Origin of the sequence: Nitrospina gracilis Nb-211 (genome assembly GCF_021845525.1) — a bacterium.
GTDB classification, from domain to species: domain Bacteria; phylum Nitrospinota; class Nitrospinia; order Nitrospinales; family Nitrospinaceae; genus Nitrospina; species Nitrospina gracilis_A.
In genome coordinates this window covers 1-229356 of the sequence record NZ_JAKJKD010000001.1, presented here as the reverse complement: position 1 = coordinate 229356, position 229356 = coordinate 1, and the positions used below count along the sequence as shown (strand labels likewise).

The following is a 229356-nucleotide window of genomic DNA, read 5'->3' as shown; positions in this document are numbered from 1 at the left end:
TCCTCCGTGCCACCCGGTTTCAATGCCGGCGCGTATAAAAATGGTAGGGCTCCCCTTCGCCGACTGTTAAGGCGCACAGTCTGGAATATCGAGTTTACCATAAATGGTTGTTTTTCATTATGAAAATCCCCTTTAGAAAGTGATGAGGCCAAACTTTCCCGGTTTTTGTGGAATGTGGTACAATTCCTTGGTTTTATTGAATTTATTAAATCCGGGGTAGCTTCACCCGGTTTTGCGATCGAAGTTCCGCCTAAAAGCCGGAAATTCAATTTTTTTTAATTTGAGGGAGCGCTCATGCTCACCCTGATGCTCATCACCAACCACCCGGACCTGGCGAAAAACGCCGTCGCCGCCGGAGTGAACCGCATCTTTGTCGACCTGGAAGTGATCGGCAAAAAAGAGCGGCAGGGCCACCTGGATACGTGGATCAGCGGCCACAGCATGGACGACGCCCGCCGCGTGCGCGAAGCCATCCCGGACGCGGAACTGCTCATCCGCCTCAACCCGCCGCACCCGGGGATCGAGCAGGAGATCGAAGAGGCGCTGGCCATCGGGCCTGAACTGTTGATGCTCCCCATGTTCCGCACCGCGGACGAGCTGGCCCGCTTTTCTGAACAGGTGGGCGGACGTGCCGGGGTGGTGCCGCTGGTGGAAACACCGGAAGCGGCGGACGCGCTCGAATCGATCGTGCGCGTGCCGGGCCTCAAAGAGGTGTACATCGGCCTCAACGACCTGCACCTCGGCCTGAAACAGAACTTCATCTTCCAGCCGCTGGCCGACGGCATGGTCGATGCCCTGGCGAAAACCATCCTCAACGCCGGGTTGCCGTTCGGTTTCGGCGGCATCGCGCGTATCGGCGAGGGACAGCTTCCCGGCGAGATGGTGCTGGGCGAGCACCTCAGGCTGGGGTCGTCGTCGGTCATCCTGTCGCGCACCTTTCAACGCGGCCTGGTGGAGGAGGACGGCCGCGTGGACCACTCCAAACTGAAATACGAAATCGAAAAACTGCGCGAACACGAGGAATACCTGCAACGGCGGTCGCCGGAGCAGATCGAGCTCGACCGCTCGAAAGTCGTCGAGATCGTCAAACTGCTCAGCAAAGTGCGCTAGGCGATGACTTTATGCCCACCCGCCAAAAAAGAGGTCTGCTATAATGGCGCGTCCATTCACATCCGCCCGGCCGTCCTCCCTGCTACAATCCGGAACCGTCCGGCCACATTTTAAGTTTTAATATGATCGACACTCCCAAATCCTTCACGCCACACCGTCCCGAAGACCGCAAGGCGATGCTGAACTTCATCGGCGTGGAGTCCATCGACGACCTGCTCACCGGCATCCCGAAAGATCTGCGGTTGAAGCAACCGCTCAACCTGCCGCGCGCCGTGCCCGACTGGGAGCTGGAAAAACACCTGCGCGATCTCGCCGGCAAAAACGCCACCGTACACACGCACCTCAATTTCATCGGCGGCGGCATGTACGATCACCATATCCCGGCAGTGGTCGATGCGCTGGCCAGCCGCGGCGAGTTCCTCACCGCCTACACACCGTACCAGCCGGAGATGAGCCAGGGATTGTTGCAAATCCTCGCCGAATACCAGGAACAGATGGCGAAGGTGATGGGCCTGCCCGTCGTCAATTGCTCGTCATACGACGGCGGCACGGCGCTGTTCGAACTGGGCTGGATGGGGTGCCTCGCCTCCGACCGCGGCGATGCGGGCGTGTTGTACGCGGACGCCATCTGGCCGCAGTGGCAGGACATTTTAAAAAGCCACCTCACGCCGCGCCGCGTCGCGCTCGACACGGTGGAACACGATGCGAAAACCGGACGGCTGAACCTGCAATCGCTCGAAGACAAACTGAAATCCGAACGCCCGGCGGTGTTCCTGTTCCAGACGCCCAACCGCTTCGGCGTGCTGGAAGACATTCCCGCCATCGTCAAGCTCTGCCAGGCGCACGGGGTGCGGGTCGGCATGTCATTCAACCCGTTGTTGAGCGGCCTGTTCTCCACGCCGGGATCACTGGGCGTGGATTTCGCCAGTTGCGAGGGCCAGCCGCTGGGCATCCCGCTGTCGGCGGGCGGACCCAGTCTCGGCATCCTCAGTTGCAAAAAGGAATACCGCAAATTTTTACCCGGACGGCTGGTGGGCAAGGTGGCGGACATCTACGGCAACCCGGCTTATGCGCTGGTGTATGAAGACCGCGAGCAGCACGTGGCACGCGAAAAGGCGACGAGCAACATCTGCTCCAACCAGGCGTGGTGCGCGCTTCGCGCCGTGATCTATCTCAGCCTGCTGGGTGAAAGCGGCTACGCCCGCCTTGCCAAAATCATCGCCCACAAAACCGATTACCTGATAAAGCAACTGACCTCGATCCCCGGCATCGAACGCGCCTTCGCGGGTCCCGTGTTCAACGAGTTCGCCGTCAAACTTCCCAAACCGGCGGGCACCGTATTAGACGCCCTGCGCGGGGAAAACATTTTCGGCGGACTCGCTTTCGACGACACACCGCACGGCGAGTTGCTGTTGATCGCGGTGACGGAAACCAAAGCCCGGCAGGATATGGATCGCCTCGCCCGGTGCATGAAGAAGGTGTGCGCATGATCCCGCATCTTTCGGCAAAGAGCCGTCCGGGCATCGGCGGCAGTTGGGTGCACGACTTCGAGTTCGAGCAGGAGGACACCGCCTGCCTGTTTCCCGGCATGACCCTGCGCGAAGAGCCGCTCGGCCTGCCGGAAGTTTCGGAGATCGAGATCGTCCGCCACTTCATGGAACTGAGCGCGCACAGCCACGGCGTGGACAACGGTCCCTACCCGCTCGGTTCCTGCACCATGAAGTACAACCCGAAACGCAACGACGCCATGGCGAACCTCGACGGCTTCCGCGGCATCCATCCCCTACAACCGGTGGACACCATGCAGGGCCTGCTGGAACTGCTGTACAACCTGCAAGGGTATATCGCCGAGTTGATGGGCGCCGACGCGGTCACCCTGCAACCGTCGGCGGGCGCGCAGGGGGAGCTGACGGGCCTGCTCATCATCCGCAAGTATTTTGAGAAGAAAGGCGAGGACCGACGCGTCATCCTCATCGCCGATTCGGCGCACGGCACCAATCCGTCGTCCGCCGTCATGGCAGGATTCGACTGCGAGATCATCCCGACCAACGACGCGGGCATCATGGACCTCGACGTGGTCCGCGAAAAGATGAACGAACACGTCGCGGGCATCATGCTGACCAACCCGTCCACGCTCGGCCTGTTCGAGGAGAACATCGCCACCATCGCCGAGATCGTGCACGGTCAGGGCGGGCTTTTGTATTACGACGGGGCGAACCTGAACGCGCTGATGGGCATCGCGCGGCCGGGTGACATGGGGTTCGATGTCATGCACCTCAACACGCACAAAACACTGTCCACGCCGCACGGCGGCGGCGGGCCGGGCGCGGGTCCCTGTGCGGTGAAGGCGTTCCTGGAAGAACACCTGCCGGTGCCGCGCATCGTCAAACGAAACGACGGCACGTACGTGTTCGAAAGCGACCGGCCGCATTCCATCGGCCGCCTCAAATCGTTTTACGGCCACATGGCGGTGATGATCCGTTGCTACTGCTACATCCTGTTCAACGGACCGGAAGGCCTGAAGCAGGTTTCCGAGGACGCGGTGCTGAACGCGAATTACTTCCAGCAGAAACTGCGCGACATCCTGCCGCCGATTTACCCGAAACCCTGCATGCACGAATGCCTGCTGTCGGGAAAGAATCTGCCGACCACGCCGTACAACTTCGCCAAGCGGCTCATCGACTACGGCGTGCATCCGCCGACGTTGTTCGGCGCGGGGTGTGTGTATTTTCCGAAGGACCTCGATCACGCCATGCTGATCGAACCGACGGAGACGGAAACCAAGGCCAGCCTCGACCAGGTGATCAACGTGTTCCGCAAGGTGTATCACGAATCGTTCGCCGACGCGGAGTACGTGAACACTGCGCCGCATTCCGGGCGCACGCGCAAGATTCCCGAAGGCTATCAGGCTCTGGACGACTGAATCATTTTTTCCTAACTCGTGAGGTAACCAGGTTTTTTTATGTGTGGACTTGCCGGCATCATTGGCGCCAATAATTCCGATCCCAAACTCGTCGAGAAGATGGTCGAGACCATCATGTACCGCGGCCCGGACGAATGGGGCGTGAAGCAACACGGACCCGCCGTACTGGGTCACGCGCGGCTCGCGGTCGTCGATCCGGAAAACGGCCACCAGCCCATGTTCAATACCGACGGCACCGTCGGCGTTGTCTTCAACGGCGAAATTTACAACCACGTCGCCTTGCGCGAGGAACTCAAGAAAAAAGGCTACGTGTTCAAATCGCGGTGCGACACGGAAGTGCTGGTCCACCTGTGGCGCGAGGAAGGCGAGGCCATGTTGAAACGCCTCATCGGCATGTTCGCCTTCTTTCTCTGGGACGAAAAAGAAAAACGCGGCGTGCTGGTGCGCGATCACACGGGCATCAAACCGTGTTACGTCATGGAGCACGACGGCGGCTGGGCGTTCTGCAGTGAGATCAAGGGACTGCTCGCCCTTCCCGGCGTGAAAAGGGAAATCAACTACAACGGTCTCGCGCGCATGTTCGCGCTCAACTACTGCCCACCGCCGGACACCTGCTTCAAAAACATTCATCACCTGGAGCCGGGCACCTACTGGCATTTCGACAGCGAACTGAAAATCACCAGGCACCGTTACTGGGAATGGCCGTTCTTCGACGAACGCCACACGCCGGACTTCGACGAGTTCGCCGCGCTTCTGCGCGACGCCGTGCGCATGCAGAAGGATTTCGACGTGCAAGGCGGGCTGTACCTGAGCGGCGGCATCGACTCCTCCGTCGTCGCCAAATACCTGGTCGAGCAGTGGCCCGGCAAGCTGGAGGCCATCGGCCTCGATTTCCCCGTCGATGGCTTCTCCGAGTACGCCTACTCGCGCCTCGTCGCCGACCAACTGGGACTGGCGCTGAAACCGGCGATGATCGACCACACCCTCATCCCCGAACTCGCGGAAAAGGTCATCTACCACACCGATCAACCGCACGGCGACTTTTCGTTTTTTCTGTTTTACCTGCTGGCGAGCAAGGCCCACGGCGAAGGCAAAATCGTCATGTTCACCGGCGACGGACCGGACGAGACGCTGTTCGGCTTCAACCACAACGTGGAATTTTTTCAGGACACCACGCGCACCAACTTTCCCCTGCGCGCCTATTACAACGTGATCTGCTACATGGACGACGGCCTGCGCAAGCGGCTTCTGCGCGACACCATCCACAAGCACACGCAGGACCCGTTCGACTACTTCGAAAAGACCCTGGAGCCGTGGCGCGACCTGCAACCGATCGAACAGATCATCGCTTACGAATGCACGCAGTTGATGCCGGGCAACAACCTGGTCAAGGGCGACCGCATGGGGGCGTGCTGGTCCACCGAAGGCCGCTCGCCGTTCATGGACCATCGCGTGATCGAGCTGTTCACGCGCCTGCCGCTGACGGAGAAAATCGACCGCGGCATCGGCAAGAGCTATCTCAAGAAACACGCGGCAGAGGTGTTTTCCCGGGAATTCGTGTATGGCAAGAAGCGCATGCCGACCACCCCCATCGGCAACTGGTTGCAGGACCCGCTGTACCAATGGGCGCGGGACCTGCTGGCGGGCACCAACGACGACATCATCAACACGCAGGAAGCGGTCAAACTGCTCGACGAACACAAGGAAGGCAAGGCCAACCACACGCGCCCGCTCCGCACGCTCATCATGACCACCCTGTGGCTGAAGACGTTTTTCAATTCTTAAACCATCCGGAAGCATCCATGCTTACAGAATCCATCAAGAAACACAAAATCGAATACCTGCTGGTGAGCTTCGTCGATCTGTTCGGCGTGATCCGCTCGAAACTGATTCCCGCATCCAAGGCGAAGGTAGCCGAAACATCCGGCGCGGGATTCGCCGGGTTCGCGGCGCACCTCAACCTGACGCCGGCGCATCCCGACATCTTTCTCATCCCCGACGCCAATACCCTCACGCCGATGGCATGGCAGTCGAACGTCGCGTGGATCACCGGCGACCTGTACATGGAAGGCAAACTCATCGAACACGCGCCCCGCAATGTGTTGAAACGGGTCATGGCCGACGCCGCAAAGAAACGGGTGACGATGATGACCGGCGTGGAGGCGGAATTTTTTCTGCTCGCTCCCGACGGCTCCCGCATCTCCGATGAACGCGACCTGCTGGGCAAGCCCTGTTACGATCAACTGGCGCTGATGCGGCGCTTCGAGTTCATCAAGGAAGTGTGCGACGCCATGCAGGATTTCGGCTGGGAACCGTACCAGAACGATCACGAAGACGCCAACGGCCAGTACGAAATGAACTGGCACTACAGCAACGCACTGCAAACCGCCGACCGGCATGTGTTCTTCCGCTTCATGACCAAGGCCGTGGCGGAAAAACACAACCTGCGCGTCAGCTTCATGCCCAAACCCTTCAGCGCGTTGACGGGCAACGGCTGTCACACGCATTGCTCGCTGTGGGACGCATCAGGAAAAAAGAACCTGTTTCTCGACAGCAAAAACTTGCACCAGCTCTCGGAAAAGGCGTACCAGTTCATCGCGGGCGTCATGCACCACGCCCCGGCGCTGTCGGCGCTGACCAATCCCACGGTCAACAGCTTCAAGCGGCTGAACGCGAAGACGCCCGACTCCGGCGCAACGTGGTCGCCCAACGGCATCTCCTACGGCGGCAACAACCGCACGCACATGATCCGCATTCCCGACGCCGGGCGCTTTGAACTGCGCCTGCCCGACGGCGCGGCGAACCCGTACCTCCTGCAGGCGGGTCTCCTGGCCGCCGGCATGGATGGCATCGAAAACAAAATGGACCCTGGCCTGCCGCGCGACGAAAACATGTACGACATATTCACCAAACTCAAAGTCAAAAAGCTTCCCGCCACGCTGCACGACGCACTGATCGCACTGGACAAAAACCGCGTGTTCAGAGAAGCGCTGGGTGGAGAATTCATCGACAGCTACCTGAAGCTCAAACGCGACGACTGGAGCCGCTACATGAGCCAGGTGAGCGACTGGGAACGGCAGTCCACGCTGGATTGCTGAACCGCATCTTGTATAAGGACACACATCCGTGGCGGCGTTGCTGATATTCGGAGGCGGAGGGCACGGCAGGGTGGCGGCAGCCATCGCCGGCGACGTGCAGAAGTGGAATCGTATCGCTTTCGCCGACGACCGTCACATGGAGTTGGCGCGCGTCGCCGACTTTGAAGTGCTCGCGGGATTCGACGCCGCCGCCGATCATCTCAAGGAATTCACGCATTTCTTCGTCGCCGTCGGCGACAACGCCCTGCGTCTGAAACTGCTCGCAAAACACCGCGAAGCGGGACACACGGCCGCCACGCTGGTGCATCCCACCGCGTGGGTGTGCGCATCCGCCACGGTCGGCGACGGCACGCTGATCGGTCCGCAGGCCGTCGTCCACACCGGCGCGCGGGTTGGCGTGGGATGCATCGTCAACACCGCCGCAACGGTCGATCACGACTGCATTCTTGAAGACGGCGTGCACCTGTCCCCGGGCGTGCACCTGGCGGGCGAGGTGAAAGTAGGAAGGGCGGCATCGATTGGCATCGGCTCGTCCGTGTCCAACCGCATCGACATCGGCCAAAACACCGTCATCGGCGCCGGGTCGGCGGTGGTGGAACCGATTCCCGGCAACGTCACCGCCGCGGGTGTGCCCGCGCGCATTCTGAAGCGAATATGAGCACGAATCCCAAACGCATTTACCTGTCGCCCCCGCACCTGGGCGAACACGAACGCAAATTTGTCGAAGAAGTGTTCGAATCCAATTGGATCGCGCCGTGCGGCCCCAACCAGGAAGCGTTCGAAAAAGAAATGGCGGAATACGTCGGCGCAGCGGGTGCGGTGGCGCTCAGTTCCGGCACCGCGGCGATTCATCTTGCCCTCAGGCTGTGCGGCGTCGGTCCGGGCGATACGGTTTTCTGTTCCTCGCTCACGTTCATCGGCTCCGCCACGCCGATCCGGTTCCTGGGAGCCGAGCCGGTATTCATTGACTCAGAGCCTTCTTCATGGAATATCTCACCGCAGGCTCTGGAGCGCGCGTTGAAGGAAGCGGGGCACCAGGACCGCGTGCCGAAGGCGGTGATTGCGGTCAACCTGTACGGCCAGAACGCGGACATGGAGGCGATCCAGAAAGCCTGCGACAAATACCGCGTGCCGGTGATCGAGGACGCGGCGGAATCGCTGGGTGCAACCTACCGCGGCAAGGCCAGCGGCACATTGGGCCGGTTCGGCGTCTATTCGTTCAACGGCAACAAGATCATCACTACCTCCGGCGGTGGCATGCTGGTTTCCCAGGACACCGCCGCGCTCGACAAGGCGCGTTACTGGGCGACGCAGGCACGCGATCCCGTCCTGCATTACGAACACAGCGAACTCGGTTACAACTACCGCATGAGCAACGTGCTCGCCGCCATCGGCCGCGGCCAGTTGAAGGTGCTGGACGAACGCATTGCCCAGCGCCGTGCGGTGTTCGATCGATACCGCAATGCGCTGGAAGGACAACACGGCGTGCGCTTCATGCCGGAAGCGGCTTTCGGCACTTCCACGCGCTGGCTCACCGTGCTCACGCTCGACTCCGGCTCACCGGTGACACCGCAGGACATCATCGCCGCACTGGACAGGGAAAACATCGAAGCCCGCCCTGTGTGGAAACCCCTGCACCTGCAACCGGTGTTCAAAGGTTGTGCCTATCACCCACATGCGGACAACTGCAATTTCTCGGAAGACGTGTTCGGTCGCGGACTCTGCCTGCCTTCCGGATCGAGCCTGTCCGAAACCGATCAGGACCGCATTATCCATATCGTGCAATCTGTCCTCAAACGGGATTGAACTCCCTTCCTCATCCCAATTCCGTCTTTTTCCACTGCGGCCGCCCGCTTTAAAAATTCGATTTGTGCATCCGAACAAAACTCATTAACCTGTTTCCATACCCGCATACCACAAATTCAAAGAGGAAGGGCTCCATGCGAACATCTGTCGCCTCTGTGCTGGCGTGTCTGTTTTCCTTCATAGCGATCAATCTTATTCAAGCCCCCACCCCCGCCGCCGCACAAGGCCAACCGCTGGAGGTGGTACGCATCACGCCCAGCGGTACGGATGTGCCTTCCGGCAGGCAGATCGTTATCCAGTTCAACCGGCCGGTGGTGCCCCTGGGACGCATGGAGCGCACCGGTGGCGAAGTGCCCGTCGGCATCCACCCCGCACTCAACTGTCAATGGCGGTGGCTCAACACCAGCGCGCTGGCGTGTCAATTAGGAGAGGAAGACAAACTGCAGGAAGCGACGCAGTACGAGATCACCATCCGGCCGGAAATCAAAGCGGAAGACGGCGGAACCCTTTCCCAGCTTTACATTCACCGCTTCATCACGCACCGCCCGCGCGTGCGCTACGCGTGGTTTCAAACCTGGAAGGCGCCCGGCTGGCCGGTGATGCGCATCACCTTCGATCAACCCGTCACGCAATCGTCGGTTGCCGAACACCTGTACCTGCTGGACAGCGGCAACAAACGTCAGCGGTACCCCTTGACCGTCGAACCGGATCCCAACGACCGCCAGCTCCCGGTCATCGTGCCCATCCCCGGAGATAAGGGATTTCTGCATCTCGACCGCCCGCCCAACCAGAAGAGCGACGATCAGCCAACGGTGAAAGACGGCGTTGAGGCGCGGCGTGTGTGGCTGGTGCAACCACAAAAAGAATTGCCATGGGATACCGAAGCGTTCCTGAACATCGAACCGGGGCTGGTCTCCGCGCTCGGGCCCGAACCCGGCATCACCCAGCGCACGGTGAAAAAGTTCCGTACGTTTCCCGAGTTCCGTTTCATCGGCGTCACCTGCTGGAACAACGACAACAAACAGATCGTCATCGATGCCAACAATGCGCTGTTGCCCATGTACAAGTGCAGTCCGTTGCAATCGATCTCGCTCACCTTCAGCGCCCCGGTCATCCATGAAGAAATCAAGCAACACGTGACGTTCATTCCCGACCTCGCCGGCGGCCGCACCGATTACGACCCCTGGGCCAACGCCTACGGCTATTCGCGCCTGCGCAGTCCACACCGCAAGGACCGGCATTACAGCGTGAATCTTCCCGAAGTGCTGAAGGCGGCGCAGGAGTATAAGATTTCCTCCAAAGGCGGGACGCTGAAAGATGAGTTCGGCCGCACCCTGCCCAAAGGATTCGACCTGCAGTTTTACACCGATCATCGCAACCCGGACTTTCATCTCGAGCACACCACCGCCACCCTGGAAAAACAGGAACAGACCGAAGTGCCGCTGGTGGTCACCAACCTGAAAGACATCACGCTCCGTTACAAACGGCTCACAGCTACCGACCGGAAAACGAATCTGATCCATAAGGTGAAGCCGGACGATGTGGAAGACATCGCCTACGCCCTGCCGCTCGACATACGCGGTGCGCTGGATGGCAAAAGCGGCGTGCTGTACGGTCACCTGAACACAACACCCGGTGTGCCCAAGTCCGATTACGAACGCACCCTGCTGGCGCAGGTGACGCCGTTCGGCGTACACGTCAAGATGGGGCATTACAATTCTTCGGTGTGGGTGACGGACCTCGCCACCGGCCAGCCGGTGCCCGACGCACACGTCATGATCTACAAAGACAAGATCGCCGACCTCTCCGCCGACAAGCAGATCCTGAGCGATGCGTTGACCGATGACGACGGGCTCGCCGTGCTCGACGGCACCCAGGCGCTCGATCCCAAACTCAAAACCCTGGGCTACGGCTGGTACGACGACACCCGCGAGCGCCTGTTCGTGCGCATCGAGCGCGGTGAAGACATGGCCCTGGTGCCGCTCGACGACCAGCGCTTCGGCGTGGACTCGGGAAGCGTGTCCAATTACGAAGCCTACCCCAGCATGCAGAGGCAGTACGGTCACATCCAGACCTGGGGCACCACGGCGCAGGGTGTGTACCGCGCGGGCGACACCATCCAGTTCAAACTGTTCGTGCGCGACCAGGACAATAAAAAACTGATCACGCCGCCGCTTGCAGGTTACCGGCTGGAGGTGCGCGACCCGATGGGCAAGAAAGTCCATGAAGTGAAGGACATCACGCTGTCGAAGTTCGGCACCTACGCGGGCGAGTTCACCGTGCCCCAATCCGGCGCGGTGGGCTGGTACGAGTTCCGCCTCGCGGCCGGGTTCTCCAAATTTAGTTGGATGCCTTTGCAGGTTCTGGTGACCGACTTCACCCCTTCGCCTTTCCGCGTCAGCAACTCCTTAAACGGAACCGCCTTCGAACCGGACAGCGAAGTGGAGATCACCACGCTGGCGCGCATGCACGCCGGGGGACCTTACGCCGACGCCCCGGCGCGACTCACCGCCACCTTGCACGAGCAGACGTTTTATTCCAAACACCCGCGCGCGAAAGCATTCCACTTCACCGCCGAGGGGGAACATTATTACCAGACGCTCACGCTGTATCAAAAGGAAGACGCGGTCGATGCCAAAGGCGACCTCGTGCGTGCGTTCGCCATCACCGACCAGAACGTGAAGAATATTTTTTACGGCACGCTCAGCGTGGAGAGCGCGGTGAAGGACGACCGCGGCAAGTTCGTGGCGTCGATGACCTCGGCGAAGTTTCTGGGACGCGACCGCTTCGTCGGCCTGCACAGTTCCAAGTGGCTTTATAAGGAAGACGAACCGGCGGACATCGAGTACATCGTGGTCAATGGCCACGGCGAACCGGTGAGCGGCACGCCGGTGGCCATCCACATCGAACGGCTCGTCACCAAGGCCAGCCGGGTGAAGGGCGCGGGCAACGCGTACCTCACGCAGTACACACATTCGTGGGAGAAGGCGGGCGACTGCCAGGGCATACCGTCCACTGAAGCCAACATCTGCACGTTCATCCCAAAGGAACCGGGGTCGTACCGCCTGACCGCGACCATCACCGACACGAAGGGCCGCGCGCACACGGCAAGCCTGCGCGCCTGGGTGGCGGGCAAGGGCCGCGTCGTGTGGGCGGAAGACAACACCCATGCCCTGCAACTGATTCCGGAAAGAGAGGAATACCAAATCGGCGACACGGCACGCTATCTCGTGCAGAACCCGTTCCCCGGCGCGAAGGCGTTGATCTCGGTCGAGCGTTACGGCGTGCTCAAGCAGTGGGTGACGACGTTCGACACGGCGACGCCGGTGGTCGAGTTTGAAGTGGAACCGGATTTCCTGCCCGGCTTCTACCTGTCGGTGCTGGTGGTGTCGCCGCGCGTGGACAAGCCCCTGGATGAAACCGGGGTCGATCTCGGCAAGCCGACGTTCCGCCTCGGTTACACGCGCGTGCCGGTAAAGGACCCGTACAAGGAACTGGTGGTCACCGCCAAACCGGAGAAGGACACTTATAAGCCGCGCGACACCATCAAAGTGGCGCTCAACGTGAAACCGCGTTTCAACGCGGGCGACCGGCCTTATGAACTGGCCGTCGCCGTGCTCGATGAGGCGGTGTTCGATCTCCTGCAGGGCGGGCGCGATTACTTCGATCCCTATAAAGGGCTGTACGATCTGGAAGCGCTCGACCTCAAAAACTTCAGCCTGCTGACGCGCCTCGTCGGCCGCCAGAAGTTCGAGAAGAAAGGCGCCAATCCCGGCGGCGACGGTGGCGCGGACCTCGCCATGCGGTCGCTGTTCAAATTCGTCAGCTACTGGAACCCGGCGCTGACGCCCGACGCCAACGGCAACGTGTCGATTGAGTTCTCCGCGCCGGACAACCTGACCGGCTGGCGCGTGCTGGCGTTTGCGGTGACGCCGGACGACCTCATGGGTCTCGGCGAGGGCACGTTCAAAGTGAATAAGGAAACCGAACTGCGGCCCGTCATGCCCAACCAGGTGACTGAAGGCGACGTCTTCAATGCGGGCTTCAGCGTGATGAACCGCACCGATAAAGAGCGCACCCTCACCGTCACCATCCAGGCCGAAGGCGACATCGATGCGGGCAAGCCCACACTGGCCACGCACACGGTGCGCCTCGAGCCGTTCAAACGGCAGACGGTGTTCCTGCCCGTCACCACGGTTTCCCTGCCGCAAACGCGCGACATCGAAAAAGGCGAGGTGCGCTTCCGCGTGACCGCCGGGGATGACATCGACCGCGACGGCCTGGTTTACAAAACACCGGTGCTCAAGCGCCGGTCGCTGGAAACCGCGGCGAATTACGTCTCCACCATCCTGCCGCATACGGAGGAGTCGATCGCGTTCCCGAAAAACATTCACCCGGATGTGGGTTCGGTCGGCGTGGTGCTTTCACCCACCGTCATCGGCAACGTGGGCGGCGCGTTCGAGTACATGCGCGACTATCCGTACATCTGCTGGGAGCAGGTGTTGAGCAAGGGCGTCATGGCGTCGCACTACCTGAGCCTGAAAGATCACATGCCCGCCGATTTCAAGTGGGAGGAAGCTGACGCGGTGGCGCGCGACATGTTGAAATCGGCGGTCAACTACCAGGCGCCGAACGGCGGCATGGTGTACTACATCCCTCAGGATCAGTATGTAAGCCCTTACTTGAGCGCATACACGGCGCTGGCGTTCAACTGGATGCGGTCGGCGGGATATGAAGTGCCCGCTCATGTGGAAGACGCGCTTCACAAATATTTAAAGAACCTGCTCAAACGCGATGTCCTGCCGACGTTCTACAGCAAGGGCATGGCCTCGACCGTGCGCGCCGTGGCGCTGGCGGCATTGTCCACGCACCGCAAGGTGAGCAAAAAGGACATCGAGCGCTTTCGCCCGCACATGCCGTTCATGAGCCTGTTCGGCAAGGCACACTACCTGCAGGCGGCGCTGAACATCAAGGACACCCTGCCGGTCGTTGAAGAAGTGCTGGACTCCATCCTCGCGCATTCGAGCGAGAGCGGCGGCAAGTTCGTGTTCTCGGAGACGCTCGACGACAGCTACTCGCGCATCCTGTCCTCGCCGCTCCGCACCAACTGCGCCATCCTGACGGGGCTCACGCAGACGGCGGGGCATTCCAACCTGAACAAAAAACTCGGTAATGCGCCGTTCAAGCTGGTGCGCTTCATCACGCAGACGCGCGGCCAGCGCGACCACTGGGAGAACACGCAGGAGAACATGTTCTGCATGAATGCGCTCATCGACTACAGCCGCGCTTACGAGCAGACCGATCCGAAATACCTCGTCACCGCGTTGATGGACGGCAAAAAACTCGGCGAGCATGAGTTCAAGGACAAGCGCGATCCCACGGCGACGCTGACGCGTCCCATAGAAAAAGGCGACCCCGGCCGCAATACCAAAGTCATCATCGAGAAAAAAGGCATGGGGCGGCTGTACATCTCGACGCGCCTGCAATACGCACCGCTCGAAGAGCACGCCGAGCACATCAACGCCGGCATCGAGATCCGCAAGGAATACGCGGTGGAGCGGAACGGCAAATGGGTTCTGCTGAACGACGGCGATAAGATCAAACGCGGCGAGCTGGTGCGCGTCGATATTTTTATGTCGATCCCGTCCGCGCGCAACTTCGTGGTGGTGGACGATCCGGTGCCCGGCGGACTGGAACCGGTGAACCGCCAGCTCGCCACCGCCTCCACCGTCGATGCCGACAAGGCGGCGTTCAAAGCCGCGGGCGGCTCGTGGTGGCTCCAGTACTCCGACTGGCGTTCGTACAACTATTCGCGCTGGAGTTTTTATCACAAGGAACTGCGCCACGACGCGGTGCGGTTCTACTCCGATTACCTGATGCCTGGCAACTATCATTTGTCGTACGCGGCGCAGGCCATCGCCACCGGCGAGTTTCTGAAGATGCCGGTGCACGCGGAGGAAATGTATGATCCCGACGTGTACGGCAAGGGCATCCCGTCGCACCTGATCGTTGAGGAGTGAGTTCATGCGCTGGCGCGAGCGATCCAGACGGTTCAAAGCGATTGCCGCCGGTGCGGCCGTTGCGCTGGCGGGCGCGTCGGGGTTGTTCATCGCCACCGCGCTTTCGCTCGACCCGGTGGAGACCGCGTTCCAGTCGGTGAAAACCGGGACGCAGGCGCGCATGCAGGTGACCGACCGGTTCGGCGCGCCGCTCCGCGTCACCTACCAGACACGCTGGAACACGCACGACACGGTGCCGCTCCATGCCATCCCCGAATTCCTGAAACGCGCCTTCGTCGTCTCCGAAGACAAACGCTTTTACGAGCACGGCGGCAGTGACTGGCTGGCGCGCGGGCACGCCGTGTGGCAGAACGTGAAGGCGTTCGACACCGTCCGCGGCGCCAGCACGCTCACTGAGCAGGTGGTGCGCATACTCAATCCACGCCCGCGCACGGTGTGGTCGCGCTGGCTGGAAGGGTTTGAGGCCCGGCGGTTGGAGCGGTCGTTCAATAAGTCCGACATTCTCGAGTTCTATCTCAACCAGGTGCCGTACGCCGCGCAGAGGCGCGGTGTGGCGCAGGCGGCGCATTATTATTTCAACCGCGATCTCGACACGCTGACCCAAAAGGAAATGCTGGCGCTGGCGGTGCTGGTGCGTGCGCCGTCGCGGTTCGATCTCTACCGCGATCCGCGAACGGTGGATCGGGCCATTGAACGACTCGCCCGCACGCTGAACCAAAAGGGCGTGCTGACCGATGCCGGATTGAAACAGCTCCGTACGGAAACGTTTTCGCTGGAACCGCCCACCCTGCCGGTGGAGGCGACGCATTTCGTGCGGCACGTCACCACTCAATCTGCCCTGGAATGGCAACCCAGCCGACACACCACGCTGGACGGGGCGTTGCAATCGACAACACAAACCCTGCTCGACCAGCGCCTCGCGCAACTGACGCACCGCTCGGTGCGCCACGGCGCGGTGCTGGTGGCCGACCACACCACGGGCGAGATTCTCGCGTGGACGGTGGCGGGCGAACCGGATGAAAACGTGCCCGGCAGTTTCATCGATGCCGTCACCACGCCGCGCCAGCCTGGCTCGTCTTTAAAACCCTTCGTGTACGCGCTGGCGCTGGAACACGGCTGGACCGCGGCCACGCAGATTCTCGACGCGCCGCTGGCGGAATCGGTGGGCACGGGCCTGCACGCCTACCGCAACTACAGCCGCCATTTTTACGGACCCGTGACGCTCCGCGACGCGCTCGGCAATTCGCTCAACATCCCGGCGGTGCGCGCGGCGAAATTCGTCGGCGTCGAAAACTACCACCGCTTTCTGCAACGACTCGGGTTCACCACCCTGGACCAGCACCCCGATTTTTACGGCGACGGTCTGGCGCTGGGCAACGGCGAGGTGACGCTGTACGAACTGGTGCAGGCGTACTCGGCGCTGGCTCACGGCGGGGTGTGGCGGCCGTTGACGCCGTGGATGGACGATCCCGCCCCGCGTGAAGAGAAGCGCGCGGTGTCGGGTCCGGTGGCGTCGCTCATCGCAAACATTCTTTCCGACCCGGAAGCGCGGCGGCTGGAGTTCGGCGCGGGCAGTGTGCTGAACCTGCCCGTGCAGACGGCGGTGAAGACGGGCACCTCCACCGATTACCGCGACGCGTGGGCGGTGGGCTTCAACGATCGTTATACCGCCGGCGTGTGGATGGGCAACCTCGATCAACACCCGATGGAAGACGTGACGGGCTCGACGGGCCCGGCCCTGCTTTTGCGCTCGGTGTTCGCCGAGCTCAACCGGCATAGAGAGACGCGGCCGCTCAAGATGGACTCGCGCCTCATCAAACGCGACCTGTGCCGCGAGCCGCAAGGGGAAATCATTAAAGTATCTCTGGATGAGGCATCCGCCTGCCGGTGGGTGACGGAATGGTTCGTGCCCGGCACCGAGCCGCAGGATGTGGAGACGCGACCCTACCGCGACCGCGCGGTGAAATGGATCCAACCGGTGTGGGGATTGAGGATGGCGATGGACCCACGCATCCCGGACGAGCACGAGGCGTTCGAATTTGCGATTCAGGGTGTCGAGGACGCCGACACCGTGGAATGGATTTTAAACGACAAACCCCTCGCCACCACCGAGGGCGGCAAATACCTGTGGAATCTTCAGCGCGGACGGCATCACCTGCAAGCCACCATCCACAAACCCACCCACTCCACCCCGCAAACCCTCCAGGTGGTTTTTTATGTGAAGTGACTTATTTTTTCAAAAACGCATCAATGTGGTCGAAGCAGTGGTCGATGTCGGTTTCGTTGTTGTAGAAGTGCGGGGAGAGGCGGATGAGTCCGTCGCGGATGGTGAGCGACACGTTCGTGCCGGCGAGATGCGTTTTCAGTTTTTCGAGATCGCAGTTGAGCGTGAACGACACGATGCCGGAGCGCTCGCCGGGGTCCGTTGAGTTGACGATCTTGCCGCCCTTCTGTTTGACCTTTTCCATAATAATGTCGCCCAGACCCTTCACCCTTTGTTCGACGTTGTCGATGCCCACCTCCAGCAGGACATCCAGCGCCGCGCCGAAGGCGAAGATGCTCATGACGTTGAAACTGCCTTCCTCGTAGCGCCTGGCACCGGGACGGAACGTGAAGTCGTAATTCAGATAATCGTTGGCGTTGACGACGCTGTCCCACCCCACCACCGCCGGGTAAATGTTTTCCAGCACGCGCTTCGAAATATAAAACCCGCCCAGGCCTTCGACACTCAACAGCCACTTGTGGCCGTCGGCGGCGAGGAAGTCGATGTGATCCTTCTTCACATCCATCGGCAGGATGCCCAGCGACTGAATCGCATCGACGCAGAAGTAGATGCCCTTCTCCCTGCAGAACGCGCCGATGCGGTTGAGGTCGTTGCGGAAGCCGCTGTTGCACTCGACGGACGACACCGACACCACGCGCGTCCTGTTATTTACCTGCGCCGCGATCTGCTCGAACGGCACGCGGCCGCGCACGGCCTTCACCCAGCGCACCTCGACGCCGAGGCGTTTCAGATTCATCCACGGATAGACGTTGGCGGGGAACTCGATGTTGGGGATGACGACGTTGTCGCCCTCTTTCCAGTCGATGCCGTTGGCGACGATGGAGATGCCTTCCGACGTGTTCTTGACGAACGCGACTTCATCCTCGTCGGCGTTGATGAGTTCCGCAAAGCGGGCGCGCACGCGGTCGGTTTCCGCCATCCATTTCGGATAATTTGCGGTGCCGTGTTCGCAGGCGTCTTTTAAGAAAGCGGAGACGCGGTCCTGCACGCGTTGCGGCAGGGGCGCGACTTTGGCGTGATCGAGAAAGATGCGGTTCTGCGTGACGGGAAATTCGTCACGCCACTTGTCCCAGTTCATGGCGCTCCTGAAATTGTCCTTTATTCATTCGTATTCTTACGTTTAAGAAACGTCTAAGGATAACAGAATCATGATGGGAATTTCATTGATAACCCCTTCCCTTTTCAAGGGGCGCTCACGGAGTGACAGGCAGGGAGGGGTTATAAAACAAAAAACTAGTCCTCGTTATGGCTGGTGGCGCGGAGGATGGCGCGGAAGCCGTACTTGCCGCGGATGCGATCGATGCCCGCATACAATTGCTCGCGCGTGGTTTGGGTGGCCGCGTCGAACAGGTTCATCTGCATGGGTGCTTCGCGGTTGAGTCCGGTGAACGCCACGCCGATCAGCCGCACGCGCGTGCGCCGCGTGAACAGTTTGCGGAACAGATCGACGGCGGCGGCGAACAGGATGTGGTCCTCGCAGGCCGGGACGGCGAGCGTGCGCGAGCGCGTCACCGTTTTGAAATCCGAGTAACGCAGTTTCAAGGTCACGCACCGGGCGCGCAGGTCTTCGCCGCGCAGTTGCGCCGCGGCTTTTTCCAGCAGGTAGCTCAAGGTCGATTCCAGAAAGCGCGGATCGGTGGAGTCTTCCTCCAGGGTGGTTTCGCGGCTGATCGATTTCGTCTCGTCGTGCGGGTACACGGGCGAGCGGCTGATGCCGCGCGCCTTTTCATACAGCCGCCCGCCCCACTCGCCGTACAGGTCTTCCAGAAGAGCCAGAGGGAGCTGGGCCAGATCGCGCACGGTGCGGATGCCCAGGCGGCGGAACTGCTGAACGCTTTTGGGCCCGATGCCCGGCAGGGTGCCTATGGGAAACGGCGCGAGGAAGCGCGCCGCCTGTCCGGGCAGGATGCGGAAACAGCCGTTGGGCTTGGCAAACTCCGAGGCCACCTTCGCCATCAGCTTGTTGGCGGCGATGCCGATGGAGGCGTTGATGCCGACGGTATCGCGGATGTCATCGTGCATGCGCTGGGCGGCGATCATGGCGGGGCCGTGCAGTCGCTCGCACCCGGTGAGATCGAGATACGCTTCATCCAGCGACATGGGTTCGATGAGCGGCGAATAGCGTTCCAGGATGTTGAAGATGCGCGCCGAGAATTCGCTGTAACGCCCGTGTGCGCCGCGTAAAAAAATGGCGTGCGGGCACAGTTTGCGCGCGCGGGCGATGGGCATGGCGGAATGCACGCCGAATTTCCGCGCCTCGTACGAGGCGGCGGACACGACGCCGCGCCCTTCCGGATTGCCGCCGACGATCACCGCCTTGCCCTTGAGCGACGGGTCGAGCACTTCTTCGACGGAAACGAAGAAGGCGTCCATATCGATGTGCAGGATGGTGGGGGTCATGACTCATTTACCGGAATGAAAGAGAGCTTCATAACCTCCCCTCGATCCCCTCCTTGGCAAGGAGGGGAAGAAATTGAATTTGGAACGGGCCTTTCGATCATCGTTCGTTCTCAGGGCAGTCGCCTGTTCGCTCCGCGCCTGGCGCGGCCGGACTACGTCCGGAGGAAATATGGGAAAATTAAAATTGCGCTCCGAAACTTTCAATCCACTCGAAGCGCATTGCCCATTTGCTGCGGGCCACGCCCGCTAAAACCTGCGGAGGACGCCGACGACCACGCCCTGGATCTGGAAATCGCCATCGTGCACGAGGATCGGCGGCATGGCGGCATTGGCCGGTTGCAGTCGGACGTGATCCTTCTCCCGGTAAAACCGTTTCAGCGTCGCCGAGTCGTTGTTCACCAGCGCCACCACGGTCTCACCGTTCTTCGCCTCACTGCGGCGCTCGACGATGACGTAGTCGCCGTCCTGAATGTGGTCGTCGATCATCGACTGCCCCCGCACCTGCAGGACGAACAAATCTTTCCCTTCCGGGCTGGGCAGGAGCGACATCATCTCCTTCGCCTCGAACACCTCCAGCGGGCGGCCCGCGGCGATGGTGCCGAGGAGCGGATACTCCGGCACGCGCGGCGTGAGGTCCTCGACCAGTTCGATGGCGCGGCTCTGGTTCTGCTGGCGGCGAATGAGGCCTTTCGCTTCCAGGTGGCTCAGGTGCTTGTGCACCGTCGCCGGCGACGACAGTTGAAACTGTTTGGCGATCTCCATGATGCTGGGCGCGTAACCGCGCTGGCGGATGTGGCTCTCGATAAACTGGTAAATTTCCTTCTGCCTCCGGGTGAGATACATAACGACCTCAGCTCAAAAAAATGAAAAGCATTGCAACCACCGATGCACACAGACCCGGCCAAGCCGGGAGCGAACGAAAAACCGGGAATAAAGATCTATCTCTTCTTTCCCCTCCTTCTCCGAGGGGGGCACATCGACCTGCGTCCGACTGCCACCGTTCGCATTGCAACGCATTGGCCCACGGCTCCGGACGCGGCCCGCGCCATGGCCAGCGTTCGCTCACCGGGCGGTAGCCAGCTTCCTGTTCACATGATGATCTCACTATAGGCGAAACTATAGCGAAAATCAAGATCATTGATTAACGCCGTATTTTCAAAGATTAAGGCTTTTCCAGCGGACCGCCTGTGCTACACTTGGGCCATCATGGGTCAGAAATGCAAAATCCTGTTTTTGTGCACCGGCAACTCCTGCCGGAGCCAGATGGCGGAGGGCTGGGCACGCCACCTGAAAGGCGACATCATTGAGGCCCATTCCGCCGGAGTGGACCCGAAAGGCCTGAATCCCCTGGCGGTGAAGGTCATGCGGGAGGCGGGGGTGGATATCTCCGGCCACACCTCCAAGCACGTCGATCAGGTAATGTCGGTGCCCTTCGATTATGTGGTCACCGTATGCGGTCATGCCGACGCCACCTGCCCGCCGTTTTCCGGCAAGACGCAGGTGGTGCATCACGGCTTTGACGATCCGCCGCAACTGGCCGCCCATACCAGAAACGAAGAAGACGCGCTGGTCCATTACCGCCGTGTGCGCGACGAAATCAAAGCTTATATCGAAACCCTGCCGGAGCGTTTGCATTGCCCATAATTCCGCACAAAGTGTTTTACTGGACGTGCCCTCTGCCGCTCCTGCTGTTCGGGGTGTTCTGGTGGTACGTCAACCAGTTCGAGGGCTGGGGTCAGTGGGCGGCGGCGCCGATGCTCATCATGCCGATCGCCTTCAGCTTCCTGGTATCGAGCTGGGGGGTGGTGCTGATCGTGCAGGAACGCCTGCGAGAGCAACCCGTCACCAACCTGGTGCTGGGCACGTTACTTGGGGGATCGGTGGTCCTGCTCGCCATCGTCCGCTGGTTGCAGATGGAAGTGACACAAAGCTTTTAGATCGAGGAGACTCCCATGCTTCGCCGATTCCAACCGCATCGACATTGCCTCCTCCTGTACTTTTCCGCGCTGGTTTTCAGTTTCACCTGCATCCAATCCGCCCAAGCACACAAGGAAGAGCAGATCAAGATGGTGGTGGTGGGGGATACCGGCATCGGCGAGCGCGCGTACCGCCCGGGTTTCGACGCCGTGACCGCCGCCATGCGGAAGGAAAACGCCATGATCCTTCTGCACCTGGGCGACTTCGTCTATCAGGACCGATTGTTTTCCGCCACCTGCCCGGACCATTACATCAACACCATCAAGCAGACCCTGACCACGCCGTTTCCGGTGCGTGTGTTCGTCGCCGGGGACAACGACCTGCCGCCGGTCAAATGGAAACCGAAGGCTTCCGGCTGCTGGGACAAAATCGCGCCGTTGGCAACGCCCTTCGACACGTTGAAGGGGAGCTCCGCCGAAGGGGCGTCATCCGGGCCCGGTCCGCGGGAAGGCGTCATGCGTTTCGGCCTCGCCCTGGTGGTGGTGCTGGATGCGTTCGCCTGGAAAGACCCCGCGCCGTGGTTGAAGCCGCTGATCAAGGAGGCACGGGCAAAGCATCAATGGGTGATTGTGGCGCTGCACGAACCGGCGCTCACCACCGCGTGGTACGTTGACAAACGGCAGACGGTGCTGAAACAGATCAACGCACTGGCGCCCGATCTCGTCTTCGCCGGCAACCAGCATTCCTACGAGCGGTTTTATCCGCTGGGTGTGCCGGATGAGTACGGCAGCCTGCCGTTCGTGGAGAAATCAGATTACCTGCAGGGCGAGGGGGTGACGCACATCGTGGCGGGAGGGGGTGGGGCGACCTTCAAACCGTTTGCCGACCTATCCGGCAAGAATAAAAACGCCGCGCCGCCGGAAGTGAAACAGGCGTTGGCCAAGCGGGCGTTGATGTTCCATTACCTGACGGTGGAGATGGACGACCACCGGCTGACGGTCAAAACCTTCCGGGTGTGCACGCAGGAAACGCCGGAGGGGAATCCCCGCTGGCGGCCACAGATGAAGGTATGGGAAACCACACCGCTGGAATGCGACGGACAGCCGCCGGGGGTGACGCTTTACGATACGGTGACGATCCGCAACCCGTGAAAGCGGTCAGACTTTCTTGCCGAGGAAGGCGTCCACTTCGTCGATGGTGATCTGCACGTCTTTCGCCGAGGTGTCCAGCATTTCCTTTTCTTCCGCCGTGAGGTCGAGCTCGATGATCTTGGTGATGCCGTTGTAACCCAACTCCACCGGCACGCCGAAGAAGATGCCTTTCCAGTTGTATTCCCCGTCCAGGTAGGCCGTGCAGGGCAGAATGCGTTTTTTATCCTGCAGGATGGCTTCCACCATCTTCACTACCGAAGCCCCCGGTGCGAGGAACGCACTGCCGTTTTTGAGCAGGCCCACGATCTCCGCGCCGCCCTTGCGGGTGCGGTTCACCAGGCGCTCGATCTGGTCGGGCTTCATCAGGTTGGTGATGGCGATGCCGGACACGGTGGTGTAGCGCGGCATCGGCACCATGGAGTCGCCGTGGCCGCCCAGCACCATGGCGTCCACGTCCACCATCGAGCAGTTGAGCTCCAGCGCCACGAAGGTGCGGAAGCGCGCGGAATCCAACACCCCCGCCATGCCCATGACGCGTTCGCGCGGCAGGCCGGACACTTCCTTCGTCAGGTACACCATGGCGTCCAGCGGATTGGACACAACAATGATGATGGGGTTTTTGGAATACTTCATCACCTCTTCGGTGACGTTTTTGACAATATTCGCGTTGGTTTTCAGCAGGTCGGCGCGGTCCTGGCCCGGTTTGCGCGGCACGCCCGCGGTGATGACCACGATGTCGGAGTCGGCGGTGTCCTTGTAATCGTTGGTGCCGGTGATGAGGCTGTCGAACACTTGCAGGCAACCCGACTGTTGCAGGTCGAGCGCCTTGCCCTGCGGCACACCCTCCACGATGTCGATGAGAACGACATCACCGAGATTTTTGAATGCGGTCAACTGAGCGACCGTGGTGCCCACCTGCCCGGCGCCCACAACGGTGATTTTTTTACGCATCGTCCGATATCCTTATTCTACGGATCTACGGGAACAATAAGTCGGGGGGCGGCTCATGCAGGCCCCGCAGCCATTGTTTACCTCAAAAACTCTTGATCGCCGGGAATCAGCCAGAGGGCGCGTTCCAAACAGGATCCGTTCCCTCCGGGCGTGGCCCGGCTCCCTTGCAGGGAGTGGCAACGGGCTGATGCCCGGTGGCCGAACCTCAGCCAGAGGGCGCGTTCCAAACAGGATCCGTTCCCTCCGGGCGTGGCCCGGCTCCCTTGCAGGGAGTGGCAACGGGCTGATGCCCGGTGGCTGAACCCCAGTCGGAGGGCGCGTTCCAAACAGGATCCGTTCCCTCCGGGCGTGGCCCGGCTCCGGCATGGGGGGCAAACAGCGGGAAACCAAATGCCCGGAAGCCACCCACACCCGCGTGTTCTGTTTTCACCGCAACCGGCCCTCTCTTCACTTCGTCCAAAAACAAACGTACCCGGTTTGTTTACATAACGGAAGGAAGGGTCCAGGTAATCTCCGAAGATTCACCTTTGGACGAAAGAACGGTGTGAACGGGCAAGAACTGATTTGAAAGCCTGACACGCTTGAATGAATGCGGTAAACTAAATTATAAGCCCCCCTTTGTCAAGCAAATTTGGCCGCTCTTCCGGGCTCTCGGCGCGCGGAATCAATCACTTCCGGAGACCCGTCGCGGCTGTCAAAAACAAGTCGGCCGGAAGACGCGCAAGGCACTTTGATAATATGGAACGTCCTGAAAGCCGCTTCACCCAAACCAGCCGGCTCCCTTCGTTTTCTCTCTTTCAGATGAAACGGTTTTCCCTTTTCCCCTTGATGCAAATCGTTTATAAATCCAACCTTTGGAACAACACGCCGCCACCAGGGGCGGCGTTCCCGCGATTCCATCCGAACCGCAACCCGGATCATTCATGAACAAGCCCTCACTACTGCAATTTGAATTCGGCGCGGACTTCGCCCAACTGGAGGCGATCCCGGAAGACCCCCGCCAGCGGGCGCCGTACTTCAAGCGGCTCAAGTCCTTCCTCAATACCAGCCGCGACAAGATCAAGGACTGGCACCGCTCCGGGGCGGGAGGACGCGAGGTGATCCAGGCGCACTGCGGCCTCATCGACGAAACCATCAAGCACGTCGTGCTGGCCATCGACGGGCTGGAATCCTTCCGCAACGAAACCATGTCCGACCGCTTCGCGCTGGCGGCGGTGGGCGGATACGGGCGCGGCGAACTCAACCCCTGCTCGGACATCGACCTGCTGTTTCTGCTCAACAAGAAGATGGACAAGAAACTCGATGCCTTCATACAGGAGATCATCTCCGTGTTGTGGGGCATCGGCCTCGAGATCGGCCACAGTTGCCGGACGCTCAAGGAATGCCAGTCCCTGGCGCGGGACGATTCCACCGTCCGCACCTCCATGATCGAGACGCGCTTTCTGACCGGGGACCGGGCCCTGTATGGCCGGCTGTGGGACACCGTTTACAAGACCGTGCTCAAAAAGCACGCACAGGAATACCTGAGCACCACGCTCCGCCAATTCTTCTCCCGCCCGGCCAGCGGCGAGGGCGTCACCAGCCATCCCGAACCGGACATCAAGAACGGGCCGGGCGGCCTGCGTGACTACCACGTCGCCATGTGGGCGGTGGCAATGTGCTTCGACGGCGCGTCTTTGAGTGAGATCAACCGCGAGGACATCCTGGACGCGGAGGAATTGCAGACGATCAAGAAGTCCGTGAACTTTCTGCTGCGGGTACGCAACGAACTGCATTACCTGACGGGCAAGAAAGCCGATGTGCTGACGCGGTCCATCCAGATGGACCTCGCCCACCACCTGGGATTCGAGGGCCATGGCGCGGTGGCGGTGGAGCGGTTCATGCGCGAGTACTTCCGTCACGCAACGCACATCCGCACCATCTCGGAGGCGGTCCTGCACCGTTGCCTGGAGTCGCGTCCCCTCATTCAGAAGGTGATCACCTCGTTTCAGCAGAAAAAACTGGGCCACGGGTTTTTCGCCTACAAATCGCAACTGCGCGTGGCGGACCACGCCGACGACATATTCGCCAAGGACCGCTCGCTTCTCCTCACCGCCTTCACCCTGTGCCGTGACCACAAACTGGAGCCCGGCGCGCACCTCAAACGCCTCATCCGCCTGAACAAACATCTATTGAACGAAGACTTCATCCGCGGCCGGCAGGCCATCAGTTTCCTGTTCGACCTGTTGCGGTCCAACCAGGCTTTCCCTCAACTCCGCCAACTGCACGAGGCGGGGGTGCTGGGTCAACTGCTTCCGGAATTCGAGGAGTCGCTGTTCGAGGTGCATTACGATTTCTATCACCGCTACACCAGCGACGAACACGCGCTCCGCATGGTGCGGTTTTTGGAGGAACTGGAAACCTCGAAGGAGATCAACCTCGACAAGCTGAAGCAGGTCTATACCGGGCTGGCCGACCGGAGCATCCTGAAGCTGGCGTGCCTGCTCCAGACTTTCGGCAACCGGCCGGACGAGCTGAACGGCGGCGAGCAGAAAAGTCCGCTTACGGAAGTGTCTCAGCGCCTGCAATTGACGCCGAAACAGGAAGGCACTCTGCACTTTCTGGTGAAACACAAGAACATGATGAACGAACTCGCGTTCCATCACGACATCCATCACCCTCCGACCATCCGCGAACTGGGCAGGCTGACGGGTCAAACGGAACGGCTGGACCTTCTATTGCTGATGAGTTACGCGGACCTGAGGGCGGTGGCGCCGGAGACGTGGACGGACTGGAAAAACATCCTGCTCACCGAGTTGTATCACCGCACCCGCAACTACCTGATGCGGCCGGAATCCATCGATGAAAAACCCAAGGCCACGCGCAACGCCGTGTACAGCCTGCTGGCCGACGAGTTCGACCGCTCCGTCATCAGCGATCACATGGAGTCGATGCCGGAGGATTACTTCCTGACCGAGTCGTCGGAGGACATCGCCGACCACATCCGCCTCATCCAAAACATGGGAGAGCGGCCGTTCAGCCTGAAGGCGACGTACCATGAAAAAGGCGGGTTCTACAACCTGGTGGTGGCCGGACCCAGCGACATCCACCTGTTCAAAAACCTCGTCGGCACCCTCACCGCCAAGGCGATGAACATCCTGGGTGCACAGATCTTTGCGGGGAACGACGGCCTGACCATCCTCATCATCCAGGTCAGCGCCCGCGAAATCCAGAACGTGCACGACGACGTGCCCGCCGTCTGGCGCGAGGTGGAAGACAATGTGATCCGCGTCCTCGAACGCAAAACGACGCTCACCGAACTGCTCCGCAACCGCACGCGCTTCCACAAAAAAAGCCGCGAGAACGAGGGCATCGAACCCAAAATCCAGATCGAGAACTTTCCCGAAGACCGTTTCACCCGCGTGCGCATCGAAGCGCGCGACCACCCCGGCATGCTGTACAAGATCGTGTACACGCTGGCACAGTTCGGCATCGAACTGCACCGGGCGAAGATCGCCACCCGCGGCGGGCGCGGCATCGACATCTTTTCCGTGTCCCTGCGCGGCGGCAAAATCCTGTTCCAGCCCCTCATTCAGCGCATCAAGGAACAGATCATCCAAAGCCTGCTGGTGGAAAAACTGGAGGAGCTTCCCTGAACCGTTTATAATGACGGCCCTATATGGAGGCGTTTTCCAAAGACGATCTCCCCGGCCTGAAAACCCTCTCGGAGGAAGCGGGCTGGGAGCACACGCAAGCCGACTGGGAAGCCATCCTGGAATCCGGATACGTGTGCGGTGAGCGCGATGCCTCCGGCACCCCCACCGCCTGCGGCGCCCTGTTCGACTACGGCCCCGCCCTGTGCACTCTCGGCATGTTGCTGGTCACCCCATCCCGGCAGAAAAAAGGTGTGGGGAAAAAGATCGTGCAACATCTGCTCGATCGGCGCGAGCCGCAAAACAAGCCGATGATGCTGGTGGCGGGAAGCCGCCTGAAAGAATATTACGAGAAGCTCGGTTTCCACGAGGTGGAACGCATCCACAAACTGGAAGCGCCGCCAAACACCCCGCCGCCCGTCTCCACCTTTTCCCTGCAACAAAGCATCCAGCCGCTCATGGAACAGGACCTCGCGCCCGTGCTTTCCGTGGACCAGCAGGTGGTGGGCGCGGACCGGTCGCAACTGCTCCGCATCCGCTACCGGCAGACCGAAAAGACGCTCCGCATCACCAACCCGCAGGGCACCCTGCTGGGCTACGCGATGGGCGTGAAGCAGGACAAACAGTTGCTCATCGGCCCGCTCATCGCCTTCAACCGCTTCTCGGCGATCGACCTCATCTCCGCATTGATGGAGGAGCACAACGGCGGCCCGGTGCGCATCGACGTCTCCAGCCGCCGCAAAGACCTGGTGCAGACCCTGCTGGACGCAGGCTTCAAGGAACTCGACACCCAGCCGGTGATGGTGAAAGACGCCCCGTCGCTCCCCGGCAAACGCGACCACCTGTTCGCCCTCGCCTCCCAGGCGTGGGGGTGATCCCGCCCCAATCTTTAATGCCTTTTTGGTCTCATAACCCCTTTTCTTACTACAAAACGGGTGCTATTATAGGCGCCGACAGCATCTAGAAGTCCTTCTAATGCTGGAAAAGACGAACCGGTGTGGGTTGAACCGGAGATGGTGGAGGTCGTTCACGATATGCTGACCGCCGGACACGGCGGGCATTCCGGCATCCGCGACGAAGCCCCGCTCCACTCCACCCCGCCAAAAGACTCCATCGCTTTGATGAGATCTTGAAAACCCAAATGCGCAAACTCGCAATTTCATATTCCAATTCCAAACGCTGTCTGGTATCGGGAACACGGGGTTCCCGGGGATGGCACGGCACCATGCCGAGGCTGGAAACGAAGGAGGAGAAATGCCATGGTTTTCAAGAAATTATTCCTGATGGGAGCAGTGGTTGTATGGCTGGCGGCGGCGCAGACAGCCCTCGCGTTTGACTTCAACCTGAAAGGTTCGCTGGGCGAAGGCGGGCACAAAACCTACGTGCCGCCCGTGTCCAATCCCCTGTTCAACGAAACCCCCTACATCACTACCGAGCTCAGGCCCATCTGGATCCGCCAGGGCGTGCCCGGCACCGTCGCCGGACTTCCTGTGGATGGCACCATCGATGTCATCGCCCTGCAGGCACGCGTGGCACTCACCGAACGGCTCGGCTTCATCGCCACCAAGGACGGCTACGCCAACCTGGATTTCGACAACACGCTGACCGATGACGAAGGTTTCGTCAACATCGCCTTCGGATTTAAATACGCGTTGATCAACCGGCCCGAGGACGAGGGCATCCTGACCATCGGAATCGAATACGAAGCGCCGTCCGGCAACCTGATCGAAGGCACCACGGGCACCCGCCTGCAGGGAGGGCGTTCCAAGGGATTTCTCGATTTTTTTGTAACGGGTGCGAAGCGGTTCGGCAAGCTGGGTTTGCAGAGCAATATCGGCTTGAATCAGGCAATGGATACGGACGTTGATACCTCCCTGTTCCATGCCGGGGCGCATGCCGACTTCGAAATCCATCAGCGCTTTTTTCCCTTCGTGGAAGGCAACGTCTACACCGTGGTGAACGACGCCAACCGCACGCCTCCCGTTTTGTCCACTGTGGAAGGGGCGGACCTGGTGAATCTGGGTGCCTCCAACGCCGGGACGGTCGCCACCGTGGCCGGGGGCTTCCGCTATCACCTTCTGGAACACATTCTGCTGGGCTGGTCGTATGAAGTGCCGATGAGCGGCAGGGAGGACCTGTTCAACTGGCGCTCTACGCTGGACATGGTGATTTATTATTGACCGGGCTGAGCCCGGAAACTACGGGTTGTCTTTGGGATGCGCTGGAAGACCATCGTTCACCCTCAAGGCATTAGCCGGTTCGCTCCGCGCCTGGTGCGGCTCCCCCTTCTCCGAAGGGGGAGCCGGATCAGATCACTTCGACTTCACTGGCCGGCTTTGTCCGCAGAGGTTACTTATTCACCTCGCGGCCGAGGTGTTTTTCGACGGAGGCGATCTTCGAGTCGAGCCGGCCCGATTTGCCTTTCCGGTAGTCGATCTTGATCGAGCAGGTGATGCGGTTGCAGTCGGAGCTCATCTTTTCGTAGCACTGCTTGATAACGCCCATCACCTCGTCCCACTCGCCTTCCAGGCAGGTGCCCATGGGCGTCAGGCGGTAGGGAATTCCGCTTTTCGATACGATATCCAGAGAACGGCTGACGTAGGGGCTCAGGCTCTCCCCCTTGTCCATCGGTGACATGCTGAATTCCAAAAGGATCATGATGGTTTCTCTCCCTGATTACAATGGATTAACCCGGTAAATAGTGCTTGCATTTTAGGCGGGAAGTGTGGAATCATCAAGGCCTCCCTCAGGGAAATTCCAAGAAAAGGCGGTAACACACGTTTGGGCAAAATTGACGAGATCCGTGACCGGATTGACAAGATCGATGAAAAGCTGTTAGAGCTTTTCAATCGGCGCGCCGATCTGGCCATCAAAATCGGCAAAGAGAAAAGCAAAAGGAACGAATCGAATCATTTCCACGTCCCGCACCGGGAACGTGAAATCTTCGAGCGCATGAAGCGCCTCAACACGGGGCCCCTGCCTGCGCACTCCATCGAATCCATTTTCCGCGAAATCTTTTCCGCCACGTTGGCGCTGGAAAAACCCCTGCGCATTGCGTACCTCGGTCCGGAGACCACGTTCTCCCACCAGGCGGCGATCAAGGCGTTCGGGCACTCGTCCGCGTTCGAGCCGGCGGCATCCATCGAGTCCATTTTCTCCATGGTCGAGCGTGGGCATGTCGATTACGGCATCGTGCCCATCGAAAACTCCACCGAAGGTGTGGTCAACCTGACGCTCGACTGCTTCGTCGATTCCAACCTGTACATCTCGGACGAAGTCCTGCTCGGCATCAACCTGTACCTGCTGTCGAAAACCGGCAACCTCGACGACATCAAGGAAATCTACTCGCACCCGCAACCGTTCGCGCAGTGCCGGAGCTGGCTGAACCGCCACGCGGCGGGCATCGATCAGATCCCGACGTCCAGCACCGCCGTTGCCGCGGAGGTGGCGAGCAAACACAAGCACGCCGCCGCCATCGCCGGCAAACTGGCCGCCGAATTTTACGATCTCAAAATCATCGCCGAAAAAATAGAAGACCGCGCGCAGAACACGACGCGGTTCCTGGTGATCGGCAAGGAACCCGCAAAGAAGGCGAAGCGCAACAAGACCTCGGTCATGTTTTCCATTCAGGACGAAGCGGGATCCCTGCTCAAAATCCTGCAGGTGTTCGGGCGCAACGAAATCAATCTGACCAAGATTCAATCGCGGCCCCTGCGCAACCGGTCGTGGGAGTACCTGTTTTTCGTCGATTTTGAAGGACACATCGACGATCCCGGCATCGACAAAGTCATCAAGACCGTCAGCAAGCGGTGCATGTATTTCCGCGTGCTCGGCTCGTATCCGTGGAACGGCTGAACGTTATGCAACCATTTTCCAAAATAACCATCATCGGCGTCGGCCTGTTGGGGGCTTCGCTCGCCAAGGTGTGCAAAGAGCGCAAGCTGGCGGACAACATCGCCGGGTTCGGCCGGAGCGCCGACAACCTGAAGCGCGCCGGGGAACAGGGCGTCATCGACCACGGCACCACCGACCTGAAAGACGCGGTGGCCGGGGCCGACCTCGTCGTTCTCTGCTCGCCGGTGGCCAGCATTGCCGACCGCTTCCGCGAGATGGCGCCGCACCTGAGCGCCGGGTGCCTCGTCACCGATGTCGGCTCCGTCAAAGCGCCGCTGGTGCGGGACATCGAGCCGCTTCTGCCCGAGGGCGTGCATTACGTACCGGCGCACCCGATCGCCGGGGCGGAGAAATCGGGACTCGACGCCTCGACCGCCGATCTCTATGAAGGCGCGCGTTGCATCCTGACGCCGACGGAGAACACCGACCCGGCGGCGCTCGAACGCATTCAGAAATTCTGGGAAGCGGTGGGTATGCGCGTGCAGATCCTCACTGCGGACGAACACGATTTCATTTACGGCGCCGTCAGCCACCTGCCGCATGTGGTGGCCTTCGCGCTGATCAACGCCATCGGCCAGCTCAAGACCTCGGACCAGGAAGACATCCTGAACCTGTCGGCAGGCGGCCTGCGCGACATCACCCGCATCGCATCCAGCGACCCCGTAATGTGGCGCGACATCTGCCTCGCCAACAAAACGCATGTGCTGGACCTGATCGGCCGTTTCTCCCAATCACTGGAAGACATCCGCAAGCAGATCGAGCAGGGCGACGGCGCGGGCCTGGAAAAATCTTTTAAAAACGCCAATGGACACCGTGGCAAACTGGTAGGACAGAACTCATGATCGTAGCCATAGACGGACCCGCGGGAAGCGGCAAGAGCACGGTCGCGCGCATGGTCGCCCGGCGGCTCAAGTTCCGGTACATCGAGACCGGCTCCATGTACCGCGCCGTAGCGTGGAAAGCGAACCAGTTGGGCCTCGACCCCAAAAACCGGGAGGAGACCGCGAAGGTGGCGGCGAACCTCAATATCGAATTTCAACCGGCGGAAGACGGCAGTCAGCGCGTGTTCGTGGAAGGAAAAGAACTCACGCGCGACCTCAAAAACGAGACCGTCGGCCGCATGGCCGCGGTGGTGGCGGCCAACCCGGAGGTGCGGGAAATCCTCGTCTCCAAACAACGGGAGATGGGAAAGAAACACGACGTGGTGATGGACGGACGCGACATCGGCACCGTCGTTTTTCCCGACGCACAGAAAAAGTTTTATCTCGACGCCGACCCCGTGGAACGCGCAAGGCGGCGCTACGACGAGATGAAGGCCGCGAACGCAAATCTCGACTTCGACCAGATCGTCGAGCAGGTGCGGCAACGCGACCACGAAGACAAAACCCGCGCCGCCTCGCCGCTCAAGGCAGCGGACGATGCGGTGTGGATCGACACCACTTCCCTCAGCATCGACGACGTGGTGGAAAAAATGGTGCGGGTCATCGAATCCACACCCGAAGAAATGAAAAGCAAATCGTAACTGGATTATTAACCTTTAACAGCAGTACCTGGTGCATCCTGGAGGACAATCATTGTGAGTAACACAGATTTTGATCTCGACGAAACCGTCGAAGAAATGACCGAAGAAGATAAGCAGATCCGGGCAGAGATGGAAGCCTACCTGGAAAAAAGCATGACCGGATTCCGCGAAGGCGAAATCATCAACGGACGCGTGCTCAACGTCGGCAACGGCATGGTGACCGTCGATGTCGGCTTCAAATCCGAAGGCGTCATCAATCTCAACGAATTCCCGGAAAGCGAGAAACCGCTCAACATCGGCGACGAAGTCGAGGTGTACCTGGAGCGGGTGGAGGACCAAGACGGCATCGTCGTCCTGTCCAAGGAAAAGGCGAACAAGATCAAAATCTGGGAGAAGCTGGTCAAAGCCTTCGAAGCGGAAGAGATCATCGAAGGCACCGTGGTCGCCAAGGCGAAAGGCGGCCTGACGGTGGACATCGGTCTGAAAGCCTTCCTGCCGGGTTCGCAGATCGACCTGCGGCCGGTGCGCAACCTGGAAAAGCTGATCGGCGAAAAGTTCAAGATGAAGATCATCAAGATGAACAAGAAGCGCGGCAACATCGTGCTCTCCCGCCGTGTTTTGCTGGAAGAGGAGCGCAAGCACGCGCGCGCCGACACCCTCCAGAAAATGGAGGAAGGCAACCAGGTGGACGGCATCGTCAAGAACATCACCGACTACGGTGTGTTCATCGACCTGGGCGGCATCGACGGCCTGCTTCACATCACCGACATGTCCTGGGGCCGCGTCAACCATCCCTCGGAAATGTTCTCCATCGGCGACAAGGTCACCGTCATGGTGCTCAAGTACGATAAGGAAAAAGAGCGCGTCTCCCTGGGCCTCAAGCAGATCACCCCGGACCCGTGGGTGGACGTCGACCAGAAGTACCCGGTCAATACCCGCATCAACGGCAAGGTGGTGTCCATCACCGATTACGGCGCGTTCGTCGAGCTGGAGAAAGGCATCGAGGGCCTGGTGCACGTCTCCGAGATGTCGTGGAGCCGCCACGTGAAACACCCCAGCAAGATGGTGAGCATCGGCGACAGCGTCGAGGCGGTGGTGCTGACGCTCGACAAGGAAAAGAAACGCATCTCTCTGGGCATGAAGCAGACCGAGCCCAACCCGTGGGAAAACATCGAGGAGAAGTACCCGATCGGCTCCACCGCCGAGGGCATCGTGCGCAACCTCACCGAGTTCGGCGCGTTCGTGGAACTCGAGGACGGCGTCGATGGCCTGATTCACATCTCCGACATGTCGTGGAACAAGAAGATCAAGCACCCCTCCGAACTGCTCAAGAAAAAAGACAAGGTGCAGGCGGTGGTGTTGAACATCGACAAAGACAACTGCCGCATCTCCCTCGGCATGAAGCAGTTGGAGGCCGACCCGTGGGACGACATCCCCGAGCAGTATCCGCTGGGCAAGGAGATCGCCGGCACCATCGTGAAGGTCACCGGCTTCGGTGCGTTCGCGGAGTTCGACGACGGGCTGGAAGGCCTGATCCACGTGTCGCAGTTGAGTTCGAAAAAAGTCACGCATCCGGAAAAGGTGGTGAAGGTGGGTGACGAGATCAAGGCCAAGGTCATCAAGGTGGACACGGCCAACAAGAAGATCGGCCTCAGCATCAAGGCGTACGAGGAAAACCTCGATCCTTCGGAGATCGAGGACGTGCAACTCGATGACGAGTCGAAAGAGGAAGGGGAATCCTCCTGACCGGAGGGTTCCTTTTCATTCATAAAGGATACGGCGCATGGACAATCCGGCGAAAGATTCCGGCAAAAAGGAACGCAGGAGCTTCAGCAGAGGATTCTGGTGGTTCCTGTTCATCCTGCTGGCGTTGTTTGCCGGGTCGTCCCTGCTCGGCCGTTTCCTGGGCGACGGCGAGTTCAACGGGCGCGAGAAGATCGCGCTGGTTGAAGTCACCGGCGTCATCATGGACTCCGGCGACATCGTCCGCCAGTTGTCCAATTACCGGCGCGACGCCGAGATCAAGGCCATCGTCCTGCGTGTGGACTCCCCCGGCGGCGGCGTGGCACCGTCGCAGGAAATCTATGAAGAGGTCCTGCGTATCCGCGCCGACAAAAAACCCATCTACACCTCCATGGGCTCCATGGCCGCGTCCGGCGGCTACTACATCGCCTGCGCCACCGACCGCATCTACGCCAACCCCGGCACCCTGACCGGGAGCATCGGCGTCATCATGGCCTTCACCAACGCCAGCGAACTGATCGGCAAGATCGGCATCAAACCGGAAGTCATCAAAAGCGGCAAGTACAAGGACATCGGCTCGCCGACGCGGCCCATGACCAAGACCGAGCGGCGTTACATGCAGAAGGTTTCCGATGACGTGCACAACCAGTTCATCACCGCCGTGGCGGAAGGGCGCGGGCTGGATATGAAAACCGCGCGCAGCCTGGCGGACGGTCGCGTCTTCACCGGCAAGCAGGCACAAGGCTACAAGCTGGTGGACGACATGGGCGGGCTGGAAGAAACCATCCAGCAGTTGGCGAAGGCAGTGGGCATTCAAGGCCGCCCCCGGGTTGTGGTGGAACGGCCCGAAAAGAGCCTGCTAGAAATCCTGCTGGGAGCCAATGTCAGCGAAAGCCTCGAAACCTCCCTGTGGCCCACGCAACTGCCCCGCCTGCTCTACCTCTGGCTTCCATAGCTTTATTATTCAATAAGTTATAAGATTTTCGCCTGCCCGTTCAAAAACGTCACGAGTCACCTAAAATTTTTAGTAAATCCGATATTTTTCCATTTTTATTCCCGGCTTCGACCCATCTCGGATAATTTCGATTTCTCGAATCAAATCCCGTAAAGCCTGCAAAACTCTTGACTTCGTTGACCTTAGTGATATACTTTCGGCAAAAATCAATCTTTCAGGGGGAGATTTGAATGACCAAGGCGGAGTTGGTTGAAAAAGTTTCGGCACAAATCAATTTGACCAAAAAGCAAACTGAGGTTGTCGTAAACACAGTTTTTCAAAGCATCACCGAGTCTTTGGCCGAAGGTAAAAAAGTGGAACTGAGAGGCTTCGGCAGTTTCCGGGTAAGAAGCCGTAATGCCCGCATTGGCAGGAATCCGAAATCCGGCGACCGGGTGGACGTCCCAGCCAAACGCGTCCCCTTTTTCAAGGCGGGTAAAGAGTTGCGGGAGTTGGTGGACGATCAGGCCGCCGGCGACGACAATTCCTTCGACGATGACGATTAACCCTTTGATTTTACGCATTCCTCTCCCCCACAACTTCGATCGGAAGGCAGGTTGAGCCAGCAGGGTTTGCCCTGCTTTTTTTGTGCTTGAACCCCGGCTGACCCCGGAGGATGCGCGTTTCCGCGCCAGCCCGCCTGTAACCGCTTTCATAAAACGGAAACCAGTACGCCATGCCCGGCAACACTTTTGGACAACTGTTTCGCATTTCGACGTGGGGCGAGTCTCACGGCGAGTCCATCGGGGTGGTCATCGACGGCTGTCCTGCCGGACTGCCCATCACTGCCGAAGAGATTCAAAAAGAACTCGACCGCCGCAGAACGGGCCAGAGCAAAGTCACCACCACGCGCAAGGAACCGGATCAGATCCGCATCCTGTCCGGCGTGTTCCAGGGCAAGACCACCGGCAGTCCCATCGCCATGATGGTGGAAAACGCCGACGCCGACTCCTCCAAATACGAACTCATCAAGCACCTGTACCGGCCGGGGCACGCCGACTTCACCTACGACAAAAAATACGGCTTCCGCGACTACAGAGGCGGCGGCCGCTCCAGCGCGCGGGAAACCGTAGGACGCGTCGCCGCCGGGGCCATCGCCAAGAAACTGCTGGCGCGTCACAAAATAAAAGTGTTTGCCTACACCCGGCAGATCGGCGACCTGGTCATGCAGACCTTCAGCCAGAGGGAAATCGAAAGCAACATCGTGCGCTGTCCCGACAAGAAGATGGCCGAGCGCATGGTCGAGGCCATCCTGCAGGCGCGCAAGGACGGCGATTCGCTGGGCGGCGTCATCGAAGTCATCGCCAAGGGCGTGCCCGCCGGACTGGGCGAGCCGGTGTTCGACCGGCTGGATGCGGACCTGGCCAAAGCACTGATGTCACTCCCCGCCGTAAAAGGCGTCGAGGTGGGCATCGGCTTCGAGGCGGCGCGCCTGCGCGGCTCGGAATGCAACGACGTGTTCATCGCCAAAAACGGCAAGATCACCACCCAGACCAACAACGCCGGCGGCGTGCTGGGCGGCATCTCCAACGGCAATGACATCGTTCTGCGCATGGTGGTCAAACCGACGTCATCGATCAACCGCGAGCAGGACACGGTGACGCAGAAAGGCAAAAAAGCCAAGATCCGCGTCGAGGGCCGGCACGACCCGTGCGTCGCACCGCGCGCGGTGCCGATGGCCGAGGCGATGGTCGCCCTGGTGCTCATCGACCACCTCCTGCGGCAGAAACAGGCGCAATTATAAAATCCGGTAAGCCCGCCTGCACGGACCCCCTTGCCCGCACCCACGCATCTGATACACTGAACTCATGAAACATCCCCTGAAAGTCGGGTTCCTGCAAACCCTGCCGGTGTTCGGCGACATCGAAACCAATCTCAAACAGGCCGAAACGCGTCTGCGGAAAATGGACGCCGATCTCGCCGTCCTGCCGGAGCTGTTCACCACCGGCTACCAGTTCCGCAACCAGAAAGAAGCGCGCGAACTGGCGGAGCCGGTGCCCGACGGACCGACCACCCGCGCGTTGATGAAACTCTCCGCCGACCTCAATATGTACATCGTGGCGGGACTGGCGGAAGTGGAAGGCGACACGCTGTACAACTCCGCGGTGCTGACGGGTCCGGAAGGCTACGTCGGCAAGTACCGCAAGGCGCATATCTTCGACACGGAAAAAAAGTTTTTCGCCGCGGGCAACCTGCCTCTGCCGGTGTTCGACATCGGCAAGGCGCGCATCGGCATCATGATCTGTTTCGACTGGCGCTTTCCGGAGACGGCGCGGACGCTGGCGCTCAAAGGCGCGGATCTCATCGCCCACCCGGCGAACCTCGTCCTGCCACACTGCCCGCAGTCGATGATCACGCGCTGTCTGGAAAACCGCGTGTTCGCGGTGACCGCCGACCGCGTCGGTTCCGAATCCCGCATCGAGGGCGAGACCCTGCGGTTCATCGGCCAGAGCCAGGTGGTGGACCCGGACGGCCATGTACTGGTGCGGGCCTCGGAGGAAGGCGAGGAGGACCACGTGGTGGAAATCGACCTCGCCGACGCGCGCAACAAAAGCATCAACCCGCACAACGATCTGATCGCCGACCGCCGCGAGGACCTTTACAGAATCCCGTGAATTCTGCTATATAGAGTGGAATTCTGACAATCATCGAACCCCTTCCGGACCTTTCCAATCGGCCCGGTTTTTTATTGGCACAGGGAGACCCATGGAAAAGCCCAAATCCCGATTCATCAAAAGCGACAACGGCACCATCTACGACTCGCAGACCAGCCTCACCTGGAAGGCCACGGACTCCTACCTCGATCTGGAAAAGGAAGTGTCGTGGGACGAAGCGCAGGAATACGCGAAGCAGGTCAACGCGGAAAACTTCGGCGGGCACAGCGACTGGCGTCTGCCCAGCTTTCAGGAGGCGGCGTCGCTGTACGACGAGGAGAAACTGAACAAGGATTTCAAGGGTGGCGACATCCGCATGGACTCCATCTTCCCGCCAGGTGCCGGCAACACCACTTGGACCACCGAGGAACGCGGCAAGGAAGCGCAGATCCTGTTCTACATCAACGGCTGTCCCTACTGGTACGAGAAGAGCGACAAGACCATTTCCCACGCCGTCCGGCTGGTCCGCCGCGGGTAAACAATACGTTTTCAGGCCGGATCTATTTTTCCGTTAAATCGTAGGCGCGTTCGTCGCCGGAGAGGGCGGGTTTTTCCACGCCGGAGATGAAATTCTTCAGGCGGTGGACGTCGTCCATTTCGGGGTAGGGTTCGCCACGGCTGTGGCAGAGGATGGATTCGAACAGCTTGCGGTAGTAGGACCGGTAGCTTTTCATCAATAGCGGTGCGTAGCTGTTCTTGATGACCTGATCGTAGTAGCGGTCGAGGACGGCCTGAAACAGCGTCTGCAGGGCGGCGGAATACAGTTGAAAATACGCCGTTTTCTGCTGAAACTCACCAAACGGCACATTCCCCCAGGCGTCCTTGAAGTACACGTAAATCAACTGCCTTTCCGTGTCCAGCCAGCGTTTCTGGAAGAACTCCTCCCACATCACCCGGTTGCGGGCGTGCCCCATCAGAACCTGCCTCAGCGCGCATTTCTGAGCGTAATGATCCCTCGTCGCACACACACTCCCCAGCGTATCCAGGAACTCCCGGCGCACGTCGTCGTAAAACTCCGGGTTCTCCTGCAAAGCGCGGGCAAAGGTATGCTGATGGGTTAAAGCCTTACTGCTGGCGTATTGATGAAACAGGCGCGAACTGTACGCCATGACGGTATCGTAATCCATAATTCCTTGCGGGGTCGTGCGTGCAAATATTCACTTCTTATATTTATGGTAACGACCAAAACCAAACCGGTAAACTTCAATTTGATTCGCGTTAGAAATTAAATTTTGGGCGATTGATTTTGAATGACTTACGGTTTCAGACTGGAGCGCACAAGTTTGCCGATGGTCAGCCCCTGCACGAGTACGGAGAACACCACGACGACGTAGGTCATCATGAGGATGGCGTCGCGTTGCGGCGAGGCAGGCAGGGACAGGGCGAGGGCGATGGAGATGCCGCCGCGCAATCCACCCCAGGTGAGGATGCGGATGGTTTTCGGCGGGAACTCGCGGCGGAATTTGAGCATGTACACAGGAAGGGAAACCCCTGCAAACCGCGCCAGTAAAACCAGTGGGATGGCCAGCACACCGGCCAGCAGGCTGGAGCCGTCGAACACCAGGATCATCACCTCCAGCCCCAGCAGGACGAACAGCACGGCATTTAAAATTTCGTCGATCAACTCCCAGAACGTGTCCACATGCTCGGTGGTGGTGGCGGACATGCCAAACGTCCGGCCGTGGTTGCCGATGAGGAGTCCCGACGCCACCGCCGCAATGGGTGCGGACACATGGATGGCCTCCGCCGCCGCGTACCCGGCGATGACCAGAGCAACGGTGATCAGCACTTCCACCTGGTAGTTGTCCACCGTACGGATCAGGCGGTAGGCGACGTACCCCGTCGCCAGCCCGAACAACGCACCCCCCACCGCCTCTTCCACAAACAGCAGGGCGATCGATCCAAAAGTCGGCTCGCGCGCGCCCGTGGCAATGCCCGCGATCACCAGAAACACAACGACCGCGACGCCGTCGTTGAACAACGATTCGCCCGCGATCTTCGTCTCCAGCTCCTTCGGCGCGTTGGCGGATTTCAGGATCGACAGCACGGCGATCGGGTCGGTGGGCGATATCAGCGCGCCGAACACAAGGCAATACAGAAACGGCAGGTCGAGTCCCAGCACCTGCGCCACGCCGTAGGTGAAACCGCCAACGAGAAAGGTGGACAGCACCACGCCCACGGTGGCCAGCAGGGTGATGATCCATTTCTGCCTGGCGAGGTCGCCGAGGTCGATGTGCAACGCCCCCGCAAACAGCAACGCTCCCAGCATGCCGTGCAGAAGGAGGCGTTCGAAATCGACTCCTTCCAGAATGACGCGTGCCGTGGACTCCAGCGCCGGAATGTGCGCCAGCTCGCCCACCGCAATCAACAACAGCGAAAACATCAGGGCGATGGCCATGAGGCCGATGCTCGCCGGCAGTTTCAGAAACCGGTAGTTGAGATACGCGAACGCCGCAGTCAGAAACAGCAGGATGGCGATGAGATCGAAAGTGGCCACAGGTTACCGGGGAAAGGTTTAAAAGAGGATCACTTCATCAGCTTCGGGTTGGGCAGGTCCAGCCCGAATGCCGGTACGTTAACATCCTGCACCGTATATTGACGATACAAACTTTGGAACTCCGGCGTGCCCAGGGCGGGATCGAGCAGGCGTTGCAGTTGTTTGAGGGTGATGGGCTGAAGCGAACTTTCGGCGAACAGCGAGGTGCCGAGGCCGATCCAATGATCGTGCACGAACTTCTGGTGCACCAGCGCATGCACACCGCCGTAATGATAGAGCGCCTGCTGGAGAGCGTGACGGGCGATGTAGGCGGGCACGCATCGGCCGATGGCGACGACCTTTGACGGATTCTTCGCCGCCGGGTACGGCCACAACACCACGCGGGTGAATCCCATCAACGCCATTTCCTCGCGAATGGCGGGGAATTGCGGTTCCAGCCGCTTGGCCAGCCAAGCCTCGATCTTGACCGGCTGTTCCTCGATGGACGGGCACGGCGCTTCTTCCGCCGCCATTGCGGGCGAAACGGCCCACCCCATCCACAATAGAAGAGCGGCGCCCATCCACTTCAATAATCCGATTTTTCCCATCCCGCACCTCCTGCAAGCGCCCGTCCGTGCCCATTCTCCCCCATCCCGCCGGCAAAACCAAGCGCACTTCTCATGCAGGCCAAACTGAATCCCAATAGACCGGGCGTAGTCTGGCTACGACTAAAAAAGGAGAATAAAAAAATGGAAAAGATGAATGCATTGAGCCAGTTCGTGACCCGCAACCTGAACATGCAATTGCTGATCGCCCTGTCGCAGAGTTCGGAACACACCACGCGGTCGCAGTCGCCTTACGCGCTGGGATACATCTTCGGATTCACCAGCGGCGGATTCGACGTCTTTCAGGTGACCAGTCAAGCCGATCAGTTTCAGGTGCTGATCGATGTGTACGAACACGTGTTCGAAATGGAAGGCGCGGACTACCTGAACCAGTCGCTTCACCTCAAATGGAATGATGCCTTTTCGAAAGGCAACCAATGCGGCTGGGAAGAAATGAAACGCCTGCTGGTGCGGGAGGAGTCGGCCATCGGCCTGGTGCGGTACCTGATCCACGGGGAAGTCACCGCCGCCATGAATCCGGAGATCCCCGTGCACAACGTTGCCCTGGCCTACGCGGTTTAAGGCGGCGCACCGCCTGCGAAGTCCCTTCCTTTTATCAAAGGACTTCAAGGTTCCGTTTCCTCCCCTCCTTTGCAGGGAGGGGAACCAGGGACTTATCGAAATCCGCTCAGCCTGCTTCCATTGGCCGGAGACTCTGTCCCCCGAATCGTCCACAATAAACACAGGGGCAACTTAGAAGTGCGCCCACGGATCATCGCAGGGACCACCGGGCAGTAGCCATCCTGCCGCCGGCCTTGCCCGCCTAATCCACTTTTTTGACGTTGGGTTTTTTCAGCCCCATGAAGGTGACCGTGTCGTCCTGCACGGAAAACTTGCGGTACAAGGCGTGGAACTCCTCATCGCTCAGTTTCGGATCGAGCAATTGTTCCACCTGTTCTTTCGTCACCGTCTGCTGAGACGGTTCGTCGAAGATGGTGACGCCAATGCCGATCCAGTGCGAATGCAGGAACGCCTGGTTGACGAGGCTCTCGATGCCTTCCGTGTACTTGAGGCTGGTGTTCAGCACATGGCGCGCAATGTAGGCGGGCACGCAACGTCCTACCGCCACCACCTTGGACGTCTTGCCCAGCGGGAACGGGCGGACGCGGGACTCGGCATGGCCGATCTCCAGGAACTCCTTGACGATCCGCCGCGTCTCAGGCGTGAACTCGCGGTTGATGTATCCTTCCACCTTCACCTTTTTGGCTTCCACCGGCTGGCAGGGTTTCTCTTCTCCCTCCTCCGCTCCCACGGGGGAAACCAGACACGCGAGCAACAGGGCGGCCACAGCCCCCCGACCGATCCACTTTCTTAAATCCAACACATCGATCCCTTTCAAAAAACGTTTTCCCCTCAAAGGGGGCTTTCTTCTACCCAGTCCGGATATGATACAATGAAAACACGCTAAACTTGAGTCGCCTTTAAAATCAACTGGTTATCAAGGCGTCCGGGCCGCGGGGAGGACCTCACGGCTGAGCGTGTGCCGGGCTGGGTTTCCCCGTCACCGCGCCGATGCCTGCTTGTTCTTGTATTCCTCGGCGCACTTCTCACTGCAAAAAAAGAGCTCATCGCCCTGGATGGTTGTGCGGATGGCTTCCGGTTTGGGGACATACATGCGGCAGTTGGGGTCTTTCACCATTTCCGTCGCGTCCGGATTCTCCGCCTTTTGGGAGGACGAGCCGAACGCCCAGCGGAACAGAAAAAACAGGATCAGGATGCCCAGTGCAATCAATGCAAATCGTGCCATGGCTTCATTGTACGTGGAATCTCTCGCCCATTCAACGGCAGGTGGGCAAGGCCCACGGCAGACGGGCAATGCGTTTCATGGGGATTGAAAGTTTCTGGGCGCAATTCTGAATCCACTCCATTGTTTCCGGACGCAGTCCGGTGGGCAAGGCCCACGGCCAATGGAGGCAAGATGCCTTTTCATTTGGAAAGGCTGCATATGGCCAAACGATGGTCCGAGGGGAACAGTTTAGTTCCCCCTTAGTAAGGGACGCCAGGGGGGTTCCTCCTTTAAGGGTTTTCTGAGGAGCCGCGGGCGACGAGGAAACTTGAAGAGTGAATGGAACCTGAAAAATTTATTCAGGCTGATGGATAAAAAATGAGTGATAACTGGAAACACGAAGACGACAGCGAGTACAACGAGGATCTGGACGACTCCGAGTCCATGCCGCTGGAGCCGGACGTGCTCGACGCCGAAGACGAGGACGGCGGGCAGGAGGAGGATGAGGAGCGCCATCTGCCAATGGTGGGCGGCACCAGTGCGCTCGCACCGCTCGATCCTTTGGCCGCCTACATCCAGGAAATCCGCCAGTACAGCGAGCTCAGCCCGGAAGAGGAACACGAACTGGCTCTCAAGTACCAGGAAACCGGCGACGTGAAAGCCGCGTACAAGCTGATCACGCACAACCTGATGCTGGTGGTGAAGATCGCCCTCACCTTCCGCCGTGAGTGGCAACACACCATGGACCTCGTGCAGGAGGGCAACGTCGGCCTCATGAAAGCGGTGCAGAACTTCGATCCCTTTCGCGGCGTGCGCCTGCCCGCCTACGCGAGCTGGTGGATCAAGGCCTACATCCTGAAGTTCATCCTCGACAACTGGCGGCTGGTGAAGGTGGGCACCACCAACGCCCGGCGGAAACTTTTATACAACCTCAGAAAGACCAAGGAAAAACTCATCGCCGAGGGTGTCGATCCCTCACCCAAACTGCTGGCCGAGCACTTCGGCGTGGACGAGCAGGACGTGATCGATGTCGAGGCCAGCCTCGGCGCCGCCGACGTGTCCATGGAAACGCCATCGCAACCGGACAGTACGCTGACGCCGATGAAAACGCTCACTGACGGCAAAAGGCCCGACGAGGATCTGGAGGTCGAGCAGTTCCACCGCCTCGTGCGGGAGAAGATCGAGCAGATGCTCGACGAGCTGAAACCCATCGAGCGCGAACTGATCGCCACGCGCATCCTGGCGGAGGACCCGGTGTCGCTCAAGGAAATCGGCGAACATTACGGCATCACCCGCGAAGCCGTGCGGCAGGCGGAACAGCGTCTGTTGAAAAAACTCAAATTGTATCTGGCCGAACAATTGCCCGAAGTCGAGAATTATTTCAGCAATTGACCGGTCCGCCAAAATACGTTAATTAATCCCATCACTCAATCATTCCAACATCACCGCAGGGGAGGTCACAGCAATGGAATTCCGCAAAGAAACCGACAGCATGGGCGCGATCGATGTGCCGGCGGACCGCTATTACGGCGCGCAGACGGCGCGGTCGCTCATCCACTTCGACATCGGCTGGGAAACCATGCCGCGCGAGATCATCCGTGGCATGGGCATCCTCAAGAAAGCCGCGGCGCAGGTGAATGCGGATGTCGGAGTTCTGGCGGCGGACAAGCGCGACCTCATCGTGAAAGCCGCGGACGAAGTGATCGAGGGCAAGCTGGACGGCCATTTTCCCCTGCGCGTGTGGCAAACCGGTAGCGGCACGCAGTCAAACATGAACTCCAACGAAGTCATCGCCAACCGCGCCATCGAGATGGCAGGCGGCACGCTGGGAAGCAAGGACCCGGTCCACCCCAACGACGACGTGAACAAGGGCCAGTCTTCCAACGACACCTTCCCCACCGCCATGCACATCGCCGCCGTCGAGCAGATCCACGAACGCCTCCTCCCCGCCGTCAAGGGCCTGCGCGACGCGCTGAAGACGAAAGCGGACGAGTTCAAAGACATCATCAAAATCGGCCGCACGCACCTGATGGACGCCACCCCGCTGACGCTTGGACAGGAGTTTTCCGGCTACGTTCAGCAGATGGACAACGCCGTAAAACGCATCGAAGGCTGTCTCCCCCGGCTGTACGAAATCGCCCTGGGCGGCACGGCGGTAGGAACGGGACTCAACACTCACAAGGATTTTCCCGTTAAGGTAGCGAAGGCCATTGCGGACATCACCGGCCTGCCGTTCGTCACCGCGCCCAACAAGTTCGAATCGCTGGCGGCGCACGACGCGGTGGTCGAGGCCAGCGGGGTGATGAAGACCATCGCCTGTTCGTTGATGAAAATCGCCAACGACATCCGCCTGCTGGGTTCGGGGCCGCGTTGCGGACTGGGCGAGCTCATCCTGCCCGCCAACGAGCCGGGCTCGTCCATCATGCCGGGCAAGGTGAATCCGACGCAGTCCGAGGCGATGACCATGGTGGCGGCGCAGGTGATCGGCAACGACACGGCGGTGAACGTGGGCGGCGCCAGCGGCCATTTCGAGCTCAACGTGTTCAAGCCGATGATGATCTACAACCTGCTCCAGTCGATCCGGCTGATCGCCGATTCGTGCCGGTCGTTCACCGAACACTGCGTGGTGGGCATCCGGCCGAACCACGACCGGATCCAGCACTTCCTCAATGATTCGCTGATGCTGGTGACGGCGCTCAATCCGCACATCGGCTACGACAATGCCGCCAAAGTGGCGAAAAAAGCATACGAGGAAAACACCTCTTTGAAGGAGGCCGCCGTGGCGCTGAACCTGCTCACCGCCGAGGAATTTGACGAAAAGGTTCAGCCAGGGAACATGATCGGCCCGAAGTGATCGGTGATATAATAAAAACCGGGGACTCTGTTAAAAGCGAACTCTTGTGAGGAATCCGTGAAAGCGCAGACTCTCGTCAATCAGGCCCTGAAACATGGCTTCAAGGAATTTCTGGAGAAAGATACGGGCTCGGGGCGCATTGTGCACCTCAAGACCGAAGCCTTTCTGAAACTGCTCAACGACAAGGTTCTCCACCTGGGTGAGGAAGACTATTTCACTCATTCGGAGATGGACCTGGAAGACAACGATTACTGTTTCGTTTACAGCGACGGTTTCTCCGAAGACCTGTGGAGCTACCAGCCGCCGGACACGCTGGACGACCTGCTTCACCACGCCTACTTCTGCCTCTACAACCAGCGTCCCAAACCCATGCTCACGCTGGCTTCCGTGGACAACGTGTACCTCATCCTGCTGGAGTTGATGAAGGGTCTGGCGGGAAGACCGATCGTGCACATGTCGGAACCGAAGTTCCTCAAGTTCGACAAGGTGGACATCGCCAAAATCGCGGAGCTCAAGGATTTTTCAGGAAGGCTGGGAGGATGCGGCGACAGCTACGCGCCGACCGACGACGCCTGCGGCGAACCGATGTGCCAGTCCACCTTCGCCTGGATCAAGGACCACATCTGCCTCATCTACATGGTGGGCAGTTGCGATGGATTCCTCGAGATCAAGCTGTTCCCCTTCCGCACCACCGAGAAAAGGGAGCTGATCCCGGTTCAGGAAGAAGCCGCTCCAGAAAAAGAATCGGAAAAGGACAACGGCAAGGAACCGCAAAAAGCCGAAAAGGCCTCCGCCGCCTCACCCAAAACGAAGATCCTCCCCAAACCGTTCCGGAAATAACCGTTTTCCAAATTCATTTCCTGCTTTCCGCGCGAAGCGTTGACTGCACCTCAGCCCAGATCCGCCCGCGGGCGGAAGCGGTCGAGCAGTCGCACGTCTTTCGAAAAACAATGACGCACCGCTAAAAGTATCACCAGCATGCCGGTGAGGCTCGCCGTGCCCGCGATCATAAACACGATGGCAAGCTGGTACTTCACCGCCTCCAGGGGCGAACCGCCGGCGATGATGAAGCCCGTCATGATGCCCGGCAGGTGCACCAGGCCGATGACCTTCATCGAGTCGAGGGTGGGGATCATTGCCGCGCGCAGGGTGTCGCGCACCGCCCAGCGCGCCGCCTGCCTGCCGTCCGCCCCCAGCGCCAGAAGCGTTTCGATGCGCCGCCGCTGATGGCTTAACTCCGCCGTCAACCGGTTCAGCGCCAAAGACGCGGTGTTCATCGAGTTGCCGATGATCATGCCGCCCAGCGGGATGATGTACTTCGCCTCGTGCTCGATCACTCCCGCAAAGGTGAGAATGCCGAAGGTCACGCCGGAGCCGATGACGATGCCGGTGAACGCCAGCAGGTAGGAATTCGGAATCGTCCGTCCACGCTTGCCGGAAATGGACGCCGCCACACCGCACATGAACAAAAGAATGAGCAACAACGCCCAGATCTGTTCGAGCGTGAAGATCGCTTCCAGCAGGAAGCCCATGATGACCAACTGCACCGTCGCCCGGGCCGAGGCATAGAATACGTCCTTCTCCAAATCCAGCCGGTTGTAATACGACACCAGCAGGGACACGATGACCAGTCCGTAACACAACAGCAATGCCTCAACCCGCATACGCGCCTCTCTCTTGCCCGTCGTCGCCGGAGGAATGCAAACGGCCTTCAAAAAATTGCCGCAAGCGGTCATCGCTCCGATCGCTCATCAGGTCCTGGATGTTGCCGTGGGCGATGATGCGGCCGTCGATCAGCACCATCGTCATGGCATCGAAGCGCAGAGCCTGCGGCACGTCGTGCGTCACCCACACGGCGGCGATACCGAGATCACGGTTGATGTGTTTGATGAGGTTTTCGATGGTGAGCGCGGCGGTCGGATCGAGCGCCGAGGTCGGTTCGTCCATCAGCAGGAGTTCCGGTCTGTTGGCCAGCATCTGCGCCAAAGCCACGCGTTGCTGTTCGCCGCCGGACAAGGTTTCCGCCTGCCGCGAGAGATACGTCTTCGACAGCCCCACCTGGTTGAGCAGGTGTTCGCATTGCGCGTCTTCCATCACTTCGCCGCGCAGGCCGGGTCCCAACGCAATGTTGTCGCGTACGCGAAACGGCAGCAACGCCGGCGTCTGGAACACCATGCCCATGCGCCGGCGCAAGTCCAGCACGTTCATGGTGGCGGTGTCTTCTCCGTTGAGCCGAACCGTGCCCGCGTCGTAAGGTTCGAGCCGGTTGAGGCAACGCAACAACATGGACTTGCCGGAGCCGGACGGACCCAGCACCACCAGCAGGTCGCCTTTTTCGACGTCGAACGACACGCCGTTCAAAATCGGCACGCCGCGCGTCATGCTCAATCCCTGCACCTGCAACATAAGACCTCAAAACGCTTTCCACATTTTCCGACACGCCTGCGGAAATGTGTGGAATTACAAAAAATTTGGAGAACCCCGCTTGTTACGGCTATAATCATGGTATCCGATTTTTGAATCCTTAACACCGGTTTTGGGACGTTTCATGCAAACGCGTGCGCAGAAACCCAGATCATTGGTTGTCCACCTCCTCATCCTGTTGTGGACGTTCTACTTCTGCGTCGGGTTCTCCTTCCATTACCATCCAGGATACATTCACGCACATGCGGACGAACTGCAGCCGCACGACCACACGGGGCATTTTCATTCGCATGAAGTGGAAGGCTTCGCCGCCGCGATGCATTCCAGCGCATCCCATCACCAGGGAGAGGCGTCGCACCATCATTCCGAATCCACGCCGGGAAGCGATTCCAAAACCGTTCAGCTCGAGTTCAACAAGCACAGCCTGGTGCCGGTGAAGCTCAAGGTCGCCGTACCGCTGGCAATGCTTCATATCCTTCCGCAACAGGAAAACCGCATCGCTTGGCAATCTGTTCAGCACGACGTGCCTCTCACCGAGGTCCGGCACCTGCCCATGGCTCTTTCCGGCCGCGCGCCGCCCGCTCTCCTTTCCTGATCCGTTTTTTCATTCACAGATAAAAACAAAATCCGTTGCGCCCGCATGACGGCGTGACGTGATGTTTCACGTGGTGCCGTTTTCCATTTGGTATGGAAAGCGGTCCGGGTAATCACGGGAAGGAACCATGAACGCTTTATTATGGCGGATGGCCGTGTGCGCACTGGCAATGATTCTGTTCGCGCCTCCGGCATCAGCCCAAAAAATCAAACCCAACCTTTACGGAAACAGCGAAGGCCGCTTGTTTCTGAAAAAGGATGCCCCCCGCGATGCGCGCGATCTCACCGGCGTGTTGACCCTCCGGCAGGTGGCGGCGCACATTCTGCTCCACAACCCGGATTTGCAGGCGTTCCAACTGGAAATCCGCGCCCGCGAAGCGCGCGCTTTGCAGGAGGGACTGATGCCCAACCCGCAGGTGCAGGCGGTGGTGCAGGACGTTCTGGGATCCGGCCGGTTCAGCGGCGCATCGGATTCTGAAAACCAGGTCCTGTTCACGCAATGGATCGAGCTCGGCGGCAAACGCACCAAGCGCGAAACCGCCGCCAACCTGAACACCGAACTCGCGGAATGGGATTACGAAACCGCGCGCATGAATGTGTTGACCGATACGGCGAAGGCGTACGTCGATGTGCTGGCGCGGCAGGAAGCGCTGAAACTGGTGCGCGAACTGGAAGCGCTGTCCGAACGACTGCACACGGCGGTTACGGAACGTGTGAAGGCAGGCAAGGTGCCGCCCATCGATGAAGTCAAGGCGGCGGTCACGTTGTCCACCACACGCATGCAGAGGCAACAGGCGGAAAACGAATTGTACGCCGCGCGGCGCAGGCTCGCCGCGCTGTGGGGTCGCTCTCTGGCCGCCTTCGACCTGGTGGAAGGCAACCTGTATGGCATTCAATCCCTCCCGGAACTCGATGAACTGGAGGCGCGCCTCAAACGGAATCCCGACCTCGCCCGCTGGGCCACGGAAATGATCCATCGCGACGCGGTGATCGATCTTGAAGAATCCCGTTCCGTGCCCGACCTGCAACTGGGCGTGGGCGCGCGCCGAGTGCAGGAGAGCCGTGACAATACGGTGATGTTCCAGATCCAACTGCCAATCCAGTTGTTCGACCGCAACCAGGGTGCCATTGCCGAAGCACATTACCGCAAGTCCAAAGTGGAAGCGCAGAAACGGGCGGCTGAAATCCGATTGCAAACCGTGTTGTCCAACCACCACGCCAGGCTGATGAACGCGCACACGCAGGTGACCTCGCTTAAAAACCAGGTCCTGCCCGGCGCAAAGATGGCCTTCGATGCAGTGCAGGAAGGCTACCGCTTCGGCAAGTTCGGGTACCTGGAAGTGATCGACAGCCAGCGCACCTGGTTCGAAGCACGCAAGCAGTATTTGAACGCGCTGGGCGAATACCATTCGGCGGTGGCGGATGTGGAGCGGCTCATCGGTGCGCCGCTCAACCAGAAACTCGGGGGCGCGGTGGCGACTGTGGAGGACTCTCAACGATGAAGCGCAAACAGTTTTTACAAGTGATGGGGATCCTCGTTGTCGGCGCTCTGCTGACGGTGCTCATTCTGAAACCGGGGTCGATTCCCTTCCTGCCCCCCGCATCCCAGGACAGCGGGGGTCACAGTCCTGAGGGTGAAGGGCAGACGGATCACGGACCCGAAATGCCGCGCGGCCCGCACAACGGCATGCTGTTCACGCAAGACGACCTGCAACTGGAGGTTGTGCTGTACGAGCGGGGGGTGCCGCCGGAATTCCGCGTGTATCCCACGGCCAAGGGGGACACGGCCATTCCGTTGAACGACATCACGCTGCAGATCGATCTCGAACGCATGGAGCGTGTGGACACGGTTCAATTCAAACCCTCGGGACCCCACCTGCTGGGCGATCGGGAAGTGGTCGAGCCACATTCCTTCATCATGAAGATCACGGCGGAATGGAACGGCAACAAATACCAGTGGAGGCACGAGCAGATCGAGTTCCGCGCCACCATCTCCAAAGCGCAGGCGGAGAATGCGGGCATCCAAACAGCCGTGGTGGGTCCGCGCGCTATCGGCGACGTGGTCACGCTGGATGGCGAAATCGGTCTCGATGAAAAACGCGTGGCGCACATTGTGCCGCGGGTCGAGTCGCTGGTGGTCGCCGTGCACAAGGACATGGGCGACAAGGTGCAGGTGGGCGACCTGTTGGCCGTCCTCCAAAGCCGCGAACTGGCCGACGCCAAAAACGAGTACCTCACCGCCGTCAAACGCGCCGAGCCGGTGCGGCTGGATCACGAACGCCAGAAACAGATCTTCGACAACACGATCATCATGCTGGATCTGCTGACCCGCGATCTCAGCCTCGATGAGTTGTATTCCAAAATCGACAACCTGTTTCTCGGCAACTCCCGCGCGGAAATCGTGCCCGCTTACGCCCGCGTGATGCGAACGCAGGCGGTGTACGAGCGTGAGAAAACCCTTTACGAAAAGAAAATCTCCTCACGCGCCGAGTACCTGCTGGCGTTGGAAGAGTTTCAGTCAGCCAAAGCGCAGTACGAGGCTCTGCGCGAAAAGGTGCATTACCAGGGCAAGCTGTCTTTGCTGGAGAAAAAGCAGGCGCTGGAGATGGCGGAACTCAACATCAAAACCCAGGCGCAGAAACTGAAGACGCTGGGGCTGACTGACCGCGACATCCAGCGCCTGACATCCAAAAACCCGCCGCCGTTCACGCATTACGAACTGCGTTCGGAAATCGACGGGCGTGTCATTGAAAAGCACATCGCCGTCGGCGAGGCCATCCGCAAAGATTTTTCCGTATTCGTGGTGGCCGAGCTTTCCGAGGTGTGGGTCAACATCGCCATCCCCTCACGCGACATGAACCTGGTGGAGATCGGCCAGAAAATCCAGGTACGCGCCGAAAACGTGGACATGAAAGCGGTGGGCCAACTGTTTTTCCTCGGCTCGGTGCTGGATGAAAAAACGCGCACCGTCACGGGACGCCTCGTCATTGCCAACAAGGATCTTAAATGGAAGCCTGGCATGTACGTGAAGGTGGATCTCATCCGCGATACCAGATCCGTACCGCTCGCGGTGCCGCGCGATGCGGTGCAGACGTTCCGCGGCTGGACCGTGGTGTTCATCAAAGTGGGCGACCAGTACGAACCGCGCCCGGTGACGCTCGGCCACTCTGACGGCAAGTGGGTGGAAATCGTGGACGGCCTGAGGCCGGGCGACGCCTATGTGAAAGAGAACAGTTTCATTATCAAGGCGGAGTTGCAGAAGTCCGCCGCCACCCATTCGCATTGATCGGGAGAAACCTGCCGTGCTGAAACGGTTCATCGATTTCGCCATTCGCCAGAGGGTGTTTGTCATCCTGGCCACTCTGTTTCTTGCGGTGCTGGGCATATACAATTTTCAGAAACTGCCCATCGACGCGATGCCCGACATCACCAACATCCAGGTGCAGATCAACACCGAAGCCCCCGGTTACTCTCCCCTGGAAGTCGAACAGCGCGTCACCTACTACGTCGAGACCGCCATGTTCGGCCTGCCGCAGTTGAAAGAAACGTGGTCGATCTCCCGCTATGGCCTGTCGCAGGTAACGGTCATTTTCGAGGACGGCACGGACATCTATTTCGCACGCCAATTGGTGAACGCACGCCTGCGTGAGCTGGGCACCACCCTGCCCGGTGGTCTGGAACCGATCATGGGTCCCATCGCCACGGGTCTGGGGGAAATCTACATGTGGGCACTCAGCTGGAAGGACGGCCACCGCGAAACCCGAAAAAGCGTGGAAGCGATGGCGCAATTGCGCACGGCGCAGGAATGGACCATCCGGCCGCAGTTGATGACCATTCCCGGCGTGGTGGAAGTGAACAGCATCGGCGGCTACAAGAAACAGTACCACGTCACCCCGGACCCCAAATGGCTCACCGCCTACAACCTCACTTTCAACGATATCGTTGACGCCCTGCGCAAGAACAACGACAACGTCGGCGCGGGCTACATCGAAAAAAGCGGCGAGCAGTATTTGGTGCGCACGCCCGGCCAAGTGAAAAGCATTGAAGATATCCAGAACATCGTGGTCGGCGCACACCGGGGCGTTCCCATTTACATCAAGGACGTCGCCGACGTGCTGATCGGCAAGGAACTGCGCACCGGTGCCGCCACGCGCAACGGTCAGGAGGTGGTGCTGGGCACGGTGTTCATGCTGAAAGGCGATAACAGCCGCCGCGTCGCCCGCGCTGTCGACGAAAAAATGCGGGAGATCGAGCGCACGCTCCCCGAAGGCATGCAGGTGACCACCACCTACGACCGCACCCGGCTGGTCAACAAAACACTGACCACCGTACGCAACAACCTCACCGAGGGTGCGCTGCTGGTGATCATCGTGCTCTTTTTATTGCTGGGGAATTTCCGCGCCGCGCTCATCACCGCCCTGGTCATTCCACTGTCCATGCTGTTTGCGGTGACCGGCATGGTGACGAACGACGTGAGCGGCAACCTGCTCAGCCTGGGCGCGATCGATTTCGGCATCATCGTCGATGGCACCGTCATCATCATGGAAAACTGCATCCGCCGCCTCACCGAAGCGCAGAGGGAAATCGGGTATGAACTGTCTGAGGCCGAGCGGCTGGATGTGGCCAGCACTGCCGCGGCGGAGGTGGCGCGCCCCAGTATTTTCGGCGTGATCATCATCATGATCGTGTATTTGCCGATCCTGACGCTCGCCGGCATCGAAGGCAAGATGTTCATTCCCATGGCGTTCACCGTGCTGGCGGCGTTGTCCGGCGCGTTGATCCTGTCACTCACCTTCATCCCCGCAATGGTGGCGCAGTTCATCAGTGGCCGCGTGTCCGAAAAGAAAACGTGGTTTTTCAATTGGGCGCAACGGGTGTACCGTCCGGTGCTCACTGCGACGCTCGGCGCACGGGCGGCGGTATTGACTTTTGCGGGGGTGCTGTTCGTATTGACCATCCTGCTGGCCATGCAGTTGGGACGCGAGTTCGTGCCGACACTCAATGAAGAAGACCACGCCATCCACGCCCTGCGTATTCCCGGAACCAGCCTGTCTCAGGCGGTGCGCATGCAGCACAACCTGGAGAAGGAGCTCAAGCAGTTTCCGGAAGTGGATTACGTGTTCGCCAAGATCGGCACGCCGGACATCGCCACCGATCCCATGCCGCCCAGTGTCGCCGACGTGTTTGTCATCATGAAGCCGCGGCGCGATTGGCCGGATCCGGCTCTCACCCGCGCCGACATCATTCAAAAGTTCGAATCAGTCTTGAAACCGCTCCCTGGAAACAAATATGAATTCACCCAGCCGATCCAGATGCGTTTCAACGAACTGATCTCCGGCGTGCGCAGTGACGTGGCGGTGAAAGTGCACGGCGACGATCTGGATGTCCTGCTGGCCAAGGCCGAAGAGATCGCGCATGTGCTGGAAGAGGTTCCCGGTGCCGCCGACGTTCGTGTCGAGCAGGTGACGGGCCTGCCCATCCTCACCGTGAAGCTGAAGCGTCCAGAGATGGCACGGCTGGGATTCAACGTGTCGGAAATCCAGACCATCGTGCAGACCGCCATCGGTGGCAAAAAAGCCGGCGTGGTGTATGAAGGCGACAGCCGCTACGACCTTGTCGTGCGCCTGCCGGAAGACATCCGCGAAAGCATCCCCCACCTGCGCCGCATTCCCCTTCCGTTTCCGAAACAATTGGACAATGGACATGCGCACACGGTCGGCGCCCAGCGCCCGCAGGTGAAATCACTTCCCACCTTCATCCCGCTGGAAACGGTGGCGGATCTGGAAGTGGCGCAGGGACCCAACCAGATCAGCCGCGAAAACGGCAAACGCCGCGTGTTTGTGAGCGCCAACGTACGCGGTCGCGACCTGGGAACGTTTGTGGAAGAGGCGCAGAGGCTCCTCCGCGAGCGCGTGGAGATTCCTTCCGGTTACTGGCTGACGTGGGGCGGACAATTCGAGCACCTCATCTCCGCCACGCAACGGTTGTACCTGGTGGTGCCGGTGGCGCTCCTGCTGATTTTTCTCATGCTGATGGCGGCGTTCGGTTCCACACGGCAGGCTCTGCTTGTGTTTTCCGGCGTGCCTTTGGCATTGACCGGCGGCGTGTTCGCCATCTGGGCGCGCGGCATCCCGCTTTCCATTTCCGCCGCCGTGGGATTCATCGCGCTCTCCGGTGTGGCGGTGTTGAACGGCCTGGTGCTGGTGTCGTTCATCAACCGCTTGCGCGAAGAAGGCGTGCCCCTGGACCAAGCGGTGTACGATGGATGCTTGACACGCCTGCGGCCGGTGTTGATGACGGCGCTGGTGGCGTCATTGGGATTCCTGCCGATGGCCATGGCCACCGGCACCGGCGCGGAAGTTCAGCGGCCGCTGGCAACGGTGGTCATCGGCGGCATCGTCTCTTCCACCCTGCTCACGCTCGTCGTCCTGCCCGTGCTCTACCAGATATTCATGAAGAAACCCCTGCATTCGGCGGATCACAAACAACCCGCCTCCGCTCCCGCGGAATAGCGGACGTGGTCTGCGGCAAGGCATCCATGGTCAAAGTATCCAATTCATAAAAACATGGATTCTTCTCTGACGCTCAGAATGACCCGTTAAGGATATAGACGGTACACAAACCACGATCTTCCAGAGAAAATCTGTATCGAGTTATTTTGCTTCCGGACGCAGTCCGGTTATTTGGAGGTGGGTTGTTCGGCGTATTCGAACATGGCGTTCACGCAACGGAGTGCACCCTGCTGGACTTCCGGCGTGAGGGTGATGATCTGGTGCGGCTGGGGATTCTCCAGCGCGCCCAAAACATCGGTGAGGGAGTTGGCCTTCATGTAGCGGCACATGGTGCAGGAGCCGACAAATTTTTTCTCTGGAAACTCGGATTGCAGGACACCGGTCAGGCCGCACTCGGTGAGCAGGAAGAACGTGTCCGCAGACGAGCCGCGCACGTGGTCGAGCATGTTGGTGGTGCTCCCGACGTAATCGGCCTTCTGCACCACGCCGGGCGCGCATTCCGGATGCACCAGCACATCGACGCCGGGGTTGGCATTGCGGACAAAGTCCACCGCCCCCGGCTGGTATTCCTCGTGCACGTAGCAGGTGCCGTCCCAGTAATCGATGGTTTTATCGATGCCATTCTTGCGGCAGTGCTCGATGACGTTCTGCGCCATCAATTTGTCCGGCAGGAAATAGATGCGGTCGTTGTCGATGGCCTCGACGATGCGGTACACATTCGATGAGGTCACGCAGACATCGCACAGCGCCTTCACTTCCGCCGTGGTGTTGATGTAGCAGACGAAGGTGTGATCGGGGTACTGCTTGCGGAGTTTTCGCACGTCCGCAGGCATGATGCCGTCGGCCAGCGAACAGCCGCCATTCGGGTTCGGGTCAATCACCGTTTTCTCGGGATTGAGAATCTTTGCCGTCTCCACCATGAAACGCACCGCCGCGAACACGATGACATCGGCTTTCGACTCTTTGGCCTTTTTGGACAGTCCATAAGAGTCTCCCGAATAATCCGCCACACCGTAAAGCACTTCCGGCTCCACGTAATTGTGCGCGAGGATGATGGCATTCTTCTCCCTTTTGAGTTCACGGATGCGCTCGATGGTGGGCCAGATGCGCTCGCAGTGTTCGCGCGTGAACTCGCAGATCGGGTTGCCGACGCGGATGGGCTTCAGTTTTTCGTAGAGTTCGTCAAGTGTGATCATGATCTCAACCCGGAGGCCATTTCATGGGCCGTCCGGCCAGCATATGGAAATGGACGTGGAAGACCGACTGTCCGGCGCCGGAGCCACAGTTCAACACCAGCCGGAACCCGCTTTTCTCCAGCCCCATCTCCGTAGCCAGCGTGTTGGCGACGGAGAAAATGGAACCGATCACCGCTTCGTCCTCGGTATCCATGTCCAGGATGGTGCTCATGTGTTTTTTCGGGCAGATCAGGATGTGCGTTGGTGCCTGCGGATTGACGTCCTTGAACGCAAACACGTTGTCATCGTCGTAAACCTTTTCACCCGGAATGTCACCATTCATGATTTTACAGAACAGGCAGTCGCTCACACCATCTCCATAAAGTAAATGTTGGTTATGAACCCATCATATAACGTGGGAGAAGACAAAGCAACCGCCTCCCGGAGAGGAGACGGTCGTCGAAATTTTAGTGAAAAGGAGAATGCCGCCGAGCCGGCGGTGGCGAGGATCAACGGAAAAAACTGTCGCGGTCGAACGGCTGTTGCAGGTCCATGCGTTCGAGATACGCCCTGATGTCTTTCTTGTAGGACACGAACGGGTCCAGCATCAGAAACGGTTCCTCCTTGTTGAGACGGAAACCGATCCAGTCGATGAGGTACCCGGTCTGGCTTTCGACCAGGCGCTTGACCAGCTCGCCGCGTCCGTCCGCGCGGGTGCCGCGTGGCGGGTTGTGCTTTGCGTGCTCGATGGCGGCGTCGGTGGTCTTGCGGTTGGCATCGCCGGTTTCTTCCAGTCCCCAGTACAGGCCGACGTTGCGATTGAGATTATGGTACTCGAGGTCGAGGCTTTTCACCCACGGGTCTTTCCAGCCCAGGTTCTCCGCTTCCATGAACTCGGTGAGGAGCCAGTACTTGGCCGCCCAGTCCACGCGCCCGATCAAATGTTCGGGGCCTTTCGGCAGATCGGTGAGCACGGATTCCCACGCCTCGATCACCCAGTCGGCGTCGGCGTTGGCCCCGGCCAGGTATTCCTTCGCCGTCTTCAGCATCTCCCACTGCAACTCGAGCGCCGTGCTCTGGTTGCCGTCGCGCATCTGGATGTGCCACTTGAATTCCTGGTCGCGCGAGATCGACCGCATGGCGGCCACGGAGTCGGCCAGAATCCAGTCCGGGTTGGCGACGCCCAGCTCGATCAACTCCATCATGAGCGAGGTCGTGCCCATCTTGAGCGCGGTGGCGAACTCGCTCATGTTCGAGTCGCCGACCAGCAGGTGAATCCGGCGGTATTTACTGGGATCGGACAGCGGTTCGTCGCGCGTGTTGACGATGGCGCGGTTGTACTGCACCCAGCGGTAGAACTCGTTGGGAATGTGGTCGGCGCGTTGCGACAACTGGAAGTGGACTTCCTCCGTATCCTTCTTCGCCTGATGGATGTCGTCCCAGTCGCGGAACGGTTGCGGGTTGCACGCGCCGGTACGCCCGGCTCCGGCGTAGATCTGGCGCGTCACCAGAAACGATGCGAGCAGGCGCAGGTTTTCGCGGTTGTCGAATTGAAAGGCGCGGCTGACCAGATAGTTCTCGTGACAGCCGAAGGTGGCGTTGGTTTCCAGATCGACGTTGTTCTTGATGAACGCCACCTGGTCGCCCCAGCCCAGGTCTTCCAGCGCTTCCTGCACCACCATGTCGCCCGCGCGGTCGAAGGTGACGAGGTCGGTGAGGTTGGAACACTCCGGCGAAGCGTATTCGAGATGCCCCATGTCCAGGTACACACGGCCGCCATTAACGAGAAAGCCGCCGTTGCCCGGCGGCTCGTCGTTGGCGCGGTAGTGAAGGTCCAGCACGCCCTGCTTTTTATCGAAGATGTGGTTTTTGACCCGGACCGCCACATCTATCGGCCCGTACTTGAAGTCCTCCTCTTTGATAAGGAGGCCGTATTCCGTTTCAATGCCGTAGATTCGCCGTTTCATAAGTCACACGCAGGTTTTTTTGAGCGTTTCCAATTCATCGGAAGTGACCCACCGGAACAGAGACTTTTTCCGGGTGGTGCTCAACACCGCCGCTTCCAATGTCCAATTCTCGAAGACTTCGGCCAGCGTCATGGCCGTTCCCTTTTCCGCTCCCGGTTCTTCCTCGGTCCCCTGCTTTTTGCTCTCTTCCCAAAGACGGCTGACTTCCACCAGTGCCTGTTCCAAGGGTAGCGAAGCGAAATCTCGCTTTCCAATTTCTTTTTCGATGTACTCCGATTCCTTGTCGTCGCCCGCGATCACCGTGCCCTTTTTGAACATCTCCCAGTGCCCGTCGTAGTTGAGGCGGAAGAACAACGGCTGGTTCTCGAAATTCATCTCCATCAGCAACAGTTTCACCAAATACGGCGCGCGCATGACCTCTTCAAAATTCTGCTTGAGCGCCGGGGCCACGCCGAACTGCAGAAGACGGGCGATGGTGACGTCCTTTTCCGATCGGTTGAATCCTTCCAGATGCGCCATGTCGAGTAGCGTCATGCGCAGGCGTTCCACATCCGCCGGGTGACCCAGGCTGCCCAGCGCGATGCGATCGTACACTTCAAAAATCTTTCCCGGCTGGGGCGTGAACCCCATCATCAACGCGCCTTCCTTGAACGGAACCGCAATGACCGGCTGTCCCTTGCGCAGTTTTTCCTGGACGTAACTATGCCGGGTGGAGATCGCCTCCATCCAGCGAAACGGTTCTTCAAACATTCAGGCGTTCCTCTTCATCGATTCCTGGAACAGGATTTCCATTTCGGCATCTTCGAGGAAGTGGTAGCCGTCCTCGGTGATGCTGGCCACGACGGGATAGATCTTGTCGTCGGGCCGACCCTGCCCGGTAGCGGAATCGAACTGACCGGCGGTCTGCAACAGGCGCACGGCAAGCATCGACGCTTCCTTGAAATCGCGTTCCGCCAACGGCCTGGAGCCCCACAGGTTTTCGTGCTCCAGGACGCCGCGGATGACCGGCGAGCCGGAACCCGTGGCGGTGTGCGTGCGGATCTCGAAGTTCGCACCCAACAGATCGTAAAAATAAATGTACGGTTTCTTTTCCTTGAGGTCGTAGGAGGCGAAGATGGGGCTCACCGCGCCCACGCCCTGGATGGCCATGCCCATGTTGTCCTTGAGCAGTTTCGACAGCGCGCGGATTTTCCCTTCGGTGCTGAGCGACTGCAATTGCGATCGGCGGTAGTACTCGAAATTGTGAGACAGGATGCGGGCCATCTCGAAGGCCGTGGCGGGGACGCCCGCGATGGCCATCAGGGAATAGTCATCGATGGGGATGACCTTGTCGCAACGGTCATACATGATGGCGTTGCCGGCGGTGGCGCGCCGGTCGCCTGCGACCACGACCCCGTTCTTGTAATGAAATGCCAACACCGTGGTGCCATGCACCAACTGCGATACGTCCACCGGGTTTCCCTTCTCCGGCGCCGAGGCCCACTGGTACCCTGACCGCTTGAGAAGTTCGTAGAAATCTCCCGGCCCTTGGGAATGAAGTATAGAATCGCTCATTGACCGGTTCGCTGTTTGTATTTCTCCGACTGCTTCGGGTCCACTTTTTTCATGCGCTTCAGCAGACTGTCGCGCCCGGGACGGGACACGTCCGGCCGGGACGGACCACTTTCTTCCTTCGGATCGGGAGAAGATTCTTTCTTTTCTTCCCTGCGCAGGGGATCGGTCATTTCCATGCGAACAACTCCTTATTGGTTTCCAGAACCCGCTCAACATCCTGCTCGTGGATGATGTCCGTCAGGTCCAGATAGTCACCGTTCTTGAACTCAATACCCGTCCAGTGAATGCTGCGGATATTGTCCTGCTCCTGATCGACCATGAGGCCGCGGATGCGCGCCCGCGTGCCCGCCGGTGCATTGTGCACCGCCCGGGCCACGTCCTCTTCCGGAACGAAGGGAGCCAGATCCCCGGTTTCCAGAAGGCCGTAGTACAGGCCGCGCTCCGGATCCAGATTATGATACTCCAGATCCAGGCTCTGCAGAACCGGGTCGTCCCACGAAAGCCCTTCGGTCTCGATGAACTGCGAAAACAGGCTTTCCTTGATGGCCCAGTCGATGCGGTCGCTCAGTTTGTGGGAGCCTTCCCTCAGGTCGTTCAGCGTACGCTCCCATTCCTGAACGATCCATTGCTCTTCTTTTTCGTCGCCGAGGCGGCCCGGATTCTTCTTTGCCTGCTCCAGGTACCAGCCCTGAATGTCGAGCGGCGTGATGGTGCGTCCGTTGCCGCGTTTCAGTAACACCGTGCCGGTGCGGTCACGCGAAGTGCGTTGCACGTCGTGCACCGGGTCGGCCAGTTCCGGCGGCAGTTCCAGAGTTTCGTCAGCGATGAGCGCCAGCACCAGCCGCGTCGTGCCCAGCTTGAGCGCCGTCGCATACGGAGACATGTTGGCATCGCCGAGAATCAAATGCAACCGCCGATACCGGTCGGTGGCGGCGTGCGGCTCGTCGCGTGTGTTGACGATGGGGCGTTGCGTCATCGTCTCGATGCTGAGCAGGCACTCGATGAAATCCGAGCGCTGCGCCAACTGCAAACCGCTGAACGGCTCGACCTTTTTGCCGTCGGTGCCGACCTTGCCCGCGCCCGCGTACAACTGGCGCGTGACCAGAAACGGCACCAATCCCCGCACCCAGACGTCGAAGTCCAACCGGCGCGGAATCAGGTAATTGTCGTGCGTGCCGTAACTGTGGCCGCTGTAGTCGGTGTTGTTCTTGAACACCTGCACGTGCGGTCCGCCCAGCTCTTCGTTCCGGCGGCGCACGCATTCGAGCAGGATGCGGTCGCCCGCCTGATCGTGCGTGACCAGGTCCATCACGGTCCGGCATTCCGGCGTGCCGTATTCCGGATGCGTGTGATCGTTGTAAAACCGCGCGCCGTTGACCAGCACCCGGTCGCACTTCATTTCCCAATAGCTGTAAGGCCGCTTGCGGTCTTCCGCACAGAACTCGTCTTCTTCTTCATCCTGCGCCAGGTGGTTCACCGTGAACCCGCGCATGTCCAGATGCGTGCGCTCCCGGCTGTACGCCCAGCCGCGGAACACGCTTTTCAGCGGACACTGCTGGAGGAGCGCCATCGACTCTTCAACGGGATCGGAATCCTCCAGGTCTTCGCGGATGATTCCGTATTCGGTTTCCAATCCCAGCAGGGGAACGGCAGAACTCATATAATCGACCGGCTCATGGTTTGGTGCGCGGCCTGATCCGAGTCACGCGGACGACGCACGCGCACCACGTTCTTCGGATCGAAATCGAGAAGCTGGAGCCAGTCTTCCATATTGGAATCCGCAGGCAGTACGTTGTTCTCCACGAACTCGTGTTCCAGCGACTTCAACAGGTCGTCCACTTTGATCATCAGCGGCTCTCCGGCGATGGCGCGCTCGATGGCGCGTTCCTTGGCGCGAAGCACGATGCTCTCCAGAATGGCGCCGGAGATGAAATCCTTCCAGTACAGTTTTTTGAATTCGCCGTTGCGCAGGGTGAGGAGCAGGGCTTCCTGCTCCGGCTTGGTGCTGAACAGGGTGTCGAGGAACGGCTCGATCAACGCGTCCAGCGAATCGCCTTCGATGGGCAGTTCCTTCTTGAGGTACACCTTCAGGATGTCCTCGCAGTCGCCGCGGTCCGGACGCGATACCTTTATCTTGCGGTCGATGCGCCCCGGGCGCAGGATGGCGGGATCGATCAGGTCCGGCCGGTTTGTCGCCAGGATCACCACCATGTCGCGCACGGATTGAATACCGTCCATCTCCGCACAGAACATCGGCACCAGTGTATTCGAGATGTTGTTGACGCGGAGCGCCTGCCGTGTGCCGAGCACGGATTCCGCCTCGTCGATGAAGATGAAAGGCAGTTGTCCCTTTTCGCGGTAGTCGCGCGCCTTCTTGAATATCTCGCGCACCTTGCGTTCCGACTCACCCAGCCACATGTTGAGGATCTCGGGACCCTTGACGTGGATGAAGCGCCCTTCCAGATCTTTCAGGTCGTGGCTCTGCTCTTTCAGTTTGTTCACGATGTCGGACAGGATGGCCTTGCCGATGAGCGTCTTGCCGCAACCGGGCGGGCCATAGAACAGAAACCCCTTGGGCATGCGGTATTCCATCTTGTCCAGAATTTCCTGGTGCAGGATGGGGTACTCGATGACTTTGCGGACTTCCTTGATGACGTCTTCCTGCCCGCCGACCTGCTCCCAGGTGACGGTGACGAACTCGTCTTCCACCACCAGCTTCTGCTCGCGTTTGGGCAGGGCTTTCAGGATGACGCGTTGCGTGGGATCGAGGATGATCTCGTCGCCTTCGCGGAAGTTTTCTTCTTTCAGGTCGTCGCAGACCTGGACCATGAATTCGGTGTTGCCGGTGCCGCCGTTGACCATCCAGTGGCCGTCCTTGAGACGGGTGACGACGCGGGCGATGGGACCCTGCTCCGGCCGCGGCAGTTTGATGATGGCGACGAAGCCTTCGTTCACCGCCACCTGGTCGCCGACCTGCAACGGACCGTTTTCCAGAATCTCCGGTGAGACCGCCGCCTGGTATTCCGTGCCGCCGACGTTCAGGCGCACCAGGTCGTCGTTACCCGGACCCAGCACCGTGCCGATGCGGTGCGCGGGCGACTTGAGCTGGCGGATGGTTTCCTCCAGCGTCTTGATCTTGAGATTGTACTGCTGAGCGGACTGCTGGGCCGCCAGAAGCGCGTCGCGCAGATCGAAGATCTTCTGCTGAAGCTCCGGCTGATCCTCGGTTTCTTCCAGAATCCGGTCAATCAATTCAATGATGTGAGTCGGGTCGCCCATTTCATAAATCCTTATTTCCTCAAACGATACTTCAATTGTATGATTAAAAAATCAGATAGACAAGCCCATTTACCCAAAGCCCAACAGCCACAACTCACGGAAATATAAAAGGTCAAGGTTTTTTTTGCAGACCGGAAACTTTGCCTGGTTTCCGCTTTTGGAAAGCCCGGTTTGCGATTGGTGCGCCGCTTCCAGTTGTGTATAATTAAACCTTTAAAATCAACCTATTATTTTGAATTCTAGGAAGCCCTCCCGCGCCGGACGCCGCCGGAAGAAGGGTCTCTGTTTCCGCACGGTTGTCACGCATGAACCATCCGACCATTGAGAAGTGCATCGTCAGCTTTTCCCACAACGCTTATGAGTCGCGCAAGCTGGCCGACAAGGAAGCCATCGAAAAAGCGCGCCGCGAGATCGCCCAGGGCAAGAAGGGCATCAGCCACCTGATCCTGCGCGCCCGCGACGACGAGATCGACCGCCTCAAGTTCCTGTTCCCCATCTACGGCATTCCGCTCATGTGCTACGCGCTGGGCAACCTGATGGTCTCCAGCCTGAAAGAGATCGTGGTCGTCGGCTCGAAAGAAGTAAAGACAGTGCTCGATGCGTTTCTGGAAACGATCGGGCCGTGCGGCAAGAAGATTCGGTTCGTGCACGAGGACCCGGACCACCTGGTGCTCATCCACACGCTGGTGCTGGGACGCAACGCACTGGCGCTGGCGCCGAACGAACTGGTGCTGTTTCAGCCCGGCGACCTGCCGTTTCTGTATGACCTCGACCGCGTGCTCAACGACAAGGACCTCAAAACGCATGACCTGATTCTGTGGCTCAACTCGCGGCAGGAAATGTTTCCGCACTTCAAGGAAGACCCGGCAAGCGAGTTTGTGCAACGCAATTACCACTACCGCGTGATCGACGAAAAGGCCGGACGCCTGCACGACGTGAAGGAACCCAACGCGTACCCCATCAACCTCGCGGCAATCGAGGAGGATATCATCGAGCTCCTGCACGAGACGCGCAAGGACGGCAAGATATTGAACGCCGGCATTCACAAGGTGCTCACCTCGCCCGCGCGCATGTTGCGCCTGCTCCCGGTGCTGGCGTCGCACTTCCGCCACTTCGACTCGGATCTGCGCACTTACCGCATGAACGACGAATACAAGTTCGGCATGCACCTCAAGAACTTCAACAAGGGCGCGTCGATCTTCCTCGACACCCCGTTCGTCGCCAAGTTTCACAACGACCCGGCGTACGTCTCCGACGTCGATGCGCTGGAGGACTGGGAGGATTTCGAATCGCTGATCCGCTACGCAGTGCAGGAGCAAGGCGAGGAAAACGGGCTGGCATCCATCCACCCCTTCGGCCGCGAGTTGATGAAGTTCAAACGGGAAGCGATGCCGGGCCTGCAGGAACGCATCGCCATGTACGCCGATTTTCCGGTGTACCTGAACGACCTCTACCGGTCGCTGGAGATGCCGCACGTGCCGTTCCACGACGGGGACCGCTACGACACGCCCAACCTGCACTCGCCGCTGGTAGCCAACGCGTACCGCTGGTACAAGGAAAAGACGGCCCGTTTCCAACCCTGCGCAGAATAAGGGCCCGCGGCTTTGCAGTTGCCATAAGGCATTGAATATTTTAAAGTTATAAAGGCCCTGCCAGTGCGGCGCTGGCGAACGATATGGTTCAGAGCCAACCATGGATTGCGGCGTAACCTACCACTTCCCTCCTTACCAGGGAGGGGATCGAGGGGGAGGTCTTGAAGCCTCTTCCTTGATGATTTCAATGGTGGTGATTGCCAAACAACAAAGGGCATCCCAGCCAGCCCTCCCGTTGAAAAGAGGGGAGGGATATAATAGGGACCTATGCGATTCCCGATCAAACCGCCACCGAAGATCAAACAGTTTCTGGTGCTGTCGCTCGGCCTGCACCTGGCGGCGTTCACCGCGTATCACATGATCCCGCCCGGCCCGCCGGAAGCGCCGGAGCAACCGCCGATCAAGGTGAAGTACGTTCCGAAAAAACCGGAGTTGAAAAAGGAAAAACCGCCGCAGGTGGTGGACCCGGTTCAGCCCAAGGAACAGGAACCGCCGAAAACCTCGGAACTCATCTCCAACGCCAACAGCCAGTCGAAATCGCACATCGAAAAAAGAACCGACAAACTTTTCGCCAGCAAAAAATCACTCATTCCCAAACCCAAACCGGAAACCATGCCTCAGCCGGAGAAGATGGTGGAGTTGAGCAAGGAGTTTCTGATCCCGCCGCCCAAAACACCGCGTGAAGTTTTTCAGGAAGCGAAAACCGGTTTTGACAAACCCGAACCGGAAGTGACGCAGAAAAAGAAAGCGGCGAAGAAGTACTCGGAGAGCACGCTGGCGCTGTTGGACGGATTCGATCCGGAGAAGTACGCGGCCATCGACGCCGATTCCATGAAATCGGAAAACCCGGATGACGAGGACGAGGTGATCTCGCTCAACACGAAGGAAGCCAAGTACGCGTCGTACTTCCAGCGCATCAAGCAACAGATCGAGCGGGTGTGGACGTATCCGGAAGAAGCGGCGCGCCACGGCATCAACGGCCGCCTGTCTTTGCGCTTCCGCATCTCCCGCGACGGACGTCTGCTGGAGGTCTTGCTTATCGATGCGTCCGGCTCGAACCTGCTGGACGAAGCGGCGGTGAACGCGGTGAAAAACGCCGCGCCGTACTATCCCTTCCCGGTCACCATCGACCGCGACAACCTGTCGATCCTCGCCACCTTCATCTACAGCCCCGCCTACAGCACGTACTACCAGGACCGGTACGGACGCTGATTTTCTCAGGCGTTGCCTGCTCGCTCCGCGCCGGACGCGGTTCCCCACAGGGTGGGGTCACACCAGTTCCAGTTGTTTCAGCTTCAGGGTTTCGGAATGACGCAGGGTGTCTTCACCGGCATTGCTCAGCTTGTTGCCGATGACGTTGAGGAAGGTGAGGCTCTTGAGGGTGGTGGACTCGGCCAGGTACCGCGCGCCTTCGTCACCGATCACGTTCAATCCCAGCACCAGCACGCGCAGGTTGGAAAACGTGGTGGACTCGGCGATGGCCTTGGCGCCGCGCGGACGTATCCAGTTGTCCTGCTCGAGGTACAACTCTTCCAATCCCGTCAGGTATGGTGACTGCGCCAATGCAACAACACCCTCGTCGGCGATGTTGTTGTTGTTGAGCCGCAGTTCTTTCAGGTGCGTCACGTTCGGGCTTTCCGCCAGCGCCACTGCGCCTTCCGCGTTCAACTGGTTCTCGCCCAGATCGATCGCTTCCAGGTGCTTCACGTTGGCGGAGGCGACCAGCGCTTCGGTGCCCTCGGCGCGAATGTCGTTGTTGTTCAGGTTGAGCCGGCGAATGTTCTTGAAGTGCTGTGACTGGCCGAGGGTGATGGCGCTGTCCGCCGTCAACCCCGCGCACCGCAACTCCAGCTCCTCGATGTTTTCGAACAACTCCGATTCCGCCAGCGCGTACACGCCGTCGTCGCCGATGGGATTGTTGCTCAGGATCAGCCGCTTGAGGTTGGGAAACACGTTGGCACGCGCGAAGCACTCCACGCCGCGGTCGGTGAGGTTGTTGTCGGAAAGATCGAGTGTCTCCAGCCCTTCCAGTTGTTCGCACTTCGACAACTGCTCCGCGCCGTCGTCGCCCAAACCGATGTCCGCCAGCTTGAGGCAACGCAGGCGGCGTCCCAGGTCCGAGTTGGTGAGCGCCTTGATGCCGAGCGGGGTGATGCGGTTGTAGGAAAGGTCGAGCGTCTCCAGGTTGGCCAGCGTCTTGCTTGCCGACAAGGCTTTTGCGCCCACCGGGCCGATCTCGTTGCTCGCCAGGTTGAGCGTTTTGAGGTTCTCGAAGATGGAGATGCGCGACAGGAAGAACAGGCCATCGTCATCGACGTTGTTGTTGCCGAGCTCAAGCGTTTCCAGCCGGCCCAGGTGCGGCGAGGTGCACAACTGCTGGATGCCGGCGGTCCTGAGTCCCGTCTCGGACAGGTTGAGGTACACCACGCGCGCCAGCGGTTGCAGTTCCGACAGCATTTTAAAATCGCTTTCGCTCATCACCTGCCGGGTGAGGTCGAGGCGCGCCGGGTCTTTTTCCAGACGGTGCTGGATGACCTGCAAAAGGTCTTCCTTCTCCGTGTACTTCTCGAAGAACCGCAGGAACTCGAGACTGTCGTCGATGTCTTTCGCTTCCGCCATGATGCCGTGTGCAAAAAATAAAAAGGATCGCGGTGAAAGGATTATACCCCAGGCCACGCCTGGAGGGAACAGGGTGGATTTATAACACATGCCAGAAGTTTCGCCTGGCAATGGAACCACAGCCCGTTGCCACTCCCTGCAAGGGAGCTAGTTATTCAAGTGGACGGAGACGACTTTGCTGGCGCCGCGTTCTTCCATGGTGACGCCGTACAGGGTGTCGGCGAAGCTCATGGTCTTCTGGTTGTGGGTGATCATGATGAACTGCGTCTTGTCGGACATTTCGCTCAGCATGTCCTGAAAACGCGTCACGTTCGCTTCGTCCAGCGGCGCGTCCACCTCGTCGAGCAGGCAGAACGGGCTGGGCCGCACCTGCAAAATGGCGAACAGGAGGGAGATGGCGGTCATCGCCTTTTCACCGCCGGAGAGCAGTTGGATGTTCTGCATGGTCTTGCCGGGAGGGCTGGCCTTGATGTCGATGCCCGACTCCAGCGGATCGCTCGGGTCGAGCATGATGAGTTCCGCGCGGCCGCCGGAGAACAAACGCTCGAAGTTCGCCTTGAAATGTTCGTTCACCAGCTCAAAAGTTTCGGCGAACAACTGCCGCGTGGTCTTGTCGATCTTTTCGATGGTCTGGTGCAGGCTGAGGATGGATTCGGCGAGGTCCTCCTCCTGCTTCTGCAAAAACAGGTAGCGCTCGTTGGCTTTCTGAAAGTCGGACAGCGCGGCGAGGTTCACCTCGCCCATCTTGGCGACCTTGTCCTTCAGTCCCGCCAGGTGCTCGGACGCGGCGTCCTCATCGATTTCCTTTTCCTCGCGGCCTTTCATCTCATCCACCGACACGTGGAAATCCTCCCACACCTTCTCTTCGATGTGGGCGATCTGGATGCGCGTCTCGGAGCGTTTCAGTTCGATCTGCGAAATCTCCTCAGTGATTTCCTGAATCTGCTTGACCAACTCGCGCGCCTGCTTCTCGTGCTGGTCGAGGGTGTCTTCCTTTTCATTCAGCGTTTCTTCCTCGGAGACGATCACCTGGCTGAGTTCGTCCTTCTCCCGCACCTGCTCCATGATGGCCTGCTCGTATCCCTGGATTGCCTGCTCGCATTCGGCGATCTTCTGCGTGTTACTGCGGCTGTCCTCCTGCCGCCGGGCGATGCGCTCGGCGAGGTTCGCGCTCTGCTGTTCGAGGCGTTTGACTTCCAGCAACAGGTTTTCGGCCTTGCCCTTGAGTGAAGTGATCTCGACGTTGAGCTGGTTCGCCTCCTGCCCTTTGTGGTCGAGTTCTTCGCGTTGCGATGCCAGTTCGCGGCTTTGCGATTCGCGCATCGTTTCGGCCGACTGCTGTTCGGCTTCCGCCGTGGTCACCGTTTCCTGCAACGCTTCCTGCTCGCGGCCGAGTTCCTGCAACTGCTGTTGCCCGCTGGTGCGTTCGTATTCGATGGTGGAACGTTTCTGCGACAGGCGCTCGGATTCCTTTTTCATCTGCTCGAGTTCGTTGTAGCGGTGCGTGCGTTCGATGTCCGCCGCGTGCACGGCCTTGCTTCCGGCCTGCACCTGTTCCTGCAACGAAGCGAGGTCTGTTTCCATGCGCACCGCCTCGCCCTGCAGGGCATCCATCTCCTGCTTGAGATCGGCCACGGTGGCGGACAGCTCTTCCATCTCGCGGTTGCGCGACAACAGTCCCGCGTCGTTGTCATCCTGTGCGCCGCCGGTGACGAGGCCTTCGTCGTCGATCACCTCGCCCTTGAGCGTCACCACGCTTCCCTGAAACTCGCTGTGCCCGTGCAGGTGCAGGGCGGTTTCGAGATCGCGCACCAGCACCACGTGACCCAGCAGGTGGTTGAGAATCGGACGGTACTCCTCGCGGGTTTGAATGAGATCGGCCAGACGGCCGATGACGCCCTGGTTGCCGTTCATGTACAGCGGCGGGCGCACCGTGGATTTCGGCCGGAGCGGAATGAAACTGCCGCGGCCGGATTTGTTCTGGTCGAGGTAACGGATGGCTTCGATGGAATCGCTGTAGGAATCGACGATCATGCTTTGCAGTTTTTCGCCCATGACGGCTTCGACCGCCGCTTCGAACTCCGCCGGCGCTTTCACGACATCCACCAGCACATCGCGCAGACCATGCACGTGCTCGCCCGCGCCGTTGGCCATGAGCGCGCGCACGCCGTCACCGAATCCCTCGAACTTGCGGCGCAGTTCCTGCAGGGACTGCAACAGCGAGTTCTGCGCGAGGTAGCGCTCGCGCGCGGCTTCCGCGGCTTCTTCCTGTGCGTCCAGACGCTGTTTCAATTCAGCGGTGCGCTGGGTGAGTTGTTCCTGCTCGCGTTGCAGACGTTCGAGCACCTCCGCTTTTTCGCGGTAATTCGTCTCAGCTTCGATGAGTGCGGTCTCGAGCGCCGCGATCTGTTCGGTGACTTCGTTCAGTTCGGTCTCCAGACGCTGGTCGCGATCGGCCAGTCCCTGCCGGCGCGTCTCCAGCGCGGTCAACTCGTTTTTCTTGCGCGAGATGTGGTGCAGGCGTTCCATGATCTGGCGGTCGAGTTGTTTCACCTGGCCGTCGAGTTCGTTCAGCCGGTTGCGGGTCTGTTCGTACTGTTGCTGCAGAGCCAGACGCGATTGTTCTTTTTCGGCGATGACCGCCGTCAGGCGCTCGCCTTCCGCTTTCTGCGCCTCACACTGGGATTGATTCTGCGCGATCTCGGCGTTCATGTTCTCCACTTCGCCGACCGCGGATTCGATATCCTGCCGGGCGCGTTTCATCTCGCCCTGCCGGAGCTCGATGTTGTGCTCGTTCTTGCCGATGGCGGTGTTGAGGCTGTGCACCGTTTCTTTTTTGTGGTTGAGTTCGGTGGCAAGCTCGTCGATCTCGAACTTGAGCGTCTCGATGTCCGTCTCCAAAGTGGAAGCCTGCGCGTTCCACTCGGCTTTCTGCTCGGTGCGCTCCTTGTGGCGTTGTTCTATCTCCGCCAGGTCGCGCTCGGCGCGGCGGATGCGGCGGCTGAACAGGTCGAGGCTCAATTCCTTGATTTCCGACTGAAACTGCTTGTAGCGTTCGGCCTTGGCGGCCTGCCGTTTCAACGATTCCACCTGCCTGGACAACTCCTGCACGATGTCGGAGATGCGGTCGAGGTTCTGCCCGGCGGCATCGAGTTTGCGCAGGGCTTCGTTCTTGCGCGCCTTGAATTTGAGCACGCCCGCGGCTTCCTCGATCCACATCCTGCGGTCGTCGGGTTTGGAGGTGACGATATCCTGAATGTTGCCCTGCTCGATGACCGTCAGCACCTTGGGACTGATGCCGATGTCGAGAAACAGGTCGGTGATGTCTTTCAACCGGCACGGCACCTGGTTGATGTAAAATTCGCTTTCGCCGGAGCGGTGGTAACAGCGCGTCACCTTGATCTCTTCCGACAGGTTCGGGACGTTGGCGATGCGCAGGCCCGGCGGCACGTCGGCCAGCGTCATGGAAACCTCGGCGCGGTTCACGGGTTTCCGGCTGTCACTGCCGTTGAAAATGAGGTCGGAGATGCGGGTGCCGCGCAGGTGCTTGGAGCTCTGCTCGCCGATGACCCAGCGGATGGCGTCGGACACGTTGCTCTTGCCACAGCCGTTGGGTCCCACCACGGCGGTGAAGCCACGGGTGAAATCCAGGTGCGTGGCGTCCGCGAAGGATTTGAATCCGGAAAGTTCGAGTTGCTTGAGGATCATAATCGGAGTAAACCCTTAAAAAATAATGGTGTTTTGGTGCCTCGACGTGTCACGCCACATTATACCACGCCCCTGTGGAAGTAAAGCAAAATATACTATCCTTGGTGGCAATTATGGTATAAGGCCCCCATATATTGTGGTTTACGTTGCAGGAGGGGGCACCGGTGCGGGGTGTTTGCGGCTACCGGGTTTTGCCCTTCCGATAATCGACGGTCATGCTATAAAACACGTGGGCAAACCGGAACTGTTGTCCATTTCAGAGAAAGGAGCGATTTTAGACATGAAGTTTTACGGTTACAACAAATGCGGCACGTGCAAAAAGGCTGAGAAGTTTCTGGACGGCAAGGGCGTCGCCTACCAGTCGATCGACATCACCGAAACGCCGCCGCCCAAAAAAGTGCTCAAACAGGCCATCGCCCGTTATGGCCTGAAGAAACTGTTCAATACCAGCGGCGTGCAGTACAAGGAACTCAACATGAAAGACCGGCTGAAAACCATGACCGAGGCCGAGGCGGTGGACCTGCTCGCCAGCAACGGGCGGCTGGTGAAGCGTCCGGTGGCGGTGGACGGCGACACGGTGACCGTCGGTTTCAACGAAGACGAGTACAAACAGACCTGGGCAAAGAAATGACATCGCTGGACCCGATGGGGATGGTGGTATGAACTGGGATGGATGGATCGAGCGCCTGCGTACGGACTTCCCCGCGCGGCGTGAACTGATGGGGACCGGGAGCGGCCAGGCGGCGGTGCTGGTGATCCTGTACCTTCAGGACACGCTCCCGCACATCGTGCTGATGAAACGCTCCGAGGCCCTGCGCAGTCACCCCGGCGAAATCGGCTTTCCCGGCGGACTGTTCGAGCAAGGCGACGGCGACCTGCTGACCACCGCCCTGCGCGAAACCGGGGAAGAACTGGACCTCGCCGTATCGCCGGAAGACGTGTTCGCCCGCCTGCCGGGGGTGCGGACGCTCTCCGGCATCAACGTCACGCCCTTCGTCGCCCTGCATGACCCGCCGCCACAGTGCACGCCCAACCCGGAGGAAGTCGAAGAGGTCCTGCACCCGCCGCTCCTGTCGTTGTGGCAGAGCTTCCGCGAGGAGGCGGTGGCCCACCCGCCCTCCGATTTCGCCTACTGGTTTGGCCCCCACCGCATCTGGGGAGCCACCGCGCGCATCCTGCGCCAGCTCAACGAAGTGGCGCGAAACGATTGAAATGCCTCACCCATCAGGACCCTCATTCGGCCTGTAACGCATTAGTCCGTTGCCTCGGACGCAGTCCGCGCCCACGAACCGTTGGCCGGCCCCACCGGGCCGGAGCCCATTCGCTCCACGCCGGGCGTGGCTTTACAAATCGCCCGGACGGTCCTATGTTGAATTCCGGAACCCCCAACACCGACTTTCGTTTTGACCCTCTTTCATTCATTACGGAGGTGGAGCCATGCGCATTGCATTCAATAAGGTGGGATCGCTTGTGGGGATGGGCACAGCCGTGCTGGCCCTCCTGCTGAGTACCCTGCCGGTGCCTGCCGTTCACGCGGCGGACGACGCGGCAAAACTCTACGAACAGGGAGTCGAACTGGCCAAAAAAGGCAAATACGAACAGGCCCTGCCGAAGCTGGAGGCCGCCGCCTCGCAGTCACCTTCCAATCCCGATTACCAGAACTACCTGGGGCTGGTGTACACCAACCTCGGCCGCTACCATGACGCCATCCGCACCTCCGCCCGCGCCCTGCAACTGAAACCGGGTCGCACCGAGGCGCTGGAAAACCTGGTTGCCGCTTACGAAACCCTGGAGGACTGGCGCGGCATGATCGAGCCGCTGGAGACGCTTTCCCAAGCTCAGCCGGAAAAGGCCGTCTATCATGCCAGACTGGGCCGGGCGTACTTTCAACTCGGTAACGACGCCAAGGCTATCGACGCCCTCACGCGGGCGGTGAAGTGGAATCCGCACGACGAGGCTTCCATGTACAAACTGGGCGAGATTCACCTGCGCCAGGGTCATTATGAAAAGGCCGTCGATTACCTGGAGCGCGCGGTTTCCGGGTTTCCCTTTCCGTACCAAAGGTATTACAATCTGGGGCTGGCCTACGCGCACCTTCAGCAGTACGACAAGGCGCTGAAGAATTTCAACCGGTGCGCGGAGGAACAACCGAATTTCGCTCCGGCGTACTACAACATGGGCGCGGTGTACCAGAACACGGGACGCCACCAGCAGGCCATCGAGATGTACGAGCAGGCGCTGGAGAAGAACCCCGCCCTGACTGAGGCGCGGGACAACCTGATGGCTCTCAACAAAACCTGAACCCGGAAAAGACCCATTGGCCGCTGAACCCACTCCGCAGGACCGCCTGATCTTCGCCCTGGACGTACCGGACCTCGCCTCCGCCGTCCATCACATCAAAACGCTCGGCGGTTCTGTCGGGTGCTTCAAGGTCGGGCTGGAGCTGTTCACCCGCGCCGGGCCGGAGGCCGTCCGCGCCGTGCACGACCACAGCGATGCGGGCGTGTTTCTCGATCTCAAACTGCACGACATCCCAGCGACGGTCCAGCGCGCCGTTCACGCCGCCCGCGAGCACAAGGTGCGTTTCCTCACCGTGCATTGCAGTGGCGGCGAACGCATGCTGGAGGCGGCGCTGAAGGCAACCGGACCCGACCTGCAACTGCTCGGCGTCACCGTCCTCACCAGCATGAAGTCCAACGACCTCGATCCGGCGCTGGGGTACACCGACGGACTCACCGTGCACGAGCTGGTGATGGACCGCATGCTGATGAGCCGCGACGTGGGGCTGACCGGCTTCGTCTGTTCCGCCGAAGAGGTGGAGGACATCAAGAAACAATCCGGCGGACCCATCCTCACCGTGGTGCCGGGCATTCGCCCGGCGGATAAGACGGTACTGCAGGACGACCAGAGCCGTGTCGCCACCCCCACCCGCGCCATCGAACTGGGAGCGGATTACCTGGTGGTGGGCCGACCCATCCGCGACGCGAAAGATCCGAAAGACGCGGCGGCGCGCATCGTTGACGAAATCGCTCACGCTTTGAAGGCATGACCTCATGAACACCTTTGTCGCTTTCGTGCACCTGCTGGGGCTGGTGGTGTGGCTCGGCAGTGTCATCTTCTTTTCCTTCTTCGCCGCACCGTCGATCTTCAAGGTGCTCAACCGCCAGCAGGCGGGCGACGTCATCGGCGCCATCTTTCCCAAGTACTACGGCGTCGGTTACACCTGCGCCGTGCTGACGGCGGCCACCGCACTGGCCACGCCCGGCGGCGCCGGGGGACTGCGCCTGCCGTTCATCGCCATCATGGCGGCATGCACGTTTTACGCGGGACTGGTGATCAATCCGCAGGCGCGTGCGTTGAAACACCAGATGCGCGAGGCGGGCGGCGAGGACGAGGCGTTGCAGAACAAATTCCGCTCGCTCCACGGCTGGTCGGTGCGGCTGAACGCGACGGTGCTCATGTTCGGCCTCGGCCTGCTATGGATCACGGCGATGGGGTTGAGATTATAAGACAATACTGAAAATATGAACTCATACCGCCAAACGTTATTAGGAACTTTATTTCCGGTTGTTTTAACGTTAGCGTTGGCCATTCATAGCTTTGACAACGATAAACTTGCTGTTCCTTTATATTTTTTATCCCTTGGCCTTTTCCTTTTTTGGCTACAGCCTTTTGTATCCTCTGAAACGGATTCTCAAACTATCCCCCCATTAGTTATTCGTCCCGTTTCTCATGACGTTGGTATTCACTTTGGTGAGGGAGAACTACTCGCAAAAGAAGAGAACAATTTGTATTTATTTCGGGCATTGAACAAAGGCCCCTCTAACCTTACCAATATAAGGCTTCAATTTGAACTGGTAGACGTGGATGTTCGGCGGCTCCTTGAGCAAAGTGACGTATTTGAGGGCCTAAAAATAAATAAATATAATGAAGCACGTTTAACAACAAAGATACGCAATGATGGGCAAGCGTCCCGTTCCATATCCATATATTTGTCAAACACCGGTGAGCGCAAAGTTGATGTGATACCAAGCCAAAATCTAAATGGCGTGGAATTTGAATTACCAAATTATATAAAATCCGCCCTTTCAATTCTCATGCTAACAAGGGCCGAAAAGCTGAGAGAAACTGACCCCAGGCACGACGCCACAACCCAATGGGCTTTAAATGGGGGCGACCTTAATCAATTGCAGGAAATTCAAGATGACCACCGTTTTGATTACTTCGTCAAAATGCCGGACTTACGTATTCATGCAACCTATGATACGGATGAAAAGAAAAATGTGAGCCAGACTATAGTCATCGAGTCTATTTATTATGCACCTGCGCGACCGATGTGGTGGCCAGATACCAATTCGGGCGGAGAGGCTCGTTTCTTTTTAGGAGGGTTTGGAATCCTTAGCTATGAAAATCTTAATCAACCAGATCAAGGACATTTTAATGGTTGGAAAAAGCGCCAGAAAGAAATGAAAAAGGAAAAATCTCATCAATCCCCCTCATCCTAACCTTCTCCCGCCAGGGGAGAAGGGACCTTGAATACTCCCTCTCCCTTGACGGGAGAGGGCTGGGGTGAGGGTGGTTTCCTTAACCTCATTTTAATAAACCCATGCCCACACCGCCTCCACACCGGCCCTTCTACACGCGCACCAAGTTTTTCGTTTATTTGTTTATCGCGGTCATCGTCTATGCCTACGGCTGGCGGGTGACGGAGATCCATCCCTCCTCCCTCGTTAAAGATTTCCACCTCGTCAAACCGCTGGTCAGCGCGCTGTTGCAACCCGACCTCGTCACTTTCGAAACCGAACGCCAGACCACCGAAGCCGACTTCTTTTTGCAGGAAGCAACGAGCGCGGAGTCCGCCATCACCCCGCCGGACACGCAGGATCCCGTTTTAAACCTCACGCGCACACGCGGCCAGGTGGGCGACACGCTGACGGTGCGGGGGTTTCATCTCGCGCCCAACCGCACGGGCAAGCTGTACTGGGTGAACGCCATCGAGCAGGAATACCCGCTGGGCGAGGTGGCGACGGATAATGACGGCGGGTTTGAAAAACAGATCACCGTGCCGCCGACGGCGCGCGGCAATCCGCAGTTTGTGCGGGTGGTGTTGACGTGGAAGACGGGGCAATGGCACATCAGCGAGACGTTGAAACTCACCGCCGGGAAAATCGTCGAGACGCTGTTTCTGGGATTGATGGCGACGACGTTCGCCGTCCTGCTCGCCGCGCCGCTGAGTTTCCTCGGCGCACGCAACCTGATGACCCGCCGCGCACCCGGCACCGCCATCTATTACCTGGTGCGCACCGGGTTCAACGTGCTCCGCGCCATCGAGCCGCTCATCATGGCGATTCTGTTTGCGGTGTGGGTGGGGATCGGTCCCTTCGCCGGGGTGCTGGCGCTGGCCCTGCATTCGACGGCGGCGCTGGGCAAACTGTTCTCTGAGCAGATCGAGAGCATCGATCCCGGTCCGGTGGAAGCCATCACCGCCACCGGGGCGCGGCCCCTGCAGGTGGTGCTATACGGAGTCCTGCCGCAGGTCCTGCCGCAGTTTCTGGCGCTGGGGTTTTACCGCTGGGATATCAACGTGCGCATGTCCACGATCATCGGGTTTGTCGGCGGTGGAGGGATCGGGTTCCTGTTACAGCAGTGGATCAACCTGCTTCAGTACAACCAGGCGGGGACGGCGTTGCTGGCGATTGCGGTGGTGGTGATCGTCCTCGATATGGTGAGCGCGAAAGTGCGGGAGAGGATCACGCTGGCGTCGTGACCCCCTCCCTGCCTGCCTGAAGTCACCAGAGCGGTTGTGGTTTCGGTAGCTGGAGGGGCCGCTCGGTCTGCCGGGGAGCTTCGGATTTCTGGATGAGCTCCCCCTTGCCCGGAACGTTCTTTTTCATTTCCTGCGGTGCGGGTCCCGGGATTTTCGTTTGTGACTGCATTTTCGGTTTGTGCTGAGCGGTGGTCTGAGGCACGGCGCGCTGGAGCTTGGTCAACACCGCGGGCGATGCGGGCGCGAGGCGGTTGAGGTTGCGCATGAAGATGGCGCTCGACCGCGGCACCTGGTTCATACCGCCGTAAAACAGGACCTGCCGCGAGGACAGGTGCGTGCGGTAGTATTCCTGGGTGTAGGATTCGTTCGGCTGAAACATCGCGCCCTTCACCGACACCCCGGCGAACGCACCCTTACTGCGCGAGTACGAATACACCTCGCCCTGGAAGGCAATGTCCGTGCCCGCCTCGGCGTACCGGCCGACAGGCCCCACCGACACCGCAAGGTCGCCGCCCAGCGTGAATTTGTTGTCCAAAAGCGCATTGACGCCGCGCTCGCTCATCACCAGCAGGACCAGGTCCACCGCCTGCGCGCCGAACTGGAAGCCGAAACTGCCGCCATAGGTGCTGATGAAGACCGGCGGACCCCACCGGCCCGTTTTGGCGTCGCGCACCGCCACCACACCACTGCCGTAGCGTGCGCCGACAAAAAAGCCGCCCTTCACCATGGTGGGCATGATGACAATGGCTTTTGCCTTCGCCATCAGTTTGGACGGGATTCCTTCGTCCGGAGCCGATATAATCTCTTCCAACACAAACTGCGCGTCCTGCAGGATCTGCTGTTGTGCGGAAAGCCCGGCCTGCGCCCCGGTGACCAGCAGGCCCGACAGGGTGACGATCGCCGCCAACGCGGCAATAATGGGTCTCATGGTACGGCCTCCAATGAATACGGAATGATGAACGGCCCGGTCAACCCGGGCTGGCACTGCCCGAAAAACCAAGAATTTACTTTAGGTTTTATGATTTAAGTGATTTTATTATATTTTATAAATAACAAAAATTCAATAAGTTAAAAATAAATTGGATTTTAAAATGCCCCTCGCCATTGGGGGCTTCTGACCTGAATCATGACGTTTCCCCCCATGCGTGATTATTTCGACCGCGAGGGCGTGCTGTCCACGCGGTTTCCCGGCTTCGAGTTCCGCTCCCAGCAGTTGGAGATGGCCGAGTCCGTGGAGTCGACTCTGTCCGGCGGCGGCCACCTGCTGGTGGAAGCAGGCACCGGCACCGGCAAGAGCCTCGCCTACCTGGTGCCCGCCATCCAGTGGGCGGTGGCCAACGAAAAGCGCGTCGTCATCTCCACCTACACCAAAACATTGCAGGAACAGATCCTGAACCACGACATCCCCATCCTGCAGGAACAACTCGGTCTCCAGTTCCGCTACGCGCTGTGCCTGGGCAACGAAAACTATTTGTCACTGAGGCGCATGAAACGCGCCGGGCAGGCAGGGCTGTTCAACAACGTGGACGAGGAGGAACAGCTCACCAACATCTTCGGCTGGGCCCGGCAGACCAAGACCGGATTCAAAAGCGACCTGCCGTTCGAGCCGTCGCCCGCGGTGTGGGAGGAAGTCGGGCGGCAGAAGGATTTGTGTCTCGGCAAAAACTGCGAGACCTACGATTCGTGTTTTTACTTCAAGGAACGGCGGCGCTGGTTCGGCGCGCATCTGCTCATCGTCAACCACCACCTGTTCTTCGCCAACGTCGCCAACAACGGCGCGGTCCTGCCGCGTTTCGACGCGGTGATCTTCGACGAGGCGCAGAACCTGGAAGAAGCGGCGACGTCGTTCCTCGGTCTGGAGATGTCGAACTCGGGTCTCATTTATTTCCTCGACCGGTTTTACAATCCGCGCACCAAGCGCGGCACCTTGACGCGCATCCGCGACGAGTTGACGCTGGAGATCAAACAGCAGGTGGCGCGGGTGCGGGTGGCGGTGGAGGCTTTCTTCACCAACGTGCTCGACCAGTACGGGCGCAGTGACCGCACGCTCCGTTTCTACCAGCCGCCGGCAATCAACAACAGCATCTACATCCCCTTGCAGGAACTGCACGAGGCGGTGAAATCACTGGCCTCCCGCCTCGACAACGAAGAGGAGTACCTGGAAGTCAACGCGGCGGCGGTGCGCTTTTTTGAAGTGAACAATGCGCTTTCCGCCCTGTTGAATCAGAACATGAAGGAGTACGTGTACTGGCTGGAGGTGGTGAACAAGAAACGCTTCGTGCGCGCCACCCTGCGCGGCGTGCCGATCCATATCGACAGCGAACTGCGCGAGCAGGTGTTCGGCAAAACCGACCGCATCGTGATGACCTCGGCGACGCTCACCACCAACCGCACGTTCGATTACGTGAAGGAACGATTGGGGTGCGAGCCCGGCGACGAACGCATCCTCGACTCGCCGTTCGACTACGCGTCGCAGGCGTTGTTGTATCTGCCGAAGGATCTGCCGGATCCCGGCGGCGACAGCGACAAGTACGTGCAGGCCATCGCCGCGCGGTGCATGGAGCTGATCCACGCCACCGGCGGCAAGACGTTCGTGCTGTTCACCAGCTACGACACCTTGAACCGCGTGCACCGCATCCTCGATCCGCAACTGCAGAAATACCAACTGCTCAAGCAGGGCGAGCTTTCACCGACGCGCATGATTCAACGCTTCAAGGAAATGCCGTCGGTGATCTTCGGCACCAGCTCGTTCTGGCAGGGGGTGGACATTCCCGGCGATGCGCTGTCCAGCGTCATCATCACCAAGCTTCCGTTCGATGTGCCGACCGAACCCTTGGTGGAAGCGCGCATCGAGGATTTGAAGAAGCGGTCGATCAATCCCTTCCGCCATTACCAGATTCCGCGCGCCATCATCCAGTTGCGGCAGGGGTTCGGGCGGCTGATCCGCAAGGCCACTGACCGCGGCGTGGTGAGCATCCTCGACGCGCGCATGAGCAGTCGCGGTTACGGCAAACAGTTCCTCGCCTCTCTGCCGCCGTGCCGGACGACGGGCAAAGTGGAAGACGTCGCACGCTTCCTGGCGCAAAGCCCGGCGGCGGAGGCCGATCCTGCCGACCTGCCAAAAAATTTCCGATAGGGATTTAAAATAAAGCGGGAGAGACCGCGAAGCGGGATCAGGACGCCTGCGCTTTTTCTTCCTTCGGTTCACTGCCGAGGCCGGCGAGTTTCTTGAACCATTTGGATTCGCGCATGGGTTCCAGGAGCGGGTCCTTGGTGAGCATCAAAGACGACGGCAGGACGCCGTTGGCCTTGCACTTTTCCAGCCACTCGCGGCACCCGGACTCGTTGTTGAGTTGCGCCATGAGGCGCGCCATGTTGTAGGTGGCCGAACCCGGTTGCAGGTCTTCGGCGCGTTGCAGGTGGCCCTTGGCTTCCGCCAGCAGGGGATGCGCGTTGATGCCGCGCTTGCTCCGGGCCTGTTCCATGAGGATGGCGGCCATGATGTTGCGGGCGGGAGCCGACTGATCGTACTCCTCCAGCACTGTCTGCACGTGATTGAGTCCTTCTTCCAGCGCGTGGGCGGCTTTTTCCGCATCCATGTTCCGCGCCTTGTTCAAAAGGCAGTGCGCCAGACCCACCAGCACATCGGCATTGTTGGGTTGCAGTTTCAGAGCAGCCTGGAGTTTTTCCTCCGCCTCCTCGAACACCCAGGCATCCGGATCGACGCGGTTGAGCCCCATCTCCAGCAAGGATTCACCCCAGACCAGCGTGGCCTGGAAATGGCCGGGCTTGAGTTCGAGTGCCATCTTGCACTTTTCCATCGCCTCGCGCAGATCGCTTTCGGCATCCGTCGCTTCCTTCAGCCGGGCCTTGTTCAGAAAAACCACGCCCACTTGCGACATGGCATCGGCGTTCTTCGGTTGCAGTTTGAGCACCGCCTGAAAGTAGTCGATGGCGCGGTCGTACACCTTGTCCGCATCCGCGCCTTTTCTGGATCCCGCCAGTTCGACGTGGATACGTCCCAGCCGCAGGTAGGCATCGATGTTTTGCGGATTGAGTTTGACTGCGGTCTGGAATTTCTCGGCCGCAAGCTGGTACAACCTGGTGGAATCGGTGCCGTCCTTACGCTGGGCCATTTGAAACAACGCCAGTCCCCAGCGAAAATGCACGCGCGGCAGATCCGGCTTGAGGCGCACGGTGGTTTTGTACTGATCCAGCGCCAGCTCGAAAAAGTCGCTGGCCTTGGCGTCGGTACGCGACGATGCCCGCTCGAACAGCGCGTCGGCCCAGCCGAAGTGGGCCTCCGGCATCTCCGGTTTCACCTGGCAGGCGTACTGGAATTTTTCGCAGGCCATGGCCAGCATGCGGTCGGCTTCCTCGCCTTTCTTGGACCGCGAAAACACCAGCAGGGAATGCGCCATGGGCAAAAGCGCGTCGATGCGGTTGGGCTGGTACTTGAGCCCGATGCTCAATTTCTCCGCGGCCTGTCCGTACAGGCGGAGGGCTTCGGCGCCCTTTTTCTTGCGCGCCTGGGCGTAAAGCGCCATGCCGCATCCGAAAGCCGCTTCCACGTTTTCCGGCTCCAGCTCGAGCAGGGTCTGGTATTGATCGATGGCTTCGCCGAACAGCTCATCCGCTTCGCCGTTGGGCGATTGCGCGGCCAGGTCCACCAGCGCGTTGCCGAGTTGCAGGCGCGCCGGCAGGAGGTCCGGATTGAGGGCCAACGTCTGCTTGAATTTTTCGGTGGCTTGCGCGAGCAGGGCTTTGGATTCCTCTCCCGGCACCTGGTGCCCCTGCTGGGCGAGCAGTTTGCCCAGCTTGAACACGATCTCCGATCCATCCGGTTGCAGGTTCAACGCCTGCTCATAATACTCGCGGGCCCGTTCCCGCATGGCCGCGGCGGTTTCGTCACCCGACTGCGCCTTGTAATAGGCGTCATCGCCCTCCTTGAGGTAAGCCCAGATGAGGAGGTCGCCCAACTGCGGGTTCGGCGTTTTGTCGTACTGCGCGCGCTGGCCAATGATCTTCTGCGCATCGCCGTTGACCAGGCCCGCCTGCGCCGCCTGCAGGGCGCTCAACAGAGCGGGTTCGTTGAGCACGTCCATGTCCAGCTCGCCTTCAACCAGGTCGCCCCACTCGCCGCCTTCGTAATCCTTGATCGCCAGCTTGATCTGTTGCAGGGCGATGTCCACCACGTGCATTTCTTCCACCATGCCCGGCGCGGGAAAGTATGCGATCTTGCGCAGGGCATCACCCAGGTGACTGAACGGATAGGCGATCAGGCCCGGCACCTCCACCTTCAATTCCTGCATTATGAGAATCAGAAACGCGTCCGCGTCCTTAGCATTGGTGTACTCGACCTCCTTGCCCTTGGTGAGGATTCTTTCGTGCACCGAGCGGGAAGGGGAGATGTTTTTGGGAAGCACCCAGAGCAGTCCGTTTTTGAACGGCTCGACCTGGGTGAGTTGCTGGAAGACGGGGTCGTCGTCCTGATCGGAGTAGCCCACGACAAACCACGGGCCGTATTCATTGGCGGCGGCGTAAACCGGAGCGAGATCACCGGGAGTGCCGCCGGGAACTTGTCCGTTCAGATGAAAAATGGCCGTGCCCGCCACCTTGGTCGGGTCGAGACCGGTGGTGGCGGAGCAGTCGTACACCGCCGGGAACACGTTCACCAGCGAGCAGGCGCGCTCCAGCAGGGGATGGGTGTTGGTGGTCAACACGCGGCGGATGTAGCCGTCGCGCATCATGAGCGCGATGCAGATGTAGGCCCAGTTGATGCTGGCTTTTTCCAGCAGGGTTTCCTGCAAAGCCACTTTCTGGTTGGATGTCAGCCGGGCGAGGCATGCTTCCGGGCTCTGATCTTCACCCTGCACGGCATCGGGAAACCGTTCCTGGATCAGTTTCACCAGCGCCTGGCCGGTAGGCATACCGGAGCGTAAAGAACAGCCTTCACCGATGAGCAGGGTGCCCCCGCGCGCCTCACCCTCCCCCGATTTGAGGAGCGTGACGTATTCCTTGATGGCCTGGTAAAGGTTCATGACTTTCGAAAGGAACGGTTATTTCAACGGCAACCCCTGAATTCGACGCCGCGGTTTGAACCGGTTGTAGCCGACGTACCCCGCAAACACCACCGAACCGATTGCTGTTACGACGATGAATATTTCGAGCAGGTTGATCACCGCCATGACAAACAGGAAATAAATGAAATCCCGATTGGCGATCTGATCCACCAGGCTTTCGGCCTCTTCCACCGGCCCATCGGACGACCCCGTGGTGCGCTGGCTGAAGATATCCGACTGCAACAGCAGAAAACAGGTCAGCGACCCCGCCACGGCCACCACCCCCATGTAACTGTAAACGGCGCTGCCCGTCATCCGGTACAACCCCAGGCCGATGCCCAGGAACACCGCGAAGTGCACCACGTTGTCGGCGACGATGTCCAGCATGCCGCCGAACGGCGACTGCTGAAAACGCAACCGCGCGATCTCGCCATCGGTGCTGTCCAACCACGCCGACAGCATCAAAAGCACCGCGCCGGTCAACTGGTTGGCATAGCCGCCGAGGTAAAAGTACCAGCCGGAGATCAGGCCCAGCACCAGGTGCGCCCAGGTGATCTGGTTCGGCGTCACCGGCGTCTTGATGAACAGCCGCGTCAGGTGCCGCGACATGTGCCGCGTGACCAGCCGGTCCATGGGGCTGTCATTGCTCATGCCGCCCAGCCGAAGCAGGTCTTCGTGCAGGCGGTGGAAATCGTCTTTTGTCTGCACCCAGCGGTTGTGATCGCCCGCCACCAGCCGCACGGTGTCGAGGTTCAGCGGGCCCGGCACGCGGCCGACCTTCCTCACCTCCGCCAGGTTGAATCCGTCCAGGCACGCCGCCAGCGCTTCCGGCGCTATGTCTTTCGGCACTTCGTACACCTGCGTGCGCGCCAGCACATCCGTGTCGCTGGGCTCCCGCAACACCCCGGCCAGATCCGTATGCCAGTGCAGGGCAGAGCCGTTCACCAGCAACCGGCAAGCGTCTTCGCCCACGCGCTTTGCGAGACCAGCGGGATCGGATTCCCACTCGACCGGAATACGCAGGCGGGAATCTTCCGTAATCGGGATCATGCGTCCCTTCTGGCCGCCCAGAAGGCCCCGGTGGTACACCGTCACCGACTGCACCCCGGCTTTCTGCAAGTGCAATAAATTCAACAGCAAAAAGGGCACACCGACAATACTTCGCGCATACCAGCCGGAAAGTTCGGCCGTGTCGGGGGGATCGGTTAAAAACAAAACCGCTTTATTATCAAACTCCTGCGAGTCCACATGGTGGGACCCCTTGGTCGAAAATTCCACGCCGCCCAGAACAGTCCATTGGTCGTTACAGTCGTAAAAATAGCCGGGAAAGCTGGTTCAAGCATAGCAAGAAGTATAGAAATTTCAAGAGGGTAACGCATATTTGACTGAAATTTCGGGTTGCACGTCACCCCGGGCAGGCCCGCCCTCCGGGAACCGGATGCCATTTCCCCACGCCGCCCTCGCGGACAGCAGATGGCCAATTTTTGACCAAGTTAGAAGTTCCTATAAATTATAAAATGTTGAAGCCAAGACGAAACATCGGATTGCGGACGTTGACCTTGCGGCCGGAACGGTGTCCAATAGCGGTTCATTCCGACTCTCTAACTTGAAAAAGAGGTGTTGTGGAAGCGATTTATGGAATCCTGCTGACGCTCAACTTCGTTCCCTTCGGCGCGGAATTGTGCCTGTTCGTCCTGCTCACCATTCCCGGCGTCCTGCTGATTCCCAAACCCCGCCGCTCACCGGAAACCCTCACCCGGGTCACGTTGTGGATGCTGAGTGCGGCGGTTCTGCTGGTGGGGTTGGTGAAGGTGGGGTTGCAGATGGCGTTCGGCGAGGGCCTGCCTTTGTGGTTGCTCGTGTCGAACACCGGCATCGCCGCGCTCGTGCTGGCGTTCAGTTTCTTCCGCACGGCATTGCAGGTGTTCCTCGCGTTGTGCGTGGCGTTCGTTCTGCACCTGGTTGCGGTGTCGGTGTTCACCCACGTCACCGTCACGCGCACGTTTGCGGCGACGTACAAGGCAACCCCCTCCGCGCCGGGTCCGGGAATGGAGTACGGACGCCACTACGTCGAACTGCATCTCAAAGACGCGCCGGGTTATTTTTTCTACCTGTACTCGGAGCCGCTCACCCGCCACCTCGCGCATTCGGGTAAAATGGAAGTGCCTCTCAAAGTGCAACTGCGTTATCACTGGGGCCTGCTGGCGGGACACTCGTTGAAAACGGTGGACGGCCGGGAATGGAAAACCGAAGGGCAGGGCGGATTCGGCGTGCAGGGCACCCGCTCCACGCCTTACCCTTTTGACAAGACTTACTATGGATTCGGCGATTGATTCGCTGTTCACCGGATCGGGGGACGGCATGACGGAACTGGTCACCATTGCCCGCTACTCGATGCCTTACGAGGCACACCTGGCGAAAGCCCGGCTGGAGGCGGAGGGCATTCCCGTGTTCATCGCCGACGAACACCTGCTCAGCATCAACTGGCTGTACACCCCGGCGGTGGGCGGCATCAAGGTGCAGGTGCCGGAAGACTGGGTGGACGCGGCGAAGGACATCCTCACCACCGACCACCAGGACGAGATCGCGGAGATCGATACCGAACCGCCGATCACCTGCCCCCGCTGCGGCGGACAGGATGCGACGATGGTGCTGGGCGACCCGCTGATGCTGATTTTAACTTTCGTTCTTCTGGGCGCACCGCTGTTCTTCCTGCGCCAAACCATGAAATGCCACACCTGCGGGCATCTGTTCAAGCGGGAGAAAACGGAAAAGCAGGAATAAATCCGGAAAGTACCAAGTCACTCATAAACCAATCTTTCCGTCAATCTTCCTGCCACCCTTTAACCTCAAAACGGCCTGCGTTCTCATCGAGGCCCCATCGCCGCGGTTCAAGACAAAGCCATCGTTGTCGAACACCACCACTTCATCGGGGCCACGGTAATAACGGAATCCAATAAAGTGCGAGGAGGTTCCGGCAAAGCGCCCGTTGTAGCGTTCGTAATGCGCTTTATAAATTTTGAAAACCGCTTGGAACTCCTTGTGCAACGCTCGGTTCTGGATCGATGTCGGCACCGGCTTCTTCCACAACTTCGGCGCGAGCACCGCGACGAATACCGGACGCGGCGCCTTGTCCATCACCATCTCAATGTGCGGTTGGAATAAATCGTCCATCATTTCAAAAACAAGAATCCCTGTGTTTATCTGCGCCCCTCTGTGGTGAAGGGTTCTTACGTCGTGTACTCGGCGTTGATGCGGACGTAGTCGTAGGACAGGTCGCAGGTGTAGGTTTCGGCCGACGCCTTGCCCATGCCGAGGCCGATGTCGATGCTGAGGTCCTTCGCCTTCATCTGTTTGCGAAGCGCCGTGGTGGAGAGGTTCGCCACCGGCGCGCCGTTCTTCACCAGCGGCGTTCCGTTGAATGCGATGTCGATCTTCTCCGGTTTCACCGGCACGCCCGCGTACCCGACGGCGGCGATGATGCGGCCCCAGTTCGGGTCCTCGCCGAACAGCGCCGTCTGCACCAGTTTGGAATCGGCCACAGCGCGGCTCACGGTGAGGGCGTCCTTCTCCGTCTTCGCGCCCTGGACCGAGACGGTGACGAACTTGGTCGCGCCCTCGCCGTCTTTCACGATGGCAAACGCCAGAGACCGGCACACCGCGGTCAGCGCCTCAACAAAATCTTGGAACGCCGGCGTGCCTTTTTTGACCGGAGCGTTCCCCGCCTGCCCGTTCGCCAAAACCAGCACCATGTCGTTGGTGCTGGTGTCGCCATCGACGTTGATGCGGTTGAAGGTATGTTCGTTCGCCGCTTTGAGCGCGGCCTTGAGGTCGGCTTTGCCGATGTTCGCATCGGTGGCGACAAACGCCAGCATGGTCGCCATGTTGGGATGGATCATGCCCGATCCCTTGGCGATGCCGCCAACGGTGACGCCGTCGTACTCGACACACGCGGTTTTGGTGACGAGGTCGGTGGTGAGGATGGCTTTGGCCGCGTCGCCCCATCCTTTCGGCGAAAGCGCGCCAGCGAGTTGCGGCAGACCCTTCTCCACTGGGGCGAGCGGCAGTTTCACCCCGATGACGCCGGTGGATGCGACCAGCACTTCTTTTCCGGCGACGCCCAGTTGCTGTGCGGTGAGCGCCACCATGTCGCGGCAGGTTTTCTCCCCTTCCGTTCCGGTGCAGGCGTTGGCATTGCCGCTGTTGGCCACGATGGCGCGCACGCTTTTCGCGCTTTGGATGTGCTGTTTCGTTACGGTGACTGTGGGGCTGACCACGCGGTTGGTGGTGAACAGTCCGGCGGCGGCGGCGGGCGTGTCGGAGACGATCAGCGCGAGGTCCGGTTTGCCGTTTTTCTTGATGCCGCAGGCCATCCCCCCGGCTTTGAAGCCCGGCACCGACAAGGTCTTTTTCGTTTTCAGTTTCATGAGCGTGTCTTGGAAATAGGGTTATGAATGTTCCGTGGCATGATGTACAGGACCCACCGCTTCCCCTCCTCCCCAGGGAGGGGACTGAAGGGAGGTGATGAAGGACCCACCTCAATCCTCCCCTTTACAGGGGGAGAAACATCAAAAGACGTTACTAAGGAAATAGCGGCGGCGTGTCGAGTCCCGCGGTTTCTTCGAGGCCAAGCATCAGGTTCATGTTCTGCACCGCCTGGCTGGACGCGCCTTTCATCAGGTTGTCGATGGCGCTGGTGATGATGGCGCGACGGTTCCGCGTGTCCACCTGCACGCCGATGTCGCAGAAGTTGGATCCGGCGACAAAATGCGTGTTGGCATAACGGCCCGGAGGCAGAACACGGACGAACGGTTCCTTTTCGTAGAACGCCTGGTAATGCTCGTGCAGGCGGTCGCGGTCGATTTCCTGCTTGAGGTTCACATACACGGTGGAAAGCAGGCCGCGCGTCATGGGCATGAGGTGCGGCGAGAACGTGATGGTGACATCGCGCGCGGCGAGGCGGCTGATCTCCTGCTCGATCTCCGGTGCGTGGCGGTGCTCAGCGAGTCCGTAGGCGGACACGCTTTCATTCGCTTCGCAGTACTGCGTGCCCTGGCTGAGTTTCCTTCCCGCTCCGGAGACACCGGACTTGCAGTCGGCGACGATGGAATCCGCGTCGCCCCAGCCGGTCTGGATCAGCGGCGCGGTAGCGAGGATGACGCCCGTCGGGTAACAGCCGGGGTTGGCGACGAGCCGCGCGGGGCCGATGGACGACCGGTGCAACTCGGGCAGGCCGTACACCGATTCTTTCAGCAGTTCGGGATTCTGGTGCTGCGTCTTGTACCACTCGTTGTACACCTGGCTGTCGTGCAGGCGGTAGTCGGCGCTCAGGTCGACGATGCGGCAACCGCTCTGCAACAATTCCGGCACGTGTGCCATGGATGCGGTGTGCGGCAGGGCGAGGAACAGGATGTCGCAATCCTCGCCGATCGAGCCGTCCAGCGGCACCAGCGTGTGGTCGAGATAACCGGCAAGCGAGGGCGCAACTTCGGCGATGTTCTTGCCGACGTGCGATTCGGCGGTCAAGGACACGATGCGCACACCGGGGTGGCGCACCAGCAGGCGAAGCAGTTCGATGCCGGTGTACCCCGTGGCTCCTGCGATGCTGACTCGGTTCATAACGGGATCACAAAAAAAATGGAAGGTTCGGGGACCGAACCTTCCACATGATAATTCAGGAAACGTGCGGAAAGGAAGTCCGCAGAAGAATTTTTAGCGCTTGGAAAACTGAAAGCGTCTGCGGGCACCACGACGGCCGTATTTTTTACGCTCAACCTCGCGGGGGTCGCGGGTGAGGAATCCGGCTTTTTTGAGGGGGAGGCGCAGTTCGGGATCGGATCCCAGAAGCGCTTTCGACACGGCAAGCCGCAAGGCACCGGCCTGGCCGGACAAACCACCGCCCAGCACCGTCGCCCGGATGTCGAAGCTACCGAGCGTCTCGGTGAGAACCAGCGGCTGGCGCACGATCATCTCCGCCGTCGGCCGGCCGAAGTAGGTGTCGAGATTCTTGTTGTTGACCGTGATCTGGCCTTCACCCGGCGTGATCCACACTTTGGCGATGGATTCTTTTCTTCGTCCGGTTGCGTAGTATCGATCTTCCATTCAAAAAACTCCCAATCGCTTAAAGCGCCACCGCTTCCGGCTTCTGGCCGTCATGCGGGTGGTTGTCGTTGTCGTAAATCCGGTAATTGTTTTTCAGGGTCCGACCCAGCCGGTTCTTCGGAAGCATGCCGTTGATGGCATTCTTCAACAATTCCTTCGGCTGTTTGCCCAGGACCTCGCGCGCGGTTTTGGATTTGATGCCGCCGGGCCAACCGGTGTGATGGTAATAAACTTTGTCTTCCCATTTGCGGCCGGTCAACTTCACTTTGGATGCGTTGATGACAATGACATTGTCGCCGGTGTCCACATGGGGGGTGAAAATGGGTTTGGTTTTACCCCGGACGATCGCCGCCACTTTGCTGGCCACACGGCCGAGCGGCTGGTCCGCGGCATCCACCACGACCCACTTTTTTTCCACATCGCTTTGTTTCGCGGAAAACGTTTTCATTTCAATAACCTGGAGATTTCAACTGGATATGTAAACGGGTTATACTAGAAAACTCCGGCGCCGGTGTCAACAGGAAAGCGAAACATTTTGAAAAATAATCGCTTCCGGGCCCGTTCCGGGCTTCCCTTTGGAAACGGTTTGCGGTATTTTAGCGTTTCCTTCAGATTGGCTGGAAATCGGCGTTGCCGGTGGAGAACCCAAAGTTTACCATTTTTTTCGAATATGCAGAATCCAAATCTAAAAAATTTGCAGTCCGACCCCACAAATTCCGACCGCTCCGCACCGCCTGAAAATGACCGCGCCCGGCTGGACGCCGCCATTGCCCGCTCGTGCGATCACCATTTTGCCACGCAGTATCCGGAGGGGTACTGGGTGGAGGAGCTGGAGTCGAACGTCACCATCACCGCCGAATACATTTTTCTTCTGCACTTTCTCGGGCTCGACCAGCCGGAAAGAAAGGAACGCATCAAGAACTACCTGCTGGCGCAACAGCGGGACCATGGCGGCTGGACGCTGTACTACGGCGGTCCGCCGGATATCGGCACCACGGTGGAAGCGTACGTTGCGCTCAAAATGTGCGGGCTTCCTTTGGATGCGCCCGAAATGGCAAAAGCCCGCCAGTGCATCTTCAGCCTGGGCGGGGTGCGCAAAGCGCGGGTGTTCACCAAAATCTTCCTCGCCATGCTGGGACAGATCGACTGGAAATGGACGCCGGCCACGCCGGTCGAGGCGGTGCTTTTGCCCACGTGGTTTTACTTCAACATCTATGAGATGTCGAGCTGGTCGCGCGGCACGGTGGTGCCGCTCTCGGTCGTGTGCTCGTTGAAACCGGTGTGGCCCCTGCCGACGGAACAAAGCGTACCGGAAATCTTCACCGGGGCCGACCGCGACATGGGGGTGAAGAACCACAACCCGGGCCTCAACTGGTCGTCGATGTTCATGCTGGCCGACCGCGTGCTGAAACTGCTCGGCAAATCCTCGTGGAAACCGTTCCGAAAAATCGCCATGCGCCGCGCCGAAAAATGGATCCTCAAACACCAGGAACCGGAAGGCGACTTCAGCGGCATCCAGCCTGCCATGTTCAACTCCGTGCTGGCACTGAACCTGATGGGGTACCCGATGGATCACCCGGCCATCGTTAAAGGAATGGAGGGCATCGACCGTTTCTTCATCCGGCAGGGCGATCAGGAATGGATGCAGGCCTGTGTCTCGCCTTTGTGGGACACGGCGATCTCCTGCAACGCACTGATGGACGCGGGCGTGCCGGGGGACGATCCGCGCATCGTGAAAGCGGTGGAGTGGATGATGAAAAAGCAGGTGACGCGGCCGGGCGACTGGAAGATCAAAAACCCGCACACGCCGCCGGGCGGCTGGTCGTTTGAGTTTTACAACGAGGCGTACCCGGATACCGACGACACGGCGGAGATCCTGATGTCGATCCACCGCACGGCGTTTTCCAACACCGAATGGAAGGAAAAAGAATTCCAGCGCGCCCTCACCTGGCTGATGAGTATGCAAAGCAGTAACGGCGGCTGGGGCGCGTTCGATCAGGATAACGATCACGAACTGTTCAATGAAATCCCATTCGCCGACCATGGCGCCATGCTGGACCCGCCGACGGTGGACGTGACCGGACGCATTTTGTGGATGCTGGGGCGCATCGGTCACGATCCGAAAGACCCGCGCATCGAGCACGCTCTCACGTTTATCCGCGACAGCCAGGAGCGGGAAGGGTGCTGGTTCGGCCGCTGGGGCGTGAACTACATCTACGGCACGTGGCTGGTGCTGATGGGCTTGAGTTCCATCGGCGAGGACATGCAATCACCGATGGTGCGAAAAGCGGTGGACTGGTTGAATTCACGGCAGAACGCGGACGGCGGCTGGGGCGAAACCTGCCACAGCTACTCCGACTACGAATACGCCGGAAAGGGCGACAGCACCAAGTCGCAGACCGCGTGGGCGCTGATGGCACTGGTAGAGGCGGGAGAGGTGGACAGCGAGGCGGTGCGCCGCGGCGTCGAGTATTTGATCGCCACGCAACTGGGTAATGGCTCGTGGTACGAGGACGAGTTCACCGGCACGGGCTTCCCCGAACACTTCTATATCCGCTACCATATGTACCGCCAGTTTTTTCCGCTGATGGCGCTGGCGCGCTACCGCCATGTGCTGGACCACGGCACCGTGCCTCCCCGCACCGCGCCGGACGCGGGCTGAGCCCGGACTGAGTCCGGGACAACGGGCTACTGCTTTTGCGGGCACACGATGGTCCGTGGGCGCATCTCAAAAAACTCCTCCCTTTTCCAGAAAGCACGGACTGAGTCCGGGACAACGGGCTACTGCTTTTGCGGGCACACGATGGTCCGTGGGCGCATCTCAAAAAACTCCTCCCTTTTCCAGAAAGCACGGACTGAGTCCGGGACAACGGGCTACTGCTTTTGCGGGCACACGATGGTCCGTGGGCGCATCTCAAAAAACTCCTCCCTTTTCCAGAAAGCACGGACTGAGTCCGGGACAACGGGCTACTGCTTTTGCGGGCACACGATGGTCCGTGGGCGCATCTCAAAAAACTCCTCCCTTTTCCAGAAAGCACGGACTGAGTCCGGGACAACGGGCTACTGCTTTGCGGGCGAGCGATGGTCCGTGGGCGCGTCTCAAAAAGCTCCTCCCTTTTCCAGAAAGCACGGACTGAGTCCGGGACAACGGGCTACTGCTTTGCGGGCGAACGATGGTCCGTGGGCGCGTCTCAAAAAGCTCCTCCCGTTTCCAGAAAGCGCGGGCTGAACCCGAGCCAACCGGCTACTGCTTTGCAGAGGAACCAGGCGACGCATTGCTTCAAAACAAAAAACCACCCTGCCTTGTGGACAGGGTGGTTTTGTTTTTCCGGACAAGCGGAGGTGGCGCTCATCCGGAATGGAAATCCATTACCGAGGGCGAATCAGTAATGGCGCAGAAGCTCTACCGCAAACCGCGTGCGGTTCAATTGTTCGGTGGCCGAGGCGATGACCTCGCCGCTGGCGATGTCCACCATGGAAACGTGCACGTCGATGTTCGCGCCGATGTCGCGCACTTTTCCGTTGATGATGGCCTGCGCCTTCAACTCATGGCCGATGCGCTGGATCTCTTCCTTGGTGTAGCGCACGGAGGGTTTGAGTTCCAACCGCTCCAGCGTGGCCAGCACTTCTCCTTTCTGCGATACACGGAAGAACCGGCCGCGGGTGATGGCTTCCACCACGCGCGACGACATGTACTCGCCTAAAATAGGCACCCGGTTTTCATCGTCCACCAGGTCCAGCACGACGACCTTGTTGATCTCGTATTCCTGCACCCCCTGGGTGAGGTCGTACACCAGGTTCTCCGACTTCTTCTTGTAGTATTCGGAGTCGGTGTCCGGCGTGAAGACCGCTTCCCAGAACTGGGAGGGCGCCATCTTCACCTCACATGCCGACAGAAACACCAGAATGAAGACCATGCAGATGGCCTTCACATGGATGGCGATGAAATCAAAACCCCAGTTTTTGATGCGTTCCATTTGTTCGGCCAGATTTTTAAACCCGTTCATGGTCTTGCACCCCTCTCCTAGTTTGCTTGCTTAAATGACATCCAGTTCCGCATGCAGGGATCCCGCCGCCTTGATCGCCTGAAGTATCGAGATCAGATCGCGCGGTGTCACACCGATGGCGTTGAGCCCGTTGACCACCTGTCCGAGATCAATGCCTTCGGGCACGACGATCAGACGGTCTTCATCTTCCCCCACGGCAATCCGCGTTCTGGGCAGGATCGCCGTTTCCCCTTTTTCAGACAGGGGCCCCGGCTGGGAAGCAATGGGTTCCTCTGTGACCTGGACAAACAGGTTTCCGTGAGCCACCGCGACTCTCGATATCTTTACGTTATCCCCCATGACCACGGTGCCGGTTCTTTCGTCTATGATCACCTTCGCCACGGAATCCGGTTGGACTTCCAGCACTTCAATCTGCGTCACGAATTCCGCCACGTTGTTCCTGTAAAACAGGGGCACTTTGATATGAATGGTCCGGCCATCCAGGTTTGTCGCGAACTCGTCTTTCAAAACGGAATTGATTTTTTTGGCAATGCGATTGCCTGTAGTGAAATCGGTGTGCTTGAGCGACAGGATGATGCTTTCCTTGGTATTGAACGTGTTGGGCAGTTCTTTTTCCACCATGCCGCCGCCGGCTATGCGGCCCACGTTCAAATGATTCGCCTGCACTCCCTGCGCCTGGCCCTGCACGGCAAAGCCGCCAATGGATACCGGGCCCTGCGCCACGGCATAGGTGACGGAGTCCGGACCTTTCAACGGCGTCATGAGCAAGGTGCCGCCCTGGAGACTGCTCGAGTCACCGAGCGAGGAGACGGTCACATCGATGCGGTCACCCTGATGTGCGAACGCCGGAAGCTCTGCGGTCACCATAACGGTAGCGGCATTCTTGAACTGCAACTGATTGACCCGGTCTTCCGGAACGGTGACGCCGAGTTTCTGCAACATATTGACCATCGTCTGGATCGAGAAGAACACGTTGGTCGCCCGGTCACCGGTGTTGGCCAGGCCGATCACCAATCCGAACCCGATCAATTGGTTGGCGCGCACGCCATTCACATTCGCCAGTTCCTTGATGCGGATGGCGCTGGCGTTTTCCGTAAGCATGAAAAAGCACAACAGAAACGCAAACACCTTGAACAGCGCCAGCTTACGAAACATGGTTATCTCTCCAGTCATAGAATGTGTGTTCGCTTTTCATAATGATTAAAACGGCCAGACGTACGCCAGGAATCGTGAAAACCACCCCGGGCTCTGCTCTTCCGAGACCACGCCTTTTCCTGAATAAGTTATGGATGCATTGGCGATGTTCTGCGATGAAATGGTGTTGTCAAAACCGATGTCCACGCGACGGATCAATCCGCCCAGAACCATCACCTGATCTTCATCGTTCACCGTCACGGTGCGCCGTCCTTCAATCCGGAAAATGCCGTTGGGCAGAACTTCGGTGATCATGGCAGCCATGGTGCCCGTCATGGTTCCCGCGCGCGTGGTGGTTCCTTCTCCATCATGTGAACGGCTGACGCTGGTGTTGAGGTTCGGGTTGAAGGCCTGTGTGCTGCCAAGGAAATTGGATATGCCCAGGCTTGTGGGCAAACCCAGCACGCTTCCCGTTTCGATGTCTATGGTGGAATCGCGTGCCGTGGCGGTGGTGGCCGAGTTTGAGGAGGTGAAGTTTTCCTCCAACTCGATGGTCACAACATCTCCTAGCTGCTTCGCCTTGGTATCCGCAAAAAGCAGATTCTCCGAAGTTTCTCCCGGCCACAGCGAACCCTCCAGACGTTGGTACGGCTCTGTCCTTTCCTCATAAATGGCATGCCTGAGGATATCCTCCGAGGGGCTCGGCTTTTTTTCTGTCAGCGCCGCACACCCGCCCAGGGCCAGTGCGGGAAGAACAAAAGCCAGGACAAGAATCCCCCGAAATGTGATTTGCATCGACAGGTTCATTTAAAAATCCACCCGAATGGTTTTAGCATCCACCACGGTTCCATAAACCGTTTTGTGGCTTTGCAGGTTTTGCACCTTGACGATGGCGTCCTTGAATCCGTTTTCCTGAACCAGTCCCGGCGCGGTGATGCGCAAGGCTCCTTTTTCAGCAATCAACAGGATTCGATCTCCGCGTTTGACGACATGCACGCGCCTTATCATGTAATTGGATATTCTGTCGCCAGATCCGAGATTGCTCACAACCTCCTGGCCAATCACATCATCGACATTTGTCATGATGTTATTCATGAGGGGGCTGGTGGATATAAAGTGTCAGTTAGTATGAGATACCGGGAAAAGGCGGTAAGAATCGGGGAAATGTGGGAAATATAAAGACTTATCAGAGAAGCGACGGGAAAAAATCTCAAATTAAGTGTCAACTCGAAAGGCGGTTTTCCACAGGGTTTGTGACACTTAGTTTGAGCAGGGAATACGGGCGGAAAAACGCGGAAACTCTTACGGGGCGGGAGATTGCGGGTTTGTACACATAAAACCGGTGTCTCGTTGGGAGGGTTTTACGGGGAACTTTACGCGGACAACCTGGAATTTAATAAACTCTTTTAAATAAATGACTTAAAAGAAATATAAAAAAATTTACGAGGAACCAAAAATAATGATGAATTTGAAAACAAAATAAGTGAAAAAGGCCGCCGCCGCGAGGAACAACAAACCAAAAATCATAGTCACAAAGGCCCCACCCATACCTAGGGTAATCCCAATCGCGGATAGAGTAGAAAGCTGTTTTATTTCAGCCCCACACTCCGGGCAGGATTTTGAAAATCTGTAAATATCTTCCCCGCAAACAGAGCAGGCGATCTTATTACTTTTTTTAGATGCTTGTCGTTTTTCGATCTGCTCCACCCTCTGCTGATGATCTTTCTTTATTTTATTGCCCCAGCTAGGGAAATCCAGGTTAGGCCTTTTACAGAACGGGCATTTTTGAACCCGGTCTGCGGCGTAGGCTTTTCCGCAATCGCATCGCTTGAGTGCCATCGAGAAACCTTCCTAGTGAACGGTTGCTCCCACCTAACCCCGCTCCATCCCATCCTGGTCAGGCTAGGGAATCAAATCTGCCGGCCAAACCAAACCACCTGGCCGACGATGATCAACAAATCCTTCTGCTCACCGCGCGCGGTGAACGGCGTGTACGCCGGGTTGTCGCTTTTTATGATCAAATCCCCACCCGGCACGTACTCGATCCGCTTCACCTGGAGCTCCCCGCCCAGGTTCAACACATAGAGCGCGTTCTTTTTAAATTCACGGATGCCGGTATCGATCAAAATCAGATCGTCGTCTTTTAACGTCGGTTCCATGCTGTCCCCGGAAACATTGATCAGCACCAGTTTGCCAGGAGACACGTTGAGCTTTTTTTTAACCCAGGCTTTTTTGAAAGCCAGGTAATCGACCACATATTCCGACTGAATGTCTATGCCGTTTCCGGCCGCCGCCTTAACATCATACTGTGGAACGAAAATAAAGCCGCTCAGATCCTGATCGTTGAACGCTTCATGGCTTTCCCGCACACCTTCTTTCGAATACTTTTGCCCCTTCCCGGTGAGAATCCAATCGGTGTTCACTCCCCATTTTTCACCAATTTTCAAAGCCCAAGATGAAGGGAAAGAGTCGGCACGTTTTGCATTTGTGACGCTTGCAGGACCAATCCCTAAAAACTCAGCCAACTGAGTTTGGCGATCAAATCCAGTCACCTCCTGCACCCGCCTCCACGTCTCTTTGAAGTTCATTTTTATACCAAGAAAGACCCATAAAGATTTAAAAAATATATATTTAGTGAAAAAATTAAATTTTATTGTTTACTTTTTACACTTAAAATGTAATTATTTTCTCGGTCAAACAATTGCCCTTTTCAACTTTAGGGGAATCCTGACCCTCAATCAATATCTGTTTTCGGTTTTGTGCTGACCACAAACCATCCAAAAGGATGAACGGGATGTCCGAATCCACACATTGGCCCGACAAGGCAAACGAATCCCACCCGCAAATGACCTTGTTCGACGGCAAATCCCTCAACCCGATCCCGCAAATCAAAGAAGCCATGCGCTGGGCGCTGTACGAATCAAAACTCTCCCGCGCTCAGGTTGCCGACGCGATGAACGAACTCTGCCGGATCCACGGCGTTGTCATGAATAGTCGATCGAAACTGATCAGTGTGGACATGCTGGAAAAGTGGTGTGCGCTTTCCGCGGAGCATGTGATCCCCCTCAAATTCGTTCCCATTTTTTGCGAAGCCACAAAATCGATTTATTTGTTATCCGCCCTCGCCGGATCACTGGACGCGAAAGTCATCAACCCGGAAGAAACCAAACTCCTGGAATGGGCAAAGGTGGACCGGAAACGCAAACAACTTGTGAAAGAGCAACGAAAGCTGGAAGGGCAACTATGACCACCGCATGCGAACGCGACTGGATTGAAATTCAATCCCACCTGAAACGAAAAGGAATCACACAACGGCAGATCGGCCGCCGCGCGAACGTGAACATCGCCCTTGTGTCCAGGACGATACGCGGCAAGCGCAACAACAAAAAAGTGCTGAAAGCGCTCCAGCAGGCGGGCGTCCCCGAAATTCTTTTGAAGGTGAAAAAATGAAAACGGAATGGAGCATTGAAGAGCTCGCCGACCACCTGAACGTCACCGTTCGTGGAATACGCAAGCGCGCCGGTGATCAAAATTGGCCCGTACAACATCAAAAGAAACTGCGCGGCGGCGGCTCCAAATATTTTTTCCGTTTCGACGATCTTCCTAAAGACGTCCAGGTCAAGCTGGTTGCCCAGGAACCTCCTCCCGCCTCGGTTGCTATCAATGCGTCCCTCCCGGCCCCCACCTCAGACGGCCGATCGGATGGACGCCTTCCCGATTGGGCGGAGACGATCGCCCGCGCCCGCGCGGACCTGGTGGTGCAGTTCATCGCCGCCCGCGAACAAGGCAAGCGCCGGGGTCAGTCCATCCGCAAGACCACGGATAAATTTCTCGCCGGTTACAACTCAGGCGTTGCCTTCGCGGAAATTCACGCGGCGCTCGGCGACGTGTCCCGCCCGACGCTCAACCGCTGGCGCAAGGATTATGAGGAAGCGGATTTCAATTACACCGCACTGGCTCCAAGCTGGGGCGCGCACCGCAACGGCGCGTCCACCCTCACCGCCGACGAACAAAAGGTTCTGTTCGACCAGCTCGCCCATCAGAACCGGATCAAGGTCGGCACCGCCATTCAGTTGACCAAATACATCCTGGAACAACGCGGCATTCCGTCCCCTTCTTCGCCGCGCACCATGCGCCGCGCCGTCGAGCGGTTCAAGAAACAGCATCAAAACGTGTGGACCTTTTACCGCGAAGGCGAAAAGGCGCTCATCGACAAGGTTCTGCCCTACATCGAACGCGATGACGACCAGCTCGCGGTGGGTGATGTGCTGGTCGCCGACGGCCATGTCTGCAATTTTTTTGTAACCAATCCCTGGACAGGCAGGCCGTGCCGCCCGATGCTCATCGGCTTCTACGACTGGAAGAGCCGCGTGCTCGTTGGATGGGATCTCGGTTTCACCGAAAACACCCAGCTCATCGCTTCCGCTCTGCGCCGAGGCATCCTGACTCTTGGTATGACGCCGAAAGTGGTCCTGCTGGACAACGGCAAGGCGTTCAAATCGAAAGTATTCACAGGCGATCTGGACCTTGCGCAATGCGGGTTCGCCGGCATGTTCGCCCGGCTCAACATCAAAACGGTTTTCGCGTGGCCGTACAACGCGCGGTCCAAACCCATCGAGCGATTCTTTCAGGATTTCGGCAACCAGTTTGAGCGCTACCTGCCCAGCTTTTGCGGTTCCAGCATCAACGACAAGCCCGCCTCGATGATGCGAAACGAAAAACTCATGAAGGAAATGTACGACAACGCAAAAGCCAAACCGCTTGACGTGCAGACCGTGTTGAAGGGTATGGGGGAATGGTGGAAATACCACGCCTGGCAACCGCACCCCACGCTGAAAGGGCAGACCAAAGGAGACGTCTTTGAGGCTGGGCGCGGCGCCGATGTGGATCCCGAAACCCTGACCTATTTGATGATGGACGCGAAGGTCAAACGCATCGGGCGCAACGGCATCCGCTTTCTGCACGCCGACTATTTCCATGATGCGTTGTACGGATTCCGCAACGAGGTGGTGATCCGGTACGACCTGCAGGATATATCCCGCATTCATGTTTATTTGAAAACCGGAGACCACCTCTGCACCGCCGAACGGCGCAAAGCAATTCACCCTATGGCGGCGCACCTGGGCGACGCGCAGGATGTCTCCGAACTCAAACACCGTATTTCGGAGATCCGCAGTCTGAAAAACCAGACGACGCGCCTCGCCAAAAAATCACTGCAAATCCAGAACTCAATGGATGCGGTCAACGAGCTTCCCTGGAACCGCATTATCGAAATTTCACCGGACCTCCCGGATCAACTGGAACGCATCTCCGGTGAACACGATAGCGCCAACGCGGCGAAACAGATCCCGGAGGTTTCCGCATCCACACAACAACACGAGGAAATCCAGCAAGGCCCGGACACTCTGGAGCCGGACTCTCCGGGGCCGGAAGAAAACATCGTCCCGCTGTTCTCCACCGAATACGAATACTACGAATACCTCGCAGACAAACCCAAAAACCAGCTCACGCAGGAAGAAACCGAATGGCTGGAGACGTTCTATCAAACCGAGACCGGGGCGCAGGTCCTGCGCAACTCTGGACGCGCCGTCAACGAGGAGGATTGACCATGTATCCGCAAGTCAAGTTCCTGATCGTCTTCAATATCGTTATGTCACTACTGGCCATTCTGCTGGTCTGGATGGATGAGAGTTGGGCCGGAGATGTGGTCCGGGTCGCGCCGGTGCCGGCGCAGGAATTCATCTGCGAAACCCACCTGAACTTCAACGGGCTTTGGGAGACACATTACGACCAGGATGCGGACGGCACGCCAGAGTACATGACGCTCACCCGCACCGACAACATGCAGGCACCGTCACCGCATCCGCTTTTCTATTTTGTGGATTACGACCAGGTGGACGGATGGGACGCCGCGTGGGCGGATCTCGAAGAGGATGGAATCAACGGCAACGAAACCTTGTACTGGAGCAAGTAAAAAAGCCCACCCTGCTTTCCGCGAGCCAGCGAATCAGCAGGGGGGCTGAATAACCTGACCGGCCTGTGGGGCCGATTTCTTTGGAGAGTAATCGATGAACAATAATTTTGTCAATACGCGAAACGTGGCGGCCTTCTACAAGGGTCTGGAAATCCTTAAAAAGGGCGTTCGGGGACGGCACGGCATCCTGCTGTTGCGCGGCAAGCCGGGCACCGGAAAAACTTTCGTCACGCAAAAGCAGGCGATGGAGGACGGCTACACCTACCTGCGTTGCCGTTTCATCGATTCGCCGAGAATACTCTTGCAGAACCTGGTTGCCGAACTGGGTGAAGAGCCGAAGGGATACACCGGTCACCTGTACAAACAGGCGCTGGAACAACTGTTGGCGCGGCCGCGCACCCTCATCTTCGATGAAGCGGACTACATCGTCGATCACAAATTTGTCGAAATCATCCGAGACCTCAACGACCAGGCCAACGTGCCGGTGATCATCGCCGGCATGGAGCTCATAGACAAGAAACTCCAGCGATACCCGCACTTTTTCGACCGCATCCGCACCATCGTCAAGTTCGATCTGTTTGAAAAATCCGACATCGAAAGCCTGGCATGTCGGCTTTGCGAAACCAAATTGGATGCGGCGGCGATGGATTACATCCTGGAACAATCCGGCGGCAAGTTCCGGGTGACGATGGATCTGTTCGACGTTGCCGAGCGCACGGCGAAGCACTCGAAGATGAAACAGTTGTCGCGCGATCAGTTGAAACAGGTTTGGGAGAAGGAGAGGCAACGATGGAAATGAACCGGACCGAGCAGATCATGCGCGTGCTGGTGGACCGCAGGCCGCCGGAGGTCCGCACCGAAACGTTGATGGAGTGGTCCGGTCTGGAGCGCAAACCGCTCCTGCGCATCCTGGATAAGCTGGAACGGCGCGGCTGGGTGGCGGTGCGCCGGCGCGCCATCAAGAACGAGAAGCGCACCGGCCGTCACACGCGCAACCCCACCTGGTGCATCACGGATGTGGCCGCCATGCGCCAGGCGCTGGTGACGCCGCAGAAGGACGGCACTCAGCGCGACAGGATATGGAAAGCGATTCGCATCCGCAATGTATTCACCCGCGCCGAGATCTGCAAGTTGACCGGAATCAGCCGGCACAGCGTGGACGATTATCTGAGAGTACTGACCGCGAATGGCCACGTGCGCGTGACCGGGCGCGTCCGCCAGGGCAACGTGTACCAGCTCATCACGCGCCAGGTGGCGCGCCCAAAAACCCGTGAAGTTCACAAAATCAAGGAGGCAAACGGTAATGGCAAGAAAAAAAGTGAAGGTTGACATGATCCCCATCTACTCCATCGAGGAAGCGAACGAAGCCCTGCGCCTCATCGCGGAGAGTCAGCGTTTCATTGCTGAAAAGACCGGGGACATGAACGAGCGCATTGACGCCATCAAAAAGGAAACGGCGGAGGTGATCGAGTCCAGGAGCCAGGAGATCACGCGGCGGGAGCTGGGATTGCAGGCGTTCGCGGAAACCCGAAAGGAAACCATGTTCGACAAGGCGCGATCCAAAACGCTCACCTTTGGCGTGATCGGGTTCCGTAAATCCACCCAGCTCAAAACCCTGTCAAAAGTCACCTGGAAAAAAGTCCTCGAAGCTCTGAAGCGCCGGAAGGACAAGGCGGGCATCCGCATCAAGGAAGAGGTGGATAAGGATGAACTGCACAAATGGAGCGAGCCCCAACTCGAAAAAGTGGGTGTGTATAAAAAATCCGAGGACGTTTTCTACTACGAAATCGATGAAGAGGAGATCAAGGCCCATGCTGGGAACGAATGAGCAGGAAGGTTTCAGCGTTCAGCATATCGGTGCACGGCTCAAGGTCTGGCGCCAGCACCACGGCCAGCGCGGCTACCAGGTGGCGAAGACGTTGGGCATCTCCGCCGGGTCTTATTCCGAAATCGAGCGCGGCCTTTCCGCGCCGTCGGCCAAAACCCTTTACGCCATCGCCCTGCACACCGGTATCAATCTGCATTGGTTGTTGACCGGGCGCGGCGAGGCGGCGGCGAGTGTTACTCCACAACCTGCGTCCGAAGGCACTCCCGGCACGAAAGATCTGTTGCAACGCATCGAACTGCTGGAATCGCGCCTTGCCGCCGGGCACCACCCACCAGAAGAGGAAGGAGGCCTGTGATGGAAATGACCCGCCGGGAATGCGCTGTGTGGAACCGCATCGACCAACGCCACGGAGCCGGGGCGGCCATTTCCCGGCAGGCCCTGGTGCGGTTGACGGAGGTTCCGGACCGCAAGCTGAGGGACGTGATCCATTCCCTGGTGGTCAACCACGGCAAGCTGATTTGTTCCACCTATGGCAAAGGCGGCGGGTATTTCTTTCCCGTCACCGGACGCGAAATCGATGAATACGCGGGCAAGCTCCACAGCCATGCACTCAGCATCCTGCAAAAGGAAGCCGCCGTGCGACGCATCAGCCTGAATGACCTGCTCGCGGAATATCAGACGGAGTTGTTTGAATCATGAAACTGAAATGCCCGGCCTGCGGCACGGAGTGCGGTCTCGATGCCTGGCACCAGCCGGATATCAAGGTGTTTATGGAACTGTTGATCCAGATCCCGCACCCGGTCCTGCGCCTGGCGCCGGCATACCTGGCCTTGTTTCGCCCCGCCAAAACCGGCCTCACCTGGCGCAAAGCGTACAAGATTCTGAGTGAGCTCAACGACCTGATTCGGCTGGGCACTATCCACGTGCAAGGGAGCGCCGCCATCCCGTGCCGGAAAGAGAAGTGGGCGGAGGGCATGCAGAAAATGCTGGATCAGGATTATGCGATCAAGCGGCCTCTGCAAAACCACAACTACCTGCGCAAGGTGGTCTATCCCCTGGCGGAAAGCGACGCGGCGCACGCCGAGAAAAAACGCAACCGGCCACAGGTGCACCGGGAAGACGGCGGGAACCCCGCGGGAAGCCGGATAGATCAGGCCGGTAACGAGTTCATGTCCGCCGATGAAGCGAGCCGGGAAATTAAAAAGTTTCTGCACAGCATCGGACGCGGCGGCGAACAAAAGGAGCATGAGTCGATGGCAAAGAAGATCAATCCCAAAAGTTTTTTCATTCTGCGAATTCTGGAGAAGGGCATCCATCAACGCGAGGCCGTGGTCAGTGAGTTCGTCGAAATAGTTGGAGAGGAACACGTACACCCGAACGATTTCGGCCTGTCCTGCAAGGACCTCGCGCAGAAAGGCCTGATCACCTACGACCGCGACCTGGAAGAAATCCACATCACCGAAAACGGCCGGATCATTTTGAGAAACGTGACCGCTGGGAAGGAGGGAGCATGAAGATGAGTTTGGCAAACATTCCGGATGACCATTGGATTCGGGGTGATGCTGTGAAAACGTTGATCCAGGACAGCGACCTGTTCAACGCAAAGCGGGTTAAAGACCTTTTTGGCAGGGAAACAAAAGAGCATGCAGGGTTGTACGACAACGAAATCAAAATCCCGAAACCCGGAGAAGAGAACGATCCGGGAGTGCTGTTCGATGCGGGGATCCACCGCATGGACAACCGTGTCCTGGATTTTCTGGTCAGCCAGGGCGTGCAGGTAATCTCGTATCAATTCGATCGCGATCAGGTGCGTTGCCTTATTTATGGACCTTGGGGCGGGGCACCGGCGTTCGCGGTTGGTGAGACACGGTATGAAGCCTTGTGGCGCGCGATTTCTAAGGCGCTTCTTTTCCTGACCCGGATGCACAAAGAACAGGAGAAAAACGATGTTGAAAATTCCTGACTGTATCCGGCGCCAGTTGCTGTTGTGGGCCATGCGGCACATGCAACGACGCCAGGCTGATGTGGTGATCGAGAAGGATTACCTGTCGCGCTGGTGGGTGTTCAAGTCGCCGTGGCTCCGTGTGTACCTGCATAAGGTGCACCGGAGTGACAGGGACCGCGCCCTGCACGATCACCCCTGGCACAACGCGTCGCTGATTTTAAGCGGCGCCTACGAGGAAATTCTGTGGGGCGGATCGCGCGCCCTGGGGCCCGGTTGCCTGGTGCTCCGCAGGGCCACGTTCCGGCACCGCCTGGTGGTGGTGCGCGGGCCGGTGGTCAGCCTGTTTGTCACCGGACCCAAAATCCGCGAGTGGGGATTTTGGCCCTTCATTGCAGGCTCTCACGGCCGCCGACGCTGGGTGCACTGGAAGGATTTTGTCAAGCCGGACAACTACCAAATGGCGGAAAGGGCGGCGGAATGAGTTTGAGGAACTTTAAAAAGGAGATTGTGATGCCTACCCAAATCAACTGGATTCAATTGGTCTGCAATCGCGCCCGTGAGTTGAAGTTGGTGGATGACTTTGCGCAGGAGTGTCAGTTGCAGGAGGAGTTGATCCTCTGCGATGAGAAAAACCGGCTCGACTGGGAGCGCCTTTATGACTTCCCCGACGGATCTTTCATTCACGATATTCAAAAGATTCGGCGCCACCTGGATCAGGAAACCGGAGAGTTGAGGGATTGCTTCTGGCCCCGATGCGGATCGAGGAAAGAATCATGAACAAAATCGAATGGTGCGACAGGACTATCAATATCGGCGCGGGTTGCGACAAGATTTCCGCCGGTTGCGCCAACTGTTACGCCATCCCCATCGCGCACCGTTTCCCGGATCACCCGAAGTTCTCCGGTCTCACCCGGAAAACCAAAAGCGGCATCGAGTGGACGGGCCGGGTGAACATCGATGAAGGCGCGCTGGACAAGATCGCCAGTCTCAAAAAACCGTCCCGCATTTTCCTGAACTCGATGGGAGACCTGTTCCACCACGGAATGCCTTCGCTGTTTCTTGAAAAACTCTTTCGAGTGATGGGGGGTCATCCGCGCCACACCTTCATAATCCTGACCAAGCGCCCTAATCAAATGCGGGAATGGTTGGAAACCTATGTGGTGCGCAATCGCGAAACATTAGAAGTCTGGCCTCTGCCTAATGTGTGGCTCGGTGTGTCGGTCGAAAGTATGGATCACGTCTGGCGCATTCAGGAGCTTTTGAAAATCAGAGCGCGCGTGCGGCTCGTTTCCGCAGAGCCGTTGCTGGCCCCCCTTCAACTCACCCCCTACCTGGGCGCGGACAAAATCAATTGGGTGATCACCGGCGGTGAAAGCGGTCCGAAGGCGCGGCCTTCGGACCCAAATTGGTTCCGCGAAGTACGCGACGACTGCCAGGCGTCGAAGGTGTCGTACTTTCACAAACAAAACGGGGAATTTCTGCAAATGGTGGACGTTGGTGGATGGGTTGAATACACCGAGCAAGTTCAGGAAGAGATTCTGCGCCGCTACGTGAGGGCGATCAGTGGGCCAACGATGATCCGCGTCGGCAAGAAGCGCGCGGGGAGAATGCTGGACGGTGTCGAACACAACGAATTTCCGGAGGTGAAGTGATGTTCATCATTTTGGTTGAGGCGACGCTGGTGTTCTGCGGCGTCATGATCTGCCTGGCCGCATTCAGTGTGTGCCGGGAAGCAAAGATAGGAAGCTGGAAATCCATAGCTTATTTCAACGTGACGGCATGGGTCGCGTTCAGCACCATTTATTTTACCGTCCAGCGGTTCCTGGGGTGATTTCCGATTATCAACAACCAACGGGAGAAAACGTTTATGAAGAAGATTTTCGTTACGGTTCTTTTGGTCGCGGCGTTCGCGTTCGGGTTCTTTTACCGCGCGCCGTTTGAAAACGAGATCAGACCGGCCCACGCCGGATGGGTCCACCGCCTGCCGAAAGGCCAGTGTTCGGAGTCCATCCAGCTCATGAGCAACGGCGGCAACCCGCGCAAGCACCTTTCCTCGGAAGGCACAGTGCGGGCCTGCGTGTGGAACATCGATTCGATTTCCACCATGTTCTGCGGCGTCGTGCCGGGCCGGTCCATCGACTGCATTCATGTTCCCACCGGATGACAGCGCCGGAGGAGATCCCGCGCCTTGCACCGCGTCGAAGGCGTTGAAGGGCGTCCTGCCGGAGTCATCCGGTTAAAAGCGGTCCTCACGGCGCCTAACCATTGAAGCCGCTAAGGGCGTCAAACGCGGAAACCCTAGGCCCCGTCCCCGGCTTGCCGGCCGGGGGCGGGTAGCCTGAAACCGAAAAAGGAGATGGAATGAAAGAAACCTTTGAAGAGTATGTTGAGCAGGCCGGGAAAGGTGGCCGCATCAACTTTGCTATGGAAACCTGGAAGGATGGGGACGGCAGGCAATGCCGTCTGACTCCGGTAGGGGCGGATGAGTACACGGGATACGCTCCAGAGTTTTTGGTCATCGGCAACAACCTGATCCCGGTCGATGACGGGACGCGGCGCAATCCGTCAGCGGAGGCGTTCACCGAGTGCCCGGAATGCAAGTCCAAAAACCTCACCATCCAGAACTATGAAATCGATTCGCGGGTGGCTTGCGGCGATTGCCACTGGTACTGCCGCGTGCGCTACCCGGAAGAGGAGGGATTGTGATGGAGAACATGATCAAGGTATTGGATGCCCATATCGCCCAGATACGGGAGAAGCTGGAGAGCCTGGAGAAAGCGCGCGAGGCTCTGCTTGATTTTATGGCGGAGACGCCGGCGGCGCAGGCCACCCCGGCACCGAAGCCGGTTGTGGCGTCGCCACGGAAACCCGCCCCGCAGAAAAAACAAGCTCCTCCGGCCAACGGGATCATGACTAAAGCGGATTACGCGCGTTATCAGGGCGTGAGCGCGCAACAGATATCGAAATGGATCAAGCGCGGCGTGATCACGCCCAACAGTGCGGGGCGCATCGTGGTGGCCGAGGCGGACGCGGCGGTGCGGGCGTTGCCACCGATCCGGCGGCGCGGCCCCGGCAAGCCCAAAACCGGGAAACCCAAACATAAACTCAAAGTCACCGCAACCGAAGCCGAGCGCCTGCGCCGGGAGAACCCGAAAGACCCGGACCTGGAGTGGCTGGATGATGAGGAGGAAACGCTGTGAAACGAGACGACCTTGCAAAAGATGTACTGCACGAATGCCGGAAATACGGCTACGAGATGACGCTCAAAGACGCCTGCCGGACGGTGGACTCGTTCTGCGAAGCCATCATGCAGGGCCTTGCTCAGGATGGCCGGGTGGAGATTCGCGGTTTCGGCACGTTCAAGACATCGGCGCGGCGCGCCCGGCGTGCCCGCAATCCCAAAACAGGGGAAGCCGTGCATATGCCCCCCAGCACCGGCATCCTGTTCCACCCTGGTAAAGAATTGCGTGCTATCGTTAATGGAAACAGTCAATGAATATTTCGATGTGGTACACCTGGCCTGCGTTCTGCGCGAAACAAAAAACCGTGACACGGCGCAACTGGAAGCCTCAGACGATGGACCGGCTCAAGCTGGATTTTGAGCACACGGCTTGGGATCGCAATCCGCGTTTCAAAGGTGTGTGCATCGGCGGTATTTACGTCACCGAGACACCTTTTATCCAAAACACCAGTGAGATGACGGATCAGGACTACATCGATGAAGGGTTTTGGTTTATGGATTCTATTGGATGGCGTCCGCCGATGCTCATCAAGTCGGGGTTTCGGAGCTGGTGGGTGTATTTCAACGAGTGGCGTTACGCTGTCTGCGAGGATCTGGTGGTGGTGCGGTTTGAACCCCGACCCAACGCCGCCGCCGATAAAAAGCTGGAGGACCTGCATGCCTGACCGCAACACGCTGGCGAAAATCCACATTGCGAAAAAGGACCTGGGCCTCGATGACACGCAGTACGGGGACGTATTGCGCGCCAACTCGCAGGGCAAGGAAAGCGCCGCTCTGCTGACCGACTTCGAGGCTGAACAGGTGCTGGATCATTTCAGGCAACTTGGATGGAAGCCGCGTAGGCGCAAACAGAAAAAGCAGGGCATGGCCCTGCGGTTCCAGGGACTGGCCGGTCGGCCAGGCATGGCCAGCCCGGCCCAGCTCCGTAAGATCGAGGCGACGTGGATGACGCACCCAAACATTGAACAGAAAAACGAAGTCGCCCTGCGCCGGTTTTTGCAACGCCGGTTTCAGGTATCCGGCCTCAGGTTCATCGAGGACCACCAGGTGGGGAAAATCTTGAAGGCGATCGAAAACATTCGTTCCCCCTCACCCCAACCCTCTCCCGCGAGGGGAGAGGGAGATATGGAGGCGCAGGCATGAGATGGAATTCTGATTGCACCTTTCAGGCCCTCTTCATTTTTGCGATTCTGCTCGTTCCATTTTGGGAGACAGGAGATGCAATCTCCCAACCCGAAAGTGAATACAACCGGGTGTTTTGTGACCAGCACGGCGGTGTCATGGAATATGTGGTGGACGGCGGCCGGGTGGACTGCCTGATCCCCGGCAGGTATGCGGTGGAGGTGGAACGGGCGCACAAGTGGGCGGAGGCCGTCGGTCAGTCGAAATTTTATTCCATCCGCACCGGCGAGACTCCGGGCATCGCCCTGATCATTCTATCGGATAAGGACTGGAAGTATTTAGTCAGGCTCCTCGAAACCATTCAGCACGACAACCCGCTCCCTGCGGTGTGGGTTATTTCGAATTCAACCCTCTCAAGCGGAAAGTGATTATTGGATATGTTCGGTTTTTTTAAAGGCGACAAGGAACCTAAAGCAACCCCAGCCCAGGATGAGGCCGCACATCAGGCCGCGCCTCAAGATAACGCAGAGAATTTGATCGAACCGGGACCGGGACCGGCTCCGGCGCCAGATGATGATCTCGTTTTTGGATCACTCAAGCTCGTGAGGGCTGGTCAGGGTGTTGATGAGCACTACGAAACCCGCTGGTTGATTGAGAACGTCTGGATCGAGGGCGGAACCGGCATGCTGGCGGGGATGCCCAAGACGGGGAAGACCTGGGTGCTGGTCGATATGGCGGTCTCCATAGCTTCCGGTCAACCCTTCCTGGAAACTTTCAAGACCCGGCAGGGTCCGGTGGTGATCTATTCGCCCGAAGGTCCGCACGCGGAACTCAATAAAAGGATCAAGCAGGTGGCGGCACGGCGCGGCCTGGATTACAAAGCCCTGCCCATTTATTGTCTGAAGGCCAGCCTGCTGAGACTCGATGAAAGAGATTGCCAGGAAAACATCGAGCGGCTGGTTCAAACGCTGGCCCCGGCATTTATGATCTTTGACCCTCTTGCTGAATGTTTCGGCGGCGACGAAAACCGGGCGGCGGATATCGGGCCGATGGTGTGCTGGATCGATCACCTGGCCCGCGAAACCAACACCGCCGCTTGTATTTCTCATCACATGGCTAAAAAGGATTCGGGGTCGATGCGCGGCTCCGGGGCTCTACTCAGCTTCGGCGACAACTACATATTCATGGAACGCAAGGGCGACCGCACCAGCATGAGTTTCTTGTCCCGTCACAGTAAGTCCGCCGATCCTGTGGCCCTGCGCTTGACGGACCGCAACGGCAACCCAGGCTATGAAATTGACGCTCAGGGCCAGGAGGAGCTGGACCTGAAAAACCGCATCCTCGAATTTCTTGAAGCTCAGGGCGTGCCGGTGACCCAAAGAAAAATCCGCGATGCGTGCCGGGGAAAAACGGACCGCTATAAAAGCATCCTGGATGAACTGCGTAGCGAGGGGGAAATTCGGAAGGTCAAAGAAAAGTGGGAATACATCCGCGATTCCGAGCGTGACAATAATTCGGAACAAACGAATCCCGGTGATGAGGCTGAATCCGTCGGTGAAGGCAAAGACGCCAGAGACTGAATCGGGTGGTTCCCTCCTTGCCCCCCTAGGGGGGGAAGAAGGGAACCACTCTTGATTGTTGGAATGACAGAATGAAGAAAGAGGCCAAAACTAAACGGTTTAAGTATGCATGGATGGCTGAAATTGAGCTTGAAGACCTTCCCGCGCCGTTTGACGAGCTGGCGGGGGAAATCGGCCTCGAAAACACCCTCGTCGTTTGGGAATATTTTGATGGAAGACAGGAATATTTTAGGAAGATCAAAAAAGCGTTACTCGATGCCAGAAATCGGGTGATCCAAAAAAAATTCACCGGGCGGAATCATGATGATTTAGCCCAGGAGTTTGACCTCACCACCCGCCAGATCCGGGAGATCGTGCAATGCGATCCGCGCCAGACCATGATGTTTGACTGGCGTCCCCGGTAGTAATCCCCCTCCTTACCTGTAAATCCCAACACAAAATTTGTGAAGTGCTTCACAAGACGCCTTCCGCGCGCGCGTTGTATCGTCTGGTGGTTGCTAGAGAAATAGCTGTGGGGGTTTACCATCACTTCGATACATGGAGAGCTCTATGTAACACCCTGCCTGGAGGAGGGCGGGTTCGCCCGCCCTTCCCGCCTGGAACTTTAACTGGAGAGGCGCATATACCACATCAATAAAAGCGATTTCTGCATTGGCATGATCGTCTTCCACGCCATCGGCTGGGCGCTGGGCGCGTGGATCTGCAATTAGGAATTCCGCGGGGGCGGAGCTGACCCGCCGCCTCCCTAAAGGCCGTGCGGGAGAGAACGGGGGCGCGCAAGCGCCCCCTGGGTCCTTTAATAAAAACGGAGGTGATCAGATGTTGCAGTTCCGGGAAAAACTCAAGGGTAAGAAGGCGTATATCGTCAGCGTATTAATGGTGCTGGTCGCGCTGGTGAACCTGATCACCGGCGACATGGGGCTGGTGGAATTTGTCGCCAGCCCGCACCTCCAGCTCCTCCTGGAAGGGCTGGGTCTGGGCGCCGCGCGCGCCGCCGTGGCGTCGCTGTCTGATTCGAAAAAGGAGGCTTTATGAAATTCAAAGCGACGATTCTGCTGATCCTGATTTCCATCCTTCCGGCATGCGCGTTGATGGGCGTGCCCGAGTCCGATGTGGAAGCCCGCATCCAGCATGAGGCCTACCCGGTGAAAAACGCCGAGGGCGCCACCGAGCGGTATGACAGCTTCATGGATGACTGCTGGGTGCACGTGAAAAGCCCGGCGCGCGGGGAAGGCATGAAAATGACGATCACCTTGGACGACGATTGCCGCAAGGTGAAGTTCAACGTCAACGCGTCGGAAGTCGATCCTACCCATGCCCAGACGCAATACAAGGAAGTCGAGCAGGCGCGGTCCGAGGAGCGCAAGGAGTTGATCAAGGGCGTGCGTGAATACCTGGAGAAATTTCCGGCGGCGCCGTAAGCCTCGGCATCTAAGGTGCTCCAGCGAAAATTCGAATTCAAACCCAACCAGGAGAAGCGATGAAAACCCGAGCAAAATTTATCTGTGACAACGTGCTCAGGCATGAGGATGGGAATGTTCAGTGGGTTATGCGTCCGGTGTATCACGATAAAGACCCGAATCACGAGAATTCTAAATTCTGGGAATTCACCCCGATGGGGTCGTTGGATATGACCGTTTCGGCGAAGTACCAGGGGGAGCACCCGGAGCCGGGTAAGGAATACTACGTCGACATCACGCCGGCATCTTAGCGGGGACGGATGATGATCCGGGCACCGCTCGCAATTATTCTTAGTTGTTTACTGTTCACGCTGTGGATCCGGGAGATGGTGTTTTGACGATTTCCGATGAGGCGCTCCGGCTGTTGAATCCTTGGTTGATCGCGGCCGTCGGTGTGCTGTTTACGATTGTTGGCTGGCTGGTGGTGCGGTTGCTGAAGAGCATCGAAAAGCGAATCGCTGAATTGTCCGACCGGAACCGGGAGGACTTCGCAAAGCTGGAAGGCAAGATCGACCAGGACTTCACAAAGCTGGAAAAAAAAATTGAAGACTACCGGGAGGAGTCGGAAATCCGCGCAGCGGACCTGGAAAAACAGTTCTGGGAATTCCGCTCGCGGCTGCCCGAAAAGTTCGTCATGCGCGACGACTGGATCCGCAACGCATCGACGCTGGAACTCAAGATCGACCGGATCCTGACAGTCATAAAAACGGAACGAGGGAACGATGAGCTTAACCCAACGCAACAAAATTGAGCGCGGCGAGGTGCTGCGGGTGGTGTACCGGAACCTGCCGGAACCCATCGGCGACAACGTGCTGGCGCAGATCTTCACGGAGCTGACGGTCAGCCGAATCCAGGGGCATTTGCGCTACCTGCAGGATGGAGGGTACCTCGCCTTTCAGCTTATCAAGCCGGAGTACAAGGAATACACCACGGCGCAATACCTGGCGAAGATCACGAAAAAAGGCGTGGATCTGCTCGAAGGCAACATCGAGCCGGATCCCGGTATCGTCAACCCCGGACTGAGCTGATATGGCCCGTCGAAAACACAGCAAAGTTTCCAAGTTACCGCAAGAGGTGCGGGACACGGTGCACAGCCTGCTCCTGGACGGCAAGACCTACGAGCAGATTATCGAGCATCTCGACGAGCTGGTGGCGCAGGGCGTGATTAAGAAAGACCAGGTGCCCTCCGACAGCTCCCTGTCACGCTACACGCCGGGCTTCTTGGCGAAGCTGGAGCGGTCGAAGATCGCCAAAGACCAGGCGCGCGAGATCGTGCGCAATGCGGAGGGTGAAGGTCTGATTCTGGAAGAGGCGGCGGTCAACCTGGTGCTCAACGAGATCATGGGGATCCTGATCCCGGAAGATCCCGACAAGGCGCTGAACCCGAAAGCCCTGGCATCGATCGCCATCTCCTTGGCGAAGTTGCAGTCGTCGTCGTCGGTGCGCGAGCGCGCGAAGATCTCTCTCAAACGCGAAGTCGATAAGAAGATCAAGGCCGCCGCGAAAGAAGTGGGCAAGCTGGCGAAGTCGAAGGGCCTGTCGAAAGACACCGTCGATCAGATCAACAAACAGATTCTCGGCATCAAGGCATGACCATCACCGTGCAGCCGAAAGCCTATGACGTGTCGCGCGAAGGCGGGGTGCTGTTGCCTTTTCAGAAGCGGTGGATTGAGGACGCGTCGCCGGTGAAGCTCGCCGAGAAGTCGCGCCAGATCGGTTTCACCTGGACAGAGGCGGCGGACGATGTGTTGACCGCCGGGCGCGCGGATGGCCGGGACTGTTGGTACGTCGGCTACAACAAGGACATGGCGGAAGAGTTCATTCACGACTGCGCCGGCTGGGCGGAGACGTTCAGCCTGGCGGCCGGCGATGTGGAAGAGTTTCTGTTCCAGGACGACGACGAAAAGAAAGCGATCCAGACGTATCGCATCCGTTTCGATTCCGGGCACCGCATCACCGCGCTCAGTTCCCGTCCTTCTAGCATGCGCGGCAAACGTGGGCGAGTGACGCTCGATGAGGCCGCATTCATGGAGGACCTGCCGGGCATGATCAAGGCGGCGATGGCGCTGCTCATGTGGGGCGGCGAGGTGCGGATTATTTCCACGCATAACGGCGACGAGTCGTATTTCAACGAGATAGTCAAACAGGTGCGCGCGGGCAAGCTGCCCTACTCCCTGCACCGCATCGCGTTTGACGACGCCATCCAGGAAGGCCTGTACCGGCGCGTGTGTCTCAAGCTCGATGAAGAGTGGTCCGAGGACGGTGAGAAAGCGTGGCGGGACAAGATCGTCGCCATGTACGGCGACGATGCCGAGGAGGAATTGTTTGTGGTGCCGAAAAGTTCCGCCGGAAATTACTTCCCGTCGGCGCTCATCGAGTCGTGCATGGATCCGTCGATTCCGGTCCTCCGCTACCAGCGCAAGCCCGCGTTCGCCCAGCTTTCCGAGCTGGCGCGGCAGAAGGACTGCGCGGACTGGTGCGAGGAAAATCTATTGCCTCTGCTGGAAGCCATGCCGAGAGGGTACCGGTGCTGGCTGGGTGAAGACTTCGGGCGCACCAGCAACCTGACGGTGATCGCGCCGGCGCAGGAATCGGAGCGCCTGGTGTACCGCATGCCGTTTGTGGTGGAGCTGGCGAACATTCCGTTCAAGCAACAGGAACAGGTTTTGTTTACCGTCATCGACCACCTGCCCCGTTTCATGGGCGGCGCGCTGGATGCGCGCGGCAACGGTCAGTACCTGGCGGAGGTGGCCATGCAGAGGTACGGCGAAAGCCGGATCGCGCAGGTGATGGCGTCGGACAGTTTTTACCGCGAGGCGTTCCCGAAGTACAAGGCGGCGTATGAGGACCGGGAAATCCTGGTGCCGCGCCATAACGAATTTCTGGCGGACCACCGCGCCGTGCAACAGGTGAAGGGCGTGCCGAAAATCCCGGACACATACAAGCCCAAAACCATCGACGGCGTTCAGCGTCACGGCGACGCCGCGATCGCGGGCCTGATGTTGTGGCACGCGGTGAAAAATATTTCAGGCGGGGAAACGGAGTATGAATCGGTGTCGAAACGCATGATGGAAACGAAAGGGGCCTGGTGATGATCCAGTTGTTCGACGCATTTGGGCGTGAAATCAAACCCGCGGGCAAACCCATCATCGACCGCACCCTCGCCGTCGCTCAGGTTGAGGACCGTTACACCGATTATCCGTCGCATGGTCTGACTCCGAAACGCCTGGCGGAGATCCTGAAGGAAGCCGATGCGGGTCATCCGCGCCGCCAACTCGAGTTGTTCGAGGAAATGGAAGAGAAGGACACGCACCTGATGAGCGTGCTGGGGAAGCGGCGCGGCGCCTTGACCGGCCTCAAGTTCAACGTCATGCCGTTCAGCCAGGAGGCGGAGGACGTTAAAATCGCGGAATTCGTTGAGGAACAGATCAACGCGCTCCCGGATTTCGAGGACAACCTGAAAGACATCACCGACGCCATCGGCAAAGGGTTCTCCTCGCTGGAGTTGAATTGGGCTGTTGACGGCGGCCGCAACGTGATCAAGCATCTCAGCCGCATCGAGCCGAAGCGGTTCATCTGGCCCGAGGCGCAGTTGACGCCCCGGCTGTTGACGCGGGACGAACCCGCCAACGGCATCGACCTGGTTCCGTTCAAGTTCCTGTTCCATATCCACAAGGCCAAGTCAGGGCACCCGGTGCGCCAGGGTGTCCTGCGCGTCGTCACCTGGATGTACCTGTTCAAGAACTACGACATCAAGGCGTGGGTGGCGTTCGGCGAGGTGTTCGGGATGCCGCTCCGGCTGGGCCGGTACGATCCGGGCGCAACGAAAGAGGACAAGGACGCGTTGATCAGCGCGGTGCGGGCGCTGGGCAGTGACGCCGCCGGCATCATTTCCAAGAGCACCGAGATTGAATTCATCGAAGCGGCTCAACAGTCCGGCAACACGAACCTGTTCAAACTGCTCGCCGATTTCTGCAACGCGGAAATCAGCAAGGCGGTGCTGGGCCAGACCCTCACCACCGAGCAGGGGGATCGCGGCGCGCGCTCCCTGGGCGACGTCCACAAGGATGTCCAGGATGACATTCTGCGGGACGACTGCGAGCAGGTATCGAAATCCATGCGCCGTGATCTGATTCAACCGCTCGTCGGATTCAATTTCGGCTGGGACAAGCCTCTGCCCTGGTTCCGGCTCGAATACGAAGATCCCGGCGACTTGAAGGCTGAGGCCGAGCGGTACAGGGTTCACCTGGAAAGCGGCCTCCGCATCTCCGCCGATCATTACTACGACAAGTTTCAGATTCCAAAGCCGGAAAAAGATGAGGACGTGCTGGAGCCGCGCGCCGGTGGATTTTCTCCGCCGCCAGGCCGTGAAGATCCGGAAGCTTCCGCCAACAAACATCACGCGTGCCCCGGTTGCGGTTATCACGTCAACGCCGGACCGAAGCCCGGCGGGCAGGATACGTTGGACGGGTTCACCGACCGCCTCATGCGTTCGGTGGAAATGGACGGGCTGGTGGAACCGATCCGCGAGGTGATGGGCCGGTCGAGCGACCTGGAAGAGTTCCGGCGGAACCTGATCGAAGCGTTCGGCGATATGGAAACGGACCGCCTGGCCGGGGTCATTGAGCAGGCGTTGATCGCCGCCGAGTTGTCAGGGCGGTTTGAGCAGTTGCCGGAAGAGGAGCGTGAGTGATGCCGGTTGCCTTTGAAAAGCTCCCGTTCAACGAAGCCATCCGGTTTTTCCGGGGAAAGGTGCCCTTGCCGACGCGCACCTGGACGGATATCCAGCGCGGCATGCACAGCCGGGCCTTTGTGGTGGCCGGTGCGATGAAACAGGAACTGCTGGTGGATTTTCAAACCTCCATCCGCAAAGCCATCGAGGAAGGCCGGACGCTGAACGATTTCCGTAAGGACTTCGACGCCATCATCAAAAAGCACGGCTGGAATTACAAGGGGGAGCGCGGCTGGCGGTCTCAGGTGATTTTCAATACGAACCTGCGCACCGCGTATTCCGCCGGGAGCTGGGCACAGATCGAGAAGACGAAGGCGCGGCGTCCCTACCTGCGTTACATCGGGGGCCTGTCGCCGGAGCCGCGGCCGCAACACCTGTCCTGGAACGGAACGATTTTACCCATCGACGATCCCTGGTGGTCGTCTCACATGCCGCCCAATGGGTGGGGATGTAAATGCAAGGTGACCACCGTGTCGCGCCGGGAGCTGGAACGGGACGGCCTGACGGTTTCGGACCGCGCGCCGGATGACGGCACCTACGCCTGGCGCAACCCAAAGACCGGATCGGTGGAGCGGATCCCCGTCGGCATCGATCCGCTGTGGGATTACAACCCCGGCAGAGCCGCCTGGGGGCAGGTGGAAACGAAGAGCCTGGCGGACCGAGGCGCGCGCGGACGATGGAAGCAGCTCGATTCGCGGGGACCGGAATCATTCGGCCGGCCGGACGATATCCCGGTGGACAAGCCGAAGGCCACGCCGGTTGGGAAGGCAAAAGATGTGGAGGAGATGCGCGCCATCCTGCGCGACTCCATTGGCGGTGAAGAAGCGACGTTCAAAGACCCGTTCGGGAATCATGTGAGCGTCAACCAGGGAATCGCGGATCACATTGCGGAGAATCCGGCAAAGCGCCTGGATGGGCGTGAGCAGTATTTTCCGATGATCAAGGAAACCATCGAAGAGCCGTATGAAATCTGGACCGGGTTTGAGGAAAACGAATCGACCGGGCAGGTGCGCCTGCGTCAGCGGTACGTGAAGATGGTGGAGCTGGATAAGAAACGAACGCTCGGTTTGATTGCCGAGGTCGAAAACGGAAAGTGGGTGGGTTTCGATTTTTTCCGGGGGAGTAAAACCGGGCAGAAAAACTTAAGGCGTGGACTGCTGGTATGGGGTAGGCGGTGAGGAGACTATGGGCTCCCGCGATCAGCCCACGTCATCCGCCGCAGGGTTTGGGGAACGCGGCCCACCCTTTGCGAACCTCAGCTTGATGCCTACATCCGGGACGCATCCCGGACCCATGTGAATAATTTAGCACCATCGGAGAAACATGGCAAACGAAGACGCATTTTTTGAAGTCGATGACTCGCAAGTGATTGAGGTGTTGGACGCTGTTTTGCGCCGTTGGCGCGACCCCACGCCCTTCCTGGAAGAGGTGGGGGCCCTGGTGGTGGCCTCAATCATGCGCAACTTCGAGGTCGGCGGGCGGTACCGGGAGGCGGGGGACTGGCGTGGCGGCACGCGGCGGTGGCGTCCATTGAGCGTCCTCACCCTGTTCGGGAGCCTGGGGAAGAAGGGTGGGAAGTTTTTCAAAAAGCGTGGCGGACTCAAAAAGCGTGGTGAGAAGCGCCTCGCCGGAAAGAAAATCCTGATCGACCAGGGGCACCTCATGTCATCGATCAATTATCAGGTGCGGCGCGAGGAACTGGTGGTCGGGACCAATCTTCCCTATGCCGCGATCCACCAGTTCGGCGGAAAGGCCGGCCGGGGAAAAACAGTGCACATCCCGGCGCGGCCGTACCTGGTGATTCAGGATGAAGACCTGGAACAAATCCGCGCCATCGGAAACGATTACCTCACGGGGAGAGTGTGACATGTTGTTCGACCTGCTCATCGTCAACGTCAATGAGATTTCAAAATCTTCCATCCAGAAAATCCAGATCGTTCCTATCGGGGAATTCGTCGATGGAAATGGGAAGCGTTTTTCGATCACCGCCGAATCGGTGCAACGCATCATTGAAAAATTCAACCGCCGCACGAATGACCTGGTGGTTGATTACGAGCACCAGACGCTGGATGGAGTCCAGGCTCCGGCCGCGGGCTGGATCAAGTCACTCATCAATGAAGGCGAGCGCGGGTTGTGGGCCGAGGTGGAGTGGACCGAGCGCGGGCGCAAGTACATCGAGGGCCGTGAGTACAGGTACCTGTCTCCGGTGCTGTTGTCCCGCAAGAAGGATGAACGCGGCGTGTTCCAGCCGGAGGAGTTGCACAGTGCCGCATTGACCAACGACCCGGCCATCGACGGCATGGTGCCGGTGGCGGCCAAAACGAAACACCTATTCCAAAAGGAGACCATCATGGAACTGAAGGCAAAAATTCTGGAGCTGTTGGGTTTGAAAAAAGACGCTCCCGATTCCGAAATCGTGACGACGCTTGAAACCCTTCAGGCGAAGGCCAAAGGATCGGAGTTTTTGAAACTGCTGGGCCTGAAAGATGACGCCAGGGAGCCGGAGATCAAGCAGGAGATTGAAACGCTCCAGGCGAAAGCAAAGAACCCCGGAGAGCAGGAATCGGTTCCGAAGGTTCTGGTCACCGCGCTCGGACTGAAAGACGACGCCAGCGTGTCGGAAGCCGAGGCCACCATCCTGGCAATGAAGCATGGCGCGGACGGTGAATCGGCAAAGAAGATTGCCACGCTGGAAGGCAAGCTCGCCGGCATGGAAGCGGAAACCCTGGTGAGCGGCGCGATGAAGGAAGGGAAGATCACCGCCGATCAAAAGGACTGGGCTCTGGATTATGCGAAGCGTGACCAGGCCGGGTTCAAGGTGTTCGTCAGTAAGGCAACCCGCGTGGTGCCGCTGGACAAGACGCAGGACGCGCCGAAGGAAGACCTGGCACGGGTGGATGAGACGACGGAGCTGGTGGCCGCTCAGTTCGGCAACAGCAAGGATGACCTGGTGAAGTTCGGCGGCGTAAAGATCCCGGCGTAGTCCCGTTCAACCATCGCTGAAAAAAAACAGAACAGATAAAACCTAAATTCCAACTGGAGGAAAACGCATGACAGCCGCAACCGCAGACCGCAACACTCAGCGGCGCAAGAACGAGATCCACAGCGATCCCGTGAAGGCGTCCACGAAAATTTTCATGGGCACGATGGTGTGCCTGGACGCGTCCGGCCTCGCCGTTCCCGGAGCCGATACCGCCGGGTTGAGGGTGCGCGGCATGGCGCGTGAGCAGGTGGACAACTCCGCCGGCGCGAACAGCGCGAAAAACATCGAGACCGAGGAAGGGGTGTTCCTATTTACGTCTTCCGGCCTGACGGATGCCGATGTGGGTAAGGCGGCGTACATCGCCGACGACCAGACCGTGCAGGTGGCCGCGACGACTAACAAGATCGTCGCCGGGATGATCGTCGCCGTCGAAAGCGCCACCAAGGCATGGGTGTGGATCGGCGCACCGGCGCGCATGGCGGCTGTGGTTGCCGCCGTGTCGCAGGCCAACGCCGCGGCCGATATATCCGCCTCGTATGTTGAGGCTGAAGTGCAGGCCATCGCGGACCTGGCAAACGCCAACAAGACCGCCATAAACAACATCCTGACGTCCCTCAAAAACGCCGGAGTCATGGGGTCCTAAGGCTAAACTGAAAAGCCTGTGATACCGGTATGAAAATAAATCGAATCGCAAAAAGGAGAACGCAATGCTCGTAAACAAATCCACCCTGACTGCGGTTTTCATCAACCTGAAAACCACATTCAACAAAGCGTTCGACGCCGCGCCGGTGATCTGGGACAAGATCGCCATGAAGGTGACATCGACCGGCAAGTCGAACGAGTACAACTGGCTCGAACGGTTCCCGAAAATGCGGGAATGGATCGGTGATAAGCACATCAAAAACATGATCGCCCACGCGAATTCCGTGATCAACAAGGACTACGAGGCCACGGTGGGCGTGGACCGAAACGACATCGAGGATGATCAGCTCGGCATCTATGGACCGATGGCGCAGGAAGCCGGTTTCAGCGCCAAGCAGTGGCCGGATGAGATCGTCATCCCCCTGCTCAACGACGGATTCACTTCCCTGTGCTGGGACGGTCAGAACTTCTTCGACACCGATCACCCGCTGGGCGACGACGCCGGCACGCTGTACTCCAACAAAGGCACGGCGGCGCTCAAGTTCGACACCCTGGCGAACGCGCAGGCCTCGTTCGGCGCAGGCCGGACGGCGATCCGCAAGATGAAGGATTACGAGGGGCGTGCGCTGAACCTCAATCCGGACAAGTTGATGGTGCCGCCGGCGCTGGAAGATACCGCCAATGCGCTGATGAAAAACGACCGGCTGGAAGACGGCAAGCCGAACCCGTACAAGAATTCGGCGGAGGTGGTTGTGGACGGCCGGCTGACCAGCGACACCGCGTGGTTTCTGCTGGTGACCAACCGTCCGGTGAAACCGTTCATCTTCCAGGAGCGTAAAGCACCGGTGTTCGTCCAGCAAACGACGATGGAATCCGACGATGTGTTCAACAAGCGCGAGTACAAGTATGGCGTTGAATCGCGCGGCGCGGCGGCGTATGCCCTGCCGCAGTTGGCATACGGTTCTACCGGCGCGGCCTGATCCTGATCCGGGCTGATCGACCTGCAACCGGACCGGGGAAACCCGGTCCGGGTCAAACTGAATCCTGAACTGAGAAGGAGCTGAGCATGTACTACAAAATCAACTGTCATCGTGACGGGTACTACCGGGGAGGCATTCCGCACACGGTGCAACCGAAGTTTTACCCGGAAGACAGCCTGAATAAAGAGCAGGTGCAGGCGATGCGGGAGGATCCGCGTATGAACATCGTCGAGATGCCGGATGAGGATGTGCCGGAAGAATACCGCGTCGATAGCGGCGACGTGTCCGGTACGGACGATGAAGCAGGCGGCGGCGATGGTATTACCAGCCGCGATGAGCTGATGAAAATGACCATCGCTCAACTGGAAGAAAAGTACGAGGTCACCGCGCCGAACAAGAATGCCCTGGTCGATGCGGTCCTCGAAAAGCTGTCCAACCCCACGCCGGATGAGTGATGGGCAACTACATCGCCAAAGCTGATCTGCTGGAGCTGGTGCCGCTTGCGGACCTGGTCGCCCTGACAGACGACAACAATACAGGATCCGAGGATGACACCAAGATCGACGGCATGATCGCCGATGCCGAGGGCACGGTGGACGGGTATCTGGCGACGCGTTACGACACGCCGCTGGCAACCGTGCCCAATATCATCAAGACGATCACCGTCGATGTTGCCGTGTACCGCCTGCACGGGCGGCGGCAGGGTCCGCCGGAAGACGTGGTGAAGCGTTACGAGGACGCCATTCGCTACCTGCGCGACATCGCCAAGGGCGTGGTCACTCTGGGGGTGGACACGCCCGCGCCGGACAGCACACGCAATGAGGTGAACATTAAAAGCGATGACCGTCTGTTCGGCCGCGATCAGATGAAAGGGTTTTGATTATGCCGACGATCAACCAGGTGGAGGATGCGGTGGTGGCGGCGTTGAATGCCGCGCCGCTGAACACCTACTGCAAGCGGTTCGAGAAATTCGATTCGCAGTTCGATATCGAGGATCTGGACCGCAACCTGGGACCGCTCCCGGTTTGTTTCGTCGCGTACCTCGACGATGATTTTAGCGAAGTCACGCAAAACCGGACGTACATGGACCGGATGCGCATCGCCGTGATCGTCGCCGCCAAAAACCTGCGCTCCGGCGTGGAGGCTAAAACCGGCACCGGTGGGACTAATGAAATGTTGAATGACGTGAAGTCACTCCTGCACAAAAACACGCTGGGGCTTTCGGGAGTGGCCAGCATGGCGTTGCTGAGCCGCCGCCCGGTGGTCACCACAAAAACCCTGTCGGTCTGGCAGGCCACCTTTGAACTGCAATTCGTCGATTAGGAGACAGTATGAGTAAAAAAAACCAGTTCACCGCAACCAATAAAACGATGGTGATGAATCACCAATCGGCGGAACCCGTATTCAAAAAAGCCGAGCCGCGCAAACAGGCGGCGAACGCGGACAAAAGCAAGGCCGCCAAACCCGTTAAGGAAGGAGGTGCCTCTTGAGTTTCCTCGAAAAACGAAGCCTTTTGCTGGCGAAGGTGGAAGTGACCTATGGAACCGATCCGGTTCCCGCGCCTGCCACCGATGCCATCCTGGTGAACAACCCCCAGGTGCGCCCGACGGGTGAAGTGTTGCGGCGCGAGTTCCAGCGATCGTCGCTGTCTCCCCTGCCGCACGTGATCGGGCTCAAAGAAAGCGAGCTGACGTTCAGCACGGAGTTGAAGGGATCCGGCACCGCCAATGCGGGCGGTGCAGGCGACATACCGGAAATCGACCCGCTCTTGCAGGCGTGCGGAATGAATCCCACGTTCACGGCGGAATCGAGTGGGGGCGCGGGAGACGGTGACATCACCTACAACCCGGTTTCCAGTTCTCTTAAAAGCGTGACCCTCTACTGGTACAACGACGGCCTTCTGCACAAGCTCCTGGGGGCGGTCGGCAACATGCGCATCAACGGTGAGGCCGGGCAGTTCGGCACCATCGAATGGACGTTCCGGGGTTTGTATGTTGATCCGACGGATGCGGACATCCCCGGCGGCGCGGTGTTTAACGCTGAACAACCGCCCATCCTGAACGGCATCAGCATGTCAGTCCATTCGTACCAGGGGGCCATCCAGGCGTTCGCGGTGGAACTGGCCAACGAGATCGCGCGGCGCAACTCGGTGAATGCCGCCACCGGCGTCGTCGGGTTCCTTGTCACCGGCCGCGACACGCAGGGCTCGATGAACCCTGAGCAGGTGAAGGAAGCGACGCACGACTTCTGGGCAAAGTGGAAGGCGGCGACGCAGGGTGCGTTGTCGATGACGATCGGTACGGTGGCTGGAGCGAAGATCGACATCACTGCGCCGAAGGTTCAATACCGCGAGCTGACCGGCGGTGCGCGTGACGGTGTGCGTATCTACGACGTCCCGCTGACGCTGGCGCAGAACAGCGGCGACGACGAGCTGGCGCTGAAGTTTTACTAATACCCCCTCACCCATCCCTCTCCCTCAAGGGGAGAGGGGGATAGAAAGGAAGAAACATTATGAAAGCAATCGATCCATCGGCGACCTTCGAATACGTGCCGAAATGTGACCGGGACCTGCCGGAGGAGGCGCAGACGGTTTTTATCCTGAAATACATGGATGCGCGGCAGGCGGCGAAGATGGAAGACCAGGCGGTGGAGGGCGCAGTGTCCAGCAAAGGCGACGACACATCGCTTCGCTTCCGTTCTGGGTCCAAGGTGCTCCAGGCTCTGGAATACGGTCTGCGCGGATGGCGCAACTTCCAGGACAAGGGAGGAAACGAGATCCCGTTCCGGGAGAACAACGGCAAGCCGCGTCCTGAGAACTTCGATGCCATCCCGCCCAGCGTCCGGCGGGAACTGGCGAACGTGATCATCGACGGCAGTGAGATGTCGGAGGGCGAGGAAAAAAACTGAGGCTGGTGGTGGCGGGCAGGCTTGCGGGATTGAGCTGTGAGACCTGCCGCCACCAGGACTGCGACGGATCGAAGGGGTTCAGCCGGTTTGTGATGCAAGGCGAGCATATACCGTTCTGCCCCATCTCGGTAGCCAACCCGGAGATCATCATCATGATCGGAGCCTACAACCATTACAAAAACGGATACCTGCCCGGTCCGGGCGGGATCTACGACCAGACCGCAAAGTTCATGCGCGCGGTGGATGTGATCGGAAACGTCATCCACCAGCACGACGAAGCGGAACGGAAAAAACAGGATAAACCCCGTGGCTGAAACCGCAACCGAACTCAACCTTATTTTGCGCGCCAAAGACTTCGCGTCGAAGGTGTTGGCGAACGTGCGTGGTGAAATAAAGAAGGTCAGCGAGTTTGCGCAGAAAAATAAAGAGCAGTTGCGGGACATCGGGAAAGCCCTACTGGTCACCGGCGCGATCGGCGCCGGGTTTCTGGGCGGGGCGATTGCCCAGGCGGCGGACTTTGAGCAACAGATAGCCAACGTGCGCGCAGTGTCGCAGGCGTCGGAAGACGACATGCATCGCCTGCGCGACGCGGCGCTGGACATGGGCGCGAAGAGTTCCTTTTCCGCGTCTCAAGCCGCTGAGGCTCAACTCTTCCTGGCACAGTCCGGCCAAAAAACCCAGGAGATCATCGAGTCGCTTCCCGGCGTCATGGCGTTGGCGGCGTCGCAACAGGTGGATCTCGGTTTCGCCACGCAGGCCACCACCGCCGCGTTGTCTCAATTCAACCTAGCGGCGGCGGATGCCGAGCGCGTGGCTAATGTGTTCGCCGCGGCGGCCTCGAATTCCAAGGCCACGGTGGATGCGCTGGCATTCGCCCTGCGGCAGGCGGGACCGGTGGCCAACGCCCTGGGATTTTCGCTGGAGGCGACGACCGCCGCCGTTAACCTTCTGCTCAACGCCGGTTTCCGCGGCGAGCAGGCGGGCACCATTCTGCGCGGTGCATTGAGTTCTTTGCTCAATCCGTCGAAAGAAGCCGCCGAGGTGATGGCGAAGCTGGGTCTGAATATTCAGGACGCCGACGGCAAGACGCGGCCGTTTGTGGACATTATTGATCAACTGCAAAGATCCGGAATCCAGGCGGCCGACGCGATGAAGATTTTTGGTCAGGAAGCCGGCCCCGGCATGCTGGCGTTGATCGCGCAGGGATCACAGGCGCTGGCGGACATGGAGTTGATGATCACCGGCACCAACGAGGCGGCGCGCCAGGCGGAGGCCCGCCTGCAAACCCTGCAAGGCCAGTTGAAACTGTTGTTCTCCGCGTTGGAGCGGATCTTTATTGACATCGGATCAACATTTATCCCGCCCTTAAAACTGCTGGTGCAGGCGTTGACCGCTCTAGCCGATATTTTTAATTCGTTCCCAGGGCCTTTAAAGGCGTTTATTGCCGTGTTGGCCGCGGCGACGACCGGCTTAACCTTATTCGCAGGCGCTGGGTTTTTTGTCCTCAGCATGCTACCGAGTATGGAGGCGGGATTGGTTTTGTTGACGACAAAAATCCTCCCGGTATTAGTGACAAAGTTGGCCGCTGTAAAGACCGCCCTACTCGCCTTCGCCACAAACCCGATCACGTTGACGGTCGCGGCGGTGGGAGCGCTGGTGGCGATCTGGTTGTCCTGGAATGATGAAATGACCAAGTCTGAGGAGAAAATTCAGAAGTTCAATGAGCAGACGGCGGACACCCGCGGTCAGATTGAAAAAACCAAAGAGGAATTGAAGGCCGTCCAGGATCAAATCAAAAAGGTGAAGGCAGAACAGGACGATCTGGACCTGAATAAGGACAAGATCGACGCCGCGCGGGAAGCGTTGAAGGCGGAGAAAGAAGAACTTAAAAAACTCCAGGAGCAATTGAAGAATGCGCGCACCAATTTATCCGAGTTGCGCGCGGCGCAGGATTCCAACGCCGAAGCGGCGAAGCTGGCGGCGGATGCCCAGGAAGAAATGAAGGGAAAAATGGACGCGGCCAACGAATCCATCGGCGCTCAAACCGAGGGACTTGATGAAATGTCAAAGGCGCTCGATAAAGCGCACACCACGCTGGGTGTGATCAATGTGCAGAAAGAGGCGGAGAGCCTGCGCAAAGCGTTTGAAACGCTGGAGACCTCCGGAACGTTATCCAGTGAGCAGATCGGGCAGGCTTATGAGGCCTTGCAGGAAAAACTGGAACGTCTGGATCCCATTGTCGATGCCCGGAGGATTCTCGGCGTGCAGGACATCGACCGCGAGCGGGCGCGCCTGCTGAAAGCGTATGACACCATCGCCCGCCATGCCGAGACTTCGGCGGAAGAACAGAAGATCGCATTCAAAGCGTTGCAGGATCGGCTGAAATCCTTGAAGCCTGACATTGAAACCATCGGTGAGGCATTCGTTAAAACCACTCAGAAAGAAATCCAGGCACTGCAAGCCAAGCGCAATGTGGTAGCGGAATCCCTTTCTATGGAAAAAGCGGCGGTCAGTGAGATTCAGAAGCTCCAGGATGATGCCCTTCAGCAACGGCAAAAGCTGGTGGAAGAATTGAAGAAAGGCCGGGATGAGCTGAAGGACACGGTGGAGTCGTTCTCCGAATTCCAGTTTCAACTCGGCATCAAGGGATTCGACGACGCGCGCATCCAGCGCGAGGAACTGGACCGGGTTCGAAAAGACCTGAAGCCGGTGCAGTTGTTCCAGCGCGACGCCACCGAGGAACAGCAGAGACAGGCGCTGGAGGACCGGATTGAAAAACTGAGAGAGGTCCTGAAGCGCACTCAGGAGATCGCGCTCGCGGCGGATAAAAACAGCTCCGCCGAGAGCACAGCGGTCTTCCTGGCGAATAAGGCGCAAAAAGAATTGATCGATCGCCAGAAGGAACGCAACACGCTGATCGAGACGCAGGCGGAAAATCTAAAAAAGACGCATGAACAGTTGGGGCTGGTCAAGACGGCGGCCGAGCAGAGTTTGGAGCCTTTGGATAAGCTCGATCAGAAACTGAAAGAGTTGAAAGCCATCGTGGACACGACGCAGATGGATGAGGCGGCGAAGGAAGCCCAGAAGCTGAGGGCGAAGTTCGAGCAGACGTTCAACAAGCCCATCACGCAGGTCGTGCGCATTCAGACACAGCGCGCGGGTGAGCTGGTGAGCACGGAGACGGCGGGGGACGGCGGCGATTTGCCGAGCGCGGCGGCGGGGCGGTTTTTCGTTCACCGCGACGGTCCGATCTTCCTGCACAAGGGCGAGCAGGTGCTGTCGCGGCCGGACGCGGACCGCAACCGCTCCGGTGGGTCCGGCGAGGGCGGCTTGCGGATCGACCAGATCAATATCAACGTACCGCCGGGCACGCAGATGGACCGGCGCTGGGTGCGCGACGTGCTCATGCAGGAGATCAAGCGCGTGCAAGACCGGAGGGGTGAGGGATGATTGGTTTTTATTACCCAACCAAGGCGTCGCCGACCAACACCTGGGAGCCGTCGGTGGATCCGGTGTGGCCGGACAGCCAGCCGGCGGATTATCCACATAACCTGGCGTCGGAAACAGCGGGCGGCACGCTGTATGTACAGAAGCTCGGGGTGAAGCGGCGGCGTTTCCTGTTGAGCTTTGAATTGATGCCGACGGCGGACGTCACCACGGCGGAAGCGTTTTTCGACGCCGTGCAGAAACAGGGTGAAAAATTTGAGTACGACGACGGCCAGGGCGGACTGCACACGGTTCGCTGGATGTCCGGGTTTGATTTTCCCAAAAACCGGCCGGGCCTGCACAGCGGCGGCATCGAGCTCAGAAAGGAGTAGGCGGTGATCGACTGGAAGCAATGCAAGTGCAGTGATTTTTCCATCGACGTGGACTTGGGGAATATCCGGCACGTCGGAAAGCAGGTGTATTTCCGGATCCATATCGAGCACACCGCAACGGGTATGGAAGCGCACACCATGAATGAATCGATCGAGCGGGACCTGTACACCGAGTTGATGATGCGTCCGGATGGCGCGGAGCGGATACTGGACATCATGGCCGAGCGGGTGCGCCGGGAGATCAACCGGCTGATCCAGCAGGCGGCGGTGCCGTGGGAAGAACGGAAACAGTTTCAGGGTAAGAAGCGGAGCTTGTAGATGGAAACCTTTCCAGCCGGATTCGAAACCGAGCGGAACAAAACGACCAACGCACCGGTCCACGTTTTGAAAATGGAATGGCCGCAGGTGGGGGTGAATCCCGCCGCCACGCTGTACCTGGCGGATCAGGCGTTGACGATCGGGGCGCAGTCTTACCTGGCGGTAGTGTCCGATTGGGGGAGCCTGGACGGGCTGTACGATCCGGACGCCCTGGTGGGCACTTCGTTTTCCGATATGCACATCCAGTTGATCAACGCGCCGGTGGATTATGGATCCGGCGCGGAGCGGTTCTCCGATTTCGTGCGGCGCTATCCACTGGCCGCCGCCAAGGCGACGCTGTTCATGTGGTTCCAGGACGCCGGGCTGGGTGAGCCGGAGCTGGCCGAGCGGTTCACGGCGCGGCCGGAAGGCAACATCGAATGGGATGATGAATTGATCGAGTTCGACCTGGTGATCATTTCCAAAAGTTACGGCGAGCGCGTGATCGGCGGCGTGATCGGTAAAAACCAATACCCCAAAGCGCCGACCTCCAGCTTTGGCACCGCCAAACCGATCGTCGTCGGCACGGTGGAGCGCGTGCCGGGAGTTCCGGTGCGCGGCGCGGCGAAAACCAAGATCACCAGCGTGGTGCTGGCGAGCGACAGCGTGGTCAACGTGGCCGACACGACGAAATTTCCAGCATCGGGAGCCCTGCTGATCAACGACGACGAGGTGACGTACAGCGGCAAGACGGCGACGCAGTTCATCGGGGTGGCGGGCATCAACCAGATCCACTACGACGGCGATGAGGTGATCGAGAAGATCAGCGACTACCGGTTTTTGTTTTCCGATCCCGGTTTCCCGATCAAGGACCTGCGCAACATCCAGGTGGGCGATGCGTTGGCGGACATATCGATCAATCCGTACACGCCGAACGTGGCGGCGGGAGAAGTGAGTTTTCAACGCCCGCCGCGCCGGGTGGAGAGTTATGACACGCGGTTCTGGCCGGTCGAGTTCGACGCCGTGGACGGGCAGAATACCGCATTGAATCCGTTGAACGCGGTGAGCCGGAACGATTTTGAAAACGTGGCCAGCATCAACCAGGCGAATCCGAAATTGAGCCTGGTGCAAAACGATTCCCTGAATAACCTGGGGCCGATCAACCGGGTGCTGTTGCGTGTGTCACACAACGCGGACGAAAAGCTGGTTAATGACAACGTCACCGCGCAGATCCGGGGCCTGGGAGCGCCGTTCACACTGAGCAAGCCCGCGCCGGTGGACGAAGTGAACTACTCGGGCGACGTGGACATAAGCCACGAGACGCTGGAGAACCTCAGTTGGGATCTGAGCGAGGAATTGCATCAACATACCGCCACCAGCCAGGCGGATCATGTCACGGTACAGCGCGCCAGTTCGCCTTACGGCGGGAAAACGGAATTGAGCGCCGGCCAGCAAACGCTGGTTGTGCAGTTCCCGTTGGAGCCGGAGGGCGTGCCGATCAAAACCGAGTACCGGATTGTGATCGATCCGACCCCGGAGGTGTTGAATTTTTCCATCGGCGGCAATCCTCAAATCAAGTTCGGTACGAACGTGATCGCCACCTGGGACGCCCAGCGCGGCGCGTTCACGGTATCCGAATCATTCCAGGTGGGCGGCTCCGGCGGCAATCTGTGGTCGATGTCGATCACCAACGGGTTTGTACGGTTCAGTATCCATAGTATAGAGCGCTTGCTGTTCTACCCACCGCAACCGGCGACGCAGGATAAAAATCTGCAAAATCAAAAGTCCGGGGCGATTCAGCCCACCACCGGAACCCGCAGTGTGTCCGGCACCCCGACGAAGACGACACAGATTCACACCCAGTTTTTCGACATCACTAGCCTGGTGGCGGGAGACTGGAACTGGTTTCAAGGGAAGGTTTTGGATATCACCTACAACGGCACCAGCGACGGGCGCACGGTGTACATCGCGATGGCGTTCATCGAAATCGAATACACCCGGCGGCGTCTGGTGCAAACCGATGAGGTGTTCGCCGACGTGGATGGCGTGAAGGACGGCGACGGCTCGATCACCGGCGTTGCGGACACGTTGATCGAGCGGCCGGATCATGCGTTCGCCTGGCTTTTATTGAAGGGCGCAGGGTTGACTTCCAATGAAATCGACAGCGCCAGCTTCATGGCGGCCGGCACCAGCTACGCCACCGCCATCGCCGGGGGTTACAAGTTCGGCGGGGTCATCGAGGGCCGGTCGCGCCTGCGGGATATCTGGGACCGATGGCGGAAAGAGTGCAGGTCGGATTTCTGGTGGGACGAGCAGGGCCGAGCAGTGCTCAGGTACCGTCCGTTGAACAAAGGCGGCTCCTTGCCGGCGCCGGTGAAGACGATCCCTCAATCCATGATCCGGCGCACCCAATCCGGCAAGGAGATGATCCGGTTCAAGGAAACGGAGACCACGAATATCGTCACCAGCCTGGACGTCAAGTACCGGTACAGCCTGGAGGCGGGGGATTTCCAGGGAACGATCACCAGGGAAGACAGCGCCTCGATTGGATTATTTGGAAGAAAGGATGCGCCGCGGCTTGAAGATTTCCGGTTCGTCCGCTCCGACGAGATGGCCGAGCACTTGGCGGAGTTTTACATCACCCAGCACGCGACGCCTTCCGTGGTGGTGGAGGCGGAATTGTTCCTGGACGCGGCGGAGCTGGAGAAGGGCGATATCATTGCTTTCACCCATCCGAACGGCAACTACAACGAAATTCTGGCGGAAATATTAAGCGTGTCACGCCGGCATGGATCCGGACGGGACGGTGTGATGAATTCCATTATCCTCGTGTTCCGCATCTTTCCTGCGGCGATTCTGGAGGACACCTTCGCGGAATCGATCAGCATTTCCGAGGCGATCACCCTGCTGGCCACGTATGTCGTGGCGCAATCGGAAACGGTGAATGTCTCCGAGGCGTCTGCGATGGCCGAGACCATGCTGTTGCTCGACGGCTCGATCACCGACGTCGCGGGCGGGTACGGTCAACAGGGTTATGGCAACACCGGTTATGGCGGTAAGGATTTCGATGCGATCACCGTCTCGGAAGCGATCTCAAGCCTGCTGACCTCCGTGTTATCCGAGGGAGTGAATGTGACGGAGGCCGTCCTGCAGGCCATCACCCAGGTCAATGCGGAGACGGTGAACGTGACCGAGTCCGCCGCGCAGGCCGAGACGTCGGTTCAACCTGAGATCATTCAGATCAGCGAGGTGCTAGCCGGACTAGTCGGCCTGCGATTGAGCGAGGTAATCGAGATCACCGAATCGCAGGCTCAGACAGCCGTGCAACGCCACACCGAAAGCCTTGAGGTGGATGAGGCGGCGTTTGCCGCGCTGGGTGAGTTCATCGGATACGGCCAGCAGGGTTACGGAAACAGCGAGTATGGAGGGAGGGCGCCGTTATGATGAAGAAAAAAAAAGCGTGGCCTAAGGCGTTCAACGAGCGCGGCATCGTTGAGGAAAAGATCACCATCACGCATTTCGGTCCGGACGGGAAGCTGAAAGGTCAAGAGGTTATTATCAACCGCCCGTCGGCGCTGAATCGTTTCATCAACTTTTTGCGGGGGAAATAATATGTTTAATCTTTTATCTGCATTGCTGGTCACCGATGCCGGGCTGGATCACATCGCCGCCGCGATGAGCGACAGCCCGGAAACCGCAATGAGCCACATGGCGGTGGGCACCGGCAGCATTGCGGCCGCGGCAGGGGATACGACGCTGGAAACCGAGTTGTCGCGCATCGCGTTGACGTCCAAAACCGCCAGCAATAACAAGGTCACCTATTCCGCCACGTTTGGCGCAGGCGTGGCCACGGGCGCGTTGACAGAGGTGGGCATCCTGAACGCCGCCAGCCTGGGCACCCTGCTGACGCGCATCGTGTTTGCGGTGAAAAACAAAGGCTCCAACGACACGTTGCAGATCGATATCGAGCACACCTATGCGAGGCCATAACCCATGACTGCGCCGAATTTAAATTTCACAAAGCCTGCGCTGGGCAATAACGACTGGAAGGCGTCGGAAGACGCCATGAAGGATAAATTAAACGAAATTGCCGCGCAATACCTGTCCGTTCACCTGGCGGGCGTGGCGGAAGATGAGGAAATTATTTTCGACAAGTTCCGTTTCGATGTGGCCGTGGACATCGTCAAGGTGTCGATGTTCGCGCGGAAGGGTCCAAGCGGCGCGGCGTTCACCATCGATTTCCTCAAGGATGGGGCGGAGCAAACGAAGACCGCATCGATCAGCGCCGGACAGCAGTCCGGGAACGCGGCCATCGCCGGATTGAGTTACACCGCGCTCCAGGACTTCGGGATCAAGGTGAAAAACGTGGGGTCCACGTTCCCGGGGGCGGAAATCGACATCAAAATTCATTGCAACGTGCAACCGATTCCATAGGATGAAAACATGAAACGATTTTTCTTTTTGTTGAGCGGCGTGCTGTTGGCCGGGGTGCTGTATTTCGCGCCGGTGGCCGAAGCTATTCAGTATTGGGCGGATGAACTAATTACGGATGGTTCCGTGGATTTCAAGGAACAAGCATCCACCCCGTCCAACCCGGCCAGCGGGCGGCAAAAGCTGTACCTGAAAGACGACGGCAACCTGTACCAATTGGATTCAGGCGGCAACACGAATCCGGTTACGTCGAAAGGCTACAAAAACGCCGTCATCAATGGCGATTTTCGTATATGGCAACGGGGCACAAGCTTTACCTTAACAGCAGGAGGATATACGGCAGATCGTTGGTTTTCGGAGAATGGAGATGGTGGCAGAACAGTAACAAGAGAATCTTTCGCCTTGGGGCAAACGGATGTCCCCGGTGAGCCTGAATTTTTCTATCGTCACAACCAAACAACACAGTCCACTGTCGGCCATGGACTTTTAGTTCAACGAATAGAAGGGGTCAGGACTTTCGCCGGGGAAACTATAACTTATTCCTTTTGGGCCAAAGCAGATTCAGCAATAAGCAATTTGAGCATAGATTGGATTCAACATTTTGGAAGTGGAGGAAGTCCTTCCCCTAATGTGGACAGTGATAATATTAATTTCAATGTCACAACAGCATGGAAAAAATTTGTTTACACATTTAACATTGATTCAATAGCAGGCAAGCAATTAGGAACTAATGGAAATGATTATTTCGAGATAAGGATTATTTCCAGCGGAAACAATGGCACATATAATCTTGACATTGCCCGCGTGCAGCTTGAAAAGGGTTCGATCGCAACGCCCTTTGAGCGGCGGCCGTTGGGAACGGAATTGGCGCTTTGCCAGCGATATTATGAAAAAAGTTACGGTTTTAATGTCGATCCTGGGAGTAGTGAAACCAAGGGGACCATCCTTGTAAGCCTTTGGAATGGGGCAAATGGAAATGTGGCAAGGGATAGCGTCCAGTTTAAAGTGGAAAAGCGGGTAAACCCTACAATGAGCTATTGGGATGTTCAGGGGACTGCGAATCAAGTAACAGTAAATGGCGGCATACACGAGGCCCCCGCGTTCAATACCCCTGTACATCTTCCAAGCACGACCGGCTTCCTGGTTGTTATGGACACCACGACCGCCGGTAAGGGCATGGAATTTCACTGGATGGCCGACGCCGAATTATAAGGAGCTTTCAATTATGAAATGGATGGTTTCAATTATCGCGGTTTTGCTGGCCGCATTGGCCGCTTTCGCCCAACCCGCCGAAGTGCGAGCCGAACCGTACAAGGCTTTGCAGGCGGGCGGGTATCAGGACATGGAAACAGGCGCGGTCATTCCCGCCGATCCCGGCAACCGGCATTATCGGGCGGTTCAGGAATGGATGGATGCCGGGAACACGCCTTTGCAGGATGTGCCTTCCAATGCCGCCTTGAAGGCGGCCATCAAACAGGAAGCCCAACGCCGCATTGAAGCATTTTTCACCGCGCAGGATGTGAAGCAAGGCCAAATGATGGCCCGGGCCAGTGAATTGTTGTTGATGCGGGTCAACGGCAAGTCGTGGAATGCGGCGCAACAGGGTGAAGTCAACCAGCTAAAAACCGTGTTCCAATGGACCAAGCAGGTCCGGGCCGCCGCGAAGGCGGCCATCCAGGATATTCCGAATTGGACGGACCAACAGAAAATGGAATTCAACCCGGCCACAAATGTCGCGTGGCCACCTCCGCCTTAAAATCTAAAGATTAAAACTTTTAAAGGAGGAATTATGCCGGAACAATTCGAAAGCACGAGCGACAATCGCGCGGGAAAGAACGTGATGCGGCATCAGTACCGCACGTTGAGTGAGGCGGAAAAGGAAAATATGTGCGCCATTAAAGACCTGGGCGCTCAATTCCATCATCACCTGGAAAACATGGAACCAAGCCGCGAGATCTCGATCGCTAAAACCAAAGTCGAGGAAGCGGTGATGTGGGCGTGCAAGCACATCACAAAATAAAACAGGGAGCGGGCCGGGTGTTGGGCACCCGGACCGACCAGCAGGAACTGGCCACGGTAGAGACCGCCACTCCCAGCAAAATGAAACGCGCGGGTATTCTACATGGCCAGAGACGAGCAGGAAAGAAGATGTTCTAGTTGTGGTGCGCTGTTGATGCGGGTGGTACAGGCGTGGTTTGTTGAGCTTTTAAAAAGCCTGAGCGTACCGGTGGTGGAGATAAAATGCAGGAAATGCAAAACGGTCAACAAAATCTGAGCGCCGGGAGCGCCTTCTTTTATGGAGGTGCTGATGAAAAGTTTTATCTCGTGGGTAGGGGGAAAGAGCCGGTTGGCGGCATCGATCGTCGAATTATTCCCGCCGCATCGGACGTACGTGGAAGTGTTCGGCGGCGCGGCTTGGGTGTTGTTCCGTAAGGATGCCTCCACCAGCAAGGTGGAGGTGTACAACGATATCCACGGTGAGCTGGTGAATCTATTCCGGGTTGTGAAGCACCGGCCTTCGGCGCTGGTAGAATGTTTCCGGATGGCGCTTTTTTCGCGGCAAACTTACTACCGGTTTTTAAAGGAACTGGATCAGCCGGCCGAGGACGAGGTGGAGCGTGCGGCGCGCTTTTTGTTTTTGATCCGGTCGGCGTTCGGCAGCTCTATCGGGCAAGGATGGGGGGTTCAGCCGCACACAGCCGGCAAAGCGGCTGGTGGATCCGGAGTTCCTCGATGCAGTGGCCATAAGGCTGGATCGGGTGTACATCGATAACCGTTCGTTCGAGAAGGTGATCGCGTTGTACGATTCGCCGGAGACGCTGTTTTACCTGGACCCGCCCTACTGGACACCGGGGGAACGCTTCTATCAACACGATTTCAGTGAGGCGGATCACCGGCGGTTGCGGGAGGTTTTGGGGGATGTGAAGGGTCGGTTTGTTTTAAGCTATAATGATTGCACCGCCATCCGAAAGTTATATAAAGGCTTTAAGATAAAATCCACCCAGGAAGTCCATTACAGCCTGAATAATCGGCGGGATGCGCCCCGTCGGGCGCGGGAAATTTTAATAAGTAATTGAGGGTGGGAGTGAATAGATTCACACTCAAATACCGGGATAGCAAGAACCGTGCCAATTGAAATTTTCGGTTATAAAGTGATCTCAAACTAAGTGTCACTTTGTCTCAAATTAAGTGGCACGTTATAGTGGATGCCACCTGAACCAGCTCCACATCATGACCGGAAATGACATCTCCCCTCCGCAAGGTTCTGGTTGTCTGAACCACATCGAACAGAACCTCAACGCTTGCCAGCAGGGTGATGCGGTGCCTGATCACGTTATCGACACGGAGGGTGAGGTTGAAGGGAATGGCTCCCATTCTGTTTTTGTGCCCCGGAAGGCGAAAATCAAAATCCACATTGCCTTCGGGCAGGCTCACATCCCCACCTTTATACGAAATATCCACCTTCATGCGATCGGGGGCCCACGTCAACTGACCGGTCAAATACTGCAGGGCCTTTTCCTGAATGATCTTTGCCTCGATCACCTGGGTGGAGGCCGCCCAGGACGGGAGGCTCGAGATTCCAATCAGGCAGACCAGGAGGCCGGTTACGAGGAGCAGGCGGCTCTGGATTTTTTTTATGGTTTTATTAATCATTGTGACCTCTTATCAGCGCTTCAGGTTGCTCGCAATCTGAAGCATCTCGTCAGCGGTTTGAACCGTGCGGGAATTGACCTCGTAGGCACGTTGAGCGGTGATCAGGTTAACCAGCTCCTCCACCACGCTCACATTGGACAACTCCAGAAACCCCTGCTTGATCGCTCCCCGGTTATCCAGGGCCGGCGTTCCCACGATGGGTGTTCCCGATGATCCAGTCTGCAAAAACAGGTTGTCGCCCAAAGCCTGGAGACCCGCCGGGTTCTGAAAAGTGGCGATCTGAATGTTACCTACAACCGAGGGTGTCGGCGAGTTCGGCTGAGTGACGGAGACCACGCCGGAGGGATCGACCGAAATGTTCAACGCGTTCTGCGGGATGGTGACAGCCGGTTGCATGAGCAGGCCGTCCGAAGTGACGATCTGTCCCGTCTGGTTCAGTTTGAAAGTGCCGGCACGGGTGTAGGCGATGTTACCGCTGGGCGTCGTGATCTGGAAAAAACCATCGCCTTCGATGGCGATGTCCAGTGGGTTCTGCGTCTGGGCAAAATCACCTTGCAAAAATATCTTTTGAACCGCGGCCGGTTTCACACCCAAACCCAGTTGGATACCCGTCGGCACCTGGTTACCGGTGTTGGACAGCGTGCCCTGCAATTTCAGCGTCTGGTAAAGCAGGTCCTGAAAATCCGCACGGCTCCGTTTGAATCCGGAGGTATTCACGTTGGCCAGGTTGTTGGAGATCACGCTCACATTCAGGTCCTGGGCGTTCATGCCTGTGGCGGCGGTATACAATGATCGCATCATAATAGTGTTCCTTTATCGCGTGGGTTTCGGGACTATCCCAATTTTTTCCCCAGACTTTTATGCCAGCCGGGCAATGCTTGTAATCGATTGCTGATCCGCATCATCTATGGATTGGATAATCCGCTGATACGCCTCGAACGTACGCAAGGTCTGGATCATTTTGGTCATTTCTTCCACCGCGTTGACGTTGCTGTGCTCCACAAACCCTTGCAGGACGCCCGGATTTTCATGAGGAAGGGCCTGCTCATTCGGGTCGCTTAGGGAGTACAGGCCATTCCCTTCCTTTTTTAAAGTCCCCGGATTTTCAAACCGGACCACTTTCAGTTGACCTATGTTTTGAACCTGCTGATTGGACAAGATGGAAATGCTTCCCTGGCTGTCCACACTGACGACCGAGCTGTCGATCGGCATCAAGAGGTTGGTTTCCCCAACGCCTTGCAGGACGTGCCCCTCCTTGTCCACCAGCCGCCTTTGGTCATCCACCTTAAAACTTCCGGTTCGCGCATAGCGCGGGCCATCCGGTGTTTCGACCACAAAAAAGCCGTCTCCTTCCATTGCCAGATCAAACGGGTTGCCGGTGCTCACCAGGGCGCCCTGATGAAAATCCGTGACCTGGCCGTTGACTTCCACATAGCTCACGCCCTGGTTGGAAAGGCCGGACGGAAGCAGAGTATTGCGGTTGGCTTCCATACTTTGCGGTGCCGCGAATGGAGGTATCAGTTCCTTAAAAACCAAATCGTCTCTCTTGAAACCGGGCGTGTTCAGGTTCGCCATGTTGTTGCTGATGACGTCCAGCTTTCGCTGTTGCTTCACCCCGGCAGAGGATGCTATATATAAACCTTCGAGCATTTTTGACTCCTTATGTTCCCGATGCAGGGATTTCAGCAAGAACGGTGCCAAATATTAATTCGTTGTTTTATTGGCACTAAGAAGCTGGGAACGCCTTTAAACCATTGGCTTTAGCGATGCGTCGCCGCAAAGCGGGGGTGGGGTCGGAAGAAGGCGGCGCGTCGGGTTTTTGGCAGAATTTTCCGGTTGGCCCGGCCCACACTGTCAAATTTGCCGGGTCTGGAATTTGTTAACACACCGAACGAAGTTCTTCAGTTCATCAAGAGGAGAAAGTTCTTCATGGAACATATAAGCGTGGACAAACTGCACGACTTGGTGCCCGGCATGGGGCCGGACGATTTGATTCTCGATGTTCGTACGGAAGAAGAATTTGAGGAGGCTCACATTAAGGGAGCCCGCAACAAAAACCACGAGGACGTGGAAGACATTGCCGACGAACTGAAGAAGTACAAAAACGTGTACGTGCACTGCAAGATGGGGGGGCGCGCGCAGAAGGCCGCGGAATTGCTGGAGAACGCCGGACTCACCAATATCATCTGCGTCAGCCAGGGCGGCATGCAACGTTGGATGGATATGGGGTGGGAAGCGGAGTGAGCTGAAAAACTCACCCAACCGTTAACACGGTCCTCTCTAATTTTACCGTCACATTCAGCAAGCAAAAAAAACCGGGAATGGGTTTAACCCATTCCCGGTTTGTATTTTTAGAATGCCCGTCGGTTAGTACTTCAGGGTATTCCAGGCCGTAATGGCTTTCTGGCCATTGCGCTCCTTGTTGGCGCCGTTCCAGATAGCGATAGCCATCGGAATGCTGTTGCCGGTGAACTGCGCATCGTTGGCGTCGTCAGTTTTCAAAGAGCGTTTGAAAACCACGGACCAGCGGTTGTTGCTCCAGTTCCCTTTGCCATCCACGTCCTGGTTTGCCTGCGTGGTCAGCGTGCTGAAGCCCTCTGCGTTGAGGTCTTCAACCGGAGACCGGCGCATGGAAGCGTCGGACAGGATGTTGTGGGTTGCGCGGCCCGGGTTGTAAACGCCTTCGTTTTTACCCATGCCAAAATCCACAAACGTGGAGCGCTCAGCGATCTCACCAGCGCCGCCGGTGTGAACGCCACCCTTGGCGCGCTCATCCTTGCTACCGGACATTCCCGGTTTCAAGGCACCCTTCAGCGCCAGGTTGCCATCCGGCTCATACATGTAGTAACCAGCAGAACCCATAGCCATATCGGCGTAGTAGTCCTCCAGGTCCTGCATGCCTTCGTTACCGGCACGGCCAGCGCCCTCTTTGTCCCAGGTCGCTTTCCACTGCCAGATGTTGACACGCTCGCCCTCGGAACCCATGGTGAACGGAGGCTCACTGCCTGCCTTCACCGGGAACATCAGCGCGGCCTGATCTTTGTAATGTTGAGAGCGGACCATGATGTCATCACGAACACCATCGTTCCACTCCAGGCGGACTGCGATTTCTTTATCACTGCGTGCCGCCTTGACGTTCACCCACTTCGTAGCCGGGTTCGGCCACATCGGGTTGGTGATCATCTGCGGGTCCATATCGATGACCACATGACGACCCTTGGTCGGTCCGTAGTTGGACCAGAAAGGATCGGTCGGGTCAACCGGAATGTCCCGCTTACCGACATTCAGGGCTTCGATGGTTGCCGCGGAAGACACCACCGCACCACCCAGGATGAACGCGGCAATCAATGCGAATACTACGCTTTTTTTCATTTTCACGGTTTTCCTCCTGTTTAGCAGTTTCCGGGTTTGAAAGCGCATTCCCTCTCGTTCCAAACCAGGTTCAAACCGCCTCCCGGAACAGGGCATTGTGCCCTGTTCCGGTGCGGCAGATGATACCCGACTTAGAACGCACCAGGATGCTCTTCGGGCCGGACGTAGAAAGGCTCTTCAACCGTCACGCGGATGATCTCCTTACCCTTCCGGTTGAACCCGATGATGGTGTCGTTGTACATCTCGAACTTCTTGCCGTGAATGTTCGTCTCGAAGATCTTCGGACCCGGCTCGCGCTTCCACTTGAAGATGATGCGCTGCGTCGTCCGGAACAACTGCAAGACGCCCAGCAGATCCCGATCCGGAACCATGTACTGGTCGATCGAATGATCCACGCCCGGGCCGAACATCTGCTGTGAGTACGCACGAGGTACGTGCCGCGACGGAACATAGTATCCGTTCGGCTCCGTGCCAAACTGCGGGTACAGCGGCAGGGCCACTTTCCGGTCCTTGATCAGGTAGTACTGAGGATTGTCCGGATCATGCGCCCATTCTCCGTTCGAACCGATCTTCACCAGACCCTGCAGACGGATCTTGCCAACGCAAGCCGCCATACAGCGCGTCTCCATCTGGTCGCCCTCGGTCAAGGGATCCAGTCCCTCGATCCGCGGATAACACGCGATGCACTTCTCGGAAATCCGGGTCGTGCCGCGGAACATCGGTTTCTTGTACGGACACTGCTCAACACACTTCTTGTATCCGCGGCAGCGGGACTGGTCGATCAGTACGATACCGTCCTCCTGACGCTTGTAGATCGCCTTGCGCGGACATGCCGCCAGACAACCCGGATACGTGCAGTGGTTGCAGATGCGTTGCAGGTAGAAAAACCAGATCTTGTGTTCAGGCAATACCGACTTCACGCCGTTGTCGCCGCCGAAGGTGCCTTCGCGCGACTGCGTGAACTCGCGGCCGTGAGCCGTGTCTTCACCGAAGTTCGGGAAGCGCCACTCTTCGTCCGTCGGTACGTAACCGATTGCCTGCTGGTTCAGGCCGATCTTCGCCGGAGCCTCGAAGATGGTCACACCTTCGTACACACCGTGAATCGCCTTGTTCGAAGTCTTCCGGACGTTCCATACGTTCTGACCCGGATTCGACTGCTCCAGCATCTTCAAGATCTTCCAATCCCAAAACTGAGGATAACCACCGTAAGGCTTCGTCTCCACGTTGTTCCACCACATATACTCCTGGCCCTTCGAAAAGGTCCAGGTCGACTTGTGGGCCATCGTGCACGTCTGACACGCAATACAGCGGTTCGTGTTGAACACGAACGTGAACTGCTCCTTCGGATGCTTCTCCTCGTACACATAGGTCATCATGCGACCCAACTGCCAGTTATAGACTTCAGGCATCTTGTAACCTCCATTAAAACCGCCGCTCTTTCAGAGCTACGGTCCCGGTTGCTAATCAGATTTGAAACACCGCATTCAAAGCCGGCGCGGGCCCCCGAAGGGACCCGCACCCACACTTTAAATTTTTACGCGGATGTACTGACCTGCCAGGTACATCTCGGCGAAGCGGTCTTTCAACGGAGACTCCGGAGTGTAACCGGTACGAACCGGTTCCCACAGTCCCTTACCATGCATACCACCGTCTTCCGCCTTGGAGAACTTAACCAAAGTCTCTTTCGGCACAGCGTTGATGGCATGGTTGTCTGCCTCGTACCCGAACATGAACTTCATCTTGGATTTTGCCTTATGGAACAGACTGTCCGTCTGATGCATCGGCATCAACCAAGAGCGGGTGATCGACTGCTGACCGCCGTACCGGAAGTTGGACTGGTACGGAGTGGTCATTGACAACGCGCGTCCGTCCGGGCGCTCTTCGTGCGCTTTAACCGAGCGCTCCGTCGACGTCCAACAAGAGTGTTTCATCATGGACGTGTGATACGGATACGCGGGGTTGTACTTCGCACGGAGCATCAGGCGGGCAACCTTGTAGCGCGGATCCGACGGCTTCCAGCCCATGTACGGGCGGTCGGCCGGGTTCGCGTCTACATACACGTAGTCGCCGTCGTTGATACCCAAGTCCTTACACAGGAACGGGTTCATGTGCACCTGCCACTCACCAACACCCGGAGACCGCTTATCCATGCGGTAAGGATCGCCAAAGTTGTTGTTCCAGATCATGTTCCAGTCAGTCGTCGCCCAGGACGAATGAGCCGTATGTCTGGATTTCGGAGTGACGCAGTAGAACCGGTACCCCTTCTCCCACAAGAAGTTCTTGGTCGTACGTACCGAAGACCACGGCTTCTTGATGTTACGAACGTGACGCAGATCCGGATCCTGCTCGTCTTCCGGAATCCCGTAATCGTCCGGGCGGATGTAGGGGTTGGTGGATACGATGACGTTCGGCAGGTAAGGAGTCGCCTCAGGACCTTCCCTGTGAACGATGAAGTTTTCACCCCATTCGATCGCTTCCGGCTCGTCGTTGTAGAACTGGATGCGGCCGTTCGGAGTGTAGAAGGGTTTGGACTCCGTGTACATTTCCCAGAACGGAGACCGCGGATAGGTGCGGTACAGCAACAGACAGGCACCCGGCTCACCATACTTGCCGTTGATGATGTCGTCGATGTTGTAGCCCATACCCGAGGTGGCCGTCGTGAACAGCCGGCGAATCATCGCCTTCGTCCGGTTCGGCGCCTCACCCTCGTATACCTTCACGTAATCCGCAAAGCGTTTGTCACCGGTGACCTGGGACAGGCGTTTCGCGAACTCGCGGTGGATCAGGTTGTCATCGATCGTGTCGAATACCGGTTTGATGCCGGTGCCGCCCCAGATCTGATGGAACGGGTTCGAACACGCCGAAGTGATTTCGTAAGACTCGAACTCGGCCCAGCTGTTCGCCGCCAGTACAAAGTCGGAGTACTCGCAGGAACCGGTGAACTCGATGTCCTGAGCTACGATCATGTCTACGTTGTTGTTGGTGTTGAACACCAACTCGTAGAACCACTTCGCGTTGTTGATGACGTTGACGTTAACAAACCAGATCAACTTACTCGGAGTCGGCATATGGGTGCGACCCGTGAAGACCTTACGTCCATACCGCGGGGTATTGACGATCAGAGCCTTGTCACGATGCGCCCAGTAACCAACTTCCTCACCCTTCAGGTAGCCTTTTACATTGGCCCAGTCCACGTTCTTGGAGATATCCATAACGGGGTTGAAGGGATCTTCCGCAACCATGGAGGCGAAGCCCGGTCCCGACCAGTGAGAACCCTGGTAGTTGCCGGCCTTGTAGTTACCCGCCCAGGTGTGGGAACCGGAACCTTTCGGCCCGACGTTACCCGTCAGCATGAGGGGCACATACGACGCACGGTTGTGCATGGTGGCGTGGAAGTAATGGTTGATACCTTCACCGTAGTGAATCTCAACCGGCTTGATGGTACCGATGTCGCGTGCCAGACGTACAACCAGATCCTTCGGGGCATGGGAGATCTGGTTAACGCTGTCCAGATCGTAGTCCTTCAGGTGGATTTTGTACATCTCGTACAGCGGCATAACGGTGATCGTCTTGCCGTTGACCAGCTTGATGTCATAAACACCGTCCAGAGCCGGGTCGATGTTCTTTTTCCGCATCTTCGCGCCAATGTCCTCGCGAGTTACGGCGACCGGTTTGTCGGTGTTGGTGTCCCAAACTACGAAGTCCGGCATTTTGTCCCGGTTGAAGTTCTTCATCCACTTGGTCGTAAAACCATCCTTAGGCAGGGGCTGGTTTTTGTAACCGGGGATGTAGTCGTCCGGGTGCAGCCGGATCAGGTTGTCCGTGCGGACCAACAGAGGCATGTCGGTGTAATCCTTGACGTATTCCGTGTCAACGAGACCTTCATCCATGATGATCTTCGCACAACCCAGGAAAATGGAAATGTCGGAGGCGCCGGCGCGGCACGGAATCCAGTAGTCCGCTTTCGTGGAAGGCGGATTGTATTCCGGGCAGACGGTTACCAGCGTACCGCCGCGTTCCATGATTTCCGTGTACCAGTGGGCTTCCGGCATCTTGTTTTCAATGAGGTTTTTACCCCACTGAATGGTCAGCTTCGCATACCGATGGTCGGCGAAGTCGATGTCGGAAGTCTGCATACCATGCGTCCAGGAATGACCCGGAGCCTGGTCGCCGTGCCAGGTGTAGTTGGACCATGCGCGTCCACCCAATACCTGACCCGGCCCGCGGCCGCGAATGATCGCGTCCAGAAGACCGACCATGTTGGCGAGGCGGTAAATACCATACTTACCGATAACGCCCAACAGACCCATACCACCGCGATACTTGAAAGTTCGCGGGCCGGATCCGCCCATGGCTTCGATCATCTCGGGCTGATAGCCTTCGTTCTTCAGGCGCTGGGCACCGCGGGAACCGCTGTAGGCTTTACCTACCGCCACGTGGCCTTTTGCCAGATAGGTGAAGGTGTCATCCCAGGTCATACGAACGAACTCGTCCGTGCCCCGGCTGGTGAACTTATATTTTTCCCGGTTCTCCTTGTCCAGATAAGGAAAGCCGTCGTCGGCCCACTGCTTCCAGCCAACGCGCAACATCGGATACTTGTTGCGGTACGGTCCATAAACACGACGCGGGAACGTCATGCCGCGGAGACACATGCGCGGGTTCCACGCAGCGTCCGCCTGGTTGCCGTACAGATCGCGAATCTTGTGATGATCGTAGTTCTGCTCGATCCGCATCAGAATGCCGTTACGTACGAAACCGCGGACACGACACTGATGGGTGTCGTTCGGCGAACAACAGTACGTGAACGAACGTTCATACTTATATTGATCGCGATAAACTTCTTCCCAACGACGATCCGGATAGGATTCCAGAGGATTCCCAACCTTCACTACGGGTTTCAACTGAGCACCTACCCTCTTGCTCGAAAGCGCCATGGCCGAAGCCACACCAGCACTCACCTGCAAGAACTTCCTTCGATTCAAACGCATAAACTTAAACCTCCCTTAGGTTAACAGTTGGCTTAAAAACCGAACTTGTATCCTGATAAAAACTTCCCCCGGCGGCCTCTACTGACGACCGCCCAAAGAAAACCCTCCTTTCTAAATTCTGAAAACTGAAATTGAGTAATCTATTTTCTGACCCTAGTGACTAAATTATTACCAGTAAAATTTTCCCAACATTAATCAGACCTGGCCAAAAAAAAACCTGATACCCGTTTCGGCCTTATTTAAAGCCTTGAAACAAGATACCAGGTTTGAAAAACCGGTTTTGCCAATGCGGTGAAAAATGATTTTTTGGACCCGTTCGCCACATGTCGAAAACACCAATCCAGGGCAAAATTAACGTGCTGGGGAATTCGTGCATGCCTCTTTATACGCAAATCAAAATGCCTTGTCAAACCCTTTTTATCAAGCCTATTTGAAAAATTTCCCGCCCCCATAGATTCGTGCATGCCTCTTTATACGCAAATCAAAATGCCTTGTCAAACCCTTTTTATCAAGCCTATTTGAAAAATTTCCCGCCCCCATAGAGGGGTAAAAATTGATTAAAATATAAGCAAAAAAGAGCTTGAAATTCCGGCTTTTCCACAACCTTCCTCAAAAACGCCTCATTTTACAAAAATAACTTTTAAAAACAAGCATTTAAATCAAAAACCAAGTTGTTTTCCTATATAAAAACCATAAATATCATGAGCTCCAGATTGACTGAAACACATAAAATTCTTTTAAAATAGGCATTTAACTTATTTTTAAAAATAGTAGCGCAAGATTAAATTCGTCTTTTCCCATCAAAGCAGGCCGGATTTTATTTCCTGAAAAAGGATCAAAAAATAGGAAAAAATAATTGAAAAATCAGCAATAAAAATATAACCATTTTTAAAATAATAAGTTATATCTAATCCAGCGGCCAGGGACGTTGAATCCGAAAAAAAACACCATATTCCTACATATAAAAAATGATTTCCTATTAATATATAGGTAAATACCCCTGATGCCGACGGAACCCCCGCTTTCTCCATAATAGGAGTTTGGCTGATCCGAGGCTCGGTCTTCGGCGCGTTTCCCCCATGTTTTTTCCCCGGTCATCGTGGATTTGGCATTTCCCTTGGCTGGGAATGCAGTTATAATCCCCATTTTTTCAACTCCCCTTTCTGTCGATGAGACGATCACGCATCGCCATATATCCGGGCACGTTCGATCCGGTCACCAACGGGCACCTCGACATCATGAAGCGCTCCCTTTGCCTGTGCGACAAGTTGATCGTGGCAGTGGCCCTGAACCCGAAAAAGAATCCACTGTTCACGGTGGAGGACCGCGTCGCCTTCATTCAGGACGCTGTAAAGAAGTACGAAAACATCGAGGTCCATCCCTTCGGCAGCCTGTTGACGGAGTTCGCTGACAGCAAGAAAGCGTCGATCATCGTGAAGGGTCTGCGCGCTGTCTCCGACTTCGAGTACGAACTGCAGATGGGATTGATGAATCGCAACCTCAACGACAAACTGGAAACGGTGTTCATGATTCCGAGCCAGGAGTTTTCGTTTTTGAGTTCGAGTTTCGTGAAGGAAATCGCCAAGCACGGCGGCGATGTCAGCAAGATGGTCCCCAAAGCCGTGTTGAAAGGATTCGCAAAGGTTCAGCCGCTATGAAGTTCTCGCAACGCATCCAGAACATCAAACCGTCGATGACCCTCGCCATCACCGCCAAGGCCAAAGCCATGTCGGCACAGGGCGACAACGTGATCGGCTTCGGCGCGGGAGAGCCCGACTTTGGCACGCCGGAGAACATCAAGCAGGCGGCCATCGACGCCATCCACAACAACGACACGTACTACACGCCCGTCGGCGGCACGGACAAACTCAAAGACGCCATCATCGAAAAATTCAAACGCGACAACGCGCTCACCTATTCACGCGACCAGGTTATTGTCTCCTGCGGCGCCAAGCACTCGTTCTACAACCTGGCGATGGTGCTGTGGGACAAGGGCGACGAGGTGATCGTGCCGGCGCCGTACTGGGTGTCGTATCCGGAGATGGTGACCCTGGCCGACGCCACGCCGGTGATCGTCGAAACCGCGCAGAGCAACGATTTCAAAATCACGCCGGAGCAGTTGCAAGCCGCCGTCACGCCGAACACGCGCGCGGTGATCATCAACAGCCCGTCGAACCCGACCGGCTCCGCCTACACGCGCACCGAGCTGGAAGCGCTGGCGGAAGTGGCGCTCAAGAACAATCTGATGGTGGTGTCGGATGAGATTTACGAGAAGATCGTGTTCGACGGCTTCGAGCACGTGAGCATCGCCTCGTTCAGCGAAGAGATGAAGAAGAACACCGTCGTCATCAACGGCGCGTCGAAATGCTTCGCCATGACCGGCTGGCGCATCGGCTACCTGGCGGCGGAGGCGGACATCGTGAAAGCGGTCAACAAACTGCAGGGGCAGAGCACGTCGAATCCCACCTCCATCGCGCAGGCGGCGTGCGTCGAGGCGCTCACCGGAGCCAAAACGGAAAGCGCCATCGCCAGCATGGTCGATGCCTTCCAGCAGAGGCGCAATGTGCTGATGGACCGCTACGCGGCGATCGACGGGGTGACGTGTTACAAGCCGGTGGGGAGTTTCTACAGCTTCCCGGATTTCTCCGCGTACTATGGCAGGACGTACAAAGGCAAGACGCTGAACGGATCGATGGACATCGCCGACTTTCTTTTGGAAGAAGCGAAGGTGGCGGTGGTGCCGGGGATCGCCTTCGGCGCCGACGCCAACCAGCGCTTGTCCTTCGCCACCTCCCTCCAGAACATCGAAGAAGGTTTAGACCGGATTCAGAAAGCGCTGAGTTTGCTTTAAGGGGGCATGGTCCCCGGCAAATGGGTAAAAGAGATGGGGAATGAGTGATGCCATTCCAACGTATTCCAAATTCATAATGTTGCCTCCGGACGCAGTCCGATCCCTTCTCCCCTGGCGGGAGAAGGCCAGGATGAGGGGGATTCATGGACTTCTCTCCTTTCAGTAAACACCTCCGTCGCAACCTCACCGATGCCGAACGCGCGCTCTGGACCACCCTGCGCAATCGCCAAATCACCAACCACAAATTCCGGCGGCAAGTCACGCTTGGAAACTATGTGGCTGACTTCGTCTGCATGGAAAAACGTTTGATCGTCGAAGTCGATGGCGGTCAACACATGGACAGCGAAAAAGATGCCGAACGCACCGCTTGGCTGGAGTCGCAGGGGTATTGCGTGTTGCGGTTCTGGAATGACGAGGTGTTGAAAAACAAGGAAGGCGTAGTGCAGGTGATCATGGAGAATCTGAAAAAGAGGTAAACATCATTCCCCCTCACCCCAACCCTCTCCCCAAGGGGAGAGGGGGCAGGCGCGGCCTGAGGCAAACAGGTTAATGCTTTGAGGGCGAACGATGGTCCGTGAGCACATCCCAAATACAACTCATTTCCCCCGGGCGTCTCCCGGTCCCTTCTCCCCTTGGGGAGAAGGTTAGGATGAGGGGGATAAAAATGATATTTGTGCCCTGTGCTGGTATTCACCGAACGGAGGTACTGTATTAAATGACTGAATCATTATTACCCAAAAAATTTTCCGAGTCCCACCCCTTTCCTGATAAGTGCGGCATCAGTTCGCTGTTTAGATTTTACAAAATCGATTTGGATCGAGTCGAACATCTAGAATATCTCTTTATTAAGCGAAAACTTTATCACTCTCTTCCCTCCCAATTTAATGACCCGTTTGAATGCAAGCCGCATTTCAATTGGCCCGAAGATGTCAACGAGATTGAGAACCTTCGACAGCACCTTATCAAGGTTGCAGTGGAACATGGGTGCGATGAAAAAGAGGCTGAAGAAATAGTTTCCAAGGAAATGGAAGATTCAGAAAATTTCCAGAAAATTATATTTGATACGATACATAGGATATTTGCAGAAGTTAGAATCTGCTGTTTTACCAGTCGAAAAGAGAACCTTCTATTTTGGTCACATTACGCGGATGCCCATAAGGGATTTTGCGTCGAGTTTGACGCTACAAAAGGACCGATATCTTCTGCATTTAAAGTTCAATATGTAAAAGAATATCCTAAGGTTATTTACCCACCTTCCAATGATGCGTCAGATTTAAAACCACTATTGGTTAAATCGGAAATCTGGAATTACGAAGAAGAATTCAGATCCCTCCTTGTGTCTTGGGCCAAGATCCAGCCGCCCAATGATGGTGAGTCGTTAATTCTAAATGGTGATGAGATAAAGAATGTCTATCTTGGCGCACAAATAAGTAAAGAACATAAAGTGGTGATTTTGGATTTGATCAAGCAAGGAGGTTTTAATCCCGGTATCTGGGCCACAAAATTAGGAAAGTCTACATTTAGCCTGGAGTTTGAACGCGTGGGTTAACTGGTATTAGTCGGGAGTCTATCAAACACTTACACAAACCCGTGCAATCAAACAACGACTCACAACCAACTCATCCAATGATTTTGCAAGACTCAAGTTGCCTCAGATATGTTTTTCCCGGATAATCGCACGAGCGGCTGAAGAAGGCGGTTGGAAAAGTGCGAGTGGAAGGTCTCATTGCAACCCCCTCATCCTAGCCTTCTCCCGCAAGGGGAGAAGGAACCTTAAACACTCCTTTTCCCTTGACGAAAGAACTCACGGACTAATGGGTTGGGGTGAGGGCGCACTCCTAATAACGGAAATCGTTTCTGGAGTTTTCGGGCAAAAAAAATCCCGCCTGTTTGGGCGGGTCGGTGTGAAACCAAATCGGTGTGCCGCTAAAGGGCAGGGGGGTGATGCGGACAGAGGGTCAGGGATTGCAGGCACCGCCGTCGCAGGAGTTCGACCGGGTGTCGGCGGAAGCGGGGGCTTCCTGCGCTTTCTCCTTGTTGCGTTTCGCTTCCACCTCCAGCGCACACTTGTAGGCGTGAAGCTTATCCTCGATCTTCGGCCGGCACCGTTTGGCCTTGCAGTTGCCGGTGCCCACGCGGATGGCCCGCCTGAGCGCCTCAAAAGACAGCGCTCCGTCCTGGATGGCTTTCAGAATGGTGCCACCCGTAATGCTTCTACAAATGCAGACTTTTTTGAAGTGATCGACCCAGTCGGCTTCAGTCTTGAGGGTCATATTTTCCTCGCCATATAATTCGCAGTTTGTCATTATATCTTGGAATTACCGTAATTTAACCCTTTTTCGCTAAGGTGTCGATGAAGTTTTTCGGCCTCGCTGTGGCCACCGGGGTGCTGTTGGCCCTCTCCTTCCCGCGAATGGATTGGGAGTTTCTCGCGTGGGGGGCGCTCATCCCCTTGTTTTTCGCGGTTTTCATCCAGACGCCGAAACGCGCCGCCCTGCTGGGATTCACCGCCGGCATGGTGTTCTACGGCCTCAGCCTGAGCTGGGTGACGAACACTTTAGTCAACTACGGAAACATCCCCACCGTGATTGCCTGGCCCATCCTTTTTCTGCTGGCGGGCTATCTGAGCGCCTACATGGCGATTTTCTGTTTTCTGACAGTCCAACTCAGCCGCAATCAACCGCTTTTCTTCATCGCGCTGGCCCCCTTCCTGTGGACGGCGCTCGAATACCTGCGCTCCACCCATTTGGAGTATGGTTTTTCCTGGCAGGGGCTGGGCTACTCGCAATACCTAAACCTGCCCGTTTTGCAGATGGCGGACCTCACCGGCGTCTATGGCATCTCGTTTCTGATCGTGGGGGTCAACGCCGGGCTGTTCTACCTGTTCCACCCGCGCCTGCGCCAGGAGGCGCCGTGGCGGCTTTACCGCACGCACGTGTCGGTGGCGATGTTCGGCCTCTACGCGCTGGTTCTGGCTTATGGCTGGTCGGTGATGAATGCGCACGAGGAAAAACCGGTGAAGCCGCTCAAGGTGGCGCTGGTGCAGGGTAACATCCCGCAACAGATGAAATGGGACCCGCAGTACAAACAACAGATCCTCGACACCTACCGCGAACTCACGATGAAGGCGGCGGTGAGCGGTCCGGACTTCATCGTCTGGCCGGAGGCGGTGACGCCGTTTTATTTTCTGAACGATCTCGAAGGCACCACGGCGGTGGTGACGCTCGCCGACGAACTCGACACACCGCTCTTGTTTGGCAGCCCGCGCGCCGAACAGCAGGGGGGCAAGTGGGTCTCCTACAACAGCGCCTATCTACTGTCCGGCAACGGCAACATCAAGGGCCGCTACGACAAGATTCACCTGGTGCCGTTCGGCGAGTTCATCCCGTGGCAGTCCCTGTTGTTCTTCCTCGACAAGCTGGTGGTGGGCATCGGCGATTTCGGCCGCGGCGAAGAGGCGACGGTGCTTTCTCTGAACGGTTACAAGTTTGCGGTGTCGATCTGTTACGAGATCACCTTTCCCGACCTGGTGCGGCGTCCGGTGGACAATGGCGCGCAGTTTCTGGTGAACATCACCAACGACGCCTGGTTCGGCAAAAGTGCGGCGTCGTACCAGCACATCAGCATGGCCGCCCTGAGGGCCGTCGAAAACCGTGTACCGATTGTGCGTGCCGCCAATACCGGGATCAGCGGCGCGGTGGACCGGCTGGGGCGCATCGCCCCCACGACGGAGTTGTTTGAGCGGGAGGTCCTGATCGCCAACATCCAGCCCCGGACCGGCCCCGCCACCCTGTATTCGCGCTACGGCGACTGGTTCTGCTACCTGTCTCTGCTGGTTTCGGTGGGGCTGGGCACGGTGGCGTGGCGGCGCACACGGTCTTTTTCAACGGCTCCCCAACCCGCTCGCCCGGGAACCCCGCCTGCCCCCTGACCCTGAAAAATGGTTTGCTTGCATGGCACGTTGTCATGCAGTAATCTTGCAACAAGGAGACCGCAGGCAGTGACCCAAAATACCGAACAAGCCACCTTTGGCGCTGGATGCTTCTGGCACGTGGAACACGCGTTCCGCCAGGTGCGCGGCGTCACCCACACCTCCGTCGGCTACAGCGGCGGTCACGTGCCAAACCCCAACTACCGCATGGTGTGCACCGGCGAGACGGGGCACGCCGAAGTCGTGCGCGTGCATTACGATCCGAACGTGGTCTCTTACGAGGAACTGCTGAACGTGTTCTGGCAGGAGCACGATCCCACATCGCTCAACCGGCAGGGACCGGACGTCGGCACGCAGTACCGCTCCGCCATCTTTTACCACTCACCCGAGCAGGAGAGGATCGCGCACGAGACGGTGGACCGGCTCAACCAGTCGGGCAAGTACAGCGCGCCCATCGTGACGGAGATCGCCGAGGCGGGGCCGTATTACCTCGCCGAAGACTACCATCAGCAGTACTTCGACAAGCGCCGCCGCTTCATGGGCGCCAACCGGGAGCAGGGATTTTAATTTCAGTTTCGCGGGAGGTTGTCATGCAGGAAGAACGCAACGAATCCACGCCGAACCGGCGCACGGTCCATTACCTGAGCAAGACGCAGATCAAAAAGGAATGGGCGAAGCTCGACCTCCACGACCTGGAAAACCCGCCGCCCAACGAGGAAACCCTCACCCTCAACGAACTCTACGAAGACGACCTGTTCGGCCTCGGCAACGAATAGGCCGCAAGCGCGGCCAGGCAACGTCGCCAGCTCTTTTGCACAATGGTCCGCCCGATTTGCGGGCGAACGATGCTCCTCTGCGAGGAGAAGCAACGTCGCCAACTCCTGTAAGTAAGGGCCTGCTCGAAATGCATAGGCGAACGATGATCAGTACGCCCTTTTAAAAATCCACCCCATTGCCTCCGGACGCAGTCCGGTTCGCCGCCCGCCTGGCGGGCTAGCCGCCGACAATCGTTTCCATCACCACATTGATATTGGTGTCGCCGGCGTTGGCGTCGATCTGGCCTTCCATGTCGCCGGGGGTCGATTTCAGATTGCCGTCGTTGTCCAGCCGGAACAGCAGGGTGACGGCGCCGTCGAACTCCGTATCCGGCAACATGGCGTCCGCCTGGCCGATGCGGAATTCATACGGAAACTGCGCGCCGATGACACGCTTCACCGCCAAAGGCGCTCCCCCCGTCACTCCATGCGGCCGCGCCAGGATGAACAACACCGGTGTTTCCGGCAGGCGTTTCTGCAACTCCGGAGTCAAGGACAACGTCCCCGTGATCTCCTTGCCGCCGCGCACCTGCTCACCCAGCACGATGTGCGCCTGCTTGTTGCCCGGCTCCACATCGATGCGCCCTTCGAGATCGCCGGGCCGCGCCTTGGGGTCGCCGTCCAGGTCCAGCCGCGCCGACACGGTGAGCGGTCCGTCAAAACTGGTCCCCTGCATCATCACGTCCGCCGGCCCCAGCGAGTATTCCATGGGAAAGTTGAACAGGTTGATCTTTTTCACCGCCAGGGGAGGGCCACCCTCCACTCCACGCGGCCGGGCATAAAGGAAGACCACCGCCGACGGCGTCACCATCGGGGTCTGACCCTCACCCAGGGTGATCGTCCCTTCCACCGCCTTGGCCTGAAGTGCCGGATCGTTCTTTTTTTCCAGTTTTTCCACCATGGCGGGCGGCACCTTGTGCTCTTTCAGCTCCCGCTCGCAGGCGTTCAGCACCAAGGCTGTGGAAAAAAGCCCCATTATGAGCAAAAATTTGAAAACGACTCTCAAAGTATATAAATTATTTGACATAGGATGAATCCTGACAAGGTTCTTTGCATCACAATACCAGAGGATACAAATAAATTCATTATTTAGCACTTGTGGGTGTAATTGCGAACCCCTTTCAATCTGGGGAGGTAGGACGGTTTCTTAAATTGAACGCGCCTTACCGAGACGGTCTTGAGCAGGAGTTCCGGACCCCAAAAAGAGGAGGGATCCGTATGTTCTATCCGGTTAAAGTTCTCGACGAAAACGGCAACGTCAAAAAAGTACTGTCTCCTAAAAAATTAAGCAAAGAATATTGGGGCAAGGTATTTGACGACAAGAACCGTGCGCCCAAGGGCAAAAAAGGCAAACGCCCCGCGGTCAAAAACGATCCGCTACAGGAACCAGACGAATACGCATTGGAGGATTGATCCGGGTTCACTTGCCTGAACCGGGGGATCCATCCTCTACCAACCAACCTCCTAAGGGTTGGTGATTCTTCCGCGATGTAAGGGGAAGGGCCGGATGCTGACCGCATCCGGCCCTTCTTCTTTGCAGGAAGCACCAGGTGGGTAATGCGTTCCTCGCTGTCGATGGTCCGTGGGTCCAATTTAGGATTCACCCTGTTGCCCGCAGGTGCAATCCGCCTTCTTTCTACTACTTTTTTATTTCCCCGCACCCGGTGAGCGGGGTGCGGATTTCCCCGCCATGGCGCGTCGGTAGTCCTCGCCTTCCATTTTAACGAACCGGCACATCTCCGCCAGCCGCGAAAAGATGCGGTCGCCCACCTTGTCCTCCAGCGTCTCCTCCCCCGCCCAGCTTCTCGATGTATCACTGCGGGAAAACTCCACATGCGTGTCTTTCGATTTCCTTTTGCGGTCGGGTTCCGAAACTTCATCGGTGTAATTGGTGGTGAAGATGGTCACCTTGTCGGCGGCGTTGTAACGGTTGGAGATGATCTGGTCGAGCATCGTCAACTCCCATTCCGTATTGCGTCCCTTCGCCAGCTCATCGATCACCAGAACCGGCGCGTGCACGAAAGGATTGATGATCGCCTGCTCGGAGAGGTCCTGCGAATAGCCGTGGCGGATGTCGGACAGCAGTTGAAAGAAATCGATGAATTTGCCGTACACGCCTTTCTCCAACAACAGCGCTTTCAGAATGCTCACCGCCAGATGCGTTTTGCCCACGCCCGGCGTGCCCATGAACAGCAGACCGCACTGCGGTTTCTGATCGAAGTCCTTCACGAAGTCACGTGCGATCCTGAGCGCCAGCTTGTTGGTCTGCGAGCCGATGGGATGATAGGTGTCGAACTGGGTTTCGAGATACTTGCCCGGCAGGTTGGCGTCATTGAACCGATTGAGACGTTTCTGCAACCCGGCGCATTCGCATTCCTGAAGAAACGACACCCCGGTTTCGTCTTCGGCAAACACGTGGCCGCGTCCGTGGCAAACCTCACACTGGAAACATTCGCACACTGCCGCACTCAGGCGGCCGTCCCGGTTGCTCAACACATAATGGTTGCCGCGGCAGGCTTTGCAGACTTTGGCGGACGTGGTGCGGGGGCGGGTCATCGCGCCGCCTTTCCCAGCTCGTCTTCCACCTGTTCACGCATGGCGGTGAGCGACACACGCGGCGACGCCGACCGCGACTGCTGGGTGGCCGTGCGGTACGCCGTTTCGATGGCGCGGCACAACGCTTCCACCGGCACCCGGCGGGTTTCCCACTGCGTGATCAGGTCGTAGTCGCTGGCGGAAAGCGACAGGCCCGATCCCTTGAGCGTCAGAAAAAACTGTTCGACGTGGGTCAGGTAATTGATGTTGTCCCGTTCCAGGAGACTCATGCGAACGTGAGGCGAAAGGATGAATGGAGTGAAGTGTTACCGAATGGTACTGCCTGGCCGGATGCTTTTCAAGCCGTAATGTCGAGAAGCGTGCCGGCCATGTCGTCGGCGGCGCGAATGGCGCTGGCGTTGGCGCGAAACTGGTTGGACGCGAGAATCTGTTGCACAATCTCTTCCGTAATGTCCACGTTCGACAACTCAAGGCTTCCCGATTGCAGGGTGCCGAGCGAGTTGGTGCCGGGACTGCCGATGATGGGTTGTCCCGATGAACCGCTGACGGTGAACAGGCCGTTGCCTATAGAGTTCAGTCCGGCGGGATTCTGGAATCCGGCGAGTTGCAGTTGACCCAGCGTTTGCGTCTGGCCGTTGACCAGCGCGGAGACACTCCCGTCGGAACCGATGCTCACCACCTGCGCGTTGCCGGGAATGGTGATTTCAGGAATCAGGGGATTGCCGTCGGCGGTGACAAGCCGGCCGGAGCCGTCGATCTTGAGCGCGCCCAGGCGGGTGAAGCCGGTACCGCCGCCACTAAGTGCGACCTGCAAAAAACCATTGCCCTGCACCGCCACGTCCAGCGGGTTGTTGGTCGGGACGAGCGGACCCTGCAAACTGGTGCGTGCAACGCCGGAGACCCGCACACCGCCGGACGCATTGTCCGCGAGGGTCACGTGACTGCTTTTGAATCCGGGGGTCTGTACGTTGGCGAGGTTGTTGGCGCTGGCCTGCAATTTGCGGCTGGCCGCATTGAGTCCGGAAAGCGAGGAAAACAAGGAATTGATCATGCGTCACCTCCCTGATGGCCCCGGTGGGGGCCGCCGCCCTGTTTACGCCGCCGCCGGCTGCTCCATGCCGGTGACCGGCTCCGCAAGCACAGCAGGCTCAGTGATCGGTTCGAGCACGGGTTCGACCACCGGTGCAAACACCAGCGGCCGGATCATAGCGGTTTCGTCGCACCGTTCCTGCTTCGGGCACACCTTGCAGTCTCTCCAGATTTTTTCCGGCAGGCGGTTTTTGTCGATCACCTCGAACCCAAAGCGTTTGAACAGCGGCACAGCATAGGTGAGCACGAACACGTGCGAATACCCGGCGTGGATGGCGTCTTCAATGCCGCCTTCAATCAGGCGGCTGGCAATGCCCGTGCGCGCGTGGTCGCGGTGCACGGCGAGTGAGCGGATTTCCACCAGACCTTCGGCGCCGTAACTGAGCGCGAGCACACCCCGCACCTGTCCGTCCTGCCGGTACACGCGGAACTGCGGCAGGTTTTGAATCACATCGCCCAGCGTACGCGGCAACATGATGCCCGACTGCGCGTAGTCGTTGATCAAATTCAGAATGTCTTCGGCGTCGCCGGGTTGTGCGTGTGTGATCATGCTGTCAGGAATTCGCTGTTCTCTTCGGGACCAATGCCGTCCATCACCGACAACGCGTAATCGAAATCGTCGTAATTGACGATCTCGCTGTCGGGGTACGATACGATCCGCAGGTTGATTTTTAGAAATGCGTCGGCCGGACCGGGGTTGAGCACCTCTTCCACGTCCGACTTCAGCCGGTTGGCCATTTGACAGGCGGCGTCGCCGCAAATTCCGGGGAGAAGCACCATGAAATCACCTTCGTTGACCCGGAACAGCAGGTCGCCATCGCGTGAATTTTGCTGGAGAATGCGGCCGATCTCGACGAGAATTTGATACCTGTCTATATCACAAGTATTCATGAGATCATCCCAATAGTCAATCTGCAATTTGACACAGGAAAGGCTCTTTTCGTAACGCCTTGCGCGGTCGAACTCGCGCTTCACCGCGGTGTTCAGGTACGACTCGTTGTACAGTCCGGTGACCGGATCCAACAACGATTGATTTTTCATTCCTTCCATCAAAAGTACGTTGTCGATGGCAATGCCCAGCTTCTCCGCGGTGCGCTCCAGGTAGTCGGTGCGCAGGCCCTCGTGAAACTGCGCCGGGTCGACGCTTCCCAGACACAGCGCACCGGCCATCTTGCCGTGCAGGGGAATGGGGATCAGCACTTCGGAGCGGATGGGGCCGGAGTCGGTTTCGGAGAACAGGTCCGATCCCGCTTCCAGATTGTTGCGCATGACCGGGCCCCAGCCATCCTGGAACCAGTCGAGCAGGGTGTCCTGGTCGATCAGGCGCAGGCTTTCGACGCCGTCGCGCGTCGAGCTTTGCGGCAGGTTGGAGGCGATGAAGTGATCGGCGCCGTCCACCAGGCAGATCATCACGCCGTGGATGCCGAAGCGCTTGATGATCTCGCTCCGGATCTCGCTCGCCATCTGAATGAAGTTGTGGCTGTACAGGCAGATGCGCTCGATCTCGAACAGGTGCTCAAGGATGCGCTCGTTGCACTCCGCCACTTCCATGAACCACTCCAACTGACCCTTGATGTGTTCCTTGTCCTGCTGAACGCGGCGCAGGATGCGGTCGGCGATGCTGAGCGTCTTGAGCGGCTGTACGGGCAAGTCGCTTTCCTCGATGGTTTTGATCCGGGTCAACAGCTCCGGGTAATCGTTGAAAAACTCCGGGTGTTCGTTCAAATACAAAGCCACTTCGTCGTTGTTCATTCTCGCATCCTTCCCACTACCGGTGAATAATTCAGGTGCAGAAAACCAGGTTTTCCTATGCCTATCCGGGCTAATTAAAAAGTCATTGAAATTTCAACACTTATAAAAGAGGCGTTTCGAGGCCTGTTTATAAGCTATTGATTCTTATGAAGTTGATTAGGTAAGCATTATAACCGAAATCCGTTTAGCTGTCTCCATAAAAATGCAACCATCTGATTGATTTTTTGGAGGTTATGAGAGAGGGGCGCGGATTGCGGAAAAGAGGCGGTTTTTAACGGACCGCTGAACAAAGGGGGAGGTTCAGGCGGCGCGGGTTCTATCAAGGGTAGGGCGGCACGGCGGGCGGTTGCTCGCTGTCCTTCTGTTCCGGCGTCGGTGCCGGTTCGGGCGGAGGCTGGCTTTCGGGGGCCTCGGTCTCGACCACGGGTTGTTTGAGCGGCGGGAGCGGCGGCCCTTTGCGTCCGCAGGCGGAAAACACCATCCCCGCCAGCAACAGGATCAACAGGAACCGGCACCCGATTCCTTTTTGGGTGATGCGCATGACGTTCCCTACTTCCATTCCTGAGTCACACGTTTCAGTTGCTCACGCACCTGGTTGCGCGCCGTGCCGCCATAGACGTTCTTGCGGTCCACCGCGCCTTCGATCGAAACGTAATCGAAAATGTCTTTTTTGAATTTGGGCGAGAACGATTGGAATTCGTCGAGCGACAGGTCGCTCAGCCCCTTCTTGTGTTTCAGACAATAGGCCACCGCCTTGCCGGTCACTTCGTGCGCGTCACGGAACGGCATGCCTTTCAACACCAGGTAATCGGCGATCTCCGTCGCCGTCAGAAACCCGCTGGCTTCCAGCGTGGCGATGGACGGGGCGGTGAACTGCGCCGACTTCATCATGCCGTCGAACACGTCGAGTGCGGTCCCTACGGTATCGATCGCATCGAACAGCGGTTCCTTGTCTTCCTGCATGTCCTTGTTGTAGGCCAGCGGCTGGCCCTTGAGCAGAGTCAACAGATTCATCAAATGACCGTACACCCGTCCCGTCTTTCCGCGCACCAGCTCCGCCGCGTCCGGGTTCTTCTTCTGCGGCATGATGCTACTGCCGGTGGTGAACGCGTCGGAGAGTTCCACCAGCTTCCACTCACTGCTCGCCCACAGGATGATCTCTTCGCACAGGCGGCTCAAGTGCGCCATCAATAACGACGCGGCGGCGAGGAACTCGACCACGTGATCGCGGTCGCTCACCGCATCCATGCTGTTGTGCGTGACCGCCGGGAACTTTAAAAGCCGCGCCGTGTAATGGCGGTCGAGGGGATAACCCGATCCCGCCAGCGCCGCCGATCCCAGCGGCATCACGTTCACCCGCTTGAGCACGTCTTGCAAGCGGGCGCGGTCGCGCGCGAACATCTCGACATAGGCGAGCAGGTGATGCGCCAGCGACACCGGTTGCGCGCGTTGCAGGTGCGTGTAGCCGGGGATGATCGTGTTGACGTGTTTCTTTGCCTGTGCGATCAGCGTCCGGCCGAGCCGTTTCAATGACTGCTCGATGTGCTGGATTTCGTCGCGCATGTACAGGCGCAGGTCGAGCGCCACCTGGTCGTTCCTGCTTCGTCCCGTGTGCAGTTTGCCGCCGGCGGCACCGATCTTTTCGATCAGCCGCTTTTCGATGTTCATGTGCACGTCTTCGAGTTCCTGCTTGAAGACGAACTGGCCGCTCTCGATTTCTTTCAGTATCGCCTGCAGGCCGCCGATGATTTTTTTCGATTCCGCAGACGTCACCAGCTTCGCTTTCTGCAGGGTTTTGCAATGGGCGATGGAGCCTTGAATGTCGTAGGCGTAGAGCCGCCGGTCGAACGACACCGATTGCGAGAACCGGATCATGAGGTCGTCGGTCGCCTGCTCGAATCTGCCACTCCACGGTTTTTTCATTTGCACGGCCCGAATAATAAGAAATGAAACAATAAGTTAAGGCGAGATTGTACTGCCTGCCGCCCACCGGGGCAAATAAAATCGGGTCTCGACCACAGGAAATTGGCGGGCGAACGTCCGTCAATCCCTCCTTGTAAAAGAGGACCGAACGACACACGACCATCGTTCAGTCATATGACCTTATCAAGTGATCCACAAAAGTGTTGGCTCTGTTCCCTCCGGCCGTGGGCCGGTCAGGCGGACTTGCTCCACTTTTCTTCGTGGACGATGTGGACGGGGGTGCCTTTGGGCAGGACGTGGGCGAGGAAGTCGAGGTTCCATTCCTGGATGTTGGGACAGCCCGCACTGCCGCCGCGGTGGTCGTAATTCTTTTTGAAGAACTCGTTGGTGCGCGCCACGTTCACACCATGAATGCCGTAACTGCCGGGCACCGGCTTGCCCAGCCGCTTCATGCCCAGCCACCAGTGGCCGATCTCATGATCCGGGTCGCCGAACGGGATGGCGCGCACGATGGTCTTGCCGTTCACGTCTTCCTTCTTGTACCACGTCGGTTTGAACAGCTTGTTCTCGATCTCGTACTCGCCGACCGGCGTCTCTTCATCCTTGCGGCCGAAGATGGCGGGGATCTCCAGAATCTCCTCGTCGTTGTAAAAAATCTTCAGCATGCCGGTCTCCAGAATGCCGAGGATGTACCAGCTCTCCGCCTTGGTGGAATACCTTGCGATGCGTTTGCCATCGAACAGCAACTCGGTGGTGCCATTCTTCTTCACGTACTTGGTGCGCGGGTCGTCGTAAATGCGTTTGACGATCACCTGCAGATTCTGCGGCACCTTGTTGTTCTGGATCATCTGGTCGATCATCTGCACCAGTTCCTGGTTTTTCTTTTTGGTCACCACCAGGTCGCGCTCCAGTTTATCGAGCTCGCCCTTGATCTTCTTCACCTCCTGCGGCGAAGCCATGCCGAGTTGGCCCAGCCGTTCGTAGATCATGTAATCGACGCGCTTCTGCGTGGCGGCGTCGAGCACCAGCGCATAGACGAACCACAGGCCGAGCACGGTGACGGCGAGAGCGGAACCCGACCACGCCAGCGCCCGGCGGGTGCGCGAAGACAGGCGGTAGCGGGTGACTTCGCTCCGCACCTGGTTTTCCTTTTTCTCCAGCGCCTGGAACCGGGCGTCCTGGAACTTGTCGTGCAGGCGGCGTTCGAGGTCGGACAGGCGCGGCGCGTTGGCCGACAGCTTGGCGCGGATGGCGTCCAGGTTCTCACGCGTTTTGCGATCGTAACTGCCGAACGGATCTTTATTGGCGATCAGGTTGTATTCGGCGATCGTCAGGATTTTTAATTTGGATGTCTGCGCCATTGTGGTGTCTATTTAATATTAGAGGAAATGTTCATCATTCCCCCTCATCCTAACCTTCTCCCACCAGGGGAGAAGGTACATTAAAAGCTCCCTCTCCCTCGATGGGAGCACTCACGGAGTGACGGGCTGGGGTGAGGGTGGCTTTCCTCAATCTTTTAATACCAAAAACTAATCGCTACTCTACCGCTCATCCGCCAAACACGCGGAAGCGGGAGTTGGTTTTGTATTTCTCCAGATAGCTCAGTATAACGCGGTCGTCCTCGTCCAGCGCCGGGCAATTTTGCATGTTCGACGACAGGCCGCGGGCGATCTGGTCCATGCGGCCCGCCAGCGCCGAGTCCATGGTGTAAAACAGCGAGCCGCGATTGTTGGTGATGTTCACCACCTTATTCTGCGGTACCATTCCCAGGATGTGAATCCGCTTTTTGTACTGATGGTACTTGTCCAGCGTGTCGAGGTACTGGCGCAGGCGGTCGAGCGCCGGCGGCACTTCCTTCAAATCCTCGAGGCGGTTGAACACGAGACCGAGTTGTTTGTTCTTCATCGACTCATACACCGCCGCCTTGCCGTCCTTCGCCTGCACGCGCTCGATGTAGGCCTTTTCGATGCCCGTCAATTGACCGCGCGCGTAGTCGGCGTTGAAGTCTTCGTAATAGTCGATGAACGTGTGCAGCGCGTCGATGCTTCCATTGATGGCAAGCGTGTTGCTGAGGTCGAAGACGAACGCCACCTGGTCGATCTGGCAGATGAGCGATGAGACATGATTGACCCCGCCCGCCGGAGTGTCGAGAATCGTATGCTCGAAGCGGTCGAACACGCCGCGCAGAAAGTCGAGAAACAGCAGAAGAAATTCCGGCTGGTTGATGCGCTTTCTGTGCTCACGCTTGCCGAGGATCGGCACCTCGCCGCCAATCAGCGAGAATCCGTACTCCTCGATGTGGTTGATGTAGTCTTCGGGATCGGGGCGCGACCCGGCGTCCGCCTTCATCATGATGGCGCGCAGTCGGTCGAGCGGGATGGCATGGACGAGGTCCGCCACCTCGCGCAGTTGCGCCGGGGTTTGCACCTCGCCACGGCGCAGAAACAATTCGTGCAGAGTGTCGGCAAATTCGAATCCGCCGAAATGAAACAGCTCGGTCTTGAGCGTCTGGTAGCGGCTGTACTGTTTTTGCAGTTGCGGGTCGGTCGCCTCGATGGTGCCTTCGGTGTACCTGCGGAAGGTGGACAGCATCTGGTACACGGCGCGGAGGAAATCGACCTGATACGTTTTGTTGGCCAAGGCTTCGAACAGGTCGTAGAAACTGCGCGCCGGGTGGCTGTCCAGCAGGCTGGCGATGGTGGGCAGGCGCAGGTCGAGATCGACGAGGCAGATGGGCCGGTTCGACTGCGTCGATTCCAAAACCCGCGTCAACGCGGCGGCGGTGTTGATCGCCAGCGTCGTCTTGCCGATGCCCCCTTTCGGGCCGATGAACGAAATGATGGACATGAAATGCGGAGACTCCAGTTTGACAAAACTGCTTTATCGAACTTTTCTAAAATCTTTCCTCTTCCCCTTCTTCCACTTTTTTCCCGCCGCGGCCGGTGCCGGCGATCACCAGCGTGACCTCGCCTTTCCATTTTTTACCACGATGCGCCGCCACCAGTTCCTGCAAAGACCCGCGCAGAATTTCCTCGTGCAGTTTGGTCAGCTCGCGGGCAATCACCGCCGGCCGGTCGCCGAACGCCTCCAGCAGTTCACCCAGCGTTTTCTCCAGGCGATTGGGCGACTCGAACAGCACCACCGCTCCCGGCAGTTGCGCCAGCGACTCAATCGTCGCCTTCCGCCGTTTCTTGCGCGGCAGAAACCCGGCGAAGGAAAATCGATCGATGGGCAAACCCGACACCGTGAGCGCCGCCATCACGGACGACGGTCCGGGTATCGACACCACATGGAGGCCCGCCTCCAAAGCCTGCCCAACGAGATAGAACAAGGGATCTGAAATGCCGGGCGTGCCGGCGTCGGAGATGAGCGCAACGTCCTCCCCCGCTTGCATGGCTTTTATAAACTGGGGCGCTTTTTTGATCTGGTTGTAACTGTTGAAACTGGAGAGGGGCGTGGCGATCTGGTAATGGTCGAGCAGGATGCGCGATCGGCGGGTGTCCTCGGCGGCGATGAGTTTCACCGCGCGCAGAGTCTCGACCGCGCGATAGGTGATATCGCCCAGGTTGCCGATTGGCGTGCTGACTATATATAAGGAACCGTCCTCGTGGCTGGCCATACCCCGCATTGTACGGCCACACCCGCACAATCTCAATAACTAACTGGATTTCAACGGGTTAAGGAGGCGCTGATGAGGAACGATCCGGGCGCGGGCGGTGTGGATGCGGCGGGGTCCCCGGAAAAAGGAGGCGCGGTCAGTTTTTGTTGTCGGTGCCGGTTTTTTCAGCCGAGTCATCCTTCACCAGGGGCACCACCTTTTTTTCGCTGACTCCCATCTTGCAGTTGCCGTCGAAGATGGCGCCGACTTCAATGAAGATCGAGGGCGTGTCGATGTTGCCGACCATCTCGCTTTTGGCGTGGATCTCAACGCGCTGGCTGGCTTTGATGGTGCCGTAGATCTTGCCCTTGCAGATGACGGTGCCCGCAGTGATGTCCGCTTTCACGATGCCCTTTTCGCCGACGATCAGCGTGTCCTGCGTCTGCACTTCGCCTTCCAGTTGACCGTCCATGCGTACGGTGCCGGTGAAGCTGAGGGTTCCTTTGAAATGCGTCTCCTCGCCCATGTAGGCCTTGATGTCCTTGTTGGTTTCCACTGGCTTCGCCATGCCTCCTCCGCTAGATACTGGTTTTGAATCGAATATTCCCATAATCGTATGTCTTTCAATTACTTGATTATCATATCATGAATACGTTGTAAATCATCATTGTTGTAATACTGGATGACTACCTGGCCACCCTTCTTGCCCGCCTTCACATGCACCCTGGTGCCCAGCTTGCGCTCGAACTGCTTTTCGAGGTCTTTTATAAATATGTCTTTTTGGGCGCTTTTTTTAGTAGCGGCGGCGGGCTCCTGATTGAGCCGCTGGCCCAGCCGTTCCAACTGGCGCACGGTCATGCCCTTCCTCACCACCTGCTGGCGGGCGTCTTCGCGGTCGCGCTCGCTGCCGATGGCGAGTAGCGCCCGGGCGTGGCCCATGCTCAACCGCTCAGCAATGAGATCGTCCTTGATCGCTTTCGACAGTTTCAGCAGGCGCAACGTGTTGGCCACGGTTACGCGGCTCTTGCCGACCTTCTGCGCCACCTCGTCCTGGGTCAGGCCGTAGTCCTGGATCAACCGCTGGTAGGCCTCGGCTTCCTCAATGGGGTTCAGGTCCTGGCGGTGAATGTTTTCGATGAGCGCGATCTGGAGTGACTCGGTGTCGTTCACTTCGCGGATGACAACGGGGATGCCTTTCTTTCCGGCCAACTGGCTGGCGCGCCAGCGGCGTTCGCCACAGATCAATTGGTAGCCTTCGCCCTGCTTTTGTACGACGATGGGCTGGATGACGCCGTTCTGCTTGATCGATTCCACCAGCTCGTTCAGTTTTTCGTCGTTGAACTCCTTGCGCGGCTGGTTGGTGTTGGGCACGATCTGTTCCAGCGGCACCTCCTGGACATCGGCGGTCGATACCGCCGACCCGGTTCCTGCCGGTGCATCGCCGAACAGCGCGTCGATGCCTTTGCCCAAAGCTTTGCGGCTCATGGCGTCACCTCACTCATATTGGAAGATGGGTTGCCCCGCCGGGTGCGGGCGATGATTTCTTTCGCCAACTCCACATACGCATCCGCGCCTTTCGAGCGGCTGTCGTACAGCACCACAGGCTGACCGTGGCTCGGCGCTTCGCTCAACCGCACATTGCGCGGGATGACGGTGTTCAGCAGAAAATCCTTGAAGTATTTTTTCACCTGGTCCTGCACCTGCCGGGTGAGGCTGGTGCGGGCGTCGTACATGGTGAGCAGGATGCCCTCAATGCGCAGGTCCGGGTTGAGCGCCTGCTTGACGCGTTTCAGTGTTTTCATCAAATGGCTCAATCCCTGAAGCGCATAATACTCGCACTGCATCGGTACCAGAACCGAGTGGCACCCGGTGAGCGCATTCAAAGTAAGCAGGCCGAGCGACGGCGGGCAGTCGATGACCAGGTAATCGAAACGGTCAAGAGCAGGCTGGATCGCCTGCTTGAGGCGCGATTCCCGATGCTCCACGCCAACCAGTTCCACTTCCGCTCCAGCGAGATCCACCGTGGCGGGGACGATTTTGAGGGTATCGATCTCCGTGTCGTGGACCACGTCGTCCAGGTTGGCCGAACCCATCAGCAGGTCGTAGATGCCGCCGTTTCCGTTGGGCGTGACACCGAGGCCGCTGGTGGCGTTGCTCTGCGGATCGATGTCCACAAGCAGGACTTTTTTGCCTGCGAGGGCGATGCAGGCGGCCAGATTCACGGCGGTGGTGGTCTTGCCGACGCCGCCTTTCTGGTTGGCGATGCTGATGATTGAAGCCATAGGATAGCCTCCAAGGTGAGATTGGAATCAATGTAGCATGGATTTTTAGGCCTCGCCAATTGAAAAACCCGGCCAGTTGGCTTGTGACGCGATTTCAACCGGTTCCATCACCGGGCCAATTCCTCTCTCTTGGCCCCCCATATCCCACATGGGGGCTGAGCCCCATTCTACGTTCCGCGCTTCGGATTTCCCTTTAATTCACTCATATCCCCTCCGGTCGTGGCCCGGTGTTCCACGTGAAACATGGGAGGGAAATGAGGTTTAACATAATGATTTATTGGGTTTTTACGGCTTTGAGCAGGGAAATTTCAGGCCTGGAGGCGGAATACGAGGAGCCGTGATTCTTTGCCGTCGTGACCGAATATGGGAATGGCGCGATCCAAAACGAAGGGATCGTTAGCCGGGACCTCGGCCTCCCCTTCTTCCAGTCCCTTTTTGACCACCACCCGCCCGCCGGGTTTCAAAAACGGCCGGGCCCATGCAAGGCATTGGACGGTGGACCCCACGGCGCGGTAGGTGACGCAATCGAAGGACCCCGCCAGAGCCGGGTCGGCCGCTGCTTCTTCCGCCCGGGCGTTCACCACCTGGAAATCCTGAAAACGAAGTTCCGCGCCCACGGCATGCAGAAACCCGGTTTTTTTGCGCTGGCTCTCAAGCAGGGTGAGCGGCAGGCCGGGAAACAGGATTTTGAGCGGGATGGCGGGAAACCCGCCGCCGGAGCCAATGTCCAGGGTTTTCTCGCTGGGAGTCATGGCGCGGGCGTATTGCAGGGAGTCGAATACATGCTGGCGCAGCACCTCCACCGCATCTTTTTCCGAGGTAAGCTGGATTTTCGGATTCCATTTCTCCCACAGGCGAAGGAATCGGGACAGGGATTGAGCGACACCGGCGGGGTCGGCGAGCTCCGGCAGTTGCAGGTTGGGGTGACGCAGGAGGTCGGCGATCAGTGCGTCCACGGCGGGATCACTTATGCAGGACTTTTTTGAACTCCGCCGTCATGACGGGGAGGATTTCCAACACGTCGCCCACGATGCCGTAATCGGCGACGTCGAAAATCGGCGCGTTGGGATCCTTGTTGATGGCGACGATGCACCGCGAGGAGGACATCCCCGCCAGATGCTGCACCGCACCGGAGATGCCGCAGGCGATGTAAAGGTCGGGGGAAACCGTCCGGCCCGTCTGCCCGACCTGGTTGGAGTACTCGCGCCAGCCGTTGTCCACCACCGGCCGGCTCGCGCCCACCGCCGCGCCCAGCACTTCGGCCAGCTCTTCCAGCAAAGAAAAGTTTTCCGGCTTCTGCATGCCCATGCCGCCGGAGACGATGATGCGCGCTTCGGTGATGTCCAGTTTGCGTCCGGCGGCTTGCACCACCTCTTTCACTTTCAGGCGCAGGCCGTTGCCCGCAATCTCGGCGGTGACCGGCTCCACCGGCACGGTTTTGCCCGCAGGGGTTTCGCCGGAGCGGAACACGTTGGGCCGGAGCGTGAGAATACAAGGCCGGGTGTCGCCGAACTGGAAGGTGATGTGTGCTTTGCCCGCATACACCGGGCGGCGGGCCTTGAGCACGCCACCTTCGACGTCGAGGGCGATGCAGTCGGTGGCCAGCCCCACCCCCAGTTTGGCCGCCAATGCCGGGGCCAGTTCCTTGCCGTGGTTGGTCGCACCCATCATCACCACCTCCGGGTTCTGCGCCTGGATCTGCGGGGCAAGCGCCTCGATCAAGGCCAGGCTGTTGAACGCCTCCAGTGCCGCATGCTGAATGTGAAGGACGCGCGAGGCGCCATTGGTGGCGACCGCCTCCGGCACTGCCACACCCGGAGCCGTGCAGACCACGGCGGTCACCGCCGCACCCAGTTCACCTGCCAGCGTTGTGCCGGCATGAAGCGCTTCCAGGCTGACCGGCTTCACCGCACCCGCCAGCACTTCCACCAGAACCCAGATCTGTTTGCCATCGCTCATGGACACCTTCTATCGCTAAATTGAACTTGCCATCCGGCTCGCCTTCGCCGGGCTCATTGTAAACCGGAACCGCACCCGCCCGGGCAAATTTTTAAAACGCCCGTTTAGGCATTACTAATTCCAGGGGGGCACCCGCGGCGCACCAAAAATAAAAACCCCGGGAACTTTCGTTTCCGGGGTTTTTTTGGAGCTGAAAAAAACGTTACTTCTTGAGAGTGGCCTGAAGGGTGATCTCCGGACCCGCCAGCGCCTTGGATACCGGGCAACCCACCTTGGCGGCTTCCGCGAGTTCCTGGAACTTGGCGTCGTCGATGTCCGGAATGGTGGCTTCCATAACGAGATCGATCTTGGTGATGCCAAAGCCTCCCTCAACCTGGTTCAGATGAACCGTCGCCGTGGTGGCCACGGACTCGGGCGTGAAACCGCTTTTGCCCAGGGTGGCGGAAAACGCCATGGAGTAACAGCCCGCATGCGCGGCGGCGATCAATTCCTCCGGGTTGGTGCCGTCTCCCGACTCAAACCGGGAAGGAAACGAAAAAGGACCCTCGTAGGCACCGCTACCGAGTTTCATGGTTCCTTTTCCCTCTTTCAGACTTCCGTTCCAGCGTGCAGATGATTTTCTTTCAGGCATGACTCTCCTCTCCAAAATAAATAAAAATTAGTGGGAGTATATAAAGATTGGAATACGATGGGTTGACCTGTCCAAGGTTATATTTTTAGAGGAAGAAACGGGCAAAAAGATTTATTTTGGGGTGATTTTTTTGTCAGCTTTCAGGCAGGGTTACATTTTTCGGGATCAGGGAATCTGCAGGACCTCTTTCATCGTTTTCATAAACTCCAGTTTGGTATAGGGTTTGGTCAGAATCCCGTCGCACCCCGCCTGACGGATGGCTTCCAGATCGGAATCCCGGCACATGCCGGTGAGCGCGATGATGCGCGACGGCAGGCGTTTCTGGTCGGTTTCCAGCTGGCGAATGGCGCGGGTGGCGGCCAGCCCATCCATTTTGGGCATGCGCATGTCCATGAAAACGAAGGGAAAGGACTGCCTTTGAAACTTGTCCATCACTTCCTGGCCGTTGCTTGCAAACTCCACCATGCACGGAAACGCATTCATGTAATACTTGATCAGCACCTGCTGTTCCGGTGAGTCCTCGGCGAACAGCACGCGGGTGGATTGAAGCGGCACCGGCCCGCCTCCCATGGGGTTCGTCCGGTCCCGCAGAGCCGCGCGCCCGGGGTTGTCCAGGATCTCCCGGGAAAAATCCGATTCCAACACGAACCCGTCCGGCTCGCCCGCAGGCAGAATGGAGTGGGCCTCCGGCATTTCAGGCGCGGCCTTCTCGAAAATCGCCATCACCGTCTCCTTTGGACCACAAATCGTCTTGGAAATCATGATCTCTACCGGGGTCGGCCGCATCCAGCCATTGGATTTTCTCATGCTTCGAACTCGGGAAAATCGGTTCCGGACCGGGACCCCTTCTCATCGTACATTGCGCCGTTTTTGGTTTTGAAAAACAAATCCAGCGGGATGGTTTCCTGTTTTAAAAATCCGCTTTGCGGCAGGTCGCCCTGGGATACCAGTTCGACCACCGCGCACACCGAGGCGGCGGTGGTCCAGGAAATAGCGCGCCAGTGACTGCCCGCGATTTTTCTCGGATAGTAACTGCGCACAAACTCCGTTCGCCCCAGCTTTTGGTTGCGCCAGCCTTCTACCGCCGCATACACGAACACCACGTCGTCGTTGACCGGCGGCTTGGCGTGGACCAGAATTTCCCCGGCCATCTTACGATCGTTGCGCAGATGCAGTTCGTTGAAGAAAAACCGCATCAGCTTGTTGTGGCCGGGATAGCGGATGGTTTTGTAGTTCAACCGCTCCACTTTTCCATCGTAAGTCTCGCACATGGTACCGAGGCCGCCGGAGGTGGAAAAGGCCTCCAGTTGCACGCCGTCGATCACCACCGTCTCCAGGTTTTCCATGGCCGGCACCTGCGCGCGTTGTCCGTCCTGAATGACATCGCAATCATTGAGGTACTCGTTGACCACACCTTCCGGCGACCAGTTGAAGGCGTAACCCAGAAGACCGCTGGGATTCTGCGGCAGAGCCCCCACGCGCAACTCGATGCTCCGCAGTTGCTTGAAGGTCTTGGCCAGCTCCGCCCCGACGATGCTGATGTATCCCGGGGCCAGCCCACACTGCGGGGCCAGAACTCCTTTACCCTTTCGGGCCATGGTGCGGATCGCCGCGGTGGTCGCCACATCTTCGGTCAGATCGAAATAATGCAATCCCCCGGCGTGCGCACACTCCGCCACCAGCGCATTCAAATGATACGGCAGACACGATACAACCGCGTCGTGGCCGCGCATCTGTTTCTGCAACGTCGCCCGCCGCGTGGCGTTGGTCTGCCGCACCGCGAACGGCAGATCTTCATGGGATTCACTATCGAGGCCCGTCACGTTGAATCCCGACTCGTGAAGCAAAATGCCCACCAGCCGACCCACTTTGCCCAGTCCGATTACCAGAACCGATTCAATCTTCTTCGACATATCCTCGACCCGAATTCAAGCGAAACCCTCATCCAACCCTATCCAAATATTGTATGATTTATCATAAATAAATGTCTGAAAATTCACCGCAAATCGGCAGAAAATATCGGGTGAAACGAACCCCATTTATATCGGAAAACCGGATCGTTTCCATTAGCGATTAAAAATTGAATGAGGTGCTTAAAAGCGCTCCAGCTTGCCCCGGGTTTGGCACGAGCTATGCAACATTTAATATGGTAATTGAACTGTTTTCAAAGGAAACCCGGATATGACACACACACAGGTTTTCAACACAACCTCATTCCAGCGGAATCAGCCGAAACTCCTGAAAATCATAGTTCTTATGGCCTTGTTGGCCCTCCTCTTCCTGGGAACCACGAATCCGGTTTCGGTCTCCACGTACGCCAAAACAATGAACGGTTCGGTTGCTTCCCGGAACTGACCCACGGGAAGCCATATTCCCTGAAGTCGGGAATGACCCTTGCTCCTCGGTCTCTTCTGCCTCTCGCTCCCGCGAACTTTCCTTCTACATAGACTTCAAACCTCCATGCAAGAAGGGGGAGGCTGGGGCCTCCCCCGGACTGCACTTCGTTCACTTGTAATTACACACTCGATTCAAAATTTTCCCGGCGGCAAAAATAAAGACAGATTGAGAATCGCCTCGATCCCGAACAACTCGCCCACCGCGCCCAGCGTCAGCAAAAACAGGTAAAGAATCAGCAACCCCCAGCCGGCTTTTGTGATGAGTTCGCGTTTCGCGTGGGGCCGGGTGGAAGCGGGTATGGCGGGAGGTGGGGAAAGTTTGTTTTTAATGGAAGGGTCCATGGCCTCGGCCCCAAAAAGGAAGAATTGGCGCAGTGGCTTCAGTCAAACCACTTTGATCTCGTCGCGCAGGATGCCCAACAGCCTGGTGCTGATTTCCTGTGGACTGCCTTCCAGCATGACGCCCTTTTTGCGCGCGGGCGGTTTGGCCAGATCCACCTGGGTGATGTGGTTCGCCGCAGAACCTTGCGTGGCGGGATCGAACCCGATTGCCGCCGCGTCGAGCACGGCGATTTCTTTTTTCTTCGCCGCCATGATGCCTTTGAGTGACGGCAGGCGCGGTTCGTTGAGTCCTTTCTGACAGGTGAGCACGGCCGGAAGCGGCGTTTCGATGATTTCCGATCCGCCTTCGATCTGCCGCGTCACCTCGGCGCTTTTCCTGTCGTCGGCGATGTTCAGCCTGGTGATAACGGAGACGAACGGCAGGCCAAGAAGCACGGCGAGTGACGGGCCCACCTGCGCCATGTCGTCGTCCACCGCCTGGCGGCCGCACAGAATGAGGTCGTGGTCGAGCGTGCGGATGCCCGCCGCCAGCACCTGCGCCACACCTAAAGAGTCGAGTCCCTCGAATGCCGGGTCGAGCAGGTGCACCGCCTTGTCCGCGCCCATGGCGAGTCCCTTGCGCAGGGTGTCCTTGAAGTTCTCCGGCCCCATGCTGATAAGAGTCACCGTGCTTTCGCCGTCAGCTTCCTTGATGCGCACCGCCTCCTCCACCGCGAACTCGTCGTAAGGATTGAGCACACGCGGAAGACCGTCGGTTTGCACTTTGCCGTTCTGGATTTCGATCGCCGCTCCGGTGTCGATCACCTGTTTGACACATACGAGGATGTTCACGGTCGTCTCCGTCTGAATAAAAAAGTTTCCGGTCAGTTTTGTTGGAAATTATCCCACGCTTGCCTGAAAATGTTAACAGTCAAAGTGAATCCGTCAACTTCGGAAAAGCCGCCGTTGCCGAATCCAATTCCCATCCAACAGCGCAACACCGCGCCGCTTCCCGGCGAAGCGCCCGCTCCCACCCGTCCCGCAGGTGAAGATCATCTCATCACCTGGGCGCGCGCGTTCATCTACGTGTGGGCCATCGCGTGGTTCTCGCTGGTCAGCGCCGATCCCGATCTGTGGGGCCACGTCCACTTCGGCAAGGCCATCGTCGAGCAGGGCGCGGTGCACGACACCAATCCGTACTCTTACACGGCGGAAGGCTACCGCTGGATCAATCACGAATGGTTGATGGAAGTGATCTTTTACGGCATCTACGCCGTGGCGGACTCCACCGGCCTCATCCTCGCCAAACTGTTTCTTGGCATCTACATCATTCACCTGCTCTCCGGACAGCACTTCGCCCGCTCGCGGAACGTCACCGTGTACCTGGGCCTGTTTGTGCTGGCGGTCCCGGCGATGTCCGCCGGGTTCATGACGCGCCCGCACCTGGCGACGTTCCTGTTCCTCACCTGGATGGTCGTGGTGCTTCAAAAGTTTTTCGATGGCAACCACCACGCGATCCGCTGGATGCCCTTGATCTTTCTCGGCTGGGTGAACAGCCACGGCGGCGTGGTGGCGGGTCTCGGCATTTTCGGCTTGATCACGTTCATTGAGGTGGTGCGCGGATGGAAGTCCGGCACACGCGCGCCGCGCCTGCTGGCGGGAGCGTTCGCCCTGTCCTGCGTCGCGGCGCTGATTCATCCCCACAGTTACAAGCTGTGGATGTTTTTTTATGAATCGCTCGGACGCGAACGGGTCATCACCGAATGGATGCCGGTGCCGTTATGGACCGCCGATTACATCCACTACAAAATTCTAGCGACGCTGTTTGTTCTGAGCTGGTTTTTGCCGACGAAAAAACGGTTTTGGGAACTGGCCGTATTGACCGTCGCTCTGGTTTACGGATTCAAACACCAGCGCCATACCGTGCTCGCGGTCATCCTGCTCCTGCCTTATCTTTCCATGCAGTACGGTCATGTGCTGGCCAGGTTGGATGTGCGGCCGCATTACGTGAGGCTGTCGAATCATTTTCAATGGACGACGCAGGGGGTTTTGCTCACCTTCATGATCTTCTTTCTGATCAACCGCTGGCAGTTGTTCTCCGGCAACAATTACAAAATCTGGGTCGAGCCCAGCGTTTATCCCACCTATGCCGCGCGGTTCATGCAAACCAATCATCTTTCCGGCAACACGGCGGTGCCCTTCGACTGGGGCGAGTACTGGATCTGGAAATTTCCGCAGGCGAAGGTGTCGATCGACGGACGTTTCCGCACCGCCTACCCGCAGAGCGTCATCGACCTGAACGCCGCCTTCGCCACAGGCCGGCCGGAGGGAAAACGACTGCTCACCGACTTTCCCACGGAATTTGTGTTGACCGGACGGCACGAGGCGGCGCACCAGGCAATGGAAAGCCAGCCCGGCTGGGTGAAGATTTATCAGGACCCCATTTCCAAAATTTTCGTGAAGGAAACGGAGCCGCCTTCCCCCGCGCTGGAAAAACATCAGAAAGGAAAGCTGACCGATCCCACCTCCCCCGTGCCTTACGAGTTTCCGGGGTGATGCGAATTTAAATTGGGGGCAGGTTGAAAAAGAGGCCGGACGGGCGCAGAATGGAAAAAACAAGGAGTCTGGTATGAACACCTTCACCCTGACCATTTTCGGCGTGCTCATCGTTCTGCTCGTGGTGCTGGTGTCGCAGAACATGATCGGGCCGATCATCGCTCTGGGGCTGGCGTTTCTGGTGCCGCCGATGCTTGGGATTCTGACCGGCTACATGATCGGCGCAGGCACCACCCTGCAACGCAAACGCAGTCCCATTTTTTTCTGGACCTACTTCACCCTGTTCACCGTGCTGGGTGCGATCATCCTCTTCATCGGCCTCACCGCCACGCCCTCGCCGGAGGTCACCCCCTGACCCTCAGCGAATGCGTTCCTCGATTTTTTTGAGGGCGGCTTTGATGTGGTCGGTGAGCGCCTGGCTGGAGATGCGCATCACCTGTGCCGCTTTTTTCTTCTTGAGCCCGCCGTAGAACACCAGGCACACGGCGGTCAGTTGCTTGTCGGTGAGCGCCGCATCGTTGAGATCGATGGGCGCCGCTTTCAAATGTTGAAATTCCGGCCGCGGCTGATACCCGCCCACCGGCGCATCCCACAAACCGGTGTTGACCAGCGTCTCCAGGATTTCCGGCGACGTCGGCCTGAGGTGGTTGTCGGTTTCGTCCATCGCATCGGCATCAAATTCCGCATCGGTCGCCGACGAACTGCGCCATCTCCTCCTCCCCGCGTTCCAGCAGAAACCGCACCACGGCGCGGAGCGCGTCGATCAGCAACGCCTCCCGGTCCGCCGACTGTTCCTGCATGAGCGTCTTGCGGATGTCGAGAATGTGGCCGACGTACATGCCGTGGATGCGGTGCAGCTGCACCTCCTCCGGCGCGTGCCGCAGGATGTCCTGGATCGACTGCCGGAGCGCCCCCACCTCTTCCAATAGAATCAGCAGGGCGGGATCGGGCCGGGCGTCAGTCATGATGGCTTTCCGCCGCGCCGATGGTGCGGTTCACCACTCGGTTGAGTTCGTTGAGCTGTTTGAAGATCCTGCCGATGGCGCTTTCCGTGCGGCCGACGGTACGGTGAAAGCCGTCCTTGTGCACGAACTGCTCGTACAGGTACTTGTGATCGGCCAGACGCGAACGTTCCAGCAGTTCCAGGTCGCGTTCCAGTTTGTCGATGCGTTTTTCCAGTTCGCCGCCCTGCTCGTCGATCTTGGCCTTCAGTTCGGTTTTGACCTCGAGGAAGTGCCGGTCATTGTCCGCGATGAGTTTTTTCGTCAACCAGCCCACCACCCAGATGCCCACCGTGAGCGCGAGCGTGATGTAGGGCGTGAGGATTTGTAGAAACGTCATGGTCATCGATCCGGTGGGACGGGTTTGGCGTTGATGGAGGCCGGCTTGTCGTCAGGCGGGGCGGACCAGGGCGTCGTCTCGATCAGCATCGCGTCGGTGAAAAACCAGGTGTGGCGGCCGGTGCCGTCGGGGTCGCCGCACAACTTCGGTGCGCGATCGGTCAGCACCACCGTGTGCACGCGCTGCACGGGGAACGTGCGATCGCCGAACGGATCGTAACGCAACACCAGTTGTCCGGCGGCGTTCAGGTGCCACAACGCAGACGGCAGGCGAACGCGTTGTGGGGAGGGGTGCGGCGGTTCCCCGGTGGCCCACGTTGGAAGAAGCAAAACCCAGGCGAATACAATAAAAGCGAAAGGAAGCAAATTCATTTTTAGAATTTCCGTTTCAACGCAACAGGTTTTTGGACACGCCGGCGCGCAGGGTGCCGAGACCGATGCCTTCCAGCAGGGTGTTGAAGTGCGGACTGGAAACCAGCTCGCTCAGCGACGCATCACCGGTAATGAGATTGAGTATCGAAATGGCGACCATCATCGCCGAGACCAGGTAGGTTTTTTTTCCTCGCAACCAGTTCATGTTGTCTCCCTTAAATTAAAAAATGAAAAACAATATTAATGAGGCAGGAGGAACGGACCGGGATCGCCGGTCCGTTCCGTGTCCGGGCAGGTGGGCGTCTTGTGCGCGGCAAGACGGGTGAGACGAACACCGGCGAATGGCCCGGGCTGTCGACGGGATCCTCGTGATCGCGCGTCCGCCTGCGTCCAGCCGTTGCGACCGGTTTCTACTAACAGCGTCCGGCGCAAGGGGTGGTCCCCATAAGCTCATGTTTTTAAAGGGGTTTTATTTTTAAAAAGGGAGGGGAATGTTTTCCACAAAATGAACGGGTGTGGAAAATATGTGAGTAACAAATTTTTATTCAGGCAATTAACCTGTTATTACAAGACTTATTATTGAAAGAACGTTCTGCTCATTTTTTGTGGTTGAATTGGTTCAGGCTGTTTTATATATTCAACGCGTTCTCTCCTCACATTTTATTTCGTCCTCACGATTTTTCTCAAGTAGAAGGGGCTGGGTTTATGGACGCTCTATGGAAGAATTGTCTCGATCACATCGAACAAAAAATTCTTCCTGAAAACTTCAACACGTGGTTCACCCCGCTTTATCCCTGCGCTAGAAACGAAAACACACTCACCCTGGTGGTTCCCAATCGTTTTTTTGAACGGTGCCTCAGAGAAAACTACCTTGAGTTGATTCACGAAACGCTGGAACATATTGCGAACAAGAAACTCGAAGTGTGTTTTCAGGTAAACGGCGCAATTTCAGGCATTGAAGTGCCGCCGAACGGCAATGGCAACGGAAACGGGCACCATCCCGTTTCGGCCCCGTCTGAAGCGGAAATGAAGGCCCCCGCCGCGCCGCGTGTGGAAGTGGGTGAAGGGCCGCGCGTGGATAGTTTTCTGAATCCGAAATACACGTTCGACCGTTTCGTCATCGGGCCCAACAACCAGTTCGCGCACGCCGCCTGCCAGGCCGTGGCGCAGAAACCGGCGTACACCTACAACCCGTTGTTCCTGTATGGAGCGGTGGGTTTGGGCAAAACGCATTTGCTCCATGCCATCGGCAACCAGATTTCCGAGCAAAACCCAAACCTGAGCGTGCGCTACATTTCCGCGGAGCGCTTCACCGTCGACCTGATCGAATCCATCAAGCGCGACAAGATGGCCGCGTTCCGAGAAAAATACCGTCCGCTCGACGTGCTGTTGGTGGACGACATCCAGTTCATCGCCGGCAAGGAACGCACGCAGGAAGAATTTTTCTACACGTTCAATTCGCTGTACGAGTATCACAAGCAGATCGTCGTCTCGAGCGACCGCTATCCCAAGGACATGAAGAATATCGAAGAGCGTCTGCGGTCGCGCTTCGAAAGCGGACTCATCGCCGACATCATGCCGCCGGACCTCGAGACCAAAATGGCGATCCTCTACAAGAAGGCCGACTTCCACGAAAAGAACATCTCGCAGGACGTCGCCATGTTTCTCGCCAACAACATCAAGTCCAACATCCGCGAGCTGGAGGGCATCCTCCTGCGCGTGATTGCCTACTCTTCGTTCACGCGGCGCGACATCGATCTGGACCTGGCGAAAGAAGTGCTGAAAGACTTCACGGTGGATAAGAACAAGCATTTTTCCATCGCCAACATCCAGAAAGTCGCGGCTCAATACTTTAATATCAAGGTCTCCGACCTCAAATCCAAGAAGCGGTCCCGGGACATCTCCATCCCCCGCCAGATTGCCATGTACATCTGCCGGGAGTACACCCAGGCATCGCTTCCCGAGATCGGCAAGCAGTTTGGTGGAAAAGACCACACCACGGTCATCTTCTCGCACCGCAAGATCTCCGGCCTCATCAAGGAAAACAATGAGTTGACCGGGTCCATCCAGCAGATTCTGAACATCCTCGAAAGCTGAGCAACCCCTTAAAAATTTGTGGAAAACCGGGGTAAAAATTGTCCCCCAAACCGTCCCTAATCAGGTATAATTATATAAGGTACGAAGTTGTCCCCACCCGCAACGTTTTCGCGACGTTCGGCACAACTGTTTTTCAACCGTTTATTCCTTAAAATTCATTAAGTTAGACTGATTTTCCACATTCCCACAACGCCTACTACTACAACTATCTTGTTATTTTAATTTTTCTCTGATCTGGAACTGATGGAAACACCGCAAAAGGCTGTTTACGACTCGTCCAATATCAAGGTCCTCGAAGGTCTGGAAGCCGTTCGCAAACGTCCCGCCATGTACATCGGCGGCACCGGCCAGGATGGACTGCACCACCTGATCTATGAGCTGGTGGATAACAGCGTGGATGAATCCATCGCCGGATACTGCACGGAGATCGAAGTCCACCTGCACGTGGATGACAGCGTGACCGTTTCCGACAACGGCCGCGGCATCCCGGTTGATCATCACAAGGGCAAAAACATGTCCGCCGCCGAGGTGGTGATGACCACCCTGCACGCCGGTGGCAAGTTCGACAAGGACACGTACAAGGTGTCGGCAGGCCTGCACGGCGTCGGCGTCTCCGTCGTCAACGCACTGGCGGAAACGCTGGAATTGGAAATCAAGCGCGACAACAAGCTGTACCAGCAGAAATACGAGCGCGGCAAGCCTGTGTCCCCGCTGGAGGAAGTGGGCAAAACCACCACCACCGGCACCAAGATCGATTTCAGGCCGGATCCGGAAATCTTCCCCGACACCAACTTCAGTTTCGACATCTTGTCCAACCGCCTGCGCGAGCTGTCCTACCTGAATAAAGGCCTGCGCATCAAGATCCATGACGAGCGCGATGGACGCAGTCATAATTTCTTTTTTGAAGGCGGCATCCAGTCGTTCATCGACCATCTGAATAAAAGCAAAAAGACCTTGCATCCGAAACCGATATACATCGAGCGCGAACGCGACGATATGTATCTGGAGCTGGCTTTGCAATACAACGACAGTTACGCGGAAGAGCTGTTCACCTTTGTCAACAACGTCAATACCAAAGACGGCGGCACGCACCTGAGCGGATTCCGCTCCGCCCTCACCCGCACCGTCAACAGCTACGCCACGCAGAACAATCTGCTTAAAAACGCCGGCGTCAGCCTGACCGGCGAGGATGTGCGCGAAGGACTGGTGGCGGTGATCAGCGTCAAGATCCCGGATCCGCAGTTCGAGGGGCAGACCAAGGGCCGCCTGGGCAACAGCGACGTCAAGGGCCAGGTAGAGCAAATCGTCAACGAAAAGCTGGGGCAGATCTTCGAGGAAGAGCCCGCCGTGGCCCGGGCCATCGTAGGAAAGGCCATCAGCGCCGCTCAGGCGCGCGAGGCGGCCAAAAAAGCCAAGGACCTGGTCCGCCGTAAGAGTGCGCTGGAAATCAGTTCCCTGCCCGGCAAGCTCGCCGACTGCTCGGAGAAAGATCCGGCGGAATCCGAACTGTATATCGTTGAGGGTGATTCCGCAGGCGGTTCCGCCAAGCAGGGCCGCAACCGCAAGTTCCAGGCCATCCTGCCGCTCAAGGGAAAAATTCTGAACGTCGAAAAAGCGCGTTACGACAAAATGATCAGCAGTGACGAAATCCGCGCTCTCATCACCGCCCTTGGCACCGGTATCGGTAAGGAAGACTTGAACGTCGACAAGATCCGCTATCACAAGATCATCATCATGACCGACGCGGACGTGGACGGCTCGCACATCCGCACGCTTCTGCTCACGTTTTTCTTCCGGCAGATGCCGGAGGTCATCCAGCGCGGTTACCTGTATATCGCCCAGCCGCCACTGTTCAAAATCAAGCGCGGCAAATCGGAGACCTACATCAAGGACGAGAAAATCCTGTCGCAGTACCTGGTGGAACAGGGCAGTGAAAACCAGGAACTGCACATTGCCGACAACGGCAACGCCTATTCCGGGCCGGAGCTGGTGCGCATCGTCAACCAGCTCATCCAGTACCGCGAATGCACGGACATGATCTCGAAAAACAATATTCCGGCGGAGGTCCTGGACGCGCTGGTGCGGCAGGCCATGGATGAGAATACCTTCCGCACGCTGGGCACCATGCTGAAGACCATCGAGGACATCATGCAGTGGTTGATCAATGCCGACTGCCGCCAGCGGTTCGAATTGGGCGAGGGTCTCAAAAACGTGCCTATCGTCCTCAAAAACGGCGAGATGCTGGGCGCAGAGGAAGCGGCGGAGTTCAAAAAATTCGGTATCGAGTTCGATGAGCCGGAGGGCAGCACCTACCGTTCGAAAACCGAACACGGCCAGCAATGGATCCAGGTGACGACGTCGATCAAGGATTTTTACATCACTATCGACTACGATCCGGAAAAGAATTTTTACCAATTCCTGTTTTCCGGCCGCCGCTGGGGACGGGAATTCGGCGTGCAGTTCAACGCAGAGTTCGTTAAATCGCCGCTCATCAAAAAGCTGTATTCGTATTACGAGCCGATCCGGGCGCTCGACCGGCCGCCGTTCACGTTGAATTACAAAAGCGAGTCGCGCCAACTGCCCAACAAGCACGAGCTGCTGGACGCCATCATGGAGGCAGGCAAGGGCGGCATGTACATCCAGCGCTATAAAGGACTGGGAGAGATGAACCCGGACCAGTTGTGGGAAACCACCATGAATCCGGAATCGCGGGTGCTGTTGCAGGTGCGCGCCGAGGATTTCGTCGAGCTCGAGGAACTGTTCTCGACCTTGATGGGCGACGCCGTCGAGCCTCGCCGCGAGTTCATCCACAAGCATGCCATGGATGCCAAGAACCTGGATATTTGAACCGGCCGCCACGCAGAACACACAACGACCTTAACCAAAGACACAAAACATGGGCCAGACCGTAGAGCTGATCAATATCGAAGACGAGATGCGGAGTGCGTATCTCGATTACGCGATGAGCGTCATCATTGGACGCGCCCTGCCGGACATCCGCGACGGCCTGAAACCCGTACACCGGCGCTCGCTGTATGCCATGCACGACCAGGGCAATGTGTTCAACCGGCCCTACCGCAAGTCGGCGCGCATCGTCGGTGACGTCATCGGTAAATACCATCCGCACGGCGAGATGGCGGTGTACGACACCATCGTGCGCATGGCGCAGCCTTTCGCTCTGCGTTACCCTCTGGTGGATGGGCAGGGCAACTTCGGCTCGGTGGACGGCGACTCCGCCGCGGCGATGCGCTACACGGAAATCCGCATGCGCGAGATCACGCAGGAGTTGCTCAACGATCTCGAAAAGGACACGGTGCAGTTCGTCGCCAACTACGACGAATCGACCACCGAACCCACGGTGCTTCCGGCGGCGTTTCCGCATTTGCTGGTCAACGGTTCGTCGGGCATCGCCGTCGGCATGGCCACCAATATTCCGCCGCACAACCTGAAGGAAATCGTCAACGCCGCCATCCATCTCATCGAAAACCCGGGGTGCAGCATCGACGACCTCATCAAGATCGTGCCGGGGCCGGATTTCCCGACGGCGGGGTTGATCCACGGCACCGCCGGCATCCGCGCCGCCTACCACACGGGACGCGGGCAGATCAAGGTGCGCGGCCGGGTGGAGATCGAAGAAAGCCCGAAGGGCGACCGCGAATGGATCATCATCCGCGAACTGCCGTTCCAGGTGAACAAGGCGCGCCTCGTGGAGAAGATCGCACAACTGGTGCGCGACAAGAAACTGGAGGGCATCAGCGACCTGCGCGATGAATCGGACCGCGAGGGCATCCGTGTGGTGCTCGAACTCAAAAAAGGCGCCAACAGCCAGGTCATCCTCAACACCCTGTACAAGAACACGCAGTTGCAGGAGACCTTCGGCATCAACCTGCTGGCGCTGGTGGGACGCGAACCGCGCCTCTTGGACCTCAAGGACGCGCTCGAACAGTTCGTGCTGTTCCGCCGCGAGGTCATCACCCGCCGCACGGAATACGACCTCAAAAAAGCGCGCGAGCGCGAACACATTTTAGAGGGTCTCAAGATCGCCCTCGACCACCTCGATGAAGTGGTTCAGCTCATCCGGCAGGCGGCCGACCCCGCCAGCGCGCGCGACGGGTTGATGACGCAGTTCGGTCTGTCGGAAGCGCAGGCCAAGGCCATCCTGGAGATGCGCCTGCAACGCCTCACCGGGCTCGAGCGGCAGAAGATCGTGGACGACCTCGAAGCCGTGCGCAAGGAAATCGCCGAATACGAAAACATCCTCGCCCACGAGGACGTGAAGCTCGACATCATCAAGCAGGAGCTGGTCCGCATCCGCGACAAGTACGGCGACGAGCGCCGGACGGAGATCGTGGTGACGGACGAGGCGGACATCGACATCGAGGACCTCATCGCCGACGAGGATGTGGTGGTCACCTACTCGCGTGGCGGCTACATCAAGCGGCAGTTGATCGACAACTACCGCGCGCAGAAACGCGGCGGCAAGGGTATCAAGGGCATGGCGGTCAACGAGGAAGACGTGGTGCACCAGGTGTTCGTGGCGTCGAACCTCGATTACCTGCTGGTGTTCACCAACCTCGGCCGCGTGCACTGGCTCAAGGTGTATCACATACCGGAAGCGAGCCGCATCGCCAAAGGCAAGTCCATTGCCAACCTCATCCAACTGCAACCGGACGAGAAGATTGCCAGCATCCTGAGCGTGGACACCTTCGAGGCCGACAAGTTCATCACCTGCGTCACCGAACGCGGTATCGTGAAGAAGACGTCGATGGAAGCCTACAGCCGGCCCAGGCAGGGCGGCATCATCGGCCTCACGCTGGACGAAGGCGACCGCGTCATCACCGCGCTCATCAGCGACGGCAACCAGCACGTGCTGATGGCCACGCGTTCCGGCATGGCTATCCGTTTCGATGAAAAGGACGTGCGTCCCATCGGCCGTACCGGCCGGGGTGTAACGGGCATCCGCTTCAAGGACGGCGACTGGGTGGTGGGCGCGGAGATTGTGGAGCCGGGCAAGCACCTGCTGGCGGTGACCGAAAACGGGCTGGGCAAACGCACGCCGATCGACGATTACCCCGTGCAGGGCCGCGGCGGCCGCGGCGTCATCACTCTCCGTTGCAACGAAAAAACCGGCCACCTCGTCGGCGTCGAGCAGGTGCAGGACGACGACGAACTGCTGGTGGTCACCTCGCGCGGCAACATCGTCCGCATGGAAGTCAGCGAAATCTCCGTCATGGGACGCAACACGCAGGGCGTGCGGCTGGTGCGCATGGAAGAGGGCACGCAGATCGTGGGATTTGAAAAACTCGAGGACTGACCGGCCCACGGCCGGAAGGGACAAGGGGATATCTGGAACGCGCCCGTTGACTATCGTTCGCCCGGAAACGCATCAGCCTGTTTCCCCTCCCTGTAAAGGAGCCGGCCGGCCTTTCACGCCGGCGACCTGGACCACCGATGATGACATCTCTGTAAACATCATCCTGTGACCGGAACCCAATTAAGGCGGATCGTGTTGGATTATCGAATTGCATTCCAGTTCAAATTTCTGGTTTGGCTTGTGGTGCTGGTGTTCATAGGCGCCTGCCAGCCGGACCCCGAACCGCGCCGACTGCTGGAGAAGGCGCACGACCGGTGGATCGACGGCCACAGCCACAGCGCCGTCGAACTGTTCCGTGCCGTCCTCGAAATCTCGCCCAAAGGCCCCGTCGCGCAGGAAGCCCTGTTCCGCCTGGGCGAAATCTATTACTTCGACCTCGACGACTACGAAAAAGCTCTCGGCTTTTTTCAGGACGTGGCCAAACGCAACCCGAAAGGACCGTTCGCCTACGACTCGCGCAAGTACATTGCGGAGATCGTGGAACTCAATATCAAGGACCTCGACCAGGCGATCATCGAGTACCAGAACCTGATCAACCTCAACGAACGGCCGGAGGAAAACGCCGAGCACCAGTTCCGCATTGCGTCGATCTTTTTCAAAAAGCACAATTACGACCAGGCGCTGATGGAGCTGGAAATCCTGCTCGAGAATTACCCGAAATCCGATTGGGCGGAACGCGCGTATTTCCGTATGATGGAAATCCTGTTTTCGCTGAAGAAATGCGATGAAGCGCGAACCCGCTACACCGCATTTCAAAATGCGTTTCCGCGCAGTGATTTCGAAGGCGACATGGAATTCATCATGGCCTCGTGCCTGGAGGAAGAAGGCCAGCTCGATCAGGCGTACGAGCGCTTCCAGGCGCTGGAAGGCAACTACCGCTACCCGGCGTTGATCAAAATGAAACTGGAAGGTCTGGAGCAACGCATCAAAAAAGGCGGCCGCTCCAAGCGTAAGATTCACCGAAGCCGCAGAAAAGATTAGGAACGTTCATGCTCGATATCAAACTCATTCGCGAAGACGCCGAGAGCCTGCGCGCCCGGCTGGCCCAGCGCGGAAGCGCGTTTGCGGACGGACTCGACCGCCTCGCCCAGTTCGATGCCGAGAGGCGCGACAAACAAAAAGAAGCCGACCAACTCAAAAACAAAAAGAAAACCCTGTCGAACGAGGTCGGTCAACTCAAGAAAAAAGGCGAAGACGCCACCGCGCTGATGGACGAGGTGAAAGAGATCAACGCCCGCATCAAGGAACTCGACGACCAGGCGGAGCATCTGGAACAACAGGTGCGGGACACCCTGCTCGCCATCCCCAACGCACCCAGCGACACCACCCCCGTTGGCAAGGACGAAACGCAAAACGAATTCGTGCGCGAGTGGGGAACCAAACCGCAGTTCGACTTCAAGCCGAAGACGCATCTGGAAGTGGGCGAGGCGCTGGGCTTGCTCGACGTCAAACGCGCCGCCAAAATTTCCGGCGCGCGCTTCGCCGTGTTCCGCGACCAGGGGGCGCAACTCCTGCGTGCGCTCATCAACTTCATGCTCGATGTGCAGACGCGCGAGAACGGCTACACCGAGCTGTATCCGCCGGTGCTGGTCAACGAGGAAAGCCTGGAAGGCACCGGACAACTGCCCAAGTTCAAGGAAGACCTGTTCCGCCTGGAGGACGATTATTACCTGATCCCGACCGCCGAGGTGCCGGTCACCAACTATCACCGCGACGAGATCCTGAAGGAAGAGGAACTGCCGATCAAATACACCGCTTACACCCTGTGTTTCCGGCGCGAGGCGGGGTCTTATGGCAAGGACACGCACGGCATCATCCGCCAGCACCAGTTCGACAAGGTGGAGCTGGTGCAGTTCGCGCATCCGGACCGCTCGTGGGACGAGCTGGAAAAACTGCTCACGCATGCGGAGTCGATTTTGCAGAAGCTCGGCCTGCACTACCGCGTGATGAACCTGTGCACGGGCGATCTCGGTTTTTCCGCCGCCAAGACGTACGATCTGGAAGTGTGGTTGCCGACGCAGGACACGTTCCGCGAGATTTCGTCGTGCAGTAATTTCACCGACTACCAGGCCCGGCGGGCGAAGATCCGCTTCAAAAGCAAGGACGGCGGCAACCAGCTGGTGCACACGCTGAACGGTTCCGGCGTGGCGGCGGGACGCCTCTTCGTCGCCATCCTCGAAAACTATCAGCAGGCCGACGGCACCGTGGCCGTGCCCGAGGCGCTCCGTCCCTACATGCACGGTCTGGAAGTGATTGGCAAACCCGGCTGAATCTGGTAGGGTTTCGCGTTTGCGGAGCGGGATGCGGGACCGGACGGGTTGCATGGCCATGACTTCTTGCAGTTTGGGCCGGACTTGGGTACATTGAGGGCACCGAGGGGGACACCGAATGTTTGGAGGGATGGCCGAGTGGTTTAAGGCGGCGGTCTTGAAAACCGTTGACCGAAAGGTCCGTGGGTTCGAATCCTACTCCCTCCGCCAGATATAGCGGGCGGGCGACCCGTTTGAAAAAAGAAAGAAGTTACAGCCCGGCGGTGCGGTGCCGGGAAATCTTGAAAAAGAAAAAACGAATACAAGGAGAGGTGGCCGAGTTGGCTGAAGGCGCACGCCTGCTAAGTGTGTGTAGGGCTAAAACCTTACCGAGGGTTCGAATCCCTCCCTCTCCGCTCTTTCCCCCGCCCCCCCCCTCTCCCGTGATGGGAGAGGGTTGGAGTGAGCGTGATCTTCCGTTACAGTTTTATTTAAGGGGGTTGAGCCGAGCGCGAACGGTTGCAACCCCCTTTTCCGTTTTGGAAAGTCCAATCACCGGGAACAACACAGGAAGGATGAAAGAGCATGCCTCCTCCTTCGTCTCTATCCCGAACAGCCGTCATCGGCTTTACCGTTGTGATCACGCTCATTGGAATCGCGCTGTTCCAGGCCGAGTTCGCCAACCCCCACCCGCGGCTCCTGCCATTGGGCGTTCTGATCATCATCGTTGTTGCCTTCGTTGCTCTCGAGAGAAAATACCGGAACGAGCTGAACCGTCAGCAGGAAAAAATCGAGCGGTTGATGGGTATCAAGGTGGTTCTGGCTTCCTTGATAGACATGAAGGACCCCTACACGGAGGGCCATTCGCGCAACGTCCGCGACCTGACTTTTGAGTTTTCCAATTTCCTGGGCCTGCCGCTGGAAGCGTGCGAAGAACACGCCACCGCCGCGGAACTGCATGACATCGGTAAAATCGGCCTCCCCGACGCCATCCTGAAAAAAGCCGGGTCCTTGCAGGATGAAGAATACACGGAAGTCAAAGTCCATCCCCGGTTGGGCGCCGAAGCCCTGAAAACGCTGAGGGGTTTTGAGTCCATACGGAACATCATCCTGCATCATCACGAACGCTACGATGGAACCGGGTATCCCGACGGCCTGGCCGGGGACTGCATTCCGCTCGGTTCGCGCATCATAGCCCTGGCCGACAGTTATGATGCCATGCTCCACGGCCGCGAATACCGGGCTCCCATGTCGATCATGGAAATCATTTCCGCTTTGCAGGCGCAAGCTGGAAAACAGTTCGACCCGGATCTGACGTCCGCCTTTTTGAAGTTCCTGCACCACGGGGTGCGGTCCGGGACCCGCGATCCCGTCTGCGGCATGCCCGTGAGCGCTGAAGACAGCGATTTTGTATTGGAGAAAGACGGGCACAAATGGTTGTTCTGTTCCGAGACCTGCATGCAGGAGTTCCAACGCCATTCTTCAAAATACCTGCTGAAACCGGAAGCGCAGCATTCTGATTCGAAGAATTGAAATGCTACAATGCCAGCCGGGGTTGGTCCGAACAGCGGTGCCCGTCTTCCCCGGCCGGGACATCGACCGCGAATCCGCCGCGTGAAACAGAAACGAAAAAGAGAGAGTGATTGCCGATGAAAGCCTACCTGGTCTATGAGTACGGCGAGTCCGCCAAGTTTGTCGAGGGCGAGGTTGCCAGGCCCGCCATCCAACCCGGTCATGTGCTGATCGAAACCAGGGCCACCAGCCTCAACCCGGTCGATCACAAAATCCTGACCCTGAATCTGGGAATCAATCCGGAAGTGCCCGCCATCCTGCATATGGATGTGGCGGGCGTCATCGCCGAAGTGGGGTCCGGGGTCGATGATTTCAAAGTCGGCGACGAAGTGTATGGTTGTGCCGGAGGGCTGAAGGGACAGGCGGGAAACCTGAACGGGGCGCTGGCCGATTTCATGCTGGCGGACGCCAACCTGATCGCAAAGAAGCCAACCACCCTGGGCTTTGCGGAAGCGGCCGCCCTGCCCCTGGTCAGCATCACCGCGTGGGAAGGGTTGTTCGACCGCGCCAAAATCACGCAGGACGATTCCCTGCTGGTGCACGCGGGCGCGGGCGGGGTCGGGCACATCGCCATCCAACTGGCCAAAACGCGCGGGCTGAAGGTGGCCACCACCGTCTCCACCCAGGACAAGGCCGACATTGCGAAGAGCCTTGGCGCGGACGACCTCATTTTCTACCGCGATGAAAGCGTGCCGGACTACGTGAAACGCCTGACCGGCGGCAAGGGGTTCGATGTGATTTTTGATACGGTCGGCGGACAAACCCTCGACCAATCGCTGGAAGCCGCCGCCCCGTGGGGCCGGGTGGTGTCGATCATCGGCCAGAACACGCACGATCTCACCAACATGCACATCAAGGGATTGTCCCTGCATCTGGTCTTCATGCTGTTGCCGATGATTACGGGCGAGAAGCGCGCCGACCACGGTCATATCCTGAGCGTCGTCGCCCGGTTGGTCGATTCCGGAAAACTGAAACCCCTCATCCACGAAAAACGGTTTCGCTTTTTCGAGGTGAACGAAGCGCACGCCCTGTTCGCCAGCAAAGGGCATGTTGGCAAAATCGTGCTGGAGAATTCATGAGGAGTGGCACCCTGCGGTTCCTGTCTTATCCGGCTCGCACATCGACCGTGAATCCGTATAAAATTTTTTACGGAGGATATTAACGATGGCAGGCAGAACTCATAATGAGCGTTGTCCTGACTGCAAACAGGCAGTCACTAATTTGCTTACGACTCTTTTTAACGATGTAAAGGCTAATTGGGACTTAGGCTTACCCTGTAGATTAGAGGACTTTGCCAGTGAGAAAATTTTTGAAAGCTTAGGAAGAGTGAATCAAGCATTGCGAAACCATAGAGGTTTTCAAAATTTTGTAAAATATAAAAAACTACCAAGAGTGGATTATTTCATTCCAAATCATAATTTTATTGTTGAATTTGATGAGTCCCAGCACTTTACTGAGCCAAGAGATATTTCACTTGGACGTTATCCTCAAAATGAAGAGTATGGTTTTTCCATAGACAGGTGGCGAGATTTATGTCGAACCCTAAACAAGCGCGATAATGATCCACCCTATAGGGATGAACAAAGAGCTTGGTATGACACTCTCAGAGATTTTGCCCCGAAACTATTAGGTACTGGAAAAACTATCAGGTTATATTCTCGCGACCAAATATGGTGCTCCTTAGACCCTAATAATGAGTCTGATTTAATTACTTTCCAGAAAAATATTGAGGGGTAAGGAAGATTAATGCTAACCAAGAACAAAGGCGGAATAAAACCACAAATTAACAAGGAAAAAGAGTCGGTTCCCTCTTTGAGTATTAAAAAAATAGGAGTTGTTTCCCGGGATTACAACCATAGGTATAAAAATGGATATAGAGACTTCAGTGATTCCTTACCGGATTTGTTAAAAATGCTAGATGGGAAAGGTTGCGATACCGTACTTTTTTCTTTGTTTAGCCTAATCCCAAGAAATTCGTTCAGTCCTAATCGTTATTTTAAAAACCTTGATAACATTAAGGCCATTTTTTTAGAAGAGTTTGAGGATGAGGGCAATGGTAGGAGCGGTAAACGTTTTGTAGTTTATTATCGTGAACACCATCGTTGGCGTGAATACCAGTTTTTCCAAAAATTCGGTAATTTAAGAGAAATGAATAATAAAGCGATGCGCTGTTTTGTTAAAAATGAAATGCCAAAGAGGATGATGGGAAGCGTTTGTGCGATTCTATGTGGTGAGAGCAATGGTGTGAAGTACTCACCCAAAGATAAAAAGATTCAAGATATTTTTGATTTTAGAAAATCCATCGATGATAGCGTAAAGATCATCCTCAACCCTATCCATGACAGAATGACTAGATTTGAAATGAAGTTAAAAAGAAAGTTTTTATCTGAAAATGGCCGATGGGTCATTTCTGTTTGGAATAAGGGAAAAAAGGACAAAAATGGAAAGGTAAAGGCTGAAAGAAATTCTCCTTGGACTATTTACCATAATGGGGAAGAGGTCTCAGTTCCCACAGTTGAAAATGAGCTTGGAATAGAGATTGGCATTTTAAACATTAATTCAAGACCAGATTATCCCCGGTAAATACTGAATGTTTAGTTATTTAAACCCCCGTTTCACCCGAAATACTTTTATTATTCAACCACTTGAGATTTGTGGACGGGGGCTCCCGGTTTCTGGTAAAGTGGCTCTACCAAATCGTTTTATTGAATATTGAATTCCGTTGCCTCCGGGCTCCCTCCGGGGCGGGAAGGTTATTTGTGAAAACTTCAATGAAATCATTGTGCCGGACCGCAGTCCTTGCTATGGTAATCGCTTTTCTCGGTGCGGCCTGCTCCATGGGCGACTCCGACGGCAAAGACACCTCCGGTGCGGTGGATGTCGCGGCGCTCAAAGAAAAACCGCAGGACGTGGAAGGGTCGTTTTCGCGCGAGGCCCCACCGCTGACCGATCAGCAACTGGTCGAAGGCTCCGCCACCGAGGTGGAGGGGCATCCGGACCTCCAGCAGGCGGAAAAGGTGAATCGCAAGCTGGTGGTGCCGAAAACAGTTGAAGGAAAATGGAAAGCGGTTAAAATACTGGTCCGCGACAAGACCGACGAAGAGAAAAACGAAATGAAGACGGTGACCCTCGGGGACAGTTTCCCCTTGGGCACAAGCGGCATCACGGTCACGACGGGCGCGTTTCTGCCCAACTTCGTGCTGACCGGAGATGAGGTTACGTCGAAAGGCAACGAACTGCAGAACCCGGCAGTGCGGCTGGTCATCACCGAAAACGGCAACCTGATTTTCGACGGCTGGGCGTTTGCCATGTACCCGGCGATGTACGCGTTCGAGCATCCACGCTACAGCTTGCAGTTGATGGATTTCATTCCGGAATCGGTGGGTTGACCGCGCCAGGCGCGGAGCGAACGGGTTCCACTGCGTAGTTGGGCAACTGGGTTATGGTTGGTGAGCAATCGATGGTCGGTAGTTGGTTTACCCCACCCAGCCCTCCCCTTGGAAAGGGGAGGGATTATTGAAAGTGGGCCACGATTTTTCGGGATTAATTCCGCAAACGTAATCCCATCTCCCCTCCTTACCAAGGAGGGGACCAAGGGGGAGGTTTTGGAGTTTCTTTCCTTCCTTAAGAAGGCTGGGAATTAAAGCAGGTTGCGGCGGAAACGAATTAGCACGACATTTGAATATTAAAAAATTTATGCGCCCATAGCTCAGCTGGATAGAGCGACGGTTTGCGGAACCGTAGGTCGGAGGTTCGAGTCCTCTTGGGCGTACTTATTTTTTCCTTGGGAGAGGTGGCCGAGTGGTCGAAGGCGGTTGACTCGAAATCAGCTGTACCCTCCGGGTACCGTGGGTTCGAATCCCACCCTCTCCGTTCCTTTACAAGGAACGGGTAACGGGGTAATGCCCGGTGGGCGCAGCGATGGTCCCCCAGCCCAATCTTTATGACAACCCGTTTCCTCTAAATCCCGAAACTAAGGAGAGGTGGCCGAGCGGTTGAAGGCGCACGCTTGGAAAGCGTGTGTAGGTGACCCCTACCGAGGGTTCGAATCCCTCCCTCTCCGCTCCTTTAAAGACGAAGAATCTCCGGGTTCATTCAGGTTTTTATCATGCCGGAAGACGAATCCCAATCGCTGGTGCCGCCGAACCAGGTCCCCACGGAGTGCGATGTGCCCGCTCCGGGCATGCCCGGTTCCGCCGAGTGCATGTTCAAGAAACTGATGGCGCACATCGCGGACTTTGAAAAGCGCCTCACGCCGGAGCAGGAGGTGGGCGCGATGTTCGTCAACTTCGGCAACCAGTCGCTGTACATCAACGGCCTGGGGTTCCACGGCAACGACATGATCCTGTTTTACGGCATGTCGGACAAGGGCGAGCCGGTCAAAATCCTGCAACACGTCAGCCAGACCAACGTCCTGCTCACGGTCAAGAAACGGTATCGCAAGCACGAAAAGCCGAAACGCATCGGCTTCGTCAGCGACGACATGGAGCGCATCGGCCCGCAGAAAACCTCGCTGGACGAGCCGGAGGAAGGAAGCGGCGCCAGTGGGTGATGCCGCTCTGCCGGGCGCCCGAAGCCCCTTTTAAATTCAACCCGTTTCCGTCCTGTGGCCTGCCGCCGGATTAGGGTTGGATTTGGGCTCCGTTTGGCATAAGATGGTCTAAAGAATTTTGGCAGTTTTGTTGGGCCTTACGCAACGAGGTCTTGTAAACCCCGCCAGGTCCGGAAGGAAGCAACGGTAGCAAGTTTCCTTGGGTGCTGTAAGTTCCCCAACAATTCTGCCTTGAATTTTCCCCAGCGTCCGCTGGTCCCCTCCGCAGGTCGTCACTCATGGAATACCAGGTCTCGGCACGCAAATGGCGTCCGCAGAAATTTTCGGAGCTGATCGGACAGGAGCATATTGTCCGCACCCTGAAAAACGCCATCGAGCTGGACCGCATCGCCCACGCCTACCTGTTCTCCGGCACGCGCGGCGTCGGCAAAACCACCACTGCGCGCCTTTTGGCGAAAGCGCTCAACTGCGAGAAGGGCCCCACGCCCGAACCCTGCGACACCTGCACCCACTGCATCGAAATCCGCGAAGGCAACAGCCTCGATGTTCTGGAAATCGACGGCGCGTCGAACAACGGCGTCGCCGAAGTGCGCGACCTCATCGAAAACGTGCAGTACAGCACCTCGTCGTGCCGCTTCAAGGTGTACATCATCGACGAAGTACACATGCTGAGCCGCAGTGCCTTCAACGCCCTGCTCAAAACGCTGGAAGAGCCGCCACCCCAGGTGGTGTTCCTGTTCGCGACGACGGAACTCATCAAGATTCCGGAAACCATTCTGTCGCGGTGCCAGTGTTTCGAGTTCAAGCCGCTCAACCACGCACAGATCTGCGCCCAGCTCGAACTCATCTGCGAGAAAGACAACATTGCCATCGACCAGAAAAGCCTGGAAGAGATCGCCACCAACGGCGCGGGGAGCATGCGCGACGCGCAGAGCCTGCTCGACCAGGTGATCGCCTTCGCCGGGCGGGCGGTGGATCACGCGTCGGTCGAATCGGTTTTGGGCATCGTCGGCCAGGGCATCCTCGAACAGTTCATGGATCGCGTCATCGCGGGCGACTCTGCGGCCCTGCTGGGCCTCGTGCAGGAAGTCGCTGACCACGGCAAGGACCTGAGTCTCTTCTGCCGCGACCTCATCGAGTACGTGCGCAACCTGATGTTCGTCAAGGTGTCGGCCAAACCCGAAACGCTGGTCAGCACCCGCACCTGCGACATCGAAACGTTGAAGACGCAGGCGGGTCATCTGGACACGGATCAACTGCAGCAGATGTTCACCGTGCTGTCGCGCGCGGAGATGGACATGAAACGCGGTTCCCTGCCGCGCCTGATTTTCGAGATGGCGGTTCTGCGATTGACCGACGTGCGGCCGTATCAGGAGATCGATCAGTTGATCCAGAAGATCAATGCCGCAGGCGGCGGTGCCCCGTCTCCCGCATCCGCGAGAGCCGCCGGAGCCGCCGTGGTGACGGCTCCGCAACCGGCCGCCGCCCCGTCTCCTTCCGCTGGACCGGCACCGTCCCAGGAACCACCACCGTCCGAAGAGCCGCCACCCTATGCCACACCCCCGGTTGCTTACAGCGAACCGGCGGAATCGCAATGGGACCAGATCCGCGCTCTGGCCAGCGAGAAGAAGCGTTCGCTCGCCACCTTTCTCGACAACTGCACGATGGTGGGATTGACCGGAGACAGCCTGCATCTGCGCTTTCCCGATCCATACACGAAGGGCCTGGTGGAAAAAGAAGAGAATCTGGAAGTGGTCCGCGTTGCGGCGCAGGCGGTATGCGGTCGCGCGGAAATTCAAATCAAACTTGATGTCGCCAACGGCACAGACGACAATGGCGCGGATAGCAACGGTTCGAGTGTCGGCGAGGCACCCGCGCAAAATGCGAACCCGGCGCCGGCGGCTCAAAAAAAAACGGCAAAACGCTACGATAAAAAAGGCAGTCCTTCGGAAGAGGAAATTCTGAAAGACGCGCTCGATATTTTCGGCGGCATCGTCATCCGTTAAACGCAAAAGGAAGTCATTATGTTCGGCAAATTCGGCGACCTCATGAAAAACGCGCAGGCCCTGCAGGGCAAGATGGCCGAGATGCAGAACGAGCTTGCCGGCAAGACCGTGGAAGCCTCGGCCGGCGGCGGCATGGTGAAGATCACTGCCAACGGCCTCAACGAAATCCTGTCGGTGCACATCGACGAAGACCTCATCAACATGCAGGACCGCGCCATCCTGGAAGACCTCGTCACCGGCGCCATCAACGAAGTCCACCGCAAGGTGCAGGCTCTGTCGCAGGAAGAGATGGGCAAACTCACCGGCGGCCTGAACATTCCCGGCCTGTTTCCGCCCCCGCAAGCATGAAGCGTCCCGCACCCGTCACGGAACTCATCGAAGAGCTCAAACGCCTGCCCGGCATCGGGCAGAAGACTGCCGAGCGCCTGTCGTTCTACCTCATGCGTGGGCCGAAGGAGCAGGCGGAAAAGCTGTCGCGCGCCGTCGTCAACATCAAGGAAAAGATCGTGCTGTGCAAAAACTGCCACGGCATCAGCGACAAGGAACTGTGCGACATCTGTTCCGATGCCCGCCGCGACCACGGCGTCATCTGCGTCGTCGAGGAACCATACGACGTGTACGTGATGGAGAACGTCGGCGACTTCAAGGGCGAGTACCACGTGCTGATGGGGGTGATTTCACCGCTCGACGGCATCGGCCCCGCCGATCTCACCATCGGCGAGTTGAAGACCAAGACCGAATCGCGCGAGATCAAGGAAATCATCCTCGCCACCAACCCGGATATGGAAGGCGAGAGCACCGCCGTGTTCATCGCGCGCATGATGCGCCCGTTCAACGTGCGCGTCACCCGCATCGCGCGCGGCCTGCCGGTGGGCGGCGATATCGAGTACGCCGATCCCGTCACCCTGTCCAAATCGTTAGAAGGCCGGACCGAGATGAAGTTTTCGGATTAACAGGCCCCGCCTGTGGAAATGGGCCCGGCCCACAGCGAATGGGCCGATGCGGGGTGCCGCGAACGAGGGTCCGCGAGGCCAATTCCAAAGTGTTTCCCTTGCCACCGGGGCTCTGCTGGGAAGCAGACACCTTTTAAATTCTTCCCCTCCTTTTCAAGGAGAGCGTTGAACTTAGATTCGGATAGCCAGTCAACGGTTCAATGGCTACCTAGACAAAGGAAAAGTCATGAATCTCCCTCATCCTAGCCTTCTCCCACCTGGGGAGAAGGAAGTAAAAAACCCCCTCTCCCTTGACGGGAGAGGGCTGGGGTGAGGGTGGTTTCCTCTGTTTTCTTATCATGACTTTTGCAAAACTCCCCTTTACAAGGGGAGAACCCCGGCCCTCATCCGATCCGCTATGCCCCGCGGACCAAACCCTTAAAAATAGCCTCCGTTGCCTTTTCTCCGGCCATAGTCCGCCCAATATTTGTGGTCGATCCTCTATTTTTGAATGGGAACGTCTGCTTCCCTCGCAGGGGGTGGTTTTGACTTGACCCATCGGGTATAATTGCGTAAATTATCTAGCTTTCAACAGTACCCCATCCCCCAACTACCATTCCGGAGTGGCGCAATGGTAGCGCAAGCGGCTGTTAACCGCTGTGTTACAGGTTCGAGTCCTGTCTCCGGAGCCAGATACAGAAAAGCCGTCCCCGCACTCCATCGCGGCGGACGGCTTTTTGATTTTTAAAACCGACCTTTGTAAATTAACTATTTATCGTTATTTCATAAAGAAATTAGGCACCAAAGTAAATGGTTCCTAGTTTCTTATACCGAAAGTTGCTAAAATAGTTTTGATTTTTAAAGGATTACTCCTTTTTTAGGTGATTTATGGAAACTCGATTAATTGTATTAAAGCTTTTTTTGGAGGAATTGGGTGTAGGTCACGATATCGAAACCGTTGATGACAGAAAGAAAGTACAAAAAGCTGTTTACTTAGGGCAGTTGTCAGGAGTTGATTTAGGTTACAGGTTTAGTTGGTATTTGATGGGCCCCTATAGCCCGTCTCTCACCAAAGATTACTATGAGTTGGCTGAAGAGATGCCGTCTCTAGGGGGAAAAGAAGGAGATAATGAGCTTTTAGATGAGGTAAAAAATAAACTAAATTCTGTATCATCTCTTTTTGAAAAACCCTCGGATTGCCCATTAAAACCGGAACAATGGCTAGAAATACTTGCCTCCGTTCATTATCTCCTAAAAGTTAGTAAGCTTTCAGATAGCGAAGCATTGAAAATTATTAACGAAGAAAAGCCCGCTCTATATTCGCAATTTGAGAAGGCTAAAAATGAATTAACCAAGGCTAAGTTACTTTAATAAGCGGGCAATGGAAAAAGTTTTTAATTCTAAAAGGATAAGTTGCTCTGTCCATTGAACTATTGGCTTATCAAAATTAGAGGCCGGTATCATTGATACCAAGGCTTTTCAAAGGTTAAGGAATGTTAAACAGTTGGGGCTTGCATATCACATTTTCCCTGGATTGGATTATTCTCGATTTGCACATTCCATAGGTGTTTGTCACGTAACAGGAAGGATCCTTAGTTCATTAAAGAAAAATTCAGATATTTTTCCTCTAAAGGAAGAAAAAGAATTTCAACTATATCGGTTAGCGGGGCTTTTACATGATATAGGACATTACCCTTTTTCCCATACGATGGAAAAGGCTGTAGAAAATTATTATAGTGAGGGCTATTTAAAACAAAAAACAGCTTCCACTGTTAGCAAAGAAAAAAATCCCACACAAGAAGTTAAAACAAAAAAATTGAAACATGAACTTCTTGGTCGATATGTTTTATCAAATGATCCAGAATTGAAGGAATTATTTAAACTACATCAAGATTTTAATGTTGATGAAGTAATTTCAATTTTTACAAGACAAAATCCTAATACTTACACAAATTTAATAAGTTCGGATTTAGATGCGGATAGAATTGACTATTTAAAACGAACAGCTCATCATTCTGGCTTACCCTATGGCTCTGTCGATTTAGATTACTTACTAAGTCAAATTCAAATTGATAAAGACAAGCGAATTTGCCTCACCCAAAAAGCTTTAAGAACCGCAGATCATTTTCTTTTATCTCGCTATTTTGATTATCAACAATTGATCTATCATAAAACCATAGCAGGCTTAGAGCACCTTTTGGAAGATGTTATCTATGGTTTGCTAAAACACAATTATATAGATTGTTCCCATGATAGTCTTTTAAATCTAATTAAGAAGGGCGAATGGAGCACTTTTGATGATCCCTTTATTGTTCATCAAATAAGAAAAATGAAGGATGAGGTACAAGACGAAAATTTAAAAATAAAGATAGAAGCTTTATTAAAAAGGCAAACACCGAAGCTTGTTGGTGAGGTCGAACTTTTTGATACTGTAAGTGATTCCAGCACAAAAGATTTTAAACTTAAGAAGCGAGTTTTAGAACAAAAGGTTGATGATTGGTCCAGGAAATTTGGTATTCATAGGGAATTATGGTTTGTTTGGTCACTTTCGGGTAGACGGATCACAGGAATTGGGTCTCATATACCAACCTCAGATATTTTTAATTCAAATATTGAAACAGATAAATATGAACAAGCAATTCGAATTTTGAGTACTTATGACAATAGTTCAAAGCCAATAATGGATATTCCTCATTCTTTGATGAGCGTATTGTCTAATTATGGTTTATATATTCTCCGCTTATATGTCCTATTACCCGAAGAAAAGAAAAATTTAAAAGAAGATATAATTAAAAAAGTTAAAAAGGATTTTCCGGAATATAATTGGAAATAGATTTTCCCCTTCTCTTCCTCGTTTGTTTACAAATTTTAATTTACTTTTTCAAATCGCGCTTGGCCTCCGCGAAGCGGATCAGGTGGTACACCTGCGTATTGTGGGGGACCGGGATGCGGTGCTGTTCGCCCAGCCGCATGACCGCGCCGTTTAGCGCGTCGATCTCGGTGCGCTTGCCGGCGCGCAGGTCCTGCAACATCGACGGGATGTGTTGGTAGGTCGCGGGCAGTTGCTTTTTGTAAAAGGTGTCGAGGTAGCCGTCCACCGACTCCCAATGCGTGCGGTGTCCCGCCGCCTGCATGACGGCGAACACCTCGCGCGCGATGGCGTCCATCAACCGCCGCGTGTGCGGCGACTCGCCGAGCGCGCCGTAGGGCACATCGAACAGCGTGCTCAGTCCGTTCAGCATGCAGTTGTACAGCATCTTCGCCCACAAATCCCGAGCGATGTGCGCCGTCACCGCACAGGGCAGACCACCGCCCTCGATGGCCTCGCTCAACGGTTTGAGATCGCTCACTCCATCCTGAAACAACGACCCCACATGCACCGTGTCAGCGTGCACGGTGATGTCGACGTGATGCGGTTCCGGTCGCGCAAATCCGGTGATGACGCGCGCGCTCTTCACGCGTTCCTGCGGAAAATAGTCGGCGAAGATCTCGGCATTGCCCCAGCCGTTCTGGCACAACACGAACGGGGTGCGGGCATTGTTTATGAATGCGACCGACGCCAGGTCCCGCGCCGCCGGTCCGGTGTCGAACGACTTGGTGCAGACGAGGATGAAGTCGTATGTGGTGTCTTTGAGTTCGTGTACCGACGCCACCGCGCCGACGGCAGACGGCGGCGCCTGGAAGTCACCGAACAGGCCGCTGCGCGTGAGCCCGTGTCGGCGCAACGCCTCCACCGTGCCCGCGCGGCCGACCACATCGACCGCGTGCCCGGTTTTGATCAGGCAGGACGCGATCCCCAGCCCCACCGCCCCGGCTCCGTAAATCAGAATCTTCATGCCCGCATTGTATCACGCAAGCCCGAAACGATATCCGGCAGTCGGTCGGAAAAACGTTCAACACCAAATCAGCTTGGAACCTGCACACAGGTGATTTAAAATTTTCCATCATTGAATAAATCCATTAACTCCGGTTGGTAACCAGCACCATGTCCCATCCCACCTCCAACGGCCAAACCGATTACGTCGTCGACCAGGGCGAAAGCCGCTGGAGCGACTTGTGGAAGACTGAGGACTACTGGGCCATCTGGCTGGGACTCTTCCTGCTGTTCGCGGGTCTCCTCATTTATCTGCCGAATCCTCCCGCCGGGCTCGACTCAAAAATCGCCGAAGCCAACGCCATTCTTAAAAAAGAATCGGAGCGCGCGCCGTTCCACACGCTCGCCTGGTACGAAGCCGAGGACGCGAAATCCGCGTTGAAGGCGACCAGTGAACCTTACGCCAAAACCATCAAGCAGTGGACGAGCAAACCGAACAAGTGGACGGACAATCCGCTGGATGCCTTTTACATACCGGAAGGAAAGGCCCGGGCCAAAGCCGAACAGGCACGGGAGAAATACGAAGCGCTGAAAACGGAATCGGAAACATTGAAAGCCGCCGCACTTTTGGCCGAACAGCGCGCCGAAGCGGCGGGATTCAACGACGCGGCGCTCAACACCGGAGCCAAAGCCGCAATTCAAAAATACCGCGATCATTTGCGCAACGTCGCCGCGGCGAAAAAGAAAACCAAAATCAATGCGCACAACCAGGTTCCGTATCTCATCGTTACCGGCCTCGCCATCGGGCTTCTGTTTGCGCTCGGCATACAGGTGATGAACAAAAAAGGTCTCGCCTTTATTAAAGGATTCGCGTTTGTTTTTGTGCTGGCGGTGCTGGCGTTTTTCTTTGCGGCGCAGTCCGACATCAAGTCGCTCGGCATCGGCTACGCCGCGTGGGCGATCCTGCTGGGCCTGCTGATCAGCAACACGCTGGGCACGCCGCAGTGGGTGAAGCCCGCGGTGCAGGTGGAGTATTTCATCAAGACGGGACTGGTCCTGCTCGGCGCGGAAATCCTGTTCAGCAAGGTGCTCACCATCGGCCTTCCGGGTCTGTTCGTGGCGTGGGTGGTGACGCCGGTCGTGCTCATCACCACGTACTGGTTCGGCCAGCGCATATTGAAGATCGAGTCAAAGACGCTCAACATAACCATCAGCGCCGACATGTCTGTGTGCGGCGTCTCGGCGGCCATTGCCACCGCCGCCGCCTGCCGCGCGAAGAAGGAGGAGTTGACCCTCGCCGTCGGCCTGTCTCTGGTGTTCACCTCGATCATGATGGTGGTGATGCCGAACGTCATCCTCGCCCTCGGCATGGATCACGTGCTGGGCGGCGCCTGGATGGGCGGCACGATCGACGCCACCGGCGCGGTGGCCGCCGCCGGGGCCTTCTTAAGCGACCGGGCTTTGTATGTCGCCGCGACGGTGAAGATGATCCAGAACATCCTCATCGGCGTCATCGCCTTCTGCGTCGCGCTGTACTGGGTGACGAAAGTCGAACGCGACCCTACCCGCCCGCGCCCCGGCCTCATGGAAATCTGGCACCGTTTTCCCAAGTTTGTGATCGGCTTCGTGTTCGCCTCCATCCTGGTGTCGTCGATATACAGCGGACTCGGGCCCGACGCGGGGGAGGCGATGATCACCGACGGTGTCATCAAGGGCTGGACGAAGATCGGCCGCGGCTGGTTTTTCTGCCTGGCGTTCGTCAGCATCGGGCTCGCCACCAACTTCCGCGAGCTGGGCCATTATTTTCACAAAGGCAAACCGCTCATCCTGTACCTGTGCGGACAGACACTGAACCTGATCCTGACTTTGGCGATGGCGTACCTGATGTTTTTCGTCGTCTTTCCGGAGATCACGGCGCAGATATGAAAACGCAAATGAACAAAATCATCTTCATCCCGCACAACGTCCGCACATTTCTTTTAGGCGCGGCGATCCTGCTGACGTTCGCCTTCGGCGTCCTGCCGTGGATGGCCGATCACCTGCCGTGGGCCGAGAGCGTGGCGGCTTCGGTGAAAGCCAACGGGCTCAATGCCTCCGGCCTGTTTTACACCGATGTGGATTATTGACGAGCGAGGGTTCACCCGCCCATTGCATGGGAAGCAGTTGGGTCCTGCCCGGTGTGCGAAACGAGGGTCCACCCGCTCAATCTTAAATTGACCCGCTTGCCACGGGTGTTAGCAGATGCGCGGCAGCTGGTCACCGCTCAGCAGGTCGAGCAGGCGCATGGTGCCGAAAGCGCTTTGCAGGGTGACGCGTCCGCGATCATCCTTTTCTACGGTGCCGATGCGTGCCGCGTGGCGTCCCTGTTCGTGGCGGCGCATGATGTGAAGCGCCGTCTCCGCCTGCTCCTCCGGAACGAACGCCACGCACCGCCCTTCGTTGGCGACGTAAAGCGGATCGAATCCCAACAACTCGCACGCGCCGCGCACCGCATCGCCCAAACCAATCTTCGTTTCCTCCAGCGCGATGGATAAAGAAGAAGCTTTGGCGATTTCGACCAGTGCCGTGGCCAGCCCACCGCGCGTCAGGTCGCGCAGGCAATGCACGTCGATGCCGCTTTCGATCAAGTCCCGCACCACGCCATGCAAGGGCGCGCAATCGCTTTCGATCGCCGACTCGAACCGCAGTCCTTCCCGCACCTGGGCGAGCGCCATGCCGTGGCGGCCGATATCCCCGTTAAGGAGAATCGCATCGCCCGGCCGCACCCGGCTGGGCGAAACCGGTTGCGGTGCGATCACCCGTCCCACCCCGGCGGTGTTGATGAACATGCCGTCGCCCTTGCCGCGCTCCACCACCTTGGTGTCGCCGGTGACGATGCGCACACCCGCCACTTCCGCCGCGCGTTGCATCGACTGCACCACCCGCCACAGCGTTTCCATCGAAAGCCCCTCTTCCAGAATGAAACCCGCGCTCAGCGATTGCGGCACCGCGCCGCACATAGCGAGGTCGTTCACCGTGCCCCAAACGGCGAGTCGGCCGATGTCGCCGCCGGGAAAGAACAGTGGATGCACCACATAGGAGTCGGTGGTGAACGCGAGTTCGCCCTCGTTCACCGCGAGCACCGCACCATCGTGTTCCATCGCCTGCGTGCCGAACGCGGCGGCAAACATCGTGTCGATGAGCTGGTGCATCAGGCGTCCCCCGCCGCCGTGCGCCAGCAGGACCTGCGGGGTGTCGTTCAACGGAACGGGGCATTGCAGTCCGTTGGCAAAAGTACGGTGTTCCGGTTTGTCCACGGTGCGCTCCTCACGAATGACGGTAACGGTAATACGCGGCGCAGGCGCCCTCGGTGCTGACCATGGTGGCGCCCAACGGTTTTTCCGGCGTGCAACGTGTGCCGAACGCCGGGCAGTCCGAGGGCTTGTCCAGCCCCAGAAGAATGCGTCCGCTGACGCACTCCGTGTTGTCTTCCACGCAAGGTAAAGCGATACCGAAACGACGCTCGGCATCGAACGACGAGTACTCCGGGGTCAGACCCAGGCCGCTGGCCGGGATCTCGCCGATACCCCGCCAGGCGCGCGGCACCACGCGAAACACTTTCTGGATCAACTCCTGCGCCGGACGGTTGCCCGCGCGCGTCACTGACCGCGTGTACTGGTTTTCCACCTCGGCGCGGCCGCTTTCCAGCTGGCGCACGCACAAGTACAAACCGTGCAGGATGTCCACCGGTTCGAACCCCGTCACCACCAGCGGCACCCGGTAGCATTCGGCGATCGGTTCGTATTCGGTGAAGCCCATCACCGTGCACACGTGGCCCGCCAGCAGGAACCCGTCGATGCGGTGCTGTTCCGATTGCAGGATCGACTCCACCGCCGGCGGCACCAGCACCTGTGAAACCAGCATGGAAAAATTGGTGAGGCCGCGCAGTTTGGCCTGGTGCACCGCCATGGCGTTGGCGGGGGCGGTGGTTTCGAATCCCACGGCGAAAAACACCACCTGCCGTTCGGGATGATCCTCAGCCAGCTGGACCGCATCCATCGGCGAATACACCATGCGCACGTCGCCGCCGGCCGCTTTCACCGACAGCAGGTCGCGATCCGTGCCCGGCACCCGCAACATGTCGCCGAACGAGCAGAAGATCACCTCCGGTTGTTGGGCGATAGCGATGGCGCGATCGATCAGCTCCACCGGCGTCACGCACACCGGACAGCCGGGCCCGTGCACCAGCGTGATGGCATCGGGGAGCAGTTGGTCGATGCCGTGCTTGACGATGCTGTGTGTCTGCCCGCCGCAGACTTCCATGATGCGCCACGGTCGCGTGACCGTTCTGTGCAAAGCGTCGGCGAGGCGCTGGGCCGCTGCGGGATCGCGGAATTCGTCGAGGAATTTCATAACGCGGTCACTCCTCCTCCGGGCCGGGATCGCCCAGGCGGTCCATTTCTTCCAGGTACTTCAGGGCGCGGTGCGCCTCAGCCTCATCGACGCGGCTGATGGCGAATCCGGCGTGCACGATGACGTAGTCGCCCACGCCCGCTTCCGGCACGTACGACAGCCAGGCTTCCTTCACGATGCCGCCAAAATTGATACGGCCTTTGCGCGTCAACGCATCGCCGTCTTCGATGCTTTCGATCTTTCCCGGTATGGCAAGACACATGACAATCACACAATCGTTTTGGGCGCTTCCTTTTGCAGGGCGGCGAGGATCTGTCCCACCGCCACGCCGCCGTCATTCGGCGGAATGCGCTGGTGCCAGAAGGGCTGGAATCCCGCCTCCCGAAGTGCGATCACCGTCATCTCCGTCAGCACCCGGTTTTGAAAACAGCCGCCACTCAGCACCACCCGCGGTTCCCCCACCAACTGTGCCATCCCCACCACGATATCCGCCAGGGTATGGTGAAACGTGGCGGCGATGCCGCTCACCGCGCGCTCGCGGACGAGGTCGTTTAAAATCTCTTCGATCATCGGTTGCCAGTCCACCACGTACGTGTACTGGTGAACGGTTTCCGCTGGGGACTTCCCCGAATCCACCTCCAGGATTTTGAAGGTGTAGCGTTCGTCGGACCACGGAATGCCCGTAGCGGATGGAGCCGCCAGGTTGCGCGGGGAACCGACGATTTCCTCTTCGCCGATCCACGGTTCGCGGCCGGGACGCTTGGCCGGGACGGGCTGGTTTTCTGCGGGGGATAGAAAAATTCCCGTGGCAAACTCCAGCCGCATCGCCGCCTGCCCCTCGTAGCGGTTGTGCAGGCCGAGGCCCAGCAGAGCCGACACCGCATCGAACAGGCGCCCGGCACTGGAAGTGCGGGGCGCGTTCAGTCCCTTTTTCAGTATGGAGGAAAGCACATCGCGGTCGGGCAAATTCCATCGCAACGGATTCATGAGGTCGTTGCGCTCGAACACCTCCGGCCCCAGCATTTCGTAAAGCAGGCCCAGCGCCGCGCGGCGCGGTTCGCGCACCGCCTGTTCCCCACCGGGAAGCATGAAGGGGCGGAAGAGTCCCTCGCGCGAGAAGCCTTTTTCCGTAACCAGCAGAAACTCACCGCCCCACACCGTGCGGTCGAGTCCATACCCCGAACCGTCCCAACTGACGCCGAGTGCGGGCGGCGGCACCTCGTTGTCCACCATGCATGCCAGCACGTGGGCGAAATGATGTTGCACCGCTTCGCGCGGCAGGTTCTGGTCCTCGGCGTAGCGCGTTGATGCGTAATCGGGATGGAAGTCGTGCACCACCAGCTCCGGCTGGATCTCATAAAACCGTGTCAGGGTGCTGATCGTGTTTTCAAAGGTGGTGACCGAATGCGGCGAAACGAGATCGCCGATGTGTTGGCTGAGTGCGATCTCTCCATCCTTGTACAGTGCGATGGTGTTCTTCAGGTGCGGTCCGACGGCGAGCACCTGCAGGTCCACACTGCCGAAGCCCCAGTGCCGCGTAATGGGAAACGTGGATGGCGCAAACCCGCGCCCGCGGCGCAGAACCATCTCCCGTCCCAGCACCAGCCGCACGATGGAGTCGTCCACGTGATTGACGATGTCGCGGTCGTGTGCGAGAAAGCCATCCGCCATCGAACCCAGCCGCATCCACGCTTCCTCGTTTTGTGTGCACAGGGTTTCTTCCGACAGGTTGCCGCTGGTGGCGATGACCGGGCGGCCGAATTCGCGCGCCATCAGATGATGCAGGGGCGTCATCGGAAGCAGAACCCCGAGATACGGGTTGCCCGGCGCGATGGTTTCCGGAAGCGCGCTGGTTTTCCTGTGAAGGAGAACGATGGGCGCTTCCGGCGACATCAACGCCCGCCGCTCCATCGGTGACACCTCGCACGCCTGCAGGACCGACTCCATATCCGGGAACAATACCGCCAGCGGTTTTTCCTCACGTTGCTTGCGCTGCCGCAGTCGGTCGATGGCGTCTTTGCGGGTGGCATCGGCCATCAGGTGGAACCCGCCGAGTCCCTTGACGGCAACAATGCGGCCTGCACGCAAAGAATTCACCGCCAGCATCAACGCTTCGTTCCCTGTGGCCAGTTCGGTTCCGGCTGCATCGAGGTAAGAGAGTTTGGGTCCGCACCGGGGGCAGGCGTTGGGCTGGGCGTGGAAGCGGCGGTTCTGCGGATCCTCGTATTCGGCCAGGCAGGCGTTGCACATTTCAAACCCGCACATGGATGTGTTCGGCCGGTCGTAAGGCAGGGCGGTCATGATGCTGAAACGCGGACCGCACCGCGTGCAGTTGGTAAAAGGATAACGGTGACGGCGGTTTTGCGGATCGAACACTTCCGCCAGGCAGTCGTCGCAGGTGGCGATGTCGGGAAGCACCCAGAACGACTTTGCAATCCCGCCGGAGCTTTCGCGGATTTCAAAATGTTCGTAGCCCTCTGGTTCGAGATAGGTGTGCTCCAAACCCTGAATGTGTGCGAGCGGCGGTTTTTCCTCTTCTATGCGATAAAGGAAGGCATCGAGGTTGGACAACGGTCCTTCGGCATCGATGACCACCCCCTGCCCCGTGTTGGCCACCCAGCCCGTCAGGTTGAGGTCGCCCGCGAGGTTGTAGATGAAGGGACGGAACCCCACGCCCTGCACCTTGCCGCGCAGGGTGATGCGGATGCGCGATGTGATGTCACCGGTTTCCATGTCCCGACGATTCCTCCGAGAGGTCTTCCAGTTCCACGCTTTCGATCCAGATATCCTGCGCCTGCGGGTCGGTGGTGTCGGTGCCGACTTCGATGTTCACCCGCGCGCCTTCGGCCACGGTCCCGGCGGCGGCCTCTTTAAAATGTTCCATAAAGTGTGCGGGCGAAATGTGCGCCAGTGCGCCCAGCTTCACGTTCAACCCCACCACGCGTGCGTTTTGATGGTGCAGGGAGACTGACAGGATTTTACGCATCAGGTCGTTCATCAGTGATTGTTCATGCATGCCGCGTCTCCTTGGTAAGAACCTGGATTCGGTCGAGCACCCGGGCGACGAGGTTATCCATCGAAGCCTCGACTTCCGGCGACACCGCCTGCCCCGGCGAGAACTCCTTGCCTTCGATGCCGAACACGAAGACGCGCGCCGGTAGTTTGTCGAGGGCGCGCGCCATTTCCACCGCGTCGTGCACGCTGAAGTTGTGCGTCGAACAGCGCAGGAATTTTGCATTCATGCTTTCGGCGCTCACGTCCCAGCAGTGCACCGTGCCGGGAGGCGCACCGGATTCCACCGCATCGATCAGGATGGCGGCGTCGGGTCCATCCAGCGCCTCCATCACCGCCGCGCCCTCGCCCTCCACTTCCCGTACCGTGACGGCGGACGAGGTGATGTGCTCCGCCACTCGTCGCGCCGCGTGGCGGCCCGCCGCATCGTCGCCGCGCCACAGGTTGCCGATGCCGAGAATGAGAATTGTGTGCGATGCAGTCATAACGTTTCCATTCAGGAACGGTCCACTTCCATTTTCAGAAAGTGGGTGGAGCAGGAAATGCACGGATCGTAATTGCGGATCGCCTGCTCGCACTGCCATTGCAGTTTGTCGTCGGGAAGATCCATGTATTTGGGAACGAACAGCCGCAGGTCTTCCTCGATGGTTTTTTGATTCTGCGAGGTGGGCGGCACGATCTTCGCGTCCTGAATGATGCCCGCCTCGTCGATGCGGTAACGGTGATACAGGATGCCGCGCGGCGCTTCCGTGCAGGCGTAACCGGTTCCCGCTTTGGGTTGGATATCGAGCGCGGGTTCATCGGGCATCTCGTAATGACGGATCAGGCGCAGGGCTTCGTCCACCGCGAACAATGCCTCGACGCACCGCACGATGATGCTCTTGAACGGATTGCGGCACGGCGCTTTGAGTTTCGCCGAACGCGCCGCCTGCCGGGCGATGGCTGGAAGCGTGTCGTGATTCAGGTTGAACCGCGCCAGCGGTCCCACGAAATAATTGCCGCGCGCTTTCAATACAGAGTGCAGGGCGGTGGACCGTTTGACGTGCCGTTCCTCAAAGTGGGCGTCATACTCGCTGGCGGCGATGTCGAGCCCGCGATTGGACACGATGCGGCCGGCGTTGAACGGGTATTCCTCTCCATGGCGGAGCGCGACAAATTCGTAATCGACTTCAAAGTCCGGGAACGGCAATTTGGCGACGAACTCAATGGCTTCCAGCGCGAAGTCGCGGCACCATTTCAGATTTTCTTCCAGCTTTTTGAAATCGGATTTGCGCGGCACTTTGTAAAATCCGCCGACTTTCACGTTGATGGGATGGATTTCGCGTCCGCCGAGGAGGGCGACGATTTCGTTGCCGTGCTTTTTGAAACGCAGAACGTTCTCGATGAGCTGTTTGTGGTCTTTGGCGATCTGGATGGCGTCGTGGTACCCCAGGAAATCCGGCGCGTGCAACATGAAGGCGTGCAGGATGTGGCTCTCGATCCATTCGCCGCAGTAGATGAGGCGGCGCAGGGAGCGCAGGGGTCCGTCCACCGTCACTCCCAGCGCGTCTTCCATGGCGTGCACCGCACTCATCTGGTAGGCGATGGGGCAGATGCCGCAGATGCGCGCCGTGATGTCCGGCGCTTCGGTGAAATTCCTGCCGCGCAGGAACGCCTCAAAAAAGCGCGGCGGCTCGAAGATCTTGAGTTGCACGTCTTTCAATGCGCCGTCCTGGATTTTCAGATACAATGCGCCCTCACCTTCGACGCGCGCCAGGTAATCGACTTTAATGATCCGGTTTTTTTTCATACGCTTCGCTTTCCTTGCGGAACGGTTCCGTCCATCCATAGAATCCACGGAACACGCGCGTGACGTTTGGTTCTTCCATGCCCAACTGCTGGAACCACTGAGCCAGCGAACCGGTGTTGGGTTTTTCCTTGGGACCGAAACAGGCGTAACAGCCGCGATTGTAGCCGGGACACAGCGCGCCGCATCCGGCGTGGGTGATGGGACCCATGCACGGCGTGCCGTGCGCCACCATGACACACACGTTGCCCGCGCGTTTGCATTCCAGGCACACGCTGTGCGGCGGCGTGTTCGGTTTGCGTTCGTTCAGAAACGCATTGATGACTTCCACCAGTTGGTGCTTGTTGATGGGACAGCCCTGCAATTGGAATTCGACGGGCACGTGGTCTTCGATAGCCGTGGATTTCTGCAACGTCTCGATATACTGCGGCGTGGCGTACACGATGGAGATGAACTCGTTTACGTCCTTGAAGTTGCGGAGCGACTGAATCCCCCCGGCGGTGGCGCAGGCGCCGATGGTGATCAGCGTTTTGGAGATGCGCCGGATCTGATGAATGCGCTCGGCGTCGTGCGGGGTGGTGATCGATCCTTCCACCAGCGACAGGTCGTATGGGCCTTTCAGGATACGGCTCGATGCTTCGGGAAAGTTGGCGAGGGTGATGTGCTCGGCAACGGCGAGCAGTTCGTCCTCGCAGTCGAGCAGGCTCAACTGGCACCCGTCGCAGGACGCGAATTTCCACACCGCGAGTTTCGGCTTGCGGCGTGAGGGCTTGCGTTGGGCCGTGGCTTTTTTCTTCCGCTGCGCCATGTCAGATCTCCCGCTTGCCGAAAATGTTTCGGATGCGCTGGTACGAAAATACCGGGCCGTCCAGGCATACGAATTCCGGTCCGTACTGGCAGTGTCCGCAAAAACCGACGGCGCACTTCATGTTGCGCTCCATGGTCAGGTAAATGTCGTCGCCGGTCAGCCCTTCGTCCATCAGTTCCTTGACGGTGAAGCGCATCATCACCTCCGGTCCGCAGATCATGGCGACGGTCTGGTGCGGATCGAACTTGGCTTTCTTAACGATCTGTGTGACGACGCCGACGTTGCCCAGCCAGCCGCGCTGGGCCGTGTCCACCGTTGCGTCCACTTTCAGATCGAAGCGGCCGCGCCACGCCTCCAGCTCCTTGCGGTAGATCATGTCGGCGGGCGTGCGCGCTCCGTACAGGATGAATACGTCGCCGTATTTTTCGCGCCGCGCCAATACCTGATAGATGGCGGGGCGCAACGGCGCGAGGCCGATGCCCCCGGCAATGAACACCACGTCGTTGCCCTCTGCCGCTTCCACCGGCCAGTGCGACCCGAACGGGCCGCGGATGCCGATGACGTCGCCCTTCCGCAGTTTTTTCAGGTGACGCGTCACCGTGCCGACGGCGCGGATGGTGTGGAGCAGGGTGTCCGTTTTCTGCGGGTCGCCGCTGATGGAAATCGGCACCTCGCCCACGCCGAACACGTACAGCATGCTGAACTGGCCCGGATGGAAAGGAACCTGCCGGCTTCCCTCCACCGGCCGGGTTTCCAGCGTGAAGCTGTCGCGCGTTTCCTTTTGCACGCGCAGGACGCGGTGCGGTTCCGGCACCATGGGTTGCGCCATCGGTTGCGTGGCGGCGAACATCAGGCGGTGCCTCCGTACACGTCCATCAACTGCATGCGCGTGTGTTGCAGACGTTCGGCGGCGACGGTGAAGAACCGGCGGAACAGTTGATAACCCAGTTCGTGATCGGTCTCTATTTTTTTGCGCAGGCAGGCCGCATCGAGTGCGATGGCCCGCACCAGGGTGATGGCGCGCGCGTCGAAATGCCACAGGTGAGGCGGCACCAGCCAGGACCAGCCCAGCACCTGCCCGCCTTCGACGGTGTCCACGATTATCGGCGGCTTGTTGGGCGGCGCCATCTCCAGCGCCACGCGTCCGTGCCGTATCATGTAAAAATGATCCGCCGGCGCACCTTCGTGGAACAAAAACTCCCCAACTTCGAACCGCACGTTCGACGCGCACCCGACAACCAGGTTCATGTGCCTGTCTTCCAGCCCGGCGAAAAACGGATGCTCGGCAAGAATGGGTTCCAATGATTTCATGCTCGATTCCCGCGCGTTCATGACGGATCTTCCTCCTTCCTGTTTGGAGCGGGGGGCGCTTCCCGGATTGCCGCCACTTCTTCCGTGATGTCGATGCCCACCGGGCACCAGGTGATGCACCGCCCGCATCCGACGCATCCGCTGGACTCGAACTGGTCATGCCAGGTGGACAGTTTGTGCGTCATCCACTGCCGGTACCGCGACATGGTGGAATGGCGCACGTTGCCGCCGTGGATGTATGAAAAATCCAGAGTGAAACACGAATCCCAACTGCGCCAGCGCTCGGCGTGGTCGCCGGTGAGATCGGTGACGTTTTCCACGCTGGAGCAGAAACAGGTCGGGCACGCCATGGTGCAGTTGGCGCAGGCCAGGCACCGGTTGGCGACTATGTTCCAGCGTGGATGTTCGTAATTGTTCTGCAAAAGATCGCGCAGGTCGCCGCTCTGCATGGCACGGCCCATCTGCTGGACGGCGCTATCGCGGGCCTGCGCGGCCTGAGCCGTGTCCGCGGCTTTCGCTTTTTTAACCGAAACTTTGGAGAGCATGCGCGCCCCGGCGGGACTGCCCACTTCCACCACGAAGTGCGAGGTGGTTTTGCCGATGATCTCGGTGAGCGCCAGGTCGAACCCCGATTCCGCTTTCGGGCCGGAGTTCATCGATGCGCAAAAGCAGGTGTTGCCCGCCTGCGTGCATTGCGCGGCGATGATGAACACGCGTTCGCGGTGCGCCTTGTAGATGGGATCGACGTGCGGGCCTTCCAGGAACACCTTGTCCTGAATGCGGATGGCGTGCAGTTCGCAGGCGCGCACGCCGAGGAAGGCGTAACGCGGCGCGTCGTCCTCGCAGGGGGTGATGTCCATGCCCCGGCCGTTGCGGTCGGCAGACCACAATTTATGGCGCGGGGGGAACAGGAACTGTTTCCAGGAATGGGGGCTGAGGATGTAACCGAACAGCGCGGCGTCATCGCGCTTCTTCAGGCGATAGGTGCCGCCTTCCTGCTCGTCGGTCCAGCCTTCGGGCAGGTCAGCCACCGACCGCACTTCGTCGTACACCACCGCCTGGTCGCGGAGGGTGGGTCCCATGACCCGGTAGCGGGCGCGGCGCAGAGCCTGCAGAAGGGCGTCGAGTCCCCTGCGGTCCAGCAAAACCTGTTCGCCAACCTGTGTCTCCGCCATAACCCGTGCCTTTCGCATAGTGGGTCGGATAACTGTAGTTTACTGCATTTGGGGGTAGCGGCCAAAATCAATGGGGGGGGGAACAGGATGAATTCAGAGTTGGGCCCACGGACCATCGTCCGCCCCACAACATGGGGAGGAAACGGTTTGTATTTGAAACGGGCCCTCAGGCCATCGCCGTGACCACCGGGCAGTAGCCAACTTCCTCCGGGCGAGGCCCGGATTGGGCTTGACAAAAGCGGGAATAAAAATAGAATAAGTTCAAGCAAACTAGGTGATTACAGGCACGTAGCTCAGGGGTAGAGTACTTGCTTGACATGCAAGGGGTCGGCGGTTCGAAACCGCCCGTGCCTATTTTCTCAATATCCTGGATCCCTCAAGGTCTTTTTAAGCAAAAAAGGGCATCATGCGCGGATCGTCCCATGATGCCTTTTTACGTCTAATGAACGAACAAACCCAGAACAACCCCCTGCAAACGGACTTCGATCTCGACACCATCCGCCACAGTTGCGCCCACCTGATGGCGCAGGCGGTGAAGGAATTGTTTCCGGAGACGCAGGTCACCATCGGGCCGGTCATCGAGGACGGGTTTTATTACGATTTTTACCGCGACACCCCGTTCGTTCCCGAGGACCTGAAAAAGATCGAAAAGCGCATGAAGGAGCTCGCCAAGAAGGGTCTCGACATCAAGCGCCAGGAGATGCCGCGCGACGAGGCGGTGAAATTCTTCAAAAACCTGGGCGAGGATTTCAAAGTCGAGATCATCGAGTCGATCGACCAGGCCGATGCCATTTCCGCTTACACGCAGGGGGAGTTCACGGACCTGTGCCGCGGCCCGCACGTGGACAACACCAAGCGGCTGAAGGCATTCAAACTGCTGTCCACCTCCGCCGCCTACTGGCGCGGCGACGAGCGCAACCCGGTTCTGCAACGCATCTACGGCACCGCGTGGCGCAACAAGGACGAACTCAAGGAATACCTCGACCGCCTGGAAGAAGCCAAGCGGCGCGACCACCGCAAGCTGGGCAAGGAGCTCGACCTGTTTTCCATGTCGGAGGACGTCGGCCCCGGTCTCATCCTGTGGCATCCGAAAGGATCGCGCATCCGCTACATCGTCGAGGAGTTCTGGCGGCAGGAGCATTACAAAAACGGCTACGAGCTCGTTTACACGCCGCATACGGCGAAGTCCGATTTGTGGCAGACCAGCGGGCATTTCGATTTTTACAAAGAGAACATGTTTGCGCCGATGGATGTCGAGAACAAGGAGTACATCCTGAAGCCGATGAACTGCCCGTTTCACATCCAGATTTACAAGTCGCACCTGCGCAGTTACCGCGACCTGCCCCTGCGCTGGGCGGAGCTGGGCACGGTGTACCGCTACGAGCGGTCGGGCGTCATGCACGGTCTTCTGCGCGTGCGCGGCTTCACGCAGGACGACGCGCACCTGTTCTGCGCGCGCAACCAGATCGAGTCCGAGATCGAGCGCGTGCTGGAGTTCGTGCTCTACATTCTGCGCTCGTTCGGTTTCGACCAGTACAAGGTGTTCCTCAGCACGCGGCCGGAGAAATCGGTGGGTTCCGACGACGACTGGGCCACCGCCACCAGCGCCCTGCAGAAAGCGCTCGACAAATCCGGCCTCGACTACGAGGAGGACCCGGGCGAAGGCGTGTTTTACGGCCCGAAAATCGACATCAAGATCAAGGACAGCCTCGGCCGGTTCTGGCAGGTGTCCACCATCCAGGTCGATTTCAACCTGCCGCACCGTTTTGAGATGTCATACGTTGCCGAGGACGGCAAGTACCACCAGCCGATCATGATCCACCGCGCGCTGATGGGGTCCATCGAGCGCTTTTTCGGATGTCTGATCGAGCATTACGCGGGTGCATTTCCCTTGTGGTTGGCCCCGGTGCAGGTGGCGTTGCTGCCCATCACCGACAACCAGAATGCCTATGCCGAACAAGTGGCGGCGAAACTGGAAGAAAGCGGAATCCGCGTGGAAAAAGACTTGCGAAATGAAAAGATTGGGTTCAAGATAAGGGAGGCCCAATTGGCCAAAACCCCCTATATGTTGGTTTTAGGCGACAAGGAAGTGCAATCCGGGCAGGTGGCCGTCCGCAAGCGGCGCTCTCAGGATACCCACACCCTGTCATTGGATGATTTCTTGAAACAGTTGAAGCACGAGATCGACACTAAGGCGATTGATGTGCTTTGAAGCGTTTTGCGATTTGAATTTGAAAAGGAGATTTTTGTATTAATAAAAAACAGCGTATCAACAACATGATCCGTGTCAAGGAAGTCACGGTGATTGGCGCCGACGGCGAACAGTTGGGAACGTTCCCCACGCACGAGGCCCTGTCGATGGCGCAGGAAAACGACCTCGACCTGGTGGAAGTCGCTCCGCACGCCAACCCGCCCGTTTGCCGGATCATGGATTACGGCAAGTACAAGTACAAGCAGAGCAAGCGGGCGCACGAGGCGAAGAAAAACCAAAGGGTCATTCACGTCAAGGAAGTCAAGTTCCGGCCGAATACCGACCAGCACGATTTCAATTTCAAGATCAAGCACGCACAGCGTTTTCTTGAAGCCGGGGACAAAGCCAAGATCGTCATCTTTTTCAAGGGACGGGAAATCGTTCACCGCGAAAACGGAGAGAAGCTTCTGCAGCGCATCTCCGAGACGCTGGAGGACCTTGCCGATATCGAACAGAGTTCGAAACAGGAAGGCCGCACCTTGACGATGATCCTCGTGCCTAAAAAGAAAAAAGAAGTTTCGATGAAAAAGGAAGATGCGGCCGAAGCCTGAGCGCCGGACCGTGACAGGAATAGAGTTAAGGAAAACGGAGTCAGCACAATGCCGAAGATGAAAACGAACAAGAGCGCTGCGAAGCGGTTCCGCAAAACCGGTACGGGCAAGATCCGCAGAAACGCCGCGTTCACGAGCCACATTCTGACCAGCAAAAGCACTAAACGAAAACGCAACCTGCGCCGCAGCCGCACCCTCACCAGTGGCGATGCGAAGCGTATCAAAGCCCTGTTGCCTTATTGAGCGACCCGGGAGAACACCAGGAGAATCTGAATCATGCCAAGAGCCGTAAACGGAACTGTATCCCGTAATCGCCGCAAAAAAGTATTGAAGCTGGCCAAAGGTTTCCGCAGTGTGCGTAGCACCGCGTACCGCAAGGCCCGCGAGGCGGTGGAGAAGTCGCTCAGCTACGCCTACCGCGACCGCCGCACCCGCAAACGCGATTTCCGCCGCCTGTGGATTGCGCGCATCAACGCCGCCGCCCGTGCCGAAGGTCTGACCTACAGCCAGTTCATGCATGGCCTGAAAAAAGCCAACATCGATCTGGATCGCAAGGTGCTGTCCGACATGGCGATCCACAACGAAAAATCGTTCAAAGCCCTGCTCGAAACCGCCCGCTCGAACCTCAACTGAACGCTCCTCTACGAGGAGGAGAGCCGGCCTGGCCAACAGCAGGCATTGCAGGCTAAAATCCGAGGGCGGCCATAGATTGTCTCCTCCCCTTTTCAAGGGGAGGGTTAGGCGGGGTTATCCATGATCTCTCCTCTCCTTTGTCTCCTCCTTGAATAACCATGATCGATCAGATTGACAATCACCGCCGGGAATTCGAACAAGCCCTGGCGTCTGCCTCCACTCCCGACGCTCTCAAGGACCTGCGCACGCGCTATCTTGGCAAAAAGGGTCACGTCACCGTCATCTTAAAAGACCTGCGCAGCCTGCCGCCGGAAGAAAAACGCGCCGTCGGCAAGCATATCAACGATCTCAAAACCCACGTCGAAGAACGCATCCAGGAAAAGACCGGCGAACTGGAACAGTCCGGCGCCGGCAAAAAAACAGGCACGTTCGACACCACCCTGCCCGGCCGCCGCGAGCCCGTCGGCACCATCCATCCCGTAACGCAGGTGCTGGAAGAGATCACGAAGGTCTTCGTCAGCCTTGGTTTCGATGTGGCGGAAGGGCCGGAGATCGAGTCCGACTACTACAACTTCGAAGCGCTCAATATCCCGAAAGATCACCCCGCGCGCGACATGCAGGACACGTTCTACATCGGCGACCGCGTTCTGCGCACGCACACCTCGCCCGTGCAGATCCATGTCATGGAAAAGCAGAAGCCGCCGGTACGCATCATCGCTCCCGGCAAGGTGTACCGTTGCGACTCCGACATCTCGCACACGCCGATGTTCCACCAGATCGAGGGGCTGATGGTGGATGAGGGCGTGTCGTTCAGCGATCTCAAGGGCGTCATGAACCTGTTCGTGCACAAGGTATTCGGGCCCGGCACCGGTGTGCGCTTCCGTCCCAGCTTTTTCCCGTTCACCTGCCCCAGTGCGGAAGTGGACATTCAGTGCGTCATCTGCGGCGGCGATGGGTGCCGCGTGTGCTCGCAGACCGGTTGGCTGGAGATCCTCGGGTGCGGCATGGTGGACCCGGCGGTGTTCGGCTTCGTCGATTACGATCCGGAAAAATGGACGGGCTTCGCCTTCGGACTCGGCATGGAGCGCATCGCCATGCTCAAATACGGCATCAACGACATCCGCCTGTTCTTCGAAAACGACCTGCGGTTCCTGCAACAGTTCTAACCGGAACTGTTTTCCCTCTCCATCCCTTCACTTAAAGGGAGCGTTCGATGGACCGTTACCGCCTGCTCCGCTGGGCTCTGGCCGCCGGCGCTCTGGGTTTCGCCGCACTGTGCTCGGTGTACTTCGTCGTCAACATCATCCCCGGCCTCATTCCCGATGCACTCATCCAGAAAGTGCGCGAACCGGACCTGTTGAAGTATCCGCAAGCCAAGCGATGCGCCGACTGCCACAAGGACATTTTCGAGGCGTGGAAGAAAAGCCGTCACTCGGTGGCGTGGGTGAGCGAGGGTTACGTCAAGGCTTCGGAAAACCACACCAAGGAAAAATGCCTGAACTGCCACGTCCCGACCACGGTGTTTCCCGGAGAAAAACCGCAACCGCGCCTCAAGCACCGCGACGACGGCATCTACTGCGTGCCCTGTCATGTGAAGGACGACGCCATGCACGGGCCGTACGACATCCTGTCGCCGCCGCACCCGACGCAACAGGACGACGCTTATCGTACTGCAAAATTCTGTTCATCCTGCCACGAAAAAACCTACAAACAGTGGCAGGCGACGGGATCGGAAAAGACCTGCCAGTCCTGCCACATGCAACGCAAACTGGCGCGGTTGACGCAAAGTTTCCCGAAAAGCCTTCTGCACGCGAAGCGCGAAGTCGCCGACCACAGTTTCCCAAAACGTGAAATCACCGAGGTGGACATCGCGGTCACGGGCTCGTTCGGCAAGCGCGCGTTCGAGCTGGAGCTGACCAACCTCAACGTGCCGCACTGGGTGCCGACGGCGGACAACGGCGATCCGCGCATGTACCTGTACACTACCTTTTTTGATAAAGCGGGGAAGGTCCTCGACGAGTACAAGGAAATCCTCGCGCCGCAACAGGAAACCGCCTTGCCCTACAAAAAACCCGTGCAATATCGCTACCTGGCAGGAAGCAACGCGCACCGCGCCGAGCTTCTCATCCAGTACACGCCCGCCTGGTCCAAAGAAAAAATCGACGTGAAACGCGTGCATTTCTCCAGATAAGCCCTTGCGCCTGGCCCGTCCGGGTTCGGTATAATGGAAATCTTAACCGTTTCCACGATCACCCGAAACAGGGAGGCTGTATGATCCATACTTTCCGATTTTCCGCTTTTGTTTTGTTTGCTCTGCTGTTGTGGGCGGCAACACCCGTTCTTGCCAAAGACCTGGTGGTGAAACCCCCGCCGGATTCCCTCAAAAAACTGTATCCGCCTCAGTCCGAGGAACCGAAATGGATTCAGCAGATGCACGCCCTGTCCGGCAATTTTGGTGGTGTGTTCACCAACATGGGTGAAGGTGACTGGGAAAACGCGGAAGCGCGCGCCGCCGATTTCGTGAAAGCGTACGAGGAAACATCGAAGCTGGTACCGGAATGGGAAGAGTATTTCGATCTGAAAGCGGCAAGCAATTTTGCCGAAACGGTGAAGACCCACGATCCGAAAAAAATCGGTGAAGCCTCCGGCGGAGTTGCCAAGACCTGCGGCAAATGCCACGCCGACAACTACGTCTCCGTATGGGCGCATTTCCACTGGCCAAGCGTGGAAAATATCAAAATCGTGGACCCGGTTTCGGAGGAGGAACTGGGGTACGGCAAGTACATGCACAAGATCTCCGGATCGTTCAACGCCGTCACCACCAACTTCAAGGAGGGGCAGTATGACCGCTCCGCCAAAGCGATGCGTGGATTCAAACAACGGTTCATGGAGTTGAAATCGACCTGCTCGAAATGTCACACCACCGACGCGGTGAAACAGTTCTTTGTCGGCGACGAGGTCAACAAGGCCTTCGATGACATGCGCGACACGTTACTGCAGGACAAACCGAATCCCGGCGAGTTCTGGAAAAACGTCGGCATCATCGGCAAGGAAGGCTGCAAGAAGTGCCACCTCACCCACCGCGCCTGGGCGATGATCCAGGAATACTGGGAAGAGGGAACGCACAAGCATTGATGAGGCGTAACGGAATGGGATGAAGCCAACACATGGATCGTCGGCGAAACAGGCAACGGGCCGGGGGGCGGGGAGCAATCCCGCCAACCGGTTCAAGCCGCTTGACCGCTCCACGGCCGAGGATTGGCTGGATGATCCCCAGGGTCCGGGCCGGGACACGGAGTTCTGGCAGGACGTCTCGAAGTCCATCCTGTCGTCAAACGACAGCCCGGACATTCCCTTCGATTACAGCCTGAACCCCTACCGCGGGTGCGAGCACGGATGCATCTATTGTTATGCGCGGCCGACGCACGAATATTTCGAGTTGTCGGCGGGAATCGATTTCGAAAGCAAGATCCTCGTCAAACCCAACGCACCGGAACTTTTCAGGCAGGCGCTGGCACGAAAAAGCTGGACGCCGCAGGCCATTGCCATTTCCGGCGTCACCGACGCGTACCAGCCTGTCGAGCGCAAGCTCGGTTTGACGCGCGCCTGCTTGCAGGTCGCGCTCGATTTCCGCAACCCCGTCGCCATCATCACCAAAAATCACCTCGTGACGCGCGACGTCGACGTGCTGTCGCAACTCACAGCGTTCGATTGCGCCGCCGTGTACCTGTCGATCACCACGCTCGATGCGGACCTCGCGCGCAAACTGGAACCGCGCGCCTCGACGCCGGAGAACCGGCTCGATGCGATCCGTGCGTTGAACGAGGCGGGCGTTCCCGTTGGCGTGCTCACCGCGCCGGTCATTCCCGGTCTCACCGATCATGAAATCCCCGCCTTATTGAAAGCGGCGAAAGAAGCGGGTGCGCGGTTTGCGGGCTACCAGGTCCTGCGCCTGCCGTATGGCTTGAAAGACCTGTTCCGGGAATGGCTGGAAACGCACGTGCCGACGCAGGCGGGAAAAGTTTTAAACCGCATCCGCGAGGTGCGCGGCGGGGAATTGAATGAAACGCGCTTCGGCGCACGCATGAAAGGGGAAGGCGTGTACGCGGAGCAGATCAAACAAATGTTCCAACTCGCGCGCAAACAGGTGGGGTTTTCGGCAGGCGGACCGCGTCTTTGCACCGATCACTTCCGCGATCCCACCGACCGGCAGAAAAAGCTGTTTTAGAAAAATGGAACCGATTCGACACCGGCGTCGGCTCAGCCAAACTTTTCCTCCCAGTGATCAAGCAGGGCCTGAATGAAGTCGCGATGCGATTTCTCTTCGCTTTCCAACTCGATCAAAACCGATTTGGTTTCCACATCGTCACAACTGGCCCGCATGAGTCCATAAAACTCAACGGCCAGCACTTCGCATTTCAGACAAACCTCCAGCCCCTGACGGATATCCGGTGAGGGGTGCATGCGTTCCAGCATTTTATCAATCAGGGGAAACAAATCCTTTTGAATCTTTGTGTCGATCAACTGACGCAGTTGCTTGCTGTCATTCCAGCCGCAATGCCGGCTTTCCTTTGTGCCCAGCATCTCTTCAAAATGTTTTTCATGATGAGCTTCATCCCGGGCCATCAGCAACAGATAATTCTTCACCACCGGGTCTTCAATGTGTGCGGCGAGGCCGCGGTACAACTCCTGCACCTTCTCTTCCATTTCAGTTGAAACTTCAAGGAGTTCCTCGCTTGCGATTTCCATGGCTCCTCCCGCCTCACGATTTTTATGAAAGGTGTCTTTATCTAATATAGAACCCGGGCTGGAAATGGAAACCCCCGGAAGGCATTTTGAACCCGGGAAATCCGGGGCTTTTGAATAAGGGATGGATTTGTTTAAAAAGGAGGGAGTGGCCGGACAGAGGGAAGGGGTTTTGCTGGAGTGGGGAGTCCGGTTAATCGGGGTCCGGGCGCTGGGCGCGGCGGACGATGTCCTTATCGAAGTAGTTGATGCTCATACCGGCGTCGAGCACGATGCCCTGCGCGTTGATGCCGCCCGACCGCTCGCTAAGCAGAAACACGGCGGCGTTCGCCACTTCCTGCGTCTGCAATGCCTTTTTGCGCAGCGTCAACTGCTCGGCGTGCATGTAGGAGTCGAGGTATCCCGGTATGCCCGCCGAAGCGGAAGTCTTGAGCAATCCTGCGTTCACCGAATTGAACCGCACCCGGCTGAACTGGCTGAACGATTTGGCGAGGAAGGCGAGGGAGGAATCGAGCGCGGCCTTGGCGGGTCCCATGTAACCGTAGTTCTCCGCCGCCATGCGCGTGGTGGAGATGCCCACCGCCACCACCGATGCGTCTTTGGCGAACAAATCCTTGAACGCGTTCGACAGGCGGATGAGCGAGTAGCAGGAGATGTCCACGCACTGCAGAAAATCACGTTTGGAGGTTTCGTGAAACGGTTTGAGTCCGTCGGCGAAATTGGCGAAGGCGATGGAATGCACGAGGCCGTGCAGGGTGTCGGTGGTTTTGGAAACCTCGTCGCGCAGGTGGTCGATCTGCGCTTCGTCCTCCACGTCGCAGACGAACATCGGCGCCGGGTCGAGCAGTTTTTTGACGCTGGCCTTGCGGGCTTCCGAGCGCACGCTATAGAGCACCTTCGCGCCCTCCTGTTCCAGCGTTTTGCCTATATGGTAGGCGACGCTTTTTTTGTTGGCGACGCCGGTGACGAGGATGTTCTTGCCTTCGAGGTTGAGGAAGCTCACCGTTGTTCCTCCATCAGCATGGCGGTGAACTCGACCGACACCGCAGTCTTGCCGTTCACTTCCGCCTTGCCTTTCATGTAATGCGCCGGGCCGACGCTCTCGCCGTACTCGACGTGGATGTCGAGCACGCTGTCGGGATAGACGGGTTGTTTGAACTTCACGTTCTGGATGCGCGTCAACACCGGCACCTTGCCTTCCTCCGTGCCCAGTTTTTTTGCCATCAACAGCGCCCCCGCCTGAAACACGCATTCACAGATGAGCACGCCCGGCATGATGGGGAAGTCCGGGTAATGGCCTTTGAAGAACGGCTCGTCCGCGTTTATGGTTTTGCGCGTATGGATGCGTTCGGCGGTCTGCTCGACGATCTCATCGACGAACAAGAACGGCGGCCGGTGCGGGATGGTGTTTAAAATGTCGTCATCCATAAACAGGCTCATTCATCTTAAGCAGTGGGCCATGCCCTCTCCAACGTAGCCTGGCCGGTTACAATCCACCCGTCACTTCCAGCACGGCGCCGGTGATGTAGGCCGCGTCGCGGCTGGCGAGGAACAGCACGCAATACGCGACGTCCTCCACCGTGCCGAAGCGTTTCAGCGGCACCTGCTCGAGGTACTGCTGTTTCTGGTCGTCCGGCAGGTCGGCGATGAAATCGGTGTCGATGAACCCCGGCGACACGCAGTTGACGGTGATCTTGCGGCTGGCCACTTCTTTCGACAACGATTTGGTGAAGGCCACCTGTCCGGCCTTGGTGGCGGCGTAATTGGCCTGCCCGGCGAAGCCGAACTTGCCAATGGGCGAAGTGATGTTGATGATGCGGCCGTAGCGCTTGCGCGACAGGTTCTGCACCGCGAGCTTGCTCATGGTGAAGGTGCCGGTGAGGTTGGTGTCCACCACGTCGCGCCAGTCTTCTTCCGTCATCATGCCGACGATGGCGTCGCGGCGGATGCCGGAATTGTTGACCAGCACGTGAAACGTGCCGAGCGTTTCCGTTACATGTTTATAAAACGCTTCAACCTTTTCCAGGTTGGTGACGTCGCACTGCCGGACGTGCAGGCGGTCGCCCGCATCGGCGTTGTCTTTCTGGAACTGCTCGGCGGCGTCCTGGTTGGACAGGTAGGTGGCGACGACGGTCGCACCCGCTTTCAGGAAGGCCTCGGCGATGCCGCGGCCGATACCGCGGGTGCCGCCGGTCACGATCACCGTCTGGTCTGTGAAGTCGAATTGCATGGAGTTGGTTGGAGTGGAGGTGCGCTGGTTCCGCGCCGTGTCTGCCGGTGGTCTGCCGGACGTCCGGCGGTCAGACGTTGACCGGTTCCAGTTTCGCCTTGCGGAGGGACAACACGAACTTGTCCACCTCGTTGGCGACGATGACGCCGTAGTTGGCGGCGCCCAGCCAGCCGGACATGATGATGCCCACCGATCCCGCATGGAACAGCCCGGCGATCTGGTTGGGCAGTTCGCGGCTGACTTTCAATCCCTCGAACTTGGTGCCGAACGACACGCCGCCGGGATGCGTGGTGTAGCGCTTGAACGTTTTCGGCGTGGACGCTTCCACATGGTCGATCTTCTCGCGCACGCCGGGCACGTAACGCTCCAAAGCCTCCAGTGTGCGTTCGATCAATTCCTCTTTTTTCGCCAGGTATTCCTCTTCACTCAGGTACGCCCAGTCCTTGTAGCGGGCGTTGGTGGAGGCGACGATGGAATACTGGTTGTGGCCGGGACGGATCTCCGGATAGTAGAACGAAAACGTGCGGCTGGTGGTGTGGAAGTCGAGCAGTTCCTCGGAATCGAATTCCTCTTTCTGCGAGGTGAACAGCAGGTCGCCGACGTTGTCGATCTTCTCGCCCTTTTTGATGCCTATGTACACCTGGCAACTGCTGTCGTTGAGGCGCACGTCGCGCACTTCCTTGATGAACTCTTTCGAAAAATGTTCCTCACCGGTCAGCTTTTCGATGGTGTTCAGGATATTGCTGTTGGAAAGCACCGCCTTGGCGGGAATCTCGCGTCCGTTCACGCGCACGCCGGTCACCTGCTGATCTTCCACCAGCACCTTTTCGACCAGGCAGTGGGTGCGGATGTCCACGCCGTTTTTGAGCAGTTCCTTTTTCATCTTGCGGATCAGTTCGTTGGTGCCGCCCTGAAAAGTATAGACGCCCTTGTCCATGAAGTTGGAGAACACGATGCCGTAGGTGATAGCCGGGTCGTCCAAAGTGGAGCCGTTGGCGTAGGTGATCGGTTCCATCAGCAGGCGATGCACGTCACTGCGGCCGGGAAAAAACTTCTCGAACAGCTCGCGCGTGGTCATCTTCACGTCGTCATAAAAATTCATCGCCCGCACGGTTTCGAAAAACTCGTCGATGGTTTCCTTGAGGATGCCGAAACGTTCGCGCATGAGATTGGTGAAGTCTTCTTTATCGAACGTGGTGCCGAAGGCGAACTGGGGATTGTCGAAACGGATATTGCGCAGGCGGATGATGGAGTCGGCGATTTCCTTCGACCAGTATTTTCTGCAGGTCTTGATCATGCCGATGGGGAAGCCGTGGAGGGAGATGTCCATGATGTGGCCGCCCTTGCGTTTAAACCAGGTGGCGAGGCCGCCCAGATTGTAGTGGTGTTCCAGCACCAGCACGCGGTGCCCGAACCGGGCCAGCATGTTGGCGGCGGTGAGACCCGCCAGGCCGCTTCCGATAATGACCGTATCGTAGGCCGACTTCACCCCTTTCAACCAGTCCTTTGCCATCAAATTCTCCCGTATTCCGGTTTGTTTTCGGCCTGCAATACGTGCAGATTGGCCATGGAAATGCCGCTCAAAGTCGCGCCAATGATACCCAAAAAACCCTGATCTGTCCCGCAAATAAAGACGTTGCGGATGGGCGTGCGCCCGTCCTTGATCTTGTGGGGGGCACCGTACACCGCCCCGTTGAGGTGCCCGGTGTATTTGCAGATGGTCTTGGGTGTAAACGCGTCCGTGAACGTAACATTATGCCGGAAATCGGGGAAAAATTGAAGGATTTCCTCAATCGCCCGCTCGCGCCATGCTTTCTTGGCGGCGCGGTAGTCGGCACGGACCATGCCGTTCCACATGCCGTAATTGGCCTGGTTGGTGAGCCTCAGCATGCCTTCGCCGGGCTGGGGGTAATCGAAATTGTTGGGGGCACACAGCACGCCGCTGGTCACGTCCACCGCCGCCTCCGGCACGCGGTATTCAAATCGCGGGCGGGTGGAGAAGAACACGATGCTCTTGTCGTAACCCAGGTCTTTCGGCTGGCGGTCGAGCACGAACAGGCACTCCATGAACGACATCCGGCCTTCCTCGCACTTGGCCTCCTCCACCGGGCAGGGCCGGCACAGGCGAAGCGTCTCGATGTAGCCCGCCGAGGAAATCACCTTGTCCGCCAGCACCGTCTCGCCGTTTTCAAGTTCCACAGATTGCAGAACACCCTCCGGCGCGTGAATGGCCTTGACGCCCGCGCCCATGCGCAATTCGCCGCCCAGGGTTTTGTACTTGTCCACCAGCAGGTTCAGGATGTACGGCATACCGCCCTGCGGTTTGGCGAAGCCTTCCATGAACACGGATTTGAACATGATGACGAACTGGTAGAAATCCATGTCGCCCTCGCTGGCGCTGCCATAGTACATGAGCGGGCAGAACAGCATGTCGATGAGGACGGGATCGGAGAGGCATTCCTGCACCACGGCGCGGGCCGGGGTGAAGCGGCTGTTGTTGAGGTTGAGTTCGTCGTAGTCGCGGATTTTGGCGACGAGGCGGCGGAAGCCGTCGATCTGCGCCGGGAAGGCGCGCGCGACTTCCTCTTCCAGCACGGAAAAGTCGTTGGTGAAACGGAGCGCGTGTCCGGGGAAGCGGATCTCGGACTGGTGTTGCGGGCAGAGGCGAAAATCCTCGTGGCGGAAGCGCAACTGCTTGAGCAGTTTGCTGAGCGGCGCGTTGCGCGCGCCCTTCGGCACGTAGTTGGTCATGGCGTGCAGGCCGACGTCGAACGTCCTGTTTTTACGCACGTAAAAGCTGTTGAGGCCGCCCACCTCCACGTGCTTCTCGACGATCAGCACCTTCTTGTTGAACATCGCCAACCGGATGCCCGCGGCGAGGCCGGAGAGGCCGGAGCCGATTATGAGCGCATCGTACACCATGCCGTATTGTTAAGGATTTGGGCTTAAAAAACAAGAAAATCCCGGCCCCAAACGGGGTTGCGGGACAATGGGTTTGGTGCGGATGGATGCAGGCGGTGTCAGGTTACCAGGTGCCGGTCTTTGAGACGCGGAAACAGGTATTCGACACAGCTTTTCATCGTGACCAGCTGGGGGTAATCGGCTTCCGGTACCTCGAGGTTGAAGCGCTTGCGCAATTCCATGACGATGTCCAGAAAGTCCATCGAATCGAGATCGAACTGGTCGCGGAGCTTCTCCTCGTCCTGGACGGTACTCAGGTCCTCGTCCGGAGCGATTTCAGCAATGATATTCAGGATGGCGGTACGTACTTCCTCTTTCGTCATCTAACCTCTCTCCTCCAGTGTTCGATGGTAGGCGATGAGCCCCCAAATTTCAATCCTATTTTTGGTATTTTCGGACGATCAGCACCGAGTTGATGCCGAACATGCCGAAGCTGTTATTGACGATGATTTCGACCTTTTCCAGCCGTTCCGGCTGGTTGGCCACAAGCTTCAAAGGGGCCAGATCGCACTCCGGGTCCACCTCGTCGATGTTGATGGTGGGGTGGACCAGACCGTCGTCGAACGCGGGCAGGTTGCCGGTGAGTTCCAGCGCCCCCGCCGCGCCCATGGTGTGGCCGATATAACTCTTTGTATTATTGATTCGTACCTTCGAGCCAGCGGGAAACACCGTGCGCAGGGCCTTGGCCTCCTGAATGTCGCCCAACTGCGTCGCCGTGGCGTGGGTGTTGAGGATGTCGACATCTCCCGGCTCCAGCCCGGCCTTTTTCAGCGCCGCCTGCATGCACTCCGCCTGGCGGCCCGGCTCGGGCAGGATGTAGTCGTAGGCGTCCGAGTTGCTGTGGTAGCCGACGATCTCGCCGTAGATCTTGGCGCCGCGCTGTTCGGCGTCCGTCAGCCGCTCCAGCGTGTACAGGCACCCGCCCTCGGAGCAGACGATGCCGTTGCGGCTTTTGTCGAAGGGGCGGCTGGCTTTCGTGGGATCGGCGTGCGTGGCGAGCGCGCCCTCCGCCTTGAAGCTGGCGAAGATGCCGAAGGTGTGGATGCTCTCGGAGACGCCCCCGGCGATCGCCAGGTCCACCTCGCGCAGACGCAACATCTGCACGCCCTGGATGATGCCCAGGTTGCCCGCGGCGCAGGCGGCGCCGATGGCGTAGTGCGGGCCGGTGATGCCCATGTTCAGCGTCACCTCGCCCGCCGGGTTGTTGGCGACGGTGCGCGGGTTGTGGTGGTGCGACCAGTACTTGGTGTCGTAATTGTACTGGCTGATGTTGTACACCTCGTTTTCCGTCTCCACGTTGCCGTGCTCCGTGGTGCCGGTATAGACGCCGATCCGGCTTTTGTCGAGCGCAGTGAAGTCGATGCCGGAGTCGATGATCGCCTCATTGGCGCAATAGACGGCGATGGACCCGGCGCGGGTGCCGCGGCGGACTTCTTTTTTCTTCTGGTAGCGGAGTTCGTCGAAGTTGCAGACGCCGGCCAGCACCTCGCCCATGAAGCGGGTCTGGAACTTCTGCACGCCGGAGCGCCCCTCCAGCAGGTTCTGGCGGAACTCCGGCAGGGAGTTGCCGTTGGGGGCGGTCAGGCCGATTCCTGTGATGACAATCCGATCCTCGCGGCGCACTGAATATCCCACAAAGGTTGTGTGTTAGATGAAGGTCAAACGGCGACAGTCCCGGCAGGACGAAACGGGTCGAAGCTGGCTAAATGGAACTTCTTTCGGAACTGGTCAATGTACCACAAAACAAAGACTTTGGGAAGAGGGAAATGACCGGGAATCCGGTTATGGAAATGAAATGATGTTCGTTGGAAGGGATTTAGAATCTGTAACTTTCATTAAGCTCAATCTCGTGGATTTGTGCGGCCCTTCTGGCTTCCGGAGAAAAACGGGCGGTTGTGTAAAAAGCACCCCGGACCTGTTCCTCCGGGTTGTCCCATCGATATTTATCGATGGCCCCATGAAATTGGTTGATATGTTTTTCATAGATGATCTTGTGTGACTTCCAAAATTTGCATTGGATCAAAACGGTCGTCCCATCCCGTTTCGCGATCAAATCGATGCCGCCGTCATTGATGCCTTTCTCAATGCCAGCGTAGTAAACCTTCCAATCTTTTTTCTCTAAAAAGTTTCCAACTGCCAGCTCGAGCTTTTCGCCAAAGCGGTGGCGTTCCATCCTCGAGACGACCGGCTCAGATGAAGAGGACTCCATATCTTCATCCTCGAATTCATCACTTTCCCCTTCTTCGGGATCATTCTCTTTGTTTTCGTATTCGTAGAGTTCACGTTTGTCATTGGTCCGTCCGAAAAACAATAATCCTAAAGTTTGGACTAACAAAAACACTGCCAAAAACCCTCCTCCAACTATTAACACGAGGGAGGTAGGACCGAAGTTTTCCAAAATGTCAAATAATGCCTTCACTTCCATTACAAAGGAAGACCTCGAACGGATCGCTGATCGGTTTATGGGCGGTGTCCACTCTTGGATGAACACGAAATGAAAATACGGATCGTATTACTATATTCTATTTACCCAATAAATATGAGAAATTTTAGGCTATAGGCCCTCGCCTTGGAACAATATCTGGTGATAGAAGTCCACTTTTTCTACGCCTCACTTGAGCCGAATAGGAAGATTATTCGGCTCAAAGTATGGCTTTAAAGTGAGCCGAATGGCGGTGCGGGCTGGGCTGGCCTACAAATCCTCGACTTCGATGGGGGTGGGGCAGGTTTGGGTGAGGTACTGGGTGAGGAAGGAGCGGTGGCAGTCGGGGGCTTTGTCCTCGGAACACAGAAAGCACGCGCCGTCGAGGTCTTTCGGATCGAGCGCCTTTTCCACTTTCCGTTTCTTCACGAGTTGAAGATACTTCTTCTTAAAATTCTCCACGCCCTTCTTTTCTTTGCGGTACTCGTCGATGAGCGCCTGCGTCGGTGCCAGGTCGGGGCGGTGTTCGTAGCCGATGCCGCCGATCTTCTTTAAAAAGAACGGCAGGTCCTGCTTCTTGGCGAAGCCGGCGATCTGCGACTCGTTGTTCAGCCGCACGTCGATGATCTTCTTCACGCCCGCCTTCTTCAGCCGCGCGAAAAAATCCTCCGCGCTCTTCTTGGTGAAGCCGATGGTGTACAGCCGGATGGGTTTGGATTTCATGGCTCCTCTTCGAGGAGGGGAAACGGGCTGATGCTCACAGGGCGAACGATGGTCTTACAGCGCGTTTCAAGCATCAACTCCATCTCCGGTTCCACATACGTTGAACCACCGATGCACACAGATTAACACACAGCTCATCACGGGGTGTATCCAGCGGAATCCTACACGGCGGTCCGGGTGGGGTTCGGCGAAAACCGAAGGGAAACAAGAAGGGATATGATTTCCTTCAGCCCGTGCGGGGTGCGGCCCACTGCAACTCCGGGCGCGCGCTCAGAATCTTTTTCTGGAAACACAGGTCGCGGAACAAGGTGAGCCCCGCCATCTCCTCCTCGCCCAGAGTGTAAATGATCTTGTTTTCCAGGTAATCCCGCACCACGCTTGCATCGAGTCCGGTTTTCTCCACCTGATTGCGAACGATCGCGTCCATCGAAGCGCGGCCCCGATTGGGCGCGTCGGCAATGGCTTTCAGCATTTCCGGGGTGAGCGCCGCTTCCCGCCGCACCGCCACCACGGCGTGAACGAAAGCGCGTCCGGTTTGCTCCCACCAGCGCTGGCTGAGGTCGATCACCGTCCATCCTGCGTTGTGGGCGCGGGCGGAGAAGCCCTGGTCGCCGATCACCAGCGCCGCGTCGCAGGTGCGCATCATGTGTGCCAGGTCCGGGTGGGTGCGCGAGTACTGCACCTCCGGCGGAAACACCTCTTCAAACAAAATGCGCAAAAGTGTCGCCGAGGTGCGCGAGCGTTCGTCCAGCGCCACCGTGCGCACCGATTCCGCCTCCCCGCGCAGGACGAGCAGCACCGTGTCCACGGCGCCGCGTGAGGCGATGCACGCGCCGGGAACGAGGCGGTACTCGGCGGCATGGCTGAGGTACTCGATCGACGGGATCATGGCGAGATCGAGTTCGCCGGCGTGCAGGCGGTCCGCCAGGCGGGCCGGCACGTCCTTCACCATCTCAAAGTCCGCTTCGTGCGCGGTCGTTTCCAGCGGCACGAGCAGGGGTTGTGCGTTCAGGAAATCGTGGAATCCGAATTTCAATGTGGCAGGCATGACTTTGTGGGATAGAAAGGCACGGTTAAACCAAACCGGGTCAAGAAGCGAACGGCGGAGGGTTCCCACCAAATCTTACTACAAACCAGTGTGCGCCCGGCGACCCTCGCAGTTACCATTGAGCAGTAGCCCTCTGCTTCGGACGAGGTCCGAAAAAAAACCGGGATGGGCGAACCCATCCCGGTTTGAAGTCGAACAATGAAAGCGCCTCAGATGAACAGGGGCGCGAGCACCAGCGAGACGATGGACATCAGCTTGATGAGGATGTTCATCGCCGGGCCGGAAGTGTCTTTCAGCGGATCGCCGACGGTGTCGCCGACGACGGTCGCCTTGTGCGCGTCGGAGCCCTTGCCGCCCAGGTTGCCGCTTTCGACGTACTTCTTGGCGTTGTCCCAGGCGCCGCCGCTGTTGGCCATGTAGAGCGCCAGGAGAACGCCGGAGAGGGTCGCGCCGACCAGCATGCCGCCCAGCGCTTCCGCGCCGAGCAGGCCGCCGATGAGAAGCGGCATGACGATGGCGGTGACGCCCGGCGGAATCATTTCCTTGAGCGCCGCCTTGGTGCTGATGTCGATACAGCGGGCGTTGTCCGGTTTGCCGGTGCCTTCCATCAGGCCCGGAATCTCGCGGAACTGGCGGCGGATTTCCTCCACCATGGTGAAGGCGCCGCGGCCGACGGAGGTCATGGTCATCGCCGCTACGAGGAACGGAATGACGCCGCCGATGAGCACGCCGATGACGACGGTGGTTTCGGTGATGTTGATCATGGTCAGCCCCGCCGCCTGCGTGTACGCGGTGAACAAGGCGAGAGCCGTCAATGCCGCCGAACCGATGGCGAAGCCTTTGCCAATGGCGGCGGTGGTGTTGCCCAAAGCGTCGAGACCGTCGGTGATCTTGCGGGTCTCTTCACCCAGTCCGGCCATTTCCGAGATGCCGCCCGCGTTGTCCGCAACCGGACCGTACGCGTCCACCGACATGGTGATGCCCACCGTGGCCAGCATGCCGACCGCGGCGAGGGCGACGCCGTAGAGTCCCGCCGCTTTCGCGGAGACGAAGATGGCGATGGCGATGGTGATGATCGGAGCCACACAGCTTTCCATGGCGATGGCCATGCCGGTGATCATGACGGTGGCGACGCCGGTGGCGCTGGCCTCGGCGATCTTCACGACCGGTTTGCCCGCCGTGTAGTATTCGGTGATGAGGCCGATGGCCACACCCGCCAGACAGCCGAACGCAAGCGCGACGAACACGCCGGTCGGCAGGCCCATGACCTTGATGACGATGAGCGCAACCAACAGCATCGCGCCCGCACTGACGAACGTGGAGTAGCGCAGAACGTCCGCCGGATCCAGGCTGGTCATGGCGCGGATGGAGCGGATGCCGATGATGGAGGCGATCAGGCCGACCATCGCAATGATGACCGGAAGCGCCATGTACTCGAACTTCATGACCGTCATGCTGGTGGCGATGGCGATGGTGGCGATCATGGAGCTGACGTAGGATTCGAAGATGTCGGAACCGAGGCCCGCCACGTCGCCCACGTTGTCGCCGACGTTGTCGGCGATGACGCCGGGGTTGCGCGGGTCGTCTTCCGGAATGCCGGCTTCGACCTTACCGACGAGGTCGGAACCGACATCGGCGATTTTGGTGTAGATGCCGCCGCCGACACGGGCGAACAGGGCGATGGAACTGGCGCCCATGGCGAAACCGCTGATGACGCTGGCCGCTTCGCCGCGCGCGAACAGCGCGAACAGGCCGCCCACGCCGAGCAGCCCCAGGCTGGCCACACACAGGCCCATGACCGCGCCGCCGTTGAACGCGATGTCCAGCGCCTTGGACTGGCCGGATTCATTGGCCGCCGCCGCAGTGCGCACGTTGGCGGTGGTGGCGGCGTTCATGCCGAAGTAACCGGCGGCCATGGAACACGCCGCGCCGATGAGGTAGGCGATGGCCGTGCCGAGGCCGATCCAGAATCCCTGCTGGGAGCCAATGACAAAGGTGAGAACGAGGAACACACCACCGACAAAGTACGCGAGGATTTTGTATTCTCGGCCCAGGAATACCATCGCTCC

At 58.1% G+C, this 229356-nt stretch carries 231 protein-coding genes, 7 tRNA genes and 1 other RNA gene; 146 read left to right on the top strand and 93 right to left on the bottom strand.

The window, feature by feature from the left end; all coding sequences use genetic code 11:
- Nucleotides 1–294: 294 nt before the first annotated feature.
- From J2S31_RS01190 to J2S31_RS01150, 9 genes are all read left to right on the top strand, one after another.
- Nucleotides 295–1110, top strand: coding sequence for an aldolase/citrate lyase family protein (locus tag J2S31_RS01190; RefSeq protein WP_237097217.1), 816 nt, complete (start codon nt 295–297; stop codon nt 1108–1110).
- A gap of 122 nt (nt 1111–1232) precedes the next feature.
- A complete protein-coding gene (gene gcvPA / locus J2S31_RS01185) occupies nt 1233–2600 on the top strand; it encodes an aminomethyl-transferring glycine dehydrogenase subunit GcvPA (RefSeq protein ID WP_237097216.1) in 1368 nt (455 codons plus the stop codon).
- Nucleotides 2597–4033 (top strand): aminomethyl-transferring glycine dehydrogenase subunit GcvPB, encoded by a 1437-nt coding sequence (gene gcvPB / locus J2S31_RS01180; RefSeq protein WP_237097215.1) that lies wholly within the window; start codon nt 2597–2599, stop codon nt 4031–4033. The genes gcvPA and gcvPB overlap by 4 nt, the downstream gene beginning before the upstream one ends.
- Before the next feature lie 39 nt (nt 4034–4072).
- Nucleotides 4073–5818 carry an asparagine synthase (glutamine-hydrolyzing) gene (gene asnB, locus J2S31_RS01175; RefSeq protein ID WP_237097214.1) on the top strand — a complete coding sequence of 582 codons (1746 nt, stop codon included), beginning with the start codon at nt 4073–4075 and terminating at the stop codon, nt 5816–5818.
- Between the two features lie 17 nt (nt 5819–5835).
- Nucleotides 5836–7131, top strand: coding sequence for a type III glutamate--ammonia ligase (glnT, locus tag J2S31_RS01170; RefSeq protein WP_237097213.1), 1296 nt, complete (start codon nt 5836–5838; stop codon nt 7129–7131).
- 28 nt (nt 7132–7159) lie between these two features.
- Entirely contained in the window at nt 7160–7789 is a 630-nt protein-coding gene (locus tag J2S31_RS01165) for an acetyltransferase (protein ID WP_336886588.1), read from the top strand.
- Nucleotides 7786–8937 carry a DegT/DnrJ/EryC1/StrS family aminotransferase gene (locus tag J2S31_RS01160; protein WP_237097211.1) on the top strand — a complete coding sequence of 384 codons (1152 nt, stop codon included), beginning with the start codon at nt 7786–7788 and terminating at the stop codon, nt 8935–8937. Before J2S31_RS01165 ends, J2S31_RS01160 begins: the two co-directional genes overlap by 4 nt.
- Before the next feature lie 134 nt (nt 8938–9071).
- Nucleotides 9072–14957 carry an alpha-2-macroglobulin family protein gene (locus J2S31_RS01155; protein WP_237097210.1) on the top strand — a complete coding sequence of 1962 codons (5886 nt, stop codon included), beginning with the start codon at nt 9072–9074 and terminating at the stop codon, nt 14955–14957.
- A 4-nt stretch (nt 14958–14961) separates the two neighbouring features.
- On the top strand, nt 14962–17184 hold the full coding sequence (locus J2S31_RS01150) for a transglycosylase domain-containing protein (protein WP_237097209.1): 2223 nt from the start codon (nt 14962–14964) through the stop codon (nt 17182–17184).
- Between the two features lies 1 nt (nt 17185).
- Here the strand turns inward: J2S31_RS01150 and J2S31_RS01145 are convergent, their stop codons facing one another.
- From J2S31_RS01145 to lexA, 3 genes are all read right to left on the bottom strand, one after another.
- The gene (locus J2S31_RS01145) at nt 17186–18319 is read right to left on the bottom strand and encodes an aminotransferase class V-fold PLP-dependent enzyme (RefSeq protein ID WP_237097208.1); all 1134 of its coding nucleotides are present in this window, start codon (nt 18317–18319) and stop codon (nt 17186–17188) included.
- A 155-nt stretch (nt 18320–18474) separates the two neighbouring features.
- On the bottom strand, nt 18475–19641 hold the full coding sequence (dinB, locus tag J2S31_RS01140; RefSeq protein WP_237097207.1) for a DNA polymerase IV: 1167 nt from the start codon (nt 19639–19641) through the stop codon (nt 18475–18477).
- Between the two features lie 246 nt (nt 19642–19887).
- Nucleotides 19888–20484, bottom strand: a complete 597-nt coding sequence (gene lexA, locus J2S31_RS01135; RefSeq protein WP_237097206.1) for a transcriptional repressor LexA — start codon at nt 20482–20484, stop codon at nt 19888–19890.
- A 363-nt stretch (nt 20485–20847) separates the two neighbouring features.
- On the opposite strand from lexA, the gene J2S31_RS01130 reads away from it, so the two are divergent.
- From J2S31_RS01130 to J2S31_RS01120, 3 genes are read left to right on the top strand one after another with little or no spacing between them, the layout of a single operon-like run.
- On the top strand, nt 20848–21285 hold the full coding sequence (locus tag J2S31_RS01130) for an arsenate reductase ArsC (protein WP_237097205.1): 438 nt from the start codon (nt 20848–20850) through the stop codon (nt 21283–21285).
- On the top strand, nt 21276–21578 hold the full coding sequence (locus J2S31_RS01125; protein ID WP_237097204.1) for a hypothetical protein: 303 nt from the start codon (nt 21276–21278) through the stop codon (nt 21576–21578). The genes J2S31_RS01130 and J2S31_RS01125 overlap by 10 nt, the downstream gene beginning before the upstream one ends.
- A gap of 15 nt (nt 21579–21593) precedes the next feature.
- Entirely contained in the window at nt 21594–22709 is a 1116-nt protein-coding gene (locus tag J2S31_RS01120; RefSeq protein ID WP_237097203.1) for a metallophosphoesterase, read from the top strand.
- Between the two features lie 6 nt (nt 22710–22715).
- On the opposite strand, the gene mdh is transcribed toward J2S31_RS01120, so the two are convergent.
- Entirely contained in the window at nt 22716–23660 is a 945-nt protein-coding gene (gene mdh / locus J2S31_RS01115; protein WP_237097202.1) for a malate dehydrogenase, read from the bottom strand.
- 923 nt (nt 23661–24583) lie between these two features.
- On the opposite strand from mdh, the gene glnD reads away from it, so the two are divergent.
- The 4 genes from glnD to J2S31_RS01095 all read left to right on the top strand — a co-directional run bounded on the left by glnD (nt 24584) and on the right by J2S31_RS01095 (nt 29472).
- Nucleotides 24584–27295 (top strand): [protein-PII] uridylyltransferase, encoded by a 2712-nt coding sequence (glnD, locus tag J2S31_RS01110; protein ID WP_237097201.1) that lies wholly within the window; start codon nt 24584–24586, stop codon nt 27293–27295.
- Between the two features lie 23 nt (nt 27296–27318).
- Nucleotides 27319–28167, top strand: coding sequence for a GNAT family N-acetyltransferase (locus J2S31_RS01105; RefSeq protein WP_237097200.1), 849 nt, complete (start codon nt 27319–27321; stop codon nt 28165–28167).
- A gap of 120 nt (nt 28168–28287) precedes the next feature.
- Entirely contained in the window at nt 28288–28425 is a 138-nt protein-coding gene (locus J2S31_RS01100; RefSeq protein WP_237097199.1) for a hypothetical protein, read from the top strand.
- A 126-nt stretch (nt 28426–28551) separates the two neighbouring features.
- Complete coding sequence (locus J2S31_RS01095) at nt 28552–29472, top strand: hypothetical protein (protein ID WP_237097198.1); 921 nt, start codon at nt 28552–28554, stop codon at nt 29470–29472.
- A 169-nt stretch (nt 29473–29641) separates the two neighbouring features.
- Here J2S31_RS01095 and J2S31_RS01090 read toward each other — a convergent pair whose 3' ends face one another.
- Nucleotides 29642–29950 (bottom strand): MTH1187 family thiamine-binding protein, encoded by a 309-nt coding sequence (locus J2S31_RS01090; RefSeq protein ID WP_237097197.1) that lies wholly within the window; start codon nt 29948–29950, stop codon nt 29642–29644.
- A gap of 123 nt (nt 29951–30073) precedes the next feature.
- Here J2S31_RS01090 and pheA point away from each other — a divergent pair, with 123 nt between their 5' ends.
- The 9 genes from pheA (at nt 30074) to J2S31_RS01045 (ending at nt 38577) form a co-directional block, all read left to right on the top strand.
- A complete protein-coding gene (gene pheA / locus J2S31_RS01085; RefSeq protein ID WP_237097196.1) occupies nt 30074–31147 on the top strand; it encodes a prephenate dehydratase in 1074 nt (357 codons plus the stop codon).
- Nucleotides 31148–31152: 5 nt separating this feature from the next.
- On the top strand, nt 31153–32028 hold the full coding sequence (locus J2S31_RS01080; protein WP_237097195.1) for a prephenate dehydrogenase: 876 nt from the start codon (nt 31153–31155) through the stop codon (nt 32026–32028).
- Nucleotides 32025–32708 carry a (d)CMP kinase gene (gene cmk / locus J2S31_RS01075; RefSeq protein WP_237097194.1) on the top strand — a complete coding sequence of 228 codons (684 nt, stop codon included), beginning with the start codon at nt 32025–32027 and terminating at the stop codon, nt 32706–32708. Before J2S31_RS01080 ends, cmk begins: the two co-directional genes overlap by 4 nt.
- 54 nt (nt 32709–32762) lie before the next feature.
- Nucleotides 32763–34454: a 30S ribosomal protein S1 gene (locus tag J2S31_RS01070; protein WP_237097193.1), complete on the top strand. Its 1692-nt coding sequence runs from the start codon at nt 32763–32765 to the stop codon at nt 34452–34454.
- A 37-nt stretch (nt 34455–34491) separates the two neighbouring features.
- Nucleotides 34492–35406: a signal peptide peptidase SppA gene (gene sppA, locus J2S31_RS01065; RefSeq protein ID WP_237097192.1), complete on the top strand. Its 915-nt coding sequence runs from the start codon at nt 34492–34494 to the stop codon at nt 35404–35406.
- Between the two features lie 230 nt (nt 35407–35636).
- The gene (locus J2S31_RS01060) at nt 35637–35951 is read left to right on the top strand and encodes an integration host factor subunit beta (protein WP_237097191.1); all 315 of its coding nucleotides are present in this window, start codon (nt 35637–35639) and stop codon (nt 35949–35951) included.
- 170 nt (nt 35952–36121) lie between these two features.
- A complete protein-coding gene (gene aroC / locus J2S31_RS01055) occupies nt 36122–37189 on the top strand; it encodes a chorismate synthase (protein WP_237097190.1) in 1068 nt (355 codons plus the stop codon).
- Nucleotides 37190–37253: 64 nt separating this feature from the next.
- Nucleotides 37254–38060, top strand: coding sequence for a nitrilase-related carbon-nitrogen hydrolase (locus J2S31_RS01050; protein WP_237097189.1), 807 nt, complete (start codon nt 37254–37256; stop codon nt 38058–38060).
- Between the two features lie 91 nt (nt 38061–38151).
- Nucleotides 38152–38577, top strand: a complete 426-nt coding sequence (locus J2S31_RS01045; protein ID WP_237097188.1) for an Lcl C-terminal domain-containing protein — start codon at nt 38152–38154, stop codon at nt 38575–38577.
- A 22-nt stretch (nt 38578–38599) separates the two neighbouring features.
- Here J2S31_RS01045 and J2S31_RS01040 read toward each other — a convergent pair whose 3' ends face one another.
- From J2S31_RS01040 to J2S31_RS01030, 3 genes are all read right to left on the bottom strand, one after another.
- Nucleotides 38600–39226 carry a hypothetical protein gene (locus J2S31_RS01040; RefSeq protein ID WP_237097187.1) on the bottom strand — a complete coding sequence of 209 codons (627 nt, stop codon included), beginning with the start codon at nt 39224–39226 and terminating at the stop codon, nt 38600–38602.
- A 128-nt stretch (nt 39227–39354) separates the two neighbouring features.
- Nucleotides 39355–40596, bottom strand: coding sequence for a cation:proton antiporter (locus J2S31_RS01035; RefSeq protein ID WP_237097186.1), 1242 nt, complete (start codon nt 40594–40596; stop codon nt 39355–39357).
- 29 nt (nt 40597–40625) lie between these two features.
- Nucleotides 40626–41183 (bottom strand): hypothetical protein, encoded by a 558-nt coding sequence (locus tag J2S31_RS01030; protein WP_237097185.1) that lies wholly within the window; start codon nt 41181–41183, stop codon nt 40626–40628.
- Between the two features lie 141 nt (nt 41184–41324).
- Here J2S31_RS01030 and J2S31_RS01025 point away from each other — a divergent pair, with 141 nt between their 5' ends.
- Nucleotides 41325–41762 (top strand): hypothetical protein, encoded by a 438-nt coding sequence (locus tag J2S31_RS01025; RefSeq protein WP_237097184.1) that lies wholly within the window; start codon nt 41325–41327, stop codon nt 41760–41762.
- Nucleotides 41763–42003: 241 nt separating this feature from the next.
- On the opposite strand, the gene J2S31_RS01020 is transcribed toward J2S31_RS01025, so the two are convergent.
- Together J2S31_RS01020 and J2S31_RS01015 are read right to left on the bottom strand one after the other, a co-directional pair.
- Nucleotides 42004–42528 carry a hypothetical protein gene (locus J2S31_RS01020; RefSeq protein ID WP_237097183.1) on the bottom strand — a complete coding sequence of 175 codons (525 nt, stop codon included), beginning with the start codon at nt 42526–42528 and terminating at the stop codon, nt 42004–42006.
- Nucleotides 42529–42741: 213 nt separating this feature from the next.
- A complete protein-coding gene (locus J2S31_RS01015) occupies nt 42742–42987 on the bottom strand; it encodes a YHS domain-containing protein (protein WP_237097182.1) in 246 nt (81 codons plus the stop codon).
- A gap of 357 nt (nt 42988–43344) precedes the next feature.
- On the opposite strand from J2S31_RS01015, the gene J2S31_RS01010 reads away from it, so the two are divergent.
- The 3 genes from J2S31_RS01010 (at nt 43345) to J2S31_RS01000 (ending at nt 46660) form a co-directional block, all read left to right on the top strand.
- Nucleotides 43345–44358 (top strand): RNA polymerase factor sigma-32, encoded by a 1014-nt coding sequence (locus J2S31_RS01010; RefSeq protein WP_237097181.1) that lies wholly within the window; start codon nt 43345–43347, stop codon nt 44356–44358.
- Nucleotides 44359–44431: 73 nt separating this feature from the next.
- A complete protein-coding gene (gene fumC / locus J2S31_RS01005; protein ID WP_237097180.1) occupies nt 44432–45820 on the top strand; it encodes a class II fumarate hydratase in 1389 nt (462 codons plus the stop codon).
- A 57-nt stretch (nt 45821–45877) separates the two neighbouring features.
- On the top strand, nt 45878–46660 hold the full coding sequence (locus tag J2S31_RS01000; RefSeq protein ID WP_237097179.1) for a hypothetical protein: 783 nt from the start codon (nt 45878–45880) through the stop codon (nt 46658–46660).
- Between the two features lie 50 nt (nt 46661–46710).
- On the opposite strand, the gene J2S31_RS00995 is transcribed toward J2S31_RS01000, so the two are convergent.
- On the bottom strand, nt 46711–47484 hold the full coding sequence (locus tag J2S31_RS00995; protein ID WP_237097178.1) for an ABC transporter permease: 774 nt from the start codon (nt 47482–47484) through the stop codon (nt 46711–46713).
- Nucleotides 47474–48226, bottom strand: coding sequence for an ABC transporter ATP-binding protein (locus J2S31_RS00990; RefSeq protein ID WP_237097177.1), 753 nt, complete (start codon nt 48224–48226; stop codon nt 47474–47476). Before J2S31_RS00990 ends, J2S31_RS00995 begins: the two co-directional genes overlap by 11 nt.
- Nucleotides 48227–48368: 142 nt before the next feature.
- On the opposite strand from J2S31_RS00990, the gene J2S31_RS00985 reads away from it, so the two are divergent.
- The 4 genes from J2S31_RS00985 to J2S31_RS00970 all read left to right on the top strand — a co-directional run bounded on the left by J2S31_RS00985 (nt 48369) and on the right by J2S31_RS00970 (nt 55350).
- Complete coding sequence (locus J2S31_RS00985) at nt 48369–48839, top strand: hypothetical protein (protein WP_237097176.1); 471 nt, start codon at nt 48369–48371, stop codon at nt 48837–48839.
- A 127-nt stretch (nt 48840–48966) separates the two neighbouring features.
- The gene (locus J2S31_RS00980; protein WP_237097175.1) at nt 48967–50340 is read left to right on the top strand and encodes a TolC family protein; all 1374 of its coding nucleotides are present in this window, start codon (nt 48967–48969) and stop codon (nt 50338–50340) included.
- Nucleotides 50337–52124 (top strand): efflux RND transporter periplasmic adaptor subunit, encoded by a 1788-nt coding sequence (locus J2S31_RS00975; RefSeq protein ID WP_237097174.1) that lies wholly within the window; start codon nt 50337–50339, stop codon nt 52122–52124. Before J2S31_RS00980 ends, J2S31_RS00975 begins: the two co-directional genes overlap by 4 nt.
- Before the next feature lie 16 nt (nt 52125–52140).
- Nucleotides 52141–55350: an efflux RND transporter permease subunit gene (locus tag J2S31_RS00970; RefSeq protein ID WP_237097173.1), complete on the top strand. Its 3210-nt coding sequence runs from the start codon at nt 52141–52143 to the stop codon at nt 55348–55350.
- 167 nt (nt 55351–55517) lie between these two features.
- Here J2S31_RS00970 and nadA read toward each other — a convergent pair whose 3' ends face one another.
- From nadA to J2S31_RS00930, 8 genes are all read right to left on the bottom strand, one after another.
- Entirely contained in the window at nt 55518–56546 is a 1029-nt protein-coding gene (gene nadA / locus J2S31_RS00965; protein WP_237097172.1) for a quinolinate synthase NadA, read from the bottom strand.
- Nucleotides 56547–56550: 4 nt separating this feature from the next.
- A complete protein-coding gene (locus J2S31_RS00960; protein ID WP_237097171.1) occupies nt 56551–56895 on the bottom strand; it encodes a histidine triad nucleotide-binding protein in 345 nt (114 codons plus the stop codon).
- A 139-nt stretch (nt 56896–57034) separates the two neighbouring features.
- Entirely contained in the window at nt 57035–58492 is a 1458-nt protein-coding gene (locus J2S31_RS00955) for a proteasome accessory factor PafA2 family protein (RefSeq protein ID WP_237097170.1), read from the bottom strand.
- A 3-nt stretch (nt 58493–58495) separates the two neighbouring features.
- The gene (locus tag J2S31_RS00950; RefSeq protein WP_237097169.1) at nt 58496–59242 is read right to left on the bottom strand and encodes a proteasome subunit alpha; all 747 of its coding nucleotides are present in this window, start codon (nt 59240–59242) and stop codon (nt 58496–58498) included.
- Nucleotides 59243–60046 (bottom strand): proteasome subunit alpha, encoded by an 804-nt coding sequence (locus tag J2S31_RS00945; protein ID WP_237097168.1) that lies wholly within the window; start codon nt 60044–60046, stop codon nt 59243–59245.
- A complete protein-coding gene (locus J2S31_RS00940; protein WP_005006709.1) occupies nt 60043–60222 on the bottom strand; it encodes a ubiquitin-like protein UBact in 180 nt (59 codons plus the stop codon). Before J2S31_RS00940 ends, J2S31_RS00945 begins: the two co-directional genes overlap by 4 nt.
- Entirely contained in the window at nt 60213–61706 is a 1494-nt protein-coding gene (locus J2S31_RS00935; protein ID WP_237097167.1) for a proteasome accessory factor PafA2 family protein, read from the bottom strand. Before J2S31_RS00935 ends, J2S31_RS00940 begins: the two co-directional genes overlap by 10 nt.
- Complete coding sequence (locus J2S31_RS00930) at nt 61703–63325, bottom strand: AAA family ATPase (RefSeq protein ID WP_237097166.1); 1623 nt, start codon at nt 63323–63325, stop codon at nt 61703–61705. The genes J2S31_RS00935 and J2S31_RS00930 overlap by 4 nt, the downstream gene beginning before the upstream one ends.
- Nucleotides 63326–63630: 305 nt before the next feature.
- Here J2S31_RS00930 and J2S31_RS00925 point away from each other — a divergent pair, with 305 nt between their 5' ends.
- Nucleotides 63631–64917 carry a hypothetical protein gene (locus tag J2S31_RS00925; RefSeq protein WP_237097165.1) on the top strand — a complete coding sequence of 429 codons (1287 nt, stop codon included), beginning with the start codon at nt 63631–63633 and terminating at the stop codon, nt 64915–64917.
- Nucleotides 64918–65184: 267 nt separating this feature from the next.
- Nucleotides 65185–66129, top strand: coding sequence for a TonB family protein (locus J2S31_RS00920; protein WP_237097164.1), 945 nt, complete (start codon nt 65185–65187; stop codon nt 66127–66129).
- A gap of 57 nt (nt 66130–66186) precedes the next feature.
- Here J2S31_RS00920 and J2S31_RS00915 read toward each other — a convergent pair whose 3' ends face one another.
- Together J2S31_RS00915 and smc are read right to left on the bottom strand one after the other, a co-directional pair.
- Nucleotides 66187–67536: a hypothetical protein gene (locus J2S31_RS00915; protein WP_237097163.1), complete on the bottom strand. Its 1350-nt coding sequence runs from the start codon at nt 67534–67536 to the stop codon at nt 66187–66189.
- A 147-nt stretch (nt 67537–67683) separates the two neighbouring features.
- A complete protein-coding gene (gene smc, locus J2S31_RS00910; RefSeq protein ID WP_237097162.1) occupies nt 67684–71244 on the bottom strand; it encodes a chromosome segregation protein SMC in 3561 nt (1186 codons plus the stop codon).
- 280 nt (nt 71245–71524) lie between these two features.
- Between smc and J2S31_RS00905 the strand changes: the two genes are divergently transcribed.
- The 7 genes from J2S31_RS00905 to phnE all read left to right on the top strand — a co-directional run bounded on the left by J2S31_RS00905 (nt 71525) and on the right by phnE (nt 77011).
- Complete coding sequence (locus J2S31_RS00905; protein WP_237097161.1) at nt 71525–71875, top strand: arsenate reductase family protein; 351 nt, start codon at nt 71525–71527, stop codon at nt 71873–71875.
- A 28-nt stretch (nt 71876–71903) separates the two neighbouring features.
- Nucleotides 71904–72455 carry an NUDIX hydrolase gene (locus J2S31_RS00900; protein WP_237097160.1) on the top strand — a complete coding sequence of 184 codons (552 nt, stop codon included), beginning with the start codon at nt 71904–71906 and terminating at the stop codon, nt 72453–72455.
- 226 nt (nt 72456–72681) lie between these two features.
- On the top strand, nt 72682–73545 hold the full coding sequence (locus J2S31_RS00895) for a tetratricopeptide repeat protein (protein ID WP_237097159.1): 864 nt from the start codon (nt 72682–72684) through the stop codon (nt 73543–73545).
- Between the two features lie 16 nt (nt 73546–73561).
- On the top strand, nt 73562–74293 hold the full coding sequence (gene pyrF / locus J2S31_RS00890; RefSeq protein ID WP_237097158.1) for an orotidine-5'-phosphate decarboxylase: 732 nt from the start codon (nt 73562–73564) through the stop codon (nt 74291–74293).
- 4 nt (nt 74294–74297) lie between these two features.
- A complete protein-coding gene (locus J2S31_RS00885; protein WP_237097157.1) occupies nt 74298–74753 on the top strand; it encodes a DUF4149 domain-containing protein in 456 nt (151 codons plus the stop codon).
- A 15-nt stretch (nt 74754–74768) separates the two neighbouring features.
- Complete coding sequence (locus tag J2S31_RS00880) at nt 74769–75749, top strand: hypothetical protein (protein ID WP_237097156.1); 981 nt, start codon at nt 74769–74771, stop codon at nt 75747–75749.
- A 101-nt stretch (nt 75750–75850) separates the two neighbouring features.
- Nucleotides 75851–77011: a phosphonate ABC transporter, permease protein PhnE gene (phnE, locus tag J2S31_RS00875; protein WP_237097155.1), complete on the top strand. Its 1161-nt coding sequence runs from the start codon at nt 75851–75853 to the stop codon at nt 77009–77011.
- 22 nt (nt 77012–77033) lie between these two features.
- Here phnE and J2S31_RS00870 read toward each other — a convergent pair whose 3' ends face one another.
- Nucleotides 77034–77939: a lipid-binding SYLF domain-containing protein gene (locus J2S31_RS00870; protein ID WP_237097154.1), complete on the bottom strand. Its 906-nt coding sequence runs from the start codon at nt 77937–77939 to the stop codon at nt 77034–77036.
- Between the two features lie 198 nt (nt 77940–78137).
- Between J2S31_RS00870 and J2S31_RS00865 the strand changes: the two genes are divergently transcribed.
- Nucleotides 78138–80147 (top strand): ATP-dependent DNA helicase, encoded by a 2010-nt coding sequence (locus tag J2S31_RS00865; protein ID WP_237097153.1) that lies wholly within the window; start codon nt 78138–78140, stop codon nt 80145–80147.
- 37 nt (nt 80148–80184) lie between these two features.
- Here J2S31_RS00865 and J2S31_RS00860 read toward each other — a convergent pair whose 3' ends face one another.
- Complete coding sequence (locus tag J2S31_RS00860; RefSeq protein ID WP_237097152.1) at nt 80185–83052, bottom strand: tetratricopeptide repeat protein; 2868 nt, start codon at nt 83050–83052, stop codon at nt 80185–80187.
- 18 nt (nt 83053–83070) lie between these two features.
- Nucleotides 83071–84351, bottom strand: a complete 1281-nt coding sequence (locus J2S31_RS14675; RefSeq protein ID WP_237097151.1) for a CDP-alcohol phosphatidyltransferase family protein — start codon at nt 84349–84351, stop codon at nt 83071–83073.
- Nucleotides 84352–84695: 344 nt separating this feature from the next.
- Here J2S31_RS14675 and J2S31_RS00850 point away from each other — a divergent pair, with 344 nt between their 5' ends.
- A complete protein-coding gene (locus tag J2S31_RS00850; protein WP_237097150.1) occupies nt 84696–85406 on the top strand; it encodes a hypothetical protein in 711 nt (236 codons plus the stop codon).
- Nucleotides 85390–85857 carry a putative signal transducing protein gene (locus J2S31_RS00845; RefSeq protein WP_237097149.1) on the top strand — a complete coding sequence of 156 codons (468 nt, stop codon included), beginning with the start codon at nt 85390–85392 and terminating at the stop codon, nt 85855–85857. Before J2S31_RS00850 ends, J2S31_RS00845 begins: the two co-directional genes overlap by 17 nt.
- 21 nt (nt 85858–85878) lie before the next feature.
- Here J2S31_RS00845 and J2S31_RS00840 read toward each other — a convergent pair whose 3' ends face one another.
- The 5 genes from J2S31_RS00840 to rplM form a co-directional block, all read right to left on the bottom strand.
- Nucleotides 85879–86250 (bottom strand): hypothetical protein, encoded by a 372-nt coding sequence (locus J2S31_RS00840; protein WP_237097148.1) that lies wholly within the window; start codon nt 86248–86250, stop codon nt 85879–85881.
- A 53-nt stretch (nt 86251–86303) separates the two neighbouring features.
- Nucleotides 86304–87500 carry a bifunctional glutamate N-acetyltransferase/amino-acid acetyltransferase ArgJ gene (gene argJ, locus J2S31_RS00835; RefSeq protein ID WP_237097147.1) on the bottom strand — a complete coding sequence of 399 codons (1197 nt, stop codon included), beginning with the start codon at nt 87498–87500 and terminating at the stop codon, nt 86304–86306.
- 154 nt (nt 87501–87654) lie between these two features.
- Nucleotides 87655–88692 (bottom strand): N-acetyl-gamma-glutamyl-phosphate reductase, encoded by a 1038-nt coding sequence (argC, locus tag J2S31_RS00830; RefSeq protein ID WP_237097146.1) that lies wholly within the window; start codon nt 88690–88692, stop codon nt 87655–87657.
- Between the two features lie 93 nt (nt 88693–88785).
- Nucleotides 88786–89175, bottom strand: coding sequence for a 30S ribosomal protein S9 (rpsI, locus tag J2S31_RS00825; protein ID WP_237097145.1), 390 nt, complete (start codon nt 89173–89175; stop codon nt 88786–88788).
- Between the two features lie 19 nt (nt 89176–89194).
- Nucleotides 89195–89623: a 50S ribosomal protein L13 gene (rplM, locus tag J2S31_RS00820; protein ID WP_237097144.1), complete on the bottom strand. Its 429-nt coding sequence runs from the start codon at nt 89621–89623 to the stop codon at nt 89195–89197.
- 222 nt (nt 89624–89845) lie between these two features.
- On the opposite strand from rplM, the gene shc reads away from it, so the two are divergent.
- Nucleotides 89846–91837 (top strand): squalene--hopene cyclase, encoded by a 1992-nt coding sequence (gene shc / locus J2S31_RS00815; protein ID WP_237097143.1) that lies wholly within the window; start codon nt 89846–89848, stop codon nt 91835–91837.
- A 721-nt stretch (nt 91838–92558) separates the two neighbouring features.
- On the opposite strand, the gene J2S31_RS00810 is transcribed toward shc, so the two are convergent.
- From J2S31_RS00810 to J2S31_RS00785, 6 genes are all read right to left on the bottom strand, one after another.
- Nucleotides 92559–93182: a hypothetical protein gene (locus J2S31_RS00810; protein WP_237097142.1), complete on the bottom strand. Its 624-nt coding sequence runs from the start codon at nt 93180–93182 to the stop codon at nt 92559–92561.
- Nucleotides 93183–93212: 30 nt separating this feature from the next.
- Entirely contained in the window at nt 93213–94337 is a 1125-nt protein-coding gene (locus tag J2S31_RS00805; RefSeq protein ID WP_237097141.1) for a flagellar basal body P-ring protein FlgI, read from the bottom strand.
- Between the two features lie 45 nt (nt 94338–94382).
- A complete protein-coding gene (locus J2S31_RS00800; protein WP_237097140.1) occupies nt 94383–95123 on the bottom strand; it encodes a flagellar basal body L-ring protein FlgH in 741 nt (246 codons plus the stop codon).
- Complete coding sequence (gene flgA / locus J2S31_RS00795) at nt 95124–95411, bottom strand: flagellar basal body P-ring formation chaperone FlgA (RefSeq protein WP_272908472.1); 288 nt, start codon at nt 95409–95411, stop codon at nt 95124–95126.
- 345 nt (nt 95412–95756) lie between these two features.
- Nucleotides 95757–96155 carry a hypothetical protein gene (locus J2S31_RS00790; RefSeq protein WP_237097138.1) on the bottom strand — a complete coding sequence of 133 codons (399 nt, stop codon included), beginning with the start codon at nt 96153–96155 and terminating at the stop codon, nt 95757–95759.
- Nucleotides 96156–96226: 71 nt separating this feature from the next.
- Nucleotides 96227–96904: a LexA family transcriptional regulator gene (locus tag J2S31_RS00785; RefSeq protein ID WP_237097137.1), complete on the bottom strand. Its 678-nt coding sequence runs from the start codon at nt 96902–96904 to the stop codon at nt 96227–96229.
- A 206-nt stretch (nt 96905–97110) separates the two neighbouring features.
- Here J2S31_RS00785 and J2S31_RS00780 point away from each other — a divergent pair, with 206 nt between their 5' ends.
- The 55 genes from J2S31_RS00780 to J2S31_RS14530 all read left to right on the top strand — a co-directional run bounded on the left by J2S31_RS00780 (nt 97111) and on the right by J2S31_RS14530 (nt 135333).
- The gene (locus J2S31_RS00780) at nt 97111–97563 is read left to right on the top strand and encodes a hypothetical protein (protein WP_237097136.1); all 453 of its coding nucleotides are present in this window, start codon (nt 97111–97113) and stop codon (nt 97561–97563) included.
- A complete protein-coding gene (locus tag J2S31_RS00775) occupies nt 97560–97766 on the top strand; it encodes a hypothetical protein (RefSeq protein WP_237097135.1) in 207 nt (68 codons plus the stop codon). The genes J2S31_RS00780 and J2S31_RS00775 overlap by 4 nt, the downstream gene beginning before the upstream one ends.
- A complete protein-coding gene (locus tag J2S31_RS00770) occupies nt 97763–99922 on the top strand; it encodes a Mu transposase C-terminal domain-containing protein (RefSeq protein WP_237097134.1) in 2160 nt (719 codons plus the stop codon). Before J2S31_RS00775 ends, J2S31_RS00770 begins: the two co-directional genes overlap by 4 nt.
- 2 nt (nt 99923–99924) lie before the next feature.
- On the top strand, nt 99925–100290 hold the full coding sequence (locus J2S31_RS00765; protein ID WP_237097133.1) for a hypothetical protein: 366 nt from the start codon (nt 99925–99927) through the stop codon (nt 100288–100290).
- Between the two features lie 94 nt (nt 100291–100384).
- Nucleotides 100385–101089 carry an AAA family ATPase gene (locus J2S31_RS00760; protein WP_237097132.1) on the top strand — a complete coding sequence of 235 codons (705 nt, stop codon included), beginning with the start codon at nt 100385–100387 and terminating at the stop codon, nt 101087–101089.
- Nucleotides 101080–101619 carry a hypothetical protein gene (locus J2S31_RS00755; RefSeq protein ID WP_237097131.1) on the top strand — a complete coding sequence of 180 codons (540 nt, stop codon included), beginning with the start codon at nt 101080–101082 and terminating at the stop codon, nt 101617–101619. Before J2S31_RS00760 ends, J2S31_RS00755 begins: the two co-directional genes overlap by 10 nt.
- On the top strand, nt 101594–102118 hold the full coding sequence (locus J2S31_RS00750; protein WP_237097130.1) for a host-nuclease inhibitor Gam family protein: 525 nt from the start codon (nt 101594–101596) through the stop codon (nt 102116–102118). The genes J2S31_RS00755 and J2S31_RS00750 overlap by 26 nt, the downstream gene beginning before the upstream one ends.
- Nucleotides 102102–102473 carry a helix-turn-helix domain-containing protein gene (locus J2S31_RS00745; RefSeq protein WP_237097129.1) on the top strand — a complete coding sequence of 124 codons (372 nt, stop codon included), beginning with the start codon at nt 102102–102104 and terminating at the stop codon, nt 102471–102473. The genes J2S31_RS00750 and J2S31_RS00745 overlap by 17 nt, the downstream gene beginning before the upstream one ends.
- Nucleotides 102473–102817: a hypothetical protein gene (locus tag J2S31_RS00740; protein WP_237097128.1), complete on the top strand. Its 345-nt coding sequence runs from the start codon at nt 102473–102475 to the stop codon at nt 102815–102817. The genes J2S31_RS00745 and J2S31_RS00740 overlap by 1 nt, the downstream gene beginning before the upstream one ends.
- Nucleotides 102814–103632: a hypothetical protein gene (locus J2S31_RS00735; protein WP_237097127.1), complete on the top strand. Its 819-nt coding sequence runs from the start codon at nt 102814–102816 to the stop codon at nt 103630–103632. Before J2S31_RS00740 ends, J2S31_RS00735 begins: the two co-directional genes overlap by 4 nt.
- On the top strand, nt 103629–104081 hold the full coding sequence (locus J2S31_RS00730) for a hypothetical protein (protein WP_237097126.1): 453 nt from the start codon (nt 103629–103631) through the stop codon (nt 104079–104081). The genes J2S31_RS00735 and J2S31_RS00730 overlap by 4 nt, the downstream gene beginning before the upstream one ends.
- Nucleotides 104065–104544, top strand: a complete 480-nt coding sequence (locus J2S31_RS00725; protein ID WP_237097125.1) for a hypothetical protein — start codon at nt 104065–104067, stop codon at nt 104542–104544. The genes J2S31_RS00730 and J2S31_RS00725 overlap by 17 nt, the downstream gene beginning before the upstream one ends.
- A 29-nt stretch (nt 104545–104573) precedes the next feature.
- Nucleotides 104574–104840, top strand: coding sequence for a DUF6874 family protein (locus J2S31_RS00720; protein WP_237097124.1), 267 nt, complete (start codon nt 104574–104576; stop codon nt 104838–104840).
- Nucleotides 104837–105715, top strand: coding sequence for a DUF5131 family protein (locus J2S31_RS00715; protein WP_237097123.1), 879 nt, complete (start codon nt 104837–104839; stop codon nt 105713–105715). The genes J2S31_RS00720 and J2S31_RS00715 overlap by 4 nt, the downstream gene beginning before the upstream one ends.
- Nucleotides 105715–105894: a hypothetical protein gene (locus tag J2S31_RS00710; protein WP_237097122.1), complete on the top strand. Its 180-nt coding sequence runs from the start codon at nt 105715–105717 to the stop codon at nt 105892–105894. Before J2S31_RS00715 ends, J2S31_RS00710 begins: the two co-directional genes overlap by 1 nt.
- Nucleotides 105895–105930: 36 nt before the next feature.
- Nucleotides 105931–106227 carry a hypothetical protein gene (locus tag J2S31_RS00705; protein ID WP_237097121.1) on the top strand — a complete coding sequence of 99 codons (297 nt, stop codon included), beginning with the start codon at nt 105931–105933 and terminating at the stop codon, nt 106225–106227.
- Between the two features lie 197 nt (nt 106228–106424).
- A complete protein-coding gene (locus tag J2S31_RS00700; RefSeq protein WP_237097120.1) occupies nt 106425–106769 on the top strand; it encodes a hypothetical protein in 345 nt (114 codons plus the stop codon).
- Nucleotides 106769–107263, top strand: coding sequence for a hypothetical protein (locus tag J2S31_RS00695; protein WP_237097119.1), 495 nt, complete (start codon nt 106769–106771; stop codon nt 107261–107263). Before J2S31_RS00700 ends, J2S31_RS00695 begins: the two co-directional genes overlap by 1 nt.
- On the top strand, nt 107260–107559 hold the full coding sequence (locus J2S31_RS00690; protein WP_237097118.1) for an HU family DNA-binding protein: 300 nt from the start codon (nt 107260–107262) through the stop codon (nt 107557–107559). The genes J2S31_RS00695 and J2S31_RS00690 overlap by 4 nt, the downstream gene beginning before the upstream one ends.
- Nucleotides 107556–107969 (top strand): hypothetical protein, encoded by a 414-nt coding sequence (locus J2S31_RS00685; RefSeq protein ID WP_237097116.1) that lies wholly within the window; start codon nt 107556–107558, stop codon nt 107967–107969. The genes J2S31_RS00690 and J2S31_RS00685 overlap by 4 nt, the downstream gene beginning before the upstream one ends.
- Nucleotides 107962–108447, top strand: coding sequence for a regulatory protein GemA (locus tag J2S31_RS00680; RefSeq protein WP_237097115.1), 486 nt, complete (start codon nt 107962–107964; stop codon nt 108445–108447). The genes J2S31_RS00685 and J2S31_RS00680 overlap by 8 nt, the downstream gene beginning before the upstream one ends.
- Nucleotides 108444–108854: a hypothetical protein gene (locus tag J2S31_RS00675; RefSeq protein WP_237097114.1), complete on the top strand. Its 411-nt coding sequence runs from the start codon at nt 108444–108446 to the stop codon at nt 108852–108854. Before J2S31_RS00680 ends, J2S31_RS00675 begins: the two co-directional genes overlap by 4 nt.
- A 9-nt stretch (nt 108855–108863) precedes the next feature.
- Complete coding sequence (locus J2S31_RS00670) at nt 108864–110006, top strand: AAA family ATPase (protein WP_237099881.1); 1143 nt, start codon at nt 108864–108866, stop codon at nt 110004–110006.
- Nucleotides 110007–110077: 71 nt separating this feature from the next.
- On the top strand, nt 110078–110410 hold the full coding sequence (locus tag J2S31_RS00665; protein ID WP_237097113.1) for a Mor transcription activator family protein: 333 nt from the start codon (nt 110078–110080) through the stop codon (nt 110408–110410).
- Between the two features lie 415 nt (nt 110411–110825).
- Nucleotides 110826–111041 (top strand): hypothetical protein, encoded by a 216-nt coding sequence (locus J2S31_RS00660; RefSeq protein ID WP_237097112.1) that lies wholly within the window; start codon nt 110826–110828, stop codon nt 111039–111041.
- On the top strand, nt 111038–111427 hold the full coding sequence (locus J2S31_RS00655) for a hypothetical protein (RefSeq protein WP_237097111.1): 390 nt from the start codon (nt 111038–111040) through the stop codon (nt 111425–111427). Before J2S31_RS00660 ends, J2S31_RS00655 begins: the two co-directional genes overlap by 4 nt.
- A gap of 373 nt (nt 111428–111800) precedes the next feature.
- Nucleotides 111801–112217 carry a hypothetical protein gene (locus J2S31_RS00650; protein ID WP_237097110.1) on the top strand — a complete coding sequence of 139 codons (417 nt, stop codon included), beginning with the start codon at nt 111801–111803 and terminating at the stop codon, nt 112215–112217.
- Entirely contained in the window at nt 112189–112494 is a 306-nt protein-coding gene (locus J2S31_RS00645; RefSeq protein WP_237097109.1) for a hypothetical protein, read from the top strand. Before J2S31_RS00650 ends, J2S31_RS00645 begins: the two co-directional genes overlap by 29 nt.
- A 1-nt stretch (nt 112495) precedes the next feature.
- A complete protein-coding gene (locus J2S31_RS00640) occupies nt 112496–113059 on the top strand; it encodes a phage protein Gp27 family protein (RefSeq protein WP_237097108.1) in 564 nt (187 codons plus the stop codon).
- On the top strand, nt 113056–114558 hold the full coding sequence (locus J2S31_RS00635; RefSeq protein ID WP_237097106.1) for a hypothetical protein: 1503 nt from the start codon (nt 113056–113058) through the stop codon (nt 114556–114558). Before J2S31_RS00640 ends, J2S31_RS00635 begins: the two co-directional genes overlap by 4 nt.
- Complete coding sequence (locus J2S31_RS00630) at nt 114558–116159, top strand: DUF935 domain-containing protein (RefSeq protein WP_237097105.1); 1602 nt, start codon at nt 114558–114560, stop codon at nt 116157–116159. The genes J2S31_RS00635 and J2S31_RS00630 overlap by 1 nt, the downstream gene beginning before the upstream one ends.
- Nucleotides 116159–117376, top strand: a complete 1218-nt coding sequence (locus J2S31_RS00625) for a PBECR2 nuclease fold domain-containing protein (RefSeq protein ID WP_237097104.1) — start codon at nt 116159–116161, stop codon at nt 117374–117376. Before J2S31_RS00630 ends, J2S31_RS00625 begins: the two co-directional genes overlap by 1 nt.
- Nucleotides 117377–117521: 145 nt before the next feature.
- Nucleotides 117522–118064: a phage virion morphogenesis protein gene (locus J2S31_RS00620; RefSeq protein WP_237097103.1), complete on the top strand. Its 543-nt coding sequence runs from the start codon at nt 117522–117524 to the stop codon at nt 118062–118064.
- Nucleotide 118065: 1 nt separating this feature from the next.
- Nucleotides 118066–119181 (top strand): phage protease, encoded by a 1116-nt coding sequence (locus J2S31_RS00615; protein WP_237097102.1) that lies wholly within the window; start codon nt 118066–118068, stop codon nt 119179–119181.
- A 67-nt stretch (nt 119182–119248) separates the two neighbouring features.
- The gene (locus tag J2S31_RS00610) at nt 119249–119824 is read left to right on the top strand and encodes a hypothetical protein (protein WP_237097101.1); all 576 of its coding nucleotides are present in this window, start codon (nt 119249–119251) and stop codon (nt 119822–119824) included.
- A gap of 64 nt (nt 119825–119888) precedes the next feature.
- The gene (locus J2S31_RS00605; RefSeq protein ID WP_237097100.1) at nt 119889–120803 is read left to right on the top strand and encodes a Mu-like prophage major head subunit gpT family protein; all 915 of its coding nucleotides are present in this window, start codon (nt 119889–119891) and stop codon (nt 120801–120803) included.
- An 86-nt stretch (nt 120804–120889) separates the two neighbouring features.
- Nucleotides 120890–121258 (top strand): hypothetical protein, encoded by a 369-nt coding sequence (locus tag J2S31_RS00600; RefSeq protein WP_237097099.1) that lies wholly within the window; start codon nt 120890–120892, stop codon nt 121256–121258.
- On the top strand, nt 121258–121683 hold the full coding sequence (locus J2S31_RS00595) for a gp436 family protein (RefSeq protein WP_237097098.1): 426 nt from the start codon (nt 121258–121260) through the stop codon (nt 121681–121683). Before J2S31_RS00600 ends, J2S31_RS00595 begins: the two co-directional genes overlap by 1 nt.
- 2 nt (nt 121684–121685) lie before the next feature.
- Nucleotides 121686–122126 carry a phage tail terminator protein gene (locus J2S31_RS00590; protein ID WP_237097097.1) on the top strand — a complete coding sequence of 147 codons (441 nt, stop codon included), beginning with the start codon at nt 121686–121688 and terminating at the stop codon, nt 122124–122126.
- Between the two features lie 8 nt (nt 122127–122134).
- Entirely contained in the window at nt 122135–122293 is a 159-nt protein-coding gene (locus tag J2S31_RS00585; RefSeq protein ID WP_237097096.1) for a hypothetical protein, read from the top strand.
- Nucleotides 122290–123255, top strand: a complete 966-nt coding sequence (locus J2S31_RS00580; RefSeq protein ID WP_237097095.1) for a phage tail tube protein — start codon at nt 122290–122292, stop codon at nt 123253–123255. The genes J2S31_RS00585 and J2S31_RS00580 overlap by 4 nt, the downstream gene beginning before the upstream one ends.
- A 59-nt stretch (nt 123256–123314) precedes the next feature.
- Nucleotides 123315–123710 (top strand): hypothetical protein, encoded by a 396-nt coding sequence (locus tag J2S31_RS00575; protein ID WP_237097094.1) that lies wholly within the window; start codon nt 123315–123317, stop codon nt 123708–123710.
- 29 nt (nt 123711–123739) lie between these two features.
- Nucleotides 123740–124024: a hypothetical protein gene (locus tag J2S31_RS00570; RefSeq protein ID WP_237097093.1), complete on the top strand. Its 285-nt coding sequence runs from the start codon at nt 123740–123742 to the stop codon at nt 124022–124024.
- A complete protein-coding gene (locus tag J2S31_RS00565) occupies nt 124017–127160 on the top strand; it encodes a phage tail tape measure protein (RefSeq protein WP_237097092.1) in 3144 nt (1047 codons plus the stop codon). The genes J2S31_RS00570 and J2S31_RS00565 overlap by 8 nt, the downstream gene beginning before the upstream one ends.
- Nucleotides 127157–127528 carry a hypothetical protein gene (locus J2S31_RS00560; RefSeq protein WP_237097091.1) on the top strand — a complete coding sequence of 124 codons (372 nt, stop codon included), beginning with the start codon at nt 127157–127159 and terminating at the stop codon, nt 127526–127528. The genes J2S31_RS00565 and J2S31_RS00560 overlap by 4 nt, the downstream gene beginning before the upstream one ends.
- Before the next feature lie 3 nt (nt 127529–127531).
- On the top strand, nt 127532–127846 hold the full coding sequence (locus J2S31_RS00555) for a hypothetical protein (RefSeq protein ID WP_237097090.1): 315 nt from the start codon (nt 127532–127534) through the stop codon (nt 127844–127846).
- Nucleotides 127847–131269, top strand: a complete 3423-nt coding sequence (locus J2S31_RS00550) for a hypothetical protein (RefSeq protein ID WP_237097089.1) — start codon at nt 127847–127849, stop codon at nt 131267–131269.
- A complete protein-coding gene (locus J2S31_RS00545) occupies nt 131266–131436 on the top strand; it encodes a hypothetical protein (RefSeq protein ID WP_237097088.1) in 171 nt (56 codons plus the stop codon). The genes J2S31_RS00550 and J2S31_RS00545 overlap by 4 nt, the downstream gene beginning before the upstream one ends.
- 1 nt (nt 131437) lies before the next feature.
- Nucleotides 131438–131815, top strand: a complete 378-nt coding sequence (locus tag J2S31_RS00540) for a phage tail protein (protein ID WP_237097087.1) — start codon at nt 131438–131440, stop codon at nt 131813–131815.
- Between the two features lie 75 nt (nt 131816–131890).
- Nucleotides 131891–132259, top strand: a complete 369-nt coding sequence (locus tag J2S31_RS00535; RefSeq protein ID WP_237097086.1) for a hypothetical protein — start codon at nt 131891–131893, stop codon at nt 132257–132259.
- 9 nt (nt 132260–132268) lie between these two features.
- Entirely contained in the window at nt 132269–133468 is a 1200-nt protein-coding gene (locus J2S31_RS00530; RefSeq protein ID WP_237097085.1) for a hypothetical protein, read from the top strand.
- 13 nt (nt 133469–133481) lie between these two features.
- Nucleotides 133482–134012, top strand: coding sequence for a hypothetical protein (locus J2S31_RS00525; RefSeq protein ID WP_237097084.1), 531 nt, complete (start codon nt 133482–133484; stop codon nt 134010–134012).
- A 33-nt stretch (nt 134013–134045) separates the two neighbouring features.
- Nucleotides 134046–134276, top strand: coding sequence for an Acb2/Tad1 domain-containing protein (locus J2S31_RS00520; protein WP_237097083.1), 231 nt, complete (start codon nt 134046–134048; stop codon nt 134274–134276).
- A 288-nt stretch (nt 134277–134564) separates the two neighbouring features.
- The gene (locus J2S31_RS14535; RefSeq protein WP_272908466.1) at nt 134565–135029 is read left to right on the top strand and encodes a DNA adenine methylase; all 465 of its coding nucleotides are present in this window, start codon (nt 134565–134567) and stop codon (nt 135027–135029) included.
- Nucleotides 135016–135333 (top strand): DNA adenine methylase, encoded by a 318-nt coding sequence (locus tag J2S31_RS14530; RefSeq protein WP_336886587.1) that lies wholly within the window; start codon nt 135016–135018, stop codon nt 135331–135333. The genes J2S31_RS14535 and J2S31_RS14530 overlap by 14 nt, the downstream gene beginning before the upstream one ends.
- A 103-nt stretch (nt 135334–135436) precedes the next feature.
- Here the strand turns inward: J2S31_RS14530 and J2S31_RS00510 are convergent, their stop codons facing one another.
- The 3 genes from J2S31_RS00510 to flgF are packed head-to-tail and all read right to left on the bottom strand — an operon-like array spanning nt 135437 to nt 137599.
- The gene (locus J2S31_RS00510) at nt 135437–135910 is read right to left on the bottom strand and encodes a hypothetical protein (protein WP_237097082.1); all 474 of its coding nucleotides are present in this window, start codon (nt 135908–135910) and stop codon (nt 135437–135439) included.
- Between the two features lie 12 nt (nt 135911–135922).
- Entirely contained in the window at nt 135923–136711 is a 789-nt protein-coding gene (flgG, locus tag J2S31_RS00505; protein ID WP_237097081.1) for a flagellar basal-body rod protein FlgG, read from the bottom strand.
- 57 nt (nt 136712–136768) lie between these two features.
- Nucleotides 136769–137599, bottom strand: a complete 831-nt coding sequence (gene flgF, locus J2S31_RS00500) for a flagellar basal-body rod protein FlgF (RefSeq protein WP_237097080.1) — start codon at nt 137597–137599, stop codon at nt 136769–136771.
- A gap of 240 nt (nt 137600–137839) precedes the next feature.
- Between flgF and J2S31_RS00495 the strand changes: the two genes are divergently transcribed.
- Entirely contained in the window at nt 137840–138154 is a 315-nt protein-coding gene (locus J2S31_RS00495) for a rhodanese-like domain-containing protein (protein WP_237097079.1), read from the top strand.
- 123 nt (nt 138155–138277) lie between these two features.
- On the opposite strand, the gene J2S31_RS00490 is transcribed toward J2S31_RS00495, so the two are convergent.
- The 3 genes from J2S31_RS00490 to J2S31_RS00480 all read right to left on the bottom strand — a co-directional run bounded on the left by J2S31_RS00490 (nt 138278) and on the right by J2S31_RS00480 (nt 144270).
- Nucleotides 138278–139282 (bottom strand): ethylbenzene dehydrogenase-related protein, encoded by a 1005-nt coding sequence (locus J2S31_RS00490; RefSeq protein ID WP_237099880.1) that lies wholly within the window; start codon nt 139280–139282, stop codon nt 138278–138280.
- A gap of 131 nt (nt 139283–139413) precedes the next feature.
- A complete protein-coding gene (locus J2S31_RS00485; protein WP_237097078.1) occupies nt 139414–140691 on the bottom strand; it encodes a 4Fe-4S dicluster domain-containing protein in 1278 nt (425 codons plus the stop codon).
- Nucleotides 140692–140808: 117 nt separating this feature from the next.
- Nucleotides 140809–144270 (bottom strand): molybdopterin-dependent oxidoreductase, encoded by a 3462-nt coding sequence (locus J2S31_RS00480; RefSeq protein ID WP_237097077.1) that lies wholly within the window; start codon nt 144268–144270, stop codon nt 140809–140811.
- 1169 nt (nt 144271–145439) lie between these two features.
- Between J2S31_RS00480 and coaD the strand changes: the two genes are divergently transcribed.
- The 4 genes from coaD (at nt 145440) to J2S31_RS00460 (ending at nt 148670) form a co-directional block, all read left to right on the top strand.
- On the top strand, nt 145440–145928 hold the full coding sequence (coaD, locus tag J2S31_RS00475) for a pantetheine-phosphate adenylyltransferase (RefSeq protein WP_237097076.1): 489 nt from the start codon (nt 145440–145442) through the stop codon (nt 145926–145928).
- On the top strand, nt 145925–147121 hold the full coding sequence (locus J2S31_RS00470) for a pyridoxal phosphate-dependent aminotransferase (protein ID WP_237097075.1): 1197 nt from the start codon (nt 145925–145927) through the stop codon (nt 147119–147121). The genes coaD and J2S31_RS00470 overlap by 4 nt, the downstream gene beginning before the upstream one ends.
- A gap of 143 nt (nt 147122–147264) precedes the next feature.
- Complete coding sequence (locus J2S31_RS00465) at nt 147265–147597, top strand: endonuclease domain-containing protein (RefSeq protein WP_237097074.1); 333 nt, start codon at nt 147265–147267, stop codon at nt 147595–147597.
- 239 nt (nt 147598–147836) lie between these two features.
- A complete protein-coding gene (locus tag J2S31_RS00460) occupies nt 147837–148670 on the top strand; it encodes a DUF2971 domain-containing protein (RefSeq protein WP_237097073.1) in 834 nt (277 codons plus the stop codon).
- A 409-nt stretch (nt 148671–149079) separates the two neighbouring features.
- On the opposite strand, the gene J2S31_RS00455 is transcribed toward J2S31_RS00460, so the two are convergent.
- Nucleotides 149080–149394: a (2Fe-2S)-binding protein gene (locus tag J2S31_RS00455; protein WP_237097072.1), complete on the bottom strand. Its 315-nt coding sequence runs from the start codon at nt 149392–149394 to the stop codon at nt 149080–149082.
- A gap of 80 nt (nt 149395–149474) precedes the next feature.
- On the opposite strand from J2S31_RS00455, the gene lnt reads away from it, so the two are divergent.
- The 3 genes from lnt to J2S31_RS00440 all read left to right on the top strand — a co-directional run bounded on the left by lnt (nt 149475) and on the right by J2S31_RS00440 (nt 151828).
- The gene (gene lnt, locus J2S31_RS00450; protein WP_237097071.1) at nt 149475–151052 is read left to right on the top strand and encodes an apolipoprotein N-acyltransferase; all 1578 of its coding nucleotides are present in this window, start codon (nt 149475–149477) and stop codon (nt 151050–151052) included.
- Nucleotides 151053–151121: 69 nt separating this feature from the next.
- The gene (gene msrA, locus J2S31_RS00445) at nt 151122–151619 is read left to right on the top strand and encodes a peptide-methionine (S)-S-oxide reductase MsrA (protein WP_237097070.1); all 498 of its coding nucleotides are present in this window, start codon (nt 151122–151124) and stop codon (nt 151617–151619) included.
- A 23-nt stretch (nt 151620–151642) separates the two neighbouring features.
- Nucleotides 151643–151828: a hypothetical protein gene (locus J2S31_RS00440; RefSeq protein ID WP_237097069.1), complete on the top strand. Its 186-nt coding sequence runs from the start codon at nt 151643–151645 to the stop codon at nt 151826–151828.
- 217 nt (nt 151829–152045) lie between these two features.
- On the opposite strand, the gene J2S31_RS00435 is transcribed toward J2S31_RS00440, so the two are convergent.
- Nucleotides 152046–152843, bottom strand: coding sequence for a c-type cytochrome biogenesis protein CcmI/CycH (locus J2S31_RS00435; RefSeq protein ID WP_237097068.1), 798 nt, complete (start codon nt 152841–152843; stop codon nt 152046–152048).
- A gap of 176 nt (nt 152844–153019) precedes the next feature.
- Here J2S31_RS00435 and J2S31_RS00430 point away from each other — a divergent pair, with 176 nt between their 5' ends.
- Entirely contained in the window at nt 153020–153280 is a 261-nt protein-coding gene (locus tag J2S31_RS00430) for a hypothetical protein (RefSeq protein ID WP_237097067.1), read from the top strand.
- A 234-nt stretch (nt 153281–153514) separates the two neighbouring features.
- On the opposite strand, the gene J2S31_RS00425 is transcribed toward J2S31_RS00430, so the two are convergent.
- The 20 genes from J2S31_RS00425 to J2S31_RS00330 all read right to left on the bottom strand — a co-directional run bounded on the left by J2S31_RS00425 (nt 153515) and on the right by J2S31_RS00330 (nt 171226).
- Entirely contained in the window at nt 153515–154423 is a 909-nt protein-coding gene (locus J2S31_RS00425) for an ATP-binding protein (RefSeq protein WP_237097066.1), read from the bottom strand.
- Nucleotides 154420–154692, bottom strand: coding sequence for a hypothetical protein (locus tag J2S31_RS00420; RefSeq protein ID WP_237097065.1), 273 nt, complete (start codon nt 154690–154692; stop codon nt 154420–154422). Before J2S31_RS00420 ends, J2S31_RS00425 begins: the two co-directional genes overlap by 4 nt.
- 68 nt (nt 154693–154760) lie before the next feature.
- Nucleotides 154761–155474, bottom strand: a complete 714-nt coding sequence (locus tag J2S31_RS00415) for a flagellar hook-basal body protein (protein WP_237097064.1) — start codon at nt 155472–155474, stop codon at nt 154761–154763.
- Nucleotides 155475–155516: 42 nt separating this feature from the next.
- Nucleotides 155517–156062, bottom strand: a complete 546-nt coding sequence (locus J2S31_RS00410) for a GNAT family N-acetyltransferase (RefSeq protein ID WP_237097063.1) — start codon at nt 156060–156062, stop codon at nt 155517–155519.
- Entirely contained in the window at nt 156059–157264 is a 1206-nt protein-coding gene (locus J2S31_RS00405; RefSeq protein WP_237097062.1) for a DUF484 family protein, read from the bottom strand. The genes J2S31_RS00410 and J2S31_RS00405 overlap by 4 nt, the downstream gene beginning before the upstream one ends.
- 319 nt (nt 157265–157583) lie before the next feature.
- Entirely contained in the window at nt 157584–157805 is a 222-nt protein-coding gene (locus J2S31_RS00400) for a lipoprotein (protein ID WP_237097061.1), read from the bottom strand.
- Nucleotides 157806–157813: 8 nt separating this feature from the next.
- On the bottom strand, nt 157814–159193 hold the full coding sequence (gene argH / locus J2S31_RS00395; RefSeq protein WP_371831624.1) for an argininosuccinate lyase: 1380 nt from the start codon (nt 159191–159193) through the stop codon (nt 157814–157816).
- Between the two features lie 227 nt (nt 159194–159420).
- Nucleotides 159421–160548, bottom strand: a complete 1128-nt coding sequence (locus tag J2S31_RS00390; RefSeq protein ID WP_237097059.1) for a L,D-transpeptidase — start codon at nt 160546–160548, stop codon at nt 159421–159423.
- 187 nt (nt 160549–160735) lie between these two features.
- A complete protein-coding gene (locus J2S31_RS00385) occupies nt 160736–162034 on the bottom strand; it encodes a ParA family protein (RefSeq protein WP_237097058.1) in 1299 nt (432 codons plus the stop codon).
- A 46-nt stretch (nt 162035–162080) separates the two neighbouring features.
- The gene (rsmI, locus tag J2S31_RS00380) at nt 162081–162806 is read right to left on the bottom strand and encodes a 16S rRNA (cytidine(1402)-2'-O)-methyltransferase (RefSeq protein ID WP_237097057.1); all 726 of its coding nucleotides are present in this window, start codon (nt 162804–162806) and stop codon (nt 162081–162083) included.
- Nucleotides 162807–162942: 136 nt separating this feature from the next.
- Nucleotides 162943–163353, bottom strand: coding sequence for a bactofilin family protein (locus J2S31_RS00375; protein ID WP_237097056.1), 411 nt, complete (start codon nt 163351–163353; stop codon nt 162943–162945).
- Between the two features lie 59 nt (nt 163354–163412).
- On the bottom strand, nt 163413–164270 hold the full coding sequence (locus J2S31_RS00370; RefSeq protein WP_237097055.1) for a ParB/RepB/Spo0J family partition protein: 858 nt from the start codon (nt 164268–164270) through the stop codon (nt 163413–163415).
- Nucleotides 164267–165067 (bottom strand): ParA family protein, encoded by an 801-nt coding sequence (locus J2S31_RS00365; protein WP_237097054.1) that lies wholly within the window; start codon nt 165065–165067, stop codon nt 164267–164269. Before J2S31_RS00365 ends, J2S31_RS00370 begins: the two co-directional genes overlap by 4 nt.
- A gap of 308 nt (nt 165068–165375) precedes the next feature.
- Nucleotides 165376–166023: a 16S rRNA (guanine(527)-N(7))-methyltransferase RsmG gene (rsmG, locus tag J2S31_RS00360; RefSeq protein ID WP_237097053.1), complete on the bottom strand. Its 648-nt coding sequence runs from the start codon at nt 166021–166023 to the stop codon at nt 165376–165378.
- A 7-nt stretch (nt 166024–166030) separates the two neighbouring features.
- Nucleotides 166031–167026: an electron transfer flavoprotein subunit alpha/FixB family protein gene (locus J2S31_RS00355; RefSeq protein ID WP_237097052.1), complete on the bottom strand. Its 996-nt coding sequence runs from the start codon at nt 167024–167026 to the stop codon at nt 166031–166033.
- A 202-nt stretch (nt 167027–167228) separates the two neighbouring features.
- A complete protein-coding gene (locus J2S31_RS00350; protein ID WP_272908454.1) occupies nt 167229–167657 on the bottom strand; it encodes an OsmC family protein in 429 nt (142 codons plus the stop codon).
- Between the two features lie 165 nt (nt 167658–167822).
- Nucleotides 167823–168464, bottom strand: a complete 642-nt coding sequence (locus J2S31_RS00345; RefSeq protein WP_237097050.1) for a response regulator — start codon at nt 168462–168464, stop codon at nt 167823–167825.
- Nucleotides 168461–169570: a saccharopine dehydrogenase family protein gene (locus J2S31_RS00340; RefSeq protein ID WP_237097049.1), complete on the bottom strand. Its 1110-nt coding sequence runs from the start codon at nt 169568–169570 to the stop codon at nt 168461–168463. Before J2S31_RS00340 ends, J2S31_RS00345 begins: the two co-directional genes overlap by 4 nt.
- Before the next feature lie 615 nt (nt 169571–170185).
- On the bottom strand, nt 170186–170395 hold the full coding sequence (locus J2S31_RS00335; RefSeq protein WP_237097048.1) for a hypothetical protein: 210 nt from the start codon (nt 170393–170395) through the stop codon (nt 170186–170188).
- Nucleotides 170396–170437: 42 nt separating this feature from the next.
- Complete coding sequence (locus J2S31_RS00330) at nt 170438–171226, bottom strand: electron transfer flavoprotein subunit beta/FixA family protein (protein WP_237097047.1); 789 nt, start codon at nt 171224–171226, stop codon at nt 170438–170440.
- Nucleotides 171227–171340: 114 nt separating this feature from the next.
- Between J2S31_RS00330 and J2S31_RS00325 the strand changes: the two genes are divergently transcribed.
- Nucleotides 171341–172930 carry a hypothetical protein gene (locus J2S31_RS00325; protein ID WP_237097046.1) on the top strand — a complete coding sequence of 530 codons (1590 nt, stop codon included), beginning with the start codon at nt 171341–171343 and terminating at the stop codon, nt 172928–172930.
- A 73-nt stretch (nt 172931–173003) separates the two neighbouring features.
- On the top strand, nt 173004–173285 hold the full coding sequence (locus J2S31_RS00320) for a hypothetical protein (protein ID WP_237097045.1): 282 nt from the start codon (nt 173004–173006) through the stop codon (nt 173283–173285).
- 3 nt (nt 173286–173288) lie between these two features.
- Here the strand turns inward: J2S31_RS00320 and J2S31_RS00315 are convergent, their stop codons facing one another.
- The 5 genes from J2S31_RS00315 to J2S31_RS00295 are packed head-to-tail and all read right to left on the bottom strand — an operon-like array spanning nt 173289 to nt 174847.
- Entirely contained in the window at nt 173289–173594 is a 306-nt protein-coding gene (locus J2S31_RS00315; RefSeq protein WP_237097044.1) for a hypothetical protein, read from the bottom strand.
- Nucleotides 173595–173604: 10 nt separating this feature from the next.
- The gene (locus J2S31_RS00310) at nt 173605–173895 is read right to left on the bottom strand and encodes a hypothetical protein (protein WP_237097043.1); all 291 of its coding nucleotides are present in this window, start codon (nt 173893–173895) and stop codon (nt 173605–173607) included.
- Nucleotides 173888–174271 (bottom strand): hypothetical protein, encoded by a 384-nt coding sequence (locus J2S31_RS00305; protein WP_237097042.1) that lies wholly within the window; start codon nt 174269–174271, stop codon nt 173888–173890. The genes J2S31_RS00310 and J2S31_RS00305 overlap by 8 nt, the downstream gene beginning before the upstream one ends.
- A gap of 2 nt (nt 174272–174273) precedes the next feature.
- The gene (locus tag J2S31_RS00300) at nt 174274–174642 is read right to left on the bottom strand and encodes a hypothetical protein (RefSeq protein ID WP_237097041.1); all 369 of its coding nucleotides are present in this window, start codon (nt 174640–174642) and stop codon (nt 174274–174276) included.
- Between the two features lie 16 nt (nt 174643–174658).
- Nucleotides 174659–174847 carry a hypothetical protein gene (locus J2S31_RS00295; protein WP_237097040.1) on the bottom strand — a complete coding sequence of 63 codons (189 nt, stop codon included), beginning with the start codon at nt 174845–174847 and terminating at the stop codon, nt 174659–174661.
- A gap of 500 nt (nt 174848–175347) precedes the next feature.
- Between J2S31_RS00295 and dnaA the strand changes: the two genes are divergently transcribed.
- The 23 genes from dnaA to J2S31_RS00180 all read left to right on the top strand — a co-directional run bounded on the left by dnaA (nt 175348) and on the right by J2S31_RS00180 (nt 196257).
- On the top strand, nt 175348–176739 hold the full coding sequence (gene dnaA / locus J2S31_RS00290) for a chromosomal replication initiator protein DnaA (RefSeq protein ID WP_237097039.1): 1392 nt from the start codon (nt 175348–175350) through the stop codon (nt 176737–176739).
- A 243-nt stretch (nt 176740–176982) separates the two neighbouring features.
- Nucleotides 176983–179586, top strand: a complete 2604-nt coding sequence (gene gyrB, locus J2S31_RS00285; protein ID WP_237097038.1) for a DNA topoisomerase (ATP-hydrolyzing) subunit B — start codon at nt 176983–176985, stop codon at nt 179584–179586.
- A gap of 49 nt (nt 179587–179635) precedes the next feature.
- Nucleotides 179636–182053, top strand: a complete 2418-nt coding sequence (gene gyrA, locus J2S31_RS00280; protein ID WP_237097037.1) for a DNA gyrase subunit A — start codon at nt 179636–179638, stop codon at nt 182051–182053.
- 192 nt (nt 182054–182245) lie between these two features.
- Nucleotides 182246–183094 (top strand): outer membrane protein assembly factor BamD, encoded by an 849-nt coding sequence (locus J2S31_RS00275; protein ID WP_237097036.1) that lies wholly within the window; start codon nt 182246–182248, stop codon nt 183092–183094.
- Between the two features lie 8 nt (nt 183095–183102).
- A complete protein-coding gene (gene serS, locus J2S31_RS00270) occupies nt 183103–184383 on the top strand; it encodes a serine--tRNA ligase (RefSeq protein WP_237097035.1) in 1281 nt (426 codons plus the stop codon).
- 124 nt (nt 184384–184507) lie between these two features.
- Nucleotides 184508–184593 (top strand) — tRNA-Ser (locus J2S31_RS00265).
- Nucleotides 184594–184688: 95 nt separating this feature from the next.
- A tRNA-Ser gene (locus J2S31_RS00260) sits at nt 184689–184778 on the top strand.
- Between the two features lie 169 nt (nt 184779–184947).
- On the top strand, nt 184948–185895 hold the full coding sequence (locus tag J2S31_RS00255; RefSeq protein ID WP_237097034.1) for an HD domain-containing phosphohydrolase: 948 nt from the start codon (nt 184948–184950) through the stop codon (nt 185893–185895).
- 116 nt (nt 185896–186011) lie between these two features.
- Nucleotides 186012–187013 carry a zinc-dependent alcohol dehydrogenase family protein gene (locus J2S31_RS00250; protein ID WP_237097033.1) on the top strand — a complete coding sequence of 334 codons (1002 nt, stop codon included), beginning with the start codon at nt 186012–186014 and terminating at the stop codon, nt 187011–187013.
- Nucleotides 187014–187098: 85 nt separating this feature from the next.
- Nucleotides 187099–187671 (top strand): hypothetical protein, encoded by a 573-nt coding sequence (locus J2S31_RS00245; protein WP_237097032.1) that lies wholly within the window; start codon nt 187099–187101, stop codon nt 187669–187671.
- Nucleotides 187672–187680: 9 nt separating this feature from the next.
- Nucleotides 187681–188517, top strand: a complete 837-nt coding sequence (locus tag J2S31_RS00240; RefSeq protein WP_237097031.1) for a hypothetical protein — start codon at nt 187681–187683, stop codon at nt 188515–188517.
- Between the two features lie 221 nt (nt 188518–188738).
- A complete protein-coding gene (locus J2S31_RS00235; RefSeq protein ID WP_237097030.1) occupies nt 188739–189323 on the top strand; it encodes a DUF2155 domain-containing protein in 585 nt (194 codons plus the stop codon).
- Nucleotides 189324–189632: 309 nt separating this feature from the next.
- Nucleotides 189633–189706, top strand: a tRNA-Arg gene (locus tag J2S31_RS00230).
- Nucleotides 189707–189721: 15 nt separating this feature from the next.
- Nucleotides 189722–189807 (top strand) — tRNA-Ser (locus tag J2S31_RS00225).
- A 104-nt stretch (nt 189808–189911) separates the two neighbouring features.
- A tRNA-Ser gene (locus tag J2S31_RS00220) sits at nt 189912–189997 on the top strand.
- Between the two features lie 45 nt (nt 189998–190042).
- Nucleotides 190043–190486, top strand: coding sequence for a DUF6173 family protein (locus tag J2S31_RS00215; protein WP_237097029.1), 444 nt, complete (start codon nt 190043–190045; stop codon nt 190484–190486).
- A gap of 128 nt (nt 190487–190614) precedes the next feature.
- An RNA gene (gene ffs, locus J2S31_RS00210) (signal recognition particle sRNA small type) lies at nt 190615–190712 on the top strand.
- 52 nt (nt 190713–190764) lie between these two features.
- The gene (gene dnaX, locus J2S31_RS00205; RefSeq protein WP_237097028.1) at nt 190765–192492 is read left to right on the top strand and encodes a DNA polymerase III subunit gamma/tau; all 1728 of its coding nucleotides are present in this window, start codon (nt 190765–190767) and stop codon (nt 192490–192492) included.
- A gap of 18 nt (nt 192493–192510) precedes the next feature.
- Nucleotides 192511–192840: a YbaB/EbfC family nucleoid-associated protein gene (locus J2S31_RS00200; protein ID WP_237097027.1), complete on the top strand. Its 330-nt coding sequence runs from the start codon at nt 192511–192513 to the stop codon at nt 192838–192840.
- Entirely contained in the window at nt 192837–193445 is a 609-nt protein-coding gene (recR, locus tag J2S31_RS00195) for a recombination mediator RecR (protein WP_237097026.1), read from the top strand. The genes J2S31_RS00200 and recR overlap by 4 nt, the downstream gene beginning before the upstream one ends.
- A 596-nt stretch (nt 193446–194041) precedes the next feature.
- Nucleotides 194042–194116: transfer RNA gene (locus J2S31_RS00190), tRNA-Asn, on the top strand.
- 196 nt (nt 194117–194312) lie between these two features.
- On the top strand, nt 194313–194795 hold the full coding sequence (locus J2S31_RS00185) for a hypothetical protein (protein ID WP_237097025.1): 483 nt from the start codon (nt 194313–194315) through the stop codon (nt 194793–194795).
- 133 nt (nt 194796–194928) lie between these two features.
- Nucleotides 194929–196257 carry an HD domain-containing protein gene (locus J2S31_RS00180; protein WP_237097024.1) on the top strand — a complete coding sequence of 443 codons (1329 nt, stop codon included), beginning with the start codon at nt 194929–194931 and terminating at the stop codon, nt 196255–196257.
- Nucleotides 196258–196297: 40 nt separating this feature from the next.
- On the opposite strand, the gene J2S31_RS00175 is transcribed toward J2S31_RS00180, so the two are convergent.
- Nucleotides 196298–197260 (bottom strand): ketopantoate reductase family protein, encoded by a 963-nt coding sequence (locus J2S31_RS00175; protein ID WP_237097023.1) that lies wholly within the window; start codon nt 197258–197260, stop codon nt 196298–196300.
- 149 nt (nt 197261–197409) lie between these two features.
- Here J2S31_RS00175 and J2S31_RS00170 point away from each other — a divergent pair, with 149 nt between their 5' ends.
- Together J2S31_RS00170 and J2S31_RS00165 are read left to right on the top strand one after the other, a co-directional pair.
- Nucleotides 197410–199164 carry a YeiH family protein gene (locus J2S31_RS00170; protein WP_237097022.1) on the top strand — a complete coding sequence of 585 codons (1755 nt, stop codon included), beginning with the start codon at nt 197410–197412 and terminating at the stop codon, nt 199162–199164.
- A gap of 8 nt (nt 199165–199172) precedes the next feature.
- A complete protein-coding gene (locus J2S31_RS00165) occupies nt 199173–199364 on the top strand; it encodes a hypothetical protein (RefSeq protein WP_237097021.1) in 192 nt (63 codons plus the stop codon).
- Nucleotides 199365–199472: 108 nt separating this feature from the next.
- On the opposite strand, the gene hypE is transcribed toward J2S31_RS00165, so the two are convergent.
- The 11 genes from hypE to J2S31_RS00110 are packed head-to-tail and all read right to left on the bottom strand — an operon-like array spanning nt 199473 to nt 209722.
- Entirely contained in the window at nt 199473–200534 is a 1062-nt protein-coding gene (gene hypE, locus J2S31_RS00160) for a hydrogenase expression/formation protein HypE (RefSeq protein ID WP_237097020.1), read from the bottom strand.
- 10 nt (nt 200535–200544) lie between these two features.
- Nucleotides 200545–201630, bottom strand: a complete 1086-nt coding sequence (hypD, locus tag J2S31_RS00155; RefSeq protein ID WP_237097019.1) for a hydrogenase formation protein HypD — start codon at nt 201628–201630, stop codon at nt 200545–200547.
- Nucleotides 201631–201637: 7 nt separating this feature from the next.
- Nucleotides 201638–201892, bottom strand: coding sequence for a HypC/HybG/HupF family hydrogenase formation chaperone (locus J2S31_RS00150; RefSeq protein ID WP_237097018.1), 255 nt, complete (start codon nt 201890–201892; stop codon nt 201638–201640).
- A 5-nt stretch (nt 201893–201897) separates the two neighbouring features.
- The gene (gene hypF, locus J2S31_RS00145; protein WP_237097017.1) at nt 201898–204363 is read right to left on the bottom strand and encodes a carbamoyltransferase HypF; all 2466 of its coding nucleotides are present in this window, start codon (nt 204361–204363) and stop codon (nt 201898–201900) included.
- The gene (locus tag J2S31_RS00140) at nt 204350–204646 is read right to left on the bottom strand and encodes a hydrogenase/urease maturation nickel metallochaperone HypA (RefSeq protein ID WP_237097016.1); all 297 of its coding nucleotides are present in this window, start codon (nt 204644–204646) and stop codon (nt 204350–204352) included. Before J2S31_RS00140 ends, hypF begins: the two co-directional genes overlap by 14 nt.
- Nucleotides 204639–205127: a hydrogenase maturation protease gene (locus J2S31_RS00135; protein ID WP_237097015.1), complete on the bottom strand. Its 489-nt coding sequence runs from the start codon at nt 205125–205127 to the stop codon at nt 204639–204641. Before J2S31_RS00135 ends, J2S31_RS00140 begins: the two co-directional genes overlap by 8 nt.
- Before the next feature lie 11 nt (nt 205128–205138).
- Complete coding sequence (locus tag J2S31_RS00130) at nt 205139–206431, bottom strand: Ni/Fe hydrogenase subunit alpha (RefSeq protein ID WP_237097014.1); 1293 nt, start codon at nt 206429–206431, stop codon at nt 205139–205141.
- Nucleotides 206409–207236, bottom strand: a complete 828-nt coding sequence (locus tag J2S31_RS00125) for an oxidoreductase (RefSeq protein WP_237097013.1) — start codon at nt 207234–207236, stop codon at nt 206409–206411. Before J2S31_RS00125 ends, J2S31_RS00130 begins: the two co-directional genes overlap by 23 nt.
- Before the next feature lies 1 nt (nt 207237).
- Nucleotides 207238–208086: an FAD/NAD(P)-binding protein gene (locus J2S31_RS00120; RefSeq protein ID WP_237097012.1), complete on the bottom strand. Its 849-nt coding sequence runs from the start codon at nt 208084–208086 to the stop codon at nt 207238–207240.
- Entirely contained in the window at nt 208086–208547 is a 462-nt protein-coding gene (locus J2S31_RS00115; protein WP_237097011.1) for a cyclic nucleotide-binding domain-containing protein, read from the bottom strand. Before J2S31_RS00115 ends, J2S31_RS00120 begins: the two co-directional genes overlap by 1 nt.
- 17 nt (nt 208548–208564) lie before the next feature.
- Entirely contained in the window at nt 208565–209722 is a 1158-nt protein-coding gene (locus J2S31_RS00110) for a 4Fe-4S dicluster domain-containing protein (protein ID WP_237097010.1), read from the bottom strand.
- Between the two features lie 282 nt (nt 209723–210004).
- Here J2S31_RS00110 and J2S31_RS00105 point away from each other — a divergent pair.
- The 9 genes from J2S31_RS00105 to J2S31_RS00065 all read left to right on the top strand — a co-directional run bounded on the left by J2S31_RS00105 (nt 210005) and on the right by J2S31_RS00065 (nt 217385).
- Nucleotides 210005–210076 (top strand) — tRNA-Val (locus tag J2S31_RS00105).
- A gap of 88 nt (nt 210077–210164) precedes the next feature.
- Nucleotides 210165–211934, top strand: coding sequence for a threonine--tRNA ligase (gene thrS / locus J2S31_RS00100; RefSeq protein ID WP_237097009.1), 1770 nt, complete (start codon nt 210165–210167; stop codon nt 211932–211934).
- Nucleotides 211935–211972: 38 nt separating this feature from the next.
- The gene (gene infC / locus J2S31_RS00095) at nt 211973–212524 is read left to right on the top strand and encodes a translation initiation factor IF-3 (RefSeq protein WP_336886601.1); all 552 of its coding nucleotides are present in this window, start codon (nt 211973–211975) and stop codon (nt 212522–212524) included.
- 48 nt (nt 212525–212572) lie between these two features.
- A complete protein-coding gene (gene rpmI / locus J2S31_RS00090; protein WP_237097007.1) occupies nt 212573–212767 on the top strand; it encodes a 50S ribosomal protein L35 in 195 nt (64 codons plus the stop codon).
- Between the two features lie 33 nt (nt 212768–212800).
- Nucleotides 212801–213157: a 50S ribosomal protein L20 gene (rplT, locus tag J2S31_RS00085; protein ID WP_237097006.1), complete on the top strand. Its 357-nt coding sequence runs from the start codon at nt 212801–212803 to the stop codon at nt 213155–213157.
- A gap of 158 nt (nt 213158–213315) precedes the next feature.
- Entirely contained in the window at nt 213316–214323 is a 1008-nt protein-coding gene (gene pheS / locus J2S31_RS00080; protein ID WP_237097005.1) for a phenylalanine--tRNA ligase subunit alpha, read from the top strand.
- Nucleotides 214324–214370: 47 nt separating this feature from the next.
- Nucleotides 214371–215348, top strand: coding sequence for a multiheme c-type cytochrome (locus J2S31_RS00075; RefSeq protein ID WP_237097004.1), 978 nt, complete (start codon nt 214371–214373; stop codon nt 215346–215348).
- An 80-nt stretch (nt 215349–215428) separates the two neighbouring features.
- The gene (locus J2S31_RS00070; RefSeq protein WP_237097003.1) at nt 215429–216292 is read left to right on the top strand and encodes a cytochrome c; all 864 of its coding nucleotides are present in this window, start codon (nt 215429–215431) and stop codon (nt 216290–216292) included.
- A 19-nt stretch (nt 216293–216311) separates the two neighbouring features.
- Nucleotides 216312–217385 carry a PA0069 family radical SAM protein gene (locus tag J2S31_RS00065; RefSeq protein WP_237097002.1) on the top strand — a complete coding sequence of 358 codons (1074 nt, stop codon included), beginning with the start codon at nt 216312–216314 and terminating at the stop codon, nt 217383–217385.
- Nucleotides 217386–217417: 32 nt separating this feature from the next.
- Here the strand turns inward: J2S31_RS00065 and J2S31_RS00060 are convergent, their stop codons facing one another.
- The 12 genes from J2S31_RS00060 to J2S31_RS00005 all read right to left on the bottom strand — a co-directional run.
- The gene (locus J2S31_RS00060; RefSeq protein WP_237097001.1) at nt 217418–217906 is read right to left on the bottom strand and encodes a ferritin-like domain-containing protein; all 489 of its coding nucleotides are present in this window, start codon (nt 217904–217906) and stop codon (nt 217418–217420) included.
- 190 nt (nt 217907–218096) lie between these two features.
- The gene (locus tag J2S31_RS00055; protein ID WP_237097000.1) at nt 218097–218906 is read right to left on the bottom strand and encodes an enoyl-ACP reductase FabI; all 810 of its coding nucleotides are present in this window, start codon (nt 218904–218906) and stop codon (nt 218097–218099) included.
- Nucleotides 218903–219331: a 3-hydroxyacyl-ACP dehydratase FabZ gene (gene fabZ, locus J2S31_RS00050; RefSeq protein ID WP_237096999.1), complete on the bottom strand. Its 429-nt coding sequence runs from the start codon at nt 219329–219331 to the stop codon at nt 218903–218905. Before fabZ ends, J2S31_RS00055 begins: the two co-directional genes overlap by 4 nt.
- A 58-nt stretch (nt 219332–219389) precedes the next feature.
- The gene (gene fabG, locus J2S31_RS00045; protein WP_237096998.1) at nt 219390–220133 is read right to left on the bottom strand and encodes a 3-oxoacyl-ACP reductase FabG; all 744 of its coding nucleotides are present in this window, start codon (nt 220131–220133) and stop codon (nt 219390–219392) included.
- Nucleotides 220134–220203: 70 nt separating this feature from the next.
- Nucleotides 220204–221646 (bottom strand): phytoene desaturase family protein, encoded by a 1443-nt coding sequence (locus tag J2S31_RS00040; protein WP_237096997.1) that lies wholly within the window; start codon nt 221644–221646, stop codon nt 220204–220206.
- Nucleotides 221646–223055: a phytoene desaturase family protein gene (locus tag J2S31_RS00035; RefSeq protein ID WP_237096996.1), complete on the bottom strand. Its 1410-nt coding sequence runs from the start codon at nt 223053–223055 to the stop codon at nt 221646–221648. The genes J2S31_RS00040 and J2S31_RS00035 overlap by 1 nt, the downstream gene beginning before the upstream one ends.
- Nucleotides 223056–223153: 98 nt before the next feature.
- The gene (locus tag J2S31_RS00030) at nt 223154–223417 is read right to left on the bottom strand and encodes an acyl carrier protein (protein ID WP_005007223.1); all 264 of its coding nucleotides are present in this window, start codon (nt 223415–223417) and stop codon (nt 223154–223156) included.
- Nucleotides 223418–223472: 55 nt separating this feature from the next.
- Nucleotides 223473–224717 carry a beta-ketoacyl-[acyl-carrier-protein] synthase family protein gene (locus J2S31_RS14670; protein ID WP_237096995.1) on the bottom strand — a complete coding sequence of 415 codons (1245 nt, stop codon included), beginning with the start codon at nt 224715–224717 and terminating at the stop codon, nt 223473–223475.
- Between the two features lie 193 nt (nt 224718–224910).
- On the bottom strand, nt 224911–225519 hold the full coding sequence (locus J2S31_RS00020; protein ID WP_237096994.1) for a restriction endonuclease: 609 nt from the start codon (nt 225517–225519) through the stop codon (nt 224911–224913).
- Nucleotides 225520–225786: 267 nt separating this feature from the next.
- The gene (locus tag J2S31_RS00015; RefSeq protein ID WP_237096993.1) at nt 225787–226239 is read right to left on the bottom strand and encodes a DUF488 domain-containing protein; all 453 of its coding nucleotides are present in this window, start codon (nt 226237–226239) and stop codon (nt 225787–225789) included.
- A 226-nt stretch (nt 226240–226465) separates the two neighbouring features.
- The gene (locus tag J2S31_RS00010) at nt 226466–227287 is read right to left on the bottom strand and encodes a menaquinone biosynthesis protein (RefSeq protein ID WP_237096992.1); all 822 of its coding nucleotides are present in this window, start codon (nt 227285–227287) and stop codon (nt 226466–226468) included.
- A gap of 209 nt (nt 227288–227496) precedes the next feature.
- On the bottom strand, nt 227497–229356 hold a 1860-nt coding region (locus J2S31_RS00005; RefSeq protein ID WP_237096991.1), incomplete at its 5' end, for a sodium-translocating pyrophosphatase.

Bases quoted from the DNA above. Each gene is read 5' to 3' on its own strand.
- J2S31_RS14535 (WP_272908466.1), top strand. From the start codon at position 134,565: ATGAAAAGTTTTATCTCGTGGGTAGGGGGAAAGAGCCGGTTGGCGGCA.
- fumC (WP_237097180.1), top strand. From the start codon at position 44,432: ATGGAATTCCGCAAAGAAACCGACAGCATGGGCGCGATCGATGTGCCG.
- J2S31_RS00185 (WP_237097025.1), top strand. From the start codon at position 194,313: ATGGAAACTCGATTAATTGTATTAAAGCTTTTTTTGGAGGAATTGGGT.
- dinB (WP_237097207.1), bottom strand. From the start codon at position 19,641: ATGACCCCCACCATCCTGCACATCGATATGGACGCCTTCTTCGTTTCC.
- J2S31_RS00660 (WP_237097112.1), top strand. From the start codon at position 110,826: ATGTTGCAGTTCCGGGAAAAACTCAAGGGTAAGAAGGCGTATATCGTC.
- hypF (WP_237097017.1), bottom strand. From the start codon at position 204,363: ATGGAAACCGGTGACATCACATCGCGCATCCGCATCACCCTGCGCGGC.
- J2S31_RS00765 (WP_237097133.1), top strand. From the start codon at position 99,925: ATGTATCCGCAAGTCAAGTTCCTGATCGTCTTCAATATCGTTATGTCA.
- J2S31_RS00865 (WP_237097153.1), top strand. From the start codon at position 78,138: ATGACGTTTCCCCCCATGCGTGATTATTTCGACCGCGAGGGCGTGCTG.
- J2S31_RS00135 (WP_237097015.1), bottom strand. From the start codon at position 205,127: ATGACTGCATCGCACACAATTCTCATTCTCGGCATCGGCAACCTGTGG.
- J2S31_RS00955 (WP_237097170.1), bottom strand. From the start codon at position 58,492: ATGAAACGGCGAATCTACGGCATTGAAACGGAATACGGCCTCCTTATC.
- cmk (WP_237097194.1), top strand. From the start codon at position 32,025: ATGATCGTAGCCATAGACGGACCCGCGGGAAGCGGCAAGAGCACGGTC.
- recR (WP_237097026.1), top strand. From the start codon at position 192,837: ATGAAGCGTCCCGCACCCGTCACGGAACTCATCGAAGAGCTCAAACGC.
- asnB (WP_237097214.1), top strand. From the start codon at position 4,073: ATGTGTGGACTTGCCGGCATCATTGGCGCCAATAATTCCGATCCCAAA.
- glnT (WP_237097213.1), top strand. From the start codon at position 5,836: ATGCTTACAGAATCCATCAAGAAACACAAAATCGAATACCTGCTGGTG.
- gcvPA (WP_237097216.1), top strand. From the start codon at position 1,233: ATGATCGACACTCCCAAATCCTTCACGCCACACCGTCCCGAAGACCGC.
- J2S31_RS00235 (WP_237097030.1), top strand. From the start codon at position 188,739: ATGGTAATCGCTTTTCTCGGTGCGGCCTGCTCCATGGGCGACTCCGAC.
- J2S31_RS00780 (WP_237097136.1), top strand. From the start codon at position 97,111: ATGTCCGAATCCACACATTGGCCCGACAAGGCAAACGAATCCCACCCG.
- J2S31_RS00720 (WP_237097124.1), top strand. From the start codon at position 104,574: ATGCCTACCCAAATCAACTGGATTCAATTGGTCTGCAATCGCGCCCGT.
- J2S31_RS01025 (WP_237097184.1), top strand. From the start codon at position 41,325: ATGGAAAAGATGAATGCATTGAGCCAGTTCGTGACCCGCAACCTGAAC.
- rpmI (WP_237097007.1), top strand. From the start codon at position 212,573: ATGCCGAAGATGAAAACGAACAAGAGCGCTGCGAAGCGGTTCCGCAAA.
- J2S31_RS00585 (WP_237097096.1), top strand. From the start codon at position 122,135: ATGAGTAAAAAAAACCAGTTCACCGCAACCAATAAAACGATGGTGATG.
- J2S31_RS00685 (WP_237097116.1), top strand. From the start codon at position 107,556: ATGAATATTTCGATGTGGTACACCTGGCCTGCGTTCTGCGCGAAACAA.
- J2S31_RS00065 (WP_237097002.1), top strand. From the start codon at position 216,312: ATGAAGCCAACACATGGATCGTCGGCGAAACAGGCAACGGGCCGGGGG.
- J2S31_RS00300 (WP_237097041.1), bottom strand. From the start codon at position 174,642: ATGAATTTGCTTCCTTTCGCTTTTATTGTATTCGCCTGGGTTTTGCTT.
- rplT (WP_237097006.1), top strand. From the start codon at position 212,801: ATGCCAAGAGCCGTAAACGGAACTGTATCCCGTAATCGCCGCAAAAAA.
- gcvPB (WP_237097215.1), top strand. From the start codon at position 2,597: ATGATCCCGCATCTTTCGGCAAAGAGCCGTCCGGGCATCGGCGGCAGT.
- J2S31_RS00715 (WP_237097123.1), top strand. From the start codon at position 104,837: ATGAACAAAATCGAATGGTGCGACAGGACTATCAATATCGGCGCGGGT.
- J2S31_RS00950 (WP_237097169.1), bottom strand. From the start codon at position 59,242: ATGTTTGAAGAACCGTTTCGCTGGATGGAGGCGATCTCCACCCGGCAT.
- J2S31_RS00415 (WP_237097064.1), bottom strand. From the start codon at position 155,474: ATGATCAATTCCTTGTTTTCCTCGCTTTCCGGACTCAATGCGGCCAGC.
- J2S31_RS01145 (WP_237097208.1), bottom strand. From the start codon at position 18,319: ATGAACTGGGACAAGTGGCGTGACGAATTTCCCGTCACGCAGAACCGC.
- gyrB (WP_237097038.1), top strand. From the start codon at position 176,983: ATGGAAACACCGCAAAAGGCTGTTTACGACTCGTCCAATATCAAGGTC.
- lexA (WP_237097206.1), bottom strand. From the start codon at position 20,484: ATGTATCTCACCCGGAGGCAGAAGGAAATTTACCAGTTTATCGAGAGC.
- shc (WP_237097143.1), top strand. From the start codon at position 89,846: ATGCAGAATCCAAATCTAAAAAATTTGCAGTCCGACCCCACAAATTCC.
- J2S31_RS01155 (WP_237097210.1), top strand. From the start codon at position 9,072: ATGCGAACATCTGTCGCCTCTGTGCTGGCGTGTCTGTTTTCCTTCATA.
- fabZ (WP_237096999.1), bottom strand. From the start codon at position 219,331: ATGGATGACGACATTTTAAACACCATCCCGCACCGGCCGCCGTTCTTG.
- J2S31_RS00425 (WP_237097066.1), bottom strand. From the start codon at position 154,423: ATGACCCGCCCCCGCACCACGTCCGCCAAAGTCTGCAAAGCCTGCCGC.
- J2S31_RS00250 (WP_237097033.1), top strand. From the start codon at position 186,012: ATGAAAGCCTACCTGGTCTATGAGTACGGCGAGTCCGCCAAGTTTGTC.
- J2S31_RS00595 (WP_237097098.1), top strand. From the start codon at position 121,258: ATGGGCAACTACATCGCCAAAGCTGATCTGCTGGAGCTGGTGCCGCTT.
- J2S31_RS00655 (WP_237097111.1), top strand. From the start codon at position 111,038: ATGAAATTCAAAGCGACGATTCTGCTGATCCTGATTTCCATCCTTCCG.
- J2S31_RS00760 (WP_237097132.1), top strand. From the start codon at position 100,385: ATGAACAATAATTTTGTCAATACGCGAAACGTGGCGGCCTTCTACAAG.
- J2S31_RS00730 (WP_237097126.1), top strand. From the start codon at position 103,629: ATGAAGATGAGTTTGGCAAACATTCCGGATGACCATTGGATTCGGGGT.
- smc (WP_237097162.1), bottom strand. From the start codon at position 71,244: ATGATCCTCAAGCAACTCGAACTTTCCGGATTCAAATCCTTCGCGGAC.
- J2S31_RS00750 (WP_237097130.1), top strand. From the start codon at position 101,594: ATGGCAAGAAAAAAAGTGAAGGTTGACATGATCCCCATCTACTCCATC.
- hypD (WP_237097019.1), bottom strand. From the start codon at position 201,630: ATGAAATTCCTCGACGAATTCCGCGATCCCGCAGCGGCCCAGCGCCTC.
- fabG (WP_237096998.1), bottom strand. From the start codon at position 220,133: ATGCAATTCGACTTCACAGACCAGACGGTGATCGTGACCGGCGGCACC.
- sppA (WP_237097192.1), top strand. From the start codon at position 34,492: ATGGACAATCCGGCGAAAGATTCCGGCAAAAAGGAACGCAGGAGCTTC.
- J2S31_RS00620 (WP_237097103.1), top strand. From the start codon at position 117,522: ATGGCAAACGAAGACGCATTTTTTGAAGTCGATGACTCGCAAGTGATT.
- J2S31_RS00010 (WP_237096992.1), bottom strand. From the start codon at position 227,287: ATGCCTGCCACATTGAAATTCGGATTCCACGATTTCCTGAACGCACAA.
- dnaX (WP_237097028.1), top strand. From the start codon at position 190,765: ATGGAATACCAGGTCTCGGCACGCAAATGGCGTCCGCAGAAATTTTCG.
- J2S31_RS00675 (WP_237097114.1), top strand. From the start codon at position 108,444: ATGAGATGGAATTCTGATTGCACCTTTCAGGCCCTCTTCATTTTTGCG.
- J2S31_RS00110 (WP_237097010.1), bottom strand. From the start codon at position 209,722: ATGGCGGAGACACAGGTTGGCGAACAGGTTTTGCTGGACCGCAGGGGA.
- rpsI (WP_237097145.1), bottom strand. From the start codon at position 89,175: ATGGAAGATCGATACTACGCAACCGGACGAAGAAAAGAATCCATCGCC.
- J2S31_RS01160 (WP_237097211.1), top strand. From the start codon at position 7,786: ATGAGCACGAATCCCAAACGCATTTACCTGTCGCCCCCGCACCTGGGC.
- pheS (WP_237097005.1), top strand. From the start codon at position 213,316: ATGATCGATCAGATTGACAATCACCGCCGGGAATTCGAACAAGCCCTG.
- J2S31_RS01030 (WP_237097185.1), bottom strand. From the start codon at position 41,183: ATGGGAAAAATCGGATTATTGAAGTGGATGGGCGCCGCTCTTCTATTG.
- aroC (WP_237097190.1), top strand. From the start codon at position 36,122: ATGCCCGGCAACACTTTTGGACAACTGTTTCGCATTTCGACGTGGGGC.
- J2S31_RS00175 (WP_237097023.1), bottom strand. From the start codon at position 197,260: ATGAAGATTCTGATTTACGGAGCCGGGGCGGTGGGGCTGGGGATCGCG.
- J2S31_RS00945 (WP_237097168.1), bottom strand. From the start codon at position 60,046: ATGAGCGATTCTATACTTCATTCCCAAGGGCCGGGAGATTTCTACGAA.
- J2S31_RS00020 (WP_237096994.1), bottom strand. From the start codon at position 225,519: ATGGAAGTGAAGGCATTATTTGACATTTTGGAAAACTTCGGTCCTACC.
- J2S31_RS00400 (WP_237097061.1), bottom strand. From the start codon at position 157,805: ATGCGCATCACCCAAAAAGGAATCGGGTGCCGGTTCCTGTTGATCCTG.
- J2S31_RS00725 (WP_237097125.1), top strand. From the start codon at position 104,065: ATGTTGAAAATTCCTGACTGTATCCGGCGCCAGTTGCTGTTGTGGGCC.
- J2S31_RS00125 (WP_237097013.1), bottom strand. From the start codon at position 207,236: ATGGCGCAGCGGAAGAAAAAAGCCACGGCCCAACGCAAGCCCTCACGC.
- J2S31_RS00745 (WP_237097129.1), top strand. From the start codon at position 102,102: ATGCTGGGAACGAATGAGCAGGAAGGTTTCAGCGTTCAGCATATCGGT.
- J2S31_RS01130 (WP_237097205.1), top strand. From the start codon at position 20,848: ATGGGTCAGAAATGCAAAATCCTGTTTTTGTGCACCGGCAACTCCTGC.
- J2S31_RS00070 (WP_237097003.1), top strand. From the start codon at position 215,429: ATGATCCATACTTTCCGATTTTCCGCTTTTGTTTTGTTTGCTCTGCTG.
- J2S31_RS00610 (WP_237097101.1), top strand. From the start codon at position 119,249: ATGACAGCCGCAACCGCAGACCGCAACACTCAGCGGCGCAAGAACGAG.
- J2S31_RS00625 (WP_237097104.1), top strand. From the start codon at position 116,159: ATGCCGGTTGCCTTTGAAAAGCTCCCGTTCAACGAAGCCATCCGGTTT.
- J2S31_RS00350 (WP_272908454.1), bottom strand. From the start codon at position 167,657: ATGCCTGAAAGAAAATCATCTGCACGCTGGAACGGAAGTCTGAAAGAG.
- J2S31_RS00405 (WP_237097062.1), bottom strand. From the start codon at position 157,264: ATGAACAACGACGAAGTGGCTTTGTATTTGAACGAACACCCGGAGTTT.
- mdh (WP_237097202.1), bottom strand. From the start codon at position 23,660: ATGCGTAAAAAAATCACCGTTGTGGGCGCCGGGCAGGTGGGCACCACG.
- J2S31_RS01060 (WP_237097191.1), top strand. From the start codon at position 35,637: ATGACCAAGGCGGAGTTGGTTGAAAAAGTTTCGGCACAAATCAATTTG.
- J2S31_RS00635 (WP_237097106.1), top strand. From the start codon at position 113,056: ATGACCATCACCGTGCAGCCGAAAGCCTATGACGTGTCGCGCGAAGGC.
- J2S31_RS00410 (WP_237097063.1), bottom strand. From the start codon at position 156,062: ATGATCACACACGCACAACCCGGCGACGCCGAAGACATTCTGAATTTG.
- J2S31_RS00615 (WP_237097102.1), top strand. From the start codon at position 118,066: ATGTTGTTCGACCTGCTCATCGTCAACGTCAATGAGATTTCAAAATCT.
- coaD (WP_237097076.1), top strand. From the start codon at position 145,440: ATGAGACGATCACGCATCGCCATATATCCGGGCACGTTCGATCCGGTC.
- J2S31_RS01050 (WP_237097189.1), top strand. From the start codon at position 37,254: ATGAAACATCCCCTGAAAGTCGGGTTCCTGCAAACCCTGCCGGTGTTC.
- J2S31_RS01150 (WP_237097209.1), top strand. From the start codon at position 14,962: ATGCGCTGGCGCGAGCGATCCAGACGGTTCAAAGCGATTGCCGCCGGT.
- J2S31_RS01190 (WP_237097217.1), top strand. From the start codon at position 295: ATGCTCACCCTGATGCTCATCACCAACCACCCGGACCTGGCGAAAAAC.
- J2S31_RS00735 (WP_237097127.1), top strand. From the start codon at position 102,814: ATGAAACTGAAATGCCCGGCCTGCGGCACGGAGTGCGGTCTCGATGCC.
- J2S31_RS00470 (WP_237097075.1), top strand. From the start codon at position 145,925: ATGAAGTTCTCGCAACGCATCCAGAACATCAAACCGTCGATGACCCTC.
- J2S31_RS00455 (WP_237097072.1), bottom strand. From the start codon at position 149,394: ATGACCCTCAAGACTGAAGCCGACTGGGTCGATCACTTCAAAAAAGTC.
- J2S31_RS00695 (WP_237097119.1), top strand. From the start codon at position 106,769: ATGGAGAACATGATCAAGGTATTGGATGCCCATATCGCCCAGATACGG.
- J2S31_RS00785 (WP_237097137.1), bottom strand. From the start codon at position 96,904: ATGAACTTCAAAGAGACGTGGAGGCGGGTGCAGGAGGTGACTGGATTT.
- J2S31_RS00755 (WP_237097131.1), top strand. From the start codon at position 101,080: ATGGAAATGAACCGGACCGAGCAGATCATGCGCGTGCTGGTGGACCGC.
- J2S31_RS00775 (WP_237097135.1), top strand. From the start codon at position 97,560: ATGACCACCGCATGCGAACGCGACTGGATTGAAATTCAATCCCACCTG.
- phnE (WP_237097155.1), top strand. From the start codon at position 75,851: ATGCCCACACCGCCTCCACACCGGCCCTTCTACACGCGCACCAAGTTT.
- J2S31_RS00805 (WP_237097141.1), bottom strand. From the start codon at position 94,337: ATGTTTCGTAAGCTGGCGCTGTTCAAGGTGTTTGCGTTTCTGTTGTGC.
- argC (WP_237097146.1), bottom strand. From the start codon at position 88,692: ATGAACCGAGTCAGCATCGCAGGAGCCACGGGGTACACCGGCATCGAA.
- J2S31_RS00710 (WP_237097122.1), top strand. From the start codon at position 105,715: ATGTTCATCATTTTGGTTGAGGCGACGCTGGTGTTCTGCGGCGTCATG.
- J2S31_RS00640 (WP_237097108.1), top strand. From the start codon at position 112,496: ATGGCCCGTCGAAAACACAGCAAAGTTTCCAAGTTACCGCAAGAGGTG.
- J2S31_RS01120 (WP_237097203.1), top strand. From the start codon at position 21,594: ATGCTTCGCCGATTCCAACCGCATCGACATTGCCTCCTCCTGTACTTT.
- rplM (WP_237097144.1), bottom strand. From the start codon at position 89,623: ATGAAAACGTTTTCCGCGAAACAAAGCGATGTGGAAAAAAAGTGGGTC.
- J2S31_RS00935 (WP_237097167.1), bottom strand. From the start codon at position 61,706: ATGAGTTCTGCCGTTCCCCTGCTGGGATTGGAAACCGAATACGGAATC.
- J2S31_RS01090 (WP_237097197.1), bottom strand. From the start codon at position 29,950: ATGATCCTTTTGGAATTCAGCATGTCACCGATGGACAAGGGGGAGAGC.
- J2S31_RS00440 (WP_237097069.1), top strand. From the start codon at position 151,643: ATGCAGGAAGAACGCAACGAATCCACGCCGAACCGGCGCACGGTCCAT.
- J2S31_RS00465 (WP_237097074.1), top strand. From the start codon at position 147,265: ATGGACTTCTCTCCTTTCAGTAAACACCTCCGTCGCAACCTCACCGAT.
- J2S31_RS00845 (WP_237097149.1), top strand. From the start codon at position 85,390: ATGGATTCGGCGATTGATTCGCTGTTCACCGGATCGGGGGACGGCATG.
- J2S31_RS00925 (WP_237097165.1), top strand. From the start codon at position 63,631: ATGAACCATCCGACCATTGAGAAGTGCATCGTCAGCTTTTCCCACAAC.
- thrS (WP_237097009.1), top strand. From the start codon at position 210,165: ATGAACGAACAAACCCAGAACAACCCCCTGCAAACGGACTTCGATCTC.
- J2S31_RS00130 (WP_237097014.1), bottom strand. From the start codon at position 206,431: ATGAAAAAAAACCGGATCATTAAAGTCGATTACCTGGCGCGCGTCGAA.
- J2S31_RS00545 (WP_237097088.1), top strand. From the start codon at position 131,266: ATGATGAAGAAAAAAAAAGCGTGGCCTAAGGCGTTCAACGAGCGCGGC.
- J2S31_RS00980 (WP_237097175.1), top strand. From the start codon at position 48,967: ATGAACGCTTTATTATGGCGGATGGCCGTGTGCGCACTGGCAATGATT.
- lnt (WP_237097071.1), top strand. From the start codon at position 149,475: ATGAAGTTTTTCGGCCTCGCTGTGGCCACCGGGGTGCTGTTGGCCCTC.
- J2S31_RS00495 (WP_237097079.1), top strand. From the start codon at position 137,840: ATGGAACATATAAGCGTGGACAAACTGCACGACTTGGTGCCCGGCATG.
- J2S31_RS00355 (WP_237097052.1), bottom strand. From the start codon at position 167,026: ATGAGCGATGGCAAACAGATCTGGGTTCTGGTGGAAGTGCTGGCGGGT.
- J2S31_RS00605 (WP_237097100.1), top strand. From the start codon at position 119,889: ATGCTCGTAAACAAATCCACCCTGACTGCGGTTTTCATCAACCTGAAA.
- serS (WP_237097035.1), top strand. From the start codon at position 183,103: ATGCTCGATATCAAACTCATTCGCGAAGACGCCGAGAGCCTGCGCGCC.
- J2S31_RS00140 (WP_237097016.1), bottom strand. From the start codon at position 204,646: ATGCATGAACAATCACTGATGAACGACCTGATGCGTAAAATCCTGTCA.
- J2S31_RS00920 (WP_237097164.1), top strand. From the start codon at position 65,185: ATGCGATTCCCGATCAAACCGCCACCGAAGATCAAACAGTTTCTGGTG.
- J2S31_RS00995 (WP_237097178.1), bottom strand. From the start codon at position 47,484: ATGCGGGTTGAGGCATTGCTGTTGTGTTACGGACTGGTCATCGTGTCC.
- J2S31_RS01095 (WP_237097198.1), top strand. From the start codon at position 28,552: ATGGTTTTCAAGAAATTATTCCTGATGGGAGCAGTGGTTGTATGGCTG.
- dnaA (WP_237097039.1), top strand. From the start codon at position 175,348: ATGGACGCTCTATGGAAGAATTGTCTCGATCACATCGAACAAAAAATT.
- J2S31_RS00525 (WP_237097084.1), top strand. From the start codon at position 133,482: ATGAAATGGATGGTTTCAATTATCGCGGTTTTGCTGGCCGCATTGGCC.
- argJ (WP_237097147.1), bottom strand. From the start codon at position 87,500: ATGAAACTGAAAACGAAAAAGACCTTGTCGGTGCCGGGCTTCAAAGCC.
- J2S31_RS00510 (WP_237097082.1), bottom strand. From the start codon at position 135,910: ATGATTAATAAAACCATAAAAAAAATCCAGAGCCGCCTGCTCCTCGTA.
- J2S31_RS00975 (WP_237097174.1), top strand. From the start codon at position 50,337: ATGAAGCGCAAACAGTTTTTACAAGTGATGGGGATCCTCGTTGTCGGC.
- J2S31_RS00335 (WP_237097048.1), bottom strand. From the start codon at position 170,395: ATGGACCCTTCCATTAAAAACAAACTTTCCCCACCTCCCGCCATACCC.
- J2S31_RS00790 (WP_237097138.1), bottom strand. From the start codon at position 96,155: ATGGCACTCAAGCGATGCGATTGCGGAAAAGCCTACGCCGCAGACCGG.
- J2S31_RS00600 (WP_237097099.1), top strand. From the start codon at position 120,890: ATGTACTACAAAATCAACTGTCATCGTGACGGGTACTACCGGGGAGGC.
- J2S31_RS00345 (WP_237097050.1), bottom strand. From the start codon at position 168,464: ATGAGAAAATCCAATGGCTGGATGCGGCCGACCCCGGTAGAGATCATG.
- J2S31_RS00800 (WP_237097140.1), bottom strand. From the start codon at position 95,123: ATGAACCTGTCGATGCAAATCACATTTCGGGGGATTCTTGTCCTGGCT.
- J2S31_RS00200 (WP_237097027.1), top strand. From the start codon at position 192,511: ATGTTCGGCAAATTCGGCGACCTCATGAAAAACGCGCAGGCCCTGCAG.
- flgG (WP_237097081.1), bottom strand. From the start codon at position 136,711: ATGATGCGATCATTGTATACCGCCGCCACAGGCATGAACGCCCAGGAC.
- flgA (WP_272908472.1), bottom strand. From the start codon at position 95,411: ATGAATAACATCATGACAAATGTCGATGATGTGATTGGCCAGGAGGTT.
- J2S31_RS00315 (WP_237097044.1), bottom strand. From the start codon at position 173,594: ATGGACGAAACCGACAACCACCTCAGGCCGACGTCGCCGGAAATCCTG.
- J2S31_RS00165 (WP_237097021.1), top strand. From the start codon at position 199,173: ATGAACAAAATCATCTTCATCCCGCACAACGTCCGCACATTTCTTTTA.
- J2S31_RS00215 (WP_237097029.1), top strand. From the start codon at position 190,043: ATGCCGGAAGACGAATCCCAATCGCTGGTGCCGCCGAACCAGGTCCCC.
- J2S31_RS00915 (WP_237097163.1), bottom strand. From the start codon at position 67,536: ATGGCGGAAGCGAAAGACATCGACGACAGTCTCGAGTTCCTGCGGTTC.
- J2S31_RS00885 (WP_237097157.1), top strand. From the start codon at position 74,298: ATGAACACCTTTGTCGCTTTCGTGCACCTGCTGGGGCTGGTGGTGTGG.
- J2S31_RS00490 (WP_237099880.1), bottom strand. From the start codon at position 139,282: ATGAAAAAAAGCGTAGTATTCGCATTGATTGCCGCGTTCATCCTGGGT.
- J2S31_RS00365 (WP_237097054.1), bottom strand. From the start codon at position 165,067: ATGGCTTCAATCATCAGCATCGCCAACCAGAAAGGCGGCGTCGGCAAG.
- J2S31_RS01105 (WP_237097200.1), top strand. From the start codon at position 27,319: ATGGAGGCGTTTTCCAAAGACGATCTCCCCGGCCTGAAAACCCTCTCG.
- J2S31_RS00990 (WP_237097177.1), bottom strand. From the start codon at position 48,226: ATGTTGCAGGTGCAGGGATTGAGCATGACGCGCGGCGTGCCGATTTTG.
- J2S31_RS00520 (WP_237097083.1), top strand. From the start codon at position 134,046: ATGCCGGAACAATTCGAAAGCACGAGCGACAATCGCGCGGGAAAGAAC.
- J2S31_RS00240 (WP_237097031.1), top strand. From the start codon at position 187,681: ATGCTAACCAAGAACAAAGGCGGAATAAAACCACAAATTAACAAGGAA.
- J2S31_RS00060 (WP_237097001.1), bottom strand. From the start codon at position 217,906: ATGGAAATCGCAAGCGAGGAACTCCTTGAAGTTTCAACTGAAATGGAA.
- J2S31_RS00670 (WP_237099881.1), top strand. From the start codon at position 108,864: ATGTTCGGTTTTTTTAAAGGCGACAAGGAACCTAAAGCAACCCCAGCC.
- J2S31_RS00705 (WP_237097121.1), top strand. From the start codon at position 105,931: ATGAAGAAGATTTTCGTTACGGTTCTTTTGGTCGCGGCGTTCGCGTTC.
- J2S31_RS00880 (WP_237097156.1), top strand. From the start codon at position 74,769: ATGAACTCATACCGCCAAACGTTATTAGGAACTTTATTTCCGGTTGTT.
- J2S31_RS00645 (WP_237097109.1), top strand. From the start codon at position 112,189: ATGAGCTTAACCCAACGCAACAAAATTGAGCGCGGCGAGGTGCTGCGG.
- J2S31_RS00895 (WP_237097159.1), top strand. From the start codon at position 72,682: ATGCGCATTGCATTCAATAAGGTGGGATCGCTTGTGGGGATGGGCACA.
- J2S31_RS01080 (WP_237097195.1), top strand. From the start codon at position 31,153: ATGCAACCATTTTCCAAAATAACCATCATCGGCGTCGGCCTGTTGGGG.
- J2S31_RS00305 (WP_237097042.1), bottom strand. From the start codon at position 174,271: ATGACGTTTCTACAAATCCTCACGCCCTACATCACGCTCGCGCTCACG.
- nadA (WP_237097172.1), bottom strand. From the start codon at position 56,546: ATGATCACACTTGACGAACTCTACGAAAAACTGAAGCCCATCCGCGTC.
- J2S31_RS00840 (WP_237097148.1), bottom strand. From the start codon at position 86,250: ATGATGGACGATTTATTCCAACCGCACATTGAGATGGTGATGGACAAG.
- J2S31_RS00120 (WP_237097012.1), bottom strand. From the start codon at position 208,086: ATGTTCGCCGCCACGCAACCGATGGCGCAACCCATGGTGCCGGAACCG.
- J2S31_RS00480 (WP_237097077.1), bottom strand. From the start codon at position 144,270: ATGCGTTTGAATCGAAGGAAGTTCTTGCAGGTGAGTGCTGGTGTGGCT.
- J2S31_RS00150 (WP_237097018.1), bottom strand. From the start codon at position 201,892: ATGTGTCTTGCCATACCGGGAAAGATCGAAAGCATCGAAGACGGCGAT.
- J2S31_RS00420 (WP_237097065.1), bottom strand. From the start codon at position 154,692: ATGAGTCTCCTGGAACGGGACAACATCAATTACCTGACCCACGTCGAA.
- J2S31_RS01040 (WP_237097187.1), bottom strand. From the start codon at position 39,226: ATGGATTACGATACCGTCATGGCGTACAGTTCGCGCCTGTTTCATCAA.
- J2S31_RS00370 (WP_237097055.1), bottom strand. From the start codon at position 164,270: ATGAGCCGCAAAGCTTTGGGCAAAGGCATCGACGCGCTGTTCGGCGAT.
- J2S31_RS00075 (WP_237097004.1), top strand. From the start codon at position 214,371: ATGGACCGTTACCGCCTGCTCCGCTGGGCTCTGGCCGCCGGCGCTCTG.
- J2S31_RS00310 (WP_237097043.1), bottom strand. From the start codon at position 173,895: ATGACTGACGCCCGGCCCGATCCCGCCCTGCTGATTCTATTGGAAGAG.
- J2S31_RS00900 (WP_237097160.1), top strand. From the start codon at position 71,904: ATGAACTGGGATGGATGGATCGAGCGCCTGCGTACGGACTTCCCCGCG.
- J2S31_RS00740 (WP_237097128.1), top strand. From the start codon at position 102,473: ATGGAAATGACCCGCCGGGAATGCGCTGTGTGGAACCGCATCGACCAA.
- J2S31_RS00170 (WP_237097022.1), top strand. From the start codon at position 197,410: ATGTCCCATCCCACCTCCAACGGCCAAACCGATTACGTCGTCGACCAG.
- J2S31_RS00665 (WP_237097113.1), top strand. From the start codon at position 110,078: ATGAAGAAAGAGGCCAAAACTAAACGGTTTAAGTATGCATGGATGGCT.
- J2S31_RS00985 (WP_237097176.1), top strand. From the start codon at position 48,369: ATGCAAACGCGTGCGCAGAAACCCAGATCATTGGTTGTCCACCTCCTC.
- J2S31_RS00435 (WP_237097068.1), bottom strand. From the start codon at position 152,843: ATGGGGCTTTTTTCCACAGCCTTGGTGCTGAACGCCTGCGAGCGGGAG.
- J2S31_RS00630 (WP_237097105.1), top strand. From the start codon at position 114,558: ATGATCCAGTTGTTCGACGCATTTGGGCGTGAAATCAAACCCGCGGGC.
- gyrA (WP_237097037.1), top strand. From the start codon at position 179,636: ATGGGCCAGACCGTAGAGCTGATCAATATCGAAGACGAGATGCGGAGT.
- J2S31_RS00870 (WP_237097154.1), bottom strand. From the start codon at position 77,939: ATGAGACCCATTATTGCCGCGTTGGCGGCGATCGTCACCCTGTCGGGC.
- J2S31_RS00680 (WP_237097115.1), top strand. From the start codon at position 107,962: ATGCCTGACCGCAACACGCTGGCGAAAATCCACATTGCGAAAAAGGAC.
- J2S31_RS00115 (WP_237097011.1), bottom strand. From the start codon at position 208,547: ATGAAATCATTGGAACCCATTCTTGCCGAGCATCCGTTTTTCGCCGGG.
- J2S31_RS01015 (WP_237097182.1), bottom strand. From the start codon at position 42,987: ATGGCACGATTTGCATTGATTGCACTGGGCATCCTGATCCTGTTTTTT.
- J2S31_RS00860 (WP_237097152.1), bottom strand. From the start codon at position 83,052: ATGAACCTTTACCAGGCCATCAAGGAATACGTCACGCTCCTCAAATCG.
- J2S31_RS00390 (WP_237097059.1), bottom strand. From the start codon at position 160,548: ATGGCGCAGACATCCAAATTAAAAATCCTGACGATCGCCGAATACAAC.
- J2S31_RS00040 (WP_237096997.1), bottom strand. From the start codon at position 221,646: ATGGCAAAGGACTGGTTGAAAGGGGTGAAGTCGGCCTACGATACGGTC.
- J2S31_RS00905 (WP_237097161.1), top strand. From the start codon at position 71,525: ATGAAGTTTTACGGTTACAACAAATGCGGCACGTGCAAAAAGGCTGAG.
- J2S31_RS00245 (WP_237097032.1), top strand. From the start codon at position 187,099: ATGGCAGGCAGAACTCATAATGAGCGTTGTCCTGACTGCAAACAGGCA.
- J2S31_RS00255 (WP_237097034.1), top strand. From the start codon at position 184,948: ATGCCTCCTCCTTCGTCTCTATCCCGAACAGCCGTCATCGGCTTTACC.
- glnD (WP_237097201.1), top strand. From the start codon at position 24,584: ATGAACAAGCCCTCACTACTGCAATTTGAATTCGGCGCGGACTTCGCC.
- J2S31_RS00460 (WP_237097073.1), top strand. From the start codon at position 147,837: ATGACTGAATCATTATTACCCAAAAAATTTTCCGAGTCCCACCCCTTT.
- rsmI (WP_237097057.1), bottom strand. From the start codon at position 162,806: ATGGCCAGCCACGAGGACGGTTCCTTATATATAGTCAGCACGCCAATC.
- J2S31_RS00030 (WP_005007223.1), bottom strand. From the start codon at position 223,417: ATGACGAAAGAGGAAGTACGTACCGCCATCCTGAATATCATTGCTGAA.
- J2S31_RS00540 (WP_237097087.1), top strand. From the start codon at position 131,438: ATGTTTAATCTTTTATCTGCATTGCTGGTCACCGATGCCGGGCTGGAT.
- J2S31_RS00485 (WP_237097078.1), bottom strand. From the start codon at position 140,691: ATGCCTGAAGTCTATAACTGGCAGTTGGGTCGCATGATGACCTATGTG.
- J2S31_RS00375 (WP_237097056.1), bottom strand. From the start codon at position 163,353: ATGGCGAAGCCAGTGGAAACCAACAAGGACATCAAGGCCTACATGGGC.
- J2S31_RS00930 (WP_237097166.1), bottom strand. From the start codon at position 63,325: ATGGGCGACCCGACTCACATCATTGAATTGATTGACCGGATTCTGGAA.
- J2S31_RS01045 (WP_237097188.1), top strand. From the start codon at position 38,152: ATGGAAAAGCCCAAATCCCGATTCATCAAAAGCGACAACGGCACCATC.
- J2S31_RS00535 (WP_237097086.1), top strand. From the start codon at position 131,891: ATGAAGGATAAATTAAACGAAATTGCCGCGCAATACCTGTCCGTTCAC.
- J2S31_RS00590 (WP_237097097.1), top strand. From the start codon at position 121,686: ATGCCGACGATCAACCAGGTGGAGGATGCGGTGGTGGCGGCGTTGAAT.
- J2S31_RS00575 (WP_237097094.1), top strand. From the start codon at position 123,315: ATGAAAGCAATCGATCCATCGGCGACCTTCGAATACGTGCCGAAATGT.
- J2S31_RS00015 (WP_237096993.1), bottom strand. From the start codon at position 226,239: ATGAAATCCAAACCCATCCGGCTGTACACCATCGGCTTCACCAAGAAG.
- J2S31_RS00560 (WP_237097091.1), top strand. From the start codon at position 127,157: ATGATTGGTTTTTATTACCCAACCAAGGCGTCGCCGACCAACACCTGG.
- J2S31_RS00530 (WP_237097085.1), top strand. From the start codon at position 132,269: ATGAAACGATTTTTCTTTTTGTTGAGCGGCGTGCTGTTGGCCGGGGTG.
- J2S31_RS00035 (WP_237096996.1), bottom strand. From the start codon at position 223,055: ATGGTGTACGATGCGCTCATAATCGGCTCCGGCCTCTCCGGCCTCGCC.
- J2S31_RS00385 (WP_237097058.1), bottom strand. From the start codon at position 162,034: ATGTCCATCATTTCGTTCATCGGCCCGAAAGGGGGCATCGGCAAGACG.
- J2S31_RS00700 (WP_237097120.1), top strand. From the start codon at position 106,425: ATGAAAGAAACCTTTGAAGAGTATGTTGAGCAGGCCGGGAAAGGTGGC.
- J2S31_RS00770 (WP_237097134.1), top strand. From the start codon at position 97,763: ATGAAAACGGAATGGAGCATTGAAGAGCTCGCCGACCACCTGAACGTC.
- J2S31_RS00320 (WP_237097045.1), top strand. From the start codon at position 173,004: ATGAACACCTTCACCCTGACCATTTTCGGCGTGCTCATCGTTCTGCTC.
- J2S31_RS00550 (WP_237097089.1), top strand. From the start codon at position 127,847: ATGGAAACCTTTCCAGCCGGATTCGAAACCGAGCGGAACAAAACGACC.
- J2S31_RS01010 (WP_237097181.1), top strand. From the start codon at position 43,345: ATGAGTGATAACTGGAAACACGAAGACGACAGCGAGTACAACGAGGAT.
- J2S31_RS00295 (WP_237097040.1), bottom strand. From the start codon at position 174,847: ATGAACTGGTTGCGAGGAAAAAAAACCTACCTGGTCTCGGCGATGATG.
- J2S31_RS00340 (WP_237097049.1), bottom strand. From the start codon at position 169,570: ATGTCGAAGAAGATTGAATCGGTTCTGGTAATCGGACTGGGCAAAGTG.
- J2S31_RS00810 (WP_237097142.1), bottom strand. From the start codon at position 93,182: ATGAACGGGTTTAAAAATCTGGCCGAACAAATGGAACGCATCAAAAAC.
- J2S31_RS00940 (WP_005006709.1), bottom strand. From the start codon at position 60,222: ATGGAAATGACCGATCCCCTGCGCAGGGAAGAAAAGAAAGAATCTTCT.